Genomic DNA, 230686 nt, shown 5'->3' with positions numbered 1-230686 from the left:
ACGACCTCGAGGTTCCAGGCATCGGCACGCTGAAGGCGACGATGATCAATGCGGGCATCCCGACCATCTTCCTGAATGCCGACGCAATCGGATACACGGGCACGGAACTGCAAGACGCGATCAACAGCGATCCGAAAGCGCTGGCGATGTTCGAGACCATCCGCGCGCATGGCGCGGTTCGCATGGGCCTGATCAAACATATCGACGAGATCGCGAGCCGGCAGCACACGCCCAAGATTGCCTTTGTCGCGAAGCCCGCCGATTACGTCGCATCCAGCGGCAAGCCGGTTGCCACCCATGATGTCGATCTTCTCGTTCGCGCGATGTCGATGGGAAAGCTCCATCACGCGATGATGGGGACGGCGGCCGTGGCGATCGGCACAGCGGCGGCAATTCCGGGAACGCTGGTGAGTCTCGCTGCCGGTGGCCAAGGACGCGATACGGTGCGCTTCGGGCATCCATCGGGCACGTTGCGCGTGGGGGCTCAGGCGAGCCTCGTTGACGGCCAATGGGCGGTCACCAAGGCCATCATGAGCCGCAGCGCCCGTGTACTGATGGAAGGATGGGTGCGTGCGCCCGCCGACACGCTCTGATGGCCGACGACGCATCGTCCTAAACCGCCTCGGACCGAACCTGGATGCAGCATCGTCTATGCATTTTTGAAATCGAAAATTCCCCGTGCCACGGTCGCGCATTAAGAATTGCACTACGAAGGGGCACGTGACCCGCCAGCACCGAGAGTCATCAACCAATTGCCTTGCCAAGCCCCCAAGCCCCCAAGCCCCCAAGCCCCCAAGCCCGGATATTGTCGCGATTTATCGCTTAATTGAGACGCACGGTATAGGAATTTGCCCTGCGTCCATTAGAGTTGGCGGCCTCAAAAGCGAAGTGCAACACCTATCTCGTATAAGGTGTCGCAATGCCCGAAAAAACTTCTTACCAACAACTTCAGCCTGAAGAACGCCTGATCATTGCAAGCTTGCATCTGCAGGGTTCAAGTATGCGAGCCATGGCTCGCATACTTGGGCGCTCGCCGGGAACTATCAGCCGCGAGTTAACGCGAAACAGCTCTCCTGTTGGCTATGCATCAGTGCCTGCTGCAGCGCTTTGCAGCGCGCGCCGCAGTGCGTCACGCCCTCGGGCCAAGCTTTGCCCGCAAAGTGTCTGCTGGCGCATCGTTCTCACCCTGCTTGAGTGGAAATGGTCGCCTCAGCAGATATCGGGCACACTGAAGCGCATGTATCCAACCGACTCGACCCAGCACGTCTCGCACGAAACCATCTACACGGCCATCTACGCTCAGCCGCGCGGTGAACTGCGCCGCCAACTCATTGCCTGCCTGCGCCATGGCCACAGCACGCGCATGCCACGCACGCGGGGCACCGACCGGCGCGGACAGATTCCCGACATGGTCAGTATCCACGTGCGCCCGCCCGAAATTGAAGACCGACTGCTGCCAGGTCACTGGGAAGGCGACTTCATCAAGGGTGCGAACAACCAATCCTCTGTAGGCGTTCTGGTCGAGCGCACCAGCCGCCTGGTGCTGCTTGCCAAGATGGAGGACGCCACCGCCGCTTCAGCGCTAGCGGGCTTCTCCGCCAAACTCAATTCGATTGTGGCGCCCTTACGGCAAAGCTTTACTTACGACCAGGGCAAAGAAATGTCGCGGCATAAGGAGCTGGCCGCCGCCACCGGCGTGAATGTCTACTTCTGTGACCCACATAGCCCCTGGCAACGTGGAACCTGCGAGAACACCAACGGGTTGCTGCGCCAGTATCTGCCTAAAGGCACGGACCTATCGGTCTACAGTCAGGAAGAACTCGACGCGATCGCCGACAGTCTGAACAGCCGCCCGCGCGCCACTCACGCGTTCCATTCGCCATTCGAGGTCTTCGCTGCGACACTTGCCTCAGCAAGCCAACCTCAAGGCTCTAAACAATAGCCCCTCCTGTTGCGCTTCGGTTTGAAACCGCCCTTCGTTGACCGGACTCCTGTTGAGCTACCTCGCCGGCCAACTGGGTACGACTGTTTCTAACTTGCTGGCCAGTCTTCCGACTAATTCGACCTATCAAAGCGCCCTCTCGAATAGTTCAACGATTGCCAACGCGGAAACAGCAGTTGCAACCATTATCAAGAATACCTATGGCATCACCTTATCGTCGTCAGCGTTCCTGACAACGGCGTTCACGGTTGGCCAAGGTCAGGATAAGGATCTTGATCAGTTGATGGCGGCTGGCGCAGTCGACGCTACTGGCAAGCCGGCAGCAACATTGACCGCAGCCGTGACGGCTGCGGATACCGCTGCGGGCAGCGGGTCTTCAGGTGGCACGCCGAGTGGAGGCGCCACGGGCGGTACGGGCGGCACGAGTACCGTCACGCAGTAAACCCATACGGGGCGTGTGAGTCTGCGCTGTGTTGCAGGTGGGCGTCAACCTGGTACTGTGGCGTTGACCCTGCCTGCCAGGGTGCGCGCTACGAAGAGACGACGTATCCGCGATATCGATCGTGGATACGTCGTTAAAAGCAGAGCCCCGTCAACCGCCTTGCTATTCGCTAGTGCAGACGAGATAACACATAGGACATCTAAGAGAGAAACCCCGGGCGCGCCCTTTCCCCATGCCCGCCATTAGAACCGTGCCGCAGCCTGGACAAACAGGAGCGTCGGCGTTGTCGCCGTCACTCTGGATAACCGGGGAGCCATCCACTGGTTCGGGAGTCGTTTTATGCGGATCGATGGTGCCGGCGGACGTGGGTTTGATTCGGTTCATCGGACTCAGCCACATGAGAAGAAGAAGTTGAAAGCTTGGTAGCAGAGGCTAATCCTGACAGATTCAGGAGCCCCTCTAAAAACGAAACCTTGCCGAAATCCGCCTTTTTCATGCTGATAGTGTCTGCGGGCGAAACGGAACACAAATTGATGGCCAAAAACAGGACGAGCGGCGCCCGCCGTGCAAGGTCCTTGCCGACTAGAACCAACCAACGGATCTCGCCCCGCCCGATAACCTGGCTACCATCACGTTGACAGGTAACATCGCGACGCGGGCCGCGGCTAGCATTACCTTCGGCTCGTGATACTTAAGCTAGCCGCCCATGTTTTGTAAAAATTGCTCGGTAGCCAATAGTCGGCAGGACGTTGTTGCCCATGGGCTCCGACCGGTCAGTGGATTGCAAGAGCTGAGTAAAAGTTGGGGAAACTCCCGAACATTGTTGGCAGAAAGTTCCGTGTTTTCGGATATCCTCAGCAGCAATCAGGATAATCCCTTTATCCAGACAAATTGCTGACAAATACCTTTAAGTCTATGTAAGGTCCATTATTTGGGCTCGTCGCGGCCTAAGCGACTGACTCAGTTTCTCATTCCGCACCCATTTCGGCTTTTCCGGTTTGGAAAGCTTCAATAATTATTGGCGCGGCGTACAATTGATTCGCCATAATTCCAAAAGCGCATAGCGCCGCAGCGACTGTTGTTACGGACGCGCTCATTGGACTTAGAGAAGTCTTGTCACAACAATGCAATGCGACGCGGCTCGGCGCTCTGGTTTTATTCTCACTCGTTAGCTCTAAATTTTGGATACGCTCATGGCAACCGGTACGGTCAAATGGTTCAACGATGCAAAAGGCTTCGGCTTCATCACCCCCGATGACGGCGGCGAAGATCTGTTCGCACATTTTTCGGAAATCAAGGCAGAAGGCTTCAAGAGCCTTCAAGAAAATCAGAAGGTAACGTTTGAGGTAAAACAAGGACCCAAGGGCAAGCAGGCATCGAACATCGTGCCGGCCTGAGTTTCATTCCGGCCGTCACGGCGGCTGATTTTCATCCGCCACGCGGATGAAGACGGGGCGCGGCCATTTCTGGCCACGCCCCGTAGTGGGTGTTCGCGTGCCGACTTTTTGCGTGCACTTGTTTGCGTGCAAACAACCGGTAAAGTACCGGTAACGTATCAGGCGCAATCGAAGCCTATAGGCCCCAACCGCCGTTCTCTTTGTTCTATCTGCCAGTCCTGGCAAATGCATTGTCCTGTACCACCGGCTTCCCTACCTGCACCGCGCCTTGTTTGAAGGCGGGCACAGCCGTATCCGCCGCGGCATGTGACAGACTGAATCGCTCCTCGGGCGCCGTCCCGTTCAGATGATAATTTCCGACCGCGGCCTCGCGCTGAATCGCCGGATTGTGCGATGCAATGACGCGAGCATTGCGCCAGTGGCGATCGAGCCGGCGTGCCTCGCTCGTCGCTGACGCACCGCCCACTTCGAATAGCAGCGTGGCTGCCTCAAGCACTTGCTCGAGCACGATCTGCTGCGCCTGGTAGGCCTGGATATCGACGGCAATGTAGTCCGCTGTCGTCGCCACGCCCGCGTTGCGCGCCCGATGCACCCGGTCGAGCGCCGCCGCTACCGACTCAACCAGCGCCTCAGCCGAATACGCGAGACTCGCGAGCCGTCCCACTACGCGATGCACCAGCGGATTGTCACGCGGGCTCGATTGCCCCGCTACGCCAAACGTGCGCGTACGGCCCTGAACAAACGCCACACCATCGCGCAATACCGCGCGTGCAATGCCGGCGAGCGTCGCCAGATGCACGGCCTGGTAGAACGCGGTCAGCAACGAGTTGCGGCGCGGCTCTGATGCCTTGTAGCGCGACAGGATCTGATCGACGGGCACGCGCACGTTATCCAAACGTGTTGTACCGCTAGCGGTCAGACGCTGGCCGAACCCGTCCCAGTCATCGGTGCGCGCCACACCCGGTGAATCGCTTCGAACCAGCAGGTGGAGATCGGTCTGCGCATCGTGCGCGGCGACGTAGATCCATTCCGAATAAAGCGTACCCGTGCTGTAGTATTTCTCGCCGTTCAGAAGAACAAACCCGGGGTCCGCGTCGGGCGTGACGGTCACGCTGTTGTGCGTGGAGCCGGTGCGCTCTGACGTAGCCGCTCCAACCGTCTCGCCTTTCGCAATACGACCCAGCCAGCGCTCGCGGGTTGCGTCGTCGCCGGTTTCCAGTTGCTGTTCGATGAAACCCGAGTGCGCGCGAATGATCTGCGGCAGGTTCGAATCGGCTTCGCCCAGACGCGTCAGGAGGCGGAAATACTGCGGCAGCGAAACGCCGCCGCCGCCATATTCGCGCGGTACCCGCAAGGCGGTAAAGCCACTGTCTTTCAAACTCTGGACGGCATCGCGAGCGAGTTCACGGCCCTGCTCACGTTCTATGGTGCCTTTGCCGATCTGCTCGAATATTTCCGCGAAACGCGCGTAAAGCGCAGCGTCCGCCGGTGCTGACGTCGTCATTCACTTCTCCACAATTTGAACAGGTGCGAACGATGAGGATAAGTGCCACGCCAGAGCGCCGACAACGAACCATAGGTGCTAACCATATGCGCGTACTGGGTTTTGCTGGCGTCACCCGGGCCTGGTTCTCCTTGTTCTCATACTGCGGCGAATGCGGTTTAGTGATTTAGCGTATATCGATCAGCGGATTTATTCGTCGCTTTGCTCGGCTGTCCGATCAAGAATCCAAAATCAGCTAATGTTAGCTAATAAGCGCTTGAGCAAGAATGACCAAATCGACCAACACGCCGCCCCGACAACTTCACCTCAACGTCAATATCCTGCATTCGGGTTTCGTGCCATCTGCATGGCGTCTGGCCGATTCCGATCCTCAAGCGTTCATCGACGTCCGTCATTACGTGCGGGTAGCGCAGATCGCGGAGGCCGCCGCTTTCGACGCCGTGTTCCTCGCCGACAACGCCTCTATCGCCGACCAGATCGACTTTCGCCCGATCACCGCGCTCGAGCCGACCATCCTGCTTGCCTGCATCGCGGCAGCGACCTCGCATATCGGCGTGATCGGCACTGCGTCCACGAGTTACAACGAGCCGTACAACATCGCGCGCCGCTTCGCCACGCTCGACCATGTCAGTGGCGGACGGGCCGGCTGGAACGTCGTGACGACCGCGGACCTGGGCTCAGCGCGCAATTTCGGGCGCGATGCCGTGCCCGATCACGCCGAGCGCTACGCACGCGCTGCGGAATTCACCAGCGTCGTCAAAGCGCTCTGGGACAGTTGGGAGGACGGCGCGGTTATCGGCGATAAAACGAGCGGACTATTCGTCGATACGGCGAAGGTTCATCCCGTCTCGCATCGAGGCGCACATTTCTCGGTGCAGGGTCCATTGAATGTGCCGCGTTCGCCGCAAGGACATCCGGTGCTGGTGCAAGCCGGCGCTTCGGGCGATGGCCGAGAGCTTGCCGCACGGCATGCCGAGGCAGTGTTCTCGGCTTCGCAATCGTTTGAGGAATCAGAAGCCTATGGGCGCGATCTGAAGGCGCGCGCGGCGGCTTTTGGACGCGGCCCGGACGCCGTGAAGGTGCTGGCGGGACTGACCACGATCATCGGCGCAACGGAGGCCGAAGCATTGCGTCGCCGCGATGAACTCGTGGACCTGATTCCGTGGAGCTATAGCCTCGCCCGACTCGCCGGTACCCTCGGCGTAACGCCGGATCGTCTCAAGCTGGACGAACAACTGCCGGACAACCTGTCCTTGCCGGCCCCAGGCAACGGCAACCATACGTTCTTTCACGCCACGCTGGCGCAAGCGCGGACGCATGGCTACACCGTGCGTCAACTCATCCGGGCACTTGCCGGAGGCGGGGGGCATCGTGTGATCGTGGGTACGCCCGAGCAGATCGCCGATGACATCGAACGCTGGTTCAGGGCTGGGGCCGCCGATGGCTTCAACCTCATGCCCGATACATTGCCGGGTGGATTACAGGATTTCGTCGATGGCGTCGTTCCAATCCTTCGCCAGCGCAGTATCTTTCGCACTGCATATGAAGGTACGACGCTGCGCGAGCATCTCGGTCTGCGGCGTCCCGAGAACCAGAGCTTGTGGCGCAAAAGTGCCTAAACTTACGCCCGTATCAAGCGGACTCACGCATGACAGTGTCCCTTTTCACGAAGCATCCCGACCCCACACACCATGGCCAAGCGAACCGGACAACTGCGCCTCGGCGCCTTTCTTTATCCTGCAGGGCATCACATTGCTGCGTGGCGGCATCCAGATGCTCAGGCCGACGCCGGCATCAATTTCGGCCACTACGTGCAGCTTGCCCAAGCGGCGCAAGCCGCGAAATTCGATCTTCTGTTTCTCGCCGATGGCGTGGGCACCCGAGGCGATAACCTCGACTTTCTGAGCCGCACGGCGCACAGCTACATCGCTCAGTTCGAGCCGATCACGCTGCTGTCCGCACTGGCTTCCGTGACAGAAAACATCGGCCTGGTCGGCACGGCGTCCACCAGCTTCAACGAGCCGTATCACATCGCTCGCAAGTTCGCGTCGCTCGACCATATCAGCGGCGGACGTGCAGGATGGAACCTCGTTACTTCGTCGAATGAGCATGAAGCGAAGAACTTTAATCGTGACCGGCATTTCGAGCATGGAGAACGCTATGAACGGGCAACCGAGTTTGCGGAGATCGTCGACCGGCTCTGGGATAGTTGGGAGGACGATGCATTCTTGCGCGACAAAGAGCAAGGCCGCTTCTTCAATCCCGCCAAGCGCCATGTCCTCGATCACAAAGGGCGATTCTTCCAGGTCAAGGGGCCGCTGAACGTAGCTCGCTCGCCGCAAGGTCAGCCAGTGGTCGTGCAAGCGGGTTCATCGGAAGCTGGCCGGGCGCTCGCGGCCCGCACCGCCGAGGTTATCTTCACGGCGCAGCAAACCCTTCAGGACGCGATCGATTTTTATGCCGACGTCAAGGGTCGTCTCGGACAACACGGGCGTCATCCGGACGACCTGAAGATCATGCCCGGCGTGATGCCTATTGTCGGGCGCACCGAAAGCGAGGCGCGCGAGAAGTTCGAGCATTTGCAATCGCTGATCGACCCGGCGGTGGGCCTTGCATTGGTGTCGGGGCTCACCGGCGGTTTGGACTTGTCGGCTTATCCGCTTGATGGCCCCATTCCCGAATTGCCGGAAACGAACGCAAGCAAGAGCCGTCAATTGCTCACGCTCGAATTGGCTCGGCGCGAAAACCTGACGATTCGACAGCTTTATCTGCGCGTGGCGGGCGCACGCGGACATTGGCAAGTGGTCGGCTCACCCGAACAGATCGCGGATCAACTGGAGGAACGCTTCGTGCAATATGGGGCCGACGGCTACAACGTAATGCCAGCGGTTCTGCCGGGCAGCCTGACGGATTTCATCGAACTGGTGCTGCCGGAGTTGCGTCGCCGCGGACTGTTTCGCACGGAATATGAAGGCCGGACGTTGCGCGCCAATCTTGGCCTTGCGCGCCCTGTTAATCGGTACTCTGCAGAGAAGGTAGGTGCGGTGGCGGCTTGAGCGTAAGCGTGCGTGGAACGAGCCAGGCGCGTCGGTTCACGACAAGGCCGATGAACACTTGACGGGCCCCTCGGACGCGGGCCCGTGCGGACGACCGTATCTCATCGGGCCGGACGACTGCGTCAAAAAGGCTGCAAACTGAACAAGGAACGCGTACACCCACTAAAATCCCTGGAAGAGACGAATTTTCCAAGGTGGGTATCTGGCCGAGCATCAACAAGGTTTTATTCTGACGCGTCATTGGCGGGACACTGCCAATGGGACCGAAGTCGAATTCTGGCTTGCGACGGACGAAGGTCCCCGCCACCTGCGCTTGCGCCCGCAGGATTCGGTCGCGTTCATTCCAGCCGAACAACGCGAGCGGGCCGAAACCATCTTGCAACGCGAGAAGCAGGTGGAACTTCGCCCGCTGGATCTCGTTGACTTCAACCATCGGCCGGTATTGGGCCTGTACAGCAAGCAATATCGGCAATTGACGGGGCTGGAGAGACGCTTGAAGCAGGGCGGCGTAGACGTGTACGAAGCCGATGTCTTTCCGCCAGACCGCTACATGATGGAGCGCTTTATTACGGCGCCGGTCGTGTTCACCGGCGAGTCTCGTGGAGGCGGTCCGCTTCTGAACAGCGAGTTGAAACCCGCGTCGGGTTATCGGCCGAAGTTGAAACTGGTGTCGCTCGACATAGAAACCAGCGCCAAAACGGAGCTCTATTCCATCGCGCTCGAAGGCTGCGGTGAGCGTCAGGTTTATATGCTGGGACCGCCCAACGGCGACAGTAGCGGCATCGACTTCAAGCTTGAATACTGCGAAAGCCGCCCTCTCCTGCTGGAGAAACTCAACGCGTGGCTTCAGCGGCACGATCCCGATGCGATCATCGGCTGGAACCTGGTTCAGTTCGATTTGCGCGTATTGCAGGAACACTCGCAGCAATACCAGATTCCGCTGCGGCTGGGTCGCGGCGGGAGCGTGATGGAATGGCGGCAGCATGGTCTCACTCAAAACCATTTCTTCGCGGGCGCGGCAGGACGATTGCTGATCGATGGAATTGAAGCCCTTAGGTCCGCAACATGGAGCTTCCCTTCGTTCAGCCTCGAGTATGTCGCGCAGACGGTGCTGGGCGAAGGCAAGGCCATCGATAACCCGTACCAGCGGATGGACGAAATCCAGCGCCGTTTCGATGAAGACAAACCCGCTCTCGCACGCTACAACCTGAAGGATTGCGAACTGGTTACGCGGGTCTTCGCGAAGACGGAACTGCTGCCCTTCCTGCTCGAACGCGCGACGGTCACGGGTCTGCCCGCTGATCGCAGCGGTGGATCGGTGGCGGCTTTTACGCACTTGTACATGCCGCGGATGCATCGGCAAGGATTCGTCGCGCCCAACCTCGGCGATATCGCCGGCGCGGCAAGCCCCGGCGGATTCGTCATGAATTCGCGCCCGGGGCTTTACGACTCCGTGCTGGTTCTCGACTATAAAAGCCTGTATCCATCGATCATTCGTACCTTCCTTATCGACCCCGTTGGGTTAGTCGACGGTTTGCGCCATCCCGACGATCAGCATTCGGTACCGGGTTTTCTTGGCGCACGTTTTTCACGCACGCGTCATAGTCTGCCGGCCATTGTCGATCAGGTCTGGAAAGGACGCGAAGAAGCGAAACGCGAGCACAACAAGCCGCTTTCGCAAGCGTTGAAGATCATCATGAACGCGTTCTACGGCGTGCTGGGTTCCACGGGATGCCGCTTCTTCGACCCTCGCCTTGCCTCGTCGATCACCATGCGCGGTCACGAAATCATGCGCAAGACGCGTGAGTTGATTGAGGCCGAAGGATATGAAGTGATCTACGGTGATACGGATTCCACTTTCGTCTGGTTAAAGCACGCTCGCAGCGAGGAAGAAGCGGCGCGAATTGGTGGAACGCTCGTCGAGCACGTGAATGCGTGGTGGCAGGATCATGTGCGAGAGCGCTTCGGTCTGGAGAGCGCGCTTGAACTCCAATTCGAACGACACTATCGCCGGTTTTTCATGCCGACCATTCGCGGCGCGGAAGAAGGCAGCAAAAAGCGTTATGCCGGTCTTAGCCTTCTGCCTGACGGTAGCGAAGAAGTGGTCTACAAGGGCCTTGAAACTGTTCGCAGCGACTGGACGCCGCTCGCGCAGCAGTTCCAGCGAGAACTCTATTTGCGAATCTTCAAAGGCGAGCCGTATCAGGACTATGTTCGCGATTACGTGCGGCGCACGCTGAGCGGCGAATTCGACGAGTTGCTCGTGTATAGAAAGCGCCTGCGCCGGCCACTGGATGCGTATGAGCGCAACGTGCCGCCGCATGTCCGCGCGGCTCGCATGGCCGATGAGTTCAACCGCGAGCGCGGCCGGCCGTTGCAGTATCAACGTGGCGGGTGGATCAGTTATGTGATAACTAGCGCAGGACCGGAACCGCTTGAAACCTTGCAGGCTGCCATTGACTACGATCACTACCTGACGCGGCAATTGCAGCCTATTGCCGATGCTATCTTGCCGCTTCTGCAAAGCGACTTCCAGACGCTGGTTTCTGGCCAGCACGAGTTGTTCTAGCCCACGAAGATATCCACAGAAATTGTTGGCAAGGCTGTGGACAAGTCTTGAGGAGGTGCCGCAACGCGTTGATTTGGTTGAGGCTTAGGCCCTTGCTTCGTTATGAACGACACGGACCAGCGGGGCTAAGCGCGAGACGCGCCGCCCCGTCGCGCAATCTCTTAAGCCCCAAGCGCTGTTTCCGCCGCTCCCGCCAGCGCGAGAATCATCTCGTCCTGACCATGGAATCCGCCGACGCTCAGCCCCACAGGCGCATCCCCCTCCCGATGGCAAGGCACCGAAACCGCGCAGCCATCGAGAAAATTCACCACGCTTGGATTACGCAGCACCAGCGCGTTGGCTGCGGCGAAAGCTGCGTCATCGGCTTCGAGCGAGGCAATCGCAGGCGGGGCGATAGGAACGGTCGGCATGATGAACGCATCGAAGCCGGCGAAGAACTGCTGAGCCGCCGCGATGGTCGTGCGCCGCGCTGCGAGCAGATCAAGGTAATCCGCCGCCGATGCCGCCTCGCCGCGCCTGATCCGCGCCAGCACGCGCCGGTCGTATGCATCCGCGTGAGTACCGAGGCGCGAGCGATGAGCAGCAAACGCTTCTATCGGCGAGAAGCCGAACGTGTTGATCGCAGGCAGCGAATCGAGCGGCGCGAAACGGACTTCAGTAAGCAAGGCGCCGGCTTGAGCGAGCTTGTCCAACGCCGCTTCATAAGTTCGTGCAACTTCCGGCTCAATGCCGTCCATCACATAGTTGCGCAGCACCGCGAACCGCGCGCCCGCAAGCGGCCTGCTTGCGTCGAACGAGGCCCCCGAGAGCACGCCATCCATCGTCACGCAGCACGCGACACTCGGCGCAATGGCGCCGACTACATCGAGCGTAGGCGACAGCGGCACAGCACCCTCAGTCGGTACACGTCCCGCGCTCGGTTTAAAACCCGTGAGTCCGCAAAACGCGGCCGGAATGCGCAGCGATCCGCCCGTGTCGCTGCCAAGGCCCGCTGCCGCCATGCCATCGGCCACCGAAGCTGCCGCCCCCGACGACGACCCTCCCGCCACGTGTCGTTCGCTACGGCGCCACGGCGATGCAGGCGTGCCGTAGTGCGGATTGAGACCCAGCCCCGAGAATGCGAACTCGCTCATGTTGGTGCGCCCGATCAGCACCGCGCCGGCACGCCTTAACCGGGCGATCGCGGGCGCGTCGGTGCGGGCAGGCGGAGCATCGGCGAGAACGCGGGAACCGGCGCGGGTCGGCTGGCCTTGTACATCGAAGAGATCCTTTATCGATATTGGCACCCCCGCGAGCGGCGAGAGACGCGTGCCTGCACGGCGGAGTGCATCGAGGGCATCGGCCTGGCGGCGGGCACCGTCAGCGTCCACGAAACAGAATGCGGCGCCGCCATTACCGCCATCGGCAGCAATGCGTTCCAGCGCGGTTTCAGTCAGTTCGCGAGAGGTCGTAGTGCCTGCGTCGAGCATGGCGGCGAGATCGGCGAGCGGGGTCTTGGGAGCGAAGAGCGGCATGGATGATATCCAGTAAAAGTCAGGCAACGACCGGCAGCGAAGCCACCGAATACCGATGTTTCAAAGTGCGTCCGAGCACCGGATCGTGAAGCTCGAGTTCGAAGGCATCGCCCGAGGACATCGCCGCTATCGCGCCGTGCACAGCAAGCGTGCCACCGAACATCGCGCTCTTCGCAGGCAGTGTTGGCGCACCCGCGAACCTTCGCCACAAGTCGGCCGGTTCCAGCAGTCCGTTGACCGCACCCGATTGATAAAGGCGGCGCTCACCGTCAGCGCAGCTCAACCACGAGCGCATTGTCAACTGATCCCAATGCGCGGCGACATCGGCATAAAGCCAGGCATCGTGGCCAAGCGGTTTGGCACAAACCTGCTTCGATACCGCCACGCCATACGCCTCTACTTCGCGATCCGTATGATCTGAGCCGATAGCGACCAGCGTACCAAGCGGGCTGTCGAGCAGCACACATTCGACTTCGCCGCCCGAGTGCTCACCGAGCACGGCGATGCTGTCGTCCTGCGTGAGCAGGCCAGCGGCCAAACGATAGAAACATGGCGTGGTCGAAGGCGGCGCTACACCAAGAGCCGCGAGTTCATCGATATGCGCCTGGATCGCGGCAGGATCGCGCCCTGCCCAGCCGGCAATCACAAGGTCGTCTATGTTGGCCGTGGTCGACGCAGACGCTGCGCCGAGGGGAAATACGTTGAAGGAAAGCGTAGTCATTGAGCGTACGAAAGTTAGATGAGCACGGCGCGGCAACGCGCGCCGGGACGACAGGCCGCGCTTTAGTTTTCCAGCGGCCGGCGCGCGGTCTCACGCGCGACGATCAGCGAAATGCCGGTGACAACCACCGCCAGCGCCACGTACACCGACACCGCCAGCGTGCTGTTGTAGTGCTTGAACAGGCTCACGATGATGAGCGGCGCGAAGCCGCCGCCGAGAATGCCGGCAAGCGTGTAAGCGAGCGACGATCCGGCATAACGCACACGCGTTGGAAACTGCTCAGTCACGAATGCGGCTTGCGGGCCATACATCACTGCATGGATCACGAGCCCCACCACGACGGCGAGCACGATCTGCCACGGTCGCGCGCTATCCACAAGCACGAAGAAAACGAACGCCCACACCAGCGCGGCAAACGCGCCAGCGAGATAGACCGGCCGGCGCCCAAAGCGATCCGACAGCGCGCCGAAGAACGGCACGCTCAACGCATTGCACGCGGTGCCGATCAACACAGCGGTCAACGCAGTCGTGCGTGACAGATGCAGCACGGTCGTGACATACGTCAGCGTGAACACGACCAGCAATGCGTACAGCACGTCTGAGCCGATCCGCGAACCGCCGGCAATCAGCAGACGCCGCCAGTGCTGCGTGAGCACTTCAACAACAGGTACCTTCGCCGTTGCATGGGCATGGCTAAGTTGCTCGAACTGCGGGGTTTCATCGACTCCGCGCCGTATCCACAGGCCAAAAACCACCAGCAGCATGCTGGCGACAAAGGGCAGACGCCAGCCCCAGGCGAGGAAATCGTCGGGGGAAACCACGAGCGTGAGTAGCGCGATGAGACCCGTGCCGAGCAGCGTGCCGAACGACGGCCCGACCTGCGTCCACGACGCGCTCAGGCCGCGCTTGTTCTGATCGCCATGTTCAATCGATAGCAGCACAGCCCCGGCCCATTCGCCGCCGAGCGCGATGCCCTGCACGAAGCGCAGCGCGACGAGCAGGATCGGACTATAGATGCCGATGGCCGCATACGTCGGCAAGAATCCCATCAACGCCGTGGTGATGCCCATCAGCACGAGCGTGAGCATCAGAACAGCACGACGGCCGATCCGATCGCCCAGATTGCCGAAGATCACGCCGCCGAGCGGCCGCGAGATATACCCGACCGCATACGTCGAGAACGCGAGAATGGTGCCCGCGAGCGGATCGACGGAGGGGAAAAACAGGTGATTGAAAACAAGCGCGGCGAGCGTGTTGTAGATCGTGAAGTCGTACCACTCCAGCGACGTGCCGACCATGCTCGCCGTCGCTAGACGGCCACGTCCGACGTGCGGCGAACCGAGCTCGGATTGCTGGGCAAGTGTATTCATCGAGAACCTCGGATGATGAAAGCGGGATAAACATGACGACGACGTGGGTCAGGCCGAAATGCGCCAGAGCATCTGGAACGTGCGAACTTCGGCGCCGTCCGCGAGTGTTTCGGCTAGCGCGCGGGTGGCCTCGGCGTCACTGCCTTCGATCAGCACGAGCGCATCGGCGGCGGCCAATACCGGTTCCTTCGATGCCGTCAATGACACCGACAACGCAGGCGCCGTGCAAAAAAGCCGTGCGGCATGAATGCCGGCCTGACGCAGACCTGCTTCGAAGCGCGGCTTCAACAACGCGGCTTCAACGCGTTCCGGTGGCAGTACGAACAGTGCGAGAAACGCGCCTTCACCATCACCCTGTTCAAGCGTCAATTCGCCTACGCGCCGCTGCGTGTTGGTCATCCGCGCGAAGTTGCCGAGCGACCATGGGGTTTGCTGAGTGAATGCGCGCTGATAAGCGTCGCTGCGAAAGACGTCGAGCGACTCGGTCACATACAGAGCGAGATAGCGGCGCGGGCCGCCGTCGGTGGCCTTGAAGCGGCGTGCGTAGCGAAAGCCGGGAATGGCGACGCGTTCCTGCATGTGCTCGCGGTCGTACCACGCGTTGAAATCGGCTTCCTGCACCGGATTGGGGTCGGTATCCGTCCAGATGCAAAGCTGGCCCTGCGGTTGTGATGCGCTCATCGATTGTTCCCTGGCGAAAGTGGATTCGTAATGGGAACAGTGTCGCGAGCAGCGGGCACTTAGGTCCAACAAGAAAACAAATACGGCGCGAACAAGTTTCCTTATGACTTGCTTGCGGGCGCCTTGCTTGCCGACGACTTGCGCGTGCGCCCCGGCTTGCGAGCGTTGACTTCCGGCGGCGGCGTCGGCATGCCGCTAGTCTTGCGCGCGCCGCGTTTCGGCGATGCCCCTGGCTTGGCATCGGCCTTCGCAGCAGGAACCCGCTCAGCGTGGAGCGCCGCTTCAAACTCGCTTGCGGCTTGCCGTGCCAGATCGGCGATACGCGCGGCGAGCGGGTGACTCTGCGCCCGGCAGGTCGCCACCAGCGGCAGCGACGGAAACTCGGCGCTCACATCGAGGACTTCAAGCGTCCCTTCGCGCAACTCGCGCTGGATGATCGCGGGCGGCAGTGCAGCCACGCCGAAACCGTCGGCAACCAGCCGAATCATGGCCGCCACCGACGTGATGCAGTTGATCCGCGCGGGCCGCTCGACTGCCAGTGCGAAGAGTTGCTCAAGCGTTGCGTGCGGACCGGAGTGACGCGAAAAGCTGACGATGGGAAAGTCCGCGAGATCCACGAGATCGAGGGTCCGGCCCGAGAGTCCGAGCTTGGGGCTAGCCACCCAACGCACAGGGAATTCAGACAGCGGCAGATTGGTGAAGTCGGGGCCAGCGATTGCATCGGTCTGCAGGATCAACTCGATCTCACCGCCGCGCAGCAGGTTCGCGAGGTGAATCGTGGTGTCGCTGGTGACTTCTATTTCGAGCCGCGGATAACGCTCGCGCACGAGCGCCATTAGCGCCGGGAACCAGCTATGCACGATCGATTCAATCACGCCGATGCGGATCAGGCCCGCGTCGGCGTCTGCGTCGTCGACTTCCCGGCGCATTTCCTCGCCAAGGCGCACGATGCGCTCCGCATAGGCCAGCATCTTGCGGCCGGCCGGCGTGAGCGTGGCGGAGCGCGAGTTGCGATCGAACAGCCGGACGTCGAAGCTCTCCTCAAGCGACGCGATCCGGCTTGAGACGGCCGCTTGCGTGGTATGCAGTTTCTCGGCCGTGAGGCGGAAATTCTGGAGCTTGGCTAGCCAGACGAAGGTTTCGAGGAAGCGGATGTTCACGGCAAAGGTCGCAAGTCAGGACGAACGGGCATGGTAACGCGTCGTGGCGGATGGGCAGAGTTGGTTCGCCGCGATCGGCTATGGTTGCTTCGACGCTCGGAACGGATCGGGGCGTTTGTGCAGGTGTTTTCGGTGAATATATTCGCTGTATAAAAAACTGAAATACCGAAACGAATTGCGATATTAATTCTAATATTTATTGAGCCCCTGACGCTTTGCCAAATGACAATGCTTGATATAACCTCCTACCCTATTAAACCCATTCCCTTATACAGAAGTGTCGTCACCATCGTCGTGGCGTAAGAGGCGCAATGTTTTTGCAGCGACATGAACTTCTCTGAGGCCGAGCCAGATGGTCTTTGCTCCGGGTTCGCCGTCGCCCTTGCGGCCAAGGAAACCTCCCAGGCGCGCGATCAGTCGCAATACTTCGTTGAGCTTCGGTTGGGCCGGCGCTCGGGTTTTCGTGAGCAGGTAGGCGGAGCGAATTTCATCGGGATCGAAGAACAGGTGCGCGTCCAGATCCGGGCAGGTTCGTCCGAGCCGCATCAAATAAGCCACACGCCAAGCCACCACCAGAAACAGCGCTAACGCGCGCTCGAGCCGTTCGATCGTGCCCAACTGAAGCGCCTCGACACGGCACGCGTTCTTCAGGATGTTGAACAAGATTTCCACTTCCCAGCGCGCTCGATACCAATCGATCAGTTCGACTGCCTCCTCCACCGTGCTGGCCGTGCGATTGGTCAACAGACGCCATTCGATCGGCTTAACGCCCGCTGGCGCATCGAACTCGCGCGCGACCAGGCACGTCGCAGCGATGCACTTGCCTTTGCCCGCGGGCAACTCCACGTGTTGCACCCACAGGTGCTGGCGCACCGTGCGTGCTTTGACGCCATGGCGCGAAGCCATCGTGAAGGCGATTTGCCCGACAGCTTCCCCACGGCTCGTGCGCTCCCACAGCTTGTCTCCCTCCGGCAGGCAGCGATTATGAGCGGCTCGTACCAGCCAGTCTGCCGGCGTGCCCAGCTCCTGCGCTCGCAACATCAGCGACATCAGATCCGCTTCGCGGTCAGCCACATACACCAAACGCGTGGAGGGCAGGCTCGGCGCCATCTCGGCAATGCGCTCATAGCCCTCGATCCAGCGCACACTCTCCTTGAGTCCGCCACGCTTGCCGGATTCGTCCTTCTTCTCCCGCGCCCACATCCACGCATCCAGAATGCCCAACGGCTCGCGCTGCGGCGTGACCGCGTAGGTCGGATGCAGATACATGCCCCGCTGGGCTTCATAGCTCAGTGGCCCGAGTCCGATCGCGCCTTGTCCGTTGAAATCCAGCTCTGATGTGTCCTGCACGCAGAGCACGACACGATGGGCCTGCATGCGCTCCTGCGTCTGCTGCCAATGCGGCTCCAAAATCGCATGCCATTCGACCTTGTCGTTGTCGAAGAAGCGGTACGCCGCCATCGTCTCGCCCCAGCCCTGGCATGCCTTGGGCACGCTGGCCATCGGGTCCGCCGCCATTCTTTCCATCAAAAGCCTCGCTCGCTTGTTCAGGCGCGCATCGCCGAGCTCGAGCTGTTTGAATTCCGTCTGGGTCCAGGGCGTCGATTCGGTGACCAATGCGTCCACTCAAAAAGCAAGAGTAAACGCGATCCGCTGAAAGTTTACAAGCGCAGCGCTACGTCATTGAAAGTAAACGCGTTCTTCCGCGCACGACGCCTTGGGATACGAGATGTGTATAACCGGATGTATTAAACCCTCGATTTAATCAAAGCGAGGACGGCCAGATCGGTTCGTTGAGTCTTCGCAGATTTGAATTTGTCGATCGGACAGCGCTTGTCATGCCCTGTGCAAGGCGGTTCAGGTAGATCGGGGGTTAAACACGCTTATCGTTATCAAACGTGTCGACAATCGCCTCCATTTGCAATATTTTCTTTAATACTCCGAATGAGGTCATTAAACACTCAATCATTTCTAATAACACCGGTCGGACAAAATTATTTACTCAAGCTTTTCACCCGCGCGCGGGGACACATTCCAAATTAAAAACGCTAACCGTCATTACCATCAATAAAGCGCATCTGCACAGAACATCCAGCGAACCACCCCAGGCCGTATTCAACCGGATACGACCGATTTGCGAGCGGAGTTGACCTCATGGCCAAATGCTTCAGACTGATCCTTCTAAACCTGCTCTTGCTGTTTGCGACCTCCTGCTCGACTTCGCAAATACCCCCGACCAACGGGGTCGACCCCGATCTGGAGGCCAAGGCGCGCGCAGCGCTACAGCAGCTGTACAGCACCACGCCCAATGCGAAGTTACTCCAGTCCCGAGCGAGAGCCGTGCTCGTATTTCCGGAGATACTCAAAGCCGGTTTGATCGTCGGAGCCGAGGAAGGAAATGGCGTGATGTTCGGCCCGGATGGGAAAGTGATGGGCTACTACAATGCGACATCCGTTTCGTATGGTCTGCAAGCCGGCGCGCAATCGTTTCAGGAAGCCATGTTCCTCACGACCGATTCCGCAATCAAGTATCTGCAGACTAGTGGCGGCTGGTCGATTGGCGCGGGGCCGAGCGTTGTTGTCGTGGATTCCGGCACCGCACGGTCGCTGACATCGACCACGCTGCAATCGGACGTCTATGCGTTCATTTACGGCCAGCAAGGACTGATGGCCGGGGTAGGAATCCAGGGCCAGAAAATTACGAAGCTCAGTCCCTGAGAGGTTGGTTGTGCGGATGACTTGAGAGTGAAGAACGCGTGCCGGGCACACGCCGCTAAACGCCCTTATACATCCGCAATTTGTAGGCGCCGAAATTCGGCGCCCACGTGACATGGCCCGCGCTCAGCCGTGAGTGACTCAATCGTTACGTTTGGTTTGGCTTGGCTGACTGCGCCGAGTCATCTTGTGCGAAATAGCGAACCAACCCATTCGTATCACGGCCGATCATCGAGCCAGTGCTCCCTGCTCGCCGATTGCCGAGTTGATGTCCTCAATCGACACTGGTTTCGCAGGTCTGCGGATAATTCCTTTGAGTGCGGTCACTGGGAGATTGGCAGGCACCATTTCGTCGTTGAGGATGAACTCGATGCGCTCCCCTGCACCCAACCCGAGCTGCCTGCGAACGTCCAGAGGAATAGTTGCCTGCCCTTTAGATGTCACAGTTGGGGATGCCATTGTTCCTCATATTCGACATTCCTTAATTTGCTTCCAGTTAGCGCGGCAACTTCTTCGCGCCGCTGCCTGTACGCATCATCAGTTCCAGAGTTGCCTCGAGACGAATCACACGCTCGGTCAGTCCCTCGATCTTTAACTGTTGCTCTTTCACCGTACCGGCCAACGACACCACCTTGTCATTCATTTTGATAACGGTCGTGAGCGCGTCCCACACCTTGTCAGTCACACCCATTACTACCTACCTCCCGTCATTGCAGCGATGCGCTTATTCGATTCCGCAACAAATGACAGCGCGTCATCGAGTGCGTCATTCGCTTCCTTCGTGGACGCATCAACGCGCCAGATCAGCGCGTTGATATCCTCTTCGTCGTCCGACGGCGTGAAGCCCTGCGCCGCTTGGCGCATCAATTCGCTCACGTTGAGCCCGAGGCGCTTCGCGGTGCTCGCAATCGCACGTTTTTGAACCGGCGTCACCTGGACGACAATCCGTTCCGTTGCAGCAGCCATTCCCTCACTCCTATGTACATGAACATGATATGTACATAGTAATTCATTTCATGCGCCGGTCAAGTGCTTTTTGCCGCATCAACCGATTCAACCGATGTCAGCAACGTTCGAAACGAAGTCCCGCACCGCACCCCCCAACGCGAACGGCCCGCTTCCGCGGGCCGTCCTCACACACAACGCATCAACTTAATCAGCCGCGCGCAGCTTCGCCACTTCCGCGTCCGATGGCTGGACGCTCGCGCCATCGATGTATCGGTAGTTCGTCATGATACCCTTGCCGTCCTTCAACGCCGTGGTACCCACATACGCGCCCATCGTTGACTGGTTGTCCTGCGCGCGGTACGTGATCGGACCAAACGGCGTATCGACCTTCAAGCCCTTGAACGCCGCCGCAAGCTTGTCCGGATCGGTCGACTTGGCCTTCTTCAAGCCATCCGCAATCGACATCAACGCCGAATAACCCACCACCGATCCCACCCGCGGATAGTCGTGATACTTGGTCTCGTAGGCCGCGACAAATTTACGGTTAGCAGGCGTATCGATCGAATACCACGGATACCCCGTCACGATCCAGCCGACCGGCGCCTCGGACCCGAGCGGATCGAGGTATTCAGGCTCGCCCGTCAGCAATGACACCACTGAAACATCCTTGAACAGGCCACGCGTATTGCCCTCACGCACGAACTTGCCAAGATCGGCGGCGAACTCGACGTTGAAGATGGCGTCGGGCTTCGCATCCGCCAGCGCTTGCGTGACCGCGCCCGCATCGAGCTTGCCAAGCGGTGCCGCCTGGTCCGCAACGAACTCAACGTCAGGCTGCGCCGCTTTCAGCAAACGCTTGAACGTGGCCACCGCCGACTGGCCGTATTCATAGTTCGGATAGACAACCGCCCAGCGTTTCTTGTGCAGCTTCGCGGCTTCAGGCACAAGCATCGCGACCTGCATATAGGTCGACGGCCGCAGCCGATACGTGTACTTGTTGCCGTCCTGCCAGACGATCTTGTCGGTCAGCGGTTCAGCAGCCAGGAAGAAAACCTTGCGTTGCTTGGCATAGTCGGCGAGCGCCAACCCGGTGTTCGACAGGAACCCGCCGAACAGCAGCGAGACCTGTTCGCCCGTGATCAATTCCTGCGCGACGCGTACCGTATCGCCGGGGTTGCCGTTGTCGTCGCGCGAGATGACCTCAAGCTTCTTGCCATCGATACCACCTGCCGCGTTGACCTCGTCGAGCGCCATGTTCCAGCCGTTCTTATACGGACCGAGGAACGCGGGCTGCGCTTTATAACTGTTGATCTCGCCAATCTTGATGGTCTGAGCGGCAGCGCCGACCGACACTAAAGCGGTGGCCAGGGGCGCAACCATGAAGGCGGTTAAGCGCAGCAACGATCCAACACGCGTGGTCATAGTTTTTCTCTCCGGATAAAGCGGCTAGGTTGAACGCTAAGTGACATGGCTAAGGCTGATTGAAGGATACCTTGGTCGGTCTTTGATCGCTGAACACACTTAAACACTCAGGTAGGCCCGCCGCACCGCTTCGTCGCGGGCGAGCTCGTCTATGGTGCCGCCAAACCGAATCTGTCCTTTTTCGAGCACATACGCACGGTCGCTGACAAGCTCGGCGAAATGCATGTTCTGCTCGGACAGCAAGATAGACAGCCCCTCGCGCTTCAACTCGAGAATCATGTTCGCCATCTGCTCAACGATGATCGGCGCCACGCCCTCAGACGGTTCATCAAGCAACACCAGCGTAGGGTTGCCCATCAGCGTACGCGACACGGTCAGCATTTGCTGCTCGCCGCCGCTCATCTGGCTGCCCGGGCGATTCGGCATCTCACCAAGATTCGGGAACAGGCGGAACAGTTTTTCCGGTGTCCAGCGAGGTGCGTCGTCGCGCGGAGGCTGGCGGCCGGTATCGAGATTCTCCATGACTGTCAGGTCGCCGAACACGCGCCGGTCTTCTGGCACGAAGCCCATGCCGAGTCGCGCAATACGGTACGGCGGCAGCTTCGCGATGTCATGCCCGCAGAAATTGATCGCTCCCTGCCGCGACGGCAGCATGCCCATCAGCGCTTTCATTGTCGTCGACTTGCCCGCGCCGTTGCGGCCCATCAGCGCGACCACTTCACCGCGGCCGACTTCGAGTTCAACGTCGTACAGGATCTGCGCGCGGCCATAGAACGCGTTCAGGCCGGAGACTTTCAGCATGCTCTTGTCTTGAGTGGCCGGGTTCATTACGCGACTCCGTCTGCCGCGAGTGACGCACGCGGCGTGAAAGATTTTCCCGTGCCGAAATACACTTCGCGCACACGTGGATCGTTGCGGACGGTTTCCGCGTCCCCCTCGCCAATCAGCTTGCCGCGAGCGAGCACGATCAGTTTGTCGGCGTAGGCGAACACCACGTCCATGCTGTGCTCGGTGAAGAGCACACCAAGCTTGTGGTCGATCACCAGTTGTTTGGTCAGCGCCATCAGGTCGTTGCGTTCCTTGGGCGCCATGCCCGCCGTCGGTTCGTCCATCAGCAGGAGTTTTGGTTTATTGGCAAGTGCGATGGCCAGTTCGACGCGCTTTACATCGCCGTAAGCCAGCACGCCGCACGCGCGCTTCGCATGCGCCGCCATGCCCACTTGTTCGAGCAGTGCGATCGCTTCATCGGCGTGAATGGACGATGCCGGTTTCCACAGGTTGAATAGCTGCCGGTCCCGCGAAACAAGCGCCATCTGCACGTTTTCAATCACCGTCATGGAATTGAAAGTCGCGGCGATCTGGAAGGTGCGGCCAACGCCAAGACGCCAGATATCGCGCGGGCGTTTGCCGGCGATCTCGTGACCATCGAAGAGGATCGAACCTGCGCTTGGCCTCAACTGCCCGTTGAGCATGTTGAAGCAGGTCGACTTGCCGGCACCGTTCGGACCAATCAGCGCGAGCAACTGTCCTGCGTGCAGGTCGAAGGAAACGTCGTCGACTGCTTTGACGCCGCCGAACGACTTCGCGAGATGAGAGACGCGCAGAAGGGTCACAGCGCCTCCTTGGCGGGTTGCGAGGCAACGCTGCCATCGGAATTTTTACGCGATCCAAGCTTGTCTCGCACGAACCCCACGATCCCCTGCGGGAACGCGATCACCAGCACGAGGATTGCCGCGCCCAGCAGGGCCTCCCAGTAGTCCGTCTGACGCGCGACCGTATCTTGAAGCCAGGTGAACACCGCCGCGCCGACAATCGGGCCGGTGAGCGTCTGCAAGCCACCCAGCAGCACCATGACGAGGCCATCGACCGAGCGCCCAACGCTGATCACCTCCGGCGAGATCGACCCCTTGGAGAACGCATACAGCGATCCCGCGAGGCCGCAGAACAATGACGCGATAATGAAAGCGACCCACTGCACACGCTTCACATCGATACCGATTGCTTCGGCACGCAGGGTTGAATCGCGCGACGCGCGCATGGCATAACCGAGCGGTGAGAACAACATTCGCCGCAGGAGCCAGACACCCAGGACCGCGAATACCAAGGTCACGTAGTAATACGCCACCGTCGAGCTGAGCCAGGTCGACGGCCACAGGTTGAGGATGCCGTTGCTGCCGCCGGTCACCGCGTCCCACTGGAACACGATCGACCAGACGATCTGCGCGAAGGCCAGCGTCAGCATCGCGAGATAAACGCCCGACAAGCGCACGCAGAACCATCCGAACACGATCGCCCCAACGCCGGCAAGCAGCGGGCCGAGCACGAGCGCGGCTTCCATCGGCAGGTTCAGGACCTTCAGGAACAACGCTGCACCATACGCGCCCAAGCCGAAATACGCGGCATGACCGAACGAGTGCATGCCGCCCGGACCCATGATGAAATGCAGGCTCGTTGCAAACAACACCGCGATCAGGATCTCGACCAGCAGCACGGGCATGTACGGAAACACGCCTGAAAGCAGCGGTGCGAGCACAAGCACCGTGAGCACGAGACCAGCGAAAATTTTCAGCCGGGTATCGGCGGGACGCAGTGGAGTTTCGGCGGCGGCCATGGTGCGAACAGCGGCCTGGGCGCGACCGAGCAGACCCCACGGCCGCACGACGAGCACGATAGCCATCACCACGAACTCGGCCACCAGCGTGAACTTGCTCAACGAAAACACCACGCCGCCAATGGTTACGTCGCCTATGCCAATGCATAGCGCCTTGATCTCCGCGATCAGCAAGGCGGCCACGAACGCGCCGGGAATCGAGCCCATTCCGCCGACCACCACCACGACGAACGCATTGCCGATCGTATCGATATCAAGCGACAGATTCGCCGACATGCGCGGCACCTGCAGCGCGCCGCCAAGCCCCGCTAGAAATGCGCCGATAAAAAACACACCCGTAAATAGCCAAGCCTGGTTGATACCAAGCGCACCGAGCATTTCACGGTCACTGGTCGCGGCGCGCACCAGCGTGCCCAAGCGCGTTTTAGTCAGACCGAACCAAAGGATCGCCAGCACCACGGGACCGATCACGATCAATGCAATGTCATAGGTGGGCAGTGCGTGGCCGAGCAGATTGACCGCGCCGCCCAGCAGCGGAGCGCGCGGCCCGAACAGGTCTTCCGGGCCCCAAATATACAGTGCAGCGTCGCGAAAGATCAGCACCAGCGCAAACGTCGCCAGCAGGTGGAATAACTCAGGCGCCTGATAAATGCGCCGGAGCACGATCACTTCGACCAGCGCACCAAGCACGGCAACTACAAGCGCTGCTGCAAGCATCGAAAGCCAGAACCCCGCGACAGTCGAACCAAAGCGGCTGGCGATGCTGTAGGCCACATACACGCCAAGCATGTAGAACGAGCCGTGCGCAAAGTTGACGATTCGCGTCACACCGAAGATCAGAGACAAACCGGACGCGACAAGAAACATGGCGCAGGCGTCCGCTAGTCCGTTGATGAGTTGCACAGCCAGATTCGAAAGCATCGACGCCTCTATAGCTCGGGATTCATCAAGGTGTTCGCGTCGGCAAGGCCGCTTTTTCAAGCGCCATTCCAGCATGCCGATATAAATGTACACGCTCTAATTCTAGTCTTCTATGCAATGACCATGCCCACTTTATAGCTAGAGACTTATACTAGGTTGCATGGTGCTTACCCCTTGTTTTACTGGGTTTTGTAGCTGACGCAAAGCTAACAGTCATGCAAGAACGCTTGTTGTGCTGCACCTTATAAAATCAGCGTACACGCCATAATCGCTTTTCCGGTGCGACGGTCCCGCTATTGGTGCAATGCAAAGGACCGGCGGATGAATTGCACCAGACGAAACGAATTGATAAGCCTGGCCGCAGCCACAAAAAAATCCACTGCCGACACATCGCGCAAATCGCGCCTACTCGACATCAGGTGCGCTTAGCTTGCGCAGCAAATACAGTACGGCCACGCGTTCCGCTTCATTCAACTCACCCATGGTCAGCTCGCTGATGCGCAAGGCGGTTGGCGTGATCTCCTCAACCAGGCTTTCACCCGCCCGCGTCAGTTGCACCGTCACCTTTCTGCGGTCGTCGGGGTTCGTCTGCAACTCGATCAGCTCACGTGCCCTCAGACGTTCAATTATGCCGCGTACCGTGGCTGCATCGATCGCGGTCGCCTTGCCCAGGTCGCTCATTGAAGACGGCCCGAGCCTTCGGCTGGCGCTCAATACCGCAAACTGCACGGCGGTCAGTTGAGGGTCGTCGATGGTCTGGCTGAAGATGGCAAGATGGCGCTGATAAGCCTTGCGAAGTAGATGCCCGATCTGCTCCGACACCTCATAGCGGGACACGGCGTCCTGTGCAGCTTGCGATGAACCGGAAGGAAGCTTTGAAGGCGCCATGATAGTTCGAATGCCGGTAGGGTGGAGGGAACGGTCGCTTGTCCGGGCTAGGCAGCGCCATTCATCAAGGTAGCGGAACAACATTCCGCCTGCCGCTAGTGCACATGTTTCCGGATTCGCGCCGACGCCTGCGCCACATCTTTCCACGGCGCTTCATTCGGTGCGAATGTAGCGCGGATATAAGACACGAGATCAGCGATCTGACGGTCGTCGAATGAATCCTTGAAGCCCGGCATGTAACCAAGTGCATCGGTTGCGGGAGCATCAATGCCATTCTGGATGACGTTCAGCAGGTTGTCCGGCGTGCCTTCGCTCACGCTGGTGTTCAGCGCGAGAAGCGGACGCACCCCGAAGTTGCCAACACCGCCCGTCGCCGCGTGACAGACCGCGCATGCGCCTTCAAAGATCCGCCGACCGCTGTCGAGTCCCTGCAGGGTCACGGCGCTTGTGGCGAGATCGTGTATAGGCTGGGGAACTGGAGCGGGAACGGCAGCCGGCTGCGGCGACAGCGACGCCACGTAATGCGCCATCGCACGCACGTCCTCTTCCGGCAGCGTAGACAAGCTCGCGACAACCGGCGCCATTGGGCCCGCCGCGACGCCATGCTCGTGCGAGAAACCCGTCTTCAGATAGTCATACAACGCCTGCTCGGTCCAGCGCACCGGCGCCTTCGAATTGGCGACGAGCGACGGCGCTACCCAGCCTTCGGCGCTGCCGCCTGTCAGGTACAAGCGACCGCCCTTCTCCGCCCCGAATGCATTGCGCGGCGAATGGCACGCGCTGCAATGTCCCGCGCCATCGACGAGATACGCGCCGCGATTCCACAACGCCGAGCGCGTTGGGTCGGGCTTGAACTCGCCCTGCTTCAGATAGAGCGCGTTCCATCCAGCGACCAGCGCGCGCTGATTCAGCGGAAATGGCAAGCGCGTGACAGGCGGCGAATTTTCGACCGCCGGTTGCGACATCAAATACCCGTACAGCGCGGTCATGTCCGCTTCGCTCATCTTCGTGAACGCGGTGTAGGGAAACGCGGGATATAGATGATGGCCGTCGCGTGAAATGCCCTGGCGCATCGCCCGGTCGAACGCGGCGAACGACCAGTTGCCGATGCCCGTCTTCGCATCGGGCGTCAGGTTGGTCGTGTAGACCATGCCAAAAGGCGTTTCAAGGCCGAGGCCACCGGCATTGACCGCGCCGCCGGGCGCCGTATGGCAGACCGCGCAATCGCCGAACTCGGCAATCTGGCGGCCGCGCGCGATGGTGGCGTCGGACCACGTCGATGCAGCCGGCCGGGCGATCGGTTCAATCGGGGCACGCAAGGGCCACAGCGTGCACGCCAGCCCGATCAGGCTGCCCACCAAGCCACCGGCAGCCAGCGAGGCCCACAGCGAGCGTTTTGCGCGCCATGGTGCGTTGCCGATCGTGCCTTTGGGACGCCCAGAACCCGGGATTCCGCCAAGCGCCGCAAGCACGCGCTCCGGCGTGAACGGCGGCGCTCGAAAACGCACGCCGGTTGCATCGTAAAGCGCATTGGCAATAGCCGCCGCGGCCGGAGAGACATCGATTTCCAGACGATCGCCGGCAGCGCTCTGCGTAGCGACTTCGCCCGATGCCGCCGATGCGGGAGCAAGTTCATGCGATACGGCTTGCGCGCCCGGGGTCTCGTCGTGTGAGGGTCGCGCAATGAGTTGCAGACCCAGGGCGCGCGAAGCCGCAGCAGCGATCTGCCGGGCCGGAACGCCATTCAACCGGCCAATTCTGCGGCGTCCGCTTGCACGCCCCGCGACCACCCGCTTGAGCGCAACATCACCGGTCAGGCGGTTCACATCGAGATCAACGATCCACGCCGAATAGTCGGGTGTCGGGTTATCGGCGGATGCCGCGTCGTGTTCGTCGAACGCGAAACCGCGGCCATGCGCGACTTCGCCGTCCGCGAGGCGCGTCTTGCGATCCGGCTTATCGGTGTTCCACGCTGCGCGCTGCGTCACTGTGTCGATCAGTTCCCTCGCGCCGCCGTACTCCACCGGATCGAGGTGATCGAGACGAAACGAAACCGGATCACGATGATGATCGCGCGCGATTTCATCGACGAAAGACTCGCGTGCGAAGGTATGCGCCGAGCCAGGAATCAGCGCGGCGGGATCGTCGACAAGCGACGAGGCACGCGATGAAGAATAAGGACCCGGATCTTGCGCGATCGCTTCGCCGCCTGTTAAGCCCGGCGTTCGCGCCGTGTAACGCCAATCGAGCAGCGCACCTTCGCCATCCAGCGACGCGGCGACGCAAACTTCCGCCTCCCTGACTTGAGACACCGCCATATAACCGCCAACGCACATCGTCCGGCCGGTCTCCGCCATCAAGACAACCGCAGCAAGCGCGGCATGCGTGGCGATCAGCGGATCGGCACGGCCATCGTGTGCATCGAGCGAATGCAACGCAAAGCGCTCGGGCGCCAGGCCCGTGATAGCGGCAAGTTTCGCGCGTAGATCCGCAGTCTCGGGAACACTGCTCCAGACCGCGATACTACCGGCGTCGTCACACGCAATGGCCTCGCACGGCACCAACCTGTCCGCCGGAATCGGCCATACGTAGAGCGCTTCCTGCTGCAAGCCCGAGTGTTGCACGGGTAAAGAATGGGGATTGCCGGCATGCTGCGCACGGGTCGATAACACCAGCCGGCAAGCAGCGTCGCGTGCCAGTTCGAAACGCTCAGCCACGAACGCGGCCACGTTGCCCGCGACCACCCAGCACACGCCCGCTTCCACGCTCAACTGTTGCGCAGACGCGAGCAGCGCAGCGTCGGCGCCCCCCAGCACGCACGCGTGAAGCGTCGACTCGGGCATCAGCACGGGTCCGCCAGAACTTCCTTCGTGCACGGCGTCCATTACATCGGGTCCATTACAGGGCGTCCATTACATGGGGTCGAATGAATCAGCGTTTTTGTTCGCGTTTCAGATACTCGGCCGCGCGATGCACGGCCTTCATGATTTCAATGTGCGTGCCGCAACGGCACAAGTTGAAGCGCAGCGCGTCACGGATATCGTCGTCATCGGGCGTAGGATTGCGGTCGAGCAACGCCTTCGTGCTCATGATCATGCCGTTAAGACAGTAGCCGCATTGCGCCGCTTGTTCGTCGATAAAAGCCCGCTGGATCGGATGCAGCGCATCCAGCGTTCCAAGCCCTTCGAGCGTGAGCGTCTCGCGTCCAATAGCTGCCGCGACCGGCACGACGCATGACCGCGCGGGACCGCCATCCAGCAGCACCGTGCACGCACCGCACTGGCCAAGACCACAACCGTACTTCGGCCCGTTCAGTTCGAAGTCATTGCGCAGCACATATAGCAAGGGTGTGTCGCGGGTTACGTCGACCGTGCGAGTGCTCCCGTTGACGGTCAGCGTCAACGGTCCGGAAAGCGGTGTGGCGGAAGCAGACACGCTCATTTTCTAGTCATCGAATCAAGACCGCTAACTGCAGCTCATTTAAACCTTGCCGCACGCGGTCGGGCCGAAATATCAGGCGGCAGCCGTTGAAACTTGCTTGGCCGACGGCGACTTCAACGGCTCGTTGAACACGTCATAAGCGAACACCCATGCCGGATCTTCGTTAGTGCGCAGCCACGTGTTGTTGTGCGAGACCAGTTGCACCTTCGACGCACGCTCCGCACGATTCGCTTCATACAACGCGAACGCACCGGCGTAATCGGTCGTCCCAACTTCGTCCAGGCAACGCGTAAGCATGGCTGCATCCTCAATCGCCATGGCCGCCCCCTGCGCCATATGCGGCTTCATTGGATGGCATGCGTCGCCGAGCAGAACCAGGCGGCCGCGGCTCCACAACGGCAGCGGATCGCGTTCCAGCAGCGGCCACTTCGTCACTTCAGGCGTAGCGTCAATCAGCTTCTGCACCGACGGATGATAGCCCGCGAACGCCTCGCGCATTTCGTCGCGGCTGCTTGGCGCAACCGACTGCCCTGCCGGCCACTCAGCCTGCGGAACGCCGGTCACGTAATAGATTTCATCGCGCCTGGAGGTCACGTAATACACCATCATGTGGCGGTCTTCCGACCACCACTTTACACACAGATCGAAAGGATCGGTGCCGAGCAGCGAGGCGGGAAATACCGCGCGATGTGCAACATAACCCGTGTAACGCGGCGGTTCCGCGCCGAGCAGATGGTCGCGGATCTTCGAGTTCACGCCGTCCGCGCCAATCACGATATCCGCGGTCTCGACGCTGCCGTCCGCAAACGTCAGCCGCACCTCATTGTCCAGCTCCTCAATCCCGCTCAGGCACTTGCTGAACTCGATGGTGCCGGGCGCCACCGCCTCGGTCATCAGCGCATGGAAGTCGCCGCGATGCACAGTCAGATACGACGCGCCATATTCCTTCAGCGCGAACTCGCCCAGCGGAATCTGCGCGATGGCTTCGCCCGTTTTCCAGTCGCGGCTATACCAGTAGTCGGGGTGCGAACCCATGACGTTCAACGCGTCTTCGCAATCCATGCGACGCATGATCTTCATCACGTTGGGACCAAGGTGAATCCCCGCGCCAAGACGTGAAAACGCGGGAGCCTGCTCGTACAGACGAACCGAATACCCGGCCCGCTGCATCAGCGCCGCAGCTGCTGTTCCGCCAAGGCCCGCGCCAATGATTGCAATACGGGGTTTGCTCATGATGATCTCTCCATGTCTGGCGCTCGCCGAAAGTCATTCAGTCGAGCCTGTTAAATGAACCTATATCGAGTGTACACATTGAATTTTTTGGAGTAAAGAAAATTTGCATTGAGTCGATGCGGATGCGTTTTATCCCTTTATTTGTGCACTTTATAAGGGTTTTCACCAATCTAAAGCACACTTGCACCATTAAAAAATGTTTTCTGAATCTTGTTAAATTACAATGTGTACACTAGACTTTATCGAATCATTCAGGCGCAGCATTTGCCCACTTATTCCCAAGACATACGGAGTCGACCAGATGACGAAAACCTTGCGCATCGGCCAGATCGTGCCGAGCTCGAACACCACGATGGAAACCGAAATCCCGGCCATGCTGCTCGCCCGCCAAACCATCCGCCCGGAGCGCTTCACGTTCCACTCCAGCCGCATGCGCATGAAGAAGGTGGTCAAGGAGGAGCTTGCGGCCATGGACGCTGAATCGGATCGCTGCGCGCTGGAACTCAGCGACGCGCGCGTGGACGTGCTCGGTTATGCGTGCCTGGTCGCAATCATGGCGATGGGACACGGCTACCACCGCGTGTCGCAAAAGCGGCTGCACGAGCGCACCGTCGAGAACGGCGGCGCCGCGCCGGTCATCACCAGCGCAGGCGCGCTGGTCGAGGCATTGAAGGTCATCGGGGCGAAGCGCATTGTGGTGGTTGCTCCCTACATGAAACCGCTGACAGAACTGGTGGTGGACTACATCCGCAATGAGGGTTTTGAAGTCGTCGCTTACCGGGCGCTCGAAATTCCCGACAATCTGGATGTCGGCCGCCACGACCCGCGCCTGTTGCCGGATATCGTGAAAACCCTGCCCTATCAAGATGTCGATGCAATCGTCTTGTCGGCCTGCGTGCAGATGCCATCGCTTGCCGCAGTGCCGCAAGTCGAGGCCATGACGGGCAAGCCGGTCATTACTGCTGCCATTGCCACAACTTACGCCATGCTGCGCGAGCTCGATCTCGAACGTGTGGTGCCGGGCGCGGGCGCACTGTTGTCCGGCGCTTATTGATTGCTTATTGATTGCTTATTGATTGCTTATTGATTGCTTATTGATTGCTTATTGATTGCTCATTGATTGCTTACTGATCGCTTTCGACGCTTAGCTTTCGATCCATCCACGGACTCCGCGATGACCTCAACTTTTCTCTACGGCGCGAACGTCCACGCCAACGGCATTCGCCAGCATTACCTACGCTACGGCGGCACCGAGGGCGTGCGCGCCGGCCGTCCCGCCGTGATCCTGATTCCGGGCATTACCAGCCCGGCCGTCACGTGGGGGTTTGTCGGCGAAACGCTTGGCCGCCAGTTCGATACCTACGTGCTCGACGTACGCGGCCGCGGTTTGTCCGAAGCATCGTCAACGCTTGACTACAGCCTCGACGCGCAAGCCGCCGATGTCATCGCGCTCGCTGAAGCGCTCGGCCTTGAACACTATGCGCTCGTTGGCCATTCCATGGGCGCACGCATCGCTATCCGTGCTGCCCGCAGCGCGCCGAAGGGCCTGGCGCGCACGGTGCTGGTCGATCCGCCGGTGTCGGGACCGGGCCGCCGCGCCTATCCGGCGAAGCTGCCGTGGTACGTCGATTCGATCCGGCTGGCTTTGAAAGGCATTGACGCCGAAGGCATGCGCGCTTTCTGTCCGACCTGGACGGAAGAGCAGTTGCGCCTGCGTGCGCAGTGGCTGCATACCTGCGATGAACGCGGCATGCTGACGTCGTTCGAAGGCTTCCATACCGACGACATCCACGCCGACCTGCCCCTGCTTCGCGTCCCTTCGCTGCTGATCACGGCCGCGCGCGGCGACGTCGTGCTGGACGAAGACGTGCAGGAAATGCAAGCGCTTAGCCCGGGACTACTGCATACCCGCGTGCCGAACGCCGGCCACATGATTCCGTGGGACAACGAAGCCGGCTTCTATGAAGCCTTCGCCGATTTCCTCGGCGCAAAGCTCGTCTAAAGCTAAGCACGGCCCAGGACGAGCCGACACTGACACTCATTCTTCAGGAGTCAACATGCCAATCAGCGATTACGAAATGATCGCCGCGTGGAAGCAGGTACTGACGTTGTCGAAGCTGCAGGCCGGCCAGACCGTCACTATCCTCACCAGCGCGTCCACGCATCCACAAACGCTTTCAAGCGCACTGATCGCCACGCAGTCCATGGGCGCGATCGTCAACCGGCTCGACCTGTTGCCGGTGAACGGCGAAAAGGCGCTGAGCCGTGACTCGCTCGCGTATCTTGGCACCACGCCTCTCACCGGCAACCTGGCCGCTATTGCTGCGTTGAAGGCAAGCGATCTCGTGCTCGACCTGATGACCTTGTTGTTCTCGCCCGAGCAGCACGAGATCCTCGCGACCGGCACGAAGATCCTGCTCGCAGTCGAGCCGCCCGAAGTGCTCGCGCGGCTAGTGCCCACCGAAGCCGATCGCACCCGCGTGCGCGCAGCGGCCGAGCGGATCAAGGCGTCGCGTGAAATGCGCGTCAAGTCAAAAGCGGGCACGGAACTCGTGTGCCCGCTGGGCGAGTTTCCCGCTATCTCCGAGTATGGTTTTGTTGATGAACCTGGCCGCTGGGATCACTGGCCAAGCGGTTTTGTGCTGACATTCCCGAACGAAGGACAAGCGAGCGGCCAGATCGTGATCGATCGCGGCGACATCTTGCTGCCGCAGAAAAAGTACGTGAACGATCCGATCACGCTCACCGTGGAAAACGGTTACGCCACGCGCATTGATGGCGGTGTGGACGCGGCCTTGCTAAGCGACTACATGGCCTCGTTCAACGACCCTGAAGGCTACGCAATCTCACATATCGGCTGGGGTTTGCAGCCTCGCGCACGCTGGTCGACGCTCGGACTGTATGACCGCGAGGCGACCATCGGTATGGATGCACGCGCGTTTGAAGGCAACTTCCTGTTTTCGCTTGGACCCAACAATGAAGCAGGCGGCAAGCGCACGACCACGTGTCACATCGACATCCCCCTGCGCCATTGCGACGTGATGCTCGACGGCGTTGCCGTGGTCCGCGATGGCGTGGTGATGGACCGATAGATATAGACCCCCCTTGGAGCAATCTGAATGAGCGAGATCCAGAGCCACGCCGAATCGGGCGTGTACAAACAACAGGGATTCGGCACGCCGTTGCCTGTGAAAGGCAATATCGGCTTGCTGATTGTCGATTTCGTGGTCGGCTTTGCGGACCCCAAGACCTTCGGCGGCGGCAACATTGCGGCGGCCATCGAACGCACGGTGCATCTTCTGGCCGCCGCGCGCCGGCATGGCTGGCCAGTTGCGCATAGCCGCATTGTGTACGCGGCAGACGGCAGCGACGACAACGTGTTTTCGTTGAAAGTGCCAGGCATGGCGACGCTCACCGAAGACCATCCGAACAGCGCAATCGTGCCTGAGTTGACGCCTGCAGCGGGCGAGTTGGTCGTGCGCAAGACCGTGCCTTCCGCGTTCTTCGGCACGCAACTCGCGCCGTGGTTATCCCAGCGTGCGGTGCAGACGTTGATCGTGGCCGGTGCGGTGACGAGCGGATGCGTGCGCGCAAGCGTAGTGGATGCGATGTCGCATGGTTTCCGTCCGCTGGTTGTGTCCGATTGCGTCGGCGACCGCGCGATCGGTCCGCACGATGCAAATCTCTTCGACATGCAACAAAAATATGCCGCTGTCATGACGCTCGACGAAGCGCTTGCGACGATAGAACAAAGTCACGCCTAAGCACTCGACCGTCCGCTTTTAATCACCTCCGTTTAGCACTCCAGCGTCCTCCGGGTTCAGCCCGCGGGACGCTTCATCACGTCTATATAAAAAATCATAAGCTATTGATTTATATAGCATTTTTGTAAAATAAACGTTGCATTTCTGATTTTGGTTTCGTAACTTTGCATGTGTCGCGACACATGCTCCGAGCTCTTCCGAACGCGCTCAAGTCATGCCTCGTTCAGCTCACGTCTTCAACGATCGACAACCAAAAATCAATGACTCATTTCTCGCGCCTGCCCTATCAACGTAACCGGTTGTTCAAGCCCGCAGCACTCACAGCAGCTTCGTTGGCAGTCCTCGCGGTATCGGCATTGCCGTGCACGGCGCATGCGCAAGTCACGCTCTATGGCGCGGTTGATTCGGGCGTCACCTATGTCAACAACGTGCGCACCACGGCTAACGCGGCGGGCAACTACGCCGGCTCCTCAGTGACGCGCATGGCAAACGGCGTGGTGTGGGGATCGCGATTCGGCTTGAAGGGAACCGAGGATCTGGGCGGCGGCAATCAAGTCATCTTCACGCTTGAAAACGGCTTCACGCCGTCTAACGGCGCGCTGGGAAACAGCGGCCGCTTGTTCGGACGGCAAGCGTTCGTGGGGCTGGCCAATTCGCAATACGGCACCGTCACGCTGGGACGCCAATACGACTCGGCCAACGAGTATGTCGGCAACCTGATCTACGGCATGGGCAGCAGCTTCGTGCACGTCGGCGACCTTGATCACCTCGATACCATCGCGCGCGTGGACAACGCATTGAAATACACCAGCCCGCTGATAGGCGGCTTTCGCTTCGGTGGCCTGTATTCATTCGGCGGCACGCCCGGCACGATGTCTTCGGGCTCGACATGGAGCGTCGGTGGTTCGTATGCGCAAGGACCGCTTGCACTTGCAGCAAGCTACGTGGACATGCGCCGCTCGACCACCGCCGACCCGACGACCTGGAGCGCAACCGCCGACAGCGTGTTCAACTCATCGGTGAATGAGGGTTACGCGAGCGCGCAAAGCGCAAAGTTTGCCGCCGTCGCCGCGCAATATCAGATCGGCGGATTGAAGGCGGGCCTGACTTATACGAACACACGCTATATCGCGGGGAATACCTCGCTATTCGACGGCTCCGCCGTCTTCGACAACTACTCGACCTACCTCAAGTACCTCGTCACGCCAGCGACCCAACTGTTTGCGACCTATGGCTACACCACGCGCCACGACGTCTCCACCGCGCAGGGCCAAGCCGGCACCGCGCATTACAACCAGTGGGCCAGCGGCGTGAACTACTCGCTCTCGAAGCGAACCGGCGTCTATGCGCAGGCGGTGTATGTGCGCGCCAGTGGCGACGCGGTGAATGCACGCGGCCAGATTGTTGCGGCGACCGGCGTAGCGGGTGACCTGACGCTCGGCGCATCGGCTGCGACCGCCGGCCAGTTCGCGACAACGCTCGGCCTCTACCACCTGTTCTGATCTTTCTTCACGGCACCGATTTTCCAGGAGACTCCCATGTCGACCCCATCGATAGACACTTTGCGCGGCACGCTGCACACCGACGCGCAGGCAGAACGCGAGCTATACAAGAAACTCACCTGGCGGCTGATCCCGTTCTTCTGTCTCTGCTATTTTTCAGCGTACCTGGACCGCGTCAACGTGGGTCTGGCGAAGCTGCAGATGCTCGACGCGCTCCACTTCAGCGACACCGTCTACGGCTTGGGCGCGGGGCTTTTTTTCGTCGGCTATATTCTCTTTGAGGTTCCGAGCAACCTGATCCTGCAGAAGGTGGGGGCGAAGCTCTGGATCGCGCGGATCATGGTCACGTGGGGCATCCTTTCCGGGCTCACGATGTTCGTCAAGACGCCGGGCCAGTTCTATACGCTGCGCTTCATGTTGGGCGTAGCAGAAGCCGGTTTCCTGCCGGGCGTGCTGCTGTATCTGACGAACTGGTTTCCCGACGCGCGCCGCAGCAAGATCATCGCGCTCTTCATGATGGGACTGCCGCTGTCGAGCCTGATCGGCGGCCCGTTGTCGGGCTGGATCCTGACTTTCTTCGACGGCATGCATGGCTGGCAAGGATGGCAGTGGCTGTTCGGGATCGAAGCGTTGCCGTCAATCGTGCTTGGCGTGCTGGTATTTTTCTATCTGCCCAATACCGTGGAGTCAGCGAAGTTCCTCAATAGCGACGAACGTCTGCGCCTGAAGCACGATCTCGCGCAAGAGTCTCACGACGGCAAGGGTCATCGGCTGCGTGATGCGTTCACCGACCCGAAAGTATGGGCGCTGGGTCTCATCGATTTGTGCGTGTTGCTCGGTACCTATGCAATCAGCTTCTGGCTGCCGAGCATCATTCGCGATTCCGGCGTGAAAAGCGCGCTCGAGATCGGCATGCTGACCGCCATACCGAATGCGCTGGCCGTGATTATGATGCTGGTGACGGGCGCGAGTTCGGACAAGCACCGCGAACGCCGCTGGCATATCGTCGTACCTTTCGCCTGCACAGCTTTTGGCCTGATCGCTAGCACGTTCTTCAGCGGCAACACGGCGATCACCGTGATCCTGCTGTCGATCGCAAATGCCGGCGTGGCCGCCGCCATGCCGGTGGTCTGGGCACTGCCCTCCACGTTCCTGCGCGGCACGGCGGCGGCGGCGGGCATCGCGTTCGCTTGCTCGATCGCAAATCTGGGCGGCTTTGCCAGCACCTACGTGCTGGGCTGGATGAAGGACTCGACCCACAGCATGAGCGCCGGCCTGATCACGTTCGGCATCTGCATGCTGGCGGGTTGCCTCTTGGTGTTGGCGATGCCCAAGCGTATTGTTAATCGTTGAAACGCAGCGTTGAGGCTAGTCGTTGAAATTGAAGCGTTCTAGTCGAATCAAGCGGCATTTTCAGGAATCGTCATGCCTACTGCAGCAGCGCTCACCCGAGGTGAACTGCTCGCGCGCAGCGGCTGCCTGACTATCGTCAGGCAGCCGCTCGCGCCGGTCAAACCCGCGCCCGGTCAACCGGGCAGCGGGTCTTCCTACGTTCAGGACTCGCCGGAAATTTTCGTCGCGATACTGGATGATGGCCGCATCCTCGCGTTTAACGGCCACGTCGATCTTGGCACGGGCATCCGCACGTCGCTCGCGCAGATCGTGGCGGAAGAACTCGACGTGCCGGCCCCGCGCGTCAAGATGATCCTCGGCGACTCCGCCCAAGTGCCCAACCAGGGGCCGACCATCGCCAGCGCAACCATCCAGATATCCGCCGTGCCGCTCAGGTTCGCCGCGGCGCAAGCGCGGCTCGTGTTGATCGGGCTGGCAGCGCAGCGCTGGGGTATCGACGCCGCCAAGCTTGCCACCGACGACGGTTGTGTCATCGCCCCGGACAATACCCGTATTGGCTTTGGCGAGCTGCTCCAGGGGCAACGAATCTCACTTCCCGTTGACTCATCCGTCGCTGTAAAAGACCCCTCGACTTACCGGATTGTCGGGCGGGCAACGCCACGGGTCGATCTGCCCGCCAAGGCCACGGGCACCCTGACCTTCGTTCACGACATGCGCGTGCCCGGCATGCTGCACGGGCGCGTCGTGCGGCCGCCGTATGCAGGACACGATTGCGGAGCGTTCGTCGGCAAGACGTTGATCGACGTGGACCGTTCATCGGTAGACACGCTGCCGGGCGTGCGCGGCGTGGTAGTTATCGGCGACTTCGTCGGGGTGGTGGCCGAGCGGGAGGAACAGGCGATCCGCGCAGCGCGTGCGCTACGCGTTCGGTGGCGCCCGCTGCCGCCGCTGCCGTCCCTAGATAACCCCGCGCAGGCCGTATCGCAGGCTCCCGCCCAGCGGCGTCTGCTGCTGGAAGAAGGGGACGTTGAGAGCGTGCAGGGACAGGCCGGAACGACCACGCTGACACGCAGCTATGTTTGGCCGTACCAGATGCATGGCTCGATCGGGCCGTCCTGCGCCCTCGCGGACTATCAGGACGGACGCATCACGGTATGGTCGGGCACGCAGAACCCGCAGACCTTGCGCTACGACTTGTCGCTTCTGGTCGAGCGCGACGAAGCCGATATCGATATCGTCCGCATGGAGGCTTCCGGGTGCTATGGCCGAAATTGCGCCGACGACGTTGCCGGCGACGCGCTCCTGCTCTCGCGTGCCGTGGGCCAGCCGGTGCGGGTCCAGCTATCACGTGCTGACGAACATCAGTGGGAGCCCAAGGGCACGGCGCAAGTCGTCGATGTAACCGGCACCGTGTCCCGCAGCGGCGACACGCTGGGTTATACGTTCGCCTCGCGCTATCCGTCGAACGACGCGCCCCTGCTCGCCCTTCTGCTCACGTGCGCAACGCCGGCCGAGCCGCGCGTCTTTGAAATGGGCGACCGGACCGCGGTTACGCCCTACACCTTCGCGCATCGCCGTTTTGTCTGCCACGACCTGGCGCCGCTGGTCAGGGCGTCGTGGTTCAGGGGCGTGTCGGCACTGCCGAACTCCTTCGCCCATGATGTATTCATCGATGAACTCGCATTCGAGACCGGCGCCGATCCCCTGGCGTTCCGGTTGCGTCATCTCAAGGACGAGCGGGCCGTGGCGTTGCTTGAGGCAGTGGCGGAACGCGCGGGTTGGCAAGCCCGTTCCGGACGCCGTCCAGCTCTCAATACCGGCGAACGCGTGCTTCAAGGGCGCGGCGTAGCGTATGCACGGTATGTGCATAGCCGCTTTCCCGGTTTCGGTGCGGCCTGGTCGGCTTGGATTGTCGATCTGGAAGTCGACACTGTCAGCGGAGAAATCCGCATCAGGCGAGTAACGGTTGGTCAGGACACGGGCACCGTGATCAATCCGGACGGCGTACGCCATCAGATCCACGGCAACGTGATCCAGACCCTGAGCCGCACACTGAAAGAGCGTGTGCGCTTTACTGATGGTCTGGTCGCTAGCAAAGAATGGGGCAGCTATCCAATCCTGACATTCCCCGAGTTGCCGCCGGTGGACGTGGTGCTGGTGGACCGGCAAGGCGAGCCGCCGCTAGGTGCCGGCGAGTCCGCTTCGCTCCCCGGCGCGCCCGCTATCTCCAATGCGTTATTCGATGCAACCGGCGTGCGCTTTCGCGAGCCTCCGTTCACACCAGACGCTGTCAGGGCCGCGCTGCAGGCCGCCGCGACACTGGTGGCCTCCGAGCATCGATGAGCGCCTAATGGCGCCCCCGCACGCGCCTACATGCAGCGATAGGCACGTACCCCGGTCAGTCATCTTCCGCCCGCGTCATGCTGCGCAACAGATACACGATGGCAACGCGCTCCGCCGGGTTCAATCCCCCATAAGTCTGCTCGCTCACCTGCTTCGCGAACGGCACGGTCTGGTCGATCAACGCCAGGCCTTCCGGCGTCGTGCGCACCAGCAGCTTGCGGCCGTCGAGCGGGTCGGGCGAGACCACGATCAGCGAACGCGCTTTCAAGCGCTCGACTACGCCGCGGATGGTGGCCTGGTCGATTGCTGTCGCCTTGACGATGTCGTTCAGCGAGCAGGATTGCCGCTCCTTGACCGCGCACAGCGTGACGAACTGCGCCGCAGTCAGGTCGGAATCCGGTATGGCGGCCTGGAAGATGGCGACATGGCGCTGGTATGCACGCCGCAGCAGGTGGCCGATCTGCTCGGAGAAGTGATACTCCTCGCTGCCTGCAACAACCGGAGAGGGAGATGGCTTTTTGGACATGGGAAGGATTGTAGGGTACACGTTCTATTATGCTTAGATTACGGCGACGCACCGTTATCTTCAGTCCTGCCGTGAATCCCCTTTTTATCATAGTCCGCGGCGGGCCCACGGCGGGGTTATGAAGCCCTACTTGGGTATCCCGACCTGCGTCAGAACACCACGATGACAAACCCTTGAGTTTTGGTGAAAATGGTATAAAATATTATACACAAGGTCGCCATGACACCGGAAAAAGAGATTCGTTGGGTCGGGTCAGCCTACGACGACCTATTGGAGTTTCCAGTTGAGCCACGCCGGGATGCCGGTTTCCAGTTAAGCAAGGTTCAGTCACGGCTGGACCCAGAGGACTGGAAACCGTTCGGGGAGGTGGGTGCTGGTGTTCGGGAAATCCGCATCAGGGACAGCAGCGGCGTTTTCCGGATGATGTATGTAGCCAAGTTCGAGGAAGCGGTATATGTCCTGCACTGCTTTCAGAAGAAGACCCAGGCAACGAGCAAGCGGGATAAGGAAATTGCCGAGGCGCGCTATCGCGCCGTGGCCAACGCAAGGAAGATCAATCAATGACGATCGATACTGAAATCCGCCATGTGACAAAACCGGGCGCAAACTTGTTCCGCGAACTCGGGTTTTCGGCTGAGGAAGCGAAGCGGCTGCAAGCAGCTTCGCGCAAGCAGATCAACGACACACAGCAGCTCAAGGAGCAACTGATGTCGGAGCTTGCTGAATGGATCGAACAGCATCAGCTCAAGCAGGCAGAAGCGGCAAAAATCCTGATGGTGTCGCGGCCACGTGTATCCGACGTGGTGAACAAGAAGACGGCCAAGTTCACTATCGATACGTTAGTCGAGATGCTCAGCAGAGTGGGAAAGTCGGTCACGCTGGCAGTCGGGTTATAGTCGAAAACCCCGGCACGGTCGAGTCAAGAACGTCTCAGTCCTGTCTCACTCCTACCTGCCAGCGCCAAGTCCAGCACCCCTGCCAGCTTCTCAAACGCCGGCTCGATCTCCTCTTCCGCCACGCATCCATACCCGATCAGCAAGCCCGACATGCCTTCACTGGGGCTCAAGAAATACCCCGAGAGCGGCCGCACCACGATATTGACCGCAAGCGCCGCTTTCGCCACTTCGCGGTCATCCACGCCATCGGGCAAACGCAGCACGAGATGCAGCCCGGCATCGCCGCCGACAATCTGCAACGCGTCGCCATAACGCTTCCTGATTGTGTCCAGCAGTATCTGGCGACGCTGCCCATAGATCCCGCGCATCCGGCGGATATGCGACGTGAAATGCCCCTCCGCGATGAACTCGGCCAGCACCGCCTGCTGCAACAACTGTCCCTCGCGATACAACTCGGCGGAAGCCGTCGCGAAGCTCGACGACAACCCCTCGGGCACCACGACGTAGCCAATCCGCAGCCCCGGGAACAACGTCTTGCCGAAGCTGCCCACGTAGATCACCTGCCCCGATGTATCGAGTCCTTGCAGCGACGCGAGCGGCCGGCTGCCGTATCGAAACTCGCTGTCGTAATCATCTTCGATGATCCAGCAGCCGTTTTGCCGCGCGAACTCCAGCAGCATGCGCCGCCGCGCGAGGCTCATCACCATGCCCAGCGGGTATTGATGCGACGGCGTGACCAGCATCAGCTTGGGGCGATCGGCAAGGTCATCCACAGAAGGATTGATGCCCTCTGCATCCACGGGAATAGCCTTGAGCGATAGCCCGGACACCTGCAACACGCTACGCACTCCCCAATAACAAGGATCTTCGGTCCAGATGACATCGCCGGAATCGGACAGCAGGCGCACGGCAAGATCGATGGACTGGTGAATCCCCGTCGTCACAATGATTTGCTCCGGCGTACAACGCACCGAACGCGAGGTCCGCAAATAATCGGCGAGCACCTGACGCAGCTTTGGCAAACCACCGCCGGGCGCATAGGTCAGCAGATCCGGCGGCAAGCGGCGCCAGTATTTGGATTGCAAGCGGCTCCAGACGGCCGCTGGAAACCGCGATACATCGGGCACGCCGGGCATGAACGCGCCGCCTTGCCGCTGCGACACACCCGCCCCTTGCAACAACCGTGCGCCGCGCGCGGACAGTACACGCGGCTCCGCAGGGGCCGCGTCGCGCGCCGCGGATTCCGCGCCCACAATCTCGTCCGGCGCGCTGTCAGAGACAAACGTGCCCTGCCCCGTTGCCGACCACACGTAGCCTTCCAGCGCGAGTTGCTCATAAACCTGCGTGACCGTATTGCGGCCGAGGCCCAACTCGCTCGCGAGCAATCGGGACGACGGCACCTTGGTCCCCGCCGGCAATTCCCGCGACAGAATGGCCTGCTGCAACAAGCCATACAACTGCCGATAAATTGGCTGGCCGCCCGTTCGCTCAATCCGCTGAGCCAGCCAGTCGGACAACATGCTTGCACGCATCGCTGAAATGGCTCCTATAAAAACACGGAAATGGCTCTGATTTAAAGAGCCAAATCTTACTATAGTCGAGGTAGAGCCTAAGAACCGTCAAGTAACGATCAACCCCCAAGGAGCGATGCCGTGAGCCAGACCCTGAAGAACGCCGACCTTAAAACCCGCAAGGACGCAGCGACACCGCGCGGTGTCGGCGTGATGTGTGATTTCTATGCCGAACGTGCTGAAAACGCCGAGCTGTGGGATGTCGAAGGCCGCCGTTTTATCGACTTCGCGGCGGGCATCGCGGTCTGCAACACGGGACATCGGCATCCGAAAATTGTCGCGGCCATGCGCGCGCAACTCGAGCGCTTCACGCATACGGCGTATCAGATCGTCCCTTACGAATCGTATGTTTCGCTCGCCGAGAAGATCGTCGCGCGCGCACCCGGCGACTATGCAAAGAAAGCCGCGTTCTTCACGACCGGTGCGGAAGCCGTCGAAAACGCCATCAAGATCGCGCGCGCTGCGACTGGCCGGCCGGGCGTGATCGCATTCACGGGCGGGTTCCACGGCCGCACGTTCATGGGCATGGCGCTCACGGGCAAGGTTGCGCCCTACAAGATCGGCTTCGGGCCGTTCCCATCCGATGTATTCCACGCCCCGTTCCCGAACCCGCTGCGCGGCATCACGACCGAGGATTCGCTGCGCGCTATCGAGCATCTTTTTGCGGCGGATATTGAGGCCAAGCGCGTTGCCGCGATCATCTTCGAACCGGTTCAGGGCGAAGGCGGTTTCTATCAGGCACCCGTGGAATTCGTGCGCGCGTTGCGCAAGCTCTGCGACACCCACGGCATCCTGCTGATCGCCGATGAAGTTCAAACCGGCTTCGCGCGCACCGGCAAGTTGTTCGCCATGCAGCATTACGACGTCTTGCCGGACCTGATGACCATCGCTAAAAGCCTGGCGGGCGGCATGCCGCTGTCGGGCGTGGTCGGCCGTGCCGATGTCATGGACGCGGTCGCGCCCGGCGGTCTTGGCGGCACGTATGCGGGCAATCCTTTGGCAGTGGCCTCGGCTCATGCGGTGCTTGAGATCATCGATGAAGAGAAGCTCTGTGAGCGTGCCGTTCGACTGGGCGACAAGCTCAAGTCACGGCTGTCATCGCTTAAGGCCGACGTACCCCAGATCGCCGATGTGCGCGGCCCTGGCGGCATGATCGCAGTCGAATTCTGCAAGCCGGGTACCAGCGAAGCCGATGCCGCTTTCGCCAAGCGCGTGCAAACCCTGGCGCTTGAACGCGGCCTGCTTTTGCTGATCTGCGGCGTGCACAGTAACGTGATCCGCTTCCTGTTTCCGCTGACTATTCAAGACGCTGTGTTCGACGAAGCACTCGCTATTCTCGAACGTGTACTGACAGAAGAAGTGGGAGTCGCAGCATGAGTACGCCACGTTCCTCCATGCGATTGAAAGACCCGGCGCTGCTGCGTCACGAAGCGTTTATCGACGGCGAGTGGCAAGGCGCCGACGATGCCTCTACCTTCGAGGTCATCGATCCGGCGAACGGTCAGTCGCTCGGTCATGTGCCCAAGATGGGCGCGGCGGAAACGCGGCGCGCGATTGATGCGGCCAACACCGCGTGGCCGCTCTGGCGCAAGAAGACCGCGAAGGAACGCGCGGCAGTCCTGCGCCGCTGGTACGAACTAATGCTGGAACACGCCGACGATCTCGCCATGATCCTCACCCGCGAGCAAGGCAAGCCGCTCGCTGAAGCACGCGGTGAGATTGTCTATGCTGCATCGTTTATCGAGTGGTTCGCGGAGGAAGGCAAACGCGTCGCAGGGGACACGCTGGCGTCACCCGCCGCCGACAAACGCATTGTGGTGACCAAGGAACCAATCGGCGTCTGCGCGGCTATTACACCGTGGAATTTTCCGAGCGCGATGATCACGCGCAAGGTCGGTCCCGCGCTCGCAGCCGGTTGTTCGATCGTGGTCAAGCCCGCAGAATCAACGCCGTTTTCCGCCTTCGCCATGGCCGTGCTGGCCGAGCGCGCCGGCTTGCCCAAGGGCGTGCTGAACATCGTGACGGGCGACCCGAAGGCGATTGGTGCCGAGCTGACCGGCAACCCCATTGTCAGGAAGCTGTCGTTCACGGGATCGACGCAGGTCGGCCGTTTGCTGATGGCGCAAAGCGCGCCAACGGTCAAGAAGGTGTCGCTGGAACTGGGCGGTAATGCACCGTTCATTGTTTTCGACGACGCCGATATTGATGCCGCAGTCGAAGGCGCTATTGCGTCGAAGTATCGCAACAGCGGACAGACTTGCGTGTGCACGAACCGGTTTTATGTTCATGACCGGGTGTATGACGAATTTGCCGCGAAGCTGGGCACGGCCGTTGCGAAGCTCACGGTGGGCAATGGATTGGAGAATGGCGTTTTGCTCGGGCCTCTGATTAACGATGCTGCCGTGCAGAAGGTCGAATCGCATATTCAAGACGCGCTGGACAAAGGCGCCAAGGTCGTAGTTGGCGGCAAGCGGCACGCGCTTGGATTCGGCTTCTTTGAACCGACTGTGTTGTCAGGCGTGACGTCAGAGATGAAGATCGCCAGGGAAGAAACGTTTGGGCCGCTCGCGCCGTTGTTCCGGTTTTCTTCCGATGAAGAAGTGATTCGGATGGCTAACGATACCGAGTTCGGATTGGCCGCGTATTTTTATAGCCGCGATATCGGGCGGGTTTGGCGCGTTGCCGAGGCACTGGAATATGGCATGGTCGGGATAAATACCGGGCTCATTTCTAACGAGGTTGCGCCGTTTGGCGGCGTCAAGCAGTCTGGGCTCGGGCGGGAAGGTTCGAGGTATGGGATCGATGATTATCTGGTGATCAAGTATTTATGCATGGCAGGGTGAGGCCGTTCACATTTTGAGTGGGGTTCGTGCGCGGGGTTGGTCGGTTCTGGGGTTAGCGGTCGGAGCCTATGCCGAAAGTCGGGCTATGGCCCGACTCCGAGCGCGGCGTATGACGAGTGATCAGATTGCACGGCGGCCCCTCCAAAGGCAATGAACAGGACGGCTATCGCGCGGTCCTGGTCATCTCCGATGCAGTCGTCAATGAGATCACCGGGCGCTTCACGGGTCTGCCCATCACCTCCACCGTGAGAGAGTGGGCGACCGAGATCCCCCTCAAGAGCCTCAAGCGTCCAGGCGTCGCTCTAGTCGATCAGATCAGGAGTTGGAGCTTCACCGCCAGAGAGGTCAATTTCAGGGGTGAAACGGTCACGGCGGAAGAGCTCGACGCGGCCAAATATGCAATAAGATCCTTCCTCCAATTGTGAGCTTAGCGGGCTTGGGCGACCACCCGCGCGTCATGATTAACGGTACTTGCGGCATGCGTACCGCAAGTACCGCTCCGGTTCAAACCTCAACCGCAACCCGTTCCCCGCTTTCCACCGGAAGCGCCGTATCAAGCGCCGCATGCAGCAGCGCTGCATGCGCACCACCCGCATCCAATACGATCAGGTTCTTCGCAAAGGCCTCCTCCAGCGAAAGCCGGCCCTCGATCACCGCCGCCATCGCAGTCTCCGTTGCGATAAAGACCACATCCCGGTCCTCCTGGTTTTCTGCCGTCACATCAGGCGGCTCCGGACTGCAGTCGGGATCGAAGCCGGTCTCGGTCGCGTGAAAAAATCCCCAGGTCCCTATTTCAATCAGCAAAACATAGAAATCCGGCAGCGCCATCAACTCGCTAACCGACATGGACGATTCCAGCCGGTGCTGCAACGCTTTTAGCGTATCAATGGCAGCCACGCGCAATTTCACATTGGCTAGCGGGCCATCGAAAACCTTTTCCGGCAGCACGCCCGCGTCAATCGCTTCCCGCGTCGCGACCGCCACCGTCAGCGATCCCGGATGGTCCACATTAAATTCAATCTTGAGGTCACAGATAGAGCACATCGTCTCAATTCCTTTGCAAGCGCTGCATGAACCTCATGAACCTCAAGGCGTCACGATGTTGAACCAGAAGTCGAAGTTATCAAGCCAGGAAACAAACTCACCCAGCTTCTGCGTGTTGCCAGTAATCTTCGCCCTGCCCGCAATAATCTGCTTCTGCATTGTCGTGTTGCCCATCATCACGTCGTTGAGATCGGTCCGCGACATGGTCACCGTAGCGTCGGCGGTCTGCGAGGTCTTGCCCTTCGAATAGTGCAACGCCGAATTTTCAACGCCGACCAGATAGTTCTCCTTCGTGTCGGTCATGATGAAGTTGAACGAGATGGATTTTCCCGCCGCTCGCTCCGCATTCAAGCGAACACCCTGATAATCAAGGAACATTTCCAGCGGCATCGCCTTGATCGTGTCAGGACTCTGCGAACTGCCGAACGGAACCTTGTGCACGCCATTACGTAGCTCCATGGCCCCCGTCAGATAGAAATTGCGCCAGCTCGACGATTCCGCCTGATAACCGAGCTGTTCATAAGCGTCCGCCAGCATGTGCTTGGCAGGAACGTTTTTCGGGTCGGCAAACACAACGTGGTTCACCACTTCGGCAACCCAGCGGTACTCACCCTTGTCGTAGTATTTCTGCGCCTTCTGCAAGACGGCGTCTGCACCGCCCATGAACTCCACATAGCGCTTGCCGTTTTCGACCGGCGGCAATCTATGGAGATTGGCGGGCACACCATCGAAAAAGCCCAGACGCAGGTTGTATTGCGCGACCACATCGTGGAAAACAGTGCCGTAATAACTGCGGCAGTACCATTGTTTTGCCAGAGTGTCAGGCAAGTGCAGCATCTCCCCTATCTCGAGAGGGGTGTAGCCGGTATTGGCCAGGCGCATGGTCTGGTCATGCAAATACCGGTACATGTCACGCTGCGCCTTCAGGAAGGCAATGATCCGGTCATTACCCCAAGTCGGCCAATAATGCGAAGCAAACAAGACTTGCATATCGCTGCCGAACATATCAATAGCAGCCTGAAGGTACTTCGACCACAACAAGGCATCGCGTACCTTTGCACCGCGCAACGTGTAAAGATTGTGCAGCGTGTGAGTGGCATCTTCAGCGGCGCAGAAGGCCTTGTACTTCGGAATGTAGAACATGAACTCCGACGGCGCTTCGGATTCCGGCGCCATGATGACCGTCATCTCAACGCCGTCCATGGTCAGCTTCTGCCCAGTCTCAGTCGCGAAGTCAGTCGGCACCAGCAGCGTAATTGCGCCAATGGACGTGGTTTTGCCCAGTCCCGCGTCGACAACGCCGTCAACGCCTCGCGGCAGCAAATTACCGTACATGTACGCCGCCCTTCGGCTCATCGCGTTACCCGCGATGACGTTCTCGCCCACCGCGGCCTCCGTGAATCCGGCCGGAGCGTATATCTTTACCTTGCCCGCCTTTAAATCAGCTTCGTCAACAATACCGCGTATGCCGCCATAATGGTCCGCATGGCTGTGCGTATAAATAACATGCGTAATTGGCCGGTCGCCAAGATGCGGTATGACCAATTGCTTCCAAACCACAACTGATACATCCGCCGTCATCAAAGGATCAATGACAATCCAGCCGGTTTCTCCGCGGATAATACTCATCACTGAAAGGTCGTAACCCCGGACTTGCCAGATACCGTCAACCACTTCGAACAAACCGTGATTCATGTTCAGCTTGGCATTTCGCCACAAGCTGGGATTAACAGAATCCGGCGCGTTATTCTCCGGGCCACCGCTGATAAACGAAAACTGCCCCAAATCCCAGGCCGCACCACCCTTCGAACTCGGAATGATTCCCGGGCTCGGCAAGGTGGCTATCAACCCACGGCTCGCATCCTTGAAGTCCTGCGTGTCGTTGAAGGCCAGTTCATTTGCATACACCGCATTTGCTGCCAGAGTCGCCTTGGTCGGCGGTTTGGAACCAATGCCCGTGGGCATGGCGGGCGGCGTGCCTTGCGCCAGCGCATCCCCCGCTACCGCGCCAAGACCCGACGCGACGCCAACGGTGACAGCACCAACACCTCGCAAGAACTCTCTGCGGTTGGTCAGGGAAGCTGGGATTTTTTCATCAGACATAGGTCAATTACCTCTAGGTTTCCAGTTGTTTTAAAAGGCAGATAGCCCGATACAAATGGGAGCGACACGTCCTGCAGCCACTGCTTTCAATTTCATTCAACTACGATGTTCGCAATTAGCTCATCGTCTGAAGTCTTTGGTGTCAGCCGGTTTATCGCCCGTTAAATACTTTCTCAAATGGGAAACAGTAATGTTAATAAATTCACACCAATTATTGACAAAATGCTTTCATACGCCATTAAGCCATCTCAACCAATATCGGTTTTCATGGTATTTGGGTGGCATTGTCGAAAAATTTTTCCGCTTGATATTTATCGCCATTTCGCCTATAGCGCGAAGCAATTATTGATGCACTTGAAATAGTTGATTGGTACGTGGCATATACATTTACTGAGCGACTATTTGATTTCTTGCAACGTTTCACTCGGACATTGCGCCAATCTATTGAGTCCATCGCACGAGCACCCTTCTGCTTCCCAGATCGAGCACTATCTAAAGCATTTTTGATCATTTGCATTTCACATGTTATGCGCGTAAGAATGCGCTTTATGCATTCATCGATCTAACCAGTCGGCCGCCGCGTACCCATGGAAATCCGTCAACTGGAAGCGTTTGCTGCTGTCATGTCCGCCGGAAGCGTCACTGCCGCCGGGCGTTTGCTCGGGCGCTCGCAACCCGCGGTATCGCGTTTGATCCAGGAACTGGAAGCCGAGATCGGCTATCCGCTGTTCCAGCGTTTCGGGCCGCGTGTCGCGCCCACACGCGAAGCATCCGAGCTTTACCAGGACGTCGAGCGTACGCTGGCAAGCCTGCGTCAGGTGAAGTCGCGCGCCGAGCAGATCGCACGGCAAGCGCCGCCTCCGCTGACCATTGCCGCCACATCGGCGCTTGCCGCCGGACTCGTGCCCCGCGCGTTGGCCCTGCTCAACGAGGACCATCCGCTCGAGTCCGTGCATCTGCGAAGCGCTGCCCCCGAACAAGTAGTCGATGCAGTGCTGAACGGCATCGTCGATATGGGTGTCTCAAGCCTGCCGCTCGAACATCGCGGCGTGCTCGTGCACTGGATTGGCGAGGCTGCGTGCGTCGCCGCCGTGCATGCTGACGACCCGCTCGCGCGAGCGCCACGCATCGCAATGACTGACTTTGCGAACCGTCGTCTCGTCACCATGCAGAACCCTTACCGCTTGCGGCCGCGGCTCGATTCGGCATTCGTGCAAGCGGGCGTACGCACGGCTGGGGTGATCGAAACCAACTCGTCGCTGAACGCGCTCGGCGCGGTGCGCGCGGGGCTCGGGCTCGCCGTGCTGGAGCCGGTAACCGCGCTTGGATTGCCCGTCGATGGCGTGGTGATCCGTCCATTGGATATCCGCATCGCGTTCCTGTTCGGCGTCATCACGCCCGAGTTTCGGCCGCCCAGCGCGGCGACTCTTGCCGCAGCGCACGCGCTTGCGAAAGCAGCCGCCGAGATCTTGCCCGACTTCATCCTCCACGACGCAAGCCAGCACGGCGCGATTCTTCAAGCGCTCTACGGCGAGCCCGACGACATCCTCAATCTGACCGAAGAGCCCGCTACGTGAGCCTCGACAAAAACGCATCATTGACACCCCTCACCGGCCTCGCGACGCTCGAAGCGCGTCTCGCCGAAGACCTGTCCCTGCTCGAATTGCCCGCGCGCGAATGGGTGCCCGGCAAAACGCACAATGGCCGCGAAGTGCTGGACGTGGCGGTGATCGGCGGCGGCATGGCGGGGCTGGCTGCGTCTGCCGCGCTCAAGCTGCTGGGTGTGCGGGCGATTATCTTTGATCGCTCGCCGCAGGGGCTGGAAGGCCCATGGGCCACGACCGCCCGCATGGAAACGCTACGCTCACCGAAGCAATTGACCGGTCCCGCTTTAGGATTGCCCGCGCTGACGTTTCGCGCGTGGTTCGAGGCTCAATTCGGCACCGATGCATGGCAAGCGCTCGACAAGATCGATCGCCTGCAGTGGATGCAATATCTGATCTGGTATCGCCGCGTGCTCGCACTCGATGTCCGCAACGGCCACACGATTGAAGCCGTGACACCGCGTGCCGATGGCATCGTCGTATTGAGCGTGCGAACGCACGATCGTCGCTTCGATGTCTATGCGCGACGCGTCGTGCTCGCTACCGGGCGTGACGGATTGGGCGGCCCTGCATTGCCAGGGTTTGTTGAAGGATTGCCGCGTAATCGCTGGGCGCATTCATCGGATACTACTGATTACTCCATGCTCTCGGGTAAGCGCGTGGCCGTGGTCGGCGGCGGTTCGTCGGCCATGGACAGCGCCGCCACGGCGCTCGAAGCGGGCGCGGCCAGCGTTGACTTGTTGATAAGACGAGCCGATCTTCCACGCGTAAACAAAGGTAAGGGAGCGGGCAATCCGGGCCTGACGCACGGTCACCAAACGTTGCCCGATGAATGGAAATGGAAGATCCGCCACTACATCAATACGGTACAAGTCCCCCCACCGCGTGGCAGTACGCTGCGGGTATCTCGTCATCCAAACGCGCGCTTCAACCTTGGATGCCCGGTGCTATCGGTTGAAAGCACGGAGAATGGTCTTTCGATTCTCACCCCCAAAGGCACCTTCGCAGCCGACTTCCTCGTGGTCTCCACGGGCTTCAAGGTCGACTGGTCCGCGCGCCCGGAATTCGCTTCGTTTGCACCGTATATCCGCACGTGGGCCGACCGCTATACGCCGCCTCCCGGCGATGAAGACTCCGAGCTGTCCGACTCGCCCGATGTCGGACCCGCGTTTGAATTCCTCGAGAAGTCCCCCGGCGATTGCCCCGGTTTATCGCGTATCCATTGCTTCTGTTATCCCGCGTCGCTCTCGCAGGGCGCCGTCTCCGGCGACATCCCTGCGATCAGCACCGGCGCTAAACGGCTTGCCCAAGGCTTATCAAGCTTGCTGTATAGCGAAGACGTTGAGCAGCATTACGCGGCGCTGGAAGCGTACGCCGAACCCGAACTCTACGGCGATGAATGGCAACCAGCCGAAGCGCCGCCACAGTATGCGGAGGACCAATGAGCGGCTGGCTCATTCGCCGAATCGCGCAAGCAGCGTTTGTCGTGCTGCTGATGACGCTGATCGTGTTCATCGGCCTGCATGCGATCGGCAATCCGATTGATATCCTCATTGGGCAGGACGTCGATCAGGTCGACCGGGCGCGCATCATCGCTCAACTCGGCCTCGATCAGCCGCTCTGGAAACAGTATCTGGCCTTCCTCGCGGGTGCCATGCATGGTGATCTCGGCAACAGTTTTGTTTATAACGAACCCGCGATCCGCCTGATCCTGCAACGCCTCCCCGCGACCTTGGAACTGGCTGTTTCGGCGCTGCTGCTGGCGCTGGTAATCGGTATTCCGCTTGGGCTTTTCGCTGGGCTGCATCCGCGCAATCCGCTTTCGAAGATGTTGATGACGGGCAGTATTGTCGGCTTCTCCCTGCCTACGTTCTGGGTCGGCCTGATGCTCATCATGTTGTTCAGCGTGAAGCTCGGCTGGCTGCCCGCCAGCGGACGCGGCGCGACTGCGAGCCTGTTCGGTGTCCAGTGGTCGTGGCTCACGCTCGACGGCTTGCGCCACCTGATCCTGCCCGCGCTGAACCTGTCGCTCTTCAAGGTGTCGCTTGTCTTGCGCCTCACGAGCGCGGGCGTGCGTGAAGTCATGCCGATGGAACACGTGCGTTTTGCCCGCGCCAAGGGTCTGTCGCCCACGCGCGTGGTGCTCGTTCATATCCTGCGCAATACGCTGATTCCGCTGGTTACTGTGATCGGCCTTGAGTTCGGTTCGACAATCGCATTCGCGGTTGTGACCGAGACCGTGTTCTCGTGGCCGGGCGCGGGCAAACTGATACTCGACAGCATCAACGCGCTCGATCGCCCAGTGATCCTGTCGTACCTGATCGTGGTCGTCTGCATGTTCGTCTCGCTGAACCTGTTCGTCGATATCCTCTACAAGTTCCTCGATCCGCGCGTGCGGCTGGAGGGTGCGCGATGAGCACGACTCCTCTGGTTCCCGAGACCGAAAAGCCCGCACGCGGCACGCTCAAACGCCGTCAGTCGCCGTGGCGTCAGCTTGTCTCTGACTTTGGGCGTTCTCCTGCGGCGATGGCCGCATTGATCGTCGCGATACTGCTGGTGCTAGCGGCCATTTTTGCGCCACTCATCACGCCGCAAAATCCCTACGACCTGCTGCAGCTCGACGTACTCGATGCCCGCCTTCCCCCCGGTTCAATGAACGGTGCCGGCACGCATGCGTACTGGCTTGGCACCGACGGCCAGGGCCGCGATCTGTATTCAGCGATGCTCTACGGCCTGCGCCTGAGCTTATCCGTGGGTCTCGGCTCGGCGGTGATCGCGGGCGTGGTCGGCACCGTGTTCGGCCTGGTCGCGGCTTATGCCGGCGGCAAGGTCGACAGCCTCATCATGCGGCTCGTAGACTTGCTGCTCGCGTTCCCGTCCATCCTCGTCGCGATGATGCTGCTTGCGTTCCTGGGGAAGAGCGTGACGAACGTCGTGCTCACGCTGGTGCTGATCGAGTGGGCGTATTACGCACGTACCGCGCGAGCGCAAGCGTTGGTCGAAGCCCGGCGCGAATATGTTGAAGCCGCGCGCAGTCTCGCGATCCCCAACTGGCGCATCGTGCTCGTTCACATCCTGCCGAACTGCCTGCCGCCGCTTATCGTTGTCGGCACGCTGCAAGTCGCGCGCGCGATCACGCTGGAAGCAACGCTGTCGTTCCTGGGCCTCGGCGTACCGATCACCGAACCTTCTCTCGGGCTGCTCATTGCCAACGGCTACCAGACCATGCTCTCGGGCGAATACTGGACCAGCGTCTATCCGGGTCTCGCGCTGCTGGCCATGCTGGTATCGATCAACATGGTTGGCGACCGCCTGCGCGAACTGCTCAATCCGAGGTTCGTGAAATGAGCGACGCTGCTTTTCATGATTTTCATACCGCGGACAACACGCTCGAAGTCCGCCACCTGCGAACGCGCTTCTTCACGCGCGAAGGTGAACTGCCCGCTGTCGAGGACGTCTCGCTCACGCTCGCGCGCGGTCGCGTGCTGGGTCTGGTCGGCGAATCGGGATCGGGGAAATCGGTGACAGGCTTCTCGATCATGGGACTCATCGATGCCCCCGGCCGCGTGGTCGGTGGTGAAATATTGTTCAAGGGCAAGAACCTTGTTGGCTTGCCCGAAGCAGAAATGCGGCGCCTGCGCGGCAGCCGTATCGCGATGGTGTTCCAGGACCCCATGTCCACGCTCAATCCGGTGCAACGCGTAGACGCGCAGATGATCGAAGCGGTACGCGCGCATCGCAACGTGAGCCGCAGCGCCGCGCGCGAACAGGCGAGCGAAGCGCTGGCGGCCATGGGTATTGCCAGTCCCGACGAACGGCTGCGCTCGTATCCGCATCAGCTGTCGGGCGGTATGCGCCAGCGTGTGGCGATAGCGATTGCGATGCTGCACAAGCCGGACTTGATCATCGCCGATGAACCCACTACCGCGCTCGATGTCACCATCCAGGCGCAGATTCTGTCCGAGGTGCAGACGCTCGTGCGCACGCAAGGCACGTCGCTGATCTGGATCACGCACGACCTGTCTGTGGTGGCGGGTCTCGCCGATGACATCGCCGTGATGTATGCAGGGCGCATCGTTGAACAGGGCACTGTGGATGCGGTGCTCGACCGTCCGCAGCATCCGTACACGGCGGGTCTGATCGACAGCTTGCCGAGCCTCAACACGCGCGGGAAAAGGCTCAAGCAGATTGCAGGCATCACACCCGACCTGCGCTCATTGCCACCGGGCTGTGCGTTCGCTGCGCGCTGCACGCGGGCCACGGCGGCCTGCTCGACGCCTCCAATGCTTGGACCCTCGCCGGCCGCGCAAGCGTCCGAGCATGGCACGCATCTCGTGCGATGTTTTCATCCCGGCAGGCAAACCGATGTCCGCGCGGAGACAACCGCATGAGCGAGATCCATACACGCGCGCTGATTGAACTACGCGGGGTCAGCCAGCGCTTCGGCGAACGCGACCAGAACGCCGCGACACGCTGGCTGCGCGAGCGCAATGTGCTCGCGGCGCAACCGGTCACGCGGGCAGTCGAACATGTCGATCTCGCGATTGCGCCGGGCGAAGTGGTCGGGCTGGTCGGCGAATCCGGCTGCGGAAAGTCAACGCTCGGCCGCATTGTTTCGGGTCTCATCGCGCCGACTGAAGGCGACGTCCTGGTCGATGGACAAGACCGCGCGACCATGTCCCCAGCTTCGCTGCGTGCCGCTCGCCTGGCGATCCAGATGATCTTCCAGGACCCGTATTCGAGCCTGAATCCGCGACGGCGTATTCGCGATATCGTCGGGGAAGCGCCGCTTATTCACGGCATGGTCGAGCGCAGCGATCTCGACGCCTACGTGGCCGCGCAGTTGAAACGCGCGGGCCTCGATCCGTCGCTTGCCGACCGTTATCCGCACGAGTTCAGCGGCGGTCAGCGGCAGCGAATCGGGATTGCGAGAGCGCTCGCGGTCAACCCGTCCATGCTGGTCTGCGATGAAGCGGTCGCCGCCCTGGATGTATCGATACAAGCGCAGATCCTGAATCTCTTCATGGACCTGCGCGAGCAACTCAATCTTACGTACCTGTTCATCAGTCACGACCTGGGCGTGGTCGAGCAATTGTCGGATCGCGTGGTGATCATGTATCTCGGGCGGGTGGTCGAGAGCGCGCCCGTTGAAGAAATATTCCGGCATCCGAATCATCCTTACACGCAGACCCTCCTAGCCGAGATTCCGCGTATTGATGCACGCAAGAAGCATTTCACCGCCATTCGCGGCGAGATGCCAAGCCCGCTTGCGCCGCCGTCGGGTTGCCATTTTCATCCGCGCTGTCCGCACGCCATGCCGCGCTGCAAGACCGAAGTGCCGCGATTGCGCGGCATCGCTATCGAGCATGTCAGCGCGTGTCATCTGAACGACGCTCACTGAATTTCAATCCAGAACACACACATAAAAAGGAATTGCATCGTGAAACGCCTGGTCCTTTCCACGCTGACCGCCACGCTCGCCACTGCGGCGCTGTTCAGTTCGGGCGCGTCGGCACAGACGCTTAACATTGCGTTCGCCGATCCGCTCTCGTCGCTTGATCCGCAGTTGAACAACTACGCGGGCGACCGTTCCGTCGACTTGCACTTCTGGGACCTGCTGGTCGAGAATCACAACAACGTGCTCGCGCCCGGCCTTGCGACGAGCTGGAAGTCGACCGGTAACGACACGTGGGAATTCAAGCTGCGCCAAGACGTCAAGTGGCAGGACGGCACGCCCTTCACCGCTGACGACGTGATCTATTCGTATCAGCGCGCCCGCAACGTGCCAGGGACCATCGCGACGTTCGCGGGGTATCTGCGCACGATCGCGTCCGTCACTGCGCCTGATCCTTACACACTGATCATCAAGACCAGTTCGCCGACGCCGGACCTGCCGCTGAACCTGACGTCCGTTCATATTGTCAGCAAACATATAGGCGAGAAGTCGACGACGGAAGACTACAACTCCGGACGCGCGATGGTCGGCTCAGGGCCGTACAAGTTTGTGTCATATACGCCGGGCGACCGCGTGGTGATGACGCGCAACGACGCTTACTGGGGCGCCAAGCCGATCTGGGACAAAGTGAACTATCGCTACGTGAGCAACGCGGCGGCACGCACGGCGGCGCTGCTGTCGGGCGACGTGGATATGATCGACAAGGTCTCCGTTTCTGACCTTCCGCGCCTCAAGCAGTCGCCGAAGGTATCCGTCTTCGCGTATCCCGGCCTGCGTGTGCTGATCCTTCAGCCCAGTTTCCGTGAAGGCCCGAGCCCATACATTACCGACAACGCCGGCAAGCCGTTGGCCAAGAACCCGCTGCTCGACGTGCGTGTGCGCCGCGCGTTGTCGCTCGCGATCAATCGACCCGCTATCACTGATCGCATCCTGCAAGGCGCGGCGACGGTCGCGAACCAATGGATGCCGGCCAAGACCTTCGGTTATAACCCGGACGTGAAGGACATTCCGAACGACCCGGTCCAGGCAAAGAAACTGCTGGCCGAAGCGGGCTTTCCGGACGGTTTCCAATTAACGCTCAGCGTGCCTAACGATCGTTATCCGCAAGCGCCTGAAACGGCGCAGGCTGTGGCGCAATTCTGGACGCGCATTGGCGTGAAGACGAAGGTCGAGGTAATGCCGTGGGCCAGTTACGCAAGCCGCGCGAACAAGAACGAGTTTGCGGTGAGCATGATTGCGTGGGGCAACGGTACGGGCGAAGCAAGCTATGCGCTCGTCAACATTCTTGGCACTGTTGATGCGAAGAAGGGAATTGGTGCGTCGAACTGGGGCCGTTATAGCAGCCCGGCCGTCGACCACGCGCTCGACGCAGCCACGGCCGAGTTCGATACCGCTAAACGTGAAGCCATCCTGCGGCAGTCGGTGAAGGTCGTAAGCGACGATGTCGGCATCATTCCGCTCTTTCACTACGAGAACGTCTGGGCCGCGAAGAAAGGCCTGAAGGTCACGCCGGCGGTCAGCGACCGCACGACCGCGATGATGGTTACGCGCAGCGGCAGTTGAGGCCATCATGATCGACATCACGGCTACACCGGGCGATGATCTGATCGACGTGGCGCGGCGCATCACAGTGACCGGTGCGCGCGCTGGCGCATTGCTCACCCTTCGTACGCAGACGGTGCGCGGCGCAGGCACGGTCTGGACCAGTCGCGCGATTTTTCGTGCCAATGACCACGGCGTCATCGACTTGTCCCGCGACGCGCCGGTCGAAGGCGACTACAGCGGTGTATCGGCGATGGGACTTATATGGTCGCAAGTTCCCGTTGAAGTGGGCAAACGCGAAGTGTTTCCCGCCGACGTCTCCAAGGCGTTGTCGACCTGCATCGAAGTCATTGGTGAAGACGGACAGGTGCTGAGCGCCACGCTGCTGAACCAGCGGCTGATGGCACCCGGCGTGCAACGACGCGAGGTGCGCGTTGACGGCTGTGTCGGCACGTTGTTCCTGCCCGCGTCACCCGGACCGCACCCCGTCGTGCTGGTGCTGAACGGATCGGGCGGCGGCATCAATGAACCGCGCGGAGCGCTTTACGCATCGCGTGGATATGCCGCCCTCGCGCTCGGTTACTTCAAGACGCCGGGGCTGTCCGATTACATCTCCAATACGCCGCTCGAATACTTTCGCCGCGCGCTCGACTGGATCGCACGCGAGTTGCAACCAGCGTTCGGCTTCATTGCCGTGAGCGGGCAATCGCGCGGCGGCGAACTCGCGCTGCTGCTCGGCGCCACGAACCCGGATCGCATCAAGGCGGTGATCGGTTATGTGCCCGGCGCGGTCGTTCACAGCGCGCAGAATGCCGCCGATCCGGCGACAGGTCGCGAAGGTCCGACCTGGCTGCTCGACGGCAAGCCGCTTCCGCACTTGTGGGAAAACAACCGCACGGCTAGCTGGAAACCCTTCGACGATGGCCCGCCGCCGCATCGTCACGAACGCGCAATTCGAACCGCGTTGCTCGATAAGGACGCTGTGGAGCGGGCGCGGATTCACGTCGAGAATACGGATGGGCCGGTGCTGCTGCTCTCCGCTACCGACGACGGTTCATGGCCCTCCTCCGACTACTCACGCATGGTCGTGGAGCGGCTTGAACGGGAGAAGCACGCGTATCCGGTGCGCCATCTCGACTTCGATAACGCCGGCCACGCGATCGTTTTCCCGTACGTACCGACCACGCAACTCGTGTATGCGCATCCCGTTTCAGGGCGCATCAGCACGGGCGGCGGCGAACCCTCAGCGAACGCGCGCGCGGATGAATCATCGTGGCGCGAAGTGCTGGATTTTCTCGATGCGGCCGTCCATTACCGTGCATCAAAAACTGCGGGCAACTCTTTCAGGCAGGAGCATTCATGACAGACAGCTACGATCTCAGCACCGATATTGTCGACCGGATTGCGGGCCTTACGTCCGGTTCGCCGGCCTACGCGACCCGGCATAAACGCGATAAGGTCGCCGTCGCGACCCAGCGCAGCTACGAAGCGTTGTTCGATCCGGCGCTGCCGGATTTGTCGTTGACCGACCGTTTGCTAGTGGCCTTGTATGCATGCACGTTATCGAAAGCCCCTGCGTTAGCGACTCATTATGCGGAACGGCTTGCTTCAATCAATGCGGACCGTGCCGTGATCGACCAGATCGCGCAAGGCTCGATCGACGCTCAGGAACCTCGCTTGCGCGCAATGCTTGCCTTCACGCGCACGCTGATCGAGGCGCCCATAGACGGCGATAAAGCTGCGCTCGAACGTCTGCCCGCCGCCGGCATTCCGACGCCGGCTGTGGTCGCGCTCGCACAGTTGATCGCCTTTCTTTCTTATCAGATTCGCCTGACGGCCGGCTTGCGCGCGCTGCAGGTCTTGAATGCAACGGAGGCAGCATGAGCCGGGTAATTGAAGCGCATGGCTTCACGAATCGCGTACTGGGATGGGATGCGTGGCTTGACGTGGTGGAACTCGCGAATGCCTCTCCCGAGCAGATCACCGTGCTCGAAGAGAGCCATCCGAAGGCGAAGGAGTCCGACTACTACCTGTTCCTCGTGCATCAGCCGGAAATCCTGCGGCAGCGTTCGGCGGCCTTCAACGCGATCATGTATGCACCGGGTGGCTTGCCGCGCGCAGAGCGGGAACTGGCATCGACGGTTGTTTCGCGAGTCAACGGCTGCGTGTATTGCGCGTCCGTGCATGCGCAGCGTTTCGAGCAACTGGCGAAACGCGATGACGTGATCGAACAGGTTTTCAACGATCCCGCTACGGCAGGAACGTCGCCACGCGAGAAGGCGATCGTACAGGCGTCTATCGACCTCACGCTGACACCGGGCCAGGTTGAACCGGCACGGTTGCGGGCGCTGCGCGATGTGGGATTGCGTGATGATGAAATCCTCGACCTGATTCACTCCATTGCCATCTTCGCGTGGGCCAACCGCCTGATGCTCAATCTCGGCGAACCGGTTGGGTGATCGGGCAAGCTTGCGGCGAAGAATAATCCTCGTCAGGGCGCCGGCTCTGTCCGGCGTCTCGCCCTTTCGTTTGAACACCTGCCGCCCGGCAGCGCCAGGCATTTCTAGCTCGACTTCCTACTTCCCCTATAAACTCTGTACCAGGTCAGGTTTGCTCCGGCTGAGCCTTGCCTGACCACGGCTTGATGTCATTCCTAAAAGTGTGAGGCTTTTCCCTCGGGGTCTCATGAAACAACATCGCCCGCATCCTCTGCGTTTTCCGCACGACCACTCTCATGTGGCCTGGCGCGATCTTTCGTTGACGTCGGCACCGTTCGCGCTGTTTTTCATCGTCATGATCGGGCTGATCGTGTGGCTGGCGGACCCGGCTCCCCCAAGAACCATCACGATCAGCGCAGGGCCTCAAGACAGTGCGCTTCTGCATACCGCCGACGAGTACAAGAAGATCCTGGCGCGCAATGGCGTCACTCTCAAAGTGCTTGAATCCGATGGTTCGGTGCAGAACCTGCAACGATTGATGGACCCCAAGAGCCATGTCGATCTTGCGCTGGTTCAAGGGGGCGTGTCGGATGCGGCGGCGAGGTCATCGCTCATGTCGCTTGGGAGCGTCTTTTACGTCCCCATCGTGGTGTTTTATCGAGGCAAGGGGCTGATGCAGTTGTCGGACCTGGAGGGCAAGAAGATTGCAATTGGCCGCGAGGGCAGCGGCACCCGCAGGCTGTCACTCAGTCTGCTCGAGGCCAACGGCATCACGCCGGGCGGCGACACCGAACTTGTGCCGCTGGACGGCATGGACGCTGCAAAACAGCTGGTCGCGGGAAATGTTGATGCGGCGCTCCTCAATGGTGACTCGACCACGCGCGAGTTGATGCTGAGGCTGCTGGGTATCCCGGGCATTTCCGTGATGGATTTCGCAGAAGCAAGCGCTTATACGCGGCTCTTTCCGTATCTGGACGAAATCGACCTGCCACCGGGCGTGCTGGATCTCCGGCGAAAAATACCGCCGCAGACCTTGCATATGATCGGCCCGACCGTCGAGATCCTCGCGCGGCAGAACTTGCATCCGGCCATATCGGATCTGGTCATTGAAGCTGCCCAGGAAGTCCACGGCAAGCCAGGGCTGCTGCAAAACGCCGGGCAATTCCCCAGTCCAATCGCCCGCGAATACCCCATCAGCGAAGAGGCTACGCGCTACTACAAGTCGGGGAAGAGTTTCCTCTATCGCGTGCTGCCCTTCTGGCTCGCCAGTATTGCAGACCGGATACTTGTACTGTTGCTGCCCGTCGCCGTGCTGCTGATCCCGGCGTTACGGTTGATTCCAGCGTTGTATGCGTGGCGCGTGAGATCGCGGATATATCGGTATTACGGCGCGCTGATCGCAATAGAACGCAGCGCGCTGAGCAGTTCGACGGAGGAAGAGCGAACGGCGCTCGTAGCGGAGCTCGATCAAATCGAGGAGTCCCTCAATACCCTGCGGATGCCGCTCGCGCATGCCGATGCCTTTTATGTACTTCGCGAACACGTTGGGTTCGTGCGTGCGCACCTGAGCGAAGCGTCGCGGCAGAAGGTGCACGGGTAGGGTTTGGGCTTAGGTCGGAGAACAGGCGTCACACCTGGCCGCACCCTGGCCGCGCTTTCGCCGCGCCCTAATACACAATTTCGGATTTAGAAATAGCGAATCGATATTGGCGCGAGTGACCCACGCCTGCCAATAATCCGATCGTGGAATTCCACGCATTGCGGTATGCGCAATCAATCAGGACTGCTGCTGCAACGCCAGAATCCGGCGAAGTTCCACGGGCCGTACAAACACCTTAAGTCTTCATACCGGTGGACGTAGCGAGTACCGTCCGGACTCGCACGCACCTGCGTCATAACAATTTTGGGGCGACGATGAGCGATACACCCACCACCACTCCTGCTTACAACGCCGAACGCCGGCCCGACCGGTCCAGCAGCGGCCCCTTTAAAACCGAAGACTGGTGGGCCGTCTGGATCGGCCTGGCAATCATCGTGATCGCATACCTGCTGTTCGCGTCGGGTACGAGCATCAAGTGGCTGGCAGTCGCGCCCGCCAAGTGGTCGAGCAGTGCTCAGGCAGCAACGGACCTGGGACGTCACCTCCCGAACTACATCGCACTCTTTATTGTCTTCGCCATTCTGTTCGGCGTCGCGGTTGCGGCGCTCGGGCAACGGGTCGCACAGTTCGTGCCCGGTTTTCTCGTCGTGTTCGTGGTGTCGACGCTGATTTTCATCGCCGGCGCCTGGACCAGTTCGTCGACGTACAACCTCGAACCGCCGCTCATCGCACTCGCGCTCGGCCTCATTGTCTCGAACCTGACACGGCTTCCGGCATGGCTCGTGCCTGCGTTGCGCGTCGAGTTCTATATCAAGGTCGGTATCGTGCTGCTCGGCGCTACGCTGCCCTTCACGCTGCTCGTGTGGGCCGGTCCCGTCGCAGTCGGGCAAGCGACCGTCGTTTCGCTGGTCACCTTCTTCGTCATCTTTCTGGTCAGCCGCGCGCTCGGACTGGACAAGCGTTTTGCGGCCGTGCTCGGCGTCGGCGGCGCGGTGTGCGGCGTATCGGCGGCTATCGCCATAGCCGGGGCAGTGCGGGCGAAGCGCGAACAAGCGTCCGTCGCAATCACGCTGGTCGTGGTCTGGGCAATCGTGATGGTTTTCGCGCTGCCGTTCGTGTCCCGTGCGTTCGGCTTGCCGACCGGCGTGGCTGGTGCGTGGATCGGAACATCGGAATTCGCGGATGCCGCGGGTATTGCCGCCGCGCAAGCATACGGCGATCTGGCGAAGCATGCGGGCAGCGCAATAGCCGGTGCGCCCGAAGCGTCCCTGCAAGCCTTCACGCTTATGAAGGTCGTAGGGCGTGATATCTGGATCGGCATCTGGGCATTCGTGCTCGCGATTGTCGCCACCACGCGCTGGGATCGCGACGAACCCGGCGCCGTCAAAACGCAGACGACCGTGCGCGAAATCTGGACGCGCTTTCCGAAGTTCGTGATCGGCTTCCTGATTGCGTCCGCGCTGGTTACGTGGATCGGCAGCCATTACACGCTGGCTGAATACCGGAGCGTTGTGACGCCCGCTTTCGTCGCGCCGATCACCGCACTGCGCACTTGGGCGTTCACCTTCTGTTTCCTGAGCATCGGCCTGACCACGCGGCTCGGCAGCCTGTCCGCGACGGGTGCGAAGCCTTTCATCGCGTTCACGGCGGGCGTTGCCGTGAATGTGGTGATCGGCTATCTGCTGTCGGTGCATGTGTTCGGGGCATATTGGGCCTCGCTCGGACAATGAAAATGCGCGATGCCGCCAAGCGTGATGACAAGTTGGCATCCAGGGTCGTCCGCGTCTGCGCTGTTTGCCGGCATTGCGAACACGACCGTCATGCGCTGGAAGCGACGATTCCCGGGCTGACTTCGTTCAGCTCGGGATTTGGTGCAAGTGTGGGAGAAACGCGCCTTTGCCTGCTCCACGATCAGTTGATATCGCCAGGCGATTCGTGCAGCGAGTTCGAAGCCTTGCTTGAGATTTATGACACCACGACGACTCGTTAAAATGGGTCTATGCGGTCACGCCAGTGCGCCGCGTGACGATCGACGGATAGCGCAGACACCACCTGCCGCATTCGCCGCACCTCGATAAGCCTGCTCCAAGCCGCTACATCGAAAGGCGGCTGGCGCGTACGGACAGGCAGTTGCACCGCAACCGCTAAGCCGTTGCGAAAGCAATATCCGATGGGCTGCCAACCGCCACATAGGTTCCCGTAAATCGAAGCTTGCCACTGGTCGCATCGACGGCAAAAATCGCGATTTGATCGCTGCGTTGATTCAGTGAATACAGGAACCGGCCCGACGGATCAAACTTGATTACTCGAGGATAGTCGCCACCGGTCGGGGTTTCACCAATGCGCGTCAGACGACCGTCTATGCCCACGCGAAACTGCACGATGGTGTCGTGAAGACGGTTCGCCACATAGATAAAGCGGCCGTCATGCGAGAGCAAGAGTTCCGATGCGAAGCTCGTGCCCTGGTAGGCGGCTGGCAGCGTTGAGACGGATTGCAATTGCGTCAGCACGCCGCGTGCGCTGTCGTATGCGTAGCAGACCAGGGTCGACGCTTCCTCGGTGACTTCGTACATATACCGGCCGCTCGGATGAAACACCACATGCCGCGGCCCCGCGCCTGCCGAAGCTGCGACAAACGGCGGGTCGTTCGGCGACAGCGTGCCAGTGGTCTCATCGAACTTCCAGATATACGTGCGATCGACGCCGAGGTCAGTCGAAATCACAAATCGCCCATCCGGCGAAGACACGATCGTGTGTGCATGCGAACCATCGTGATCGCTAATCGCGAAGCTTCCAGGGACGCCTTCTGCCGCGTGTTGCGCACCTGCCGGCGCCTGTGGCCGTTGCACGGAACAGGCGTCACCCAGCACGCCGTCGCTCGCCACCGGAAAAACCGCGATGCTTCCGCTGTTGTAGTTCGCGACCAGCAGGAAGCGGCCGTTCGGATGCAGACTCAGATAGACCGGTCCAGCACCTTGCGAATCGACCGTGTTGATCAGATGCAACGAACCCGTGCCGTGTTCGATTGCATACGCGCTAATCGATCCGTTTGTGGTGCCGTTGTAGTTCTTTACCTCGCTTACGGCAAACAGGAAACGCTGTTGCCGGTCGACGACGAGGCAGCTCGGATTCTCGATGCCACGCACCGGTTCGAGCGCGTCAAGCTTGCCGGTGTGAGGGTCGACCTGGAAGCGATGAATGCCAAGACCGTTCGGCGTGTAGGTACCGACATAGGCGAATAGCGGCTCGCCCGTTCCCGCTGTAGTTACGTTGCTTGTACGCCCGCTCGCCGCCTGAGCGCTGCGAGTTACTGCGAGCGAACTTATGGCCGACATGGCTGCCAGCGCGCTCACGCTTTTCAGCCAGACACGCCGCGACTGCGATAAACGAACTTCGAGGTTTCGAACTTTGCTCACTGTTTGCCTCCTGGATGATGACTGACAGCCCCCAAGTGAATATGAGCGCCGCGACCGAGATGACCGTCTCGCATACGGTTTAAGTCTTGAAAGTTTGATCCACGGAGTCAGTGCTTTCCGCCAGAGCGCCGTTCCGGATGTGCGCTGCGCGCACCAGTGCTTTTTGACTTGCACGATGCCGGCAGTCAGTCCGCCAAGGAATTTGCAGGCGTCTCCTGTGTTTCATTCCTTAATTGTGGAATATATGTTTTAATTGAGGACGATTCTAGCATGCGATGTCCCGGCGTCAACTGGATAAAACCACTCGACATCAGAGGGGGAGTTATGGCGCGCACGGCCTATTTTAATTAGCATACCGATTCAATTACGTCGCGCACCATCTTTGCGATTTAGACTCACGACTCCAGGATCTATTTCAGCCAGCGCTTTCACGGCGAGCGTTTCCGTTAATGTGGTGTTGGGCTATCTGCTGTCCGTGCATGTGTTCGAGGAAATTTTGCCCCCTTGGTCTATGAAGATGCGCGGTGTCGCCAAGCTTGATGGCGCTGGTGCTTCCCACACCGTCTGCGCCGTTTGCAGGCATCGCGAACACGATCGCCATGCACTGGACGTAGCGATCCCCGGGCTGACTTCATTCAGCCCGGGATTCGAAACGGGTGTGAGAAAGACGCGTCCTTGTCGACGCCACGGTCGTGCAGCGGCTTCGAAGCCGTGGTTGAGGGCCGCGCTTGAGGGCTATAAAGCCGTCACACCCCGCTAAAATACATCTATGCCGTCACGCCTGTGCAAAACGTGACGATCGACGCATTGCACGGCCCCTGCCTCCCGCATTCGACGCGCCCAGATAAGCCTCCGTCAGCACGTCGAGTTGCTCAAGTTCAGCCGATGTTCCCTGCGCCACGACGCGCCCGCCTTCGAGCACATATCCGTACGTTGCGTATCGCAGGGCCGTAGCCGCATTCTGTTCGGCCAGCAGAAAGCTCACCCCGTCCTCACGATTGAGCCTCCCGACGGTCTCGAAGATCTCTTCCACTATCTGCGGCGCAAGTCCCATTGAAGGCTCATCCAGCAGGATCACCGATGGCCGCGCCATCAACGCGCGGCCGATCGCGACCATTTGCTGCTCGCCGCCCGAAGTTAGCCCGGCGAGCGACTTGCGACGCTCCTTCAAACGCGGAAAAATCTCATAGATACGTTCAAGGCCCGCCTCTATTTCACGCGCCGACGCGCGACGGACATACGCACCGATTCGCAAGTTCTCCTCTACCGACAAATGCGCGAAACAACGCCGCCCTTCCAGCACTTGAACAAGGCCGGCCTCCGCGAGCGTCCATGGGTTCGCACGCGTCACGTCCCGGCCTCGATACACAATTCTCCCCGCCGTCAACTCGCCTCGCTCGGCGCCGAGCAGCGCTGAAATAGCCTTGAGCGTAGTGGTCTTGCCCGCGCCGTTGCCGCCAAGCAGCGCGACAACGGCTCCCTCCTGCACGCTCAGCGACACCCCGCGCAACGCCGAAATGAGTCCGCCATAACTGACGGCGATGCCGTCCACATCGAGAACCGCGCCTTCGGCCATTGCTACAGATCCTTGCTGCAGTCGCGCGGCGTGATGCCCTTCTCTTTCGCATACGCGTTCGCGGATTTTTCGATAACAGGACGCAGCAGCGCGCGATCCGCCTGCACCCAGTCGCTGATCACCTTCCATTGCTGGCCGTCCCATTGCTGGAATCGCACGGCGCCGCCGCCTTCGTGATCGGAGCATGACAGCTTGAGCGGTTGTACCAGTCCGAGTGCACCCAACTGCTTCAGGCGGGCGTTGTCGAGATCGAGGTGTTCGAAACCCCAGCGCACCTGTTCGCCGGTCAGCGGCTTATTGCCATATTTCGCCTGAGCAACGCGCAAAGCTTCGACATTAAGAATGCCGTTCACGACACCCAGGTTGTAATACACCGTCCCGAAGCGCGCTGGGTCACTAAGGTTGCCCTTGCCCGGCTTGATCACGTATTGATCGATATCCTGAAGCACCGGATAGTTCGTCCCCGACGGATGCGTGGTGATCGAGATGAAACCCTTCGCGGCGTCGCCCGCAGGACGCACGTCTTCTTCCGAGTTACTCCAGATGTTGCCAATGATGTGATCGGCCGGGAAGCCCACCTTCTGCGCCGACTTGAGTGCTACCGGATTCATTACGCCCCAGCCACGCAGGATGACCCAGTCGGGATTGATCCGGTGAATGTTCAGCCACTGCGAACCCTGTTCGTTACCCGGATGCGGCACCTCGATCTGCGTCAACTCAAAACCATACTTCTTGGCTAGGATGTCGAGTACGGGAATGGTCTCGCGGCCATAGGGCGAACCGTGATAAAGCACCACGATCTTCTTGCCCTTCAAACCCTGCAATCCACCTGACTGCGTCCCGATGTAGTTGATGATCGCGGAGACTTCGCTATACGGGTTCAGTTGCAGCGGAAACACGTAAGGGAATACGGCGCCATCGGTGGAGTCCGTGCGACCGTGATTGATCGTGATGAGCGGGAGCTTGTCCGCCGTCGACCGGTCGATGGTCGCATACGCAATGCCGACCGAAAGCGGATTGGTGGCGGCCGCCGGTGCGCCGTTAAGGCCTGCCTTCAGGCGCTCGTAGCATTCCACGCCCTTCTCCACCACATATTCTGTCTCGCATTCGCTCCACGTCAGCTTGACGCCGTTCACACCGCCGTCACGAGTATTAATGAGCCGCATATAGTCGATAAAACCGCCAAAGAAACCGGTGCCGCCCGCCGCGTACGGTCCCACTCTGTAGCTCTGCAAAGGGAAATACTCTTCGCCCCCTGCGTAGGCAGTTGAAGGGGTCGCAAGAGCGCCGGCCGTGAGCACGAGCGATATGCCGGCAATGCCAGCCACGCGCGACCAGCTCGCGCGGAATAAACGGGATAGGGAAAGATTCATGCTGAATGGGTCCGTGTCTGCCTGGGTTGAGATGAAAGATAAGAGTGTTTTTGCGCAAACATTCAGGCCCGCAGCGGCCAGTTCCTGAGACGCTGCCGCGCGATCTGCGCGAGCCGCGCAAGCCCATCCGGCTCCTTGATAAGGAACACGATGATCAGCGTGCCAAAGAGGATCTTCTGAAGGTTCTGAAGTTGCCCGACATCCACGCCAATGGCGGCGAGCACGCCAGCAGCGTGGGACAGCGCAATGGGCAACAGGACGATGAAAGCGGCGCCGTAGAAGTTGCCTGCAATGCTGCCCATGCCGCCGATGATGATGATGAACAACACCTCGAACGAAAGGTTCAAGTCGAAACCGTGCGGCTCGACCGTGCCGAGGTAAGCGAACGCCCAGAGCGCTCCTGCAATGCCCACGACAAACGAACTGACGGCGAACGCCAGCAGTTTTGTACGGCCAATCGGAATGCCGATGACCGCCGCTGCCGTGTCCATGTCGCGCACCGCCATCCAGCGTCGGCCGAGTTCGCTGCGCACGAGGCTAGCGGCCACCACGAACAACACGACGACTACGCCAAGCACAAACTGGTAACGCGAAACCGGCGTCGCAATGGACCAGCCGAAGATCGACAGCCGGGGGGCGCTGAGAACCCCGGACGTATCGTCGTTGGAGAACCAGCTCACTTTGGTGAGAAGCCATTCGATGAAAAACTGCGCGGCCAGCGTTGAAGCAATCAGGTAGAAGCCCTTGATGCGAAGACTCGGCAGACCGAACAACGTGCCGATCGCAGCGCTCAACAAGCCGCCCGTCAGAAGGTCCACTGGCAGCGGCAAACCCGGCGCGCGGACGGCGAAGTTGTAGGTTGCGTAGGCGCCTACGGCCATGAAGGCCGCGGTGCCCAACGACAGTTGACCCGCATAACCCGTGAGCAGATTCAAGCCGAGCCCGGCCAGCGACAGGATCAAAAATGGCGTGAGCACGGCGCTCAGCCAGTATTCGCTGGCTACGCCCGGAACCGCCGCGAGGATGGCCAGGAAGGCGGCTATAGCGAGCCCCGGAGCGACCGGCGTTGCAACGTTCAGCCTCGCGCGGCGAATGACAATATTCGACATAAGCGGCCTCATACCCGTTCGACGGCGGGTTCGCCGAACAACCCTGCTGGACGCACGAGCAGGAACAGAATGGCGAGCACATACGGAAACCAGTTCTCGATGCCACCACCCACTAGCGAGCCTAGATACACCTCGGCTAGCTTCTCCGAAGCGCCGACCAGCAGACCGCCGGCTATAGCTCCGCCAATCGACGAAAAACCGCCGATGATCAGCACTGGCAGCGCCTTCAACACCACCAGCGACAACGAGAACTGCACCCCGAGCCGTGCGCCCCACAGCAGGCCGGCAACGAGGCTGACAAACCCCGCCAGCGACCAGACAATGGCCCAGATTCGCGGCAAGCGGATACCCACTGCGAGCGCCGCAAGCGGATCGTCGGCTACGGCGCGCAGCGATAAACCGAGCCGCGTACGATTCGTCATCAGCGACAACACGATCACAAGCACACCGGCTGTCGCGGCTGCGAAGAGATCGAACTGGCTGATCATCACGCCGCCCAAATGAAGCGGTTTATCGTCGATACCCAGATCCAGCTCATGCACCTGCGCACCCCAGAACAACTGCGCAGCGCCTTCGAGAATGAAGCTCAAGCCAAGCGTTGCCATGAACAGAACGATAGGCGTACGGTTGACAAGCGGCCGCAGCACCGCTCGTTCTATGGCAATGGCGATCAGTACCAGCAGGGCAAGCGTTGCCACAAATGCAAGCCACGGCGAAACATGGCGTTCGACCAGGCTCACGAATGTCAGCGCACCGAACAGCACCAAAGAACCCTGGGCGAAATTGAACACGCCCGATGCCTTGTAGATCAATACGAAACCTATCGCGACCAACGAATACATCACGCCAGCCAACAGACCGCCGACCAGCACTTCAAGAAAAAAACTCATGGATGCAGCCTTTGAGTGAACCGGTGAGATAAGCGATAGCGCCAAGGTCAGTGACGCGTGCCAAGATAAGCCGCCAGCACGGCCGGATCGACACGCACTTCGGCGGGAATGCCGTCAGCAATCTTCTTGCCGTAGTCGAGCACGACAATGTGATCGGAGAGATCCATCACCACGCCTATGTCATGCTCGATCAGCACGACGGTCACACCGAATTGCTCGTTGGCATCGACAATGAAACTCGCCATCGCGCGTTTCTCGTCGGCGTTCATGCCGGCCATCGGTTCATCGAGTAAGAGCAAACGTGGCTCGGCCGCCAACGCGCGCGCCAGTTCCACGCGCTTCTGAACGCCATACGACAGCGTGCCTACAACGCTATGACGCACGCGTTGCAAGTCCAGCGCTTCGATCACGACCTCGGCGTAGCGACGTTGTCTTGCTTCGTCGCGTTGGGCACGGCCGACTCGAAAGGTTTGCTCGATCCATGTACTGCGGCGATGCAGGTTGCGTCCCGTCAATACGTTGTCGAGCACGCTCATGCGCCGGAACAACGCGATGTTTTGAAACGTGCGTGCAACGCCACGATGCGCCGCGTCATGCGGACTCATGCGGCGGCTCTCCGCGCCATCGAAACGTACGGTGCCCTGTTGCGGCCGGTAGACGCCGTTGATCACGTTGAGCAACGAACTCTTGCCTGCGCCGTTGGGGCCGATCAATGCGCATATCTCGCCCGGGTGGACGTCGAAGCTGATGTCGGTGATAGCCTTGACACCGCCAAACGATAACGAAATCCGGTCGAGTGAAAGCAGCGCTGGTGAGGCGATTGATAAGGGCTGTGTTTGAGACATCACGCAGGTTGTCCATGTACATCGGCGGCTTCGTGAGCGGACGGAACACGCTCGGCCAAACGCTGCCATTGACCATCGTCCGGCCACATCCGGACATCGATTCGCAACGCTTTGAACAGGCGCGCTGCGTCGTCATCCAGACCTGCACCGGCGATTAATGCGGCATGGGTTCGCTTAAAGCCGATCACCTCACGCAACGGCCGCGCGACACCCCACCATGCGACGAGACGCAGCAACCTTGACGAACGCTCGTCGCTCAGGCGATCAAGCAAGCGGCGCCGAATAGAATTCGCGCCTGGCAGTCTTGTATCGACGAGCCGCGCAACGCGGCCATAGGTCTCTCGCGTTCCTGCAACCAAGGTGGGCGAGAGTTCACGCCGGTCGTTATCGCGAGTCTCCAGCGATTCAGGAAAATTCAGGCGAAAGCCGGTCAGAAGCCAAGGCGCAACTAGATAACGAGCCTGCGCCGTTGTCGCGAATGCGCGAGCGGCGAACGCATCGTCGGCCGGCTTCAGATGTTCCTCCCCCGCAACCAGCAGCGCCTCGCGAATCAGCGTTGCATGAGTGATGCGCTGCTCCTCAATGCCGTGCCCGGCGTCATCGCGATAGAAGATAAACGCATCATGGTCTGGCCGTGCCGTGGCTTTGACGCCCTTGTCCGGCGAAGGCGAAGGCGAAGCCAATGCCGCGTACTCGACAACATCAGCATGCGGATGCGGCCGCAGGCCGCGCGGGTTCGCATCTATCACCCACTGCGACAACGCCAGCAAGCGGTCGATCTGCCGGTCGTCGTCGGCGAAGGTAAAAAGCGGCGTCAGATGCCGCACGATCCGGCCAAGCGTTTGATCCGATACGGAAGGCTCGAGCGGCACCGCAACCCCTCCCCGCCATTGCGCGGCGAGCGACAACAACAGCGCCTCTTCGCGCGGCTGGCTGACGAGCAGCAGTGCATCGCCCACACCGAAATCATGTGCCGCCAGCCCGGCAGCAAGCGCCTCCACTTTCGTGGCCAGTGCGTGCCAGCTTAGCTGTTCCCATTGGCCCAGCCGCTTATGCCTCAACGCCGGCGCGTGAGGGCGATGCCGCGCCTGCTCCGCAAGCCATGCGGGCAAAGTGTCAGGGAGCACCGGCTTTGGTGTCACCATCTCATGCAGCCTTTGCTTCAAGTTGCGCGGCCTCTTCGAGTTCGCGCACGAGCGGCAAGACACGCTGGCCGAAATACTCGACCTCTTCAATAAAGTGCAGGAATCCGGCCAGCACCAGATCCACGCCCACCGACTTAAGCTCCACGATCCGCTCGGCAATCTGGCGCGGCGTGCCGATCAGGTTGGTACGGAAGCCGTCGTTGTATTGCACCAGGTCTTCGAACGTCGATTTGGCCCAGTTGCCCTCACCTTCGGGCGATGCACTGCCAGCCTGCTTCGCTGCATCACCGAAAGCATGAACCGCTTCCACATGCGCATGCTTGATGATGTCAGCGAGGACAGCCTGTGCTTCTTCCTCGGTATCGCGCGCGATCACAAACGCATTCACGCCAATGCGCACCTTGTGGTTATTGACGGCAGCCTTGGCCTGGATATCGTCAATCTGCAGCTTGAGGTTCGCGGGCGTATTGCCGTTCGTGAAGTACCAGTCCGAAACGCTCGCGGCATTGTCGCGTGCCGCACGCGAGCTACCGCCCTGGAAGATTTCCGGGTGAGGCTTTTGTATCGGCTTCGGGCTTAGCGTGTAGTTATTGAATCGATAAAAATCGCCACGGAACGTAAAGTTGTCCTGGGTCCAGATGCCCTTGAGCGCTTCAATGAATTCATGGGACCGGCGGTAACGTTCGTCATGTTCGAGCCACGGCTCGCCAATTGCCGTGAACTCGCCTTTGAACCAGCCACTTACTACGTTGATACCAATGCGCCCCTTGGAGATATGATCAATGGTCGCTATCTGCTTGGCGACAACCGCGGGGCTCCACGGTCCCGGCAAGATCGCCGCGAGCACTTTCAGCTTGGTGGTTGCGTGCAGCAACGCCTGGCTGAACGACACCGACTCATGTTGATTGTCCGCGCCGTAACCGGCCGTAAAGCGGATTTGACTGAGCGCGTATTCGAATCCTGCTTTCTCTGCGGTCTGCGCAAGCTTCTGGTTATATTCAACGCTCCAGTCGGTGCGCTGCTCAATCGTGCTTACAACCAAGCCGCCGCTGACGTTCGGGACCCAGTAGGCAAACTTCAGCGCATCCTGCGGTTCGTCGTTCCTGTCGCTCATGACAATCTCCTGATTAATTAGCATTCCGATGCACTGACGTTCTGCATCGTTTTTGCGATTTCGATTCACGGCTCCAGAATCTATTTCAGGTGGCCGCCGCTATCCAAGCAATTTATTCAGCTATTCATATGTGCGGCGACCGGCTTAGATAAGCGCCAGCAACGGAACCCGACGCAGCAACAGCGATATCGGTGCAATGCCGCTCGGTGGTGGCCGCCATGCGCACTGGACCGATAAACATTGCGGAAAACGATCTAACGCAAGTGAAGTTGATCGGCTAGATTGAAAAGCCTTCGCGCTCGCATTAGCCCGCGCTCGACTCACTATTTAAAACACCCAAGGATTTTTCGACATGACACAACAGCCGCCTGTCGCGCTATCGGTTGGAGCGGATTATGAAAGTGTCGCCAGCCGCTTCAGGCCCATCTTCGAACGCATTGCCGCCGGGGCCGTCGAGCGCGACCAGCGAAGGACCTTGCCCTACGATCAGATCACGGAGCTCAAGCAAGCGGGCTTCGGTGCACTGCGCGTTCCGGTATCACATGGCGGTGCAGGCGTTTCCATTAAGCAATCGTTCCGCTTGCTGATCGAACTCGGTGCCGCGGATTCGAATCTCCCGCAGGCATTACGTGGCCACTTCGCTTTTGTAGAGGACGTAGTCAACGCCCCCGCCAGCGCGGAACGGGACGAGTGGTTCGCGCGCTTCGTACGCGGTGACCTGTTCGGCAATGCGTGGACGGAAGTTGGCAACGTCGCGCTGGGCAGCGTTATCACCAAAGTAGCGAAGCAAGGTGACCGCTGGGTCTTGAACGGCGAGAAGTACTACAGCACGGGCAGCATTTTCGCGGACTGGATCGACGTTTATGCTCAGCGCGCTGAAGACGGCAGCGACGTGATTGTCGCGGTAGCCGCGAAGCAGCCCGGCGTGACGTTACGCGACGACTGGGACGGTTTCGGTCAGCGCACTACAGGTAGCGGCACGACAGTGTTCAAGGACGCGGCGGTCGAACCAGGTCATATCGTCGACTTCGCGCGGCGCTTTAAATATCAGACCGCGTTCTATCAACTATTCCATCTGGCGACGCTGGCCGGCATCGCCCGGGCGGCTGAACTCGACGCGGCAGCCGAAGTGCGTGCACGCAAGCGCATCTACAGCCATGGCAATGCGCCGCATGTCAGCCAGGACGTTCAGATTCAGCAAGTGGTTGGAGAGATTGCGGCCTGGGCATATGCCGCGGAAGCGATCGCGTTGCGCGCGACGGAGCCGGCGCAGCGGGCGTATGAAGCGCGTTTCGCTAATGACATCGACGCCGAAAAACGCTTCAATATCGAGGCCGAAATTGAGTCAGCGAAAGGACAGATCGTGGCGACGGAACTTGCGTTACGCGCTTCGACCCATCTTTTCGACGCGCTGGGTGCATCGGCTATTGGCGGCGGCAAGACGCTTGACCGCCATTGGCGCAATGCACGCGCGGTCTCGTCGCATAACCCGATTGTGTACAAGGCCAAACTGGTTGGCGACTGGTCGATCAACCAGAAAGAACCCATCTATGTCTGGCAGATCGGCGCTGGACCAGGAGCGGTGTAATCGAGTGAGCGCAACCGGCACGACACGTGCCGGCTTATGCGCCATTCGCTTCCAGATGAGCCTTCAGCGCATCGATAAACACACGCACCTTCGGCACCGGATAACGCGCCGAAGGGAAAATGGCGTGAATGCCCGCGGGCGGCGATGACCACGCCGGCAGCAAGCGCACTAGCCGTCCCGCTGCAACATCTTCCCCGATCGAGAAATTCGTCAAGTAGGCCACGCCGCCGCCAGCCAATGTTGCTGCGCGACAAGTAGGCGCCGTGTCAGCGAGGAAACCCGAACTAAAGCGCACGGTCCGCTTCCCGCCACGCGTGCTTTCAAGCGGTGCAACCAGTGGTTTCTGTAAAGCGGACATGCCGACGAACGGCAATTTCGCAACCGCCTCAAGCGTAGTCGGCTTGCCCCAGCGCGCGACAAACCTGGGACTCGCGACGATCCATTTGACGAAGCCGCCAATCTTCACCGCGCGATGACTCGAGTCCGCCAGCCGCCCGAGCCGGATTGCGACATCGACCGCTTCCGCGACCAGATCCACCTGACGATCAGCCGACACGAGTTCAATCTTGAGTTCCGGATGACGTTGCTGCAACGTGACGAGCATGGGCGCCACCACACTCGCCCCATAGTCGATGGGCGTAGCAACGCGCAGCGTTCCTCGCAGCATGCCCGACTCCTGCGCCAATGCAAAAATTGCCTCTTCGGTCGCGCTCAGGATCTGCCGGCTCGCTTCGTAGAACGTCCTGCCCGCCTCCGTCACGCTGACCCGGCGCGTGGTGCGTATGAGCAGGGTTGCCCCGACCTCGGCCTCAAGACGCTGCATGTGCGTGCTGACCATGGTCTTCGCGATCCCAAGACGGTCGGCGGCGGCCGTCAGCGAACCCGCCTCGACTACCGCCGCAAAAACCACTAGCCGGTTAAGGTTAACAGCGCTCAGGCTAGTCATGGGATTGTCCACTTTAAGAGGATTGTCTAACCGCCATTATCCGTCTTCTCACGCGCGGTGCGGCGTTCTATGCTTGATATATCCAAACACCGGTTCGAACCTTTCCAGAGTATCCATCATGACCACGTGCGCCAAGCCACTCCAACCCATACGCCTCCATACCACCCTGCTGTCAGGACACGGGCATCGGGCGAAGCTTTTCCTGACCCTGCTCGATTTGCCTTTCACCACGATCGAACTCAACATGAAAGCGGGCGATAACCGCAAGCCCGCGCATCTGGCACTCAATCCGTTCGGCGAAGTACCGGTGATCGAAGACGGCGATATTGTCGTGACCGATTCCAATGCGATCCTTGTCTATCTCGCGCGTAAATACGGCGACCCGTCGTGGCTGCCGGAAGATCCCGTCGGCGCGGCGGCGGTGCAACGCTGGTTGTCGCTGGCAGCGGGAAAGATTGCGTATGGCCCCTGTGCCGCGCGTCTGGTCACAGTGTTTGGCGCGCCGAAGGACTACGCGACAGCCAAGAAGATGGCGGAAGACCTCTTCGCGATTATCGATCCCGAGTTTCGCGACAAGCCTTTCGCGGTTGGGCAAACGCCGACCATAGCGGACATTGCCGCCTATTCGTACATTGCGCATGCGCCCGAAGGCGGCATCTCGCTCGAACCGTATCCGCATTTGCGCGCATGGATCAAGCGCGTCGAGGCGCTCCCGCGTTTCGTGCCAATGCCCGTGACCAAGGCCGGTTTGCTCGCCGAGACCACGTAACACTTCATTCAGCACACACGTCTCTCCAATACCGAGACCATCATGTCCGCTCTTGCACCCGCTCCTGTTGCCGCGCCGCCCTCGGGCTGGCGTGCTGTGGAATCGCCCTTTCATGCTGGTGAACTCGCCGCGCAGGAACGTGCAGGAGTGCGCGAGCGGATGGACGTTGATGCGCGTCGCGGAATTCGCGACTACATGCCTGAGCAACATCGACGGTTCTTTGCGGAACAGCCGTTCATGGTGCTCGGCGGAGTCGATAGAACGGGGCAGCCGTGGGCCACGCTGCGGGTCGGCGCGCCGGGTTTTATCTCGACGCCGGATGAACGCACATTGCGGATAGCCGGGCGCACTCTGGCAGGCGATCCGCTTGCGAGTACGTGGCAGGTCGGATCGGTCATGGGCGGACTCGGCATTCAGCCCGCTACTCGCCGGCGCAATCGTGTGAACGGTGTCATTACCGCCATCGACGATCAAGCCATCACCATTGCGGTAAGCCAGAGCTTCGGCAATTGCGCCAAGTACATCCAGAGCCGTACGCCTGTTGAATTTGATGCGGGAGAAATGTCATCGGAGCCGCCGCTTGTTTCAGATCATCTGAACGAGGCTGACCGAGAGCTGCTTGCTAAGGCGGATACGTTCTTCGTCGCCAGCGCGAACACATCGAGCGAAGCAGGCATGGGACGTGGTGCCGATGTGTCGCATCGCGGCGGCAAGCCGGGCTTTATTCGCATCGACGGCGACCATACGCTGACCACGCCTGATTTCAGCGGTAATCTGTTCTTCAATACCATCGGCAACCTGATGCACGATCCGCGCGCCGGGTTGCTTGTGATCGACTTCGACAGCGGCGATCTGCTGTATCTGGCCGTGGATGCCGAGGTCATTTGGGAAGGCCCAGAACTCGATTCATTCGATGGTGCCGAGCGCTTGATTCGCTGGCATGTCCGTGAGGTGCGTCGTACTCAACGCGCGTTGGCCATGCGCTGGTCGGGTGTGCAATACGCACCGCAACTTGTGAAGACCGGGAGCTGGAAAGAGCCGGAAGTTACGCCCACCGCCGCGAACGCCTGGCGCAAATTAAAGGTCTTCAACGTTCGCGATGAGGCTCCCGGCGTGCGGTCGTTTTATTTTCAAACGGCCGATGGATCAACGCTTGCGCCATACGAACCCGGCCAGTTCCTGCCAATCCGGTTGCACGTTCCTGGGCTCGCAGCACCGTTGATCAGAACCTATACTCTCTCCGATACCCACCGAGGCACGCTTTATCGGATCACGGTGAAGCGTGAGGGCGCGGCGTCGACGTGGCTGCATGAGAACGTGAAGGCAGGAATGGAGATCGAGGCCAAAGTGCCGGGTGGCACTTTCGTACTTGACCGCAAGAGTGACCGCGCGGTGGTCTTGCTGTCTGCCGGCATTGGCATTACGCCGATGATCGCCATGCTGAACAGTTTGCTCGCCGACAAGAGCGGGCGGGCGCAGCCCGAGCAGATTCATTTTATCCACGGTGCTCGCCGGTCTGAAGAACACCCGTTCGCTGACGAACTCAAGGCCGCTGAGCAAGCGTATTCGCATCTCTCTGTGTATCTGCGAGACAGCCAGGCTGATGGCGTTCATGGAACGAAGTCATCCGCCGGACGGGTTGATATTGCGTATCTCAAGAGCGTGTTGCCGTTTGGCGATTACGATTTTTACCTCTGCGGCCCCGGCGCGTTCATGCAGGACATGTACAGCGGCTTGCGTTCGCTCAACATTGCCGACGACCGGATTCGTTTTGAAGCGTTCGGACCAGCAAGTGTCAACCGAACGGGAAGCGCTACGCCGGCACTGACTGTAGCGAAACCGGTTGTGCCTCGTGACCCCGAGCGGTCATCGAAGGTAGTCTTCATGCGTACGCATCGCGACGGGCAGTGGTCACCCGAAGACGGAAGTCTGCTGGATTTTGCAGAGGCGAACGGGGTGTCGGTTGCGTCGAATTGCCGGTCCGGAGTGTGTGGCACGTGCGCCACGCGCGTGGTGTCGGGGGAGGTGACATATCCCGTGCCATGCGAGGGAGAGATCCCGGCGGGACACGCGCTGATATGCAGCGCAATACCCGCAAGGATGGGTTCGGGCGATGACTCGTCCGTCGTACTGGACCTGTGAGGGCGGCGTACTGCCCTCGGATAATCAGAAGAAAATGAAGTCGTCGTTGCTGTCGGGTAGAGCGCTTAATATGCGCTGGAATTGATAACCGCCAACCACCCCGGCGAAACCGATAATGACCGCAAGCCACGCACGCGTCGCCCGGTGGGCATGTATTGCGGATACCGTTGCCGAATCCGGAAGGTCCATCGCCTTCTTCTGTCTTGAGCGGCGCATTTAGTTAGCCGCCGTTACGGTGTCAGGCAGCATCGAAGCCAGGACCTCGGCAAATTCGGTCGTCCCGAAACGGCGCTCGCCTATTCCCTCTTCCACATCGATGCGGCCTGCGTTGTGCGTATCGTAGAGATCGATAATAAGCTGTGCATGATCCGCGCCAAGGCCGGCTCGCTGCAGCATGGCCGGCCATTCGTTGCGTGGCACTTCATACGCGCTGATTTCACGCCTGCTCGCATCGCTCAGTGCGAGGGCGACGTCGAGCGCTGAGATTCGCCGCGGACCTTCAATGCTGACTACACGCGGCACGCTCCCGCGTGACTCGTCCAGCAGCAGTTCTGCCGCTAGAAGACCCACGTCCTGTGCCGCCACCGTTGGAAAGCGCTTGCTTAACGGATGATGCAAGCTCGGCAACTTACCCGTTGCCAGCGCGACAGGTATCACGCGTGCCCAGTTCTGCATGTGTTCCGCCGCGCGTAACAAAGTCACGTTTTGAACCGATACCTGCAACTGTTTTTCAAGGGCATGAAAGAGCAAGGTAATGCCCGTGCCGTGGTCCAGTTCCGCGCCATAGTCAGACAGCGCGAGTACATGACGGGGCGGATTGGCGCGCAATGCATCGGCTGCAACTTCAATCATGCGATGCATCGTGCTGCCGGGATGTGCGTCGCCGATCGGGACGGGGCACAGGATCTGTACTGCGTCCGCATCCTCTATTGCTCTGGCGACCGATGCCGGGTTCGTCAGATCGGCAAGCACGATCTCGCAGCCCATCCGCGCAAGGTGCTCGCCCTGAGCTTCGTTTCGTACCACCGCTCTGACCGCATGGCCCGCATTGCGAAGCGATGCAGCGCTCACGCGCCCTACTTTGCCTGATGCTCCGAATATCACGAACACGTCCGACTCCTTGTTGGCCTGGATGTCGTCATCGTAGGGAGGTTGAACGTTCCAGGCGCGCAGGGAAGGATCGACGTGCGCAGATACGGATGATTGTTTTGTGGCACTGCCGCAAGACAGTCGGGCTCAGTGTGCGGCCTGTCACGACATCGAGCAAATTGGCGCAAAACCCAGCACAATGCTCGCTTAGCGACCTCTGCGAGGACCTGCCATGAATGCCGTGACACCATTGCCCATGCCGCTCTCAGGCTCCCGCGTCAATTTGCGCTCCAGCAGCGGTCGCGGCTGGAACGGCTTCGGTGCGGCGCTGCTCGGTATTTCGGCGGGCACGCACCGCATTCCGGCCATGCCGCATCACCGCGTCGGCGTGCATGTCGGGCCACCGGTGATGGCGCGCTGCATGTGTGAACAACGTCGCTATGCACGCGTTCAGGCGCATGGCGACGCCGACGTGATCCCTGCGGGACTCGATGGCCAATGGACTGACGAATCGGACTGTACGATCCTCAGCATCTGGATCAGCGAGTCCTTCACGCGCAAGACGCTCGAGCAACTCGAACTGAAATCAGGCGTTGCCGAGATCCGTCCGCAACTTCAGATGCGCGATCCGCGTTTTCAGCATCTGGCGTGGGCGCTGCAGGCGGAACTCGAAGCCGGCGATGCGTCCGATCCGCTCTTTGCAGAAAGCCTCTGCACAGCAATGGTGGTCCGGCTGGCCGACAATGGCGGCGGCATCGCCACGCTCGAAGGTCGCCGCCGTACGTTGGCGCCGCGAACGGCCACTAGCGTGATCGACTTCATCGAAAGCAATCTGGATCAGCGCCTCACGCTCGACGAACTCGCCGCACTGGCCCAGCTTAGCGTGCCGCATTTCAAGGTGCTGTTTCGCGAGACGCTCGGCGTGCCGGTGCATCGATACGTCGTGCAGCGACGCGTTGAACGCGCGAAGGCTTTGCTGTTGCAAGGCAAGCTCAGTACCAGCCAGGTAGCGCTGGAAACGGGCTTTTCGCATCAGAGCCACATGGCTCACTGGATGAACCGGCTGCTTGGACTTACGCCGCGCGAGATCGTAAAAGACGGTGAGCAGAGGGTCCCGCTTGCTGGTCCAACTCTCGCGAGTACAGCGACTACAACGCGTAGAAGTTAGCCTCTGCGTTCAGGCAATAAACCTTGGGCGCCGACGAGAATCCCACGCCTCCTGATACAGCCGGTAAAGCGGCGTTGGCGCACTCGACGCGACAAAGCACATCGCCGAAATGAACGCATAAAGCAGCAGCGCGTAAGGCGTTCGGGCAGCCGTAACGCAAGAATTGGTATCGAAGGCCATTGCACGGCCCGGAAAATAAACGCAAAATAATTGCTTTAGCGGATTGTGCGCGTCGCTTTTCGTTAACGCAATTTTTTAGCTTTAACTAATTTCATCGATACGCGCGAAAGGCGGAGCGGAACAGGCAATGGCAGCAAGAGAAGGGTTGCGACCCGGCGGACGGAGCGCGAGAGTGCAGGAGTCCGTGCATCACGCAGTCAGGACCTTGCTGGACGAAATACCGCGCGAGGAGCTCACCGTGCCTCAGGTCGCGGCGCGCGCCGGGGTGACGCCGTCCACCATCTACCGCCGCTGGGGCGACCTGCCCACTCTTCTCGCCGATGTCGCCCTGCAGCGCTTTCATCCGGACAACGGCCCGGCTGACACGGGCTCGCTGCGCAGCGATCTGGAAACGTGGGCGCAAGGGTATCAGGAGGAGATGTCGTCGGAACCCGGCCGCGCCATGACACGCGATGTGCTGGCAAGCAACGACACCCGCAGCCCCGCCTGTCAGTGCGCGGCCATCACGCGCTCGCAGATCCAGATGATTCTGGACCGGGCAGTCGAACGAGACGAAACACCGCCCGATATCAATACGGTGATGGATCACGTCGTTGCACCGCTCATCTATCGCCTGCACTTCGACGATGCCCCGATCGACCCCGCATTCGCCCGCACCCGCATGGCAATGTTGCTGGCCCCAAAACGCAAGGCACCTTGAATTGCGTTATAAACCAAGCCGGCCTATGTATTGTCAGGAGCCCTTTGCGTTTCGATCTTGAGGCGTCGCAACTGTGTTCGAAACTGCCGGCAAGTTCATAATGCCGGCAGCGAATCACGGCACAAGCCCGAAACTTTCGTTACGCAAATTAGCAACACCATCGCCCGTGCGCATCGCACGGTGGCATCATTATTCCCTCGCTTCTTCCACGAGCCTCTTGCGAACATGTCGAATCTGATCGTACACGGCGGCGTCCCCCTGCGCGGGGAGATCACGCCGTCCGCCAATAAAAACGCTGTCCTCCCCATCCTTTGCGCCACGCTGCTGACCGATCAGCCGCTGCGTCTCATCGGCGTACCTGACATCACCGACGTCAAGAAGATCCTCGATATTTTCCGTACGCTCGGCAGCAATGTGTCAATGGACTTTTCCACCGGCATCCTCAATCTGCATCATCACGCAACGACCTTCGACCCTGTCGCGCATCATCTGCCCGAGGAGATGCGCTCTTCCATCATGCTGGTGCCGCCGCTGCTCGCGCGTTTCGGTGTGGCTCGGTTGGAAAACGACGTCAAGGGCTGCACGCTGGGGGTTCGTGAAATCGACCCCCATGTCGAGGTATTCGAACGTTTTGGCGCGCAGGTCGAACGCACGACCGACTCGCTGATCGTGCGGGCCGCTACACAGATGACCGCGAATCATCACTGGCTGGACTATGCCTCGGTCACCACCACCGAGAACTTCGCGCTCTGCGCGGCTGCGGCGAACGGTACGTCGACACTGGTCAACGCGGCCTCGGAACCTCACGTGCAGGAGTTTTGCCGTTTCCTCGCGCTGCTTGGTGTACCAATCGATGGCATTGGCACGTCGCGTTTGAGCGTTACGGGCGGCCGCAAGCTCAGTGGCGGCGAGTTCCGGTTCAGCGAGGACTTCCACGAAATAGCGACCTTCCTCGCGCTCGGTGCGATCACCGGCGGAGACATCGCGGTGAGGAATACCGCGCCCGACCAGTTTCCGCTGATCGACCGGACCTTCGCGAAGTTCGGCGTGAACGTGGAGCATAAGAACGGCTGGTCGCGCGCATTCCAGGACGGTCCATTGCGTGTGCGCCGGCCGTTCACGCAGAATATTCTCACCAAGGTGGAAGCCGCGCCCTGGCCGTATCTGCCGGTCGACCTGCTGCCCATCTTCATCGCGCTCGGCGTGAAAGCAGAAGGCAGCGCCATGTTCTGGAACAAGGTCTATGACGGCGCCATGGGATGGTCGGTCGAGCTATCGAAGTTCGGCGCGCACGTGTTCCTGTCGGACCCGCATCGGCTGATCACGTTCGGCGGCCTGCCCTTGAGTCCCGCGAAAGTGGAGAGCCCGTACATCATTCGCGTGGCGATCGCATTGCTGATGGTCGCCGCGAGCATCAAGGGGCGTTCGGAGATCATGAATGCACTGCCGATCCGCCGTGCACACCCGCGCTTCGTGGAAAACCTGCGCTCGGTCGGGGCCGACGTGGAGTGGACCAGCAGCGAATGACGTAGAGGGGAATACGTGAGGTGAAACGCGTCGCGGCCGGCAGCCGCGATGCCTGAAAATCCAAACCGTGCCGGCGATAATAAAACATCCGCCGGCACGGTTTTGCGTACATCAATAGCCGAGCGCGAGTCCCGAGTTACGACGCGGATCGTTCGCGCCATAGAAACGATTCTTGCCGACGGGCTTGCCACCCAACGACGGCGCGCCCACCAGAATGGCCGCTACATGATTGGCCGGTTGCGGACCCGAGAACTTCTGACCCCATCCTTCGAGGATCTTCTGCGTGTCGGGGCTCAGCGTGAAGCGTTCGAGATTCGTCGTTTCCGGCAGCCATTGCTGATGGAAGCGCGGTGCATCCACAGCTTCCTGAATGTTCATGCCGTAGTCGATCACGTTGAGCATGGTCAAGAGCGTAGCGGTAATAATGCGGCTGCCTCCCGGCGTGCCAACTACCATCACGGTCTTGCCGTCCTTCGTGACAATCGTGGGGCTCATGGACGACAGCGGACGCCGGCCCGGGCCAATAGCGTTAGCCTCGCCCTGCACCAGCCCATACATGTTGGGCACACCGACCTTCGACGTGAAGTCGTCCATTTCGTCGTTGAGCATCACGCCTGTCTTGTTCGCCATCACGCCCGAGCCGAACCAGTCATTCAGCGTGTAGGTCACCGAAACGGCATTGCCCCATTTGTCGACGATCGAATAGTGCGTCGTGTTGGTGCCTTCATGCGGCGCCACGCCCGGCTTGATCTCCTGCGACACCCCCGCCTTATGCGGATCGATTGCAGCCCGGATCTTGGCCGCGTAGTTCTTGTCGAGGAGGCGGTCCAGCGGGTTTTTCACGAAATCGGGGTCACCCAGGTAGCTGTTGCGGTCCACATAAGCGTGGCGCATGGCCTCGATCTGATACTGCATGGCCTGGGCTGAACGGAAGCCGAGGCTTTGCATCGGATAACCCTCAAGGATATTCATGATCTCGCAGATAGCGACCCCGCCCGAGCTCGGCGGCGGCGCCGAGACCACGTGGTAACCGCGATAATCGCACTCGACCGGGGCGAGTTCGCGCGTCTTGTACTGGTCGAGATCGGCCTGCGTGATGATGCCCTTGCCGGCTTGCGTCGATGAGACCAGCGCATTGGCTACCCAGCCTTTATAGAAGCCATTGGGCCCCTTGGCGCTGATCTCGCGAAGGGTCTTCGCCAGGTCTTTTTGCACAAGCCGCTGGCCAACCTGAAACGGTTCGCCGTGGTTCAGGAAGATTGAGCCGGAACCGGCCGGGTCCTTCTTGAAGTCGTCCGTTGCGGTCCCGAGGATATCGACGTCGCCCTGGTCAAGTACGAAGCCTTCTTGCGCGTATTTGATTGCCGGTGCAATGAGATCAGCGCGCTTCATCGTGCCGTATTTCGTCAACGCCATTTCCATGCCGGACACGGTACCCGGCACGCCGACCGCCAGATAACCCTTGGTGCTCAGGCCCGGGATCACGTTGCCGTCCTTGTCCAGATACATGTTCGCGGTGGCGGCCAGCGGCGCCTTCTCGCGAAAATCGAGGAAGGTACGGCGGCCGTCGGCGAGCTGGATCGTCATGAAACCGCCGCCGCCAATGTTACCGGCCGCAGGGTAAACCACTGCGAGCGCATAGCCAACAGCAACCGCTGCATCGACTGCGTTGCCGCCGTCCTTGAGCACGTCAACGCCAATGCGCGTGGCGAGATGCTGGGCTGTTACGACCATGCCGTTCTCGGCGGCAACCGGGGCTTGTGAAGCGGCCTGGGCGCCGGCATAGCAAAGGGCGAGCGCCGCCGCAAGAAGCGACTGGGCAAGACGATCGAATTTCATTGTGTGAATGTCCGTTGCTGAATAAATGAGGAGAGCGAGGGAACGCTGGGCGCAGCGGCGACCTGGCGTCCCGTTTCAACCGGGCCGTCAAATCGCTAACTCGCCGCGCACAATACCAACAAAGATTACAAACGGGAACCCGCAAAAGCCGCAGTAGAAAAACTTGGCCTAGCCTGCCTTGGATAGCTGAGCGCGCAGGTCAGTCAGCGACTTGCGCTGCCCGCCTTCTGCATCGAAGTTCTCCGGCGCGAGCCATTGTTCGAAGGCTGCACGCACAGTGGGCCATTCGCTGTCGATGATCGAAAACCACGCGGTATCCCGTGTCCGTCCCTTGTAGAGCACGGCCTGCCGGAAGACGCCCTCGAACTGGAAACCCAGTCGCGCAGCCGCCTGTCGCGACGGCGCGTTCAACGCGTCGCACTTCCATTCGTAGCGGCGGTAGCCGAGTTCATCGAACGCATGTTTCATCAGCAGGTACTGGGCTTCCGTCGAGATCGGCGTGCGTTTGAGCAGCGGCGAGAACGCCACGTTGCCGACTTCGATCACCCCATTGGCCCGGTCGATCCGCATCAGCGCCAGGGTGCCGATTGCTGTCCCCCTCTTCAGGTCGATGACCGCATAGTGCTGGGGATCGGGACTGACCGCGGCCCGTTCGACGTACTCGCGGTAGCTCGCTGCATCGTCGAACGGGCCTACCGGCATGTAGGTCCAGTCACGGCCATCCGGGGCCTGGCTAAAGGCAGCGAAGAGATCGGCCGCGTGATGCGGTTCGAGCGGCTCCAGCCGGCAATACAGTCCTTCGATGGGAGTGCGCGGCGGGTGTACGCGCGCAGTCCAGTGGGGCACGGACTCGCCAACAGGTTGCTGATACTGATTCAAGGTGCTGGGCATAACGGTTCCTTGCGGCATGGGGCGGTCGTAGAGCAGAGGTTCACGCAGAACGCGGACGAAGCATGTGCTAACGTACGCGCATCATGGAACCTTAAAAAGTGCCACATTCCATGTTTTTCGTGGCTCCACGCTCGTGGCTGCGCTCGGTCGCGTGCATTCCCCCACTCTGCTTATGACAACCGCTGCTTCGTTGCCCGTGCCGCAAACCCTGCTTGAGGCGCCACTCGCCAGAGGGCCCGGCGCGGCGCCCATGCAACGCCAGTTGCATCATCGATTCAAGGAAGCCATTCTTGGCGGCCACCTCGCGCCGGGAAGCCGCCTGCCGGGCTCGCGCGCACTGGCGGAGGCGCTGGCGATCTCCCGCAACACGGTGACCGCCGCGTACGATCTGCTGGCCGCAGAGGGGTACGTGCAACCTGACCGGCAGGGCACGCGGGTAGCGACGTTGTCGCGTCCGGCGCCGCCGCAAGGCAAGCGCCAGGCACCGGTAGCGCCGGCCATTGCGCAGCGGCTGACGCGCATTCAGGCCGCCGCACCGCCGGCCGAGGGGAACGCTGCGTTGCGTCCGGGTGTGCCGGCCTTGTCCCATTTCCCGCTGGCTGCATGGCGCCGTGCGATCGACCGTGCAATTCGAAACGCAGGGCCAGCGGCTCTTGGTTATGGTGATCCTCCGGGTGAGCCAGCGTTGCGTGCGTCAATTGCGCGGCATCTGGGCATAGCCCGGGGAGTGCGATGCGAACCAGCTCAGGTCGTCATTACGGAGGGTGCGCAGGAAGCGCTTTCGCTGTGCGTGCGCTTGCTGACCAATGCCGGCGATACAGCGTGGATCGAAGACCCGGGGTATCGGGGAGCGAAGGCGGCGATGCGCGCGGGCGACCTGCGCATGGTGCCGATGCGCGTTGACGCCGATGGCCTGATCGCCGATGAAAACGCCTGGAGGTTGCAACCGCCACGGCTGATCTACACCACGCCTTCGCATCAATATCCCGCGGGCGCGGTGCTGACTGTCGCGCGCCGTCTTGAGTTGATCGCGAACGCGCAGCGGCATGGCACGTGGATCATCGAGGACGACTACGACAGCGAATTTCGCCATGCGGGCGAGCCTATTGGCGCCATGCAGGGGTTGGTGACGCAGGCGCCTGTGTTGTACGTGGGCACGTTCAGCAAGACGATGTTTCCGTCGTTGCGCCTGGGGTTTCTGGTCCTGCCGGAGACCCTGGTGGCGCAGATGCGCACGCCGCTGGACGACATGCTGCGAGGCGGCCACCGTTATGAACAGCTTGCGCTGGCCGAGTTCATTGAAAGCGGTCAGTTCAGCCGGCATTTGGGCCGCATGCGGCGTTTGTATCGAGACCGGCAGCATGCGTTGAGAGAAGCGCTGACCCGGCACTTGCCTATAACGCATGTCATTGAAGGCGGGTATTGTGGGTTGCACCTGACGGTACGGTTGCCAGCGTGCTACCCGGACCGCGAGATTGCCGATGCCGCCCGGCAGCATGGCTTAGCGCCCACCGCGCTATCCAGTTTTGCGCTGCAGCCCATGCCCGAGGACAACGGGCTCGTGCTCGGGTACGGGAATACATCGGCGGAGTTGTTCGAGCCTTTGGTCCGGCTTCTGGCTAGGCTGGTGCGGGGGGTGAAGGTTTAGAGCGGTGGTTGGAGCGGGCATAGTTCGGCCTGCTCCAACCTGCACATCCGCGAACACCCGGTTAGCGAAGTGATTCGAATCCGTGCTGCCATTCAACACGCCCACGGTCTTCAGATCATCCGCGTACAGCGCAATTTCCTTCTTGAACGCGTCGCCGGTCGGATGATGATAATCCGTGTGACTCTTGAGCGTGAATCATGAAAACAGCTACTTTCCCGTCAGTGCGGGTCGAGCCAGAATTGCGCGAGGCCGCCGAAAGGGTCTTGCAGGAAGGTGAGAGCCTGTCCGGCTTTGTCGAACAGGCGATTCGCGAAAACATCCTGCGTCGCCAGCATCATAGTGAGTTCGTTGCTCGAGGACTTGCCTCTCGAGACGACGCGAAGCGCAGCGGCGACTACATTTCGGCCGAGGAAGTACTTTCTCGCTTGGGCAAGCGGCTAGACGCCGCGAAAGCGCGGAGCAAGACACGACGATGACGCTCGAGATACGCTTTACCGCTGGTGCCGCAGAAGATCTCGAACGACTTTACGACTTCATCCTCACACGCGATACGCAGGACATATCGCTCGGCGAGCGCGCTCTTCACGCAGTCTACGAAGGCATCGCCACGCTTCGCGCCTCACCCTTTACCTGCCGAAAGGCGCAGCCGAATCTTCCCTTTCTGCGGGAACTGATCATTCCTTTTGGGCGATCCGGATCTGTAGCGCTATTCGAAATAGACAATAGCGACACCGTGACGATCTTGGCGGTACGACATCACCTGGAAGACGATTATCACCAGCCGTCCACCACGAAACCGTATGCGTAGCTGAACGTAAGCGCAAGATCCGGGGCGTATCGCGCGCTCTTGCACACCATGATGACTGGGCCACCTCCCAAGGAGTTCCACGTCATGCACCCTCCGCCAAACCAGCCTAACCAGCGCATCACCCTGCCGTCCGCATTCCATCGTTTAGCCTGGTCGAATCTGCTGGCGCAATCCGCCGAGCAAATCAGTCTTGCCGCCGCGCCGCTCGTTGCAGTCTTCCTGCTGGGTGCCAGCGCCGCACAAACCGGCCTGCTGCAAACCGCCCAAACGCTGCCCTTCCTGTTGCTCTCGCTGCCGATGGGCGTCTATGCCGACCGTCACTCCCGACGCGGCCTGATGGCAAGCGCAGAAGCCATTCGAGTACTGGCGATGATCACGATCCTCGTGCTGATCGGGGCCCATCTGCTCACGCTGCCGCTGCTTGCCGTCTGCGGTTTTATCGGTGCCGCGGGTACGGTCGCTTACAGCGTCGCGGCGCCTTCGCTCGTTCCCTCTCTCGTGCCTCGGGCTGCGCTGCCGGCAGCAAACGGACGCATCGAGTTGGCAAGAAGCGTGGCGTACTCGGCAGGTCCGGCGATAGGCGGGGTGATCGTGGGTTCCGTGGGGGCGGGTTGGGCGTACGCGTTAGCGACCATGCTATCGGCCCTCGCCGTCGCGCTGCTGCGCGCGTTGCCAGTCTCGGCGCATCCGCCTAGAACCGGTAGGCATTTCCTCGCCGAGGTCCGCGAGGGCGCCGCTTTCGTATTCCGCGACCCGCTGCTTCGCCCCATTCTTCTTACCGCGGTTTTCTTCAACCTGGGCTATTTCGTGTTGCAGGCGATCTACGTGGCTTACGCCGCGCATCATCTGCATATGTCGTCGTGGGTGATCGGCATAAGCCTGGCGGCTTATGGCGCGGGCATGGTGGCCGGTGCGCTGGCGGGACCCGAAGTGTCCAGGCGAGTTTCCTTCGGCCGGACACTCGTGATCGGCCCTCTGTGCGGCTTCCTGGCATCAGTGCTGATGAGCGCAACATTGTTCTTCCCGCACGTATGGATGGCCTGCGTGAGCTTCTTTTTACTCGGCGCCGGTCCGGTGCTGTGGACGATCGGCTCAACCACATTGCGCCAGGCAATCACACCTCACGCAATGCTTGGCAGAGTGTCGGCCATCATGAGCACCGCAACCTATGGAGCGCGTCCTGTGGGCGCGCTGCTTGGCGCAGCCCTCGCGACGCAGACCGGCGTTGGCGCATGCCTGCTGATGTCGAGCGTGGCTTTCGCGATCCAGTTAGGGGTGATCCTGCTATCTCCGGTCACGCAACTGGCGGCACTTCCCGAAGGTGCTGCGTCTTGATCGCACATCATGCACGGCCGCTCGCTGAATCAAGCCCGAAGCATGAAGCGGCCGTGCAGGTTTCGTTATGTATGGGCTAGCTCTGGATTCCAATGTCGACTTCGTCCCCATCGCTTTCGGGACCGCCCGGCGCACCGCACCTTCGCTGAAGCCTGATGGCGCTCACGCGTCCCTGTACCAGCGCGATATCTTCAAACTCCGCGCACTCGCTTATCCGGAATGATTTTTGCTCATGCTCTGATGGACACGAAGCAAGAATAACCAGGAGAAAGCGATGCGTAAGGAAACTTCGCGCCCATTGCGACCATCGCAATCGTCGACGGACACGCTGGACACAGTCCCTGACACATTGAGTCCTGCTTACGCGACCCATCACCCCGTCACCCGCGCCTTCGATATCTTCGCGAGCGCCGTGACCCGCTGGACCGGCTCACCCGTAGCGTTCGGCCTGGCGGTAATCAGCATTGTGGTCTGGGCCGTGACCGGACCGGTTTTCCACTACTCGGAAGACTGGCAACTGGTGATCAATACCGGGACGACCATTGTCACGTTCATCATGGTGTTCCTGATCCAGCAAAGCCAGAACAAGGACAGCGTGGCGCTTCACCTGAAACTCAACGAGTTGCTTGCCTCTCACCGGTCTGCGGACAATCACCTGATAGGGATTGAGGATGCCTCTGAAGAGGAGCTCCGGAGACTTGCAGCCGCGTTTCTCCGGAAGGCGAACGGAGGAGAGGAGGCGCCCGCTACCAATGCCTCCTCTTAGTCGCTGCGCGATAGTCGGCAAGCCTCATGCCGCCTGTCTCGAACGGCCATGAGCTGGCAGGATTGTCCGTCGTATCCAACTGGCACGGGGGTCGTGTGGACGAGAAAGTGCGGCAACTAATGGCGCAGATAAACGTGCTGGAAGATGAGTTGAGAGCCTCTGTGCATCAGGCGGAAGTCCGCCTGTTCTATCGCGTGGACGGCAAGCGGATCATATTCGACAAGTCAGTCAGGGAGGCACACCAGCAATCGAAGACCGGACTCCTGCACTGGATAGTCAAGAGCCGTCCTGCTACTGTCGTGGTCGCCCCTGTCATCTACGGGCTGATCGTGCCGTTGCTGTTCCTCGACCTCGGCTTGAGCGTGTATCAAGCCATCTGCTTTCCCGTGTACAGGATCAGCAAGGTCCGGCGTTCGGACTATATCGTGATGGACCGGTGGCCCCTGAGCTACCTGAACTTCATGGAGAAGTTCAATTGCGCGTACTGCGCGTATGCGAACGGCTTGCTGGCTTATGGAACCGAGATCGCCGCGCGTACCGAACAGTACTGGTGCCCCATCAAGCACGCTCGAAAAATGCTCGGCGCCCCGTCAAGGACTCGATCGTTCCTTGCTTACGGCGATGGCGAAAATTACCAGCAGCGGCTAAACGAATTTCGTGACGCACTGGCAGTCGACTCCAACAAGCCGGATGTCCCGAGCGAACCTCCTGCAAAGTGAGCCGCGTCAGCCACGCACGGTCCAGCAACATGTTCCGGCAACACGCTCAACGGATTACCGGAACGCGCGATTGCGGTCATTGCACCTGCCGCAAAACCGCAGCCATGCTCACGGTATCGTAGGGTTTTCGCAAGACAAAATATCCCGATACCTTCGAAACATGATGGTCGCCGGTTGCAAATATGACCGCCAGGTCATGGCGCAAAACACGAGCTCGTATGGCAAGTTCTTCGCCCGACATGCCGGGCAAGCCGACGTCCGTGATGAGCAAATCCACCACCTCTTTCTGAATCAGCGCCAACGCCGCTTGTGCGTTGGCAGCCTCGTGGACCACGTGCCCCAGCGCCATGAGCAACTCACCCGTGTTGGAGCGAATCAGGTCATCGTCTTCAACGAACAAGATGTTGAGCGCGCGCCCAGCGGGCGCACTGGGCGTGATTGCGGACAGCACGCTCAAAGGCGCCGGCGCGACTGTGAGCGCCGCATGCTGGCTTTGATTTGCGAGCACGTGCCGGATCTTTCTTGCAAGCGCTTCCCGCGTGTAGGGCTTGCCAAGCAGTTCGACACCAGCATCCAGCCGGCCGCCATGAACAATCGCGTTTTCCGTGTAGCCTGACGTGAACAGCACCGCTATGCCGGGAATCAACTGCCGCGCACGGCGCGCTAATTCGGGACTTCGCAGCGGACCCGGCATGACGACGTCGGTGAACAACAGATCGATAGACACGCCGCTTTCTATGATCGCCAGCGCGCTGCCGGCGTCGTTCGCCCTAAGCACCCGATACCCCAGTTCCGACAACATCTCCACTACCGTCACCCGGACTTGCTCGTCATCTTCAGCGACCAGGATCGTTTCGGCGCCACCGAGTACCGGCGTACTTTCCATCACCGCCCCGAGATCCTCCTTGTCACGGGTCCGCGGCAAATACAACTTCACCGTCGTGCCTTGGCCCGGTTCACTGTAGATCTTGACGTGTCCACCGGACTGCTTAACAAAGCCATAGACCATGGAGAGTCCCAGCCCAGATCCCTTGCCCTCCGGTTTGGTGGAGAAGAACGGCTCATAGGCCTGGGCCAGCACGTCGGGTTCCATCCCGCAGCCGGTATCCGTTACCGCGAGCATCACATATTGCCCAGGGGTCACTTCGGCATGATCGAGCGCATAGCGGTCGTCGAGGAAAGCGTTGCCTACTTCAAGGGTCAGCTTGCCCGTGTTGTCCATGGCATCGCGTGCATTGATGGCGAGATTGAGGACCGCGTTCTCGACCTGAGTGGGATCGACGAATGTATTCCACAGGCCGGCAGAAACAACCGTCTCGATCTCAATGGCTTCGCCCAGGCTGCGCCGCAACATGTCTTCCATACCGGTGACAAGCCGTCCGATCCTGATCGTCTTCGGCTCGAGCGCCTGCCGGCGGCCGAAGGCCAGCAACTGGCTCGCCAGTTTCGCACCGCGGCTCACGCCGGCAAGCGCGTTCGCCAGGCGCCGCTCTGCCCGCTCGCTGCCCGCCACGTCCGACGCGAGCAGTTGCAAGTTGCCCGAAATGACCTGCAGCAGATTATTGAAATCGTGGGCGACGCCGCCTGTAAGCTTGCCGATTGTCTCCATCTTTTGCGCCTGCTGAAGCGCGAGTTCGGTACGCCGCAGCGCGTCCGCCGCTTCGCGATCCGCGGTGATGTCGCGGCCCACGGCATGGATGAAACGGTCGTCGGGCACGGCCGTCCACGACAGCGTGACATACGCGCCATCCTGCCGTTGATACCGGTTGACAAACTTGAACGTGCGGATGCCCTCGCTCAATTCGCCCAACTCGGCGAGCGTCGCGACCCGGTCATCGGGATGCACGAACTCAAGGAATGAATGGCCGATAAGGTTCTTCTCATCCCTTCCAAGGATTTGCTGCCACGCAGGATTCACCGCCACAATATTCGATTGAAAATCGGCGACCAGCATCATGTCGGTAGAAAGCCGCCACATGCGGTCCCGGTCGGCAACACTTTCCGCCACCTGCTGTGCGAGGGTCTTGTTCAGGCGCTCCAGAGCGCGTGCCGCGGACTTCTGGTCTTCAATGTCGGTGTTCGTGCCAATCCAGTGAACAATGCGTCCGGCGTTGTCGCGAATAGGCAGCGCCCGGGCGATATGCCAGCGAAACGCGCCGTCGGCTCGACGAATGCGGAACTCGCATTCGTAGGTCGTGCCCAATGCCACCGCATCCGCCCACTGTCCAACGGCGTCCGGCAGATCGTCGTGGTGAATGATCATGCCCCAGGCCTGACCGTCAAGACTGCCCTGCGCCGCGCCGCTGTACTCATAGACCCGGTCGTTGAACCAGTCGAGCTCCCCGTTGCGTTGCGCCGACCAGACTTGGTTGGGCATGGCTTGGGCGAAGGTGCGGAATTTCTCCTCGCTTTCATGGACCGCGCGCTCCGCCACGAGGCGGTCAGTCACGTCGGTTCCCTGAATGAAGATGCCGATCACGGCGCCGGCTTCGTTGCGTACCGGCTGATACACGAAGTCGACGTAACGCTGCTCTGCAGGCGCCCCAGGGAGCCGATTAAGCACGATGGACTGCGCGCTGCCGGAGATGGGCAGTCCAGAGGCGTAGACCCGGTTCAGTATCTCTACAAACCCTTGCCCGCGCAGTTCGGGCAATCCTTCCTGCACCGGTTTGCCCAGGATCGTGCGGTCGCCAACCAATTGCGTGAAGGAAGCGTTCGTCAATTCGATGACATGTTCGGGGCCGGTCAGCATGGCCATGAAGCCTGGGGCCTGCTCGAACATCCGCCGCAGCCGCTCGCGTTCGCCGCTCAGCCAGCGCTCTGCACGCACCTTTGCGGTGGTCTCCACCACGATCGCGATGACGGCGACCGGCACGCCCCGCTCGTCGCGAACGGGCGAGTAGTCCAGGTTCATCCACACTTGCTCGCCACGGCCGTGGCGGTGCAGCGTCAGTTCCTGATCTTCGTATCGCAGCGTTCGGCCGGCCAGGCCGACCTTCATCACGTTGTCGTTGAAATCCGCGACCTCGGACCACCCCTCCCGCACCTTGGAGCCGAGCAGCTGAGGATGCCGGCCGCCGGCGAAAACGGAATAAGCGTCGTTGTAGAGCATGACGCCATCGACACCCCAGAGCGTCACGATGGGAACAGGCGACTGCAAGATGAGGGCAATAGTGCCGGTCAGCGTTTTCGACCAACCTTCGAGAGGTCCCAGTGGCGAAGTGGACCAGTCTCTGGATGCAATGATCTTGGCGACTTCGCCGCCGCCTTCGAGGAAGGCGTGACTCAGGCCAGCGGTCGGTTGTCTTTCGTTCATGTGCGGGGATAGATAAGCAACGCCCAACCGCACGACGCACGTAAGCGTCGCAGAGTTTGAAACGTCAGTAGATAGGCGGCCATTTTACCTTCCAAAATCCCCCACTCGTAGAGCGCAGCCGAGGCTTCCCGCACACACGCCTGGAGCGCAACTCCCGGGGACGATTCTTGCTCGCTGTACTTCTCTGGCCCCGTCTTTCGCGACCTCTGTTCTGGCGAGCCCGAACCTCGCAAGCTACGCTATAGGGCGTCGTTGTCGCGGATCAGGCTGATCTCTCCATTGCGTTCGAGCGTAGCTGCGCGCACCCCGGACAGGTCGTCGGCGCCTAGTTGCTGCCGCGCCGTTTCGAATAAATCGGTTCGCGTAATAAGCGCGGCGGACATCTGCTTCTCGTTGAAGCAGCCGTCCCGATACAGCTCTCGTTCGGCGCCGCCCACCAGCCGCTCCAGCGTCGGAGAATGCAGACAGCCCCATGCAAGCACACGATGCAGCACGACAATGGCCAGCGAGGCGACCACCGTTGGGACTGCGGGAGACGCACCCACGATCACGCGGCTCAGCGTCGCGCCAAGCAGTATGGCGACAACATAATCGAACGGAGAGCGCTGGCCGAATGAACGCCGGCCGGAGATTCGAATACAGATCAGTGCGCCAATGAAGGTCGCTATCGCGCGAGCTGCCATCTGCAGCGAATCGAGGTCTTGGCCGCTGCCGAACACTGCGATGAAGGCGTCCATGTGCTTTCCTTTCTTGTCTAAGGGCATGGTTTCTCATGAGCCGGGCACACCCGGGTGTCACGGATGCTGGCACGGGTTCGCCGGCTTGGCGTTCACGGATCAGTCGCCTTCATGTCATGCGGCATGCCGCGCTCGTCCAGATAGCGTGGATTCCGAACAAATGAAGAACGCCAGACCCGATGTTGCCCACCGTCATTTCGTCGCCCACCGTCACCCCGCGAGCACCGACTCCCCCGCAAGAAGCGTGCTGCGAGTGCGGACCGGTAATTGCTGAACGTCAGGTGCTGTGCAATTTTAGCGAACGTCGTGATGTCCCCCGAACAGGAAAAATCGACCGCTTCCGCGCTCGGCTGGACATACGCCACGCCTGTTTACAGGTACGATTGAAACACGTAAAGCGCCATGAAAAAGCCGAAAATTGTCTTATCCATGACCCAGCTACAAAGCCGGGGATCAGGTGAACGCATGCGCCCTGAAGACTTCGCGGTATACGCGTCGTATCAGATCAACGCTGGCGGATTGTTTGTAGGAACGCTAAAGGTTATTAGAAAAACAGACGGCCGATTATTGTTCCCGTTCCAGGGAGCGCCGGTGCTTGGACCGTACCCGTCGCGAGAAGAGGCGCGCGAGGCGGCAGTCATGCGCGGCGAACAGATAGTCGCCAGTGATATCGCCAATCCAGAAGATTGAGAGAAATGTGCTAGCCGTGGGACGCGCGGCGTGGTCCTTGAATGCTGCGTTGCAATGGAGCGTGGCTTGATTGCGGCGAATGTAATTGCCTCGGCCGGGTCTGCATTGGCGGGACGAAGCGGGACGAAGCGGGACGAAAAAAACCGCCGGGGTCAGTTCAGATAAAGCCGGCGGCCTGATTCCTTGACGCCCGACGAGAGCGTGATACGACCTTATGCGACCTGATGCAACGTTACGCGATCGTCTGCGTAGCGACTTCATCCACCGCTTCGCGCACGATACCAACGATCTCGTCCACGTCTGCCCGCGTGGTCACGAGCGGCGGCGCGAAGCCGAGAATATCGCCGTGCGGCATGGCACGCGCGATCACCCCGCGCCGCAATGCGGCCGCCGAGACCTTTGGCCCGACCTTCAACGCTGCGTCAAAGGGCTGGCGGCCTGGCTTGTCCGCCATGAATTCAAGCGCGGCCAGCATGCCGGTCTGACGGACTTCACCCACTAGCGGATGCTGGTCAAACGCAGCATGCAATTGCGCGCCTAGATAAGCGCCAACGTCAGCCGCGTTCTGCGTGAGGTTCTCACGCTCGAGAATGTCCAGATTCGCGATGGCCGCTGCCGCGCAAATAGGGTGGCCCGAATAAGTCCAGCCGTGTCCCATTGCGCCATGTTCCTGCGAACCCTTCTCGATCACGTCCCAGACCCGCTCACCCACAATCACGCCCGACAGCGGCGCATAAGCGCTCGTGAGACCCTTCGCGACGGTGATCAGGTCCGGCAGCATGCCGTAGTGCTGCGCGCCCATTTTCGACCCGAGCCGGCCGAAGCCGCACACCACTTCATCGGAGATCAGCAAGATGTCGTGCTTCTTCAGTACCTGCTGGATCGCGGCCCAATAACCTTCCGGCGGCGCGATGATGCCGCCTGTTCCCATGACCGGTTCGCCAATGAAAGCCGCGATGGTCTCGGCGCCCTCGCGCGCGATCAGCTTCTCAAGCTCCTCCACGCAATACGCAACAAACTGCGTTTCGTTCATGCCGGCCGGCGCCTGCCGGTACCAGTGCGGACAGACCGTATGCTTCACGCGATCGATCGGCAAATCGAAATGCTGATGGAAGCTCGGCAGCCCGGTCAGGCTGCCCGTGACAATGCCCGAGCCATGATAACCACGCTGACGTGAAATGATCTTCTTCTTGTTTGGACGGCCCAAGACGTTGTTGTAATACCAGACGATCTTGATCTGTGTTTCGTTAGCGTCCGAACCGGACATGCCGTAATAAACCTTCTTCATTCCCGCCGGCGCCCAGTCGATAATCCGCGACGACAGCTCAATGATGGTGTCGGTGGAATGGCCCACATAGGTGTGGTAATACGCCAGCTTTTTGGCTTGCTCGTAGATTGCATCGGCCACTTCGGTACGGCCATAGCCAATGTTCACGCAGTACAAACCTGCGAAGGCGTCTATATAACTCTTCCCCTCGTGATCCTCTATGCGAATACCTTTCGCTCCCCGAATGATCTTGCCGGGCAGAGCGCCACTGGCGTGATCATGCGCATGGGTCGACGGGTGCATGAAGTGTGCACGGTCTTCGTTGAACAGTTGCTCGAGTTGCTGTGTCATGAGTTGCTCCTTAAATTCCTGTCATTCGTGTCATTCGATCAGGCCGTGACGCTGAGCGGCAAGCCGAGGTTGCCGAGGCAAAAATATTTGGTTTCGACGAACGGCTCGAAACCCTCCGATCCCCCTTCGCGGCCGAGGCCCGACGCCTTCATGCCGCCGAACGGGATCGGCGCGCCGGTGAACTTGACGCCGTTGACCGAGATCATTGCGAAGTCGAGCCGGCGCACCAGTTGAAAGATCGTGTCCATGCGCGTGGCGCAGATGTAAGCAGCCAGCCCGTGCTCGGTGTCGTTGGCTTTGGACACCACCTCATCCAGCGTGTTGAACGACGATATGGCTGATGTTGGCGCGAAGTTCTCTTCATCGTAAATACGCATGCCGGGCGCGGCGTCGGCCACAACGGTCGGCTCGAAGAACCACCCGCCGAGCGCATGCGCCTGGCCGCCCACGGTAATGCGCGCGCCCTTCGCCCGCGCGTCGGCCACACGCTCGGCGGTGGTATCGAACGCGGCCTGATGCATCAGCGGTCCCACTTCCACGCTCGCTTCGAAGGCTGGTCCCACCTTCAATGCGCGCACCGCTTCGCTGTATTGATGAACAAACTGTTCATACAGCGGCGCGGCCACGAAGATGCGGTTCGCCGCGCAACAATCCTGTCCCGACGTCTGGAATTTCGCACCGATGGCCACTTTGACGGCCTGATCGAGATCAGCGTCTTCCGTGACGATGAACGGCGCATTGCCGCCGAGTTCCAGCGCCAGTTTCTTGATGCCGGATTCGGCGGCCGCGCGCGCGACGAGGCCACCTACACGAGTAGATCCTGTGAAGCTGACCGCCCGCACGCGACCATCGCGTACCAGTGTTTCCATCGCCATTTGCGGCTCCCCCAGTACGACGTTGAATACGCCGGCAGGAAAGCCCGCTTCTTCCGCCAGTTGCGCCAGCGCAAGCGCCGAGAACGGGGTTTCGTGCGCGGGCTTGACGATTGCCGTGCAACCCGCCGCAAGCGCGGCAGCCGCCTTGCGGGTGATCATTGCAACCGGGAAATTCCACGGCGTGATAAGCGCGGCGACGCCGACCGGCTCCATGACCGTGCCGAGGTGGGCACCGTTGATATGCGTGGGAATCGTGCGGCCGCAGAGGCGTTTTGCGTCATTGGCGTACCACTCGACGAAGCTCGCCGCGTAGGCAATTTCCCCCCTTGATTCAGCCAAAGGCTTGCCTTGTTCCAGCGACAAAATGCCGGCCAGATCGTGTTGATGGCGCAGGATCAGTTCGTGCCAGCGCAGCAGGATCGCGCTGCGGCGTTCTTGCGGCACCCATCGCCAGGATTCGTATGCGCGGTGTGCGGCGCTGACTGCTGCTTCTATTTGCGAGCGATCCAGCATGGGCACGTGACCAATCACTTCCTGGTCGGCGGGATTCTGCACGGCGATGGTTGCCGCGCTGTCGCTATGAATCCAGCGGCCATCGACATAACAAAGCGACTTGAAAAGAACGGGATGACCCAGCAACATGAGAGGCTCCTGATTGCACTGTATGACGTCCATTTTCTTCCTCGCCGCCGCATGATTTTTTCGATGTGGCCCGCCATGCGTGACGTTTTTTCTGTCCTGCGGGTCCTTCTCGCGAGTTTTCCTTATTCCCAGTCCGGAACGCTGTCCGGCATGTTCTTCACGACCTTCGTGACGATGTACGTGAAGTAGCGCTCGATCCCGATTTCATCCATCAACAGGGAGTCAATGAAGCGCTGGTAATGATCGATATCGCGCGATACCACATGCAGCACATAGTCCACGCCACCGCCGGTCGCATAACACTGCGTTACCTCCGGCGCGGCCAGCACGCGGTCCTCGAAGCGCCGCATGTCGTGCGCGGTGTGTTTTGCCAGCGTCACTTCGACCACAATCCGGCTCGCCTTGACGGCGCCCACCCAATCGAGTTCCGCCCGATACCCATTGATAACACCGCTTTCCTCCAGCTTGCGCACGCGTTCCCACGCAGGAGAAATCGACAGGTTCACCTCCTCGGCGAGCCGCGATTTCGTGATGCGCCCATCACGCGCAAGTATTCGCAGGATGGCGATGTCATAGCGGTCGAGCTTGATCACGATCAGACGACCACCGGAATATGGCCTTCCACCACATCGGCGACCACCGCGACCGTATCGCCGATCTGCACCAGACCCGGAAAGTGCCGCGCGGCCAGCAAGCCACTCCGCCGCGCCACATATTCAACGGCGGCCGCACCGGTACGCGTAGCGTCGTAGATACGGGCCAGCACCTCGCCCTCTTCAACAAAGTTGCCCAGATGACGACACATTTCGAGCAGGCCGCTATGCTCGCTGGTGGTGTAGCAAGTGCCGTCCGGCATGTCCAGCAGCGTCGTCGTGCGGTTGTTGCCCCGCAGGTCGTCGCGTGGGGATATCCCTTCCCGGTCGATAACACCCGCATGCGCGAGAAAGCCGTACACACCCCGCTCGGCAATCGCCACGCTTGCAGCCGTCGCGGTTCCGCCGCCGCCCAGTTCAGTGGAAACGAACACCTTCCCCGCTTCTTCCACGGCGGAATCGAACAATCCAACGCTATCCAGTTCCAGCATGCGCATGGAGTAAGGCGCGCCGAACGCACGCATCGCGGCTTCGCAACGCGCCTGCTGTTGCGCGTCATTCAATACGTGAATGGCAGCAAACGGCAGGAAATCCAGCGTGCGGCCACCTGCGTGAATATCGAGCACGTAGTCAGAGATGGGCAACAAATGGCGCTGGAAATAGTCCGCTATCTTCTCGGTGACGGTGCCGTCCGGCTTCCCAGGAAAACTCCGGTTGAGGTTGCCGGAGTCTACCGACGAGGTGCGCTTACCAGCCTTGAACGCCGGATAGTTCATGAAGGGCACGACAATCACGCGCCCGGTGACATCGCTTGCCTTGAGGGTTGATGCAAGCTTGGACAGAGCGATCGGCCCTTCGTATTCGTCGCCATGATTGCCGCCCGTCAGGAGCACAGTCGGCCCCTCGCCGCGCTGGATCACAGCGATGGGAATCATGATGGCGCCCCACGCCGAATCGTCGCGGGAATACGGCAGCTTGAGGAATCCGTGCTGCTCGCCGACGGCTGCCAGATCCACCGTCGGTGTAATGGGTGACGCACGCATTGCTACTCCTTCACGAACAATTGCCGAGGCGTATTGCAGAACGTCTCCACGCCCGTGCCGGTAATCAGGATGCTTTCCGTGATTTCCAGGCCCCAGTCGTCGAGCCACAGCCCCGGCATGAAGTGAAACGTCATGCCGGGTTCGAGGACCGTCTTGTCCCCCGGGCGCAGGCTCATCGTGCGCTCGCCCCAGTCGGGCGGGTAACTCGCACCGATCGGATAACCGCAGCGGCTGTCCTTCTCAATACCGGATTTGCGCAGCACCGCAAAAAACGCGTTGGCAATGTCTTCGCAAAGATTGCCGGGCTTCGCTGCCGCGAGTCCTGCTTCTATGCCCTCCACTACGGCCTTTTCTGCATCGATGAAATGTTGCGGCGGACGGCCGAGATAAACCGTGCGCGATTGAGGACAGTGATACCGCTTGAAGCAGCCAGCAATCTCGAAGAACGTTCCTGCGTTCGAAGTGAACTCCGAGTCGTCCCAGGTCAGGTGCGGCGCGGCGGCATCCGACCCTGTTGGCAGCAAAGGGACGATCGCGGGATAGTCGCCGCCATAACCCTCCACGCCGGTGATGCCTGCCGAATAGATCTCCGCGACAAGATCACTCTTGCGCATGCCCGGCTCGACCCGATCGAGAATACGTGCGTGCATCTTCTCGACAATCCGCGCGGCCACGCGCATGTACTCGATCTCGCGCGGCGACTTGATTGCCCGCTGCCAGTTAACGAGCGCCGTGGCGTCGACCCATGTTGCTTGCGGCAGATGGTGCGTCAACGATGCGTACGCTGCGGCGCTGAAGTAGTAGTTATCCTTCTCCACGCCTATTCGACATTTATCCCAGCCGCGTGCAGCGATCACTTCACGCGACAGATAATCCATAGGATGCCGAACTTGTGACTGCACGTAGTGGTCCGGGTAGCCCACTATCTGGTCGTGATGCATGAAAACGGTGCGCTTCGCGCCGTTCGCGTCCTGTCCACGACCAAACCATACCGGCTCGCCATCCATTGGCAAGAGTACGCACTGGTGCACATAGAACGACCAGCCATCGTAGCCGGTGAGCCAGCTCATGTTGGTTGGGTCAGAGACGATCAGCAGATCGATCTCCGCTTTTTGCATCGCTCGCCGCGTCTTGGCAATGCGCGCGTCGAATTCGCTTGGTTCGAAATACAGCCGTGCGGCGGGTGCCGTTGCACGTCTCGCTTGCTCTTGTGCTTGTGCTTGTTGCGTCATGAATGACATCGTCCCCTCTCAGAGCGTCACGTCGTTGTTAAAGATGATCCCTGCGTTTTGCGCACGCGCGCGTTGGAGCGCCAACGCGGCGATCGCTGTGTCCTGCGCACCTGTTCCGGTCAAGTCGCAGACGGTGATGTCGTCGTCATGCGTGCGCCCCGGGCGACTGCCCCCAATGACGTGTCCCAACTCGGCAAAGCTGGCGTCCTCTACAACCACACCCGCCTCAATCGCGTGATGAAGCTCGCCGAGAATGCGCGTTTGCTGAAGACGGTCGCAGATATAGCGACCGGCGGCGAGAACCGCCGGCGCCAGCTCATTCTTGTGTTCGGCGTCAGATCCCATTGCGGTGATATGCAAGCCTGGATGAAGGTCCTCAACGTGTAAGAGGGGGCTCCGGCTTGGCGTGGTCGTAATGGCGATATCGGCGTGCGCAAGCGCTTCATGCACACTGGCGGCGACCTCGCAGCGGATGTCTTGCAACCCCTTCGCAAAGCTCCGCGCACGCTCCATGTCACGCGCCCAGACGGTGACATGGTCGATCTCGCGAACCAATCGCACCGCCTCCAACTGAAGATGTGCCTGCTCGCCCGCCCCGATCACGGCCACACGTCTCGCGTCCTTGTGTGCCAGCCAGCGCGCGGCGACCGCGCCCGCCGCCGCGGTGCGAACCGCAGTGAGATAACCGTTGTCGAGCAGCACGGCCTCCGTCAGTCCGGTGCGCGCCGACAGCACCAGCATGAGGCCATTGAGACTCGGCAAACCGAGAGTGGGATTATTGAAGAAACCGGGACTGACCTTGATGGCGAAACTATCGAAACGCGGCAGCCACGCGGTCTTTACATCGACTTCACCAGCATGCTCGGGAAGATCGAGACGAAGGACCGGCGGCATGGCGACGGCTTCGGTCGCGAGGGAAAGAAATGCAGATTCAATCTGATCGATCGCGGCGATATCGAGTGGTACGAGTGCGCGTAGTTGCGCCTCGCCGAGAAGTGTAATGGCGGACATGTCAAGCCTCCAGGATCAGCCGGCGATGAACGCCGATATCAATATTGACGCCGCTTATGACCAGCACGACTGGACCATGCTCACCGTTGTTGCGCTCAACACGCCCATCGAGCAGCGCGGCAATGCCCACCGCCGCCGCCCCTTCGATCACCAACCGTTCTTCGCAATACGCATGCACGATGCCGCGCGCTATGGACGCTTCATCCAGCAGGACGACGCTATCGACGAGTTCTTTTGTCAGTGCGAAGGTATGTTCGTTGTCCAGACCGATTCCACCGCCGAGCGAATCCGCAAGCGTCTCGACTTCGTCTACTAGCACTGGACGCCCCGCCGCGAGACTCGCGTGCATCGCAGCGCCGCGTTCCATGGTCACCCCGATCATCGCGACGTTGGGACGGATGCGCTTGGCGGCAAACGCGACGCCGCTAAACAAGCCACCGCCTGACAAGGGCACGACAATGCACGCCGTATCCGGCAAGGACTCCATGATCTCCAGGCCGATAGTCGCCTGGCCGGCAATCACATTGAGGTTGTCAAAAGGCGGGACGAATGCGAAGCCTTCTTCAGTGGCAAGACGCAACGCCTCCACCTGTGCTTCGTCCTGACTCCTGCCCGCGATCACGACACGCGCGCCGAGTGCCGTGACGGCATCGACCTTGTTCTTTGGCACCAGCGCCGACATGCACACGGCCGCCTCCATGCCGAGCGCACGCGCGGCGTACGCGATTGCACGTCCATGATTTCCCGTCGATGCTGTGACTACTTTTCTGATGCCGCGCTCAGCGAGGTCGCCCAGCGCGTTGGTCGCGCCACGCAGCTTGAAGCTGCCGGTCGGCTGAACGGTTTCGAGCTTCAGATAGACTTCTGTGCCGGCGATCCGCGACAGCGATGCCGACGCGAGCAGCGGCGTGTGTGTCACACGCCCTTCAATGCGGCGACGCGCGCGATAGACATCGGCAAGCGAGAGAACAGGCATGAACGGAATCGCATGAAGGAAGTAGATGCGATCGAGTCTAATGTCCTAAAAAGCGCTTTTTAATGTCCTAGTTCAATCGATGCAGCAGATGCCGGACGTTGATGCCGGGTCAACTGAAGTCGTGCACGTGCGGGTATTGCTCGAACACTTCGCCTATGGTTTCGAGCGCGGTTTTGAAGGTTTGATCGCTCACTTCAGCGCCCACGCACAGGCGCACCGCGTTCGGCCTCTCGGCGCCGCGCACGAGGAACGGATCAGGCGATGTCACCGCAATCTCCCGGTTGCGCAACTCGCGCGTGACGCGGTCCGCTTGCCAGTAATCCGGCACCTTCAACCACGCCGACAAAGCCTGCGGATGACTCCCCAGCACATAGCGCCCAAGCACTTCACGCACCATCGCCTGGCGGGTACCCAGGCGCTCACGCTGCACCTGGACCAGGCGTTGCGCGGTCCCGTCCATGATCCAGCGGGTGGCGACCTCAGCCACGGGCGAAGTCGCCATCCAGCTGCTCACGCGCAGCACGCTTTCGGCTCGCAGCGCGAGGCGTCGCGGCATGGTGAGATACCCGGTCCGCAAGCCGGTCAGTACCGACTTGGTCATGCTCGTGCAGTAAAAGGACAGCTCAGGAATCAGGCTGGCGATAGGCGTTTGCGTCTTTGCCGGCAACGCCCCATATACGTCGTCCTCGATCACGTACACGCCATAGCGTTCGGCAATGCGGGCAATCGCGCGCCGCCGGGAATCCGGCATGAGCGCTACCGTGGGGTTGTTCAGTGTCGGGGTGCAGACCAGCGCGCTGATGCGCTCGCTGTCGCACATCTCTTCGAAATGTTCGGGACGTATGCCATATTCGTCGATCTCAAGGCCCTTCAGCGTGAAGCCCAGCACATTGGCCGAGCCGATCACGCCATGGTCGGTCAGGCTCTCGCACAACACCGTATCGCCGGGGCCGACGAACGACGCCAGCGCCAGGAAGATGCCATGGGCCGCTCCATTGGTGACCAGCAGCGTCTCGGGATTCGCCGGCATGCCAAGCGTGGCGAGCCACGCCGCGCCCGCCTGCCGGTGATGCTCAAAACCCGCAATGGGCCGAAACGCGCGTATCCATGGTTGATCCTCGACAGTGGCAAGCGTCGCGCACACCTTGCGCCACATGGCGTCGTGTTCGGGGGTGTGCACGATCCGCGCAATCGAAAAGTCGATGACCTCGCGCTCAGCCGTGTCGAGCATGTATTTCGACATGGTCTCGGTCACGCGCGCCGCAACGAAGCTGCCTCGCCCCACCTCGCAACGAATCAGCCCCTGCCGCTCCAGTTCCTTGTACGCGTTCGTCACGGTCTGCACACTGATAGCCAGGTCCGACGCGACCTCGCGCTGCGGCGGCAGGCGTGCACCTGACGCAAGCGCCGCGCTTTCGATATCTTCCGCGATCGCTTTCACCAGACGTTTGTATTTCGACTCGACGCCATGCACCGTACGCACCGCGTCACGCCATCGCTCATTCACATTCGCCTCCGTTCAATAGCTCCCATAGTGGCGCAGAAGCGGTTGCGAAAATTATTGTCCTAGAGCAATTAGAACAAAAATATGGCTTTGTATGCTGCGTTCATGGCGATGTAACGCGACCTCGAATCGGGAATTAAACCAAGGGTTTGCGAGCATTTTTGCCTTTAGTGCCGCGAGCGCGCGGCGCAATCAACCACGCTACGGAAACGGAAACGGGATCGACATGAAACTCAAACGAGTGTCTGGAATGCTGGGCGCGCTGTCCATTGCTGCGGCAACGGCGGGGTTGGTAGCCCATGCAGCGGCGGCGAACGCTGAAACAACCTTGCAGCGTATTCAGCGCACGGGAGAAGTGCGCATTGGCTACGCGAACGAAAGCCCCTTTGCGTACACCACGCCGGACGGCACCGTCACCGGCGAGTCACCCGAGATTGCGAAGAAGGTGTTCGCCAAGCTCGGCGTCAAGAAGGTCGATGCCGTCCTGACTGAGTGGGGCTCGCTCATTCCCGGATTGCGCGCGGGCCGCTTCGACGTGATTGCAGCGGGCATGTATGTCACGCCGGAGCGCTGCAAGCAAGTCGCGTTCGCCAACCCTCAATACCAGATCCAGGACACCTTGCTGACGTTGAAGGGTAATCCCAAGAACCTGGGGAGTTACGCGGACGTAGCCAAGAACCCCGACACAAAACTGGCTGTCATGGCGGGCTCGGTTGAGTTGGGCTACGCACGCGACTCCGGTGTGAAGGACGGGCAATTGCTGCAAGTACCCGATACCACCGCGCAGTTGCAGGCCGTGCGTGCAAGCCGCGCGGACGCGGCCGCCGGCACCGAGCTGACCATGAAGGGACTCGCGGCGAAAGCGGGCCCGACAGTTGAAGCCATCCCCAAGTTTACCGACGATCCCAAGCACACCGGATACGGCGCGCTAGCGTTCCGCCCGGAGGACACCGACCTGCGCGACGCCGTCAACCAGCAGCTGAAAGTGTGGCTCGGTACGCCAGATCATCTCAAGACGGTCGCGCCGTTTGGCTTCGATAAAAGCAACCTGCCGGACAAGACCACCGCGCAACTTTGCGGCGGCTGACCGCCTTCCTGACTGCCTTCGTTTGACGAGCCGGCGGGTGCCGGCCCACACCACCTCACCGCATCTACGCCAAGCGAGGAATTCCATGGGCGACTTGCATGAACTCTTGCCCCTGTTGATGAAGGGCACCCTCGTCACCGTCGAGATTGCGGTGTCCGGTATCTTGCTGGCAATCGTGATGGCCGGCATGGCGACCGTCTTGCGCGCATCGGCGTGGCGTGTTGTGCGCTGGACCGCCAACGCGTACGTGGAGGTATTTCGCGGTACGTCGCTACTGGTACAGCTATTCTGGTTTTTCTTCGTGTTGCCGTTGCCGCCATTCAATCTGGAACTGACTCCGTTCACCGTTGCCATTGTTGGGCTGGGGCTGCATTACGGAGCCTATGGCTCCGAGATCCTGCGCGGTGCGTTGCGTTCGGTTCCGGGTGGGCAATATGAAGCGGCGCTTGCGTTGAACATGCCGGCGTCGACCAGGATGCGGCGCATTGTCTTGCCGCAGGCCATGATCAACGCGCTGCCACCCGCGACGAATCTGATGATCGAGTTGTTGAAAGGGACCTCGCTGGTTTCGCTGATCACCCTCTCCGATCTCACCTTCCGCGCGCGCCAGCTCGACGAAGCGACCTTCAAGACCGCTGAAATTTTTGCGCTGACGCTGCTGATCTATTTTGTCATGGCGCAGATTATGGTCACCGTCATGCGACATTTCGAACGCCGCGTCAGTCACGGCATCACCCAAAGGACGGCGAAATGAACTCCTTCTTCGACGTCAAGTACGCGGTGCACATCCTGCCTGAGCTGCTGCGTGCGTCCATGTACACCATTGGCATCACACTGGTGGGTTTTGCCATTGCGCTGGTGCTTGGCCTCGTGCTCGCTATCCTGCGACGCAGCGCCATTGCGCCGGTTGCACGGGTGACGGGCTTTTTTGTCGAGTTCATTCGCAGCACGCCGCTACTGATCCAGGTCTATGTGCTGTTCTATGTGGCCCCGCTCTACGGTCTCACTATGTCGGCACTGACCGCGGGCACCATCGGTATTGCGGTCCATTACGCGTGCTATGTGTCAGAGGTGTATCGAGCAGGATTGAATGGCGTGGCGCGCGGGCAATGGGAAGCGGCCTGTGCATTGTCACTGTCGCCGTGGCGCACGTATAGCGGCGTCATTCTTCCGCAAGCGATCCGCCCGGTCATTCCAGCGCTTGGGAATTATCTGGTCGCCATGTTCAAGGACACGCCTGTGCTCTCTGCCATCACGGTGGTCGAGCTGATGCAGCAGGCGAAAAACATCGGCTCGGAAACGTTCCGTTATCTCGAACCGATCACCATGACCGGCCTGTTCTTTTTATTGATCAGCGTGACGTTCGCCTCGGGCGTGCGTCACCTCGAACGTCGCGTGAGATTGCCATGATGCATGTTCTTTTCGAACGACCGGCAGGGGCATGCTGATGGAACTCCAGGAGAAACAGATGAAACGGGATCTCGACCCCGCGCTCGGCGCAAACGCTGATGCTGATGCTGCGCCCAACGTCCAGCCGATGGTGCGCTTTGCCGGCGTCACTAAACGATACGGCTCACTCACCGTGCTCGATGCGCTCGATCTGGAGGTCGCCCGCAACGAGAAGGTCGCGATCATCGGCCCAAGCGGGTCAGGCAAATCCACTCTGCTGCGCGTGCTGATGACACTCGACCCGCTAAGCGACGGTCTGATCGAAGTGGAAGGCGAGCCGCTCACGCACATGCGTCGCAATGGCGCGCTGGTGCCGGCATCCGAGCGGCATGTGCGCGAAGTGCGCCGCAAGATCGGGATGGTGTTCCAGAGCTTTAACCTGTTCCCACACATGACGGCGCTGCAAAACACGATCGAGGCCCCGCTGCGGGTGCTCGGCATGTCGAAGCGTGATGCGAACGAACGTGGCCGCGAGCTGCTGTCCATGGTCGGGCTCGACGACAAGTGCAATCACTTTCCATCGCAGTTATCGGGCGGGCAACAGCAACGCGTGGCCATTGCGAGGGCGCTGGCGATGCGGCCGAAAGTGATGCTGTTCGACGAAGTGACCTCGGCACTCGATCCCGAGCTATGCGGTGAAGTGCTGAACGTGATTCGGAAGCTGGGCCACGAGCACGATCTCACCATGCTGATGGTGACTCACCAGATGGGTTTCGCGAAAGAATTCGCGGACCGCGTGTGTTTCTTTTCGCAAGGCAAGATCATTGAACAGGCGCCGCCGCAGCAGTTCTTCGGAGCACCTCAACATGAGCGCACGCAGCAGTTCCTGCGTGCTGTCCGGGAAGCGACTTAGCGTGAACTCAGTGAGTCCGGACCGATCCTGATCGACCGGTCCGGGCATCGATTGAGGGTCACGCCGATGCTGCAAAGAAGCCGAGGTAATCGAACGCGGGCGCGTCAGTCTTCACATAATGGACGCTTGTTGCTCCTACGGACGTAAGCGTGTCCACGGTCTCACGACGGTTCGACACGACCTTCCACTGCAGTACGTCCTCACCCGCGTTGCCGTTCTCGCGAGCCCGTCTCAACGCGGATATGGCCAAATCGCGAGGCGGCGAATGGACCACCAATCCCTCGTTGGACAGCGCTGCGGCATCAATGTCCAGATGGGCGCATGCTCGCGCTTTAACCGGGGCGTCGCTGACATCGGCCGCACGCGATTGAGCGATCAACGCGAACGTTTCCGGATCGACTATGCGTTGTGCTCTCATCAGAAGTGGTTTGTCCGAGGCCCACGCTTCTGGCGGACATTCCTTCTGCTCAGGCTTTAATTCGATAAACGGATTGATCTCCGCCGGATAGATCCGGCAGACAGTCGGGCGTTGCTCATACACGCCGCAACTCAGGTTCGCTTGCAAATGCGGACACGCACCCTCGAACGATGCCGCCAGGACCACGACCACCCGCACGGGCAACTCACCGCTGGAAGCGGCGAACGACCGGCGACGCTTATGCTGCGCCTGCAGGTTGCCGGCAGGCGGTTCATCAGGCCAGGGAACGGCTTCGCAGAGAAACTGAACATCGCCGCCGCGCTCAAGCCATACGAGCGCTTCGTCGACGCTCAAAGGCAGCTTGAGGTCATGGCAGCATTTGCCGCACATCGTGCATTCAAAGTTGATATCCATCTGGTGACGCTTCTCCTCGAAAGGCATCTGTAATCGTCGTCTAGCGCTGTCGCGGTGTCGGATGATAAAGGGCGACCTGTAAGCTAGTTCGGCGACTTCAGGCAACGGGTTACATTGCCGCCGGCTTTTGCTGCGCGAACCTTCCGCAACTACCCGACGAATGATCGTTCGTGTGCCTTTATCGATTGATGCGGGCCTCGTGCGTCACGCGAGACTCCGCCCGGGCAGATTCTATTCTCTTTGGCGGCACAAGAAATACTTGACCTCTGCAGACCGGCATCCTCCTGCTCCAACATGCGAGATTATTCGCCTATCAACAAGAAACTGTTCTCTCCAAACGCATTTATCTAACGCCGGTGTTTGAATAACTTAATAAACATTTCCATCCGTGGGGGAAAGTCCTCCCCCGCCTCCACGGCCAGCCCCGGATTTACCCAAGAAATCCGGGGCTTTTTTACCTGTTGTCAGCTCGATAAACTCAAAAAACATGACAGCGGCTGCCTAATATAAAACGTCGATTAAACCAGCTACGCAGTCAAACGCACTATTGGAGGAGACATGAACAAGCTCACAGCCGTTGCGCTGGCATCGGTGCTGGCTACTGGAGCCGGGGCCGCGCGTGCTCAAAGCAGCGTGACCTTGTATGGGCGGATAGACGCCGGGGTGGAGTACATGACCGGCGTACCCACGGGACAAAACCCCGTGACCGGCGCATCGACCGGAAGCAGTAGTCGCTTCAGGGCGGAAAGCGGAGATTGGGGAACGAGCCTTTGGGGCATCAAGGGCACGGAAGATCTTGGCGGAGGCACCAAGGCCGTATTCCACCTGGAAGGCGCATTCAATACCATGAATGGTCAAGGCCCTTCGAACAACGGCTTGTTCGACCGGTATGCCACGGTGGGAATTGCCAACGACCGCTTTGGCACGGTGCTGCTTGGCAAAGAGCTTTTCCTCTCGAACGGGGTCTGGGACTTCGATCCGTTTGGGCAAAGCAACTGGTCATCCGCCTCGCTCGTTCGTGGCCGCAACTGGAATCATACGAGCAACAACATCTCGTACCAGTCGCCGACCATTGCCGGCTTTGACGTCGCCGGTCAATATGCGCTGTCCAACGCGACCAACTGGAATGGCAACGGCACTACAGCCCAAGGCCGCGCGGACGCTATCCAGCTCACCTATACGCAGCCCGTTTTCCAGATCCGCGCAATCTACGACGAATGGCGCGACGCCGCTAACGGAACGTTGGACGATGTTTTCAATTTCTCTCGCGAATACTTCGGCGGCGTCAACGTGTTCTTAGGGAAATTCAAGATCCAGGCGGTCTATCAGCAATCGCATTCAAGTTCCGGCGCATTGTCGGGCGGCATCACGGTCACTAACCAGGAATGGGGCGGCGTGACGTGGCAAGCTACGAAAGCGGCCGCGCTTATTGCTGCGGTGTATCACGTCAATGCAAACAACGGCGGTGGCAATGCGACCATCTACACGGTCGGTGGCACGTACAACCTGACCAAGCGTACCCTGCTCGATTTCCAGATTGCGACCGCCCGCAACAGCACCAACGCGAACTTTGGCTTGAACGCTAATTCCTTCGGCGATACAACCAGCACCGACAATCCGCTCCCCGGTCACAGCCAGTCCGGTGCATACGCCGGGATTCAACATCTTTTCTAGCGGTTCGCCAAGCGATGCGTGCAACCGGTGCCTGGCGGTTGGCTTGATGCTGGCAAGTCTTTATCGTGGCGCCGAGCTTAGCCTTGGCGCTTGAGGGCAGCCATTTGTTAGCGTAGGCAAATGGCCCTTCACTAAACGTCGCGTCCATTCCGGTTAAGCGCATTGCGAATTCGTGTACGATCCGGTTTTAAATCCGCCTGGCTTGCCATGCTTGCGCTAAAGCTGACGCTGGTCCCATTCTTTCTTCTCGTCGTTTCCATGTCGGGTAAATGGTGGGGGCCGACTATCGCAGGATGGCTTGCAGGATTGCCCTTCGTGGCCGGGCCAATCCTGTTCCTGCTGGTCCTGGCTCACGGCCCGGTTTTCGGAGCGCATGCGGCGACCTTGTCGCTGTCCGCCATACTTGCCTCCGAGGCATTCAACTTCGCCTATGCATGGACGTGCCGGTCCCGTTCCTGGCCCGTTGCGCTAACGGCTGGATTGGCAAGCTGGCTTGTAGCAGCGATAGCCCTGGCTTCAATGCCGGCATCGCCAGCGTGGGCTATCGCGGCCGCGCTGATCGCCGTCGCGTTTGGACAAACGTTTCTGCCTCGCAGCAACGCCATCGCCCGGGCTGCACCGCTTAGCCCTAACGATCTCACTGGACGCATGATTGCCGGCGCGGCGCTAACCGTCGCGGTCACCACGCTGTCGTCTGCGCTCGGGCCCAAATGGAGCGGACTTCTTGCGGTGTTCCCGTTATTGGGGATCGTGCTTTCTGTCTCGTCTCATCGGGCGCATGGCCCTGACTTCGTGGTGTCGCTTTTGCGAGGCATGGTACTCGGCCGGTTTTCGTTTGCCGCGTTCTGCCTATGCCTTATTTTCACGCTTCCCAGACAAACGGTTTCGCTGGCATTCATTGAGGCTGCCATCCTCGCAATGGCCGTGCAATGGACCACCAAACGCCTCGCGCATGCACAACATGCACGCACGGGCGAGGCGTTGACGGTACCGGGATCGCGAGAGTGATGCAGTGGTCATGTTCTTGCTCGTAGCAGCAGGTTTAGATCCGCGCCAATCGGCCGTCGACTCCAATCTCGCCACCCGTCAGGTACAACGCATCGCTTGACGCCAGAAAGAGTACGGCCCGCGCGACTTCGTTGCTTCGCCCCAGCGTCCCATTGGCACCTGGGATTGGTACGTACTCGCACACGGAGAGTGCTATCCCGTATACGCAAGCGGCCACGCACTCCCAGGTTCAAATTGCGCTTCGCAAGGAACCGACTCCTGCATCAATTCGTCTATTGTCTTAAACAAGCAGGGAGTCAGCGTCAGTCAGCCACGAATGTCCTAGAACACGCGCCGGGCTTGACGAGCGCTTGGGTGTTATTGCGGACGATTCATGGTGGCAGAATCCGCAAAAACCCCATACCCGCTGGCTTTGCCTTGAATGCGCGTGCATCTGTGACGCCCTCACCCATCTCATGGAAAACCCCGGCACATTCATCGTCCTAGGACATCGGTTTGCGATCACACTGGGCGGTATCTTGAATCAGCAGTGGCGCTCGTGTTGCCGCTGTCTATGATTCCGGAGGAAGACAATGAGCTACGCACACTCAACGGCAAAACATACAGCTCTGCACAACCCGCCCAATCTCCTGCGTCGGGCAATTGCCGCATCGGCGTTGGGCAACGCCACCGAATGGTTCGACTATGGCATCTACGCTTACGGACTAACCTATATCTCGGCCGCCCTGTTTCCAGGCAGCACTGCCGAAGCCACCTTGTTCGCGCTCGCGACCTTCGCCATATCGTTTCTTGTGCGCCCGCTAGGCGGCCTTTTCTGGGGACCGCTGGGCGACCGGCTCGGGCGAAAATACGTGCTTGCCCTGACGATCATCATGATGTCGGTCGCCACGCTTCTCGTCGGGCTACTGCCCACCTACGCCACAATCGGCTGGTGGGCTCCTGCCCTGCTGATCGTGTTGCGCCTCGTCCAGGGTTTCTCGACCGGCGGTGAGTACGGCGGAGCGGCCACCTTCATGGCCGAGTACGCACCCGACAAAAGTCGCGGTTTCTGCGGCAGTTTCCTTGAATTCGCCACGCTGGCCGGCTTCTCGCTTGGCGCACTGCTGATGCTCGGTTGCTCCGTTTTGCTGGGCAACGACGCCATGCATGCCTGGGGATGGCGCCTGCCGTTCCTGATAGCGGCGCCGCTTGGCCTGATCGGGTTCTATCTGCGTACCAGGATGGAGGACACACCCGTATTTCTAGAATTGGAACAATCAGCCGAAAAAATGCAGCACGCGAAGGTATCGCTGAAAGAACTGCTGACCGAGTTCTGGAAGCCACTACTATTGCTGGGCGGACTGGTCGTGGCACTGAACGTAGTCAACTATGTACTGCTTGCCTACATGCCGACCTTCATGCAAAAACAGTTGGGCATGAGCGAGAATATGTCGTTACTCGTCCCGCTGATCGGCATGCTGGCCATGATGGTATTCCTGCCCTTCGCGGGCACGTTCTCTGATCGGGTCGGCCGCAAGAACGTGTGGTGGTTTTCCTTGATCGGGCTCTTTGTCGCCGCGGTGCCTATGTTCCTTCTCATGACGCACGGCACGGCTGGCGCGCTGATCGGTTTTGCAGTATTAGGTCTGCTGTATGTCCCTCAGTTAGCGAGCATCTCGGCCATGTTTCCGGCAATGTTCCCCACTCAGGTCCGCTACGCAGGCATGGCGATCGCCTATAACGTGTCCACCTCCATCTTCGGCGGGACCGCACCCATGATGAACGAATGGCTCATTGGGCGTACAGGCAACAACCTCGTTCCGGCCTACTACATGATGGCTTCATGTGCGATTGGTGCATTGGCGTTAATCTTCGTGACAGAGACCACCGGCTGTTCGCTGCGCGGGCGCGGCATTCCCGGTAAGGCATAAAAGTAATCTTGCACGGGGCACCGTCAATGCGCGGCGGCGACTGCCCTGGCTTGCTGCAATACACCCTTGGCGGCTGCGGATCGCCATGTACCCGCGTACAAGGGATTGCTTGGGCGTCCATGGCCGCGGACGCCGGCACCGGTCTTCTCTGGAGGAGAGTGCATCATGCGTATCGGTCTGCCGAAAGAAATCAAGAACCATGAATATCGGGTGGGGCTGACGCCCGCGGGCGTTCGCGAGCTGGTGTCTCACGGGCACGAAGTTGTCGTCCAGACGGCGGCGGGAGCGGAGATCGGTTTATCGGATGATGCCTACAAGGCTGCGGGCGCCGCCGTGGTCGACACCGCGCAGGAGGTCTTCGAGCGCGCGGAGATGATCATCAAGGTGAAGGAGCCCCAACCCGCCGAATGCGCAATGCTGCGTGCAGGGCAGATTCTCTACACATACCTGCATCTTGCACCTGACCCGGAGCAAACACGTGCCTTGATCGACTCCAAGGCCGTCTGCATTGCTTACGAAACAATCACCGGTCCAGGCGGCGGCTTGCCGTTGCTCGCGCCCATGAGCGAAGTCGCCGGCCGCATGTCGATCCAGGCAGGCGCGGCGCATCTGGAGAAATCGAAGGGAGGGATGGCGTTGCTGCTCGGCGGTGTTCCCGGCGTGGCCCCGGGACATGTGGTGATCATTGGCGCAGGCGTGGTCGGGACCAACGCGTTGCAGATTGCAGTGGGCATGGGCGCCCGCGTGACAATAATCGATAAGAACCTCGAACGTCTGCGCGCACTGGACGTAATCTACGGCAACCGCGTCACCACGTTATGTTCGAACGTGCAGACGATCGAGGATTCAGCGCACGCCGCCGATCTCCTGATTGGCGGTGTGCTTATCCCCGGTGCTGCCGCGCCGAAGCTCGTGACCCGCGACATGATTTCGCGTATGAAGCCGGGCGCCGTTGTTGTCGATGTCGCCATCGATCAGGGCGGTTGCTTCGAGACGTCCCGGCCCACGACGCATACCGACCCGACTTTCATCGTGGACAATGTCGTGCATTACTGCGTCGCCAACATGCCGGGCGCGGTTGCGCGAACCTCGACGTTCGCGCTCACGAACGCGACGATCGGGCACGCACTGGCGATCGCGGACAAGGGCTGGCGGCGCGCGTTATCTAACGATCCGCATCTTCGGGCCGGCTTGAACGTGTGCGAGGGAAACGTCACCTACAAGGCGGTTGCACGCGACCTCGGGTTTGCCTACGTGCCGGCCGAAAGCCTGCTTACCTGAGCCGGAACCGGAACCATAAAAGCCAATGCCTCGCGTGCAACCGCGAGGCATTGGCTTTTTGATGGGCCGCTGAAGTCGCCAGCGGCCCGTCAGGCGTGGTTAATATCACGCCGTGGTTACATCACAACCCTTACTGACCCGTGTACCCGACCGGGACCGTGGAGTTGGCCTTGGCAACCGTTGCATTGCTCGAGACGATGTATTGCGGAACTTCCGTCAGCGTCAGCGTCACTTTGCCGTTGGTATAGGGCACCGTGCTCACATTGCCGTAACCATCGATCTCCGTCACGTTACCCGATGCACCGGCAGCGTCCACCTGAAGCGAGTAGCTGGTCGAGTAGGTCTGGCTATAAAGTCCGCCAGATGCCGGCCACTGCGCATTGCTGTGTGCCCACAGGGCCGTCACGACCTTGCCGTTACCGAGTTGCTGGAACGCATAGGCGTATGTTCCGGCGGGAGTACCCGTTACGCGGCCGAGCGTATTGGTACCGTCAAGCACCCGGGTCATCGCGGCGAATGCAAGTGCTTCGGGCTTGGGTGACAAGTTCGATGCACCATACGCACCCTGAGCGTCGTTCAGGTCGAAGAACGTGCCATAACCCACTTCGCCAGGATAGTCCGCGCCATAGAAGAGCGTGGACATTTGCGCGCCGCCACCGAGCGTAATGATGTGGGAGCGCACGCCGACGGCAGCTTGAGCAAACAACTGATTCTGCGACGGTGACGTAGGTCCGTAGTTGATGCCCGGATCGTAGCTGGTACCCGCTTCGGTGACGAACAGTTTCATGTTCGGCTTGCCAGCCTGCATGACGGCACGCAACTGAGTCATCAGGTTGTCGAGCGCGTTGGCCTGGTTAGCCGGGTTCGGGTCCGAGTCCTGCAATTCAGGCGGATGTGACGGATAAGTACCGGCATTCCAGTAGCCATGCGTCGATACCGCGTCAATGTAGTTCCACAAGCCGAGCGCACCGAAGGTCTGCAGGTAGCCGGTCGTGCAAGTGTCGCAATTGGCCGGGAACGGGTTGGTGGGACCCATCACAATGGCGTTCGGATCAGTCGAGTGCAAGCCCAGATAAGCGGCCTTGTACATGGCGACAAAGTTCGCGTTAGTGTCTGCCCATCCGAGGCTTGGCTCCCAGGTCACCTGGTAGTAATTGTTCTGCTGGTTCGGATAATTGGCGGCGCGGATCAAGCTCGTGTCAGTACCCACGCGGCCCATGAAGTTCTGGAACTCGGTCATGTTCGACGGCGCGTAGTAGCTGTCGTTGAACTGACCCGTCTTCGAATCCCATGCCGGCAGTCCGTCAAGACGCACAATGCGCATCTGGTCGGGGTTGGCCTTGTAGAACGGGTCCAGGTCGCTGACGCTCGGCGTATAGGTGTTGGGGCCATTCGGCTCCATGGCCGACACTTCTCGGTCGTCGATCGTCCAGGAAATTCCCAGATCGTGCAACGCGGCAATGTTGTCGTTGAAGCCCTGCATACCGAACCGATGCTGGTCCTGGTGTGCATACGTCACCGTGCCAAGGACGGACGTGAGATTAGGCAACACGCCAAACGTGGCAATGCCCATCGGGCGCGTGCCCATGTTCGGCAGCGTGCCGCCATTGGATTGCAGCGTGGCCGTGATCGAGCCATAGCCGGACCATGTTGACTTGCACGACATCGTGGCGGTCTGCACGCCGGACTTCACGGCGAAGCTACCCTGCGTCTTGATCGCGCCGTTCGCGTCGGCGACGGACCAGATGACCGTGTCCGCGTTCGGCGAGTTGGTCGTGACCGCTATGTTGAATGCCGTGTTATTCGGAAAAATGCGCATGCCGTCGGTTGTCGGCGTGTCAGCGCTGATCAATCCATTCGCGGTGCCACCTGACGTTTGTGTAGGCGAGCCGCACGAGATGGCCGAAGCACCTGGAGTCGGCGTGGTAGCCGGTGGCGTCGTGGCGGGTGGCGTTGTCACCGGCGGAGTCGTAACCGGCGGTGTGGTAACGGGCGGAGTGGTGACCGGGGGCGTGGTGACGGGCGGAGTCGTGACAGGAGGCGTGGTCACGGGCGGAGTGGTGACCGGCGGAGTCGTGGTGGTGGATGCGAGGCTGACCCAGCACGATTTTCCATATCCGTAAGCGGGATCAGTCTGCGAGACAGCGCCGACATAACAGCCGACCCCGTTCGTGAACGTACGCGGGGCAGTCAGCATGGTGGTCGGCGAGTTCGGCGGAACCGAGCCAAACACCACCGATCCCTTGCCGGAAAACGTACAGTTGTCGTTCTCACTCCCGCAGAACGTGTATTTCACGCCACTGACAGTGATACTGCTGCTTTGCGCCTGGGCGTTACCGACACCAAACATAGCCAGTGTTGTCGCGACAGAAATAGGAAGTAGTCTTAAATATTTCATCATAGTCCCTGTTGTACTGCTACAAGTATTCGCATCCCCCGAGGATCGACAAGATCAACCGACGTCGTCTCGCGTTCGCGTTTTTTGTGGAGCTAAGAGATTTGACCGGGGGATGCTGCTGATCCCTGCCTTACAGCAGGAACGGCGCCCTTCGACATGTCAATGCCGACCGCGCGTTTGACTCAACGGGTCCCGGCCGACCAAGGCTCTCGTGCATGGAAAGCCTGTCAATTACATGAAATAGCGCTTCATATAGTTTGTCATCCTAATAAATGGCGAATTTATCCCGCCTGTCTTGATAAGGTCACAAAAACAGGAAACTGGGCTTCTCTTCGAGGAATCCGGCCAGGCTAGATCATCCTGCTGTCACATGTCCGACGGCGGCTGGGCCGCACGCGCGATCATCCCCCGCCCGGAGGTTTCATCAACCTCTGCGGAACGGACGACAAAACGGACGTCAGTCGCCACACGTTGCGTTGTCAGCAACGCAACGACTATTGATTTCGCTCAAGTCGTTTGCACACCTATTTATACAAATTGTAAAATCACTTCCATATCATCGAAAAACGCACAGCCCCGACAGATAACAGCGTGCCTGATCGCCAATTCGTGCTTCAACTCACCTCTTTCGGCCGCCCTGTCGTCCCGCGCGCATGACTGCTCACAGAACGCTGACCGCGCGCCCTGACCGAAGACGTCATGCCGTTGAAACAACTAGTTATCTGCGGCAAGCTGCGTCAATACTGCACCGCAATATCAATTCACGGCGCGTGCGCGCAGCCTTCGCGCGTTGAAAGCAGCAATCAATTCCATATGGCGTAAATGCTGCTGATATGGAAATCATCTTGCGGTGATCTGGTATTAGTTACAGTCCACTTTGGATGGACGAATTATATTCGCAAAAAAACGTTTCATCTCTGTAACGCTCGCGAAGACTTGGAAATAAGTAATAGTTTCTCACACGCAATGTGAGGAACGGTCGCTATCCTAGAAGAGGCGGAAACACAGAATTTTCTTCTCAATTCATCGTGCATACACGAACGAATGATTATTTAACTAATCGGAATCGTATGACGTTACCTTTTGTTAATATTATGGGTAAATATAACCGAATTGTCTCGCTTGATTAATCTTAAAAAATGAATGCGGCGCGATATATTCATTACATTAATTAAAGCTTACTATCTTCTTTCGAATTTAATGTGATTTTTGGAAGACGAAAAACGCAACAACAACGTATTTTGCTGCACTGCATAAACCACTGTTTTCCGATCCGGTTTTATTTCAAGCGCATCTTCTGCTGGAGCAATGTCTTTACTTCAGGCCACTCGGAATCGATGATGCTGAACCGCACAGAGTTGCGCTTGCGGCCGTCGGGCATGATGCGCTCGTGCCGGACAATGCCTTCCTGCTTCGCGCCAATGCGCAGGATCGCCGCCCGGGATTTTTCGTTTAGTTCGTCTGTTGTGAATTGAACGCGCACAGCGTTCATGGATTCGAACGCGTAGCTCAGAAGAAGGTACTTCGCTTCAGTATTGACACCCGAGCGTTGCACCGAGGCACTCAGCCACGAGTGGCCAATTTCAAGCTTTCTATTAACGCGATCGATCTTCCAGAACCGGGTGCTGCCCACCACCTGCCCAGTCTCTCGCTTGACGATAACAAACGGCATCACCGTCCCGGCCTGCTGACCTGCCAGCGCTGTGGCAATGTATTGCCCGGTGGTCTGGGGACCGGGAACGACCGTCACCTTCATGGTCCACAATTCACCATCTGACGCGGCGGCGACCAGCGCCTCCTGATGCGATGACTGCAGAGGACGAAGTTCGATGGTGGGGCCGGTCAGCGTGGGTTGAATATCATGGGAAGCGTCAAGGATCATGGCCAGTTACTTTGCTTTTGAGGGCCTCAATCATAAGTCAAACCCGGACAACAGATTCCGCGGTTTGGAGCAGTTACGAAACGCCGCTCAAGGTCGGGGATGGCTCCTCGACGCCTGATTGCCCACTCCCTCTTCCTACTACCAAAACCTCTTGGAATCAGGGCCGGTCTTGCGTTTTCCGCATCCAGTCCACAATGTCGTCGACTACCTTTTCTTCTATTCCATAGTAGCCATGCGGGGTCAGGGAGCCGCAATCATCCTGGGTACGTTGCGTGCCACCGCTAACGGTCAGGACTGCTGCTGGGGCGTGGCGAATCGATTGCGCAATTGACTGCGCCATCGACGGCGGTGCGACCTTGCATCTGTCATCCACGTTTGCAACAACAAGCGAAGGCACGCGGACATTGTCAGGATGTGCATCAAAAACTGTTTCATGCGAGCCGCCGAGAATGGACACGGACTCGGTCAGGATCAGGCCAGAAAGCTGCGTTCCTCCGGCGTGCGATGCGGCGTTCATGGCAGCAATGGAACCTTGGCTGGTACCAAGTACCCATACAGGGACATTAGCCTGCCTATGTGCAAACTCAATGATCTTTTTCGTTACTTCCGCGTATGCAGTGGTACTGCGCTGCCCTCGCATGGACTGGTGATCCAGCGCATCGACAAGCACGATGCCATAACCCCGGTCACGCCAGAGATCGTCCGAGCGCACGACGAAATTCTTCGCATTCTTGACCTCTCCGCTCTTCTCGATGTCGATCTCGCCAGTGCCGCCCGGAAACATCACGATGATGCCTTTTGTTTCGCGTCTGGCAGCGGTGTACAAGACACGCTGGAAACCTCCGCCTTGCAAAGGCAAGTCTTCTACAACGCCCTCACCGGCCGACGAACCCTCCACGGACTGGACACTGTCCGGCGATACGTGATGCAGCGCTATTTCACGTCCGAAGGCGTGGGTGCCGGAAACAGAGCAAATGGCTGCAAGCGACATGCGCAATAGAAGGCGATACGGCATAGGTTGAAACATTCAACGCTCCTGTCAGGCTAAGCAGCCCAAGTGAATCTGCCGACTTGATCGACCAGAAAAGCGCACAGAGTACAAAGCGTTGATCGGAATGTAAAATATATTCTAATGGCTACTGCCATACTAATTTCATATGCCTGCGTGAATCAGGATTCGCGCCTGGCCAGCATCGGCTTATCTAGCCGACCTCATGGTCCACCGCAGCGCCTCTTGCTCAAACACTAACTTCCAATGCTTACACCCGACTCCTCGTTCAGCCTCCTCCGTTAGCGATATTTCGTTCATAGTCCGAACGAATTCACCCGCGGCACTCTCCCGAGGTCAAGTGGTCGTTCAATCAGGACAGCATCAAAAGCAATGTCTTGTTACCTCGCAAACGTTTGCATTTCGGCCTTTGATCAATCCGCCGATTCGCAGGCTGGATAAGGCTTTGCAACCTCAGCATCGATACGAAGTTTTTTTAAACCCGATGACTTTTTTACGGATTATTACGATATATTACGACCGCTACAGAATGTTTACGTACTGCCTGGGAGCAGCGAACAGATGAAAGCATTGCGAATACTACATAGCGAGTCGTCCCGGGGTTGGGGCGGCCAGGAACACAGGACGCTCAAGGAAATGATCGTATTGCGCGGCCGGGGCCACGCTGTGGAAGTCGTCTGCCCTGTCGATGCCCGCCTTGGGGTGCGCGCGAGAGAGGAAGGTTTCTCCGTCCACCACGCGAGGATGAAAGGCGGCGCGGACGTCTCGTCCATGCTGACGATCAAGGCGCTGCTGAAACGCGGCAACTTCGACGTTCTCAACACGCATAGCGGCCACGACAGCATTGTCGCAGGCACGGCAGGCCGGCTTGCCGGCACACCGCTCGTGGTTCGCACGCGCCACCTCGCTTTGCCCATCAGTTCGCTTGCCACCTACACGTGGATTCCGCATCGCGTCATTGCAGTGAGCCGCCATGTGCGCGAGTACCTGATTTCAGCGGGTGTATCGAAGAGCCGCGTTGAAACTATCTACGACGGCATCGTCAAGCCCCCGGCCCTTTCGCATTCCACGTTGCGCAGTGAACTTGGGCTCGGAGCAGACGCGATCATCGCTGGCATGGTTGCGATCGTGCGCGATAAGAAGGGCCACGAAGATCTGATCGATGCGGTGCGGCCCATGCTCGCCGAACGTCCGAACCTGCACGTCGTGATGGCTGGTGACGGACCGTGGTTCGACAAGATCAAGAATATCGTCGACGGTCTCGGGCTTAGCGATCGTGTCCATCTACTAGGCTTTCGCACCGACATTCCAAATGTGCTGCGGGGCTGCGATTTGTTCGTACTGCCAACGCATCAGGAAGCATTGGGGCAGTCCTATATAGAAGCTATGGCAGCAGGGTTGCCGGTCATCGGTACGGACGTCGATGGCGTGCCGGAACTGATCACGCACGGCGTGAACGGCCTGCTTGTGCCGCCGCACGACATTGAAGCGCTGCGGGCGGCCATCGCCCGCCTGATCGATAACCCGAGACTGCGCGTGCAACTCGGCGTTGCAGGGCGCCTCCTGACCGATGCCAGCTTTACGGTCGACGGCATGGCTGACGAAACCATCGACTTCTATGAACGCGGCCTCAGCGAACGGCGGCTTAACGCGTGAGAGGGCAAGGGAAAGCGCAAGCACATGCGGTGCCCGTACTGATGTATCACCACATTAGTACGTCGCCGGGAATGATCACAGTCTCGCCCGATCGCTTTGCGGCTCAGATGGCCTATCTCGCGCAGGCGGGTTACCAGACCGTGGGCGCCGCGCAATTAAGTGCGTACCTGGCCGGCGGATCGTTGCCGGCGAAGTCGATCGTGCTGACCTTCGACGACGGTTATCTCGACAACTGGGTGCACGCTCATCCTGTACTACAACGGCATGGTTTTACCGCCCTGTGCTTTCTGGTCACCAGTTGGCCCGGCGACGGCGCGCCACGCGTTCACGCGCACTCGGGCGGCGAACTGCCTGAGTTGCTGGGTCATAGCGAAGGCGACCTGGCCATCCAGAAGGGCGAAACTGATCGCGCCATCCTGCGATGGTCCGAGATCGATGCAATGCGTCGCGCGGGGACGTTCGAATTTCACAGCCACACGCACAGCCATGTGCGCTGGGACAAGGTGGCGCGCAACCGCGAAGAGAAACGTGCTGCGTTGAGACGCGACCTCCTCGCTGCGCGCGCAGCACTCGAGACACGCATGGGCGAAGCCTCTGACCACTTGTGCTGGCCTCAAGGCTTCTACGACGACGACTACCGGCAAGTCGCTCGCGAGACCGGTTTTAGGCACTTCTACACGTGCGAGATGGGCCCCAACATTCGCGGGGCTAAAGAAGCCGGCGAACGATCGATATATAGGCTGGAGGTGCGGGACCGGCCGCCGTCTTGGCTTGCATCAAGATTGTGGGTGCATAGCCGGCCGGCCCTGAGCCGTGCGTATCTTGCGGTGAAGCGGTGATGCGAAGAGTTGGCGTAAAGCGGTGATGGATTGATCCGTCGCTTCGTGCGACAGCTTTGCTTCAAGAGAGTGACCAAGCGATTTCGCGGCGTGCATCGCCATGAGGCATGTCTCCCCATCGCTTGATGGATTCCGTGCCGGGAATTGCTAGAATCGCGGCTCACACGCAACGTGGCCGCCCCCTCATGAAAAATTACAGCCGCCCGCCGTCAGGCGCTCTATCGCTGGTGCTCGCCATCATGGTGCTTGGGTCAACACCGGCTCGCGCCGCTGGCGACCCGGTTGAAACAATCGTCATGGTTCGGCACGGGGAGAAGCCCGCCGCCGGCCTCGGTCAGCTAAGTTGCCAGGGCCTGAATCGTGCGCTCGCGTTGCCGCGGGTCATTGAACGCAAATACGGCAAACCAGATTTCATTTTTGCGCCTGATCCGGCTAAGCAAAAGAACGATAGAGGCACCAAGTACGACTACGTCCGCCCGCTAGCGACAATCGAACCCACTGCCATTTATTTTGGTCTGCCGGTGAACGCATCGATTGGATTTACCAGGACCGACGACCTGCATGCGACCCTGCTGGCACCCCAATACAAAAGCAGCCTGGTGGTGGTCGCTTGGGAACATACGATTATTGAGGCGCTTGCCCGCAAGATAGTCAGCGACGCAGGCGGCGATGCGGCGAGCGTGCCTCAGTGGGCGAGCACAGATTACGACAGCATTTATGTGCTGCGGATTACGCAAGGCGCGGACAAGGTCGAGGCGGCCTTTAGCGTTGAACACGAGGACCTGAACCATCGCGCCGTGACGTGTCCGGGCGCCTAATTAACGTCCAAGCCAAGTAACGAATCAGGCATACCGGCTTAGATGTTCAGGAACCCGAGAATCGACACCCCGATCCCTGCGACACCCGCCAGGCCGGCGACAACAAACAGCTTGCGGCTACCCGTGAGCGATGTAATTGCCGCAAGCGAAATGGCGACGTTGATCAACGCGAGCGCCTGACCGAACATGTGTTGCGGATGTTCCTTGCGCTCGGATTGCAGGTTGGCTTGTTCCACCTGCTTTTCCATGTCGTGCGCCTTGGCCTGGATCTCTGTTTTTCGAAGCTCGTATTTGGCGATCTGGTCGCGGTAGTACGCCTGCTTGTTCGGACCGGACAATTCAGCGGCAAGCTCCATCAGATGCCCCTTGCTGGATTGCGCCTGATACAGATTCCATTCATCGCTGGTTTTGCTTTGCAGCAGCACGGCGTCGTTCTTGAACAGCAGGGACTGCGTTTGCAAGACCCCTTCCTCGTAGTGCAAGAGGCCCGAGAGCGCCGCGAGAATGGCGGTGAATACAGCAACCCAGCGGGATAACGGATCACCCGAATGCGCTGCATGTTCAACTGCATGCTCGTGAGGGGCGTTTTCATTCGACATGGATCAGGTCTCCATCGTTAAGACTGGTTATTCGCGTGGCAAAGGGGATTTAGCGTCCGATCCCACCAGGCAAGGACGATCGTCTTGCCAAGAAATCGGGATTATCGCAGTGCTTGGCTAGTCGACAAAAAATGCTTGGGCGCTGGGAGCCCAAAGACAGGCCAATATGTTCGCACCTGGTGTTATCTACATGCCCTCGCTGGCTCCATGTCTGTTAATGAACGCACTTAGCGGCTAGCGCGGTTGGCGATACTAACCAAAGACATGCCGGGGGCAAAACGCGGGCCGCAATTGGCACCGGCTCCGGCTCCGGCTCAACATGCGCCCTGCGGCGCGCAGCCGGTCGCACTCGCGGAACGAGTAGACCGGCTGCCAAGCCCTCAACGCATCACAAGCTTACTTCGGTTGTTCGTCGTGATGCTCACCACCCTTGGCTGCTGGCGGATGCGCTTCCGGACGCGGATGCTGCGGTTCTTCGCGACGCGCTTCTTGCTGGACCGGCTGATGCTGAGGCTGGGGCCTTTCCACATGCGACACCGGCGGCTCAACCGGACGCGCGTGCTGCACTTCGTGCTCCTCTGGACGAGGCGCGGCTTCCGGCGCGGCGTGCTGTTGCTGAACGTTCGGCGCGTGCATGGCTTGCTCGTGCCGGGGGGCTTGCGGCTCGTTCTGAGCCGGACGTTCGGCATGGACTGCGGGCTCGTGGTTCTCTACCGACGGCCGTGGCGCACCATTTTCAGTGGCTACAGGTGCTCGCTGCTGCATGGGTTCCGCGGGATGCGCCCCCTGCGGCGGTCGCGCTTCTTCGCGCGGCGCATTCGCTTCAAGGTTCCTGGCTGGCGTGCCTTGCGCACTCGGCGTGCCTTGCGCACCAACAGGACGTGCTTGCGCCCGGTTCACCAGCCGATAGCCTTGCGGCGACGGCGCTGCAGACGCACCCCGGTTCAACGGACGCGCGAAGGCCGCGGGTACTGTCGTTCGCACGATCGGCTCACCCGCGCCGGCAACGCGGGCTCCGCTGCTGGCGAAGTGTTGTGCGAGCGTGTCCCGGTATGCCGCAGGAACAACCGGTGCGCGCGTAGCGACCACTTGACGTTGCATGGCCATCGCGGGCGCACCTGCAGAAGCGGGTCGCATCCCGCCCGTGAAGCTGCCTCGTACCGGTGCAATACCGGGCATGCCTGCCCCGATCTGCGCGCCGCTAATTTGTTGCGCCGTCAACCTGCGCGATGCCTGCGCCACCTGCTGGCCCTGCACGAACGTGTTGGCCGGCACAGCCGTGATAGCACCAGGCACACGCTGGTTGATATAGGTGTTGTGCACGTTCGTGATGTTGTTAACGATGGTCGTGTTGTGCACATTCGTGATGTTCACGTTGTTGACCCGGTTGTAATAGCTTGGGCTATAACCCGAGCCCGGGTGCCACGGTTCGTGCGGCCCCAATGCAAACCAGGCTACCCCCACGCCCACGGCGCCGCCAATGGCGAGGTCAACACCCCAATGCGAACCGCCTCCGCCGCCAACGAACGCTACCAGTGCCGGTGCATACACCGGCTGCGCGACAACCACCGGTCCCGGCACCCACGCCCAGGCATTACCCAGATACGCCCAGCGACCATAGTGGAAAGGTGCGAAGCCCCAGGGTGCATCGTCTATCCAGGTCCAGCCCCACGGCGCAATCCACGTCCAATGGCCTTGGTGATAAGGCGCCCATTGCGCGGTGACCGCGACGGTCGGAACCCACACTTCACCGTAGTTCGGGTCACTGCGCCACGTACCGTTCGCATCCAGGTCTTCGTAACCCGGAATCTCTCGCGAGACATATCGTGCGGAGGCCGAAGCATCTTCCGCGCGGTCGCGGCTAATGACCCATTGGTCGAAAGCATCGGGAGCGGGCGCGGGTCCACCTGCCTGCTGCTGGAGATTCACGCCGATAAACTTGATCTGCTGGCCGGCGGTCATTTGAAATACACCGCCGTCGCCATAAAGATTAGCGGTGCCGCTTCGCAGCGTCACGGTGGTCGAGTTACCGTCAGGGGCGACGTCTACACGAAATTCGCCCGGGCTTGACGCCTGCATCGCGACGTTCGGCGTGTCTATTTCAACAGTCTGTCCAGCAGGCAATGCCCTCACACGGGTGGAGAGTACGCCCTGCGTGACCTTCAGCTGGAGGTTTTTGTCGTCTATATCGACAATGCTCAAGGCCGTCTGCTGGCTCAGCCGCAGCGCAGTCGAGCCAACATGCAGTTCGCCTCGGGCACCACTGTCTACCCACAACTGATCGCCGGTGGTGAGCGGCCGATTCAATTCAGCATAAGCCCAGTCGGTTGCACCGGCCGGTTCCATGGTCACGCTGCCGTCGAAGTAGTTAAGACGGGCGACGCGGCCCGGCGGATCGATTGCAGCTGCTGCGGTCGCTGTGGGTGACGGGACGGATTGAGCCCATCCTGGCGGGACCACCGCTAACAACGCAATGGCAGAAAGTACGGCTGCATGGGTGCGGCGCAAGCTTACCTTCATGGGTACGACCTCCGGTAGTTTTCAGTTTGTCAGGTTAGCTTCGACCTAAGACACGCACTGTCTAACGCAGGTTTGCCACCGGTGGATGACATACTTCACATTACATACATTCCGTTGCAAACGATGACTGACACTTACAAAGAATGAATGGCGGACTTAAGACGCAACGGTTATCGACCATAAATAAGCTGGACTGCTAAAGCCCTTATTCATTTTTGTAAGGGCAGGCATACGCAATCGATCGATCACCGGCCTGATGCTTATACAGGGTTATGCCGGTATGTAGAAGGCCGCTGAGTATTTAGCGTGTTGAGGTGTTTGCGAATATCACCGCTAAGGCGAATTGAAAGGTTTGCTGGCACTCTAATCGATTAGCGCGCTTCTTTAACTTCCCAGCTTGTTTGTTTGGCATGGTTAGCTTGGTTAAACACGCGCCTTTGTAATTCGACGAGTCAGCAAAACCACCAACGCAGGCGCTATGGCGAAGCTTGCGAACAACCATGCAGAGGCCGATTGCGCGCCAGTTACACCACCGGGACTTAGCAGTCCCGCCGCATTCGCGATGAGTCCCGCGATGGCAGCGCCTGTCGCCATGCCATAGAGCTGCACCGTCGTGATCGCGGCTGATGCGCTCCCGCCCTCTCCCGGGGGTGCCAATGTCAACACGCGCGTCAGCAAATGTGGCCAGCAGATACCCACCCCTGCCCCGACACCGGCTAGCGCAAGGCCGCATAGCAACGTGCGCAGGCTCACCGGCAACCCGGCGCCAAGCGGCATCAATACAGACAAGACAAGCAGGCTTAGCGTGCACAGTGCTGGACCGGCGTGCAGCAGACGAGCTGCTCCACGGCCCTCATGACTTGAAGACAGCAGTGAACCAAGGCTCCATCCACCCGCCATCGCGGCTGCCAGATAACCCGCTGCAAGCGGCGTATGGCCGTGCAGCGTTTGCAGGAAGTAAGGCACGAAGATTTCGGTGGTCGTACCGACCAGCAACAACGCAACACTCGCATAGACGGCGCCCAGCGCCGTGTCGAGAGCCGTTGCGCCCTTGGGCAATAACCTCACTGTCGTTCGCCGTTCCCACGCAATAGCCGCTGTTCCCAGCATCAATCCAGCCACGACACCCGCTGCTTGCCAGACCAGCGATGTCGATAAGCTGCCTGCCGCGACCGCCATGACCGAGCTAGCCAGCAACGCGATCTGTGGGCCCGGAACGCGAGCCGCCCTGTCTGCTGGCTGTGCTTTCGCGTGAGGTTTCAACCGCGTGGCTACCAGCAGCGCTTGCAGAACGCAGAGCGGCAACAGCGTCCAGAAGGCCCACCGCCAATGTCCCGCTTCGGCGAACAAGCCCCCTAACGCCGGTCCGCAAAGCGTCGCCACGCCCCACATTCCCGATACCAGCGCCACGGCACGCGGCCAGAGCGGGGGCGCGAACACGACCCGGATCAACGCGTAGCTCAAGGCGCCTAACGTACCGCCGCCCAGACCTTGCACGCTGCGCCCGGCCAGCATCCAGGGCATGGCGGGAGCCGCGGCGCAAACCACCGAACCGAGCGCGAATATGGCTAGCGCCGCGAGATACGCGCCGCGCGGCCCCAACGCTGCCAGCACCCGCACAGACAACGCAGCACCGACGATAGAGGCCACCTCGAACAAGGTTGTGTTCCAGGCATAAAAGTCGAGTCCGCCAATGTCCCGCACCACCGACGGCAACACGGTCGAGACAACATGCACATTGACCGCGTAAAGCGCCACGCCACCGGTCAGGGCCAACGCAAGGACGCCGGTCGTGCCTCGCAGCAAGTCGCTCCAGGCGGCGGTGCCCGGCTGGAGCGCGGCCGGTTGGTCGGTGGTGTGAGTGGTGGTGTGAATGGTATCGGCAGCAGGCATGGGCTTTCCTTGACCTCGACAGTAAGGCCGCTTAGGCCTATTATCAAAACATTCGCTTGGATAATAGGTTGGCGCAGTCATTTACACAAGGATTAACTTGGATAACTCAAGCGTACAGTCGACTGCGGATCGCATCCTGTTTTTCATCAAGACGAAGGGTCCGGCATCTACCGCGACCCTTGCGCACGCTTTCGACATGACCCCTGAGGCCGCCCGCCAGCAGGTGCAGAAGCTTGCAGCAGCGGCCTTGATAGAAGGCCAGCAGGAGGTCATAGCGGGCGTGGGTAGGCCGCGCCAGAACTGGGCGCTGACGGAAGCCGGCAACCGCCGGTTCCCGGACACGCATGCGCAACTGACCGTGCAGTTGATCGGGTCGATCCGGCAGATATTTGGTGAGGACGGCATGGACCGCCTGATCGCGCAGCGCGAGGTGGACTCGCGGGCGCTCTATGCTGCTGCACGCGCCGGCAGAACGTTGCCGGAACGGCTGAAACGGCTCGCGGCGCTACGCACCGACGAAGGTTACATGGCGCGGGTCGAACGCGACGGGCACGACTGGTTGCTGATTGAAGACCACTGTCCGATCTGCGCCGCCGCGCGCACTTGCCAGGGCTTTTGCCGCTCTGAATTGAGCTTGTTTCAGGAGGTAGCAGGAGACGATGCCACCGCCACGCGCGAGCAACATCTTCTCGCCGGGGCACATCGATGCGTTTATCGTATCGTTCCGAATCGATATGCTAAGGATCACTGATTGACCCCGTTTCACCTATTTGTAAAGCACCTGTCGCTTCAGGTCTTTGGAAATTGCGCTCGCAATGCCGGCCCATTCCGCTAGCTTGGCGCCGCTGCATATGTTGCTTGTCAGTCTGCGTTCGAGCACCCGATCAATCTCCACCGTGTTGTCGTGCTGCTGGTAGCTCGAGTGGTACGAAATCTCGCCGCTATCCATGGATATACCCGATGGAATCGCCAGTATTTTCGCGTTGCCGGGAATCTCAACGACGTAATGCTCTCTCAGCTCCGTCCCGCTGCAAGCGGCGTCCAGCGGACTATTCATCTGCCGAAGCACAGTCTCGGCAAAGCCCTGGATGGAGTCGAAGCCCGGCATTCTCGGTATCGCGAATGCTGCCGGCCCGGGCATGATCGCAAGCTGGTCAAGCTTGCCGCTCAGGGACCACGTGAATGGCGCCTCAAGCTCGCCCGGATCAGTCGACGTCACATGTAACGCTCCCGTCAATCCACTGCGCCTCAGCATCTCGTATTCGATCCGGGTCCGCGGCAGTTGCGAAATAGTGCGGCGCGGGCCAATGCTCACCTGTCCGCTTAGTTCAGCGTGGGCCGTGACGTAGGCATCGCCATCATGGTCGATATTCAACGCGTAGTCGAGCGACGAACGGCTATTCGCCGCCTTCTGCGGCGGCGTGTGCAAGATGGCGCCTGTAGCGGTATCGAGTGCAGGCTTGTCGCTCGTGTCGAACGTCAGCGTTCCGAACGGCGCGAAGCCTGCGGTCGTATCGGCGAACAGCTTGAACTCGGGGAGCCACGTAATAGTGTGACTGAACAAGTAAAAATCGGGCGCATTCGGCAAGCGATACCCATTGCCAGAATTGACAAGCACGCTGTGGCTTTCAATGTCCTTCGCCTTGAGCAGCGCGGCGAACAACGTGACGTGGTCCTTGCAGTCGCCATAGCGCCCGCTCAGGACGACGTCGGCGCTGCGCGGCACAACCGGGCCGGCGCCAATGTATACGCCGACATAACGAACGTTGCGGCTCACCCAGTCATACAGGCGCGTTGCTTGTTCCCGCCGGTCAGTCACACCTTCGGTGAGGCTGTCGGCAAGTTCCTGAACCGCTGCCGACGGCACGTCTTGCTCGCCTGAACGCGCGTGATACGCCTGCCCTATCTCGGCATAGTCGCGGAAGTTCGTAGCGACGAAATACGGGCCAACGTCGGTCCAGGCCAGCGCGTTGGCTTGCGGCGCGACAGGACCGCTGCTCGCCGTGTGATAGTGGTATACACGCACATGTCGGCCGCCTTGCAACGTGTCTTGCTGCGCCTGCATGCCCGGTGCATCGATATTGACGGTCATGTCGGCGGGCGTGTCGAGCGTGACACTGGCATCGCGAAAATCACTGGTCGGCGGATACGCCTCGAGGTCCGTGAATTTTCCGGGGAACAGCGTGTCGAGGTCAGTTACCGTATAGGACAGCAATACCGTGTCGCCCTTGGTGACCGCGGGAAAAGCGACAATGCGCAGATGCATCGCGCTGAATTGAGGTGCAGTGACGGTGACCGGCGCCGCCCGGTCGAACACCGCGCTTTGCAAGTTCGCGAATACGTGCGCTCCGTCCGCATGGATCGTCTCGGCTGCGTCGACCGACACCGTCTGAAGCTCTGCGTTGTAGTCAATCGGATATTGCGAGAAGCTCTGTAGAGCGGCCTCGGTTGACAGGTTGATCTTCAGTGTCATGTGCGTGGTCGTGCGACCCGATTCGTCGACCGTCACCACCCGTTGCGCCTGAGTGATTTCAACGTCGGCTGCGTGACATGGCATGAACCACGGGGAAAGCAGAGTCAGCACAAACAATGGTGCTATCCATTTCGATTGCAATGCAGCGCTGCGGCAATGTTTTATTGTCATGGGATCGATGTTTTTTAGCGAGTGCTATTCGTCGCCGTGATGGGATGCACTATAAGACCAGGGCAATGCGGGGCCTGCTCGTGAACGTGGACGAAACGTCGCGAGTAATGCCGCCGCCCGGCCCGTGGCCCGGCTGCCACTGCGCAACAAGATGGTCGACCACGGCTTCCACCAGCGTCCAATCCATACAGAAGGCTTCGATCTCTCGTTATTTTCAGGCCATGCTGCTCAAGCGAGGCTCGGCTCTTACGAACATCTGTTACAGCGACGGATTTCCCGATCCTTTGCGTTTAATGCGATGCTCTTGCCAAGACATTCTGAAAAACGGGCAAGCGGATTGAAGCGCGACTCCCTTTCAACGCTTTCGACTGCATGCGTCATTGCTCATTCTAATATCTGCATGCAGCAGATCTAGTATGCATCGGCTCAATGCATGTTGTGCATGCTTTGTTTGACTCTCAGGGAACTGCATGAGACTGATGCTCTTATTTACCTTGCTGTGCGGCGCCGTATTCGGCCTGACGATCCCCCACAACGTCAGTGCTCAAGCCATAAACACGCCCGCGAAAATCTCCACGTTTGTCCCTGACTTGCGAAGCCCAGCCGTACGCCCCGGATCAATAATCCAGGCTGGTTACGATCCAGACCACAAGACTGGTCCGGACAAACCGGTCCGGGCTACGCCGGACCAGCAGTTCGAGGTTGAAACGGCATCCGGCAACGGCACCCTTCCCGTGTATTCAACCATTGCGCTGAATGCCAATGCCGCGGGTATCGAGCGAGTTGTCATCGTCGTGCATGGGGAAAGCCGCAACGCGAAATCAAACTGGTCCTCAACCGTTGAGGCGGCGAGGATGGCGGCGGTGACTGGAACAACCCTGATCGTTGGCCCTCAGTTCCTGGTCCCGCAGGACATCGCCGCCCAAGGGCTGCCTGCCACCGTATTGCGCTGGAAGATGCATGACTGGTCGCGTGGCTGGCCGGCGTTATCGCCGGTCCCTGTCAGCGGATTCGACGTACTTGATCGTCTACTCGACCACTTCGCGGACCGTACGCGATATCCGGACTTACGCACCGTTGTACTCGTTGGCCACTCGGCGGGCGCGCAACTCGTGCAACGATACGCAGCCGTTGGACATGGCGAGCAAGCGTTGACCGCACTCGGAATACACACCCGTTATGTGGTGGTGGAACCCAGTAGTTTTCTCTATTTCGACAACCTCCGGCCATCCGCTGCAGGCGGCTTCAAAGCGGTCGACCAGGCTACTTGCCCTGGCGCCACGCAGTGGCGTTATGGCCTGGAGAACGCTCCGCCCTATGTCAGCGGTCAATCCGCGCAAGCCATTGAGGCAGCGTACGCAGCGCGCGATGTTGTCTACCTTGCGGGGACCGCGGACAACGACCCGGACCACAGCGAACTGGACCGGTCTTGCGGGGGCGAACTGCAAGGGTCCGACCGCCTTAGCCGCAGCGTTTCCTATATGAACTACATGCGCATGCGGCACGCAACGAACCTGCATCAGAGCCTTGTGCTGGTGCCGGGCGCGGATCACGATTCGAAACACGTTCTGGCGAATAGCTGCAGCTTGCCGGTGCTCTTTTCCGACAGCCACGAATTCCCGTGTGCATCCAATCCCTGACCGGAATCGCTAGCTGTATAAAGATTTAGCGTTGACGCGCCCGCGCGCTGCAGGACTCGGCACCGCTCGAACGCGGGTTACGCCGCGTTGACGCGCTGTCAGAAGACCTTATGCTAGCGTCAGCGGCTCGGCCCCAGGGAGACCACCATGAAGAAAGCCCTTGAATCTGCAGGTGTCAGCAATATTCGCCAGCACCAATCGACCCTGATCGCGGAAATCGCAATCGCGTTCCCCGTCACCATTGCTTTGTGGCTTGGCATTTACTACTTCATGCCGCCACCTGACGGCATGGAGGAGCCGCTCGCCCGACTCGTGTTCGCGCTCAAATGCTGCTGCTTCGCGATCCTTTTCTGCTTCCTCACGGGAATTGAAGCGGTTGCGCATGAACGCTTGCGCTCGCCGGCAATCGATCCGTTGTCGGGTTATGAAACGCGCCGCTTGACGATCAACCTGCGCTATCTACAACACACCCTCGAGCAACTGGTCCTGTTTGTCCCCGGACTCTTCGCGCTGGCGTTCTACTGTGACAACGGACACTCAATGCGCGCCGTTCTCGCAACCACCGTGGTCTGGATCGCGACACGTTTCGCCTTCTGGATCGGATACCACTATGGGTCACAACATCGCGCAATAGGCGCTCCCGGCATGATGCAAAGCATGCTGGTCCTCCTTTACGTTTGCGCGAGGATTGGCTATGAGATTGCCGGACCTGCCGGCGCTATCGCTCCATTGATCGCTTTTGGCTGCGTGGAAGCTGTTCTTGTGCGGGCAACAAGACCGGTTAGCGCTTGAACAAGCGCGGCGGCGACCAGGCAATGCCACTTTCGATGAGCTCGTGCTACGGCTTGCCATTGGACAGCGCCAGCGAGATCATGATCGCTCATTCGCTTGTCACCCACCGTTAGAAGGAACGGCCAGATGTTTTCACACGTCCATGTAGGCATCACCGACTTTGCTCGTGCCTTCCGTTTCTACTCGCCGATCATGGAAGCGCTAGAGCTGCCATTAAAATTCCGCGACGATGACAAACCCTGGGCCGGCTGGGTCGCGACCGACGCACCGCGCCCATTGTTCCTGATCGGAACGCCATTCGATGGAAATACTGCCAGCCCCGGCAACGGACAGATGACTGCCTTTCTTGCACACGACCGCGACACCGTCGATCGCTGTCACGCTATCGCACTGGCGAACGGGGGTATGTGCGATGGGCCGCCGGGCTTGCGGCCGCACTATCACCCGCATTACTACGGTGCGTACTTCCGTGACCCGGACGGAAACAAGATCTGCGTGTGCTGCCACAATCCTGCGTGAGCGTCAGATAGACCCAGGCCACCGGTAACCCAGTACCGACGCTAACGGATAATCAAGCTCGCGTACTTCTCCAAGCTGATTACCGCCGAAGAGATAAATGCTTTCGGCGTCGTGGCGAAGGTAAAAGCCGACGTGCCCCTTCCAGCCGGAGGGATCATCACGGGACAAGACAACAACGCAACCATAAGCGGGGCCGTCCAGGACCTGGCCCCACTCAAGCCAGGAACGCGCAAGCGCGGACCCCGTGCCACGCTGGCCGGTATTCGCAAGACACCAGTTCAGGAACGACGAGCACCACGAGATTTTATCGTCGTAGCCCACGAGATTGGTGTGCGCGTTGTATTCCACAATACGCGGATTACTCTCTCCCTGCCCGAAGCGCCGGACCCCACGCTCAGCGAATGCGAGGGACAACCATGCGGGCTCGTCTATTTCATTAGTCATACCTACGATAATTCTCCGCTGTACGCCAACCGCAGGGGGCTACTGCAATGCGTTCTTCCTCAACCGGCCCATTCGCGCTCTAACCACCCCTCTGCGACACATTCTGCCGCATCGATCCACCGCCTACGCTCTGACCGGCGTCGCGAGCGACCTTGAAGTAGCCCCATACGGAGAGCAGCGTCAGCAACCCGGCGAACAGGAACGCCAGCCGGAAATCGTCGAGCGTGAAATGCATGCCGTTCACACTAGCCGTCTCACCGTTGAGCAGCGCGGCGGCCCGTAACGCTACGGCGCCATAGGCAATGCCTAGTCCTATGGTCATCTGTGCAGCCGCACTCCATAGCGTGCTCGCGGCGCTCATTTGTGGAGCGCCCACGTCGGCATAAGCAAGGGTTGCGAGCAACGAAAACTGCATGGACCGCGCCACGCCATAAACAAATACCACGATCAAGACCCACGCCAGCGGCGACAAAGGCGTAAGGAGGCCGCATATGATCGTGAATATGCCCGCTGTCGCCACGGCGACAATCGAGACATACCTGAAGCCGAACCGCCGCAAAATTCGTGTGGTCAGCGCTTTCATTCCGAGGTTGCCAAGCGCACTGGCAAGCAGCAACAGACCCGACTTGAAAGCAGAAAGACCAAAGCCGATCTGAAACAGCAACGGCATTAGATACGGCACCGCGCCAATACCGATACGCGTTAGCGAACCGGTCAGGACGGTTACCGAATAAGTCGGAATCTTCAGCGTCGAAAAATCGATCAGCGGATGCGGATGACCCGCCGCGTAGCGAACCGCGGCAAAGCCAATCACGAGGCCGGCCAGGACTACACCCCCTGCAATCCATGGATTGCTGTCAGGCTGGCTGGCGAGTTCGGCGCCGTAAAGAATGGCGGTCAGGGCTGCGCCGCTAAGCACAAGGCCCACTATGTCCAGAGGCTTGCGCTCGGCGCCCCGCAGGTTCGGGACAAGCATGGCGACGGCCACCAGTGCACAGATTCCAAAAGGCACGTTCAGCAGGAAAATCCAGCGCCATGACGCGTAGGTGGTGATGAAACCGCCAACGGGCGGCCCGACCACCGGCGCGGCAATAGCCGGCCACGTGATGGTGGAGATAGCCTGCATAAGGCGGCTCTTCTCCGTGCTGCGGACCACGATCAGCCGTCCTACGGGCACCATCATCGCGCCGCCTGCGCCCTGCAGCAAACGCGCCGCGGTGAACTCCGTGACCGAGTTCGATAGGCCGCATAACACTGAAGCAATCACGAACACGACGATCGCGCTAAAGAACACCGTACGTGAACCTACTCGGTCAGCTACCCAACCGCTTACCGGAATAAAGATCGCCAGTGCGAGCATGTAGGCAGTCATCCCGACGCTTAGCGCGTTCGGGCCAACACCAAATGAATGGGCCATCTGCGGCAACGCTGTCGCGATGACCGTGGTATCCAGATACTCCATGAAGAACGTTCCCGCAACTATGTACGGCAGCCAGCGAGCGGCGGCGGATGTTGGCAACGAACTGTTGCTCATCGAGAATCCCAGGTTGAGCGGCGACGTCGCTTTGAGCGACTCGCGATAGTTGAGATTGACGCTATGGCAGCGTCGATAGATCCAGCCATTACGTATATGGATGGCCTTGCGCAAGTGCCCGCCGCATTTGCTTCACATCAGGTACGCGGTCGGATGCGTGTTAACCCTCCCGGCATTATCGCGTAACACTTGGCTCCATGCCATCGGTCCATGCACCGTCATCGACTAGCCGGCATAAGGTAGAAGCAATTCTTTCATTTTCGAAAGTTTCGCGAACAAGGGCCTTGGCAGACTCGCCTTGGCAAACTTATTTCCCCCAACGAAACAATGACGCATCCGCGTCGCTTCGCTGGGGTTTGTCACGCAATCACCGAAAGAGTCCGGGTACGCTCAAACTTCGTTTTCTTTTCCGCCTGCCGTGATAGGGGCTTGCTCCCCGCGGGCACGGTATTATCCGGTCGAATCTCTCCCCAAACCGACACGCCATGATTACCTGCTACCTTCGCTATATTATCGACCCTTCGAAACTCAAAGAATTTGAGGCCTACGGAAAGATGTGGATTCCATTGGTCGAGAAATTTGGTGGCCAGCATCATGGTTATTTCATGCCGTCGGAGGGTGCGAACAATGTCGCGCTGGCGCTGTTCTCGTTTCCAAGCCTGTCAGCCTACGAAGGCTACCGTCAACAATCGCACCTTGATGCGCAATGCCAGGCAGCGTTCAAATATGCGGAAGAAACGCGGTGCATTGTCAGTTACGAGCGCAGCTTCTTTCGTCCCGTCTTCAGCTGACCTTCCGTTGGTTGAGCACGGACTGAAAATGGAAATAGCCGGGAGGACTTCCCCGGCTTATCACTGCTACCGTCCAAGCGCGCCGCGCTATGTCGCGGCCTTCCGGCTCAGCATGCCAAAGGCCGAATCCATTCGCTTGGAAGTTCCCTTAGAAGCGGGTACGCAAACCAATGGTGGCAGCAACCTGGCTATTGGTAGATGAAGCGGTCAATCCGTTGATGTCGGCGGTCAGGCCCGAATCACCTGTACCGTTCACATGTTGATACACGCCTTGCAGATAAACGTCGGTACGCTTGGACAGCGCGTACGCCGTCTGGAGGGTCACCTGATTGTATCTCGGGCTTACTCCATCCAGGCTTGCGTCAGTGAACGTGTAGGCACCCGACAGCGTCCATGCAGGCGTGAAGTTGTAGCGGCCGTTCACCTCATAGTTGGTGAAGCGCGCGCCGCCGCCTGCCAAGGCAATGCCATTTGTCGTACCCGAAGCCGACGCGCCAATACCCGTCAAGTTGCTCAACTGTGTCTGCGAGAACACGAAGCCTACGTTTGCTGCGCCGAATGCATAGTTGACGCCCCCGCCATAGGTGCGTTGACGGCCCGCTGCGAACGTAGCGTCGGCGGTTACCGCGCCGGACGAGTTCAAAGTGGAGCCCGCGCTCTTGAGCTGCATGTAGCTGGCCGCGGCGGTCAAAGGACCATAGTTATACGACGCGCCAAGGCTGTATGCACGGTTGTCCGAGAACCCGCCCGCATCGTTCGAGAAGCCATACAGGCCGCCGAACTTGAAACCGCCGTAGTTGACGCTCTGGTACTTGACCGAGTTGTTGACGCGGAACGAGTTGTCGAGGTTGTCATTGTCGAACGGGTGAGCGGCCTGCGTGCCGCCGAACTGCGTGCCGGTCAGCGCGAGCGGGCCGACGTAGTCAACCATTGAGTCGTACTGGCGGCCGAGGGTGATGGCGCCTGCCTGGTCACTCGACAAACCGACGAACGCCTGACGGCCAAACTCCAGGCCGTTCTGGCCTAACTTGCCGCTGTCGATATTAAAACCATTTTCCAACGTGAAGATGGCCTTGAGACCACCGCCCAGGTCTTCGGAGCCACGCAGGCCCCAACGGCTGCCGTTGACCTGGCCGCTGGTTGCCTGGACGTTCTTGCTGCCGTCCTGGTTGTTTGTGTAGGTGATGCCCGCATCGATCAGGCCATAGAGGGTCACGCTGTTCTGAGCGTGTGCCGCTCCGGCGAAGGTGCCGAACACACCGAGAGCAAGAAGGGATTTCTTCATTTCAAATTCTCCGAAAATACGATTGAGCAACGCGGTCCGCTTGGCCCATTGCCAAGGGCTGCAAGCACCGCGATCTCGTCAGATAAACGTGCATCGCTGCGCGTACTGATCGACGTCGCCGTGCGTCGATCAGACGGGCACCATTAAACAGCAGCGTCTTGCGAGGGCTGTTGGAAGCGGACAACAAGCATCGTTACCAAGCGTTGCACCCGGCCGAAACAGTAACGCAATGGTTTGCGTCCAACAGGGCAGCTGAGTGACTGCCGTAGGTCGGCAAAGCGTTCTCTGTAAAGGCGTGCGGGAATGCTCCCGTAGAGCTGCCGACAAGACGCGGGCCGCGATCAATAGCCCGACGCGTACCCTGCCGTCATGAAGGGGAACATTCTGGAACATTTGGGTGATGCATAAAACGCGGCTAAGCAGCGCTCCATGCAAGAAGAGAAACCGTCATCGCTGCGCATACGTGTGTTGATGTGCGCTGACGTTCATAGTGTGCAACAGCATGATCGACCTATAGTTAAACCAAGATGAAACGTAAGCATGGGAGCGCCGAAGACGTTGGCCCCATCGCTTGCGCTAGTTAAGCAGGTTGCGCCAATTCCTCACCAAGCATTTCACCGTGTCTCCAAGCACGAACGCTGTGTGCGTCATGAGTCTCGCCTTGAGCTTCTTTCTCTTGTGAGAAAGAGTGGTTGGAGCATGCGGCAAATCTGATAGAAGGCTTTAGCCACAAGCCTGAACGACCAGCCCACGTATCGCACCCTTCCACGCCGCGCCGCCAACCACTCGATGCTCCCCCTATTTCCAGTGAGAAATGCGGTAATGAAGCCGTAACGCACCGCGTCATATAGCGAGCTACTTTAGTGACTCGTCTAGCGACTTGCACGCGAGGGCAGCAACCATGATGAAACACATTCTTTCCGCACAAGTTCTTGCAGCGGTTCTGCGAGCCAGTTCAACGCCGTTGTTTTCGGAAATGCTCGTAGCCATGTCAGCCGACCGGGAACGCGCTGCTTTCTTCCGTGATAGCACCACCAATGCCGCCTCCTTGCGGCGAAGCAGCGCGCGCTAACGCCGGGGCATCTCCAACGTTCGCTTGAGGATAAGACACAGAGTTCCCCGCTCGTTTTCTAATCCACCAGTAAACGAACCGCAAGGCAGCTAGCCTGTCACAGGGTCGTTGCCTGTTCCTTCAATACCTTACACAATAGATAAGGATTACATAATATGCCATTAGTGAAAGAAAAGATCGATCCCCAGCGCAGCCCGGTCCGGGCAGAAGGGATCGAAAGAAATGACCTGCCCGAGTCCGTGCGGGTTGCTTCCATTGAGCGTATCGAGCTGGAACCCGACGGCCAACATATGGTGGTGCATAGCGACCGCTCGACCCTGACGTTCCATTATTCGGTATTTCGCGAACTACTCGCCGTACTTCCCGCCGCGATCATGCAGTCAGAGCGAATGCTGCAGCGAACGCCGCACATCAACTTTGCGATGGGATGCGAAGGATGGGAACTCGGCGCGATCGATAACGGCAATAGCCTGGTCCTGACGTTCCGGCTGCAAGGCGGCGCCGACATATCCTTTTGTCTTCCCCGGGAGCAGATCCCTCCCATGGTCGACGCGCTGATATCAGCAGCACGACTGGTCCAGATTCCAGCGCACGCGAGCGGCCCCTTGCAATAACCGGCTAGTGCAACGCAATTCCTGAGCGGCCAGACGACGCAAGTCCCGGCCGGGCACGGCACCGATCACGTCCGATACGACGCGCAAAAGCAAAGCAACACATTCGGGCCGATATGCTCGTCAAGTACATCAAATGAAATTCAATTTCCGAACTTTCCGACCTTTCCGAACCTTCCGCACCGCTCACTCAGCCGTTGCCATCGCATTGAACTTGCTCCTCGCACCGAGCGTCTATGCGGCGACCAGCAGTTTTGTCATCAAGGACATACAGATAGAGGGACTGCAACGCATCGAGCCCAGTTCGGTCTTCGCCTACGTCCCGCTCAAACGAGGAGATGTTTTCACGGACGACAAAGCGTCGGAAACCATCCGCGCCCTCTATGCAACCGGCTTCTTCGACAACGTCCAGGTCGAGACGCAAGGGAATGTGGTCATTGTAAAAGTACAGGAGCGTGCCGCGGTGTCGGCAATCGACTTTGCCGGTATCCACGAGTTCGACAAGGACAATCTCACCAAGGCGTTGCATTCAGTCGGCCTTTCGCAGGGCAGCACATACGACAAGGCACTTGTCAGCAAAGCCGAACAGGAACTGAAACGCCAATACCTGACTCGCGGTTATTACGCTGCCGAGGTGACCACCACGGTCACGCCGATCGACCGTAACCGGGTATCCATCCTGTTCTCGGTAGCGGAAGGTCCCAGCGCGAAAATCCGCCAGATCAACTTCCTGGGCAATCACATTGCAAGCTCGTCGACACTACTCGACGAAATGCAGTTATCGACCCCTAACTGGTTCTCCTGGTACACGAAGAACGACCTCTACGCGAAGGACAAGCTCACAGGGGATCTGGAAAAAGTGCGCTCGTATTACTTGAACCGTGGTTATCTTGAGTTCAATATTGACTCCACGCAAGTGTCGATCTCTCCCGACAAGAAGGACATGTACCTGACGATCACCATTCACGAGGGTGAGCCGTACACCATTTCGAGCATACGGCTTGGCGGCAATCTGCTCGATCGCAACGCTGAGTTGCAAAAGCTCGTGTCAATCCAAGCGGGCGAGCGTTTCTCGGCAGAAAAATTGCAAGCCACGACCCAGGGCTTGGTCGACAAACTGGGGGAGTATGGCTACGCGTTCGCGCAGGTCAATGCCCAGCCGGAGATCGACCAAATTCATCATACGGTCGCGTTGACGTTGCAGGTCGAGCCGGGAAAGCGCGTGTATGTGCGCCGCGTGAACATTGAAGGCAACACCCGCACACGCGACGAGGTGATACGCCGTGAAATGCGGCAGATGGAAAGCTCGTGGTTCGACAGCAGCCGCGTGAAGCTCTCGAAGGAGCGGATCGATCGTCTCGGATATTTTACGAACACGGATATAACCACTGTCCCTGTTCCCGGCACCACCGACGAGGTCGACATAAACGTAAAGGTGGAAGAGAAACCAACGGGTGCGATCACGTTGGGCGCCGGCTATGATTCGAGCGACAAGGTCGTGCTGTCAGCCGGGGTATCGCAGGACAACGTGTTCGGCTCTGGAACAACGCTCGCGCTGAACGTGAATACCGCTACGACGTACCGGACTTTGTCGGTGACGCAAACCGATCCCTATTTTACGATCGACGGTATCAAGCGCATCACTGACATGTATTACAGGACCACGTATCCGCTTTACAACTTCAGCGACTCGAGTTTTAGAATTACATCGATAGGCGCGGATATGAAGTTCGGCATACCCTTCTCCGAAACGGACATGGTCTATTTTGGTATTGGTTTCGAACAGGACCGCTTTAACACGGACTCGTCGACGCCACAAAGCTACCTGGATTATGTGGCTGAGTTCGGACGCGTGGTAAATAACGTTCCGCTGACTGTCGGCTGGTCCCACGACGCACGCGACAGCGCTTTGATACCGAGCAAGGGCTATTTTCTCCAGGCCAACGGTGAGCTGGGAACGCCAGCAGGAAATACCCAGTACTACAAATCAGATGTCCAGGCTCAGTACTATTACACACCCGCCAGAGGGTTTATTCTCGGCCTGAATTTCCAGGCGGGCTATGGTCACGGCATACACGGAGACGCCTATCCGATCTTCAAGAACTACTACGGAGGCGGTATTGGCTCTGTGCTGGGCTACGAGTCCGGTTCGCTCGGACCGCGCGACGTCACCACCAACGACCCGATCGGCGGGTCAAAGATGATCGTCGGGAACATAGAAATGACCGTCCCCCTGCCGGGTACGGGATACGACCGGACCCTGCGCGTGTTTACCTTTGTGGACGGCGGCAACGTCTGGGGCGACGAGGGCAGCAGCGTGGGCGCCAACGGCCTGCGCTACAGCTATGGTGCGGGACTTGAGTGGATATCCCCGATCGGGCCACTCAAGCTGGACCTCGGTTTCCCGATCGTGAGGCACGCAGGAGACCAATACCAAAAGTTCCAGTTCCAGATCGGCACGTCGTTCTAACCCGTGCCGTCCGCAGATACGCCCATTGGATTCACGCCGTGCATGCGTCAGATCGCCGTCGCAGCGGCGATCGTCATGTTCCTCACACCTTCGCCCGCACGCGCGCAATTGAGCGGCGCGGCGGCTCAGGCGGAATCGATCGATCCGCCCTGGGGTCTTCGACTCGCACCTGAAATGACCGAGCATCCGTTGCCGGCAAATACATCTCCGGCCGTATTCGGCATTGGCGATGCGGCAGACGGCGACGAAGACCGCGACATGTCGCTCAAGGGCCATGGAGAGCTTCGGCGCGACACTACGATTGTCAAAGGCGACGCCGTTCACTACGACATGGACCGTAATGTGGTCGATGCTTACGGCCATGTGCACGTGGTCGACAAATACGACGTCTTTGTCGGCCCCGAGGCGCATATGCATGTCGAGGCCAACGAGGGCACCATGACCACGCCGACCTATCACTTCAATCTGACGGGTGGCTCGGGTAGCGCAGACAGCATCGACCTGATCGACAACGAACGTTCAGTCATACATCACGGCACGTACACCGCGTGCCAGTGCGAAACCGATCCGGCCTGGTACCTCAAGGCGGCAAGTTTTGACATGGACCAAGGGTCGAACGAAGGCGTTGCTCACAATGGCGTGCTGTTCTTCCAGGGCGTGCCCATCTTCGCGAGTCCGTGGTTGTCGTTTCCGTTGTCCAACGCTCGCCAGAGCGGCTTTCTACCGCCAACTTTCTCGCTGAGTTCGACGAATGGATTCGACCTCACCGTCCCGTATTATTTCAATATTGCGCCGAACTACGACCTGACGGTGACACCGCGCTACATGTCCAAACGCGGCGCCATGCTGACAACGAATTACCGCTATTTGTCGCCTACCTATTCGGGTTCGGTGACCATTGCCTATCTGCCCGACGACGCCCTGACCAAGACCAACCGTTATTCGATCAACATCGTGCACAACCAGAACTTCGGCGGCGGGTTGGCTGCCTATGTTAACTATTCACAGGTGTCGGACGTCAACGTCACAACGGACCTGGCTTCGAATACCGCGTCGCTGGTCAATGGGCAGGACATCTTCCAGCAGGAGGCCGGGGTAACGTACAACAACGGTCCATGGTCGGTGGTGGCGCGGGTGCAGCGCTGGCAATCGTTCAGTACGGCGCCGCCCTACAATCGTGCGCCCGAAGTGGACGTTAAATACAATCAGTACAACGCAGGGGGATTTGATTTCGGCGCCGAGGCTGACGCCACGCGCTTCACCATTTCCACGGCGGACTCCACGGAAGGCAGCCGTTTCACGTTCAATCCCTACGTCAGCTATCCGTTGTCCGGACCCGGATGGTTCATCACGCCAAAGGTTCAGTGGCATTACGTGGCCTATGACCTGTCCTCGATCGGAAGCACGGCGCCAACGGGACAGCCGAAGAGCTTTTCGTTCAATGTGCCCACACTCAGCGTGGACTCGGGGCTCATATTCGAACGCAGCATTCGCCTGTTCGGAACCGACTATATCCAGACGCTGGAACCGCGGCTGTACTACGTCTATACACCCTACCGGAACCAGACGTTCGCACCAGTCTTCGACACAGGCGAGGAGGACTTTGGACTGGCCCAGATTTTCACCGACAACACCTTCGTTGGCGGCGACCGTGTTGCGGACCTGAACCGTGTCACGGCTGCCATTACGACCCGCTTCATCAACCAGGCGACCGGTGATGAACGAGCCCGCTTCGTTGTGGCGCAACAATACTATTTCACCAATCCGCAAGTGACGCTGGATCCGGGTGCGGCCGTGACCGACATTCGCGGCAGCGACGTCATTGTCGGGGCATCGCTCAAGATAGGCCCGGGCTTTACGACCGAGCAAGCGGTCCAGTATGACGAGCAACGCAACCAGCTTGACCAGGGTACCTCCGGCTTCACCTGGAAACCAGGAGATAGGGAAGTAGTCAGTCTTGCTTACCGATATACCCGTGCCGATGAGGACCTGGACAACGAGGCAGAAAACCAGATCGTGGCCTCCGGTCAATGGCCGCTCAGCCGCAAGCTTTACGCGGTCGGCCAGGCCAACTACGACATGGTCGCTCATCGTCTGGTGGCGGGATTGCTCGGCATTCAGTACGACGCTGATTGCTGGGCGCTCAGCTTTGCAGTGCAAAAATATACGAATATTTCCACGTCGACGACTGCCTCCAGCAGCGCTACTCGCGTCCTGTTGCAGCTTCAGCTAAAGGGACTGACGAAGATCGACAACGGATTGGCCGAGCAATTCCGGGCAAGCATTCCAGGCTATACGCCATTGCCTGCGCCGCCTGAGCCCGAGTCGCGGTTCTCGAACTACGAATAACAATGGACCATGGCCATGCTGAAATGATGTTGGCACGCATGGCAATTCACGCCGCGATTGCTTATCCTGTCTCCAGTTTCCGGACGGCGCTGCACGGGGATCGATCAGACGTGACGTCGTACGGGGTTATCGAACGAGATAAATCCAGCAAGCAGGAGTGCATGATGAACAAGGCAATACAGGGCGTGCATCACGCCGCGGCAGACGGATACGCGACAACAGAAACGGCGGACACTTATGTGCGCGGCCGGCCGGACTATCCGCCGGAGATCGCGGACTGGTTACGTGATCAGCTCGGGCTTCGCGCCGGAACGACCGTTGTGGATCTCGGCGCGGGCACGGGAAAATTTACGCCGCGTTTGATCGGCACGGGCGCCAAGGTGATCGCGGTCGAGCCCGTGGCCGCGATGCTCGGCAAGTTGTCCGCAGCGCTCCCGCAAGTGGAGACATACGCCGGCACGGCCGATTCGATCCCGCTTCCTGATGCATCGGTTGATGCAGTGGTCTGCGCGCAATCATTCCATTGGTTCTCGACCCACGCCGCGCTTACGGAAATTCTTCGGGTCTTGAAACCGGGTGGCAAGCTCGGCCTGATCTGGAATTTGCGCGATGCCAATGTTCCGTGGGTCGCCCGGCTCGACGCGATCGTGAATCGGGTCGAAGGCGATACGCCGCGTTATTACACGGGTGCGTGGCGAGCCGCGTTTCCCTTCGACGGTTTTGGCCCGCTCAATGAACACCATTTCAGCGTCGGTCATACCGGCTCACCCGATGACGTGATCCTGAACAGAGTGCGCTCCACAAGCTTTGTTGCCGCGCTGGGCGCCGACGAGCGCGAGAAGATCGATAACGAGGTCAAGGCGTTGATCGCGGGTGAACCGCTGCTCGCGGGTAAGGACGTGGTCACGGTTCCTTACGAGACGGCGGCGTTTCATGTCGAGAAGCTCGCACGCTAAAGGGAGGTCAGGGTTGGCGGAATTGAACGCTTGAGGAGTGGTCTGCCTTGGGCGTACCTTGCACGCGTGCAGCACTTCTCTGTCACAGTGGAGGACCTCAAGCCAGTTCAACTCACTGACAACCCGATCCTCATGACTTTTAGCAATAACGGTGTTCCCCCCGCGCTTGAATGTCGCGGCTTGAGTAAGGCATACGGCGCTGGCCGCGTGCTGCTGGCAAGCCTCGACTTCACGCTCGATCCCGGGGAATTCGTCGCGATCATGGGTGATTCGGGCGTCGGCAAGTCGACGCTTTTGAACCTGATCGCGGGCCTCGATCAAGCCGACAGCGGCGAAGTGCTGATCGACGGCACGGCAATTTCCAGTCTCGACGATAACGCAGCCACTCGCCTTCGGCGCCAAAAGCTCGGCTTTGTCTTCCAGGCATTTCACGTCCTGCCCCATCTCACGCTGGTTCAAAATGTCGCGCTGCCGCTATTGCTCAACGACACGCCACCGGCCCGCGCGCTCGACTTGCTGGAAGCCGTTGGCTTGGGTGGCCGTGGTGACGACTTCCCACGGCAGCTATCGGGTGGGGAGCTGCAGCGTGTAGCAATCGCTCGCGCGCTTGTGCATCGGCCCACGCTGATCCTGGCTGACGAACCAACCGGCAACCTGGACCCTGAGACCGCGCACGAAGTGCTCTTGTTATTCCGCGCGGAGATCAAGGCGAACGGCGCTGCTGCCATCATGGTCACGCACTCCATGGCGGCAGCAGCAAGCGCGGACCGGATACTCGTTCTGAGCGAGCACGGCCTGCATGCGACGCAACCCGCGCAGTCCGCTGGTGAACGTCAGTGAGCGGACCCGCGACAGAACCCTCGCAGCGCATTGCAGGCGGCCGGCTACTCGCACGCTGGCTGCTCGGCGCGGAGTGGCGAAGTCATCCGGCCAGAGCGATTGTGGCTATAGCAACTATCGCGCTGGGCGTGGCGCTCGGATACGCCGTGCAACTCATCAACAGTGCTGCATTCAACGAGTTTTCCGCAGCAGCCAAGAGTCTTTCCGGCGAGGCCGACTTGCAGGTCCGCGGCGCACAGCCTACCTTCGATGAAAACTGGTACCCGCGGCTCGCAACAACGCGAGGCGTAGCTATGGCCAGCCCCGTTCTGGATCTGGACGTGACCGTGCCGGGCCAGACGGCTGCGTTGAAAGTGCTTGGCATCGACGTTTTCAGGGCGAGCCGCATCACACCGGAACTGGTCGGCGTGCCGTCCGCACAGCGTCCGCTCGATACCCTTTCCGACGACGCCATCTTCCTCTCACCCGCTGCGCAACAGTGGCTTCACGCGGCGCCCGGTGACCACGTCGCGCTGCTTAGCGGTACATCGATTATTCGTTTTCGGGTGGCCGGTGGTTTGGTCAGGACGCGGCCGGGACAACGCATTGCGGTAATGGATATCGCCGCCGCCCAGTGGCGTTTCAGACTTGAAGGAAAACTCTCGCGCATCGACTTGCAACTGCAACGCGGCGTCGATCGGGAACGCTTCAAACGCGAGTTGCAAGAGCGGCTTGGTAATCAACTGGTTGTAGCCGAAACACGCGACGATGAAAACCGCACCGACCGCCTCTCGCGCGCTTATCGCATCAACATGAACGTGCTCGCGCTGGTGGCGCTTTTCACCGGCGCGTTCCTGGTGTTTTCAACGCAAGCGCTGGCGGTTGTGCGACGCCGCGCGCAGTTCGCGATGCTTCGCGTATTGGGCTATACGCGTGGCCAGCTTCTACGCCAGATCCTGAGGGAAGGCGCGTTGCTTGGCGTGCTCGGCTCCATGCTCGGCCTCGCACTGGGCTATGCGCTGTCAAGCATGGCACTGCGTTTCTTCGGCAGCGATCTGGGCGGCGGCTACTTTCCGGGCGTGCAGCCTCACGTCAGTTTCGAGCCCATTGCGAGCGCCATATTTCTTGCGTTGGGTATCGGCGTGTCCGTGCTCGGCAGTCTCGCCCCGGCGCTGGAGGCGGCCCGCGCACGGCCGGCGGCTGCGCTCAAAGCCGGCAGCGAAGAAGGCTCGCTGGCGCGGCTGGCGACGCCCTGGCCCGCTGTGCTTTGCCTCGCGGTCGCGGGAATACTGGCGCTCCTGCCGCCGTTATTCGATATCCCCGTTCTCGGTTATCTCGCCGTCGCGTTGCTGCTGGTGGGTGGTATCGCGTTGATGCCGCGTTGCACGGCGATTGTGTTCACCGGGCTGAGCCGATGGCGCGCGCAACGCCGTACGCGCGCCGTCACGACGCTGGCGCTTGCCCGGCTTGCCAATGCACCCGGCCAGGCATCGATCGCCATGGGCGGGGTTCTGTCCAGCTTTGCGCTGATTGTCGCAATGGCGATCATGGTCGCGAGTTTCCGTGTATCGGTCGATGAATGGCTGACCCATCTCCTTTCGGCGGATCTGTATGTTCGAGTCGCGGCCAATGGCGACACCGCGAGCCTGAGCCCCGGTGAACAAACGGCAATCGCCGCGACGCCCGGCATCAGGCATGCCGCGTTCACCCGCACGTCGCATCTCACGCTCGACCCTGCACGTCCCGCCGTGGCGCTGCTCGCGCGTGACATCGATGCAGCCGACCCGGGCGGCGTCATGCAGATGACTGGCCCGGTGCTTCCACCATCCACCCTGCAGAATGGCGAGACGCCCATATGGGTCTCGGAAGCGATGGTCGACTTGTATCGATACAGACTGGGGCAACGGCTCAAGTTGTCTATCGGTACACAAGGCGGGACGTTCGTCGTAGCCGGCGTGTGGCGCGATTACGCGCGGCAAACGGGCGCGATCCAGTTGCGGCTGGCAGACTATCGGCGCCTCACGGGAGACACGGGCGCCACCGACGCCGCCATCACCGTAGACCGTGGCGCAAGTGTGGAAGGTGTCATCGCGAACCTGCGCAAACTGCCCTTCGGCGCCGCGATGGAGTTCGCCGAACCGGGCGATATCCGCGCGCGGACCCTGACCATTTTCGACCGGAGCTTCGCGGTGACCTACCTGCTGGAAGCGGTGGCCATTGTGATCGGGCTGTTCGGCGTGGCGGCCACGTTCTCCGCGCAAACACTCGCTCGTGCGCGCGAGTTCGGCATGTTGCGGCACGTCGGCGTGACGCGTCGTCAAGTGCTCGCAATCCTCGCGGCGGAAGCCGGCATGCTGACCGCGCTCGGCATTGCGGTCGGCTTCATACTTGGCTGGGCGATCAGCCTCATCCTGGTGTTTGTCGTTAATCCGCAGTCGTTCCACTGGAGCATGTCGATGCATATCCCATGGCATGTGGTGAGCACGGTGGCCTTTGTCATGCTGATCTCGTCGTGTGCAACAGCGGTGATTGCGGGACGCAAGGCGGTGTCGCTCGATGCCGTGCGCGCGGTCAAGGAGGACTGGTGATGCGTGGTCTTCCAGGCTCCCTGAATCAAGCTTGGCGATGGGCCATGATGGCGTGTGCTTGCTGTCTGATCAGCCTGACTTCCGTGGCCGCCGAGTTCGCCCCTGTCACGCCGGATCATCCGCTTGTTTTCCCGCAAGACACAGGTGCGCATCCGGCCTTTCGCACGGAGTGGTGGTATGCCACGGGTTGGCTCAATCAACCGGATGGCAAGCCGCTCGGTTTCCAGATCACGTTCTTTCGCTCGGCGACCGGACACGATCCCGCGGACCCGGGCGCGTTCGCGCCGTCGCAATTGATCATCGCTCATGCGGCACTTAGCGATCCTTCACTGGGACGACTCGCGCACGATCAGAAGATTGCGCGTCAGGGTTTTGGTCTTGCTTATGCGAAGACCGATAACACCGACGTCAAGCTCGACGCCTGGCACCTCGCGCGTGCCGCCGATGGTCACTACACCGTCACAGTGAATGCCGCCGATTTCACGCTGAACCTGTCGCTCACACCGACTCAGGAACCACTGCTTCAGGGCGACAACGGTTACTCGCGCAAAGGTCCGCTAGCCGCACAAGCGAGCTACTACTACAGCGAACCGCAACTGCGCGTGAGCGGCAAGGTTACGCGCGTTGCCAACGTGAACGGCAAGGCCGGCCTGAGCGCGGCTGTTACCGGTTCGGCGTGGCTGGATCACGAATGGTCGAGCACCGTGCTTAGCAGCGATGCCACGGGATGGGACTGGCTAGGCGCCAATTTATCGGACGGATCGGCGCTGATGGCATTCAAGGTGCGCGGCCAAAATGGCGGGAGCGTGTGGTCACACGCAGCGCTTCGCGATGCAAGCGGACATACGACTGCCTTCGATGGAAATCAAGTCGACTTCGCGCCGCGCAGGACATGGCGTTCACCGCGCACCGGCACGTCTTATCCGGTATCGGAGACGGTCAGGACCGGCGCGCTTACGTGGCAGCTCGATCCATTGATGGACGATCAGGAACTCGACTCCAGCCAGTCGACTGGCGCGGTGTATTGGGAGGGAGCAGTATGGGTGAGTCGTGACGGTAAAACGCTAGGTCACGGTTATCTGGAACTGACGGGATATGGGAAGGCGCTGAAGCTGGAGAGGTAATCAAACCATGGCAAACCACGTGACAGCAGCATGACGCCGGATCATGCTGGCACACCTAACCGCCTTGCGATACAACCACTAACTGCGTAGGCGTGCCAGCCGTCGCCGCACGGGCGACGCGAAGCTTAGCCCTTCAAGCTGTCCGGCACTTTCCCGCCATTGGCCGCAAGCTGCTCCATCACGGCTTTATGCAACCAGATGTTCATCGATGCGGAATCGTTCGTGTCGCCCGTATAGTGCAGCTCGCCGGCCAGTTCCTTGCGAGCGGCGAAGCTGCTGTCGAGGCCGAGCAATTTCATCAGATCGACAATCGATGTCCTCCAGTTCAATTGCTCCGACGTATTCGCCTGCATGTCGGTCAGGACTGCTTCGACATCCACCGGTTCTGCTGGTGCCGCAGCCGGTGCTGCAGCGGCGTCGGGCGCCGCGGTTGGGTCTGCCGCAGGAGGCGCGGCCGGATCGGCGGGCGCTGTATTCGCGGGGTGGCTTGAAGGGAAGATCTTGCTTAGGATCGTGCCGAAAATGCTCATGGTGTTTATCCCTTGGTCGACGTAGTCAATGATGTGGTCAATGACGTTGTGAAGCAGCGCGTTCGCCGCTTCATGAAGCCGCCGTGCAAGTCACATTCCCGAAACAATCAATGTCATGTCGCGAGTCTGGCGCACGGCTGCAAGAACATTGTAGGCGATCGATCATCTTGAAAATGCCTTGACATGGAGAAGCCGCAACGCGCTCAAGATACTGTTCCCACAACATGCGTATAACACCACGTTCGTTTCTCCTGATTGAGCGACATTGGACGATCATCCTTGCGCCCGGGGAAACAAAGATCATTCATGCGATGATTCGCCAACCACCACCCCATGCTCCGCCATGACATCAAAACGCCACGTTGACTCCGCTCGCTTCGTACACGGCTCGACCTTGCGGCATGTCGTGGTCATGGCGGGAACCGGGGCGATTGGATTGATGGCTGTGTTCGCAGTCGATCTGGCCAATCTCTTCTACGTATCGCTGCTCGGCGACACATCGGTTGCCGCGGCAGTCGGATTCGCCGGGACCATCAACTTCTTCCACACCGCTATTTCCATCGGCATGACCATTGGCGTCAGCGCAACCGTTGCGCGGCTTCTTGGTGCGGGCCAGCGGACCAAAGCGCGGCAAGTTGCGTCGGCGAGTCTCGTGCTGATGATCCTCATCACGCTCATCTTGAGCGCCGCCACGCTGCTCTTCCTCGACCCGATCCTCAACGCACTCGGCGCAGCCGGCGAAACGCGCGCGCTGACCCGCAGCTTCCTGCTGATCACCGCGCCCACGTATGTGTTCCTCGCTGTCGGCATGTGTACGGCTGCGCTGATGCGTTCTGTCGGCGATGCCCGACGCGCGATGACCGTCACGCTGACCGCAGCAGTGGTGACCGCGATCCTCGATCCGATCCTGATCTTCGGCTTTCATCTCGGGCTGACGGGTGCGGCCATATCGAACGATATTGCGCGCATCGCGCTCGCGCTTGTCGGCCTCTATGGTGCAACCCGGGTCAACGATCTCATTGCCCGTGTGCGCTTTGCACGCCTGTGGTCCAACAGCCAGCCGGTCATGAAGGTCGCGCTGCCCGCTGTGCTGACCAACCTCGCCACGCCCGTTGCCAGTGCATACGTCACCCATGCAATGGCGCATTTCGGCGCTGCCGCCGTGGCGGGGCAAGCCACCATCGACCGCATCACGCCCGTGGCCTTCGCGGTGATCTATGCGCTGACCGGCGCCGTCGGTCCGATCATCGCCCAGAATCTCGGCGCGGGCCGCGCGGACCGGATTCGTGAAACTGTCCGCAACAGCCTGGTGTTCGTGCTGCTGACGGTCGCGGTTGCGTGGGTCGTGCTGGCGCTGGCTCAGGGTGGCCTGATCCGCGCGTTCTCGGCCCGCGGCGACACAGCCGTCATCATCACAGCGTTCTGTTCGTGGCTAGTGGCAAGCTATGCGTTCGTTGGCTGCCAGTTCGTGGCGAACGCGACCTTCAACAATCTCGATCGGCCATTGTTGTCGACTCTGTTCAACTGGGGGCGCGCGACTATTGGCACCGTGCCGTTCGTCGCAGCCGGGATGCAGCATGGACCGGTGGGCGTGATGATCGGACAGGCCGCCGGCAACGCGATCTTCGGCACGATGGCCATGCTGGTGGCTTACGTAGTGGTCAAGCGCTTGCCAATGGGCGATTGCGCCGCGCTGGCGAGCAAGGGCAGCAACCTGCTTGAGCAGTCATCCGTCAATGTCCCTGCCGCTGCCGCAGGAAATACCATGGCGCCGGACGTGGAGTTAAAGGAACTGCCTGTCCAAGGTGGCTAGGCGCTTGCGAGCTACTTTTAAGGCGTCTAAGTCACCTAAGCCGCTTAGCGTTTTCTCTTAGCGTTCTGGCCCGATCCAGCTTCACTCATTGGCGTTATCACGCCCTATTTCCTTAGCAAATTCTGCTAAGCCGGCTGCATCCGATTGTTCGTCTAGCGCGGAATCACTATTCCCCTCTATCGGTACAATATTTCGATAGTGCGCGCATATACTCCATTCCATCGACGCAGCGCACCAACCGGCCGGACCGCTGCGTAGCCCATGAAATGAAGTCACTGAGCCACTAATACGCATCGGAGCGCATCATGAACAAGACCCTTATTGCATCATTGTTAGTCGCCGTTTCCGTCGCCTTTGCAGCACCTGCATTCGCCAGCAGCGGTTATGGTCCGGCACCGTCGTATAACCCGCAGGTTGGGGCGCCCTCTTCGCAACGCGGCCAAAGCGCGCAAACCATTGCAGCGGAAAGTGCCGATACAAGCGCTTACGGTGGAGTGCAAAGTACTGCCGCGCAATCCGGCAAGCGCGTTCAAGCGAACGACACCGGTTCGCTCAACTCGCGCAACTGATCAAAGCCGAAGTTTGGCGCTTAGCGGGAAGCCGATGTCCGGCGAACTCAGGTTCGCCGGGCATCGGTGTTTGTGGATCTCCTACCTTTCTGACATGCTTGACCTTCAAGCTTTGAACGCAAGCTGAGCACTTTGATGCATAGTTAAGAGCCGTTGAACTAGCCAACGCCGCCGCTACCGTCCTGTATCGTTCACCAAGAAGGAAGATCGTCATGTCACAGCAAGCGCAATTCGAACTCTTCGCGTTCTGGCGCTCGTCCGCCGCGTTTCGCGTTCGTGTCGCCCTTAATTTGAAGGGCCTGAGCGCGCACGAACAAAACATCGATCTCGACGCAGGCGAGCAACGCAGCCCCGAATTCCTGAAAATCAGCCCGCTAGGGTCCATTCCCGCATTGGTTGAAGAAGGGCATGAACCGCTGACACAATCTCTGGCCATCCTCGAATTCCTCGACGAGCTGAAGCCCTCGCCGCCCTTGTTGCCAAGCGATTTATACGGTCGCGCACGAGTACGCTCCATTGCATCCATGTGTACCGCCGATACCCATCCGCTGGTCGTGCCGCGCGTGAAAAAGTATCTTCAGACAAAGGGCGGATTCGACGACGCCGCATGGCGCGCATGGCAAATCCAGTGGCTCGGTGCGGGGCTTTCTGCGGTCGAAGAACGTCTGGCTGGCGCGCCGGATACGCGCCAGTTCTGTCATGGCGATGAACCCACCATGGCGGATATTTGCCTCGCCAGCATTGTCGCGGTGACGCGCGTGTTCAAGATCTCGATCCCTGATGTACCGACTATCGACCGGATCATGACCGCGTGTGACCAGCATCCGGCATTTATGAAAGCCGATCCCAAGCGGCAAGCAGGGGCACCGGGGTAAGGCGTTCGTCATGGAAATGAAGTGGCTTGCGGCGGCTTACGGATCTTGGCCGCCGCACGTTGCTTCTTGTATTCGGTGACGGCTCGTCCTACTTGTCTGGCCGTCGTGCGGTCCTTGGTCAGAGTCCCTTCGGATACAAAATATCAAGCGTCGAGGCGAATCGCGGAAACACCCAATTGGAATAGGTCAGACAGTTGCGGCGAAACTTTGTAAACGGGCCGCTTCAATGGCCATCGTTTCGTAGGTGAGATCAAGGAACGCCTTCACTAGCGGATTCGGATGCTGTAGTTGAGGACAGACCGTGAAACCGCGAAACATGACGTCCGGCGAGAACGGCCGGAACACAATGCGCGCCGGATTGGTATCGGAAGTAGCCAACGGATTCACCACGCCCACTCCCAGGCCACGCGCGACCATGGCGCAAATAGTCGCGCCGTAAGGCGTCTCGATCACCGGTACCTGGTTCACCCCAGCCTGCCGCAACGCGCGGTCGAGCGACGAGCGGGTGTCGTCGGCGTAGGACGGCAGGATGAGGCTCTGATCCCTCAAGTCACGCGCATGAATGCGCTTGCGCGCGGTGAGCGGATGTTTGGCGGGCAGCGCGCAGACCCCGGCCAGCCGATACAACTCCGCGCTGGTCACACCGAATGCATCGGGTGTAGTGGTGGCAAAACCAACATCGCAATAGGCCGACGATGCCCAGCGCTGGATCGTGCCTTCACTGCGCATTTCCAGCGACACAGCAATGCGCGGATACGCCGCAAGAAAGCGCTCGATCACAAGGGGTACGAACGATAACGCCAGCACTGGAGCCGCTACCAGACGCAGCCGGCCACTGCCGAACTGGCGGATCTCCCGCGCGGAATGCCCGAGCTTTTCGAGTCCCACGAAGCTACGGTCGACCTCTCGATAGAACGCGGTGCCCGCATCGGTGGCCTGGATCCGGCCTCCGTTGCGTGTGAAAAGCGCCAGTCCCGTCGACGCCTCCAGCTCCGCAATCAAGCGGCTGATGCTGGGCTGCGACGTGCCGAGTTCTTCAGCCGCTGCAGTCATCGATCCGCGCAGCATCACCAGCCTGAACGCTTCGATTTGCTTCTGGTTCATGTCTTTCCCTCCTCTGCATTTTCCCGGTCCACATGAAGCTTGTCATATCAAAAATGAATAGAAGACGTTTTTGGCCGTATTTGACCGGATGAAAGAACCGCTCCTAGACTGATTGCAACTAGTCACTGCCAGCCAACCATGCGAGCCGACGCACTGCTTTTCCACGATGACTTCCGCATCGCACCGTATTGGTGGGACGCAGCGCCGCCCGAAACGTCGCGCGTCGCCCTGCCGTCAAGCGTGGATCTGGTGATCGTGGGGAGCGGCTATTGCGGGTTATCGGCGGCGGTTGAAGCGGCGCGGCAAGGTACGTCGGTGGCTGTGCTGGATGCCGCCGAGATCGGCGCAGGCGGCAGCACGCGCAGCGGCGGCATGGTGTCGAGTGGGCAGAAACTTGCGCTGACCGACGCTATTCGCGGAGTATCGGCGGAACGGCTGGTCCGCCTGATGGCGGAATCCGCGGCGAGTTTCGATTATCTCAAGCGCCTTATAGCAGACGAATCGCTCGACGCCGATCTGCAGATAACAGGCCGCTTTTTCGGCGCGTTCACCCCCGGTCATTTCGAGCGCCTGCGCAAGCAAGGTGAGTTGCTCAGAGAGAAAACCGGCGTGACCGTGCACGTGGTGACACGTGCAAAGCAACGCGCGGTAGTCGGGTCGGACTACTACTACGGCGGCATTCTTGTGGATGAATACGGCGGCCTGCATACGGCGAAATATCACCGCGCGCTACGCGAGCTTGCGCGGCGGTGCGGCGCAAGCCTGCATTCGCACGCGGCAGTGGAACGAATTGAACGGACGGGCGCGCGCTTCGCTGTCCACACAGCGCGTGGCAAGGTCGATGCTAAGCGGGTGCTGGTCGCGACCAACGGTTATACGGGAAACCTGTCGCCCTTTTTATCGCGTCGCGTGCTGCCGGTGGCGAGTTATCAGATAGCCACGGAACCGCTGCCGCCGGGACTCATGGATGTATTGAATCCGGGCCGCCGCATGATCAGCGACTCCAAGCGCAATCTGTTTTACACGCGGCCTTCTCCCGACGGCACGCGCATGCTGTTCGGCTCGCGACCGTCGTTTCGCGAAGTCGGCGAACGCGAGGCCGCCCGCATCCTGCACGCGAAGATGGTGCAGCTCTGGCCCGCACTGCGCGACGTGCGCATCACGCATGCATGGAAGGGATACGTTGCCATGACCGGTGACAAGCTCGCGCATATCGGCGAGCACGACGGCGTGTTTTACGCACTCGGCTGCAACGGCAATGGCGTCGCCTTGATGACTTACCTCGGGCAGCGCATTGCGAGAACACTATCAGGCCCCGACACCGCACCCGGTGCGTTCGGCGAAGGCCCGTTTCCGCTGAGTCCGGGCGGCATCGCGCGCAGCCTGAGCGTGCCGGTGGGCGCCGTGCTCTATCAGCTCGACGACTGCTGGAACGGACGCGTGCGCGGCGCGTTGTCCTGACCCCTGGTAGTCGCTGCATCGACCCGTTGTATTTTCAATTCATCGCTGGTTTCCCTGGAGCAACATCATGCGGTTTCGACACTTTCTCAGCCTCGTTTCCATCGTCGCCTCCTTCTCGCTGATGGCCGCCACAAGCGCCCATGCCGACGACCTCGGCACGCTTGCACCGGGCAAGCTGATGGCAGGCGTCGACGCCAACAACAAGCCCTATTCCTACATCGATAACGGCAAGATGACCGGCTTTGACGTGGAGTTGCTGCGCGCGGTTGGCGCGAAGCTGGGATTGAGCGTCGACTTCCGTGCGCAGGACTTCAGCGGTTTGCTGCCGAGCGTGTCGAACCAGCAGATCGATCTCGCCGCCGGATCAATATCGATCACGACAGACCGGCTGAAGATGGTCGATTTCTCCGAGGGTTATCTTACCGGGCTGCTTAGCGTAACGACCTTGCCCGACAGCGCGATCACAAGTGACAAGGCGTCGGTCAAGGGCAAGCGTATTGGAGTGGTGCAAGGTACGATTGAAGATACGTATTCGGACAGCTACTTGCCCGGCGCGCAGATTGTGCGTTTCCCTAACGTGAACGCAGGCTTTCTCTCCCTGCGCTCGAAATACATTGATGGTTTCTTCATCGATAAATCGCTCGTCGACGGCCTGCAAAGCAAGTACCCGCAGTTGAACCTTGCCGACCGGCTGGATATTTCCGCGATCAACCTGCCAGCCGGTTTTCCGATACGCAAAGGCAACGCCAAGCTCGAGGCGGCGGTCAACAAGACGCTTAACGAGCTTGTAGCCGACGGCACCTGGATGAAGCTCTATACGCAGTTCCATCCGGGTTATCCGAAGCCTGCCAGCCTGCCGCCGTACGAGATGAAAACCGGTAGCTGAACTTTCGCCGACATGATCCGGAGAGCGCCATGAACGCATTCCTGCAGAACTTCCTCGACTGGCAGTTACTCACGGGATCGCTGCCTGCGCTGCTCGAAACCGGGCTCGTCAACACGCTCGTGCTGTCGCTGTTTTCGACCCTGCTGGGGATCATCGCAGGCATGATGCTGGCGTTGATGGCCGTGTCGCATATGCGCTGGCTCGAGGTGCCGGCGCGTGTGTTCGTCGAGGTCTTTCGCGGTCTGCCAGCGGCGCTCGTGATCTTGCTCGTAGGGCAAGGACTGGCGCCTGTCGGGCTCGCGGTATTCGGCCCGAATCCGTATCCGCTTGCGATCGTGGCGCTCGGGTTGATTTCATCGGCGTATATAGCGGAGATTTTTCGCTCGGGTATTCAGAGCGTAGGCAAGGGGCAGCTCTCCGCGTGTCAGGCGCTAGGCATGACGTACTGGACCGCCATGCGCCATGTGATCGTGCCGCAAGGCATCCGGCGCATTCTGCCCGCCCTTGCGAACCAGTTCATTTCGATCGTGAAGGATTCAAGCCTCGTTTATTTTCTCGGCTTGCTAACCTCGCAACGCGACCTGTTCACCATTGGACAGAACACGTCGGTGAACGTAGCAAACCTTTCGCCGCTGGTTGCTGCCGGACTCGTCTACTTGCTGATTACCGTGCCGCTCACGCATGCGATCAATCACATTGACCGCTGGACCAACCGGCATTCGAATCCGCGTTACGGCGGAGCCAGCACGGCCACTACGCGCAAACAGCTTAAGCGCCAGGCTGCGGCGGCGCGCGCGGGCATGGCCGAACAACACAACTAAAAGCGGGGAATAACAACCTTATGGGACCACCAGTCGAGACCGTCACCAGCGACACCACCCTGCCGGACGAAGTGGATGTCGTGGTGGTCGGCGGCGGGATTATTGGCGTGAGTACGGCGCTGTATCTAAGTGACAAAGGCCTGCGGGTCGCAGTGTGCGAGAAGGGTTATATAGCGGGCGAACAATCCAGCCGCAACTGGGGCTGGGTACGTGTCACGCATCGCGACATGCGCGAGTTCGAACTGAGTATTGAAAGCCTGAAGCTGTGGCGCACGCTCGACCGTACGCTTGGCATCGACACCGGTTTCAGGCAATGCGGCATCCTGTACATGGCCAACGACGACGCGAAGATGGAGGGGCATCGCGTATGGCTTGAAAAAGCACACGCGTTAGCCGGGAACGATGCATTCGATACCCGTGAGGTCGATCCCAAGGCCGTCGCCGGTTTGCTACCCGGTGCAACGAGGGCGTTCAAGGGCGGCCTGTACACAGCCGGCGACGGTCGCGCCGAACCGCAGAAAGCCGCGCCGGCTATCGCAAATGCGCTGCGCAAACGCGGCGTGAAAATACTCACGCCCTGCGCGGTGCGCGGTTTGGAAACAAGTGCGGGACGCGTCAGCGCAGTGGTGACCGAGCTCGGAACAATCCGCTGCAAGAGTGTGGTGGTTGCGGGTGGCGCGTGGTCGAGGCTCTTCTGCGGGAATCTGGATATCAACGTGCCGCAGTTGATGGTGAAGGCTTCCGTGTTGCGGACATCGCCTATAGAAGGCGGTCCCGCGGTGAGCGCCAGCAATAAGGAATTCGCGTTCCGCAAGCGCGTGGACGGGGGTTATACGATTGCATTCGGCTTTCGTACCTACTCGGATATCACGCCTGACAGCTTCCGCCTGTTTCCCCAGTATATCCCCGCGCTCAAGAGTCAGATGGGCGCGTTGCGGATTGGATTGGGCGCACGTTTCTTCGATGAACTGCGTCGTCCGCGTCATTGGGCGCTTGATCAGCGGACTGCATTCGAAGACGTTCGCACGCTCGACCCGGAGCCTATTTCCGCTTACACCGATGCCGGCCTGCGTGAGTTCATAAAGGTCTTTCCGCATATGAACGGTGCGCGCATCGCGCAGCGCTGGGCCGGCCTCATGGACATCACACCGGATGCCATTCCCGTGATATCGGGCGTTGAAAGCGTGCCGGGACTGTTCATCGGCACCGGATTTTCAGGGCATGGATTTGGCATCGGTCCGGCCGCGGGAAAACTGATGGCGGATCTGGTCACCAACGACACACCGCTCGTCGATCCGCACATGTTCCGGCTAAGCCGTTTCAGTGACGGCACGAAGATCGTTATCGATGCGGGCTTTTAAGCAAGGATCTGGATCATGGACAAGGTAGCGATGATTTCCGGCGCGAATCGCGGTATTGGCCTGGCGGTGGCCACCGAATTGCACCGGCGAGGTTATCGGTTGTCACTCGGCATGCGTGACCCTTCAGCGTCGCGCATCCCTTTCGACGCATTCACGTTTGCCTATGAAGCACGCGATCCGCTCAGCGGACAACGCTGGGTCGACGCGACCGTCGAGCGTTTTGGCCGTATCGATGTCCTGATCAACAACGCGGGAATCTGCACGCACATCACGCTCGAGGACGGCACCGACGAGCTCCTCGAGGAAACGCTCGATATCAACGTGAAGGCGCCCTTCCGCCTGATCCAGGCCGCGTTGCCGCATCTGCGCAAACCCGGCGATGCCCGGGTCGTGCAGATTGCGTCGCTATCGGGCAAGCGCGTAAAAAACCTGAATGCGGGTTACCAGATGTCGAAGCATGCGGTGATTGCGTTGAATCACGCGGTGCGGCGAGCCGGCTGGGACGACGGCATTCGAGCGACCGCGATCTGCCCCGGCTTTGTGAATACCGACATGGCGGCGGGCGTAGCCGACGTCGATCCTCAGGAATTGACCCAGCCTGAGGATCTGGCCTTGCTGATCGCGAACACCATAGCGATGCCGAATACAGCGAGTGTCGCGGAGATCCTCGTGAATTTCCGGCACGAGGATCTGTTCTAGGCTCGAGGCGCTGCCCTACGACAGCGGATAACGCACGTTCCAATGCTTCAGCGCCCTTGTTTCGCGATCGAAACCAAGCACGCTGACCGACGCGGTATCGAGTAGTAAATGTGCCCCGAGCGCCGCTGAATCGGCCATCCAGCAGGCGCCGAGAACCCGCAGGAAATGCGCGTGCGAAAACAGCGCGATGCGCCCCTTCGTGGCAAGCAGCCGCTGGATCAGAGACTCCGCCCGCGCCTGGATGTCTTCTACACGTTCCCCCTCCGGCATTGGTGAAGTCCACACGGCCCAGTCAGGATCTTCAGCGCGGATATCGTGCGTCGTACGGCCTTCATAAATACCGTAGTTCCATTCGCTCAGGCGCTGCTCTTCTTCTGCCTGAGCACCCAGCCCCGCCTCAGCGCAGGTGTCGCGAGCGCGGGACATCGGGCTGCACAGCACCAAGTCGAAGGGCTGCGCCGCGAGCACCGGCCGCAGCGACCGCGCCTGTTCGCGCCCGTGGTCCGTCAACGGGATATCGGTGCGGCCCGTGTGCTGACCGGACAGGCTCCATTCGGTTTCACCATGACGGATCAGCCAGATCTCGGGTTGGTTCACGTGGTTTTCGGCAGTGGTAGCGGTAGCGTTCATTGGCGTAGGCACGATTAGGGTCGGGGGTCGGGATTCAACGTTCGGCTCAGGGCCGAAACGAGCGGGACATGCTTGCGCGTCAGCCCCGATTCTACGGGGCTATCAACAAATTTTCAGAGCAGAGTCTCGATTGCAAGGTGAGCAAGCTGGGCGATTGCAAGCGGCTTCAAACCGATTCGAAGCGGTCAGCCCTGAACGGCGTGACATCGATGAACGGTTCCTCTCCCGTCATCATGGACGCGATCAGCCGGCCGGTCACCGCGCCGAGTGTCAACCCATGATGCGCGTGCCCGAACGCGAACCACATGGTCTTGTGACGCGGTGCAGGGCCAATGATCGGCATCATGTCGGGCGTGCACGGGCGCCGGCCCATCCACGGCTCGTCATCTACCCGCTCCCCGAGCGGGAACAGCGTACGCGCCACGGGCTCGGCACGCGTCAGTTGCACGGGTGTCTTCGGCGCATCACGATCCGCCAGTTCAACCCCCGTTGTCAGCCGAATGCCGCGTGCCATTGGCGCGAGCAGGAAACCGTTATCCACGTCCAGCACGGGATGATTCAGCACCGTCCCGGGTTGCGGCGCGTAATGCATGTGGTAACCACGCTTAACCGCAAGCGGCAGCCGGTAGCCCAATGCCGACGTTACGTCTTTAGCCCACGGACCCAGCGCAATCACCGCCGACGACGCACTGACCGGACCGTCTTGCGTCATCACGCGCCAACCGTCGCCCTCAGCTTCCAGTGAGGTTGCGTCGCCAGTCAGGAAGCGGCCACCCAGACGCTCAAAGTACGCCGCATACCCTGCGACCAGCGCGCCCGGATCTGTGACCGACACTGCATCCGTGTAATGCAAGCCGCCCACCAACGAGCGGTCGAGATGCGGCTCCGCTAGTTGCAACTTCGCCGGATCGAGAAGCTTGTATTGCACACCAAACTCGCGATGCCACCTCTCCGCGTCGCGCAACTCATCATCCTGAGCGGCTGCACTGTGGAATACCTTGATCCACCCCGTTGGCCGCAACAACGACTCCACGCCGGCTGCCTGCGCGATGATCTCGTGCTCGGTCACGCAATGTTCAATCAGCGTGGCGTACTGACGTGCTATGGCGGCATGGCGCGCGGGTTCGGAATTGCGCCAGTACGCCCAGAGGAATGGCGCGAGCGCGGGCAATGCTTCCCGGTGGTAATGGACATCGATAGACGCATTGCGCGCGTAGTGCATCAGCGTGCCGATGTCGCGGGGAAGCGCGTAGGGATAGACACCCTCGCGCTGCAGGAGTCCCGCGTTGCCGAACGAGGTTTCGAGGCCAGGACTCTTGCGGTCCACCAGCGCGACCGAGCGGCCACGCTTTTGCAAATGAATGGCGACCGATACACCCACGATGCCCGCGCCCAGCACGACTGTGTCGAACTTCATGCGTTGAATCTCTCCTCTACGTCCAGTTTGTTCGCGGCAGTGAGGGGTGAACGGGCATCTGCCATTCCCCTTTCAGCGCCCAGAAACTTCCAGACGTAGATCATACGCGCGCGCTCCCCGAAGCTTTCAGAATAAGCGCCAGTTTCAGCTTGGCCACCTCCCCCGCTCAAGAAGAGCTTCTATTACAGCAAGGTGTTAAGCGGCGTATCCGGGTCGGCAAGACAGGCGTGGTCCAATACTTTTCCCGCGGCAATCAAACGGCGGGAAGCGCAGACGAAACGCTGGGACTGGAGGGAGTCACTATCGTGCGAGCGGTCACGCTGGCGCGTGCGGTGGACGATCACGAACTGGCGCTATCGATTCTCACCGCCGCGCATGCACTTGTCATGACGCAGGACGGTACCGACCAGAATTGAAACGGGTGTTCACTTCGGCGGGCGTTAGTGCGGGTTCAGTGGTTCTCAGCAAACTCACGGGTGCAGAATCGATGCAACTGCTGCAGTAACTCGGAGCCTTGCGAAGTCAGTCGCGGCATAGCCCGACCGTTAGTGCTCGCGTCAATGCTGACGAGGTGCTCGTGCTCGAGACTTGCCACGTCGGAACATTGAGGTTCCACCTGCGACGGCGAGTGTTGGATCAGGAGCAGTGTCGACAACTCGTGAGGGCTGAGCATGGGAAATCTCCTTGCATGAATGAATCACAACGATTTGCGTTCATGCATCCTAGAGAGCCAAATCGACATTCTCGCTACAGCGATTTTTCACAGCGTTACACGGTTACATTCTCGCAATGAGCAAGCGCCCGGGCAGGGCGTAGTCGTTGCTGGCAGAAACTTCCCGTTGCAATTGCCCGGTCAACCAAACCGGGCTCAATTCTTTCAGCGGGTAAGGCAGCGCATGCTGGCCGTAACATGGCTTGGCATAGGCCGCGTCAACGTCGCTTCACGCCTTGCCGCTTTTGAAGCCGACCGCATGACCAGGGGCGACAGTGGCTTCTTATGAAGCGCAAGGCACCCATGCCGCCGGCGCAAGCAATCGGATCGATGCACCGGAACGCAATAACGCCAAACGCCTGCTGGCTCGCTACGAGGCTTTTCCGGGCCATGGGTCGGCGGTGAGCGCCCTAGTAAAGTCCCGGAATCAGCCGCGACGTACGGGCGCGGTAAGCATCGTATTCAGCCCCAAACTGCGTGTGCAGCAGCGCTTCTTCCGAGCGAATGCGCGCGATGAGCGGCGGGATTGTGAGCACCGTGAGCAATACACCGATCCCAGACCGAAAGGCGAAGGCCCACCCGAGCGAATTGACGAGCAGGCCCAGATAGCTGGGATGCCGGATGACGCCATATGTGCCGCTCGTGACCAGCGTATGACCGGGCTGAATAGCAACCAGCCCGCTGAACCGGTGGCCGAGTACAAAAACTGGCCATATCCGCAGCACGCCGCCGACGATGAACAAGGCCACGCCGAGCCAGCGGAGGTTGTCGCCGTCGAGTGTCCAGAATCCCTTGCGGTCCGTGTAGGCCGGCAGATACGCTTCCAGCAATCCAATTATCGCGAAGGCCGCGATAACCCAGCGGTTACCGCGATCCTCCCGCTCACCCGCGCTCAGGTTGCCGCTACTGAAGACCGCCACGACCGACAACACCAGCGTGACGATAGCCACGACGCTCAGCGCAGAGTGCGAGAAAAAAACAGCGAAGCCGCCCCAGCCGAGGACCGCGAGTCCGAGATACACAATGGTCCCCGTCACGGTGAAAAAGGCGAGCTTGGGTGCAGGCGTCATGGCTTTCTCGCTTGGATGAACGCTCTTTCTAGTTTAGGACGTTAATCAGGAACCCGACTGAACTGAATTTTTCCAGGCAGATACTGGTCTGCCTGAGATGACTGTGTCGCGCGAGGCCTGGAACACGCTCATCTGCCGGTTGCAACGCGGCCGCCCACCCGTATCTTGCCAGCGGTGCGCGATGCACGGATAACGCAAGGGTTATCCAGATTCCGCCCCTGATAGAGCGTTATATCTGCATCCAGGCGAACACTCAGCGCACCGGCCGCGACGCCGGTAGCGGCGTCTTCCATTGCCGGGTCGACATGATTGAAGTTGCGGCCGGCGTACTCGTTCGAGCTTGCGCCGGTCCGCGCGTAGACGAAGCAACCATTGACGCCATTCGCCCGCCCCCATTCTGCGATTGCGTCCAGATTCGGCTGCAGGGAATACAGCACCGCTTCGCTAGCCACTTCCACGAGGAGCTTAGGGCTACCTACGGAGGCCACCTCGGGCGGCAACATGAGCACGCCTGCATCGCAGCGCAATAACTTCGCTACGTCCGACGCTGGAACGCTGGGGAAATCTGCCTGCTGTATATCAACTGACACGAAGATATTGTCGCCCGCTCTGTCGAATGCTAGCGGTTGTTTTCTCATGCTTGACGTCAGCAACAAAACTCTGCCGTGCTGCCCCGTATTCCAAAGATGGTCAGCGGCCGCAAGCGACGCATGCAGACACAAAGGGCTGCGTGCATGCGGGTAATAGAAGTCCAGCGTTAGCTGGTCGCTTGCTGGCCCTTCCGTGTCGACAAAGACACACGCGTGAGCATTCTGGTCGATCGTGAATTGTTGGCGGTCCTGGAGCGACCAGCCCGAGAGTTCGGGACCAGAGACAACCACAGCATCGTTTCCGTTCAGCGCGGTTGCTCCGAAGCATTTATACCCTTCAATATTCATTGAATCACCTGAGTTGCGGATTGTCGTCATGGTACGGCCATGCTCTGGTCAAAGCCAGGCACGAACCTGCTGAAGGCGCGATACCGCGAATGGCGGAGCCCAAAGAAACAAATTTTTGCTCACGAAGCAATTGCCCCTATTATGTTTACAAGACGCCGACGCATCCTTAGCCGTGTCGCACGACACAAGGGATATCACATTCTCTAAAGGCACACTCAATATGCTATTTTCGCTTCGTCCCTTGCGGGACAACTATCGAGACTCTCCGAAAGCGAAGCTCTCCGAAAACAATACCCGAGCGCTCACAAATGAAACGACTCTTCGTTTGCTGCGATGGCACCTGGAATTCAGATAGCGATGAATTCCAGGGCGTACCGGTTCCGACCAACGTCGTCCGATTCTTCAACGCGCTGAGCGACAACAATACCGATGGCGGGGAACAGCTCAAGTACTACCACGCAGGGGTTGGTGCAAACGAAAGCCGGCTCCGGCGACTCGTTGACGGTGCGATTGGCGCTGGGCTATCGCGCGACATTCGAATTGCCTATAAATGGCTCTCCGACCATTATGAAGACGACGCGGAAATTTATATTGTCGGATTCTCCAGGGGCGCTTTCACCGCGCGTAGCCTTGTGGGCATGTTGCATCACTGCGGCCTTCCGCGCGGCGCCGACTGGCCGTTGGTCAAGCAAGCCTGGAAGCTATATCGGCTCGACCCACTGGTAGATAAAAACGCGCGGCAACAAGCAAAGTTTCGCGCGCTGCATGGTGCGCCACCCCAGATCCGCTTTCTCGGCGTATGGGAGACAGTCGGCGCACTAGGCATTCCCGAAATCCTGGATCCGTTTGGCATCCTCAAGAATCGATATCAGTTTCATGACACGACCCTGTCACCAGAAGTCGCACGTGCAGTTCAGGCACTGGCGATCGACGAACAAAGAGACAATTTTTTTCCGACGCTCTGGACGCCCGAGGAGGGCACTGACGAAGCGCGGGTTTCGCAGGTCTGGTTCCCTGGCGTTCATGCCGACGTAGGCGGTGGCTACAAAGAAACGGGACTCTCCAATGCGACGCTCCGGTGGATGATATCGGAAGCGCAAACGTGCGGAGCCACGTTCCGCCCCCAGATGCTCGATCAGTTGCCGCAAGCCGAGCCGGTTTCATCTTCCGCCGTCCATGGGGTCTTGCACAATTCCCTCACCAGTTTCTATTTGAGGATTGGTTTTCGGCCGCGGTCCTTTCCATTATTGAAGCAGGATTCCCGTCGTGGTTCGGAATCTATATCGGCCCTGGCGTTAGCAAGGCAAGCTAATCCTCCCATCTCTCAGGCGCCCTACCGGCCTAATGTAGACCCGGTGAACGACCTGGAAGTGCGCATATTCGCCAACCCTTTATGGAACTGGACCGGCGTCTTCATGCAAGAGGGTGTCAGCTATTCGTTTCAGGTAGTGCCGGGCCAGTCGTGGCTTGACGGGCATCATGCTTGCAGCGCCGACGGGACAAGGGGCAACCTTATTCAACGGCTCCTCACTGGTTTCAAGCGCGTTCCCGATGCCAACTGGTTCGAGCTGTGCGGCGCCATCACCTATCCGGCGCAACCAAGTATCGGGGGTGTCCCTCCGAAGCCCAGCTTCTTTCGAATCGGGATGGGTACAACCATCAACGCACCGACGTCAGGATATTTGTATTGTTTCGCCAACGATTCACAATGGGCATACTCAAAAAACCAGGGAAGCGTTCGGGTGAAGATTGCCGCACTCGACGAAGGTCGCGGTAAGGGTACGGTGGTTGGAACCGGCTCAGGGATCGAGGTGACTGCGCCCCCTGCTTCGCCGAGTGGAAGCGGGTCCAGCAAACCGTAAAGCACCGCACAACGCGCGCCATGTCCTCCGTATCCGCATTCAAGCTTGTCCTGCTTTCGCTCATCGTCATGATCGGCTTGCAACTGCTAACCAAGCGTCTCAGGTTGCCACCCGATGCCGTCGCGGCCAAGGCCGTGCTCGAACGCCTCGCGTTGCCGCGCAAGCTGATGGCTACCCTCGAGGGAGAAAGCCTGCTTAACGACGCGGCCGGCCTCGTCCTGGTTCGCTTCCGCCTTGGCGGCGGCGCTAGTTTGGGTTGGTACAATTGCGCCAAGCTCCTTGTCCCTTCTCACCACATGTCCGAAACAAACTGGTTGTCCGAACCCAGCACCGCGTCCAAACGCATCATCTTCGCGCGCCACGGCGAATATCCGTGCAACGTCCGCGGCGTTTGCAACAGTAATCCCCGCACCGGTTTTTATCTGACCGAGAAGGGAGAAGCGCAGGCCAGGGCCTTAGGTGAGCGCCTGAAAGACGAGAAAATCGAGCTGATCGTGACCTCGGAATTTCTGCGCGCGCGGCAAACAGCATGGTTAGCCAACAAGGTATTGAACGTTCCGCAAGTCGTTAATCGGCTAGCTAACGAAAACCGGGTTGGTGCCGAATTTGAAGGAAGGCCAGGCGACGATTTTCAGCGATTCATCGCCCACGCGCCGGCGACCACCGCCACGGCGGACGGCGAACCCTTCACGGGAATGCTCGCGCGCGTTCAATCTCTGATCGCTGACCTGAAGCTCAGTAGCCCACAGACCGTGCTGGTCGTCACGCACGGCTGGACGCTCCAGGCTGTGCGCGTCATCCTGAACGAAATCAGTCCAGATGACGCTGCCCGATGTGTGGACATGCCGTCCAATTGCGAAATTATTGAAGGAAGGTTTTAAGCTGCGGCGTGGCATTCCTGGCATGAATGTATCCTGGAAAGTCACTTGAACGCGTAGGCCACCCCAACGCCATACGTGATTTGATTCCGGTTTCCGCGCTGCGTAACAATCGGACTGTCAGCCGCTGAGCCTGATAGCCGCTGGTAGTAAATCATTGCGCCAGCGAACCAGTGTTTGTCGATCTGGTAGATGGCGGCAAGCCACCCGGTCATCTGTTCAAGTCCTCCTGAAGGACTGAAAGCAGGCAGGCCGCTGCGCGTGGAGTCCTCCTCCGTGACGCCGTAGTACACCTGGTTAAATCCCTGGCTAACCCAGCTCGCGCCCACCCCGGCACCTACGAAAATGCGCCGCTGCACGGGCACCCAGAGGCTGCCGTTTACCGACACCCGTGCTCCCGTATAAACAATGCCCGCGTTGGTGACCACCGTCACGGAGCCCCGCAGGCGATACGGAAAAGCGCCCTGGTTATCGTACTCGTAGCCCACGAAGCCGCCTGCTTCCACCGTCGTGTGCACGTCGTGGATCTGGGAAACGACCGGATCGTCAACATGACTTCGCCCCAGGCGAAGCTCCACGGCCGGACCGTATTGCAGCCCTGTCAGGCCGCCAAGATCGAACTGGGCATAAGGCCCGTATAGCTCGAACAGCCGCCCGCCATCAGTCACATAACGTATTCCCGGCACAGCACCGACAAAGCGGTCCTTAGCCCCCGCATAATCCGTCGTAGACCCAATGCCACCGCCGGCCATGCTGGGAAGCGTGCCGGGAAGGTCGAAGGACGCTGCCCGGCTTTCCTGAGCGATCAGACAGCACGTTGCCAGCAAAACGACGTGCAGGCATGTTTGGATCGAGTGATTTTTCATTGGCCGGCCATTGGAACGGGGGTGCATTGAATCCAGGCGTATTGGATTTATCGACGCCATGGCTTCAGAGCTTCGTTGCACATTCAAGTCTTGAGAGGCTGCATCGACACTCACTAATAATTTAGCAATTCGAACCGTACGGGTCCCACGGTTCGAATACGGATTCTGCAAAAATGGGAATACGGCCGACCGATATCAGAAACTCGAACGCAACGCAATCATGGTTCGAGGCCGCCTAAGACCTCAAGCAAACACATTGATTGATCGTGAGTGAGGAAGGTCACCGTGCACCGCGGGCGTAGTCCTTCGAGCGCCGCGTGAGTGGCAGCGCCGCTCCCACGTGAACGGGGCAGGCGACGCTGGGTTTGCGTTTGCGATGTCGACCATGATGGTCATGGTGGTGGTCAATATCGACTGCAGAATTGCATTGCGAGGGTAAAACGCATTTTCGTTTCAAGAACCGGCGCGCACACGTCAGCGCACTCGAGGTCTGCGCGATTCTACAACCTCAAGCCGCCCGCTCCACTACTCAGGCGACCCGAAGACGCATCTCCCCGTTGTCATCCGAAACGTGCAGGCCTCGAAGATCGTGAAGATAGCCTCGTGGACCCAAGGCGTCGATCTGCGCCACGGGTAACGTTGAAGTGATGGCGATGACCAGGGATCGGGCAGCCAGTCCCGCTGCAATCCCGGCAGCCGAATCCTCGAACACGACAGCGCGCTCGGGAGCAGCGCCTAATGCTCTCGCAGCCACAACGAATCCATCCGGCGCAGGTTTTCCGCGGGTGATCTCATCAGAGCTGAACAAGACCTTGGGGATCGGTAGTCCGGCTGCCTTAAGCCGCCTTAGCGCAAGAGGCCGTTCCGCCGACGTGACTACAGCCCAACGATCGTCGGGGATGGACATCAGTAAATCCCGAGCGCCCGGGATTTCCACAATCCCCTCCACGTCGTCAAGCTCGACCTGCTTTAATGCCGCGGTATCCGCTTCAATATCCGTTCCGGGCGGCGCCAGCGCGCGAACCGTGTCGATCACACGTCGGCCCTGACATTCGCGCAGAACCATATCGGGGTCAAGCCCCCGTCGAAGCGCCCAGTCCGTATACGCCCGGATCACGGGTGCATGTGAGTTGAGCAAGGTTCCGTCCATATCGAACAGAAAACACGATACGTGAAATTCGACTTGAGTAAGCAGCATGAGCAGCAGCGGACCGTGTGGGTAATCTGGCAATCATTCAAGGAAGTCGAGCAGCGTCGTTGGCCAAGGCCTCTTCCACACTGAGCGTTATCGATCCGCGAGCCTGAAAAACGACCAGCGGCCTGCGCGACTCGATCACAAAGTATGGCAGTTTAAGCGTGTTAAACACTTCAAGCGGCATGCCATGAGCATACCTCGCGTCCGAGGTAACCGGGAAGCGCCTGCCCGAAGTGCGATATATGACACAGCATCGATCAACTCTTGGCCACCGGTTTGCTGCGCATCAGGCCAACCGTTTCCGGTTGCGCGATCTTGCACATCACTGGCGGTAAACCACGCGCGATCAATTCGATATCAGCCAACGCACGGCGGCCGATGTCCCTCAATACCGTGCCAAGCGCGCCGGCCTGGTGCGGCGAGAGCAGCATGTTGTCGACCGAGCGCGCCCTATGCTCAGGCGCGAGTGGCTCTTCAGGGAAGACGTCAGTTGCAACGCGGATGTGACCTGCCGCTGCCGCGTCGAGCATTGCATCGAAATCCACAACGCCGGCGCGGCTCACCAGGATGAAAGCGGCGCCCTTGCGCATCAATGCAAAGCGCTCGCGCGTGAGAAAACCTTGATTTTCCGACGTGGCACCTGCCACCACGAATACGATCCGCGACTCGCGCAGTACCGTATCGAGCGACGCAGGCTCACATCCGAGCGATTCAATATAGGTCGGAGGCAGCCAGGGATCGAACGCCCTCACTACGCCGCGAAACGGCGCCAAGAGCGGCAAGATCGCGCGCCCGAGGTCACCCATCCCGATGAACCCCACGGGCGCGTCATAGAGCGAGAACGCATCCTTGTTCGCATCGAGCCCATATTGCTCCGTGCCGTTGCGAAAACGCCTGTCCGCATGGCTGATCCCGCGAGCAAGATTGATCGCCATGCCGAGCGCCGCCTCGGCCACGGGTTCAGCAAATACCGGACTCACGTTCAGAACGCGAACACCCTGTCTGAAGCACTGGGCGTAATCCACGTTCGGAAGAAAATTCCCTTCCACATTGACGACCGCTCGCAGGTTGACTGCACGCGTCAACCGCTCGGCCGGCATGTCGAACTGACCAACCATGATGTGGGCATCGACAGCGTGTTGCTCGAATATCTCATCGGTCACGGGACCATCTTCGTGGATGAACACCTCGCCAAGCGCGCGGAGCCGCTCGAGATCGGCGGGACTGAAAATGTCCGCAACCGTACGTGGGGCAGGTGCAATGAACAGGCGGATTTTGTCTACGGCTTGAGTCATGGGTACTCCATATCGGAAGCGGCGCCCCAGTCAGGGTTTTTAGTAGATTTCCAAGGTGGACCGCGACTAGATTTGCTCCCATGCACGCGCTTTCGATGATCGAAGCACCGCGTCGATGATCTGAGCCGAGCGATACCCATCTTCGAACGTCGGCAAGCCTTCGCGCGCTGCACCGCGAATCACCGCGTAGGTGTCGGCGACAAATGCTTCGAAGCACTGCGCGTAGCCTTGTGCGTGGCCCGCCGGCAGCGTCGCGAGACGCCGTTGCTCGGCACTGCCGCGTGACGGGTCACGCACCAGCAGCCGGGTGGAATCCCGTTCTCCCAACCACAGTCGTTCCGGCTCCTCTTGATCGAATACAAGGCTGGCTCGGGCACCATCGAGTTCGAACCACAAGCGGTTCTTGCGGCCTGCCGATACCTGGCTTACGGTAAGGGTTGTCAGTACACCATTCGTGGTCCGAAGCAATGCGCCAGCTACGTCCTCGGTGGTCACCACCTGCCTTTCTAAAGACGCGCCTGGAGCAGGAGCCGAAAACGTCCCGACCGTGCCGGTTGGACGGTCGGGCATGGTTGTCTGCAGTGTCGCGACTACGGACTCGAATCGTTCACCGGTGATCCACTCGATCAGATCGCACCAGTGCGACCCGATGTCCGCGAACGCCCGCGACGGGCCGCCCAGTGCGGCGTCCACGCGCCAGTTCGTGTCGTCGCGCCCGAGCAGCCAGTCCTGTAAATAACTTCCGTGGATGAGTTGAAGCGCCCCTACGGTGCCGTCCTGCACAAGCGAGCGCGCCTCCCTCACCATTGGGTGATAGCGGTAAACAAACGGAACCGCCGCGATTCGTCCCGCTGATTGAGCTGCAGCCGCGAGCGCTTTCGCATCGGCGAGACGGGTTGCAAGGGGCTTTTCGCACACCACATGCTTGCCTGCGGCCAGCGCCGACATGGCAATCGGGTAATGCGTGGAATTCGGCGTGCAGATATGAATGACGTCGACGGCGGGGTCAGCGACCGCCTCCTCGGCGTTCGAGTAAGCACGTTCGATACCCAGATGAGCAGCCGCCTCTTTAGCGCTCTGCGGACTCGATGCCGCTATGCCTCTCAACGTTGCGCCGGCAAGCCGGCTTGCCCTGGAATGAACCGCGCCCATCATGCCCGCGCCGACGATTGCCACACCAAGTGTCTGAGCCATTTTTTTAACTCCATTCGGTTGACTGGATAATACCGAAACGCGACTTGTCTTGCCGCTTGCGACTGGAAGCTTGCTTATCGAAAACACCGCGCTCAATCAATATGCCGGTGCGATTGGAGGGGCGGTGCTCGGAACCGAGCGCGCACTGTCATTGAAGGGAATTGCTTCAATCCTGCCTTCAGTCCCTGGCTCAAATTAGATCGCGGCCGCGTCGGGTTTACTCGCTTGACGGTGATCTTCTTTTGGCGATGGTGGGTGACCGGCCAGCCGATCTGAACGTTTGATGACGCTTTGACGAGATGCCGGTCGCCCGTCATTGCTGTGCGAAAAAAAATTTGTCGCTACCGGCGAGCCATGTCGCCCGTAAGTACTTATTGATATGGAAATCTCCCCGGATCAAAAAGAATAGGACCTCCTTGGCATACTGCCTGCCGCCGTTGTAGGATTCACCGCGGGTCAGTAACGCCGTCCAGCCAGACGTGCGCTATTGGAAGGTTGTTGAAAACCAGCTTCGTTCTGGGTGCTTCTTTTACACCTTGCATTTTCCAAGTGCGTCCCCGATGAGTTCCCCCATGCTCGCCTTGATACCGGATGAGTTGAACCCCTGGAAGGACAACACGCTTCCGAAGTCAATAAGTACCGACACATCCACGGCCGCTGCGTTTGTGCTTCTCGCCACCCAGACGTCTACCGAGGCCATACGCCGCGCCCACGCGCTGCATGACAGATCGGAGCCCGAAGCTCTGCATAAACTTCGGGTCGCTCTGCGTCGGTTACGTTCACTTTGGTGGGCTTATGAACCACTACTCGATAAGAAAGATGCCAAACGCAAGCGGAGCGAGTTCAAATACCTTGCTGATGCTGCGGGTAGAACCCGTGACTGGGACGTGCTCCGCGACATTCTCATCGTAAACCAACCGAAGCAGCTATCGCAGCGGCGGCTACTCGTTGCGGTTGAAGAGCATCGGACCAACGCCCTTTCATTTAGCCTCAGAACAATTCGTAGTGCGGGCGTTGAGGAAATACTTCAAGGCGCGCTGACAAGCGCCGCGCACCAGTTAGATTCACGATCCGTGGTCCCAGCTCTCTCCGAGTTTGCTGAAGAGCGGGTTGTGGTGGCTGAGAAGGCCCTGAAGAGGCGAGTCAGTCAAGCAACAGAACCGGAACACCTCGGGTATGCCGCGCTGCACGAAGTGCGAATCGCGGGAAAAAAACTTCGGTATTTGCTGGAGTTCTTTTCGCCGGTCCTCGCCCGCAGCCACCAGTCCACAATAGAGCGCTTGACCTCCGTGCAGAACGAACTCGGCAAGCTTAACGACCTCGTCACGAGCGAGACGTTACTTCGGGAGTATTCGTTCCAGCTAGGTGAGCGTGACGAGGTGAAAGAAGCTGTCAGATACCTCGAAGACCAGAAAAGACTTCACATGTGCGCCGCGCATGAGATATTGCGGGCTTCGTCGTAGAGCTGCCAAGAAGCGGGTGCTCACACGCCCGAGCCTTGGGTTATGCCGCGGAGTCAGCTCCGCCGCGACCCGCTTCCAGATGGCCGTTCACTGCGAGCGCTTGTTCATCCGCGTTCATCGATTGCAGGGGAAGCGCAATGAACACACTGATGCGCCTTAGGATTTGACGGAAAACCCGTTCGAACGCCTGCATTTGCAGGTCCTCGCTCGCAAACTCAGCGAGCGGGTCTTCAAATGTCCATCGGCAAAATACAGGCGAGCCTGGGAAGTTCGGCGCGCGTGCCTCATCGGCCTCGTCGCACAGGGCGACAATTACATCCATAGGTGGGGCGTCGCCACCGGCGAATCTCTGCCAACTTTTCGGTTGCAGAATATCGATGTCAGCGATTGACGAGCTAAGTTGCGCGATAGTCAGCGGATGGACTTGATCCGCGGGCTCGACCCCGGCGCTGAATGCCTCGAACCTGTCAGGTGCAAGCTGCCTAAGCAGGGATTCCGCCATGATGCTGCGCGCTGAATTTGCACGACAAAGGAACAGGACCTTGCATTTGGCATTCATAGCACTACCCCGGTTCGATGGCGGTGGTTTCTCGCGCGAATCCTACCGACGCAGTTTTTCAATCCAGTGACACTGCCGTGACACGAGGTCCGGGGGTGCATCGTCCCACTGGGTTGACGGTCATTCCCCCAGCCCACGACAGATGGCCTGTATGACTTTGATAAGTTGCGAACTCTCACAGTGATGACCAAGCACCATTGGCTGATTTCACCGGTTGAGTGACGTCTCCTTTCGCAATCGTCCGTCCATAGTCACGTTTCATTGGATTTGCCTTATTGGCAAGCATCTACTCTGTGCTGTTCCATCGTTCGAGGAGGCGAGAGCGCTATGACACCGACTGATGCCAGCGAGGTTGTACAGACAATCGCGACCGAGACGAATACTTCTTCTGAAGCGGTTTCCAAGCTCTACGCTGACACGTGGGCCGAGTTCGCGGAGGACGCGAGAATTCATGACTTTGTGCCCCTGTTCGTCGCCAAGCGTGTTCGCGCGACAATCAAGGCTAGTCAGAAACAGCCTCATTAGACCGAGACGGGGTGGCGGACCGGGATACTAATGCAGGCGTACTGCCGCTGAGAAATAAAACATCCAGGATCGCGCCTAGGCTTGGTTTGCAGGAGAAAACGCTCGCGGATCCAGCAGGTTTGCATTGAAGTCGCAGCACTTCTGCGCCAGTTGTGCAACCTGATTACTGAGCGAATAGGCGTGCTCTGTTCTGTGGAGCGCCACATAGTGGACCGGCGGAAGAGCGGGTTTCGTTTTGATAATCTTCAGGATACCTGCCGTGACCATGTAGTTAAGACATGTCTTCGGCAGATAGCTCACGCCCATTCCTGAGACCGTCAGCCCTATTTGAGCGACCAGGTTGTTGGCGACCAGGATTTTCGCCGTGCTCACTCCGTTCTCGGACAAAAACTGGGAGTAAGTCAAGCCGGTCCCTGAGAGATTACCCTGAAGAAGCAAGGGAAGCTGGGCAATGTCCGCAATGGGTATTGTCGCTTTGCCGGAATGAAGCGAGGGGGAACACATCCATGCATTTTCAACGGTACCCACCGGAATGCTGGTAAAGCGCTCGCTTGCTGCAGCCTGCGGGACAACGATCAGGTCTACGGTATCGGTAGCGAGCCGGTCCCTCAGCGTGGCACTCAACTCAACCTCGGCCTCAACAATTACCTTTGGATAGGTTTCCTTAATAACGGATATAAGGCGCGGCAACCACGTAAGCGCCGTCAACTCGGTGACGCCGATTCGCACGCGCCGGACGAGCACTTCCTTCGCGCTTACCCGCTCAACAATTTCGTCCCGCCGCTCCAGCAGCTCCTTCGCATACTCGAACAGCTCACTTCCCTTTTCAGTAAGCCGGGCAGCACGCGACGTCCGGTCAAATACAAGAAAGTCGAATGTGGATTCAAGTTCATGTATCCGTTTCGATATCGCCGACTGGCTCGTGTTCAATTTCCCGGCAGCGGCCTCGAAGGACCCCAACTGGACAATCCAGTACAACGCTTCCATCTGTTTGAAAGTGAGCATGTCGGTCCGAGTGAAGATGCAGAAGAGATGTTATCAGCGACAATAACATCTCTTTTCGGACTCGCTCCATCCTTCAAAATTTGTCGGCTGGAACGAATCTGCAAACGGACCGGGAAGTTACACGCTGACGCGATTGACAGCCGCTTTTTCAGCAATATCAGCGGTCACCTGAAGAAATTCATCAATGTCTTCGGGCGAATTGCAGTGCAAGGGCGAAATGCGGACCGCCCCGGTCAATCCAAACGATTCGAGCATTCGCTTCGAATAAAGGCTTGTTGAAACCCGCTCGTAGACAATGACGCCCCGGCGCTCGTATTCCCTGACGGCCTCGATCTCGGAAAGATCTTCGAATGCAATAGCGAGAATCAGGTCCCGGCGAGTCAGGTCACTGTGGTCCAGCAATACCTGGACGCCCGGCAGGCCGCGAAGCCCTCGCACTTCTCCGGCTCCATTGAGCATTCTTGAAAGCAGGGCCCGCTCGTGTAAGCCGATAGCCTTCATGCCCGCCGCATAGTGGGTCCTGCGATCAGTCGAATCCACGCACTGACCGCCGAGCCAACACACGTAGTCAACAATCTCGGTTACGACAGCGAACTGCGCCGGCGCCGAACTGCCCAGGTCCCAGTAATCTTCTGGTTTTGCGGCAAGCTTCTGATGGGGCAACCTCGCCGCGCGCGCAGAGAGCCAAGAAATGCCGGACCCTCTGCATCCAAAAAATTTATAGGGGGCGAAATTGATACCGTCAACGGGCGTTTTTTCCAAATCGATCAAGCCGTGCGGAGCGTGCTGCACGGCATCAACAACAATGTACAAATCCGGTTTGATCGCTCTTGCTTCCCGCACAACCCGCTCAAGGTCGATCTTTGCGCCCGTGATGTTCGAGGCATAAATCAGGCTAAGCAGGCAAGTCTCGGCATCAATCAGACTAAGCACCTCCTCAACGTCAATGCCCCCTGTGACCCGATTGCTCTTCGCGACACGAAGCTCCTTTCCCAGTCCTCGCGCGTATAAAGCCATGGCGTCGTACGAGGATGGATGCTCCAACACGGTAGTCACCATGTTGGTCCCGGGCACGGCTCCCGCAATGGCCTGGACCATCTGGAACATGGCTCCCGAAGCGGTCAAGGATGCATAGATAGTTCCATCCGTCGCGTTCAGGATCAGGCGGGCATCTTCCGCCCCCTTCCTTTGTATGGCCTGCAACGCGCGGGCAACTTCATGTATGCGCTCCGGGTTATCTGGAATCAAGTCGACTTCAGAGTATCGTTCGACTGCCCTCTTCAGTCGGTAGGAGCCCCCCGCGTTGTCAAAGTAGAGTCGTTTGCGTCCCGTGAAATCCGAATCAACATAGTGAAACCTCTCCCTGACAGCGCGCATCAGCGCGTCGCTGAAAAGTTGCCCGTCGGCGCTTTCCATCATGTATCCCTTTCTCGTCGTCATTCGCAAGACACTCTCGCGACATTTCGGGTCCACGATAAGTCTCGCAAAACTAGACGAAAAGCGATTTTTTTTGATGTTTTTTCATCGCTTTATTTCCGATCGCTCGATGAATAAAAGCGATACAACACTATCGAAAAATATCACTTTTTAACAGATTTTCTGCGTGAAAGAATGGTTTCCAACAACGTCGCACGGCACTAGGCAATAACCCTGGAAGCTATGCGCTGACTTAAATCTCGTCCTTTTGGAGAACTCTAGTGAACCAATACAAAACCTGCATCGCGGTAGCCGCGGTCGTCGCCCTGGTGACCGGTGCGAGTGTTGCGAACGCCGACCAGCTTGCCGACATCAAGGCACATGGCACGCTTGTATGCGGGGTTCTCAGCAACGGCGCACCCTTTGGCTTCCAAGACCCTGATACCCGCGAAATAGTCGGCTATGACGTCGACTTCTGCAAGGGAGTGGCGAAGGAGTTAGGCGTTAAACCCGAACTGAAAGTACTGTCACTGGACGCACGCATTCCCGAGCTGACGCAAGGACGCGTCGATATTCTTGCTGCGGTTCTGGGATACAACGCGCAGCGGGCGCAACAAATTACCTTCTCTGACACGTACTTCGTCAGCAACCAGGTGATCGCTGCGTCCACAGGAAGCGCGAACAAAACGCTCAACGACCTGGCAGGCAAACGCATCAGCACGATCAAGGGCTCGAGCAACATACCGATGGTGCAACACGCATTGCCTACCGCACAAATTGTCAGCTATGACGACGCGCCATCCGCATTCATGGCCCTGGCCCAAAAGAAGGTCGATGGATACGTGTTGTCAGAGAGCCTCATGCACCGGTTCATCGACAAGCTTGGCGCCAACGCCAACACGATCACTATCTTGAACCCGCCGGTTGGTCGCGAATACTGGGGGCTCGGAATGCGGAAGGACGAACCCAAGTTAGCCGAGGCAGTCAACAGCGCATTGGTAAAGATGCAGGCGTCTGGCGAGTCGCAGCAAATTTTCGATAAATGGCTCGGCACTGGTTCGCCTTTCAAGATGAAGCGCGATTTCACCACTGCACCCATTCCCGGCTAATTGAATATGGATAGTCGGCGCGATCTGACAGAAGGAGTGAAGCATGTTTGGACGCCTTGATTTCAGCGCGATCTTTGCCGGCCCCTTTGCGCATCTGCTTGTGTCCGGCGCGATCAAGACCTTTGAGCTGACGGCAACGAGCTGGACTCTGGCGGTAGGACTGGGCGTGGTGCTCGCAGTTCTGCGAGCATCGGGCATTCCCTTGGCGACGAAAGCTGTTGCTGCATTCGTTGCCTACCACCAAAACGTTCCCATGCTCGTGCAGATTCTGCTTTGGTATTTTGGAGTCCCAACACTTCTTCCGGACGCCGCGCAGTCCTGGGTCAATGCACACGACGGCGAGTTGATATTTGCGTCGATTGCAGTTGGCCTGTGCATGTCGGCGTACTTCTCGGAAGATCTCCGCAGCGGTCTGAGGTCGGTGCACCACGGCCAACAGGAAGCGGCGCGGTCCCTGGGCCTTAGCTTTTTCGGCACCATGCGTTATGTGACGCTTCCACAAGCCATTAGAAATGCGCTGCCGACATTTATCAACCACACGGTCCTGCTGTTCAAGAACACGAGCCTTGCGATGACCATTGGTGCCGCGGAAATGACGTACGTCGTTCGGGAGATAGAGAACGAAACGTTCAGGACGTTCGAAGCCTACGCTGTTGCGACATTCTTCTATCTCGCCGTGTCCCTGGGGTTGATGGGACTGGGCGCCCTGGTTGAAAAGCGTATTCAGAACCAGGCGAGGTAACCCATGCTCGATATCATTCAAGACAACTGGTTGCTTTTGCTGGTCGGACAATATCCCAGGGGGCCGCTTGGGGGCCTTGCGCTGACACTTATCCTTTCCGTGATGGGTCTGGTTCTATCGTTCCCCATCAGCATTGGAATCGCGCTATGCAGGACCTCGCCCATCAGATTCCTCTACGTAGGTTCGACCGTACTGGTCTACATCGTGCGCGGCGTGCCCCTGGTGATGTTCGTTTTCTGGGGATACTTCCTTGTACCCATCCTGGTGGGTCATAGCGTGACCGCATTCACAACGCTGATCTGTACTCTCATTGTCTATGAGTCGGCTTATCTCTCGGAAGTGGTGCGCGCAGGAATCCAGGCCCTCCCGAAGGGACAGGTCGAGGCCTCGCGCGCGTTGGGGCTGGGATATTGGAAGACAATGCTGTGGGTGATCATGCCGCAAGCGCTCTACAACATGGTGCCCAGCATCATCAGCCAGTTTGTCTCAATCATCAAAGAGACATCTATTGGGTATGTTATCAGCGTGCAGGAACTGACGTTTTCGGCAAACCAGATCAACAACAATTTGCTGACGCGCCCCTTCCCCGTTTTTCTCATTTTGGCAATCACTTACTTTGTCGTGTGCTTCGTGCTCACACAATGCGCTCAACATCTGGAGCGCACCGTCACGCGTAAGCGAACCCCCAGGATCACGCAGCTAAGGAGCATTGCAAATGATTCAGTTCTCGATGGTCAATAAGTGGTACGGGGAGTATCAGGCGCTCACGGACGTAACGGCGGAGGTAAAGAAAGGCGAGGTCGTTGTCATTTGCGGCCCATCTGGCTCGGGGAAATCCACGCTGATCCGGACCGTGAATCGCCTCGAGGAGATCAAGTCCGGTGTTATCCATGTGAATGGTCAGGATATCCACGCACCCGGTCTGCGTATCAATGACTTTCGCAGCGGGATCGGTTTCGTCTTTCAGTCGTTCAATCTCTTTCCTCACCTGTCAGTGACCGAGAACGTCTGCCTGGCGCCAGTCCGCGTATCAGGGCGAAGCAAACGTGAAGCTCGGGAGCGCGCCGTGGCTTTGCTCGACCGCGTTGGACTTGCTCACAAGGCTGACGCATATCCGCAGCAGTTGTCGGGCGGACAGCAGCAACGGGTCGCCATTGCACGAGCGCTCGCCATGAACCCGCCAGTCATGCTATTTGACGAGCCGACGAGCGCGTTGGACCCTGAGATGGTGGGCGAAGTCTTAAGCGTCATGAAGTCGCTTGCCCGTGATGGCATGACCATGGTCTGCGTGACGCATGAAATGGGATTCGCACGCGAAGTAAGCGACCGGGTCTGGTTCATGGACAGGGGCGTTATTCTCGAAGAAAACTCTCCGGAAGAATTCTTTACAGCGCCGCAGCACGCGCGGTCCAAGGCGTTCTTATCCGATTTGAGAGCGCATTAGCGCGGCCTAGCCGAGCGGTGTTGTTAAGACCAGGGGCCATTCAAGGTATGGCACGTTTTTTTCACCAGGCTGCGGGTATCGGCCGGGTAGATAGCGGGCGTTCAAATGACCCGCTTTTCACGATGCGGCGCTGCTTCCCATTGCTGCGTCGCCGATCCGATCGATGTGGCCGCATGCGCCGCGCCTCAGTCAAACCGGGATGACTTGCTGTCCGCCCACTACGCACTAGACTATATTCAGATGCATGTTGCGATGCTCTGGGAAACATTGTCATGAACCGCCCCGCGATGCGATCTTTGCGATGCGGAGTGGCATTTTCCCTCGGCCACGGGGCGAGCAGTGGCCAGCCACAACCGTTCTCGTGGCGTTCGCAACCACTGTCCAATATGCTCGCATTAAGAACTTGCGTGGATCCTGCCGCCCGTAAAATACCGCCATGAATCGGCCGCCGGTTCGTTTTCCGTTTCGCGCAACAGCCACCGTATCGCTCATACGATGGCTCAAGTGGGGGTTACTTGCCGCTTTTCTAGTAACGGTCGTGATTGCTGCGCGACTCGTCCAGACCGAAATCGAAACATCCCGGCTTCAGGCGCGCTATCTGTCTGACTTGGGCCGCGACATTGGCTTTCACGTTGGTGCAGGTGCCAGCGACACTATCCGGTTTCCCGCGAGTGGACCGTACGACGTGCGTCTAGGTTATGAAGCGCTGAATGACTTCGAAAAACGTCTGCTCGCGCGCGGCTTTAGCATCACCTCGCAGGCGCGCGACTCTGCAATGATGGCGTCCATAGCAGATGACGGCCTGTATTTACCCTATGTCGAAAAAGACCAGGCGGGTCTTCAGCTATTCGATGCCACCGGTTCGACGCTCTACGACGCGCGCTATCCGGCGCGTATCTACGGCAACTTCGACGCGGTTCCTCCGTTGCTCGTGAATGCGCTGCTGTTCATAGAAGACCGCAACCTGCTCGACGTGGATCAGCCGAACCGCAATCCGGCGATCGATTGGGGCCGCTTCGGCCGCGCAGTACTCGACCAAGGCTTGCGGATTGTCGATCGGCATCAATTGACACCGGGCGGCAGCACGCTCGCCACGCAGCTCGAAAAATTCCGCCATTCGCCCGGTGGCCGCACGGCGACACCGCCCGAGAAATTGCGCCAGATCGCGTCCGCGTCCGTACGCGCGTATCTCGGCGGGCCGCAAACGCTGCTGGCGCGCCAGCAGATCGTTGTGAGCTACCTGAACACAGTGCCGCTTGCCGCGCAGCCCGGTGTGGGCGAAATCGCAGGTATAGGGGATGGCCTGGCCGACTGGTACGGGCGCGACTTCGACGAGGTCAACCGTCTGCTGACGGCCCCCCTTGCTCCCGAGACGCTCGAGGTGCAGGCGCTCGCATTCAAGCAAGCGCTGTCGCTGGTCATTGCGCAGCGCGCGCCCTCCTACTTTCTGCGTCGCAACAACGCCGCGCTCGCGCAACTGACGGACAGCTATGTGCGGCTTCTGGCGACTCGCGGAATTATCCCGTCGATGCTTCGCGACGCTGCGCTGACGGCCCGCCTCCAACTCCAGTACGCGAAACCGATACGTCCCGACACATCGTTTGTTAGCCGCAAGGCGCTCACGGCACTGCGCACGCATCTGATCAACGCGCTTGGCGTGCCGAGCTTCTACGACCTCGACCGGCTCGACCTCTCCGTACACGCGACGCTCGATAACCCGGAGCAACAGGCTGTGAGCAAACAGCTTGCACTTGCCGCCACGCCCGAGGGCGCGAAAGCGGCCGGTCTATACGGCTTCGAGATGCTGCGTCCAAAGGACGATCCGTCGAAAATCGCTTTCAGCTTCACGCTCATCGAGCGGAGCGATGGCGCAAATCTGGTGCGGGTGCAGACTGACAGCGTCGACCAGCCATTTGACATCAATCAGGGCGCGCGTTTGAACCTCGGCTCCACCGCCAAGCTGCGCACGATCATCACGTATTTGCAGATCGTCTCTGAGTTGCATGCGCGTTACGCATCGATGAGTGCGGCCCAACTCAGGGAGATCAAGCCCGATCGGCAAGATCTGCTGAGCCGCTGGGCAATAGACTATCTTGGGCACACGTCCGACCGTTCGCTAGGCGCAATGCTCAATGCCGCCGTCGAGCGAAAGTATTCCGCGAGTGCCGGTGAGACGTTCTACACCGGCGGCGGCGCGCAGACGTTCAACAATTTCGAATCAAGCGATAACGCCCGCATCCTCACCGTGCATCGTGCGTTCCAGCATTCGGTGAATCTCGTATTCGTGCGGCTTATGCGAGATATCGTGCACTACGAAATGATCCGGGTAGCGGGACCGTCGTCGAACTGGCTGGACGATCCCGTATCGCGCCATGCCTATCTCACGCGTTTCGTCGATCAGGAGAGCCGCGTGTATATGCATCGCTTCTATACGAAATATCACGACAAGGCACCCGATGCGGCACTCGTAACGCTGCTGCACGACGTGCGCAAGTCACCGCCCAAGATAGCTACGGTACTGCGCAGCGTGGCGCCTGATGGCTCCGAGGCATGGTTCGATACACAGACGCGCATCGCGCTCAAGGGCACGCCGGCGGCAGCGCTGGCGCCCGAGGATATCGCGAAGCTCTATACGAAGTACGGTATCGACAAATTCAGCTTGAACGATCGAGGTTATATCGCGAGCGTGCATCCGCTCGAACTGTGGACGCTCAACTACCTGCGGGATCATCCGGACGCGACGGAAAGCGACCTGCAGGCCGCAAGCCGCGACGCACGTTTCGCTTCATATTCATGGCTCTTCAAAACGCGCTACCACGCCACGCAAGATCGACGCATCAAGCGCATGGTCGAGTTGCAGGCGTATGCGGAAATCGGCAAATCGTGGCGCAGGCTCGGCTATCCATTCGCGACGATCACGCCTTCGTATGCGGCAGCAATTGGAGCTTCGGGTGACAGGCCCGCCGCGCTTGCACAACTGATCGGCATTGTCGCCAGCGGCGGCACGATGCTGCCGGCGCAGGACTTTGCGTCAATCGACTTCGCGCAAGACACGCCCTATGAGACGCATTTCGCCCGCGTGTCTACGTCCCCGCCTCCGGTGCTCTCGCCCGAGATTGTTGACGTGGTTCACGGCTTGTTGCGCGACGTCGTGCAAGGCGGCACCGCGAAGCGGCTTGAGGATGGCATGCCGCTCGCGAATGGCCGCTCGCTGGACGTCTATGGCAAGACGGGTACGGGCGATCAGCGCTTTGACGTATTCGCACGCGGGCGGCGGCTGATCGAGTCGCGCAAGGTCAACCGGAGCGCGACGTTCGTCTTCGCGATCGGGGATCGGTTCTTCGGCGCACTCACCGCGTACGTGCATGAACCGTATGCGGCACGCTACGACTTTACGAGCGCGCTGTCGGTGCAGTTGTTGAAATCGCTGGCGCCGGCGCTTGAACCGCTGATTGGCCGGGATTCTCATGCCGCGTCCGACCCATCCGACTCATCCGTGCAACCGGTCGCCGCTCAGTGATGTGGCAACGCGCGCGGACCGCGATTCTTTCACGCGTAATGATCCCGAGTGGGCGAACGCCCGCTTTCAAAACGCTTGGGCTGGAGAATAAACCGGGCAACCGAAGGAGCCTTGCTAAAAGGCACCGTTGTGCTATAAAAAATTAACTAGTATGTCTATTGGTCGCCCGGCCGAAGCAATGGGTGGCTCCACTGGAGCGAGCGCGACAGTCCATGAGTCTTTTAGAGCTCAGAGGCATTTCCAAGCATTTCGGCGCCATTCATGCCCTGACCGACGTGACGTTCAGTCTTGAGCCCGGCCAGGTGGTCGGACTCATGGGAGACAACGGGGCCGGGAAGTCGACGCTGGCGAAGGTCATCGCCGGTAACTTCCCCCCGTCGCACGGCGAAATCTTCATCTCCGGTAAGCCGGTGCATTTCGGCAAGCCGGTCGACGCCCGCGCTCAGGGAATCGAAGTCGTGTATCAGGATCTTGCGCTCTGCAACAACCTCACGGCGGCCGCCAACGTTTTCCTTGGCCGTGAGCCACGGCTCGGATTCTGGCCCATCCGCGTTCTCGATCACGCGACCATGTATCGGCGCGCCGGCGAGCTCTTCAAAGAATTGAAATCCGAAACGCGTCCGCGGGACCTCGTTCGGCAGATGTCGGGAGGTCAACGACAGGCTGTGGCGATCGCTCGCACACGTCTCTCCGAGGCCCGGCTCGTCATCATGGACGAGCCGACGGCATCGATCAGCGTCCGGCAAGTGGCGGAGGTGCTCGACCTCATCAAACGCCTGTCCGAACATGGAATTGCCGTCATTCTCATCAGCCACCGCATGCCTGACGTTTTCGACGTCGCCCACCGCGTGGTCGTCATGCGGCGTGGGCGCAAGGTCGCGGACAAGAAGATCGAAGCATCCTCCGCGGAAGAAGTAACCGGACTAATCACCGGAGCCATCACCGCTGCCTGAACCTGCTTCGCACAGCTATGCATTGGGTCGCACTAGACGCTGAAGCGTCAAGTGCGACCGACACAGAAAGCGTGGGGTCGCACTAGACGCTGAAGCGTCAAGTGCGACCGACACAGGAGACCCGAAATTGAACGATGCGCCGGAAAGGCCCACCTCAATGCCGACCTTGCTTGACGACTCGCAAGCCGCGAAGACCCATACTCGCTGGACGGGACTTCTCGCGAGCCAAGTGTTCTGGGTGGTGCTCGCTACTATTGTGGCCTGCATCCTGCTCTCGTTCGTGACCTCGACCTTTGCGACGCAGCAGAACCTTTTCAACGTCACGCGCAACTTCGCTTTCGTCGCAATCGTCGCGCTCGGCATGATGGCCGTGATCGTCACGGGCGGTATCGATATTTCGGTGGGCTCGACTATCGGCATCAGCGGTATCGTCCTCTCGGTGGTCATGAATGCCGGGTATCCGATCTGGGCCGGCATCGGCATGGGGCTCTTGACCGCAGGGCTCGTGGGCCTCGTGAACGGCCTGCTGATCGCCTATCTCGACATGCAGCCTTTCGTCGTTACGCTCGGCATGCTGAGCGTCGGCCGTAGCCTCGCGCTGGTGTTCTCCGGCAGCCGGACAATTTTTGATTTCGGTCCCGACGGAGCCAAGCTCCTTGCGCTCGGCGGCGGCAAGACCTTCGGCGTCGCCAATCCGGTGTGGTTCCTGATTGTCCTCGCCGTGCTTTTCTGGTTCGCCTTTACCTGGACGCGCTGGGGCCGCTACGTCTTCGCGGTCGGCGGCAATCGCCACGCGGCGAATCTGGCCGGCGTTCCGGTGCGTCGCATCATCTGCTCCGTCTATGTGCTCGCCGGCCTCATGGCGGGCGTCGCGGCGATCCTCGAAGTCGGCTGGCTCGGCGCGGTGACAACGGGCCTTGGCACGGGCGACGAATTGCGCGTGATCGCCGCGACCGTGATCGGCGGCACCAATCTCATTGGCGGCATTGGTAGCGCCTTCGGGACCGTCGTCGGCGCCGCACTTATCGAGGTCATCCGCAACAGCCTGATCCTGCTCGGCGTCGACTCTTTCTGGCAGGGTACGGTCGTGGGTACGTTCATCATCATCGCCGTGCTCTTCAACCGGCTCGGCGGCGAGCGGCAAGGAGATTGAAATGTCTTCGGGCGCACCGGCCGCAATACACGATACGGCCGGTGTCTGGGGTGCGGCCGGACGAGATGCGGAACTGCCGGACGCAAGTGTTCAAAAGAAACGCAAGGTTCGGCGGGAGGTTAAATCTCGAACAGCGGCTTTCCTTGCGATTATTACGGCCATTGTGCGAGCAGACATAGGCACCGTAGAGCCGGCGCCGATAACTTTGTATGGGACCGGAGTAGGCGCTAAACCGGTCGACACGGAGGCAACAATGAAGAAAATGTGGATGTGTCTTGCTGCGATTGGTGGGCTTGCCATGCTGGCCTCTCCCACCTTCGCAGCCGATAAGACCCTGGCGCTGGTGGTGAAGGGACTCGACAACCCCTACTTCGACCTCATGCATCAGGGATGCGAGCGGGCGAACAAGGAGCTCAATAAACAAGGCTATACCTGCTACTACACCGGCCCCGCGACGGCTGCGGACGAAAGCGCTGAAGTGCAGATCATCGACGACCTGCTGACCAAGGGCGTAGCGGCAATGGCGATCTCGCCCGCCAACGCCCCGGCCGTGGCCGAAGAGTTGCGCCGCCGCAATGTGAAAATTCCGGTGATCACCGCGGATGCCGATTTGTTGCCTAAAGATGCTTCGCTGCGCAAGAGCTACGTCGGCACCGACAATTACGAACTGGGCGTCAAGCTCGGCGAGCAGTTGAAGTTGCTGATGCCGAAGGGCGGCAATATCTGCCTCGTCATGGGGAACCCCGCAGCCGAGAACATCAACCAGCGCGCCCAGGGTACGCGCGACGTACTCTCTGGCAAGAAGGGAATCGCGAAGCTCGCCGGTGAAAACGGTTGGCAGGAGATCAGCGCCTGCCCGCTCTACGTGAACGACGACGCCGCCAAGGCGAACCAGATGATGCAGGACACGCTGACCGCCAACGCCACCGGTCTCGATGCCTTCGTGCTCGAAGGCGGCTGGCCGCTCTTTGCTCCGCAGGCCTATTCTCAGGTCGTCGCGCCGATCATGGATAAGATCCAGAGCGGAAAGTTCGTCATCGTCTCGGCCGATACGCTCGGACCTGAGCTGCAAGCCCTCAAGGACCACAAGGTCAATGTCCTCGTCGGCCAGAGGCCGGAGGAAATGGGCTATCGGGCAGCGATGGTCATGCGTGACCTCGCAGAAGGAAAGACGGTGAATCCGGTCATCCACACCGGCCTCGACACCTGCACCTGGAAGAACGCCGACACCTGCCTCAAGCATTAAAGGCGAGCGGGATCCGTTGCAAAGACGGATGCGGGCCGATGCACGAGCCGAGGCAGCCCTAGTCTATGCGATTTTCAGGGTGTTGTTGACTTGTTCACCGGCCTGCAGCCGAACACGCAGTACATCAGGATCACTAACTTAATCTGTCAGATGCGCCAGTATCAGGATGTACGTCACACTTTCCAAGTCTTAAAAGGGGGAGTTGCCACCCGGCGACATGACCGATAGTTATGCACGCTGCATGCATGGCGGAAGCCCATTGCGGTGGCTCGTTGAGTTTGGAGAACGAACTCGCCGCTCGCGGGTTGCCGCGAGAGCGAGTTCATTTTGAATGTCAAAGCACGCCAAAACACCGCGCGCTCCGAGCGCGATGCTCAGTGACTGAAGCGATCACAGGCCCGATCACTTACTGGCCGAAGAAGATCGGCAGTATGTCATCACTGACCGGGCGGCTGACCAGACTGCGACGACCCGCCCACCGCCGGACCATAGCTGTTGGTTTGGGCTTGAGCTGCGGCCACCCGTGCCTGTGCAGCCTGAATGTCGTCTGGGTAATTGGGGTCACGGCGGCCCGGATTGTAGCCGGCCTGCTCAACCTGAATGAGCTCAGTTCGCACCTGCGCCCGCGTGACAGGCGCATTCGATTGCTGGGCGAACGACACGACCGGAATGGTCAGTGTTGAAGCGGCAATTGCCGCGTAGAAGAATGATTTCATGATGAATACCTCCAAGGACTGCTTCTGTCCTCGTTTCAAACACTCCATGCTGCGACCACACGTACATTTTAGTTGTTCCGGGAGCGATGGTGCATCGATGAACCCGTAAACGTTGAACTCTTCGCCCACTATTGCGCGGTAAGCACTGGCATGACAAAACTGCCAGCGCCCCGCCTCTGGCTAGGTATTCGGGCTTCCGCCTCCCGATGACACGCAGTCCACCCCGCGGTCAGGAATATGGGGCATGGCGTGCTCGCCGCCCCCTGCTCCGAAGTGCGCGCTCGAGATTGCCACGCAACATAGCGCGACGGCTCGTGCTCACGGATGGCCCCTGGAACTCACCCTATTCGCCAATCAGATCGCGGACGAGGGGATAGACGTCGGCTTGCCAGCGCGGCCCGGAAAAGAGATCGTAATGATCGCACTGGCGCATTGTGAAGCTGTGCTTGTCGCGCACCGCAATACCTGCGCACAGGTCCTGCGCGGCGTGGGTTTGGCCGCGGCCGGAAACGTCGTCCAACTCGCCTTCGATTGTAAGCAATGCGGTAGTGCGGATGTCCTGCGGACGTACTGGCAGGCCGCGCACGCACCAGTTGCCACGGGCCAGACGGAATTCCTGAAACACGGTCTGGACGGTTTCCAGGTAGTACTCGGCCGCCATATCGAGCACTGCACCATATTCCTCGCAAGACCGCTGATGCGCCTCGGCGCGCTTGAAATCGCCCTGGACCATATCAAGGCAGTAGTCCCAGTGCGAACTCGCGAGCCGCCCCGGATGCATCGCGACCAGACCAGCCCGCTGCAGAAAGCCTGGATACACCTCGCGACCCGCGCCGGGGTAATGATCCGGCACCGAGTGGATCAGGGTCTCCCGAAACCATTGAAGAGGCTGGCTTGCGGCAAACCGGTTGACGGCATTCGCACCGCTACGCGCATCAAGCGGGCCCCCGATCAGAACCAGGCTTCTGGGCGTCGGCTCCCGCTCGCTGGCCAATAGTGAAATGGCGGCAAGCGTCGGCACGGTAGCTTGGCAAACCGCAAGCACATGCAGGTTCTCCGCGCCAATATGGCGGATAAACGTCTGAATATAGGACACGTAGTCGTCCAGGTGAAACGGCCCGTCAGCCACCGGTACGTTGCGCGCGTCACGCCAGTCCGTGATGTACACCTCATGGTTCAGCAGCAGGGTCTCTACCATCTCTCGGAGCAGCACTGCATGGTGACCGGCCAGCGGGGCGCAGACCAGCACCACGGGGGGTGTCGTCGTGCGCCGAGAGGAAATGGCAACAGGCTCCGGTTGCGGCGAAAATCGCAGCAGGTCGCAGAATGATTTTGCAAGGACGAGCTGTTCGGCCACTGGAATTTTTCGGCCTTCCGCTTCGATCTCCCTGATGCCGAACCCGGGCTTCTCGTACGTCTTGCTGAGCCTATAGAGCAGTTCGTAGCCTGCCGCAAAGCAGCGGGCACCCGAAACGTAGGCCAGCGGTCCCCAAGGGTTGACGAATGAGTTCGCAGCGCCGGCGGCCCACATGGAAAACGGTGCGAGCAGCGAGCGCTGGTATTCGATCATCGGGTACAACCATGTCCTCGCTGCTGTTTGTGACATTCGTGCCATTCGTGCCATTCGCCACCTCCGATGAGAAGGGCGAAAAATTCAGGCGAACCTGAAAGACGGTCCAAATGAGTAACCGACTGAATCCGACTGAATAACTGTCTGCTTGATGGACACAATGCGGGGTCGCAACGCATTGGCCCGCTAGCTCACCTGCAACGCGCGGATAGGAGTCGTGCGGGTGTTTGAAGTTTATGGCGTTGCCGTAGGCGTGCCGTGCACGGGCAGGATGGGCATGGGTGCTTCCGCTGCGAACGAACCGCCTGACGCGGCGGTGAGCGCGCCAAGTGAAGAGTCCCGAGGCCCTGGTTTGCCAGAGGCCCGGCGCTCGTTTACCGCGGAATATTGTGTTCCCGCGCGTCCTGATATTCTGCGAATCGTAATGTGGCATCTTCGGGCGATAGTCCTTGCGCCTTCATCATCTCGAGATGAGGGCGCAGCCACAGATCGAGTTGATCAGCACTCATGGCACCACTGTGACGATCTGCTTCCTGGCCATTGCCAAAGAGGATGATGGCCGGGACGCTGCGAATTTGGAAGCGCTCCGCGAGATGTGGTTCCTCGTCCGCTTCCACCTTTGCGAACAACGCCTGCCCAGCGAACCTGCGCGCGCCAGCGTTAAAGTGCGACGTCATTGCCTTGGACAGGCTGCACCATCGCGCCCAGAAAATGACGACGACCGGCAGCCCGTTGCCGGCGACAAATTGGTCGAAGTCAACTTGCCGAAGTGTCACCGGTGCTCGGCTGATCAACAGCTCCGCACCTGTCCCGCACACCAGGGCGCTGCTGACCGCCCGTTCGGACGCCGTTCGACTTGCCGTGAAGCTTTGGCTGGTCATAGCCGCTCCTGAGTCAACTGCCTTGGCTTACGCCCGGGCTTACCCTTGCGGTCGCACCCGAATCGAAATTTTCCCATTTCGATTGCCACTATAAAAATATAGTGCGCCTATATCTTTTGCGCCACATCGATCTGCGCTGTAGTTGACTCATGCTAAGCGGCTTCGGAATTCGGGCTTGACCGTGCCACCCTATTCGCAATTCCTCTGACTGGACGCAGTGTCGCGTTCGTTTTTATTCTGCCGCGCGCCCATTACCGGTTACCGCGGCCTCCATGTCCACCTCGAGTTCAACGAGTTGTCGCGCTTGTCTCCAGTATTCATCAGCGCAGCCCTCAAGACAGCCATCTTGCTTCCAAAGTTCAGCGGCGCGCGTCCTAATGCGCTGCGCCAGGGTAAGCGCTTCCAAGTGAAATTTCGTTGTTTGATGAATGGATCTGCTCATATCTCTTGACCAGGATCAGTCTGCTTGCAAAGCAAGTCGAGACGTAAGTGTGCTCTGATAACGACAGCCCTTTCTGGACCGATCCTACTTGCCTTGATCGGGTCCATCGCGTTGCGCCAATTTCTCGGACAAGCGCGTCAGCCTTTCCAATAAAACAGCCGCGTGCTTGATCGTTGAAGCCGTTGTATCCGACGAGGTCACCAAGCCGCGGATACGATCCTGCCAGTATTCAGGTCGAGTGACGGGGCTTCGTTCCGTGACTCCTCCCTCGCACGGTGTTTGGCGTTCAAGTTCGCCAATCATTCTCTCAATGTGAGAAAGATCTTGTTGCCGACGATCGCCGACGCTCATGAATTTCTCCTCGCCAGGTTCTTGTTCTTCCCCCGCCACGCTATGCGACTACGGCGCAATTCACGATCGGCCTGGCTCCAGGGAGGAAGCGCCCGCCGCGACACGGAGCGACGCAGCACTAACCCATGGCAGAGCGTTCAGACGATCAATGATCTCCGTCAGTTCAGCAAGCGAGATGGAAGCAAATGTGACCGTCATTTCTTCCAGGTCCTTATTCTTTTTGCAGTGCACTATTGTCCCTTGCGCCTGCGCCGCGCTCTGCCCGAACGCCTGCCAGACGGAAACGACCCTCAGTTGGCCCGTTGCAGCCCGCACGGTTATGCTCGGCGGTGCGTCGTAATCCGGGCTCTCATATCGACTTGTCATTACGTTAATACCGACTCAACGGTTGGTGGTTGGGACAGCGCCCGCGCGCGAAGCAAACCCGTGAAGAACAACACCTGTCCCGCTCAGTGCCTGCGGCGCATGACCTCCCAACATTGACGATGATCCATTCGACGAAGCAGCCGCTCACGCAGACGCTCCCGGCGATAGTGGGCAATGACCAACATCGCCGCGCTCGCGAGCACGAACAGACCGATGACCATACCCATCCACGCTTCACTCATAGCGAACTCCTTCTGGCGCTTCGACTGCCATTAAAGCTTACTGTCGATTCTGCCCATCGCTTATCTATTTCTGTGCCACCCGCGACGTTTGCTCGATACCGCGCTGGGCCGCTTTCGACGCAGTGCCCGTTACTGCATGAAAATTGCTTTCAGCAACGTCAACCGCCTGCTGGGTGGTACGTTGAAGTGTTTCGTACAACGTATTGGCGGCAGTCGTGATCGACCTCAACGCGACGACCGCAGCTTCGGATCCAACCGGCGCGCTCCGCCCGAGGCTCTCGACCAGCGTTTGCACCTCGCGGTTATGTGTTTCATATTGCATCTCGGCGACCTTTGCGACTTCGGTCTGGGTCGCGGCCACAATGGCGAACACCTGACGGTTGTATGACTGGATCTTGTCTGTGGCCGGCTGCAATAGCCGGACATGCAACGCAGCCAATTCTTGCGGGTCTTTAAATGACAGCGCCTCGCGAACGGCGTCCTGGCTTTCGACAAGCGTTGATTTGAACGCTTGCAGGTTCAACTCGACGAGCTTTCGAAATCCTTCGAACGCCGTGTTGAGCAGTCCCAGCGAAATATCAAGATTGTTTTTTTGTGTGGCTGCGATTTGCTCGGGTGAAAACAAACTCATTACATTCTCCAGGATTTGACACATTGAGTGTCCGGGGATCGGACGCAAGCGTCGGTGTGACGGACCAACGTGTCCAAGACGACTGACTGGGATTGAAAACGGCGCCCATGAAACTGATGATTTGGTCCGTCAATATGTAATACTAATAATATTAATTACCTCTACTGTCGGCTCATACACGTCTATAAACGCCTAACTAAAATGACACCGCGTCGTAAAAGTCAGCCGCTGCTGAACATGAAACTACGACAAATAGATGACACCCTCAGTTATCGGGCGACCGGACAATGCCATTTGATTGGTGGGAGTTTTTGCGAACGGGCGTCTGCGATCAGACGCAACTGTCCGATGGCTCCCTCAGCTTCGCCTACACCGCATTTCCTTACGTCATATGAGGCGGTTTGAGTGCTCTATTTCCAGTACACCTGAGCCCTCCGGGTCGGAAATTGTCTGTTTTCTCAACTATGAGCATCAGAAAAACGCGCACGATCCCGTTCGGTGTTTATCTATTGTAAATAAACAGATTCGTGGATGATTGGGAAATCGTGATGACGAGGTGTTCGAAACGACGGGGTTACGGACGACCCTAGGGACGAACTTCCGCGCCGATTCAGAAGGATCGACAAGCGATAAATTGCAGCAGAGATGAAAGCCAAGTGTCGCGATACAGGCGCTGCGGTTATGGAACATGGCATTGTGTCAACCGCAACCGCCCGCTCAAAGTACGGCAATGCTCATAACATTTAAGAACGCGCGGGTAGACCGATTTGTGCGCTCCAGCAATTTGGAACGAAGATAAACGCCACTGTGGTTATGCGAACTCAGGGCATGGGAGATTGAAGAAGGCGGGCTTTAGCTCCATGCGCCTTGATCCGCGCCAACGCGGCTTCGACGGAGGTTGCAAACAATCGGCTCGGCAAACGGCGCGGCGCCCTGTGCCGGTCATTTCCGCTTACGCGGAAGTCCCGCAAGGCTTCGCTCTACGGGTATCGACACCCCGGCAAAAAACTTCCGGGTCAGCGTAAGCGAGACTAATTCATGTTAGCAACGATTCATGTGAAGTCGTTGCCCCCTCACTCCACCGTCACCGACTTAGCCGGATTCCGCGTCTTATCAATATCCGTCCCCCGCGCGAGCGCCGCGTGAAACGCAAGCAGTTGCATGGGGATGGTATGCAGGATAGGCGATAAAATACCGTAGTACTCCGTAAGACATATCACCTCAATCCCCGGGCTTGGCGAAATGCCGCAGTCGGCATCGGCGAATACAAATAGCTTGCCGCTGCGCGCACTCACCTCATGCATATTCGACTTGAGCTTTTCCAGCAACCGGTCATTAGGCGCGACCGCAACAACCGGCATCTCGTCGCTGACCAGCGCAAGGGGACCATGTTTCAATTCACCGGCGGGGTACGCTTCGGCATGGATATACGAGATCTCCTTCATCTTGAGAGCACCTTCCAGCGCGACCGGATAATGCATACCGCGCCCAAGAAACAAAATATTCTGCCTGCGCGTAAGCTGCTCCGCCCAATCAATAATCTGCGGCTCCAGCGCAAGCACTTTGGTCATCGCGTCCGGAAGATGGCGAAGCGCGCGAAGATGGGTTTGCTCATCGTGTTCGGATAACCGCTGGCGGGCTTGAGCCAGCGTCAACGCAAGCAAGAACAACGCGACAAGTTGCGTAGTAAAGGCCTTTGTCGATGCCACGCCAATCTCTATCCCCGCCCGCGTAAAGAAGGTCAGCGCACATTCACGAGCTATTGCGCTCGTCGGCACGTGCTCATTGCCATCACGGTAGCGGCGGCGTTGGCCATCTTTGGCTTTCTCGGCCGCATGCCGTCCAGCACCGTGAAGCCGGAGGAGACGAGCGACACGTCACTCGCCGTCGAGCAGGCGAACGTCTGACAATCGATGCCTGCGTCAAAGAGATCCGCTTGCAAAGCGTGCGCAGGCTTTCACACGCTCGCCAACCGGAACACGTTGACGGTGTCGCGAAGCATCTGGGCCTGCTCTTGCATCGACTGAGCGGCAGCCGTCGCTTGTTCGACCATCGCTGCATTTTGCTGAGTCGTTTCGTCCATTTGAGCAATGGCAATATTCACTTGCTCAATGCCGCGGCTCTGCTCTTCAGACGCCACTGAAATCTCGCCGATGATATCCGTGACACGCTGCACAGCCTGAACCAGCGAGTGCATGGTCGTACCGGCACGTTCCACCAGCGCCTTGCCGTCATCGACCTTGCCGGTGGACTCTTCGATCAGGCTCTTGATCTCCTTGGCCGCGTCCGCGCTGCGGCGTGCCAGATTACGCACTTCGCCCGCCACTACAGCAAAACCACGCCCTTCCTCGCCTGCACGCGCTGCCTCAACCGCCGCGTTGAGCGCGAGAATATTCGTCTGGAAAGCGATACCTTCGATCACGGAGATGATGTCGACCACGCGCGTGGAGCTGGCTGCAATGCTTTGCATCGTCACGACAACCTGCTGCACCGCCGTCCCGCCTTCGCTTGCGATCAGCGATGCGTTCGCCGCCATCTTGTTCGCCTGATGCGCGTTCTCAGCGTTCTGTTTCACGGTCGCGGTGAGCTGTTCCATGCTCGCCGCGGTTTCGCTGATCGACGACGCCTGCTGCTCGGTACGTGCAGAGAGATCGTGATTGCCCGCCGCGATCTGCTGGGCGGCGACGGTAATGGTTTCAGTACCGCCGCGAATGCTCCTGACGGTATCGGCGAGGCGTTGCTGCATGCGTTGCATCGCGGACAACATGCTGCCCGTATCCGCTGCGCTCAGCACGACTTCATGCGACAGGTCACCGTTCGCGATGCCCTCGGCGACAGTGGCGGCATACTCAGGTTCGCCGCCCAGACTGTGCTTCACATTACGGATGATCAACACCAGCGCCGCGGAACTCATGCCGCCAATCAACAGGATCACGATCAGGTATTGCAACAGGCTGACCTTGAACGCGTCGTTGATATCGTTCACGTACACGCCCGAGATCAGGTACCAGTCCCACGGCGCAAACCGCTTGACGAAGCTGATCTTGGGGACGTGTTCTGATTTGCCCGGCATGCGTGCCATGTACGGCACGAAACCCTGTCCATTGGCCTGGGCTACCTTGACCATCTCGACAAACAAAAGCTTGCCGTCCGTATCCTTGTAGTCGCTCACGTCCTTCATGCGTAGATCGGCAAGCACCGGATGCATGATGACCACCGGGTGCGCGGTCGTAATGATCATGTAACCGTTGCCCGGATAGCGCATGGCGGCAAGCTTCGCCTTGGCCTGCTGCTGGGCCTGCTCCAGCGTCAGTTGATGGCTGTCCACCTGAGCGGCGTAATCTGCAACAACGCCGTAAGCCGACTCGACCACGTTTTCAACGCCGATCTTGCGATCCGCGGTCATGGTTTCGCGCGACTGCCACGCAGCCCATCCGCCGAGGAACAGGAGGCCAAGCCAGGTAATGAGCAGCGCCAGCCATAATTTGGTGTTCAAACTGAGACGGTCCAATCTACTCTCCGATGCAAGGCATAGTTCATAACCCGGCGCATAGCGTTCGCTCGCCGTTGTGTGCATATCGGCCGTCTGAGGGAATTCTGAAGTAAGGAAAACACCGAAGGGTGTCAACGCGAGGGGGGAATATCGCAGAGCGCCGCGGCAAGCAACTCACATTGCGTTAGCGGTCTACCACATAACATTCATCAAACTTTCACGGAAAATACCAGCGTGTCGCGCCACTCTCCCCTGATCAGCACGTTCTTGCGATAAAGATCCACCTGCCGCATCCCGAGTTTCTCCAGGACATGAATGGACGCGAGATTCTCCGGGCGGCTAGTCGCGAAGATTTCCCGCACTTGCAGCTCGCTCACCAGGTAGTCGACCAACCGCTTCGCCGCTTCGGTCGCGTAGCCCTTGTTCCAATAGCGAGGATTGAGTGAATAGCCGATCTCTGCCTCCGTACCATCTTCCGACAGACTTGCCCGGTAGCTGCCTATCAGACTGCCATCGTTAAGTACTGCTGCCAGTTCCAGAGTTGTTCTGTCGGGCAACGAATTCCCCCGCACACAGCCTGCTACATATTCCCTCGTCTGCTCGATCGTGTTGGGGCCCCACTCCTGATGCAACACGACCTCAATAGAGCTTGCATACTCGTGCACTGCGTCAATATCTGACGGCTCCAGATCCCTGAGATAAAGACGCTCGGCGATCAGTTTCATATTGATGCAACTCCATCGCGCGCAACAATCCTGCCGCGTGCAACCACGAGCTTGCGGACCGGTCGCGAAACAACTGCTTGAGCCACTGTCTCAGCGTCTACGAGAACAAGATCAGCCTGGGCGCCTTCGTGCAGCCCATAGTCCTTGAACCCACATGCCCACGCGCCCAATGTACTGACGCAGTCAAACGCAAGCGCGAGGTCTTCATCTCGCCGGAGGCCGTAGCGCATACCGACGAACATCGCCCGCTCGAGCATGTCAGGCTTGCCGAAAGGCGTCCATGTATCGCGTATTCCGTCGTTACCCGCAAACAGCGTCACGCCCGCCTCGATACAAGCGCGCATTGAAGGCACGGCCACGGATGGCGGCGCCGTAGTCAACAGCGCAACGTCGAGATCCGCGATCCTCGCTAACAACGCATCGCGCTCGCGATCCGGCAACTGCCCCAAACAAAACGCGTGACTGACGACAACACGCCCCTGCATGCCCAACGCCTTGACGCGGTCAAGCAGCAGGTTAAACGTGAACGCGCCTACTTCGCCGGGTTCGTGAAGATGGATATCAATAGGCTGCTGATGGCGGTTTGCGATCTCGAACGTGGTGTCCAGCGAGGCGACCGGGTCCTGGTCGATGAGCGCAGGGTCCAGCGCGCCGAGCACGTCGGCGCCGGCCTTCAGCGCGTCGCTTAGCAGCGCGTCGGTCCCTGGACGGCGCAGCATGCCGGACTGCGGAAACGCCACGACCTGTATCTCCATGACATCGGCCAGCGTTTCGCGCGTCGCCAGCACGCCATGCAAATGCCTGAGCCCGGCGTCCGTGTCTATATCCACATGCGTTCTAAGCCGCGTCGTTCCCGCTGCGAGAAAAGCGCGCGCAAGTGCAAGCGATTGCGCACCCGCGTCGTGTCCCGTGCTCGCGCGCCACGATCGTTCGTTCTCGATCCTGTCGATAAGCCTCGGACCCACTTCGTTGCGATACCACGGCAGGCCCCAGTTCGTCTTGTCGAGATGCGTATGGCCTTCAACGAACCCGGGCAGGACCAGCGCACCCTCGCCGTTTTCGCGCACGACGTCAGCACCGCGCTGCAGGTTCGGACCGATTTCTTCTATCCGTCCGTCGCTGACAGCAATATCCACAGGGGTACCGTCCGGCAAACGGACATTCGTGATCAACAAGCTACTGTGCACTGGAACTCCTTACATCGAGATGCGAATATGGGTTGCATGATAAGAAACAGATGACGCAATCAACGGACTTCAAAGATCGCATCCACCTCCACCGACGCCCCCGCTGGAAGCGTAGCCACGCCAACCGCGGTCCGAGCGTGCCGCCCCCGTTCGCCGAACACCGCGAACATGAGATCGGAGGCTCCGTTGATCACTTTCGGCACGTCAGGATAACCCGGCGTGCAATACACAAACCCGCCCATCCGATGACAACTGACCACGCGGTCGAGGTCGCCATCGAGTGCGAGATGAAGTGCTGCAAGCAGGTTGAGTCCGCAAATTTGCGCGGCCCGTTGCCCCGCTTCAAGATCCTGCTCGGTGCCAACGGGACCGGCGTATCGAACCCCGCCTTCCCATTCGCAAATCTGTCCCGCCAGGAAAATCAGCGCGCCCGATCGTGAGAAAGGCTTGAACGCGCCGCGAGGCACAGGCACTTTCGGCAAGACGAGTCCGAGCGCCTCGAGGCGCATGGCGGGCGAATCCGGGTTGGCTGGAACGGGCGCGGAGGTCATGGGCGGTCCTCGATTAAGAAAGATAATGCCTTACGCGAATGAACGGATGAAATGAAAGCGTTCGCGTCGGGTGTTCAAGTGTGTCACAACATGCCGAAGGAACAAAAGTGCATGGCTGACGAGGCTTTATATAGTGATTTGACAATTTCGCCTCGCTAACGGAGACGCATCAGCCGCCGCCAATGCAGCCAATCTAAGCCGTTAAAGCAGGTTCAAGCCTGACTTGGCTTCAGCGAACATTTCCATCAAGGTGCATACTCTTTAACGGTCGCGCCGCTGCGGCCGTATCACGCGTCGCAGCGCCCAAGCTCCTGCGACTTTGTCCGCGCCCCTCATTACTCCAATCTCCATGTCCCGCAGCCCGCAATCGTCGCGTCCTCTTGTCATTGCAGCGGTCATGGCTTCAATGGCAATGGTCGCCATCGAAGCCACCATCGTTTCTACCGCCATGCCGCAGATCGTCTCGCAGCTTGGCGACTTGCATCTCTATAGCTGGGTCTTCTCGTCCTTCCTGCTGACGCAGACCGCCATGACGGTCATCTTCGGCAAGCTCGCGGACCTGTATGGCCGCAAGCCCGTCGTTCTGGCGGGTATCGCGATCTTTCTGATTGGTTCGATACTCGCCGGCTTTGCCTGGTCCATGCCGGCCATGATCGTGTTCCGGCTGATCCAGGGAGTCGGCGCGGGTGCGATCCAGCCGGTCACGCTGACGATTGTCGCCGACCTCTACCCCGCGCGCGAACGCGGCAAGGTGCAGGGTTATCTGGCGAGTGTCTGGGCCATCTCGGCAGTGGTCGGGCCAATGGTCGGCGGGTTCATCATCCACGACTTTTCGTGGGCCTGGATCTTCTGGATGAACGTGCCGATCGGCCTCGCGTCGGCGGCCGGTTTCATCGCGTTCTTGAAGGAATCCGAGCGGCATGCGCGTCCGTCCATCGACTTTGCGGGAGCGGCGCTTTTCATGGTGTCGATTGCCGCCCTGATGATGTCGCTGACGTATGCAGGCAATGACGACATCACGAAGGCATTGATCGCGGGCGGCTTCTTTATCGTGTGCCTGCTGTTCTTCCTGATGCAGGAGAAACGGGCAGCTGAACCCATGATCTCGTTTGCGCTATGGAGCCGCCGGCCGATCGCCGCGTGTAATGGATCGACCGTCTTGTCCGGCATGATCTTGATGGGCGCAACCACCTTCCTGCCAATGTACGTGCAGGGCGTGCTGCATCGTTCGCCAGTGATCGCTGGCCTTGCATTGACCATGATGATGGTCGGGTGGCCCGTCGGCGCGACGCTGGCGGCGAAGTCGTTTCATCGCATCGGGCTGCGGCGCATCCTGATTGGCGGCAGCGCGTTTATCCCGGTGGGCGCGGTGTTTCTGATCGTGTTGTCACCGGAAAGCTCACCGCTGATCGCGGCGTTCGGTTCGCTCATCATGGGCTTCGGCATGGGAACATCGAGCGTCAGTTCGCTCGTGCTAATCCAGGAGATAGTCGATATTGCACAGCGCGGCAGTGCGACTGCATCGAATCTGTTCTCGCGTAATCTGGGCAGCACGATTGGCGCGACCTTGTTCGGCGCCGTGCTCAACTTCGGTCTTAGTCATTCGAATGGCGCGGCAGCGGTTACATCGGATCAACTGAGGGCCTTGCTTCAGAATCAGGTGACCAATCTCGGCAGCAGTGACGCAATCCGTCAGGTACTGCATCAGTCACTTCACTTGACGTTCCTGTCGATTTTTGTAATCGCCATTTTCGTCGTCGGGTTTCTCCTCTTCGTCCCCACGATCACGTTGGGGCACGAGAAGAAGATGCCGCTTGAGGCGTTATCGCCAATCGAAGACTAAGCACGCAATGCCAGGCTGATTCACGGGTCAGCCTGATTCCGGCCAACGCCTGCGTCCTGCTCATGCGGCTCGCAGGCTTTACCACCGATCCGAGCGCGTTTTCCAAACGGCCCCTTCGCGGCCGCGATCCCCATGCGTCATTCTTTCGGATTGGTTTAAATGACTCCGCCCTGCCCGCTGCGGCACGAGCGAAAATCTAAACAATCATTTGCCAGACAAAGAACACCGCAAGCGAGACCGCAATGGTCAGCAGGGGCTTGCGCGTAACCGCGCACACAACAACGGCCACCGCCGCCGCGATCAATTGCGAATTACGCCAGGTAAGCTCGGCGGCACCACCGTGCGGTGCAAACGTCATCGGCACAATGATGGCCGTCAACACCGTCACCGGCACGAAATTAAGCGCCATGCGCACAATGGGCGGAAAGCTCAGGCGCTCACCGAACACGAAAACCGCAGAGCGGATGCCATAGGTAATCACCGCCATGCCAAGGATCAGGACAGCGTATTTCATTTGGCGCGCTCCATTTCGGCAGGACGTTGCGTGGGACGTCGTGCCGGGCGTTGGGTGGAGTCTGTCGAGCCTTTTGCACGCATCGACAACAGCATGCCCACCGCCACCCCCACCACGACCGCCGCTAGCAGGCCAAGCTTGTAAGGCCAGTCATTCCACGCAAACGACAACACGCCAGCGGCCAGCGCCGCCGCCACAAAACGCAACGCAACAAGCTGCGGCACGATAATCGCAATGAACGTGGCGACCATCGCGAAGTCGAGTCCCTTCGACTGGAGACCTGGAAATGCCGAACCGAACAGCAGTCCGGCGACGGTCCATATCTGCCAGTTCACATACATGGAAACGCCCGAGCCAAGGAAGTAATACGGCCCGGTTTCGCCCGGTGCCCGACGCTGATAATGCGCGTACGAGACGGCAAAGACTTCGTCCGTCATGAACGCGCCGAGCGTCCAGCGCCAGCGTGCGGGCAAGTGCGCAACGTAGGGCGCAAGCGTTGCGGAGTACAGGACGTGGCGCAGGTTGACGATAAACGTGGTTGCCCAGATCACCGCAAAACTCGCGTGACCGGCAATCAACCCGAGTGCGATGAACTGCGCGGAGCCGGCAAACACGGCAAGCGACATGAGTTGCACCGACCACGCATGCAGCGGACCGGTGGCGGCGAGCGTGCCGAAGATCACGCCAAATGGCGCGGCGCCGATCATCATGGGGATGGTGTCGCGTGCGCCTGCGCCGAATTCGGCGAGGTTACCCGGCTGATGGGTCTGATGGCCTTGATGCGTTGAGTTCAATGTCTCCTCCGTTGATAGCGAGGATAAAACGCGCCGCGTTCATGCGCTTGTACGTTCTTGCGGTCCGGTTATATCGACGAGGTGTGTTGCGCGGTGTGACGCGCTAACGCCAGCGTCCGGGCGACACGCCGAAAGTCTTTTTGAAGTGCCGCGTGAAATGGCTTTGGTCGGTAAACCCGCTCGCCGCCGCCACGTCCGTCACCGGGACACCTGCACGCAAGGCATCGAGCGCGCGACTGACACGCATCTGATTACGCCACGCGTGAGGGGCGAGCCCGGTCTCGCGCGTGAACAGGCGCGCGGCGTGGAAGGTCGAGAGTCCCACCGTCTGCGCCAGTTCGGCGAGCGATAACGGCTCAGTCAGGTCATCGGTCAGGCGGGCTTTCATCGTGTTCACGCGTACCGTGTCCTGACGCATGCGCTGTACTGGCGGCCGCTGTCCGGCATGACGTGCAAGCAGCGTGGATACCGCGTCGAGCAACGCATGCTCCGCCCCGAGCGGGTCCAGGTTGGCTTCCATGGCTTGGTGCGCAATCTGCACGCGTTGTGCGAGATCGGCGTCGCGGATGACATCGGCGGAGAACCATGGCATTGGCTGGGCGCAGCCGGCCACTTCGTTAGCGACGGACTGCACGAAATCGACCGGCAGATAAAACACGCGATACCGCCAGCCCAGATCCACCGCCCGCGCGCCGGTATGCAGTTCGCCCGGATTGATGACCGGCACCGAGCCCGCCTCAGCCACGAAGTTCGATCCGCGGTAGTCATACTGTTCCGCACCCGCTTCAATGACGGGAACGGTGTAGGCGTCGTGCCAGTGGGGTGTAAAGGAATGATCGTAATACTCAGCCGTGAGCATCTCCGCGCCGGGCACGAGCGGCGAGCGCCAATAGCGCGCGGAATTGCTGAAACGGGAGGCGGTCATGGCTTTACGATGCCGTGTGCGGAAACCGCAAGTTTAGCTCGGGCCACGTTTTCAGCGGATTCTGAATAACCCTCCCGCTTTGCTCCCGCTTCCCGTGTTTTAAAGAGCCTCGATCAGACCGCGGCGGGCGAGGTCTTGGTCTTGATGAAACTCGTCAGCTTTCTCCTGAGCTCCTGGTCCGCTCGCGCAAGCAGCAAGGCCAGCACGATCGAGACGCCAGCCACCACCAGCGTCTGGACCACTGGGTTGAGCGTCCGGATCTCGAACGACTCGAACACCAGTCGATAGATCGGAAAATGGATCACGTAGAGCGGATAAGAGAGCTCTCCCAGCACCTTGCAGATCCCCTTGCCGACGCCTTCTATGGACACGGAACACAGCAACGCCACCGACAAAGGCACGAGCGTGAGCGAATTGACGAATGCCACCTTGGGATTGCCAACCGCGAAGCACGCCAGCGCCGCTATCGTGATCGTCGCGGTGAATAAGAGGTGCGGCTTTTTAAACTGGAGCCCCGCGGAAAAGATGAAAACCCCGGCGAAGAATTCAGCAATAACGCGCGGGAATCCGAGCAAAAAACTCTCTGCTCGCCAGCCTGGATTAATTTGCCGAAAGATTATTGTGCAGGCAATAAACGCGATGAACGCGAGTATCGAATACTTGGCGCTCGGCAGTTTGCGAAACTTGTACAGGTAAGCGGCAAATACAACGTTGACGAATAACTCGAAGAATAACGACCACGATGGATCGTTCAACGGAAAGGTCGCGCCTACAATTGCGTCCGTGCCAAAGGGCCAGCCGATATTATTGAAGTACGGCAGCCACGCCGCGCCCAGCACGGTCGCTGTCGCTAGCTGCGTGCCCGATATTTGCGGTGTGCCCGTTTTTGCCATCGACAGCAACACGGCGCACACGCCCAGCGCCAGCCCCAGAAGGTAGAGCGGCGCGAGCCGGACGAGCCGAACGAAGGCGAACTCGCGAAACGACATTCCGTTCAGGATCTTCTTGCTGTAACTGTGCGCGATCACGAAGCCGGACAGCACGAAGAACAAGTCGACCGCGACCCACGCCCCGCCGAACCAGTCCCACCCCGTGTGCTGTGTGTAGTGGTGAAGCATGACGGCGATTGCGGCGACACCTCTCAAGCCGTCAAGTAAATCGAACCTGGTGGACTTTATGGCGTTCATAGTGGCGGACCGTCATTATCGAGCGCCCAGTGTAGGGTGGAAAAAATGCAATCCCGACGCGGAAAAATATCCGTTTGATTAGCCAGGTCGAGAAAATATTAAAAAATAATTCGATACGGGCTTTCGTTGGCGGCAGTGGCGTGTTTCAGGTTGCAGTGGCGCGGTTGATCGAAACGCCTCCGTGCGAATTGATCGTTTTATGCTTTCATTTTAATTTCACTGCCGACGACGCAATTCGTTTGGAGAATTACCTAGCCCCCCAACACCGCCCACGCCAGCAAACACTCCCGTCCACCGGCGCGAGCACCCTTGCCCTCAAATAGACTTCTGAAACGGCGCTCCGGAATGCTCGCGCAGCTCATTAAAAACGATCTTCGGCCAGGCCTTCTTTGCGACATCGATTTCGGAAACATGCGAAGCGAGATACGTCGGCGCATTTGACGCATCGAGTGCAATGCGAGCTGCATACGCATCGGTAAAGCGGCGCAATTCAGCGGCATCGTCACACGTAACCCACCGCGACATGCGATACCGCGCCGGCATGATCCGCACATCGACTTTATATTCCGCCGATAACCGGTGCGACACCACTTCAAACTGAAGCTGCCCGACAGCGCCCAGAATAGTCGACCCGCCAAGCACAGGACGGAAGACCTGGATCGCGCCTTCATCGCCGAGTTGCCGCAGCGCTTCACCAAGCTGCTTCGCCCGGATCGGATCGACCACTTCCACCGTCTGGAAAATTTCCGGCGCAAAGAACGGCAAACCAACGAACTGCAACAATTCGCCTTCGGTCAATGTATCGCCGAGGCTCAGCGTGCCATGATTCGGAATGCCGATGATATCGCCCGGGAACGCTTCACTCACCGTCTCCCGGCGTTGCGACAGGAACGTCACCACGTTATTCGCGCGGAAGGTCTTGTTGGTGCGACTCACCTTCAGCGCCATGCCGCGCTCGAAATGCCCCGAGCACACGCGAATAAACGCCACGCGGTCGCGGTGCGCCAGATCCATGTTCGCCTGCACCTTGAACACCACGCCGGTAAAGCGCGGCTCTTCCGGCAGCACCGGACGTTGCACGGACATGCGCATGGACGGCGGCGGCGCGAGCTCGACGAGCGCATCGAGAATTTCCTTCACGCCGAAGTTGTTGATCGCCGATCCAAACAACACCGGCGACTGTTCGCCTGCGAGAAACGCATCGCGATCGAACGCGGGCGTAGCGCCCGTGATCAAGTCGATTTCCTCTTTCGCCCGTGCCCAGCTCGGGCCGAAACGACGCTCGCCGTCAGCATCGTCAAGCGCACGCACGGTTTCGACCGCGCCGCCGGCGGTATCCTGCCCAGCGCGGAATACCCGCACCTGATCGTGCGCGATGTCGTAGACACCCTGGAATTCCTTGCCCATGCCAATAGGCCAGGTGAACGGCACAGCCGCCACACCCAGGTGCTGCTCAATTTCATCAAGCAGGTCGAGCGGTTGGCGCACTTCACGGTCGAGCTTGTTGATGAACGTGAGGATTGGCGTGCGGCGGCTGCGGCAGACTTCAAGCAACTTGAGCGTCTGCGCTTCAACGCCGTTGGCGCCGTCGATCACCATCACGGCGGCATCCACCGCCGTCAGCACGCGGTATGTATCTTCGGAGAAGTCTTCGTGGCCCGGCGTATCGAGCAGGTTGATGACGCAATCGCCGTATTCGAACTGCATGACCGAGCTCGCGACCGAAATGCCGCGCTGCTTTTCGATTTCCATCCAGTCCGACGTCGCATAGCGACTGCTCTTGCGCCCCTTCACGGTGCCTGCAATCTGGATCGCGCCCGAAAACAGCAGCAGCTTTTCGGTCAGCGTGGTCTTGCCCGCGTCAGGGTGGGAAATGACCGCGAAGGTGCGGCGCCGTTTGAGTTCGGAGAGTGACATCGGTACTGGAAAGAGCTGTGGGGTTGAGCATTCGGGCGGGGAAAGGCCCCAAAAGGCCCGAAAAATGGCCCGAAAAAGCCGCGTGGTGTGGATGATACACGAGGGGGGGTCTGCTCGTACCGGGGCCGGCCCGCCAGCACAAACGAGAAGGGCCCCGATTTGGATCGGGGCCCTTCTCAAACCGCTAAAACCTGAAGCTTGATAAAACTCAACAAGCTTAGGGATTAGTTAGGGCTTGACTACCGAAGACGTAGCCGATGCTGCGTGCTTGTGATGCTTCTTGTGATGATGCTTCTTCGCCTTGTGCGTGGTGCTAGCCGGTGCTGCATCGGCAGACATTGCACCCGGAGCAGCGGCCGGAGCCTGAGCTGCATCTTGTGCGAATGCGCCTGCGGAGAACAAAGCGACGAGCGTTGCAGCAACGAGTTGTTTTTTCATGGCAGTGAGACCCTTGAGGTTATTTAACGACTACGCGGCGACGACGTCGCGTGTACCCGTTTAACGTCTCATCGCGAAGTGTGTTGACACGAACTCAAAGAAAAATTGCCGGCAGCCACACAATTTTTCTGTGTGCAGGATTCCTTCGGTTAACGCACAAAGAACGCACAAAGCCCTACCCTGTACCCCGTTTATGCCGCTGCATGAAATTGAGAAACAGTACATAACGTTATTTAACAATTGACGGACTACTGACTCGATCCGCGTCTCACGGAGTTCAGACAGGCGACGTCGAGTTTGCATCGGCGATGGCTGAGGGTGTCTCGATTCCACCTCGTTGCCCGAGCCAGATCCAGACCATTCCTGCGAGCAACGCGCAGGCAGCCATCACGCCGCTCATCGCAAAAATGCCGAATACAGGAAACAGCAGCGCAACGAATGAACTCGACGCCGCCCCGCACAACATTTGTATAGATGTCAGCAAGCCGCCCGTCATGCCCGCCAACTCCGGAATGGGATCGAGCGCGCCGCGTGCGGCACTGGGAGCCGCGAGCCCGAAGCAGAAAGTGCTCGCCACGAGCAAGGGCATGATGGTGAGCAACGAGGCGTGATGCACCACGCTCAGCGCAATCAACCCGAGGGTCGCGGCGAGCGTCGTGCAAATAGCGGTGACGAGAATGCGCCGCGACGCAAATCCGCGCGCCGCTATGAAACCGTTCACTGTTGCGCCCGCGACAATGCCCGCGCCGGTCATCGCGAACATGGCGGCATAGATGATCGGCCTGACGTGCAGGATATGCAGCATCACGAGCGGCGAACCCGCGACGTACGCGAACATCCAGCCGAACCCGAAACCATTGATCAGGATATGTCCGATCACCGCGCGATGCGTCAACGCGCGCCGATATCCATCGCGAAGCCCGGACAGGGCGAAACCGCCGCAACGCTCCGGCGCGGATTCCGTCAGGCCGGCCCACGTCACGAGCGCAGCCACCAGTCCGCAGACTGCCATGACGCCGTATATCCCTCGCCATTCGATCGCCGCCAGCAATCCAACGCCAATAGAGGGCGCAACAATCGGCGCAACGTTCGCGACCACGGTGATGGCCGCGAGCCGGTGCTGCATCGCGTCGCCTTCGAACAGGTCGCGGACGATCGCAAGCGCAACCGTCATCCCCGCGCCCGCCCCAACGCCCTGCACGAGCCGCGCGCCGAGCAATACGGCAATGTCCGGCGCCAGCGCTGAAACAATCCCGCCTACCGTGAACAATGCAAGGCCGAGGAGCAACGTGGGCTTGCGGCCACGTGCATCCGAAAGAGGGCCGTACACGATCGGGCCCACCGCAAAACCCGCCATGAAGAGACTCAGCGTGAGCCCGGCCTGACTCGCGCTCGCGTGCAACGTGCTTTCAATATTGACAAGCGCGGGCAATGCCATATCGATGGAAATCGGGGGCAATGCAGCGAGCGCGCCTAAAAAAATAGCGAACAGGATGGATTGCGGTGCGAGTCGCCAGCGTTGCATCACGTCATCTCCGGTTCGTGTGCGGTGTCAGCACCACGCGGCCTTTTGTCCCTTCCGCCACCGCGCGGTAGGCGGCTTGCGCATCTTCCAGGGAATAGGTTTGCGCGATGGCCGGCGCTTTGTAGCTGCCGTCTTCGAAGCCGGGACGCAGCGCTTCCAGCATCTGCGCGGACGCAACCAGATCGCGTTTCAACGTATCGACGCCAATCAGCCGGCTCTCGTTGTGATAGAAATCCGCGAGGTTGAACGTGACTTCGCGACGATCCGACGCCGATATCTCCACCAGTCGTCCGCCCACCTTCAGCATGTGCAAGGCTGTTTCGAACATCGATCCGCCGACGGTATCGAATACCACCGCGGCTCCGCCGTTCGTCGCTTCACGAATGCGCGCGATGGCATCGGGGGCTTGCGAGTCCACCATTGCATCGACGTAGGGGCTCGTCGCGGCCGCTCCGCGCGCCACGCCCACCACCTTCGCGCCAATCCGCTTCGCGATCTGCGATGCCGCCCCGCCCACGCCGCCCAGCCCAATGATTACGATGCTCTCGCCGGCCTGCAACTGCGCCGCCTCCACCACGGCACACCACGCCGTAATGAAATTCACGCCAATCGCCGATGCCTCCTCGAACGTCAGATTGACCGGCTTGCGACGCAAGCTCGCAACGGGCACGACGACCTGCTCGGCATGCGTGCCGTCGCGCGTGAAACCTACGTCGCCGCCCGAGCCCCACACTTGAGCGCCCAGCCACTCGGCAGGACCGGCGATTACCACGCCCGCATAGTCGCGGCCGGGCGTACGCGGCAGCGTTGTCTGGCTCATGCGCCCTTCCACGTTCTTTACGTCGCTCGGATTGATCGATGCCGCGAAGACCTGTACGACGGCATCATCCCCGGACGGCGCTGGCGTGGACAAATCGCCCGTGAAGAGGACCGATGGGTCGCCGTGTTGGTTGAAGCGCAGTGCTTTCATGATGATTCCTCCGTTGTCATGTGCGCATTATTGCCGCGTCCGGGCGTGGCGAAAAGGCGTCCGCCCGCATAGAATCGTTGCGTCAAGTGGAAAGATGGACCTGGTCAATGCCCGATGAAATCAACGACCTGCGCCTTTTCGCGCAGATGGTGGACGCCGGCAGCCTCTCGGCGGCCGCGCGCCGGACCGACGGTTCGACCGCCGCCATGAGCCGGCGGCTGGCCGCGCTGGAAAAGCGCTTGGGCGTGCGCCTCGTCACGCGGACGTCGCGGCGCTTCGACCTGACGGTGGAAGGCGCGCTGTTTCATGAGCGCGCGCTCGCGATCCTGCTCGCGGTCGACGACGCCGAGGCCGAGATCAGCGCACAGGCGCGCGTGCCGCAGGGTTTGTTGTGCATCGGCGCACCGTCGGAAATTGGGCGCAAGCGGATCGCGCCGCTGATCGAAGCGTTCTCGGATCGATATCCGGAGGTCGAGGTGCGGCTGGTGCTGTCCGATATCGGACTGGATGTGATCGACGATAATCTCGACGTGGCACTGCGCATCGGCTTGCCTGCGGATACCGGTGTGATTGCGAAGAAACTGCTGTCGAGCCGGCGCATTGTGTGCGCGGCGCCAGAGTATCTGATGCGGCACGGGACGCCGCAAACGCTGACCGATCTCAGCACACACGATTGTCTGCGGCTCGTGCGCGGACAGCGTGTTTTCGACCGATGGTTATTCGTGGAAGATGGCCGGCACCGTGAGATTCAGGTCCGCGGCACGCTTTCGACCGCAAGCGGCGAAGTGCTCCACGACTGGGCGCTCAAAGGCCGCGGCCTTGCACTGAAGGCGTTGTGGGATATAGAAGACGATTTGCGCGCGGGCCGGCTGGTTGAATGTCTTGCGCCCTATCACTGCGATGAAATCGAGTTATATGCGGTGTTTGCGAACCGGCGGCATTTGTCGCCGCGAGTGCGGGTCTTTCTTGATTTCGTACAAGAAGCGCTCGGCGAGACAGGGCTCGGGCAGACAAGCCCGTCGGCAAGATAAGCGCGCTTCAGACTTCAGCTTGAGCGCTTTGCGAAGACGTTAGCTGGAGTTAGCTGGAAGCCAGCGGCATCCACGGGTCGTTGCCGGTCGCCGGATACATGAGTGAAACTTCTTTGCTCACGCGCACGATTTCATGGATGTTATCCCTGAAGTTCGGGCTCTTTTCGTAGCTGATAAAGCCGGCGTCCGCAACGGCGGACAAGGTCAGCAACGCAAAAGCGATGCGCTCGACGATCATAAAACGGCGGGACATTTTCAAAGTTCCTCGAATCTTTCACTTTGGGAATTATAAGGGTTTTCACCTATCTTTTGCCAGTCCAAATTCGGGCGCTGGTGACGGAAAACGACACCGTCCGACACATTGCTCAGGGAAATACTGCCTCTTTTCATCACACGAAAAGCCGGCTTTAATTCGTCGCTGTATGTTGTTGCATCGGCCGTTGCATTTCCGTTGCATTGCCGTTGAACACAGTCAGGAAGGGAGTGTTACCGCATATGGCAATCGAAGCCGAGCGCAGCGCCATTGCGCAATTCCCGCCGGAGGGCTTGAAAACCAAGCGCGTTGTGCTACGTCCGGCCAGTAGTCAATACACCGGCGCGTTGCTGATCTATCGGCTCGCCAATCGCGCGCACCTCGACCACTGGGAACCGTTGCGTGAAGACCCCTACTTCACGATGCAAGCCGCGAACGAACGCATGGCGTTAATGGAAAACGCAATGGACGCTGGCACCGCACTGCATCTGCTGATTTTCTCGAATGAACGCCGCAACGTGCTGATCGGCGACTGCCACTTTACGAACATCGTAAGGGGACCGTTTCAGGCATGTCATCTCGGCTATTCGATCGACCAGCATTATGAGGGACGCGGGCTGATGCGCGAGGCGCTCGCCGCGGCGCTGGGTTTTATCTTCGATGCCTACGGGCTGCATCGCGTCATGGCGAGTTATCGGCCGGAGAATGATCGCAGTGGGCGTTTGCTCGCCAGCCTTGGATTCGAGCATGAAGGGCTGGCTAAGGCGTATCTCAAGATCGACGGGCAATGGGCCGATCACGTGCTGACCTCGCTGGTGAACCCGAAAGATTGAGCGGGTGTGTGGTGGGGCGGCAGCTTCGTTGCATCTGCCCAGCCCGATGCCCGTATCAAGTCCTACGCGCTTCGCGATCAGCCTGCTCGTGCTCATTGCGAGCATCAACTGTGAAATCCGGCGCGAACCTGGCGAACGTTTTTAGCACACCGCCCAACGATCGTCGCACCGGGCGAATTCGCAGTTCATCACCCTCGCGCTCAATCTCGACATCCAATCTGGCGCGATCGTAAGCGAGTTCATCGGCGATACGGATAGCCTGTGAGTTGCCAATCCGAACGGTTATTAACCATTATTTCTTCGCGTCGTGTGATTTACGCTGCTTCCTCGGATACCCGCACCAGCACCTTGCCGAAGTTACGGCCATCGATCATATCGAGGAACGCTTGCGGCGCGTTCTCCAACCCCACGGTGACATCCTCCAGATGCTTCACGTGACCCGCACGCAAAAAGCCGCCGACATCACGGAGGAAAGCGTCCCGATACTCGGGCAGGAACTCGTAGTTGATATAACCGCGCACCGTCAGGCTGCGCGTCAGAATCGCGCGCATGGTCGCGGCGAGGCCATCGTCGGTGTCAGAATTATTGCCCGACGTCTGCGCCATCAATCCGCAGACGGGCACGCGGCCATATTGATTCAGCAAAGGCAGCACAGCCTTCCACACCGCGCCGCCAATGTTCTCGAAATATACGTCGATACCCTTGGGACATGCATTCGCCAACTGATCAGCGAAGTCGGGCGCGCGGTGGTCAATGGCGGCATCGAAGCCGAGCTCGTCCATCACATAGCCGCACTTCCTCGCACCGCCGGCGATACCCACCACGCGGGCGCCGGCAATCTTGCCGAGCTGACCCACAAGCGAACCCACCGGACCGCTCGCCGCACCGACCACGACCGTCTCGCCGCTCTTCGGCTTGCCGATTGCAGCCATGCCGGCATATGCGGTGAAGCCCGGCATGCCGAGCACGCCCAGATACGCGCGGGTTGCAATACCGTCTGCGGATAGTGGACTCAGGTCGCGGGCATCGGCCACCGCGTGGCTGACCCACCCCGCGTTCACGAGTACCTGAGCACCGGCCGGGAGTTTGTTGTCTTTCGATTCGATCACTGTCGCCACGCTCTCGCCCGGCATCGCCTCGCCAATCTGCGCGGGTTTCGCGTATGAACGCGCGTCATTCATGCGGCCGCGCATGTAAGGATCGAGCGATAGATAGTCAACGCGCAGCAGCACTTGCCCTTCACCCGGCACGGGCATGGGGACGTCTTCAAGACGGAAATCAGAGAGCGCGGCTCGGCCGCCGGTGGGACGCGAGGCCAACACGATTTGTCGAGCGGTAGCTGATGTCATGCAGTTTCTCCAAGATGCATCGTGGGGAAACTCAGCATATACGGGCGCGCACAATCGCGCTTTTCCGCGGGGTCAGGCGCGGGTGATTCGCTTAGTTCGCTTGCCTCGCTTCAGCAATCGACGACGCGATGAACGCATCGATTTCCGCCGCATCCGGCGACGTCGCAGGTCCGTAGCGCGTCACGGCAATCGCCGCCGCAGCGTTCGCACGACGAGCCGCCGTTCGGGCATCGGCACCGGCCGCAAGCGCGGCCAAAAACACGCCGGCGTGAGCGTCGCCGGCACCATTGCTGTCGACTGCTTTAACCGCGAAGCCCGGCACATGGTCGCGTGCTTCACCCACGCGCAGATGACAGCCGGAGGCGCTATCGCGCACGATGGCGAGCGCGCCGGTTCGTAACCGCGCGATGATCGAGTCGAACGCTGCATCGAAATTATCAGTCTTGGCGAAACGCAATGCTTCCACCCGGTTACTCGTCCAGATCGATACAACAGCCAGCATGCGCGCAAGCAACGTTGCATCGATAGCATCCACAAGCGGTCCCGGATCAAAAGCCACGCGCGTTTCAGAAGGCAGTTGCTCAAGCCAGTCGACAAGCATGGCGCCTTTGTCCGCAAGCATCAGGCTATAGCCGCTGACATAGACTATGTCGCGGGCATTCACCGAGAGCGCGTCAAGCACCTGCCGCTCGAGCACGCTTTCCGCGCCCATGTACGAAACGAATGTGCGCTCGGCAGATGCATCGACAATGGCAACGCACAAGCCGGTGTCCTTGTCCGCAACCTCCGGCCCTGCGATCTCCACGCCTTCCTGCGTCAACGCCTGACGCGCCATGTCGCCGAAACGCCCGTGCCCATGACCGCCCGGATACACCACGCGCATGCCGCTGCGCCGCGCTGCGGCCATCACGTTGAAACCGCCGCCTACTTCGAAGCTTGCGCTGTGTGCGAGCACGTCGCCGCCGTGCGAGGGCAGCGTGTCGATCTGCATAACCAGATCGACAATGACCTGCCCCGTATGAATCAATCTCGCTGTCTGCTGTGAGTCTGCTTGCGTCATGCTGTCTTCCAACGTTTGACCGTACCGCGCGCACCGCCTAACAGGGCGTACACGCCTGCTGCCACTACAAACGTCACGATCCATCCGAGACCGTTACGTCCACACCAGGAGTCCGCGAATATGCCGTGAATCGGCCCCGTGGAGAGGAAACAAAAACCAAGCACGATCGCCACCGCCCATGCACCGAACGCACGCCATTCAATGCCGCCTTTGTACCAGTACGCGCTGCGCGGGGAGACATCGAGCAAGTCGGTCGGGGAATATTCCTGACGATGAATCAGGTCCACCACGAAGATACCGACCCACGCCGTGATAGGCACAGCCAGCAGTGAAATGAAGCCAATGAACGGGCCATAGAAGCTCCCCGCGATCAGCATGAAGTAGATCGAACCCGTGAAGATCACCACGACGTCGACCACCACCGCCTGCACGCGTTTCACCTTCAAGCCAAGCGTGAGTGTCGTCAACCCGGCCGAATACACGGACAAATAATTGGACAGCAGCAAACCGCCGAACGCTGTGATCAGATACGGAATAGCCATCCATGGTGGCAACATTTCGCGAATCGCGGCGATTGGGTCAGTCGCCGACGCGAGATGATCGTTGCCCACCGACAGCAGCGCGCCAAGCGTGACGAGAAGGATCAGCGGAATACCCGCGCCGAACGCAGCGGATGCCACCAGCGCCGGACCCTTCACCTTAGGCGCCTGATAGCGCGACATATCGGCGCCTGCGTTAGCCCAGCCAATCCCCGTACCCGCTGCAATCGTTCCAATACCAATGATGACCGCGCTCAACGGCGCAGGCGCTGCGTTGAAAACCGCGTGCCAGTCGATGGCCGTCACGAGGAAGCCGGCCACCAGCAAGTTGAGCACGCCGAAGACATAGGTGGACCATTTCTGGATCACGAGAAGCGTAGCGTGACCAAGCCCCGACACAATCAACGTCAGCACCACGAACACGGCGATGAACACGAGCGTCAGCACCGGTGCGTTCTTGGCTTCCGCGGGCGTGCCGAACACAATGGTTGCGAGCGATAGCAGCACGTATGCCGCGGTGGTCGTGTTGACGGTCTCCCAGCCGAGCCGCGACAACAGCGAGACGATGGTCGGCCCAATGTTGCCGCGCACGCCGAAGATCGCACGCGACAGCGTGAGACTTGGTGCATGGCCGCGTCGCCCCGCGATCGAGATCACGCCAACGATCGCGAACGATCCCGCCGCGCCGATCACCGCGACAAGGGCTGCCTGCCAGATCGCGAGATGCTGGAAAGCAACCAGCGTCGCACCGAGCGGCAGTGCGAGGATGCTGATGTTGGCGGCAAACCAGACCCAGAAAAGCTCCAGCGGATGCCCATGACATTCGCCTTCCGGTACAGGTTCAATACCACGCGTCTCGACTCGGCGAGCGCTGTTTGACGTGCGTGACGAAGCCATCTGAGTCCGATCTCCAGATTAAAGGGTACAGCGGGGTACTACGAAAAGTGCGTTAAAGCGCGTCAGGAAGCTGCGGCGCGCAGTCCAAGCAAACGGTCGACCAGCGGCTCGAGATCGAGCGAATTCACACGACGAATAGTTTCAATGGGACCGACCGGCAGGGCGTCGTAACCCGCGCACGCGCCGAGGATCGCGCCGAGCATGGCGGCGATCGTGTCGGTGTCACCCCCCAGGCTCGCTGCAGCCCCCAGGGCGGCTTCAATCGTGCTGCCTCGAGCATTCAGATCAAAGGCCAGCGCGAACGTCGCCACAACCGATTCCTGCGATGCCACCGACGTCCCGATCACGTTGTAGATCGTGTCCGCCACGTCGTGCCCGGCACAGTCCCGCATCAGCTCACGTGCATGGCGAATGCGCGGCGCAATGCGGCCGCCCGCAACCCAGAAGCCCCGGCTCTCGGCGGCCTCGGCCATCGAAATGCCCGCTTCCAGCGCTTCAACCAGGCTCGCGCCGTTCAGTCCGGCCGATACCGCCGCCGCCACCGCCGCCGCGCTCGAAATGCCAAGCGTGGTGTTATGTGTCACGACACAAGACTGCACAACAGCATCAATAAACACGTCATGGTTGCGCACGTCGAACGCAATCCCGACCGGCGTCACGCGCATGGCCGCACCGTTGGTCGTGCCAAAACGGCCAGTGCGCAGCGGATCTTCACCGGCGGCAATACGCTCGATGGCCTGTTTCGTCGATGGCCCGAGCAGATCGAGCGAACCGCGCGCCTTCATGGACGCTTCCCATTCGATCAACGCATGCGCAAACGCCATCGGATCGATCTTGCCGTGGCCGTCGGCCAGTAAACGCGCAACGAGAACCGCTTGTTCCGTGTCGTCGGTGATGGAACCAGCCCGCAGACCCGGCGCGATGGGCTGATCCGGAAACGCGTTTTCCAGCTTGTCGATACGTCCGAACTGCTCGGCGATGCGCTCGCGGCTAAGTGACTGGGTCGGCATGCCGAACGCGTCGCCGAGTGCAAGACCGTAGAAGGCGCCGCGTGCGCGATCCGCCAACGTGGTGTGATTCAAAAGCAAAGACGAAGACATCAGAATTCCAGGTGTAGTGCAAAAAAAGCCGGGTCCAGCAAGCTCACGACATACTCGATAATCCGTTCGTCCCGGTCTCGCGTGAGCCGTCGCGAACGCAGGAACGAGGTGCCGGCGCGACGCTTGAGCAGGCGTGCATCGGCCGCTTCAAGGCCGACCACTTCGGCCCATTGCTCACCGTGATGCGGCACCATGCCGTGCTCGATCAGCGTCCGGTTCAGCGAGCCGCCTACCAGCCCTTCCAGCGGCAACGCAGCGAGGTCGTCGTTGAACGGCAAACGGCTGCGCTCCAGCGAAATGCACTGCGCCTCTGCGTCAACGCCAATCACGCGCATCCGGTCGATCGCCACGAAGGTCGTGCGTTCAAGCTTCAACTCCCGCGCAAGCGTCTCGTCTTCGACCAGCGCAATCTGCAGCAAACGGGTCTGCGCGCCGCCGCCTACTTTTTCTATCGCCGTGGTCCAGCCGAGCGCCCCGTCAATCGCCTGACCGTTGAACGTCACAAAGGAGCCGATACCACCCTTGCGCGTAATCAAACCGCCGCTGGTCAGCAGGTCGAGTCCCTTTCGAACGGTGTTGCGACTGACCGCAAAACGCTCGACCAGCTCGTTCTCGCTTTCGAGTTGCTGCCCGAATGGCAGACGCCCGGTGAGGATGTCCTGCTCGATCGTGGCGGCAACCATATGTGCCTTCGAGCGCCCGACCTCTGCGGTTTTTACTGCTCGTTTAACCATGGTGTGACTCCTGTGCCGATGAGAATTGGAAGGTCCAGTCTCTGCAAAAGCACAAGTATGCACATGTTTTGCTAAAAAGCGGGACATGAAACCTGACTGAAAGTTTCAGACGGCCGCGTTGCCTCAAGCACAGTTGCTTGTTCCTTTTATGAACCTATAAAAAGTACATGTAGGAACATGTACAGAATTTAAGGCGTCATATTGCGACGGTCAAGCGGGAATTCATAAGGGGAAACCCTTGAGGTCGGCGCAAGGCGACGCACGGGGCGAGCGTGTCAGTGAGGAAAGAGCCGATCGCGGCCCTTTCCTTTTCCTTAAGATCTGGCTTTCGCGGGTGTCTGCCCCATCTCACGCAAACGTTCGATGCCCTCGTGTATCGGGAAAGTGTTCTGCGTTCCGTCCCGAAGCCGTAACGACACCGTCTCGTCACGCTGGTCGCGTGCGCCCACCGTGATAAACACGGGGATCCGCTGCTCGCGTGCATCGACGATCTTTCGTTCAAGCCGCTCAGGCCTGTCGTCGAACACTGACCTTAAGTTCGCTTCTTCAAGCAAGTCCATCACGCGCTGTCCATAGCCCATGCTCGCATCAGACACCGTTGCGACCGTCACCTGATCGGGTGCAAGCCACAGGGGCAGCCAACCTTCATGATGTTCAAGAAGCATCGCGATAAACCGCTCCATGCTGCCCAGGACCGCGTGATGAATCATCACCGGGCGAAGGTGTTCGTTCTCGAACGAGACGAAGCTTGCATCAAGACGATCCGGCAAGACGAAATCAAGCTGGATCGTGCCGCACTGCCAGCTTCGATCACGGCTATCCGTAAGATGGAACTCAAGCTTCGGGCCATAGAAAGCCCCTTCTCCCGGACGCACATCGAACGTCAGGCCGGCGCAGGCCGCGGCCTTCGCAAGCGCCTCTTCCGCGCGATCCCAGACCGCATCATCGCCTGCCCGCTGATCTGGACGCGTAGCAAGTTGAACGCGGAACGTCGAGAAGCCAAGGTCGGCATAGACCACGCGAAGCAAATCGCAAAACCGCCCTACTTCGGCTTCCACCTGATCTTCCATGCAGAAGACATGGGCGTCGTCTTGCGTGAAAGCGCGCGTGCGTTTCAATCCCTCGAGCGAGCCTGAAGGCTCGTCGCGATGGCACGCGCCAAACTCGCTGTACCGGATCGGCAGGTCACGATAAGAACGAATGCGCTGATTGAAAATCTGCACATGACACGGACAGCTCATGGGTTTCAGGCAATAGGGCTGGCTTTCATGAGCTCCATCATGGGCCTCATCCTGACTGCCGTTCACGGAATACATGCCGGCCTGAAATTTATCCCAATGCCCGCTGCGCTCCCAAAGCGAACGCGCCAGCAGTTGCGGCGTACGCACTTCGCGAAAGCCGGCGCCTCGCATTCGACGCCGGATGTAATCCTCCACCACGCGATAAAGCTCCCACCCACGCGGATGCCAGAACACCATTCCAGGTCCTTCGTCCTGCTGATGGAACAGGTCCAGCTTGTTGCCTAATTGCCGATGATCGATATTGTCCACAATGCTCTCCGTTAAATTCAAGGACCGTCACGGACAGGAAGGCATGTAAACGCAGAAGGCCCCGTCCGTTTCCGGCGGGGCCTTCTGAAAAACGCACCTCGATACTTTATCGCGCACGGCCTCCAGACGACCCGCCTGAGAAGGTGGTCGTGGTAGTCGCGGTCGTGAGGGTGAAGAAGTGTGAGTTCATGTGGCAAACAATAAAGGGCTTTAGGGCTTGCCGTCAACTTGGTTATTGAAGAACAGCGAATCGCCAAGCGATGCGAACCCGGACGTTTGAGAAGCATATACCGGGTTCGCGCTGGCATATCTGCCGGGTCAGGCAAGCACGGTCACCGGAGCAACAGCGGCCGGATCGCTGATACTCGGCCGCCCATTTTCCACATGACCGGCAAGACGGCGCAGGAACGTGGGGTCGTCGTTGCTGGTGATGCTCAGGTCGTACCAGTGATGGCTCGCCCCCAGAATCCAGGACTCTTGTACGGACCCCAGCGATGGCACCAACACCGGACGCGGCTGTGCACCGTAGGCGTTATCGGCCACTGATAAGTGTGCAATGCCGCGGCCCCTGTTCGTGAACTTCAGGAACACATTGCCGTTCGCGACATCGTATTGCGCCGCCACTTCGGGGTCAGCCGGCGGATTGGAGACACTGCCACTACCCGGCGGCGTCAACGTACCGGCAAACTCGCGCACGAATCCGTTCGGACCATAGACCGTGAACGCATAGATGCCCGCCGTTACGTTGATGTCGAAGCTGTCGCGCAAGGTCTTGCCCGCTTCAACCGTATAGCCCCACGGGCCGTCGGTACGGTTCAAAGAATAGACATAGAAATGCGCGCCCTGCGAACCAGTATTGGCAAAATGAAGCGTCAGTGTCTTGTTGCCCCCATCGAGACTGCTTTGTACATACAACTCGTACGGCAGCGCGCGGGCGAAGCGCGTACCGGGTTCCTGCGGATCGATCACGCCAGGTACCGCCGGCACCGTCGGCGCCGGTTGCGTGGCGCATTGATTGTCCGCGATCGTCTTGTAGTTGCTGGTGTCCGGCAGCGCCGGCATCTGCGCGTCGGGCGTACGGAAATCGAAGGCTGTGGTCAGGTCGCCGCACACCGCGCGACGCCACGGCGTAATGTTCGGCTCCATCACGCCAAATCGCGTTTCGATAAAACGAATCACCGACGTGTGATCGAACACTTGCGAGCAAACGAAACCGCCCTTGGTCCAGGGCGAAACAACCGTCATGGGCACGCGCGGTCCAAGGCCGTAAGGCAGGCCGTCAGCGGTGTAGCTGCCGCCGCGTCCCGGATTGACGACCGTGTGGAGTTCGCCGTCGGTTGTGACCGTCGACAAACCTTGCGCCCGCGACATGGGCGGCTGCGGCGGCACGAGATGATCGAAGAAACCATCGTTCTCGTCGTACATGATGAACAGGACCGTCTTGCTCCAGACTTCAGGGTTGGATGTCAGCGCATCCAGGATCTGCGACGTGTATTCCGCCCCGTAAGCCGGCGTGTATTTCGGATGCTCCGAGTACGCCGCGGGCGGACACAACCATGATACTTGCGGCAAATTGTTCGCCAGCACGTCGGCTTTCAGTTGGTCGATCGTGCGCACGGCGTTCGCGCGCAACTGCAGCGAAGAGCCTTGCGGCGCATTGATGATGTTCGCGAAATTCTGCAGCACGTTGGTGCCGTAGTTGCCGTTCAGCGGGTCGGCGCCGGTCAGGCCCTGCTGGTAGATCTGCCACGAGATACCGGCCGCTTCCAGACGTTCCGGATAGGTCGTCCACGAGAGCAACTGATATTGCGGCGGGCCGTCGCCATCCACATAGTCGTTGTTGTCGAGCAGCGGACCGCCTTGCGTGCCGGTCGGATCGATCATGCCCGTCATGAGATACGCGCGGTTCGGATGCGTCGGGCCGGGCAGCGAACAGAAGTAGGCGTCGCACACGGTGAAGGCGTCGGCGAGCGCGTAGTGAAACGGAATGTCGCGGCGCAGGTAATAGCCCATCGTCATGTCCGTCTTGTACGCGGGCCACTGGTCGTAACGGCCATTATTGATCGCATAATGCGTCGGGTACCACGAGTGATCCAGATCGCCTACGCACTGCGCGCTGGTGGTCTGCGTATTCAGATGGAACGGCAGCACCGGTTTCGTCGGATCTTCCTTCGACGGCTGGAACCACACCGGCTGGCTGCTGGGCAGCGGGATCGGGAAGCGGTCGTTGTACCCGCGCACGCCGCGCATGTGGCCGAAGTAGTGATCGAAGGAACGGTTCTCCTGCATGAACACAACAATGTGTTCGACATCGTTAATCGATCCGGTGCGCCGTGACGCCGGAATGGCGAGCGCTTTGCGAATCGATTCGGGGAACACCGTCAGCGCGGCGACGGCGCCGGCTGAAGTAGCAACGGTCTGCATGAAACGGCGGCGACTATTCAATGTCATTTTGATTCACCTCGTAGCGTCATGATAGATGCGGCAATGCCGTCCCGGTCGAAGGACTCGATCAGGATGGGGATTTTTATTCACTGGAGAGCGGCGCTTGCAGGGTCACTCGGCAGGCTCACTCAGACGCGTCAGGCGCGGAGTGAAGGACGGGGGTGACCTGCTGCGCATCCGCCGCGAGGCTTGCCTGCGCGGCCGCAATGGGACTGCTCGCGGCCAGGCCATCAGAAGGTGTGGGCAGCACAAGTGGCTCGACTGCGCTGGCTGGCAATGAGCCGTTAGCAGAAGCTTGTGTCGCGCTGACGCTTGCCTGATCGTCTGGTCCGCAGGCGGTAAGCGCCAGCGTTGCTATTGCCAATATCGCGGTTCGTCTCATGATGTCTCCGCTTGTCCGGGGATGTGCGCAAACGTTTTCGTTGCATCGCGGACGCCAGTCTGAAGACACTTCAAGAAAGTTTCGTGAAATATTTGGTAAGGGCTGATGAGACGCGAAGAGGCACCAAATCCTGTCGATTAGCTTACGTATTGCATATTGGGAAATCAAAAACTAGTTGCATAGCGAATTACTTTATCCTACAGTGACTTCATGTTCGATCACTGCATCTACTTCAACACAACGGCACTTGCGCGAAGCCTCGAGCGCGAGTGGGCGAACGCATACAAGGCGTTTGGCCTGACCCCGCCGCAGGGATTCATGCTGCGTGCGGTGTTGGCGAAGCCAGGCATCGTGCAAAGCGAGTTGGCCTCTGAACTCGCCATTTCGCGATCCACGGCAACGCGAACGCTGGACGGTTTGCAGAAGTTGCTGTTTATCGAACGCCGGCTTACCGCATCCGACGGACGTGAGACCGCAATTCATCCCACTAGCGAGGGGTTGCGAATCAAGGACTCTTTGAACGCAGCTAGCGCCGCGGTCACCAAACGTTTGAAAGCTGAGCTGGGTGAGGAACGCTTTGCGACCACGGTCGCAAGCGTGAAAGATGCACGGTCGACTCTCGACTGATTTTTTTCCTAAATAGTTGTATAGCGAACTAATTGGAGATGAAAAATGCCGATTTTGAACGTGAAGGTAAGTATTGAAAAATCGTCCGAGGCTGTTGCAGCCATATCGGACATGTTGCTTGAACTGACCTCCAGCATCCTGGGCAAGAAGCGAGAGGTGACGGCTATCACCATTCAGTTCATCGACCCGGATAGCTGGGTGATCGGTGGCCGGTTGCTAAGCGAGCAGCACAAATCAAGCTTCTATTTCGATATCAAGATCACCGACGAAACGAACACAAAGGACGAGAAGGCGCGGTATATCTCGGCCGTTTTTGAAGGGTTCGGCAGGATATTGGGCGATCTGCATGAAGAGAGCTACATCCATGTTGAAGATGTGAGGGCGGCTTCGTATGGGTACGGCGGGCGCACGCAGGAGTACCGGTACCATCACTGAATTTTTCGCTCGCGCCGGCAGAAACTGCTTTCCACGCAGCGCGACCCAACTGTCGAAGCTGATATGCCGTCGTTCGAGCACTCGCGTGAGGCGGGCCCAGAAATGTTGCCCATCGAGTGCGTCGATGGCCTTGGCGGCGGGTTGGTGGTCAGCGTCCGGCTTTCCCGCCCTGCCCCGCGCCCGGAACTAACCTCGCCGTAAAGATCAGGAGGCCGTTACAATGTTCGACAGGCTCATAGAATCGCACTGCAGCAACATTCAGGAGGCTGCGTAGCCAGATCGGGGAATGATCGGTACCACGCGGGCCCGGATCACCTTCAGGAAAGCAGGCTGGTCGGCACTGAGAGGATCTATGTTCAATGACATGTTCCGCGTAGTGAATGGACCGAATGGACATCAACTGTATGTCCACACCGACAGCATGCCCGTGGCGATCCTTCTCGTCATGGCGTTGTTCTTGACGATCGCGTTGTCCAGCGCGATCTGCTACTACGTCACGCGCTTTATCTTGCTGAGGATCGTTGGCCATCTCGCGCGTGGCGAGCGCCGCAAGTGGTTACGTGCCGCCGAACGCCGCAAGGTGTTTCATCGGCTGGCGCCACTCGTGCCTGCGGCCATCATCTATATTTCAGCCCCGCTGCTAATCGGCGTTTCGTTTCCAGTCATTTCCATGCTGGGCCGTCCGGTGGAGATGCTATCGGCATGCTTCATGGTCTTGACCATCCTGCGCGCCGCCTTCGCGTTCCTGGGCAGCATTGAAGATCGCTACAGTCATTTTCCCTTTGCAAGCCAGAGACCGATCAAAAGCTTTCTGCAGATAGCCGCCATTGTCCTGTACGTGCTTGCACTGATTGCCGTGGTCTCCGTGCTGCTGCATCGATCACCGGCCAATTTCCTCACTGGCGTGAGCGCGATGACTGCGCTGCTGATCATTATCTTTCGCGATTCGCTGCTGGGTTTTGTCGCCAGCATTCAACTGGCCGCATACGACATGTTGCGCGTCGGCGACTGGATCGAGGTTCCCGGATTCGTGGCTGACGGGACAGTCATCGACATCTCGCTGAACACGATCAAGGTTCAGAATTTCGATAATTCCATTGTCATGCTGCCGAGCTATGTGTTGTTGACGAACAGCGTCAAGAACTGGCGCGGCATGGTGGAATCCGGCGGACGGCGGGTCAAGCACGCGATTCATCTGGACATTGAGAGCATCAGGTTTTGCGACGATGAACTGCTCGTCAACCTGAAGGCGAGCACAGCCTTTCGAGTGCCGTTCACCGTGCCGGACGATGGGCATCGCCTGACTAACCTTGGGATGTTTCGCGTGTATCTGATGGAATACTTTCGCCAATACCCGGCGATCCGACAAGATATGTCGCTGGTGGTTCGCCAGTTGCAATCCACCAATCAGGGTCTGCCGCTGGAAGTGTTCCTGTTCGTGAACGAGACGGACTGGGAATCGTACGAACAAATCCAGTCCGATATGTTCGACCACGTCTACGGCATCTTGCCGCTGTTCAACTTACGCGTCTGGCAAATGCGCTAGCGGCGCCGGCTTAGCGTTCGGCGAACGCGGTCGCGCGCCCGCTATCCGGCCAACCCCTCGACAATACACACGACGACGGTGAAAGCGCCTATGCAGGCGGCCAGAGTGGCTGCTGCCTTCGAAAAAGGGGTCATGCCGGCCTCCAAAAATCTGTTAAAGGAAGCGCATTTTATATTGAATTGAAAGCGAAAAGAAATAATTGTATTAAATGAAAGATTAAGAAGATCATGGGTCGTCTGCGGCGACTATACGGATGCTGATCCTCGCATAATCATTAAGTATCCTTATTATTTCTTAACTAAAAAAGGCCGAACTGGTCTGCATCGAGACCTGCGTCCAGCGTTTCCCATTGACGCCGGCGATTAGCCGCCAATAGCTCCGCCCCAATCGATCCAAGTCGACACAAGTCGACAGCCCCCTTGCCTATCTTATTTTTAGACGGTATCTTGGCGGGGTTCCAATCGCTAGCGCGGGAGAGACTGTCACGGCAACACGGTGACGGCGCCGACGGAGCAACCGCCCCGGAAACTCTCAGGCCCAAGGACCGCGCAGCAGGAACATCTGGAGAGCGGCGCTTTAATGCGCCCACCGACGGGGATGTCGTGCGTGCAACGCCACGACTGAAACTCTCAGGTACACGGACAGATGGGGCATTAGACGCCGGAAATCCCGGCGATGCCCAACTTTCATCTGGACCTTGTCATGTCACAAATCGCCATCATTGGCGCCGGTATTACCGGCGTCACGACCGCTTACGCCCTCGCCGAACGCGGCCACGACGTCACCGTTTTCGAGCGTCACCGATACGCGGCGATGGAAACATCGTTCGCCAACGGCGGCCAGCTTTCCGCCAGCAACGCCGAGGTCTGGAACAGCATGGCCACCGTACTCAAGGGCCTGCGCTGGATGTTCACGCGCGACGCACCGCTGCTGATGAACCCCGCGCCGAGTTGGCACAAGTATTCGTGGATGGGCGAGTTCCTGCGCCAGATCCCTAACTACCGCGCCAACACCGTCGAGACAGTGCGCCTTGCCATTGCCGCGCGCGAGCATCTGTTCGGGATTGCCGAGCGCGAAGGGATCGACTTCGATCTCGAGCAGCGCGGCATCCTGCATATGTACCAGCAGAAGAAGGACTTCAATACCGCCGCGAAAGTGAACCAGCTTTTGCAGGCAGGCGGTCTTGACCGGCGCGCGGTGACAAGCGACGAAATGCGCGCGATCGAACCCACGTTGCAAGGAGATTTCCACGGTGGATTTTTCACACCGTCCGACTCGACCGGCGACATCCACAAGTTCACGCGCGGTCTGGCCGAAGCTTCCGAGCGGCGCGGCGTGCGCTTTCACTACGACACGCAGATCGCGGATATCCAGCAGCGCGGCGACGGCCCATTCGCCATGCGTGTGCTGCACGGCGGCAGCGCGGGTAACGAGCAGCAACATGGCTTCGAGCGCATCGTGGTGTGCGCCGGCGTGGCAAGCCGCCAGATAGCGTCGATGCTCGGCGACCACGTGAATATCTATCCCGTGAAGGGGTATTCGATCACCGTGTGCCTGGATGACGCCGCGAGTCGCGAGGGTGCGCCGTGGGTCAGCCTGCTCGACGACAGTGCGAAGATTGTCACGAGCCGCCTTGGCGCCGACCGTTTCCGCGTAGCGGGTACGGCTGAAATCAACGGCTTTAATCGCGACATTCGCTCGGACCGGATCGCACCGCTTGTCGACTGGACGCGGCGCTATTTTCCGGGTGTCGCGACATCGCGCGTGATTCCCTGGGCGGGCTTGCGGCCGATGCTGCCAAGCATGTTGCCGAAGGTCGGAAGCGGCAAGCGGCGCGGCGTGTTCTACAACACGGGACACGGGCATCTGGGATGGACGCTGTCAGCCGCGACGGCGCACAGCATTGCCGAGCGCATGTAAATTCGCGGGACTGGCTCTGTAAGCCGGTTTACGCGAACTTGGCCGCGCTCGCCCGTAGCGGCCGCTCAACCGGAGCATCAAGCACAAGCCGACCGAACTCCTGCGCAGCCAACGTAGGTTCACCCTTGCCCCATAGCAACCTGAATTCCGCTTCCGGCAAGGGTGGCAAACCGTACTGCCCATCGACAACCACAATGCCCGGCTCGAGGTCATCGCGTGTCAGCGGCGTGATCCCGAGCCCGGCCATCACGGCGGCGCGAATACCCGACTGACTCGACGATGTAAACGCGACATGCCAGTCCACCGGCTGGCCATCGAGCGCTTCGAGCGCCACTCGCCGATTCACACACGGCGCCGGAAAAAATGCGAGCGGCAGCGACGCCCCCGTGCGCGCTTCGAAGGATTCGGCCGCCGCCCAGACAAACCGCGTACGCCGCAACACAATACCGTCAGCGTCCCGATCCGTTTCTCCGTGCACGCACAGCACCACGGCCAGATCCAGTTCGTGCGCGGCGACCATTGCCTGCGAGTCGAGGCTCATGCCCACGCTCACGTCCAGCCGCACGTTCGGAAATGCCCGGGAAAATTGCGTCAGCAAAACGGGGAGCCGTTCTCCCATGAAAATATCCGGCGCTCCAAAACGGACGACACCGGAAGCCGGAGAGGATCGAAAGCGCTCGGTGACCGCGTCCATTGCGTTGAGGATTTGCATGGCGTAACGCAAGAAATCCTCGCCATCTTCGGTCAGGGTCAGACTGCGCGTGGTGCGATATAAAAGCGGCCGGCCCACTTCTTCTTCAAGCCGCCGTATCTGGTGACTGATCGCGGATTGGGTCAGGTTCAGCCGTCGCGCCGCCCGGGTAAAACCACCGGCTTCCGTGACAGCAACAAACGCGCGCAGCAGAGCGAGATCGAGGTTCATGGTCGGATTCAATGATGATGGAGCTTAATCAATGATAGTAAATTAAATCATTTCCGTCATAACGCAAGGACGCCGAGAATAAATCCAACGACTTCTTCCGGTAGCCCGTCATGGATGTTTCGCCTCGCGTTCTTAACCAACTGGCTGTCACGCTGCTGCTGACCGCCGTGATCGCTGCGACCTACGGGTTCGGCGTTTATCTCTTTCCTGTCGTCCTGCCGCAGATGAAACACGACATCGGCTTCAACTATGCGCAGGCCGGGTACATCACGGCTGCGCGGCAACTGGCCAATATCGCAATGGCGCTGTTATCAGGACTCGCCGCCGCGCGTTTCGGGGCAGCAAGGATCGTGCTTGTGGCGACTGCGCTGTCGGCCATCGACCTCGCGAGCCTCGCATTCGCCAATAACACATGGATGATGGGCGCCGCTCTCGTCACGCTCAATGCCTGCGCCGCCGCGACCTGGGTCCCGATGATGGCGCTGATCGCACCCTTGATCGACGAGCGCCATCGGGCGAAAGCAATCGGGGTCATTGGCAGCGGGACGAACTACGGCGTCTTGCTGAACGGGTTGATGGTGCCGGCGTTGTTGGCCTCATGGGGCTGGCGCTCTGTCTGGCTCGTGACCGCAGTGCTGACTGCCGTGTTGAGCGCCGTGATCGTCCTCATGTTTGCACAGCTTGGCTCTGCGTCGGCCGCTCAGTCACGCGTCACGCCACCGCGCCAAGCCAGGCGACCGAGCGAGCACCTGGGGCTGCGGCGCATGCTCACCAGACAATTCCTGCTGGTGTACACCATTGCAGTGTTATGCGGTTTTGCCGGTGTGCCATTCATCACCTACTTCTCAGCTTATGCGCATGACGACCTGCATCTGGGTCTCGATGTAACAGCGCACGCCTGGGCACTTGTGGGGCTGGTGGGCGTCGTGAGCGGACTGGTGCTCGGTATGATCGGCGATATGCACGGTAGTCCTGATCAAAATGGCGGCACACAACGCGACGGTATGCGCACCGCGCTCGTCAGTGCGGGGGTGCTGCTTTTGTGCGCTTCTCTGATCGCCGCGTCGCGTCCAGGCGGTTACGCGCTAATGGTCGCGGCGGTTGCGTTAGGCTTTTCGTTCTTCCCGATCTTCGGTCTGTTGCACGCGTACGTTGGCAAGACGACCGCGCCCGCCTTGGCGGCAATCGTGTGCGGAATCTGCGAAGCGGCGTTTGGCGTTGGCGGGGCGTTGGGGAACGTGCTGGGTGGACTATGCAAGACGATATTCGGTTCGTTTCAGCCGGTGTACGGGTTGGCATCGGCGGCATCCGTCCTGCTCGTCGGACTGGCGTTCCTGATACCGAACACGCCGCGCGCCCAACCCGTTTGTAGAAGCGGTCTCGCCAATTTGCGCTAACAGTGTATTGAGCGAGGGCCCCAACCACCCGCAGAAATTCAAACAATCACCCCTGCTCTTCGAACGCGCGACGCAAGGACAATGCAATCCCTTGCGCGGCCCGCTTCACTTCATCGAGTGCGGGAAAGGTCGGCGCAACGCGCAGATGCCGATCCCGCGGATCGAGACCATGAGGGAACGCAGCGCCTGCTGGCGTCATTGCAATGCCCGCTTCAGCGGCCAGCGCGACCGTGCGTTTCGCGAGACCATCGGGACTATAGAGGCTGATGAAATAACCCCCTTGCGGCACGGTCCAGGACACGCCCGGCAGATCGGCAAGGATCTCGCCGAAGGTCGTTATCATGGCGTCGAACTTGGGTTGCAACAGCGCCCGGTGCCGCTCCATCAAGCGCTCCAATGTCTGCCGGTCGCGCAGAAACCGTACGTGCCGGAGTTGATTGAGCTTGTCCGGTCCAATGGTCCTGATAAACGAGCAACGCTGCCACCAGTCAATGTTGCGCCGCGACGATGCAACGAACGCCAACGCAGCCCCGGCAACAGTGATCTTGGACAGCGACGCGAACACCAGCGCCCGGTCCGGATGCCCCGCCGCCGCGCAAGCGTCGATCATGTTCAGCGTGGTGTGCTTCTGCTCCGTCAGGTGATGGAACCGGTACGCGTCGTCCCAGAACAGGCGAAAGTCCGGGGCGGCGGTTGGCATCGAGGCGAGACGACGAATCGTATCGGCTGAGTAGATTTCGCCGGTCGGATTGCTGTACAGCGGCACGCACCACATGCCCTTGATGGCCGGATCGGCCGCGACCTGCGCTTCGACAAAATCCATATCGGGGCCATTGCCGGTCAGCGGCACCGGGATCATGCGCACGCCAAGCGCCGCACAGATCGCGAAATGGCGGTCGTATCCCGGCACGGGGCAAAGGAACGCGATGTCACCCGCGTTGCGCCACGGCTTGCCGTCAGCCATGCCATGCAGGATGGCGAATGCCATGGCGTCATGCATCAACTCGAGGCTGGAGTTACCCGCAGCCACCACCTGCTCCGCAGCGACCCCAAGCAGATCGGCGCCAAATTCACGTGCTTCGGGAAGACCCAGCGCATGACCATAATTGCGGCAATCGATGCCATCGCGCGACATGAATTCGCCCGCTTTCAGCGCGTTGGCCAGTGCGTCCGAGGACAGGTCGAGTTGTTCCGGAGACGGCTTTCCACGGGTCATATCGATTGTGAGTCCAAGCTTTCTGAAGTCATCGTAGGTCATCGACATCGTTTCGTTTCCGGCGTTTTCGCGTTGAGGGACGCCCAGTATGCAAGGCCCGTCAGATTCAGGAAAGCGAGTTATATTGAAGACTTCGTTCAGATTTCCTGATACTTCAAATACTGATGAAAACCTTCGATCTTGATGCGCTCTCCATGTTTGTAGCCGTTGCTGACACAGGCAGTTTCCTGCGCGGCGCCGCGCTCGTGCATCGTTCGCAATCCGCCGTGAGCATGCAGATCAAGTCGCTGGAGACATCCTTGGGCAAGCCCTTATTTTCACGCAAGCCGCGCAACATCACGCTGACACAGGACGGCCACGTGCTGCTCGCCTATGCGAGGCGGTTGCTTGCCCTGCGCGACGAAGCCTGGGCGTCGATTGTTCGCCCGGACGTCAGGGGGCGGGTGGCAATCGGGGTTCCGGACGACTACGCGTCGTCGCTCCTGCCCGCCGTGCTGAGGAAATTTTCCGCCACCTACCCCAAGGTCGAGATTCAGGTCATCGGCATGCCGAGCAACGCACTGGCGCCGCTCATCAAGGAAGGCAAGATCGATCTCGCCTGCATGACGCGAATGAAGGGGCTAAGCGGTGACTTTATCCGGCTTGAGCCGATGGTCTGGGCCGGTTACGCCGTCGGCAACGAAGTCTGGAAGGAGCGTCCGCTGCCCATTGCCGTCTTCGCACCGGGTAGCGTCGCGCGGTCCAAGGCTATCCACGCGCTCGAGCGGGCTAAGATCAGCTATCGCACGTCGTATGAAAGCCCTAGCCTGTTGGGCCTTTTCAGCATGGTCGAAGCAGGACTCGCGATTGCCCCGCTGTCCCGATGCAGCATTCCGGAACGGTTCGTACAGCTTGGCATTGCGGACGGCCTGCCGGCGCTGCCGGACCTGGAAATCGTGCTCGCGCGCAGCGCGGGATCGAACCGGCCGCCCTGTGATTTTTTGGCGGAACAGATCCTGACCGACCTGCGAATCTAACGCCCACGCGAAGTAATGCAGGCAACCGCTCGAACTATTATGCGCGGGCCGCTTGCGGCTTCATTCGCCCTCTGGCTGCAAACTCTTCAAACCCGTCAATGGGCAGCGGCCTGCAAAAATAGAAACCTTGGTAGGCATGACAGCCGGCACCGGCCAGGAAATCGCGCTGTTCTTCGGTCTCCACGCCTTCGGCAATCACCCCTAAGCCCAAGCTTTGCGCCAGCGCCACGATAGTCCTCGCAATCGCCGCATCGTTTGGATCGACGAGCACGTCGCGCACGAATGACTGGTCGATTTTCAACTGATCCAGAGGCAAGCGCTTCAAGTACGAAAGCGACGAATAGCCGATGCCGAAATCGTCCAGCGAAAAGACCACGCCACGGGCCTTGAGCGCATGCATCTTGTCAATGATGTCCTGCACGTTGTCCACCAATACGCTCTCAGTCAGTTCCAGCTTGAGCCGGTTCGGGTTGGCGCCCGTCCGACGGATCACGTTCAACACCTTGGCCACGAAATCGGGCTCGCGGAATTGCTGCGCGCTGACATTGACTGCGATCGTCAGGTGCGACA

202 protein-coding genes, 4 pseudogenes and 1 riboswitch (2 of these 207 cut by a window edge) are annotated in these 230686 nt (G+C 59.7%); of the genes and pseudogenes, 100 read left to right on the top strand and 106 right to left on the bottom strand.

Going from position 1 to position 230686, the window contains the following annotated elements; all coding sequences use genetic code 11:
• From prpF to SBC1_RS24915, 4 genes are all read left to right on the top strand, one after another.
• Positions 1-593, top strand: the end of a protein-coding gene (gene prpF / locus SBC1_RS24930; protein ID WP_165094078.1) for a 2-methylaconitate cis-trans isomerase PrpF. The gene continues 598 nt to the left of window position 1, outside the view; 593 of the gene's 1191 nt are visible here — the last part of the coding sequence; its start codon lies off the left edge, out of view; its stop codon occupies positions 591-593.
• A 326-nt stretch (positions 594-919) separates the two neighbouring features.
• The gene (locus SBC1_RS24925) at positions 920-1942 is read left to right on the top strand and encodes an IS30 family transposase (RefSeq protein WP_165094081.1); all 1023 of its coding nucleotides are present in this window, start codon (positions 920-922) and stop codon (positions 1940-1942) included.
• Positions 1943-1994: 52 nt separating this feature from the next.
• Positions 1995-2384 carry a hypothetical protein gene (locus SBC1_RS24920; RefSeq protein ID WP_165094084.1) on the top strand — a complete coding sequence of 130 codons (390 nt, stop codon included), beginning with the start codon at positions 1995-1997 and terminating at the stop codon, positions 2382-2384.
• A gap of 1193 nt (positions 2385-3577) precedes the next feature.
• On the top strand, positions 3578-3781 hold the full coding sequence (locus tag SBC1_RS24915; protein WP_031356584.1) for a cold-shock protein: 204 nt from the start codon (positions 3578-3580) through the stop codon (positions 3779-3781).
• 205 nt (positions 3782-3986) lie between these two features.
• Here the strand turns inward: SBC1_RS24915 and SBC1_RS24910 are convergent, their stop codons facing one another.
• Positions 3987-5285 carry an acyl-CoA dehydrogenase family protein gene (locus SBC1_RS24910; protein WP_165094087.1) on the bottom strand — a complete coding sequence of 433 codons (1299 nt, stop codon included), beginning with the start codon at positions 5283-5285 and terminating at the stop codon, positions 3987-3989.
• 266 nt (positions 5286-5551) lie between these two features.
• Between SBC1_RS24910 and SBC1_RS24905 the strand changes: the two genes are divergently transcribed.
• From SBC1_RS24905 to SBC1_RS24895, 3 genes are all read left to right on the top strand, one after another.
• Complete coding sequence (locus SBC1_RS24905) at positions 5552-6904, top strand: LLM class flavin-dependent oxidoreductase (protein ID WP_165094091.1); 1353 nt, start codon at positions 5552-5554, stop codon at positions 6902-6904.
• Positions 6905-6976: 72 nt separating this feature from the next.
• Entirely contained in the window at positions 6977-8341 is a 1365-nt protein-coding gene (locus SBC1_RS24900) for an LLM class flavin-dependent oxidoreductase (protein WP_165094095.1), read from the top strand.
• Positions 8342-8543: 202 nt separating this feature from the next.
• Positions 8544-10910: a DNA polymerase II gene (locus SBC1_RS24895; RefSeq protein ID WP_165101195.1), complete on the top strand. Its 2367-nt coding sequence runs from the start codon at positions 8544-8546 to the stop codon at positions 10908-10910.
• A gap of 161 nt (positions 10911-11071) precedes the next feature.
• Here SBC1_RS24895 and SBC1_RS24890 read toward each other — a convergent pair whose 3' ends face one another.
• The 6 genes from SBC1_RS24890 to SBC1_RS24865 all read right to left on the bottom strand — a co-directional run bounded on the left by SBC1_RS24890 (position 11072) and on the right by SBC1_RS24865 (position 17973).
• Positions 11072-12424 (bottom strand): amidase, encoded by a 1353-nt coding sequence (locus SBC1_RS24890; RefSeq protein ID WP_165094098.1) that lies wholly within the window; start codon positions 12422-12424, stop codon positions 11072-11074.
• Between the two features lie 19 nt (positions 12425-12443).
• Complete coding sequence (locus SBC1_RS24885) at positions 12444-13145, bottom strand: DUF2848 domain-containing protein (protein WP_165094101.1); 702 nt, start codon at positions 13143-13145, stop codon at positions 12444-12446.
• Positions 13146-13207: 62 nt separating this feature from the next.
• The gene (locus tag SBC1_RS24880) at positions 13208-14515 is read right to left on the bottom strand and encodes an MFS transporter (RefSeq protein WP_165094106.1); all 1308 of its coding nucleotides are present in this window, start codon (positions 14513-14515) and stop codon (positions 13208-13210) included.
• 48 nt (positions 14516-14563) lie between these two features.
• Positions 14564-15196: a DUF4286 family protein gene (locus SBC1_RS24875; protein ID WP_165094110.1), complete on the bottom strand. Its 633-nt coding sequence runs from the start codon at positions 15194-15196 to the stop codon at positions 14564-14566.
• A gap of 101 nt (positions 15197-15297) precedes the next feature.
• A complete protein-coding gene (locus SBC1_RS24870) occupies positions 15298-16356 on the bottom strand; it encodes a LysR family transcriptional regulator (protein ID WP_165094113.1) in 1059 nt (352 codons plus the stop codon).
• Positions 16357-16623: 267 nt separating this feature from the next.
• Positions 16624-17973, bottom strand: coding sequence for an IS4 family transposase (locus SBC1_RS24865; protein WP_165089544.1), 1350 nt, complete (start codon positions 17971-17973; stop codon positions 16624-16626).
• A 537-nt stretch (positions 17974-18510) separates the two neighbouring features.
• Here SBC1_RS24865 and SBC1_RS24860 point away from each other — a divergent pair.
• A complete protein-coding gene (locus SBC1_RS24860) occupies positions 18511-19074 on the top strand; it encodes a YSC84-related protein (RefSeq protein WP_165094118.1) in 564 nt (187 codons plus the stop codon).
• A gap of 225 nt (positions 19075-19299) precedes the next feature.
• On the opposite strand, the gene SBC1_RS24855 is transcribed toward SBC1_RS24860, so the two are convergent.
• The 11 genes from SBC1_RS24855 to SBC1_RS24805 form a co-directional block, all read right to left on the bottom strand.
• Entirely contained in the window at positions 19300-19530 is a 231-nt protein-coding gene (locus SBC1_RS24855) for an AbrB/MazE/SpoVT family DNA-binding domain-containing protein (protein ID WP_165094121.1), read from the bottom strand.
• A gap of 37 nt (positions 19531-19567) precedes the next feature.
• A complete protein-coding gene (locus SBC1_RS24850; protein ID WP_165094124.1) occupies positions 19568-19762 on the bottom strand; it encodes a hypothetical protein in 195 nt (64 codons plus the stop codon).
• 2 nt (positions 19763-19764) lie between these two features.
• Positions 19765-20037 (bottom strand): hypothetical protein, encoded by a 273-nt coding sequence (locus SBC1_RS24845; RefSeq protein ID WP_165094127.1) that lies wholly within the window; start codon positions 20035-20037, stop codon positions 19765-19767.
• Positions 20038-20223: 186 nt separating this feature from the next.
• Positions 20224-21441 (bottom strand): ABC transporter substrate-binding protein, encoded by a 1218-nt coding sequence (locus SBC1_RS24840; protein WP_165094131.1) that lies wholly within the window; start codon positions 21439-21441, stop codon positions 20224-20226.
• Positions 21442-21540: 99 nt separating this feature from the next.
• A complete protein-coding gene (locus tag SBC1_RS24835) occupies positions 21541-22269 on the bottom strand; it encodes an ABC transporter ATP-binding protein (RefSeq protein ID WP_206366093.1) in 729 nt (242 codons plus the stop codon).
• Complete coding sequence (locus tag SBC1_RS24830) at positions 22269-23054, bottom strand: ABC transporter ATP-binding protein (RefSeq protein WP_165094134.1); 786 nt, start codon at positions 23052-23054, stop codon at positions 22269-22271. Before SBC1_RS24830 ends, SBC1_RS24835 begins: the two co-directional genes overlap by 1 nt.
• Complete coding sequence (locus SBC1_RS24825) at positions 23051-24973, bottom strand: ABC transporter permease (protein ID WP_165094139.1); 1923 nt, start codon at positions 24971-24973, stop codon at positions 23051-23053. The genes SBC1_RS24830 and SBC1_RS24825 overlap by 4 nt, the downstream gene beginning before the upstream one ends.
• A gap of 405 nt (positions 24974-25378) precedes the next feature.
• A complete protein-coding gene (locus SBC1_RS24820; protein WP_165094144.1) occupies positions 25379-25861 on the bottom strand; it encodes a MarR family winged helix-turn-helix transcriptional regulator in 483 nt (160 codons plus the stop codon).
• Between the two features lie 95 nt (positions 25862-25956).
• Entirely contained in the window at positions 25957-28746 is a 2790-nt protein-coding gene (locus SBC1_RS24815; RefSeq protein WP_241202199.1) for a cytochrome c, read from the bottom strand.
• Between the two features lie 46 nt (positions 28747-28792).
• Complete coding sequence (locus SBC1_RS24810) at positions 28793-29302, bottom strand: (2Fe-2S)-binding protein (RefSeq protein WP_165094148.1); 510 nt, start codon at positions 29300-29302, stop codon at positions 28793-28795.
• Positions 29303-29374: 72 nt separating this feature from the next.
• On the bottom strand, positions 29375-30535 hold the full coding sequence (locus tag SBC1_RS24805; protein WP_165094153.1) for an FAD-dependent monooxygenase: 1161 nt from the start codon (positions 30533-30535) through the stop codon (positions 29375-29377).
• A 301-nt stretch (positions 30536-30836) separates the two neighbouring features.
• On the opposite strand from SBC1_RS24805, the gene SBC1_RS24800 reads away from it, so the two are divergent.
• From SBC1_RS24800 to SBC1_RS24770, 7 genes are all read left to right on the top strand, one after another.
• Complete coding sequence (locus SBC1_RS24800; protein WP_165094158.1) at positions 30837-31589, top strand: Asp/Glu racemase; 753 nt, start codon at positions 30837-30839, stop codon at positions 31587-31589.
• A gap of 120 nt (positions 31590-31709) precedes the next feature.
• The gene (locus tag SBC1_RS24795) at positions 31710-32537 is read left to right on the top strand and encodes an alpha/beta fold hydrolase (RefSeq protein WP_165094163.1); all 828 of its coding nucleotides are present in this window, start codon (positions 31710-31712) and stop codon (positions 32535-32537) included.
• Positions 32538-32592: 55 nt separating this feature from the next.
• Complete coding sequence (locus SBC1_RS24790) at positions 32593-33627, top strand: 2,5-dihydroxypyridine 5,6-dioxygenase (RefSeq protein ID WP_097271277.1); 1035 nt, start codon at positions 32593-32595, stop codon at positions 33625-33627.
• A 27-nt stretch (positions 33628-33654) separates the two neighbouring features.
• A complete protein-coding gene (locus SBC1_RS24785) occupies positions 33655-34299 on the top strand; it encodes an N-carbamoylsarcosine amidohydrolase (RefSeq protein WP_165094167.1) in 645 nt (214 codons plus the stop codon).
• A gap of 260 nt (positions 34300-34559) precedes the next feature.
• Positions 34560-35801, top strand: a complete 1242-nt coding sequence (locus SBC1_RS24780) for a porin (protein ID WP_165094172.1) — start codon at positions 34560-34562, stop codon at positions 35799-35801.
• Positions 35802-35837: 36 nt separating this feature from the next.
• Positions 35838-37154, top strand: coding sequence for an MFS transporter (locus SBC1_RS24775; RefSeq protein ID WP_165094176.1), 1317 nt, complete (start codon positions 35838-35840; stop codon positions 37152-37154).
• Between the two features lie 72 nt (positions 37155-37226).
• A complete protein-coding gene (locus tag SBC1_RS24770) occupies positions 37227-39497 on the top strand; it encodes a xanthine dehydrogenase family protein molybdopterin-binding subunit (protein ID WP_165094181.1) in 2271 nt (756 codons plus the stop codon).
• 55 nt (positions 39498-39552) lie between these two features.
• On the opposite strand, the gene SBC1_RS24765 is transcribed toward SBC1_RS24770, so the two are convergent.
• Complete coding sequence (locus SBC1_RS24765) at positions 39553-40023, bottom strand: MarR family winged helix-turn-helix transcriptional regulator (protein WP_165094185.1); 471 nt, start codon at positions 40021-40023, stop codon at positions 39553-39555.
• 219 nt (positions 40024-40242) lie between these two features.
• Here SBC1_RS24765 and SBC1_RS24760 point away from each other — a divergent pair, with 219 nt between their 5' ends.
• Entirely contained in the window at positions 40243-40587 is a 345-nt protein-coding gene (locus tag SBC1_RS24760; RefSeq protein ID WP_165094190.1) for a type II toxin-antitoxin system RelE/ParE family toxin, read from the top strand.
• Positions 40584-40919, top strand: a complete 336-nt coding sequence (locus SBC1_RS24755; RefSeq protein WP_165094193.1) for a helix-turn-helix domain-containing protein — start codon at positions 40584-40586, stop codon at positions 40917-40919. The genes SBC1_RS24760 and SBC1_RS24755 overlap by 4 nt, the downstream gene beginning before the upstream one ends.
• A gap of 23 nt (positions 40920-40942) precedes the next feature.
• On the opposite strand, the gene SBC1_RS24750 is transcribed toward SBC1_RS24755, so the two are convergent.
• On the bottom strand, positions 40943-42451 hold the full coding sequence (locus SBC1_RS24750; protein WP_165094197.1) for a PLP-dependent aminotransferase family protein: 1509 nt from the start codon (positions 42449-42451) through the stop codon (positions 40943-40945).
• A gap of 132 nt (positions 42452-42583) precedes the next feature.
• On the opposite strand from SBC1_RS24750, the gene gabT reads away from it, so the two are divergent.
• From gabT to SBC1_RS24735, 3 genes are all read left to right on the top strand, one after another.
• On the top strand, positions 42584-43867 hold the full coding sequence (gene gabT / locus SBC1_RS24745; protein ID WP_165101204.1) for a 4-aminobutyrate--2-oxoglutarate transaminase: 1284 nt from the start codon (positions 42584-42586) through the stop codon (positions 43865-43867).
• On the top strand, positions 43864-45333 hold the full coding sequence (gene gabD / locus SBC1_RS24740) for an NADP-dependent succinate-semialdehyde dehydrogenase (protein ID WP_165094200.1): 1470 nt from the start codon (positions 43864-43866) through the stop codon (positions 45331-45333). The genes gabT and gabD overlap by 4 nt, the downstream gene beginning before the upstream one ends.
• A 116-nt stretch (positions 45334-45449) precedes the next feature.
• Positions 45450-45758 (top strand): type II toxin-antitoxin system PemK/MazF family toxin, encoded by a 309-nt coding sequence (locus tag SBC1_RS24735; protein WP_165094203.1) that lies wholly within the window; start codon positions 45450-45452, stop codon positions 45756-45758.
• 79 nt (positions 45759-45837) lie between these two features.
• On the opposite strand, the gene SBC1_RS24730 is transcribed toward SBC1_RS24735, so the two are convergent.
• Complete coding sequence (locus SBC1_RS24730; protein ID WP_165094206.1) at positions 45838-46377, bottom strand: hypothetical protein; 540 nt, start codon at positions 46375-46377, stop codon at positions 45838-45840.
• Positions 46378-46419: 42 nt separating this feature from the next.
• Positions 46420-48480: an alkyl/aryl-sulfatase gene (locus tag SBC1_RS24725; protein WP_165094211.1), complete on the bottom strand. Its 2061-nt coding sequence runs from the start codon at positions 48478-48480 to the stop codon at positions 46420-46422.
• Positions 48481-49067: 587 nt separating this feature from the next.
• Here SBC1_RS24725 and SBC1_RS24720 point away from each other — a divergent pair.
• The 13 genes from SBC1_RS24720 to SBC1_RS24665 all read left to right on the top strand — a co-directional run bounded on the left by SBC1_RS24720 (position 49068) and on the right by SBC1_RS24665 (position 63109).
• On the top strand, positions 49068-50057 hold the full coding sequence (locus SBC1_RS24720) for a LysR family transcriptional regulator (protein WP_165094214.1): 990 nt from the start codon (positions 49068-49070) through the stop codon (positions 50055-50057).
• A complete protein-coding gene (locus SBC1_RS24715) occupies positions 50054-51529 on the top strand; it encodes an NAD(P)/FAD-dependent oxidoreductase (RefSeq protein WP_165094218.1) in 1476 nt (491 codons plus the stop codon). Before SBC1_RS24720 ends, SBC1_RS24715 begins: the two co-directional genes overlap by 4 nt.
• Positions 51526-52500 (top strand): ABC transporter permease, encoded by a 975-nt coding sequence (locus SBC1_RS24710; RefSeq protein ID WP_158939918.1) that lies wholly within the window; start codon positions 51526-51528, stop codon positions 52498-52500. The genes SBC1_RS24715 and SBC1_RS24710 overlap by 4 nt, the downstream gene beginning before the upstream one ends.
• Complete coding sequence (locus SBC1_RS24705) at positions 52497-53432, top strand: ABC transporter permease (RefSeq protein WP_165094221.1); 936 nt, start codon at positions 52497-52499, stop codon at positions 53430-53432. The genes SBC1_RS24710 and SBC1_RS24705 overlap by 4 nt, the downstream gene beginning before the upstream one ends.
• Positions 53429-54475 carry an ABC transporter ATP-binding protein gene (locus tag SBC1_RS24700; protein WP_165094224.1) on the top strand — a complete coding sequence of 349 codons (1047 nt, stop codon included), beginning with the start codon at positions 53429-53431 and terminating at the stop codon, positions 54473-54475. The genes SBC1_RS24705 and SBC1_RS24700 overlap by 4 nt, the downstream gene beginning before the upstream one ends.
• Complete coding sequence (locus SBC1_RS24695; RefSeq protein ID WP_165094229.1) at positions 54472-55485, top strand: ABC transporter ATP-binding protein; 1014 nt, start codon at positions 54472-54474, stop codon at positions 55483-55485. Before SBC1_RS24700 ends, SBC1_RS24695 begins: the two co-directional genes overlap by 4 nt.
• A 39-nt stretch (positions 55486-55524) precedes the next feature.
• On the top strand, positions 55525-57102 hold the full coding sequence (locus tag SBC1_RS24690; protein WP_165094234.1) for an ABC transporter substrate-binding protein: 1578 nt from the start codon (positions 55525-55527) through the stop codon (positions 57100-57102).
• A 7-nt stretch (positions 57103-57109) separates the two neighbouring features.
• Positions 57110-58444: an acyl-CoA thioester hydrolase/BAAT C-terminal domain-containing protein gene (locus SBC1_RS24685; protein WP_206366094.1), complete on the top strand. Its 1335-nt coding sequence runs from the start codon at positions 57110-57112 to the stop codon at positions 58442-58444.
• A complete protein-coding gene (locus SBC1_RS39660) occupies positions 58441-58965 on the top strand; it encodes a CMD domain-containing protein (RefSeq protein WP_206366095.1) in 525 nt (174 codons plus the stop codon). The genes SBC1_RS24685 and SBC1_RS39660 overlap by 4 nt, the downstream gene beginning before the upstream one ends.
• Complete coding sequence (locus SBC1_RS24680) at positions 58962-59540, top strand: peroxidase-related enzyme (protein WP_165094237.1); 579 nt, start codon at positions 58962-58964, stop codon at positions 59538-59540. Before SBC1_RS39660 ends, SBC1_RS24680 begins: the two co-directional genes overlap by 4 nt.
• A gap of 226 nt (positions 59541-59766) precedes the next feature.
• On the top strand, positions 59767-61119 hold the full coding sequence (locus tag SBC1_RS24675) for a TAXI family TRAP transporter solute-binding subunit (RefSeq protein WP_165094241.1): 1353 nt from the start codon (positions 59767-59769) through the stop codon (positions 61117-61119).
• A 314-nt stretch (positions 61120-61433) separates the two neighbouring features.
• The gene (locus tag SBC1_RS24670) at positions 61434-62849 is read left to right on the top strand and encodes a YeiH family protein (protein ID WP_165094245.1); all 1416 of its coding nucleotides are present in this window, start codon (positions 61434-61436) and stop codon (positions 62847-62849) included.
• Positions 62850-62851: 2 nt separating this feature from the next.
• Positions 62852-63109, top strand: a complete 258-nt coding sequence (locus SBC1_RS24665) for a hypothetical protein (protein WP_165094248.1) — start codon at positions 62852-62854, stop codon at positions 63107-63109.
• A gap of 154 nt (positions 63110-63263) precedes the next feature.
• On the opposite strand, the gene SBC1_RS24660 is transcribed toward SBC1_RS24665, so the two are convergent.
• The 8 genes from SBC1_RS24660 to sfnG form a co-directional block, all read right to left on the bottom strand.
• Positions 63264-64454, bottom strand: a complete 1191-nt coding sequence (locus SBC1_RS24660) for a lactonase family protein (protein ID WP_165101207.1) — start codon at positions 64452-64454, stop codon at positions 63264-63266.
• Between the two features lie 856 nt (positions 64455-65310).
• Positions 65311-66111 (bottom strand): ABC transporter ATP-binding protein, encoded by an 801-nt coding sequence (locus SBC1_RS24655; protein ID WP_165094252.1) that lies wholly within the window; start codon positions 66109-66111, stop codon positions 65311-65313.
• A gap of 2 nt (positions 66112-66113) precedes the next feature.
• Positions 66114-67484 (bottom strand): ABC transporter substrate-binding protein, encoded by a 1371-nt coding sequence (locus tag SBC1_RS24650; RefSeq protein WP_165094255.1) that lies wholly within the window; start codon positions 67482-67484, stop codon positions 66114-66116.
• A 62-nt stretch (positions 67485-67546) separates the two neighbouring features.
• Positions 67547-68593, bottom strand: a complete 1047-nt coding sequence (locus tag SBC1_RS24645; protein ID WP_165094260.1) for a branched-chain amino acid ABC transporter permease — start codon at positions 68591-68593, stop codon at positions 67547-67549.
• Positions 68594-68601: 8 nt separating this feature from the next.
• Positions 68602-69483, bottom strand: coding sequence for a branched-chain amino acid ABC transporter permease (locus SBC1_RS24640; protein ID WP_165094264.1), 882 nt, complete (start codon positions 69481-69483; stop codon positions 68602-68604).
• 47 nt (positions 69484-69530) lie between these two features.
• The gene (locus tag SBC1_RS24635; protein WP_165094268.1) at positions 69531-70328 is read right to left on the bottom strand and encodes an ABC transporter ATP-binding protein; all 798 of its coding nucleotides are present in this window, start codon (positions 70326-70328) and stop codon (positions 69531-69533) included.
• Positions 70328-71473 (bottom strand): AMP-binding protein, encoded by a 1146-nt coding sequence (locus tag SBC1_RS24630; protein WP_165094273.1) that lies wholly within the window; start codon positions 71471-71473, stop codon positions 70328-70330. The genes SBC1_RS24635 and SBC1_RS24630 overlap by 1 nt, the downstream gene beginning before the upstream one ends.
• A gap of 1 nt (position 71474) precedes the next feature.
• The gene (sfnG, locus tag SBC1_RS24625; protein WP_165094277.1) at positions 71475-72587 is read right to left on the bottom strand and encodes a dimethylsulfone monooxygenase SfnG; all 1113 of its coding nucleotides are present in this window, start codon (positions 72585-72587) and stop codon (positions 71475-71477) included.
• Positions 72588-72939: 352 nt separating this feature from the next.
• Between sfnG and SBC1_RS24620 the strand changes: the two genes are divergently transcribed.
• Positions 72940-74175, top strand: coding sequence for an acyl-CoA dehydrogenase family protein (locus SBC1_RS24620; protein ID WP_165094280.1), 1236 nt, complete (start codon positions 72940-72942; stop codon positions 74173-74175).
• A 34-nt stretch (positions 74176-74209) separates the two neighbouring features.
• Here SBC1_RS24620 and SBC1_RS24615 read toward each other — a convergent pair whose 3' ends face one another.
• Positions 74210-75121, bottom strand: a complete 912-nt coding sequence (locus SBC1_RS24615; RefSeq protein WP_165094285.1) for a LysR family transcriptional regulator — start codon at positions 75119-75121, stop codon at positions 74210-74212.
• Positions 75122-75239: 118 nt separating this feature from the next.
• Here SBC1_RS24615 and SBC1_RS24610 point away from each other — a divergent pair, with 118 nt between their 5' ends.
• Together SBC1_RS24610 and SBC1_RS24605 are read left to right on the top strand one after the other, a co-directional pair.
• Positions 75240-75890: a glutathione S-transferase family protein gene (locus SBC1_RS24610; RefSeq protein ID WP_165094288.1), complete on the top strand. Its 651-nt coding sequence runs from the start codon at positions 75240-75242 to the stop codon at positions 75888-75890.
• 42 nt (positions 75891-75932) lie between these two features.
• Positions 75933-78032: a pyridoxamine 5'-phosphate oxidase family protein gene (locus SBC1_RS24605; protein WP_165094291.1), complete on the top strand. Its 2100-nt coding sequence runs from the start codon at positions 75933-75935 to the stop codon at positions 78030-78032.
• Positions 78033-78056: 24 nt separating this feature from the next.
• On the opposite strand, the gene SBC1_RS24600 is transcribed toward SBC1_RS24605, so the two are convergent.
• Together SBC1_RS24600 and SBC1_RS24595 are read right to left on the bottom strand one after the other, a co-directional pair.
• Positions 78057-78221 carry a hypothetical protein gene (locus SBC1_RS24600; RefSeq protein ID WP_165094296.1) on the bottom strand — a complete coding sequence of 55 codons (165 nt, stop codon included), beginning with the start codon at positions 78219-78221 and terminating at the stop codon, positions 78057-78059.
• Positions 78222-78248: 27 nt separating this feature from the next.
• Positions 78249-79142 carry an NAD(P)H-binding protein gene (locus SBC1_RS24595; RefSeq protein WP_165094300.1) on the bottom strand — a complete coding sequence of 298 codons (894 nt, stop codon included), beginning with the start codon at positions 79140-79142 and terminating at the stop codon, positions 78249-78251.
• Between the two features lie 211 nt (positions 79143-79353).
• Between SBC1_RS24595 and SBC1_RS24590 the strand changes: the two genes are divergently transcribed.
• From SBC1_RS24590 to SBC1_RS24580, 3 genes are all read left to right on the top strand, one after another.
• Complete coding sequence (locus tag SBC1_RS24590; RefSeq protein ID WP_165094304.1) at positions 79354-80289, top strand: AraC family transcriptional regulator; 936 nt, start codon at positions 79354-79356, stop codon at positions 80287-80289.
• A 307-nt stretch (positions 80290-80596) separates the two neighbouring features.
• Complete coding sequence (locus SBC1_RS24585) at positions 80597-81169, top strand: TetR/AcrR family transcriptional regulator (RefSeq protein ID WP_165094307.1); 573 nt, start codon at positions 80597-80599, stop codon at positions 81167-81169.
• Between the two features lie 225 nt (positions 81170-81394).
• Positions 81395-82696, top strand: coding sequence for a UDP-N-acetylglucosamine 1-carboxyvinyltransferase (locus SBC1_RS24580; protein WP_165094312.1), 1302 nt, complete (start codon positions 81395-81397; stop codon positions 82694-82696).
• 111 nt (positions 82697-82807) lie between these two features.
• On the opposite strand, the gene ggt is transcribed toward SBC1_RS24580, so the two are convergent.
• Positions 82808-84535: a gamma-glutamyltransferase gene (gene ggt, locus SBC1_RS24575; protein ID WP_165094316.1), complete on the bottom strand. Its 1728-nt coding sequence runs from the start codon at positions 84533-84535 to the stop codon at positions 82808-82810.
• A 192-nt stretch (positions 84536-84727) separates the two neighbouring features.
• Positions 84728-85426 (bottom strand): annotated as a pseudogene (locus SBC1_RS24570) (GNAT family N-acetyltransferase); the annotation flags it as partial.
• A gap of 172 nt (positions 85427-85598) precedes the next feature.
• On the opposite strand from SBC1_RS24570, the gene SBC1_RS24565 reads away from it, so the two are divergent.
• Positions 85599-87074, top strand: a complete 1476-nt coding sequence (locus SBC1_RS24565) for a PLP-dependent aminotransferase family protein (RefSeq protein ID WP_165094322.1) — start codon at positions 85599-85601, stop codon at positions 87072-87074.
• Between the two features lie 42 nt (positions 87075-87116).
• Here SBC1_RS24565 and SBC1_RS40655 read toward each other — a convergent pair.
• A pseudogene (locus tag SBC1_RS40655) lies at positions 87117-87263 on the bottom strand (ABC transporter substrate-binding protein); the annotation flags it as partial.
• 8 nt (positions 87264-87271) lie between these two features.
• On the opposite strand from SBC1_RS40655, the gene SBC1_RS24555 reads away from it, so the two are divergent.
• The 5 genes from SBC1_RS24555 (at position 87272) to SBC1_RS24535 (ending at position 90702) form a co-directional block, all read left to right on the top strand.
• Positions 87272-87550 (top strand): YlcI/YnfO family protein, encoded by a 279-nt coding sequence (locus SBC1_RS24555; protein WP_165094326.1) that lies wholly within the window; start codon positions 87272-87274, stop codon positions 87548-87550.
• Positions 87547-87882, top strand: a complete 336-nt coding sequence (locus SBC1_RS24550) for a type II toxin-antitoxin system RelE/ParE family toxin (RefSeq protein ID WP_165094330.1) — start codon at positions 87547-87549, stop codon at positions 87880-87882. The genes SBC1_RS24555 and SBC1_RS24550 overlap by 4 nt, the downstream gene beginning before the upstream one ends.
• 84 nt (positions 87883-87966) lie before the next feature.
• Positions 87967-89217, top strand: coding sequence for an MFS transporter (locus SBC1_RS24545; RefSeq protein WP_165094333.1), 1251 nt, complete (start codon positions 87967-87969; stop codon positions 89215-89217).
• 274 nt (positions 89218-89491) lie between these two features.
• The gene (locus SBC1_RS24540; protein WP_165094337.1) at positions 89492-89983 is read left to right on the top strand and encodes a low affinity iron permease family protein; all 492 of its coding nucleotides are present in this window, start codon (positions 89492-89494) and stop codon (positions 89981-89983) included.
• A gap of 26 nt (positions 89984-90009) precedes the next feature.
• Entirely contained in the window at positions 90010-90702 is a 693-nt protein-coding gene (locus SBC1_RS24535) for a hypothetical protein (RefSeq protein ID WP_370469649.1), read from the top strand.
• 76 nt (positions 90703-90778) lie between these two features.
• On the opposite strand, the gene SBC1_RS24530 is transcribed toward SBC1_RS24535, so the two are convergent.
• Positions 90779-94018 (bottom strand): PAS domain S-box protein, encoded by a 3240-nt coding sequence (locus SBC1_RS24530; protein WP_165094340.1) that lies wholly within the window; start codon positions 94016-94018, stop codon positions 90779-90781.
• A gap of 239 nt (positions 94019-94257) precedes the next feature.
• Complete coding sequence (locus tag SBC1_RS24525; protein WP_165094345.1) at positions 94258-94755, bottom strand: DUF421 domain-containing protein; 498 nt, start codon at positions 94753-94755, stop codon at positions 94258-94260.
• Positions 94756-95157: 402 nt separating this feature from the next.
• Between SBC1_RS24525 and SBC1_RS24520 the strand changes: the two genes are divergently transcribed.
• The gene (locus tag SBC1_RS24520; RefSeq protein ID WP_241202201.1) at positions 95158-95445 is read left to right on the top strand and encodes a DUF6723 family protein; all 288 of its coding nucleotides are present in this window, start codon (positions 95158-95160) and stop codon (positions 95443-95445) included.
• 232 nt (positions 95446-95677) lie between these two features.
• On the opposite strand, the gene SBC1_RS24515 is transcribed toward SBC1_RS24520, so the two are convergent.
• The 8 genes from SBC1_RS24515 to SBC1_RS24480 form a co-directional block, all read right to left on the bottom strand.
• A complete protein-coding gene (locus SBC1_RS24515; protein ID WP_165094348.1) occupies positions 95678-97063 on the bottom strand; it encodes an aspartate aminotransferase family protein in 1386 nt (461 codons plus the stop codon).
• Between the two features lie 38 nt (positions 97064-97101).
• Positions 97102-98580 (bottom strand): NAD-dependent succinate-semialdehyde dehydrogenase, encoded by a 1479-nt coding sequence (locus SBC1_RS24510; protein WP_165094351.1) that lies wholly within the window; start codon positions 98578-98580, stop codon positions 97102-97104.
• A 122-nt stretch (positions 98581-98702) separates the two neighbouring features.
• Positions 98703-99173, bottom strand: coding sequence for an Lrp/AsnC family transcriptional regulator (locus SBC1_RS24505; RefSeq protein WP_165094354.1), 471 nt, complete (start codon positions 99171-99173; stop codon positions 98703-98705).
• 2 nt (positions 99174-99175) lie between these two features.
• Positions 99176-100216 carry a N(2)-acetyl-L-2,4-diaminobutanoate deacetylase DoeB gene (gene doeB / locus SBC1_RS24500; RefSeq protein WP_165094358.1) on the bottom strand — a complete coding sequence of 347 codons (1041 nt, stop codon included), beginning with the start codon at positions 100214-100216 and terminating at the stop codon, positions 99176-99178.
• 2 nt (positions 100217-100218) lie between these two features.
• On the bottom strand, positions 100219-101448 hold the full coding sequence (doeA, locus tag SBC1_RS24495; RefSeq protein ID WP_241202202.1) for an ectoine hydrolase DoeA: 1230 nt from the start codon (positions 101446-101448) through the stop codon (positions 100219-100221).
• Positions 101449-101466: 18 nt separating this feature from the next.
• Complete coding sequence (locus tag SBC1_RS24490; protein ID WP_165094383.1) at positions 101467-102459, bottom strand: cyclodeaminase; 993 nt, start codon at positions 102457-102459, stop codon at positions 101467-101469.
• A 1-nt stretch (position 102460) separates the two neighbouring features.
• Positions 102461-103435 (bottom strand): hydroxyectoine utilization dehydratase EutB, encoded by a 975-nt coding sequence (gene eutB, locus SBC1_RS24485; RefSeq protein WP_165094411.1) that lies wholly within the window; start codon positions 103433-103435, stop codon positions 102461-102463.
• Positions 103436-103544: 109 nt separating this feature from the next.
• Complete coding sequence (locus SBC1_RS24480) at positions 103545-104942, bottom strand: PLP-dependent aminotransferase family protein (protein WP_165094415.1); 1398 nt, start codon at positions 104940-104942, stop codon at positions 103545-103547.
• A 223-nt stretch (positions 104943-105165) separates the two neighbouring features.
• On the opposite strand from SBC1_RS24480, the gene ehuB reads away from it, so the two are divergent.
• From ehuB to ehuA, 4 genes are all read left to right on the top strand, one after another.
• Entirely contained in the window at positions 105166-106026 is an 861-nt protein-coding gene (gene ehuB / locus SBC1_RS24475) for an ectoine/hydroxyectoine ABC transporter substrate-binding protein EhuB (RefSeq protein WP_165094436.1), read from the top strand.
• 94 nt (positions 106027-106120) lie between these two features.
• Positions 106121-106780 (top strand): ectoine/hydroxyectoine ABC transporter permease subunit EhuC, encoded by a 660-nt coding sequence (gene ehuC / locus SBC1_RS24470; protein ID WP_206366109.1) that lies wholly within the window; start codon positions 106121-106123, stop codon positions 106778-106780.
• On the top strand, positions 106777-107436 hold the full coding sequence (gene ehuD, locus SBC1_RS24465) for an ectoine/hydroxyectoine ABC transporter permease subunit EhuD (RefSeq protein WP_165094488.1): 660 nt from the start codon (positions 106777-106779) through the stop codon (positions 107434-107436). The genes ehuC and ehuD overlap by 4 nt, the downstream gene beginning before the upstream one ends.
• Positions 107437-107494: 58 nt before the next feature.
• Complete coding sequence (gene ehuA / locus SBC1_RS24460) at positions 107495-108328, top strand: ectoine/hydroxyectoine ABC transporter ATP-binding protein EhuA (protein WP_241202203.1); 834 nt, start codon at positions 107495-107497, stop codon at positions 108326-108328.
• A 58-nt stretch (positions 108329-108386) separates the two neighbouring features.
• Here ehuA and SBC1_RS24455 read toward each other — a convergent pair whose 3' ends face one another.
• Positions 108387-109160 carry a YkgJ family cysteine cluster protein gene (locus SBC1_RS24455; protein WP_165094491.1) on the bottom strand — a complete coding sequence of 258 codons (774 nt, stop codon included), beginning with the start codon at positions 109158-109160 and terminating at the stop codon, positions 108387-108389.
• A 558-nt stretch (positions 109161-109718) separates the two neighbouring features.
• On the opposite strand from SBC1_RS24455, the gene SBC1_RS24450 reads away from it, so the two are divergent.
• The 4 genes from SBC1_RS24450 to ald all read left to right on the top strand — a co-directional run bounded on the left by SBC1_RS24450 (position 109719) and on the right by ald (position 115033).
• Positions 109719-110834 carry a porin gene (locus SBC1_RS24450; RefSeq protein WP_165094499.1) on the top strand — a complete coding sequence of 372 codons (1116 nt, stop codon included), beginning with the start codon at positions 109719-109721 and terminating at the stop codon, positions 110832-110834.
• 207 nt (positions 110835-111041) lie between these two features.
• Entirely contained in the window at positions 111042-111842 is an 801-nt protein-coding gene (locus SBC1_RS24445; RefSeq protein ID WP_165094502.1) for a hypothetical protein, read from the top strand.
• Positions 111843-112414: 572 nt separating this feature from the next.
• Positions 112415-113752, top strand: coding sequence for an MFS transporter (locus SBC1_RS24440; RefSeq protein ID WP_165094505.1), 1338 nt, complete (start codon positions 112415-112417; stop codon positions 113750-113752).
• Positions 113753-113917: 165 nt separating this feature from the next.
• The gene (gene ald / locus SBC1_RS24435) at positions 113918-115033 is read left to right on the top strand and encodes an alanine dehydrogenase (protein WP_165094512.1); all 1116 of its coding nucleotides are present in this window, start codon (positions 113918-113920) and stop codon (positions 115031-115033) included.
• 130 nt (positions 115034-115163) lie between these two features.
• Here ald and SBC1_RS24430 read toward each other — a convergent pair whose 3' ends face one another.
• The 3 genes from SBC1_RS24430 to SBC1_RS24420 form a co-directional block, all read right to left on the bottom strand.
• Positions 115164-117434: a hypothetical protein gene (locus SBC1_RS24430; RefSeq protein WP_165094515.1), complete on the bottom strand. Its 2271-nt coding sequence runs from the start codon at positions 117432-117434 to the stop codon at positions 115164-115166.
• Positions 117435-118710: 1276 nt separating this feature from the next.
• Positions 118711-119313, bottom strand: a complete 603-nt coding sequence (locus SBC1_RS24425) for a GNAT family N-acetyltransferase (protein WP_165094518.1) — start codon at positions 119311-119313, stop codon at positions 118711-118713.
• 157 nt (positions 119314-119470) lie between these two features.
• Positions 119471-120340, bottom strand: coding sequence for an alpha/beta hydrolase (locus tag SBC1_RS24420; protein ID WP_241202206.1), 870 nt, complete (start codon positions 120338-120340; stop codon positions 119471-119473).
• A gap of 543 nt (positions 120341-120883) precedes the next feature.
• Between SBC1_RS24420 and SBC1_RS24415 the strand changes: the two genes are divergently transcribed.
• The 3 genes from SBC1_RS24415 (at position 120884) to SBC1_RS24405 (ending at position 123635) form a co-directional block, all read left to right on the top strand.
• The gene (locus SBC1_RS24415; RefSeq protein ID WP_165094522.1) at positions 120884-121978 is read left to right on the top strand and encodes a glycosyltransferase family 4 protein; all 1095 of its coding nucleotides are present in this window, start codon (positions 120884-120886) and stop codon (positions 121976-121978) included.
• 41 nt (positions 121979-122019) lie between these two features.
• The gene (locus SBC1_RS24410) at positions 122020-122817 is read left to right on the top strand and encodes a polysaccharide deacetylase family protein (RefSeq protein ID WP_165094528.1); all 798 of its coding nucleotides are present in this window, start codon (positions 122020-122022) and stop codon (positions 122815-122817) included.
• A 185-nt stretch (positions 122818-123002) separates the two neighbouring features.
• Positions 123003-123635 carry a hypothetical protein gene (locus SBC1_RS24405; protein ID WP_165094531.1) on the top strand — a complete coding sequence of 211 codons (633 nt, stop codon included), beginning with the start codon at positions 123003-123005 and terminating at the stop codon, positions 123633-123635.
• A 38-nt stretch (positions 123636-123673) separates the two neighbouring features.
• Here SBC1_RS24405 and SBC1_RS24400 read toward each other — a convergent pair whose 3' ends face one another.
• From SBC1_RS24400 to SBC1_RS24390, 3 genes are all read right to left on the bottom strand, one after another.
• Positions 123674-124234 (bottom strand): DUF4337 domain-containing protein, encoded by a 561-nt coding sequence (locus SBC1_RS24400; RefSeq protein WP_165094536.1) that lies wholly within the window; start codon positions 124232-124234, stop codon positions 123674-123676.
• A gap of 396 nt (positions 124235-124630) precedes the next feature.
• Positions 124631-126754 (bottom strand): DUF6600 domain-containing protein, encoded by a 2124-nt coding sequence (locus tag SBC1_RS24395; protein WP_165094540.1) that lies wholly within the window; start codon positions 126752-126754, stop codon positions 124631-124633.
• 423 nt (positions 126755-127177) lie between these two features.
• The gene (locus SBC1_RS24390) at positions 127178-128647 is read right to left on the bottom strand and encodes an MFS transporter (RefSeq protein WP_165094545.1); all 1470 of its coding nucleotides are present in this window, start codon (positions 128645-128647) and stop codon (positions 127178-127180) included.
• A 97-nt stretch (positions 128648-128744) separates the two neighbouring features.
• On the opposite strand from SBC1_RS24390, the gene SBC1_RS24385 reads away from it, so the two are divergent.
• Complete coding sequence (locus SBC1_RS24385; protein WP_206366096.1) at positions 128745-129398, top strand: metalloregulator ArsR/SmtB family transcription factor; 654 nt, start codon at positions 128745-128747, stop codon at positions 129396-129398.
• 15 nt (positions 129399-129413) lie between these two features.
• On the opposite strand, the gene SBC1_RS24380 is transcribed toward SBC1_RS24385, so the two are convergent.
• On the bottom strand, positions 129414-131231 hold the full coding sequence (locus SBC1_RS24380) for a DUF3857 domain-containing transglutaminase family protein (RefSeq protein ID WP_241202289.1): 1818 nt from the start codon (positions 131229-131231) through the stop codon (positions 129414-129416).
• 109 nt (positions 131232-131340) lie between these two features.
• Positions 131341-131478: a hypothetical protein gene (locus SBC1_RS24375; protein WP_165094555.1), complete on the bottom strand. Its 138-nt coding sequence runs from the start codon at positions 131476-131478 to the stop codon at positions 131341-131343.
• A gap of 283 nt (positions 131479-131761) precedes the next feature.
• Here SBC1_RS24375 and SBC1_RS24370 point away from each other — a divergent pair, with 283 nt between their 5' ends.
• The 3 genes from SBC1_RS24370 (at position 131762) to SBC1_RS24360 (ending at position 134242) form a co-directional block, all read left to right on the top strand.
• Entirely contained in the window at positions 131762-132931 is a 1170-nt protein-coding gene (locus SBC1_RS24370; RefSeq protein ID WP_165989035.1) for an alpha/beta fold hydrolase, read from the top strand.
• 147 nt (positions 132932-133078) lie between these two features.
• On the top strand, positions 133079-133723 hold the full coding sequence (locus SBC1_RS24365; protein ID WP_165094565.1) for an MAPEG family protein: 645 nt from the start codon (positions 133079-133081) through the stop codon (positions 133721-133723).
• 126 nt (positions 133724-133849) lie between these two features.
• The gene (locus SBC1_RS24360; protein ID WP_165094568.1) at positions 133850-134242 is read left to right on the top strand and encodes a VOC family protein; all 393 of its coding nucleotides are present in this window, start codon (positions 133850-133852) and stop codon (positions 134240-134242) included.
• Positions 134243-134245: 3 nt separating this feature from the next.
• Here the strand turns inward: SBC1_RS24360 and SBC1_RS24355 are convergent, their stop codons facing one another.
• Both SBC1_RS24355 and SBC1_RS24350 read right to left on the bottom strand, forming a co-directional pair.
• Positions 134246-134686, bottom strand: a complete 441-nt coding sequence (locus SBC1_RS24355) for a TIGR02594 family protein (protein ID WP_165094571.1) — start codon at positions 134684-134686, stop codon at positions 134246-134248.
• A gap of 79 nt (positions 134687-134765) precedes the next feature.
• The gene (locus SBC1_RS24350; protein WP_165101229.1) at positions 134766-136220 is read right to left on the bottom strand and encodes an MFS transporter; all 1455 of its coding nucleotides are present in this window, start codon (positions 136218-136220) and stop codon (positions 134766-134768) included.
• Positions 136221-136705: 485 nt separating this feature from the next.
• Here SBC1_RS24350 and SBC1_RS24345 point away from each other — a divergent pair, with 485 nt between their 5' ends.
• Entirely contained in the window at positions 136706-137011 is a 306-nt protein-coding gene (locus tag SBC1_RS24345) for an NIPSNAP family protein (protein WP_165094574.1), read from the top strand.
• A gap of 148 nt (positions 137012-137159) precedes the next feature.
• Here SBC1_RS24345 and SBC1_RS24340 read toward each other — a convergent pair whose 3' ends face one another.
• Positions 137160-138296 (bottom strand): porin, encoded by a 1137-nt coding sequence (locus tag SBC1_RS24340; protein ID WP_165094579.1) that lies wholly within the window; start codon positions 138294-138296, stop codon positions 137160-137162.
• Between the two features lie 901 nt (positions 138297-139197).
• Between SBC1_RS24340 and SBC1_RS24335 the strand changes: the two genes are divergently transcribed.
• The 8 genes from SBC1_RS24335 (at position 139198) to SBC1_RS24300 (ending at position 150285) form a co-directional block, all read left to right on the top strand.
• Positions 139198-139368 carry a hypothetical protein gene (locus SBC1_RS24335; protein ID WP_165094594.1) on the top strand — a complete coding sequence of 57 codons (171 nt, stop codon included), beginning with the start codon at positions 139198-139200 and terminating at the stop codon, positions 139366-139368.
• A gap of 155 nt (positions 139369-139523) precedes the next feature.
• Positions 139524-139982, top strand: coding sequence for a hypothetical protein (locus tag SBC1_RS24330; RefSeq protein WP_165094600.1), 459 nt, complete (start codon positions 139524-139526; stop codon positions 139980-139982).
• 133 nt (positions 139983-140115) lie between these two features.
• Positions 140116-142449, top strand: coding sequence for an outer membrane protein assembly factor BamA (gene bamA / locus SBC1_RS24325; protein ID WP_165094615.1), 2334 nt, complete (start codon positions 140116-140118; stop codon positions 142447-142449).
• Positions 142450-142491: 42 nt separating this feature from the next.
• Entirely contained in the window at positions 142492-144798 is a 2307-nt protein-coding gene (locus tag SBC1_RS24320) for an LPS-assembly protein LptD (RefSeq protein WP_165094618.1), read from the top strand.
• A 164-nt stretch (positions 144799-144962) separates the two neighbouring features.
• Positions 144963-145754, top strand: a complete 792-nt coding sequence (locus tag SBC1_RS24315; protein ID WP_165101232.1) for a class I SAM-dependent methyltransferase — start codon at positions 144963-144965, stop codon at positions 145752-145754.
• A 132-nt stretch (positions 145755-145886) separates the two neighbouring features.
• Complete coding sequence (locus SBC1_RS24310) at positions 145887-146594, top strand: ABC transporter ATP-binding protein (RefSeq protein WP_165094622.1); 708 nt, start codon at positions 145887-145889, stop codon at positions 146592-146594.
• Positions 146591-149161 (top strand): FtsX-like permease family protein, encoded by a 2571-nt coding sequence (locus SBC1_RS24305; protein WP_241202207.1) that lies wholly within the window; start codon positions 146591-146593, stop codon positions 149159-149161. Before SBC1_RS24310 ends, SBC1_RS24305 begins: the two co-directional genes overlap by 4 nt.
• Positions 149162-149205: 44 nt before the next feature.
• Positions 149206-150285: a carotenoid 1,2-hydratase gene (locus tag SBC1_RS24300; RefSeq protein WP_241202290.1), complete on the top strand. Its 1080-nt coding sequence runs from the start codon at positions 149206-149208 to the stop codon at positions 150283-150285.
• Positions 150286-150410: 125 nt separating this feature from the next.
• On the opposite strand, the gene SBC1_RS24295 is transcribed toward SBC1_RS24300, so the two are convergent.
• Positions 150411-150815: a DUF3597 domain-containing protein gene (locus tag SBC1_RS24295; protein WP_165094633.1), complete on the bottom strand. Its 405-nt coding sequence runs from the start codon at positions 150813-150815 to the stop codon at positions 150411-150413.
• Between the two features lie 343 nt (positions 150816-151158).
• On the opposite strand from SBC1_RS24295, the gene SBC1_RS24290 reads away from it, so the two are divergent.
• From SBC1_RS24290 to maiA, 3 genes are all read left to right on the top strand, one after another.
• A complete protein-coding gene (locus tag SBC1_RS24290; protein WP_165094636.1) occupies positions 151159-152628 on the top strand; it encodes an MATE family efflux transporter in 1470 nt (489 codons plus the stop codon).
• A 305-nt stretch (positions 152629-152933) separates the two neighbouring features.
• Positions 152934-153197, top strand: coding sequence for a hypothetical protein (locus SBC1_RS24285; RefSeq protein WP_165094639.1), 264 nt, complete (start codon positions 152934-152936; stop codon positions 153195-153197).
• A gap of 212 nt (positions 153198-153409) precedes the next feature.
• Positions 153410-154072 carry a maleylacetoacetate isomerase gene (maiA, locus tag SBC1_RS24280; protein ID WP_165094644.1) on the top strand — a complete coding sequence of 221 codons (663 nt, stop codon included), beginning with the start codon at positions 153410-153412 and terminating at the stop codon, positions 154070-154072.
• A 186-nt stretch (positions 154073-154258) separates the two neighbouring features.
• Here maiA and SBC1_RS24275 read toward each other — a convergent pair whose 3' ends face one another.
• Complete coding sequence (locus SBC1_RS24275) at positions 154259-155176, bottom strand: LysR substrate-binding domain-containing protein (RefSeq protein WP_165094649.1); 918 nt, start codon at positions 155174-155176, stop codon at positions 154259-154261.
• Positions 155177-155314: 138 nt separating this feature from the next.
• On the opposite strand from SBC1_RS24275, the gene SBC1_RS24270 reads away from it, so the two are divergent.
• The 5 genes from SBC1_RS24270 to SBC1_RS24250 all read left to right on the top strand — a co-directional run bounded on the left by SBC1_RS24270 (position 155315) and on the right by SBC1_RS24250 (position 160404).
• Positions 155315-156637: an FAD-binding oxidoreductase gene (locus SBC1_RS24270; RefSeq protein WP_165094654.1), complete on the top strand. Its 1323-nt coding sequence runs from the start codon at positions 155315-155317 to the stop codon at positions 156635-156637.
• 67 nt (positions 156638-156704) lie between these two features.
• Positions 156705-157523 (top strand): ABC transporter substrate-binding protein, encoded by an 819-nt coding sequence (locus SBC1_RS24265; RefSeq protein WP_165094657.1) that lies wholly within the window; start codon positions 156705-156707, stop codon positions 157521-157523.
• Between the two features lie 29 nt (positions 157524-157552).
• Positions 157553-158344, top strand: a complete 792-nt coding sequence (locus SBC1_RS24260; protein ID WP_165094660.1) for an amino acid ABC transporter permease — start codon at positions 157553-157555, stop codon at positions 158342-158344.
• A gap of 20 nt (positions 158345-158364) precedes the next feature.
• Complete coding sequence (locus SBC1_RS24255) at positions 158365-159705, top strand: FAD-binding oxidoreductase (RefSeq protein WP_165094663.1); 1341 nt, start codon at positions 158365-158367, stop codon at positions 159703-159705.
• A gap of 15 nt (positions 159706-159720) precedes the next feature.
• Positions 159721-160404 (top strand): SDR family NAD(P)-dependent oxidoreductase, encoded by a 684-nt coding sequence (locus tag SBC1_RS24250; RefSeq protein WP_165094670.1) that lies wholly within the window; start codon positions 159721-159723, stop codon positions 160402-160404.
• A gap of 15 nt (positions 160405-160419) precedes the next feature.
• Here SBC1_RS24250 and SBC1_RS24245 read toward each other — a convergent pair whose 3' ends face one another.
• The 6 genes from SBC1_RS24245 to SBC1_RS24220 all read right to left on the bottom strand — a co-directional run bounded on the left by SBC1_RS24245 (position 160420) and on the right by SBC1_RS24220 (position 165171).
• Entirely contained in the window at positions 160420-161001 is a 582-nt protein-coding gene (locus tag SBC1_RS24245) for a histidine phosphatase family protein (protein WP_165094713.1), read from the bottom strand.
• Positions 161002-161200: 199 nt separating this feature from the next.
• Positions 161201-162451 (bottom strand): FAD-binding oxidoreductase, encoded by a 1251-nt coding sequence (locus SBC1_RS24240; protein WP_165094716.1) that lies wholly within the window; start codon positions 162449-162451, stop codon positions 161201-161203.
• 182 nt (positions 162452-162633) lie between these two features.
• On the bottom strand, positions 162634-162795 hold the full coding sequence (locus SBC1_RS40650) for a hypothetical protein (RefSeq protein ID WP_370469650.1): 162 nt from the start codon (positions 162793-162795) through the stop codon (positions 162634-162636).
• Between the two features lie 107 nt (positions 162796-162902).
• Positions 162903-163124 carry a hypothetical protein gene (locus SBC1_RS24230; RefSeq protein ID WP_165094724.1) on the bottom strand — a complete coding sequence of 74 codons (222 nt, stop codon included), beginning with the start codon at positions 163122-163124 and terminating at the stop codon, positions 162903-162905.
• Positions 163125-163573: 449 nt separating this feature from the next.
• Positions 163574-164233, bottom strand: coding sequence for an isoprenylcysteine carboxylmethyltransferase family protein (locus SBC1_RS24225; RefSeq protein WP_165094727.1), 660 nt, complete (start codon positions 164231-164233; stop codon positions 163574-163576).
• Positions 164234-164361: 128 nt separating this feature from the next.
• Positions 164362-165171: a PhzF family phenazine biosynthesis protein gene (locus SBC1_RS24220; RefSeq protein WP_165094730.1), complete on the bottom strand. Its 810-nt coding sequence runs from the start codon at positions 165169-165171 to the stop codon at positions 164362-164364.
• Between the two features lie 308 nt (positions 165172-165479).
• Between SBC1_RS24220 and SBC1_RS24215 the strand changes: the two genes are divergently transcribed.
• Together SBC1_RS24215 and SBC1_RS24210 are read left to right on the top strand one after the other, a co-directional pair.
• Complete coding sequence (locus SBC1_RS24215; RefSeq protein WP_165094734.1) at positions 165480-167033, top strand: DUF2235 domain-containing protein; 1554 nt, start codon at positions 165480-165482, stop codon at positions 167031-167033.
• 296 nt (positions 167034-167329) lie between these two features.
• Complete coding sequence (locus tag SBC1_RS24210) at positions 167330-167914, top strand: histidine phosphatase family protein (RefSeq protein ID WP_241202291.1); 585 nt, start codon at positions 167330-167332, stop codon at positions 167912-167914.
• Positions 167915-167955: 41 nt separating this feature from the next.
• Here SBC1_RS24210 and SBC1_RS24205 read toward each other — a convergent pair whose 3' ends face one another.
• The 4 genes from SBC1_RS24205 to SBC1_RS24190 form a co-directional block, all read right to left on the bottom strand.
• Positions 167956-168777 carry a MipA/OmpV family protein gene (locus SBC1_RS24205; protein ID WP_241202208.1) on the bottom strand — a complete coding sequence of 274 codons (822 nt, stop codon included), beginning with the start codon at positions 168775-168777 and terminating at the stop codon, positions 167956-167958.
• A 529-nt stretch (positions 168778-169306) separates the two neighbouring features.
• On the bottom strand, positions 169307-169975 hold the full coding sequence (locus SBC1_RS24200; RefSeq protein ID WP_165094741.1) for an HAD-IA family hydrolase: 669 nt from the start codon (positions 169973-169975) through the stop codon (positions 169307-169309).
• Positions 169976-170229: 254 nt separating this feature from the next.
• The gene (locus SBC1_RS24195) at positions 170230-171267 is read right to left on the bottom strand and encodes a hydroxyacid dehydrogenase (protein WP_165094746.1); all 1038 of its coding nucleotides are present in this window, start codon (positions 171265-171267) and stop codon (positions 170230-170232) included.
• Positions 171268-171333: 66 nt separating this feature from the next.
• On the bottom strand, positions 171334-172461 hold the full coding sequence (locus SBC1_RS24190; RefSeq protein WP_165094750.1) for a Gfo/Idh/MocA family protein: 1128 nt from the start codon (positions 172459-172461) through the stop codon (positions 171334-171336).
• 572 nt (positions 172462-173033) lie between these two features.
• Here SBC1_RS24190 and SBC1_RS24185 point away from each other — a divergent pair.
• Positions 173034-173924, top strand: a complete 891-nt coding sequence (locus tag SBC1_RS24185) for a CHAD domain-containing protein (RefSeq protein WP_165094754.1) — start codon at positions 173034-173036, stop codon at positions 173922-173924.
• A 40-nt stretch (positions 173925-173964) separates the two neighbouring features.
• On the opposite strand, the gene SBC1_RS24180 is transcribed toward SBC1_RS24185, so the two are convergent.
• A complete protein-coding gene (locus tag SBC1_RS24180; RefSeq protein ID WP_165094757.1) occupies positions 173965-174426 on the bottom strand; it encodes a low molecular weight phosphatase family protein in 462 nt (153 codons plus the stop codon).
• Between the two features lie 384 nt (positions 174427-174810).
• Between SBC1_RS24180 and SBC1_RS24175 the strand changes: the two genes are divergently transcribed.
• Positions 174811-175008 (top strand): DUF3562 domain-containing protein, encoded by a 198-nt coding sequence (locus SBC1_RS24175; protein ID WP_165094760.1) that lies wholly within the window; start codon positions 174811-174813, stop codon positions 175006-175008.
• Between the two features lie 75 nt (positions 175009-175083).
• Here the strand turns inward: SBC1_RS24175 and SBC1_RS24170 are convergent, their stop codons facing one another.
• Complete coding sequence (locus SBC1_RS24170) at positions 175084-176013, bottom strand: LysR family transcriptional regulator (protein ID WP_165989033.1); 930 nt, start codon at positions 176011-176013, stop codon at positions 175084-175086.
• 117 nt (positions 176014-176130) lie between these two features.
• The gene (locus SBC1_RS24165) at positions 176131-177429 is read right to left on the bottom strand and encodes an aminotransferase class V-fold PLP-dependent enzyme (protein WP_165101242.1); all 1299 of its coding nucleotides are present in this window, start codon (positions 177427-177429) and stop codon (positions 176131-176133) included.
• A gap of 281 nt (positions 177430-177710) precedes the next feature.
• Between SBC1_RS24165 and SBC1_RS24160 the strand changes: the two genes are divergently transcribed.
• The 8 genes from SBC1_RS24160 to SBC1_RS24125 all read left to right on the top strand — a co-directional run bounded on the left by SBC1_RS24160 (position 177711) and on the right by SBC1_RS24125 (position 187596).
• Positions 177711-178538 (top strand): ABC transporter substrate-binding protein, encoded by an 828-nt coding sequence (locus SBC1_RS24160; protein ID WP_165094768.1) that lies wholly within the window; start codon positions 177711-177713, stop codon positions 178536-178538.
• A 43-nt stretch (positions 178539-178581) separates the two neighbouring features.
• The gene (locus SBC1_RS24155; protein WP_165094771.1) at positions 178582-179280 is read left to right on the top strand and encodes an amino acid ABC transporter permease; all 699 of its coding nucleotides are present in this window, start codon (positions 178582-178584) and stop codon (positions 179278-179280) included.
• A 3-nt stretch (positions 179281-179283) separates the two neighbouring features.
• Positions 179284-180021, top strand: coding sequence for an amino acid ABC transporter permease (locus SBC1_RS24150; RefSeq protein WP_165094776.1), 738 nt, complete (start codon positions 179284-179286; stop codon positions 180019-180021).
• Entirely contained in the window at positions 179996-180724 is a 729-nt protein-coding gene (locus SBC1_RS24145) for an amino acid ABC transporter ATP-binding protein (RefSeq protein ID WP_165094781.1), read from the top strand. Before SBC1_RS24150 ends, SBC1_RS24145 begins: the two co-directional genes overlap by 26 nt.
• A gap of 436 nt (positions 180725-181160) precedes the next feature.
• Positions 181161-184244: a transglycosylase domain-containing protein gene (locus tag SBC1_RS24140; RefSeq protein ID WP_165094784.1), complete on the top strand. Its 3084-nt coding sequence runs from the start codon at positions 181161-181163 to the stop codon at positions 184242-184244.
• A 212-nt stretch (positions 184245-184456) separates the two neighbouring features.
• A complete protein-coding gene (locus SBC1_RS24135; protein WP_165101245.1) occupies positions 184457-185197 on the top strand; it encodes an ATP-binding cassette domain-containing protein in 741 nt (246 codons plus the stop codon).
• Positions 185198-185354: 157 nt separating this feature from the next.
• Positions 185355-186350 (top strand): ABC transporter permease, encoded by a 996-nt coding sequence (locus SBC1_RS24130; protein WP_165101249.1) that lies wholly within the window; start codon positions 185355-185357, stop codon positions 186348-186350.
• A gap of 253 nt (positions 186351-186603) precedes the next feature.
• Entirely contained in the window at positions 186604-187596 is a 993-nt protein-coding gene (locus SBC1_RS24125; protein WP_165094789.1) for a sugar-binding protein, read from the top strand.
• Between the two features lie 437 nt (positions 187597-188033).
• On the opposite strand, the gene SBC1_RS24120 is transcribed toward SBC1_RS24125, so the two are convergent.
• The 8 genes and pseudogenes from SBC1_RS24120 to SBC1_RS24085 form a co-directional block, all read right to left on the bottom strand.
• Positions 188034-188312, bottom strand: a complete 279-nt coding sequence (locus tag SBC1_RS24120) for a DUF4148 domain-containing protein (protein WP_165094792.1) — start codon at positions 188310-188312, stop codon at positions 188034-188036.
• A gap of 343 nt (positions 188313-188655) precedes the next feature.
• Positions 188656-189882, bottom strand: coding sequence for a polyhydroxyalkanoate depolymerase (gene phaZ, locus SBC1_RS24115; protein ID WP_241202209.1), 1227 nt, complete (start codon positions 189880-189882; stop codon positions 188656-188658).
• Positions 189883-190256: 374 nt separating this feature from the next.
• Complete coding sequence (locus SBC1_RS24110) at positions 190257-190763, bottom strand: co-chaperone YbbN (RefSeq protein WP_165094800.1); 507 nt, start codon at positions 190761-190763, stop codon at positions 190257-190259.
• Between the two features lie 232 nt (positions 190764-190995).
• Positions 190996-191205, bottom strand: a complete 210-nt coding sequence (locus SBC1_RS24105; RefSeq protein ID WP_165094803.1) for a DUF2934 domain-containing protein — start codon at positions 191203-191205, stop codon at positions 190996-190998.
• An 84-nt stretch (positions 191206-191289) separates the two neighbouring features.
• On the bottom strand, positions 191290-191556 hold the full coding sequence (locus tag SBC1_RS24100; RefSeq protein ID WP_165094809.1) for a hypothetical protein: 267 nt from the start codon (positions 191554-191556) through the stop codon (positions 191290-191292).
• 449 nt (positions 191557-192005) lie between these two features.
• Positions 192006-192164 carry a hypothetical protein gene (locus SBC1_RS24095; RefSeq protein ID WP_165094812.1) on the bottom strand — a complete coding sequence of 53 codons (159 nt, stop codon included), beginning with the start codon at positions 192162-192164 and terminating at the stop codon, positions 192006-192008.
• 64 nt (positions 192165-192228) lie between these two features.
• The gene (gene phaP / locus SBC1_RS24090) at positions 192229-192795 is read right to left on the bottom strand and encodes a TIGR01841 family phasin (protein WP_165094832.1); all 567 of its coding nucleotides are present in this window, start codon (positions 192793-192795) and stop codon (positions 192229-192231) included.
• Between the two features lie 1073 nt (positions 192796-193868).
• A pseudogene (locus SBC1_RS24085) lies at positions 193869-194576 on the bottom strand (SIS domain-containing protein); the annotation flags it as partial.
• On the opposite strand from SBC1_RS24085, the gene SBC1_RS40420 reads away from it, so the two are divergent.
• Positions 194574-194702: a hypothetical protein gene (locus SBC1_RS40420; RefSeq protein ID WP_255541625.1), complete on the top strand. Its 129-nt coding sequence runs from the start codon at positions 194574-194576 to the stop codon at positions 194700-194702. The pseudogene SBC1_RS24085 and the gene SBC1_RS40420 sit on opposite strands and share 3 nt — an antisense overlap.
• A 50-nt stretch (positions 194703-194752) precedes the next feature.
• On the opposite strand, the gene SBC1_RS24080 is transcribed toward SBC1_RS40420, so the two are convergent.
• The 4 genes from SBC1_RS24080 to SBC1_RS24065 all read right to left on the bottom strand — a co-directional run bounded on the left by SBC1_RS24080 (position 194753) and on the right by SBC1_RS24065 (position 198751).
• Entirely contained in the window at positions 194753-196306 is a 1554-nt protein-coding gene (locus SBC1_RS24080; protein ID WP_165094836.1) for a methyl-accepting chemotaxis protein, read from the bottom strand.
• Between the two features lie 191 nt (positions 196307-196497).
• Positions 196498-197013 carry a GNAT family N-acetyltransferase gene (locus SBC1_RS24075; RefSeq protein WP_165094839.1) on the bottom strand — a complete coding sequence of 172 codons (516 nt, stop codon included), beginning with the start codon at positions 197011-197013 and terminating at the stop codon, positions 196498-196500.
• Complete coding sequence (locus SBC1_RS24070; RefSeq protein WP_165094841.1) at positions 197010-198200, bottom strand: amidohydrolase family protein; 1191 nt, start codon at positions 198198-198200, stop codon at positions 197010-197012. Before SBC1_RS24070 ends, SBC1_RS24075 begins: the two co-directional genes overlap by 4 nt.
• A 59-nt stretch (positions 198201-198259) precedes the next feature.
• Positions 198260-198751 (bottom strand): RidA family protein, encoded by a 492-nt coding sequence (locus SBC1_RS24065; protein WP_165989031.1) that lies wholly within the window; start codon positions 198749-198751, stop codon positions 198260-198262.
• A 349-nt stretch (positions 198752-199100) separates the two neighbouring features.
• Between SBC1_RS24065 and SBC1_RS24060 the strand changes: the two genes are divergently transcribed.
• Positions 199101-200594 (top strand): MDR family MFS transporter, encoded by a 1494-nt coding sequence (locus tag SBC1_RS24060; protein WP_165094847.1) that lies wholly within the window; start codon positions 199101-199103, stop codon positions 200592-200594.
• A gap of 196 nt (positions 200595-200790) precedes the next feature.
• Here the strand turns inward: SBC1_RS24060 and SBC1_RS24055 are convergent, their stop codons facing one another.
• The 8 genes from SBC1_RS24055 to SBC1_RS24020 form a co-directional block, all read right to left on the bottom strand.
• On the bottom strand, positions 200791-201108 hold the full coding sequence (locus tag SBC1_RS24055) for an AzlD domain-containing protein (RefSeq protein ID WP_165094850.1): 318 nt from the start codon (positions 201106-201108) through the stop codon (positions 200791-200793).
• Entirely contained in the window at positions 201105-201818 is a 714-nt protein-coding gene (locus SBC1_RS24050; RefSeq protein ID WP_370469667.1) for an AzlC family ABC transporter permease, read from the bottom strand. The genes SBC1_RS24055 and SBC1_RS24050 overlap by 4 nt, the downstream gene beginning before the upstream one ends.
• Before the next feature lie 187 nt (positions 201819-202005).
• The gene (locus tag SBC1_RS24045; protein WP_165094856.1) at positions 202006-202827 is read right to left on the bottom strand and encodes an AraC family transcriptional regulator; all 822 of its coding nucleotides are present in this window, start codon (positions 202825-202827) and stop codon (positions 202006-202008) included.
• 113 nt (positions 202828-202940) lie between these two features.
• Positions 202941-203945, bottom strand: coding sequence for an acyltransferase (locus SBC1_RS24040; protein ID WP_165989029.1), 1005 nt, complete (start codon positions 203943-203945; stop codon positions 202941-202943).
• A gap of 384 nt (positions 203946-204329) precedes the next feature.
• Entirely contained in the window at positions 204330-205931 is a 1602-nt protein-coding gene (locus SBC1_RS24035) for a peptide chain release factor 3 (protein ID WP_165094862.1), read from the bottom strand.
• A gap of 228 nt (positions 205932-206159) precedes the next feature.
• On the bottom strand, positions 206160-206369 hold the full coding sequence (locus SBC1_RS24030) for a hypothetical protein (RefSeq protein WP_165094866.1): 210 nt from the start codon (positions 206367-206369) through the stop codon (positions 206160-206162).
• 277 nt (positions 206370-206646) lie between these two features.
• Positions 206647-207894 (bottom strand): multidrug effflux MFS transporter, encoded by a 1248-nt coding sequence (locus SBC1_RS24025; RefSeq protein WP_165094870.1) that lies wholly within the window; start codon positions 207892-207894, stop codon positions 206647-206649.
• Positions 207895-207898: 4 nt separating this feature from the next.
• A complete protein-coding gene (locus tag SBC1_RS24020; protein WP_165094874.1) occupies positions 207899-208864 on the bottom strand; it encodes a zinc-binding alcohol dehydrogenase family protein in 966 nt (321 codons plus the stop codon).
• A 107-nt stretch (positions 208865-208971) separates the two neighbouring features.
• Between SBC1_RS24020 and SBC1_RS24015 the strand changes: the two genes are divergently transcribed.
• A complete protein-coding gene (locus SBC1_RS24015) occupies positions 208972-209895 on the top strand; it encodes a LysR family transcriptional regulator (RefSeq protein WP_165094878.1) in 924 nt (307 codons plus the stop codon).
• A gap of 49 nt (positions 209896-209944) precedes the next feature.
• Here SBC1_RS24015 and SBC1_RS24010 read toward each other — a convergent pair whose 3' ends face one another.
• On the bottom strand, positions 209945-210148 hold the full coding sequence (locus SBC1_RS24010) for a hypothetical protein (protein WP_165101252.1): 204 nt from the start codon (positions 210146-210148) through the stop codon (positions 209945-209947).
• A gap of 242 nt (positions 210149-210390) precedes the next feature.
• Here SBC1_RS24010 and SBC1_RS24005 point away from each other — a divergent pair, with 242 nt between their 5' ends.
• The gene (locus tag SBC1_RS24005) at positions 210391-210981 is read left to right on the top strand and encodes a GNAT family N-acetyltransferase (protein ID WP_165094882.1); all 591 of its coding nucleotides are present in this window, start codon (positions 210391-210393) and stop codon (positions 210979-210981) included.
• 314 nt (positions 210982-211295) lie between these two features.
• On the opposite strand, the gene SBC1_RS23995 is transcribed toward SBC1_RS24005, so the two are convergent.
• The 8 genes from SBC1_RS23995 to SBC1_RS23960 form a co-directional block, all read right to left on the bottom strand.
• Entirely contained in the window at positions 211296-212330 is a 1035-nt protein-coding gene (locus SBC1_RS23995; RefSeq protein WP_165094885.1) for an NADP-dependent oxidoreductase, read from the bottom strand.
• Positions 212331-212421: 91 nt separating this feature from the next.
• The gene (locus SBC1_RS23990; RefSeq protein WP_165094889.1) at positions 212422-213390 is read right to left on the bottom strand and encodes a PfkB family carbohydrate kinase; all 969 of its coding nucleotides are present in this window, start codon (positions 213388-213390) and stop codon (positions 212422-212424) included.
• Positions 213387-214826, bottom strand: a complete 1440-nt coding sequence (locus SBC1_RS23985) for a cytosine permease (protein ID WP_165094892.1) — start codon at positions 214824-214826, stop codon at positions 213387-213389. The genes SBC1_RS23990 and SBC1_RS23985 overlap by 4 nt, the downstream gene beginning before the upstream one ends.
• 62 nt (positions 214827-214888) lie before the next feature.
• Positions 214889-215926 (bottom strand): ADP-ribosylglycohydrolase family protein, encoded by a 1038-nt coding sequence (locus tag SBC1_RS23980; protein ID WP_165094895.1) that lies wholly within the window; start codon positions 215924-215926, stop codon positions 214889-214891.
• Positions 215926-216660, bottom strand: a complete 735-nt coding sequence (locus SBC1_RS23975; protein ID WP_165094899.1) for a GntR family transcriptional regulator — start codon at positions 216658-216660, stop codon at positions 215926-215928. Before SBC1_RS23975 ends, SBC1_RS23980 begins: the two co-directional genes overlap by 1 nt.
• Positions 216661-216974: 314 nt before the next feature.
• Complete coding sequence (gene thrS, locus SBC1_RS23970) at positions 216975-218210, bottom strand: threonine--tRNA ligase (protein WP_165094903.1); 1236 nt, start codon at positions 218208-218210, stop codon at positions 216975-216977.
• 318 nt (positions 218211-218528) lie between these two features.
• Entirely contained in the window at positions 218529-220661 is a 2133-nt protein-coding gene (locus SBC1_RS23965) for a phosphocholine-specific phospholipase C (RefSeq protein ID WP_165094906.1), read from the bottom strand.
• Positions 220662-220779: 118 nt separating this feature from the next.
• Positions 220780-221037: a hypothetical protein gene (locus tag SBC1_RS23960; protein WP_165094910.1), complete on the bottom strand. Its 258-nt coding sequence runs from the start codon at positions 221035-221037 to the stop codon at positions 220780-220782.
• 210 nt (positions 221038-221247) lie between these two features.
• On the opposite strand from SBC1_RS23960, the gene SBC1_RS23955 reads away from it, so the two are divergent.
• A complete protein-coding gene (locus SBC1_RS23955; RefSeq protein WP_165094913.1) occupies positions 221248-221664 on the top strand; it encodes a MarR family winged helix-turn-helix transcriptional regulator in 417 nt (138 codons plus the stop codon).
• A 45-nt stretch (positions 221665-221709) separates the two neighbouring features.
• The gene (locus SBC1_RS23950; protein ID WP_165094917.1) at positions 221710-222099 is read left to right on the top strand and encodes a 4-oxalocrotonate tautomerase family protein; all 390 of its coding nucleotides are present in this window, start codon (positions 221710-221712) and stop codon (positions 222097-222099) included.
• Positions 222100-222135: 36 nt separating this feature from the next.
• Here the strand turns inward: SBC1_RS23950 and SBC1_RS40050 are convergent.
• Positions 222136-222225 (bottom strand): annotated as a pseudogene (locus SBC1_RS40050) (helix-turn-helix transcriptional regulator); the annotation flags it as partial.
• A gap of 226 nt (positions 222226-222451) precedes the next feature.
• Here SBC1_RS40050 and SBC1_RS23940 point away from each other — a divergent pair.
• Both SBC1_RS23940 and SBC1_RS23935 read left to right on the top strand, forming a co-directional pair.
• Positions 222452-223645: a mechanosensitive ion channel family protein gene (locus SBC1_RS23940; protein WP_165094922.1), complete on the top strand. Its 1194-nt coding sequence runs from the start codon at positions 222452-222454 to the stop codon at positions 223643-223645.
• A 460-nt stretch (positions 223646-224105) separates the two neighbouring features.
• Positions 224106-224202: riboswitch (glycine riboswitch) on the top strand.
• 145 nt (positions 224203-224347) lie between these two features.
• Positions 224348-225565 (top strand): D-amino acid dehydrogenase, encoded by a 1218-nt coding sequence (locus SBC1_RS23935; protein ID WP_165094926.1) that lies wholly within the window; start codon positions 224348-224350, stop codon positions 225563-225565.
• A 28-nt stretch (positions 225566-225593) separates the two neighbouring features.
• Here SBC1_RS23935 and SBC1_RS23930 read toward each other — a convergent pair whose 3' ends face one another.
• Positions 225594-226487, bottom strand: a complete 894-nt coding sequence (locus SBC1_RS23930; protein WP_165094931.1) for a LysR substrate-binding domain-containing protein — start codon at positions 226485-226487, stop codon at positions 225594-225596.
• 110 nt (positions 226488-226597) lie between these two features.
• Here SBC1_RS23930 and SBC1_RS23925 point away from each other — a divergent pair, with 110 nt between their 5' ends.
• The gene (locus tag SBC1_RS23925) at positions 226598-227884 is read left to right on the top strand and encodes a nitrate/nitrite transporter (protein WP_165094934.1); all 1287 of its coding nucleotides are present in this window, start codon (positions 226598-226600) and stop codon (positions 227882-227884) included.
• A gap of 46 nt (positions 227885-227930) precedes the next feature.
• On the opposite strand, the gene SBC1_RS23920 is transcribed toward SBC1_RS23925, so the two are convergent.
• Positions 227931-229148, bottom strand: coding sequence for an aminotransferase class I/II-fold pyridoxal phosphate-dependent enzyme (locus SBC1_RS23920; RefSeq protein ID WP_165094937.1), 1218 nt, complete (start codon positions 229146-229148; stop codon positions 227931-227933).
• Between the two features lie 116 nt (positions 229149-229264).
• Here SBC1_RS23920 and SBC1_RS23915 point away from each other — a divergent pair, with 116 nt between their 5' ends.
• A complete protein-coding gene (locus SBC1_RS23915) occupies positions 229265-230116 on the top strand; it encodes a LysR substrate-binding domain-containing protein (RefSeq protein ID WP_165094940.1) in 852 nt (283 codons plus the stop codon).
• A 37-nt stretch (positions 230117-230153) separates the two neighbouring features.
• Here SBC1_RS23915 and SBC1_RS23910 read toward each other — a convergent pair whose 3' ends face one another.
• Positions 230154-230686: the end of an EAL domain-containing protein gene (locus tag SBC1_RS23910; RefSeq protein ID WP_165094943.1), read on the bottom strand. Its footprint extends 2584 nt past the window's final position; only the last 533 of its 3117 coding nucleotides appear in the window; its start codon lies beyond the right edge, outside the window — the gene reads right to left on this strand; its stop codon occupies positions 230154-230156.

Origin of the sequence: Caballeronia sp. SBC1 (assembly GCF_011493005.1) — a bacterium.
Taxonomy (GTDB): Bacteria; Pseudomonadota; Gammaproteobacteria; order Burkholderiales; family Burkholderiaceae; genus Caballeronia.
Note: the sequence above shows the minus strand (reverse complement) of the source record. Positions and strands in the feature narration are given on the sequence as shown.

Bases quoted from the DNA above. Each gene is read 5' to 3' on its own strand.
- SBC1_RS24130 (WP_165101249.1), top strand. From the start codon at position 185,355: ATGCCGACCTTGCTTGACGACTCGCAAGCCGCGAAGACCCATACTCGC.
- SBC1_RS24645 (WP_165094260.1), bottom strand. From the start codon at position 68,593: ATGTCGAATATTGTCATTCGCCGCGCGAGGCTGAACGTTGCAACGCCG.
- SBC1_RS24780 (WP_165094172.1), top strand. From the start codon at position 34,560: ATGACTCATTTCTCGCGCCTGCCCTATCAACGTAACCGGTTGTTCAAG.
- SBC1_RS24805 (WP_165094153.1), bottom strand. From the start codon at position 30,535: ATGAGCAAACCCCGTATTGCAATCATTGGCGCGGGCCTTGGCGGAACA.
- SBC1_RS24055 (WP_165094850.1), bottom strand. From the start codon at position 201,108: ATGAAATACGCTGTCCTGATCCTTGGCATGGCGGTGATTACCTATGGC.
- SBC1_RS24600 (WP_165094296.1), bottom strand. From the start codon at position 78,221: ATGGACCTTCCGGATTCGGCAACGGTATCCGCAATACATGCCCACCGG.
- SBC1_RS24925 (WP_165094081.1), top strand. From the start codon at position 920: ATGCCCGAAAAAACTTCTTACCAACAACTTCAGCCTGAAGAACGCCTG.
- doeB (WP_165094358.1), bottom strand. From the start codon at position 100,216: ATGCGTGCGTCACCCATTACACCGACGGTGGATCTGGCAGCCGTCGGC.
- SBC1_RS24205 (WP_241202208.1), bottom strand. From the start codon at position 168,777: ATGAAAAATCACTCGATCCAAACATGCCTGCACGTCGTTTTGCTGGCA.
- SBC1_RS23920 (WP_165094937.1), bottom strand. From the start codon at position 229,148: ATGTCGATGACCTACGATGACTTCAGAAAGCTTGGACTCACAATCGAT.
- SBC1_RS24035 (WP_165094862.1), bottom strand. From the start codon at position 205,931: ATGTCACTCTCCGAACTCAAACGGCGCCGCACCTTCGCGGTCATTTCC.
- SBC1_RS24240 (WP_165094716.1), bottom strand. From the start codon at position 162,451: ATGAAGTTCGACACAGTCGTGCTGGGCGCGGGCATCGTGGGTGTATCG.
- SBC1_RS24150 (WP_165094776.1), top strand. From the start codon at position 179,284: ATGCTCGATATCATTCAAGACAACTGGTTGCTTTTGCTGGTCGGACAA.
- SBC1_RS24550 (WP_165094330.1), top strand. From the start codon at position 87,547: ATGACGCTCGAGATACGCTTTACCGCTGGTGCCGCAGAAGATCTCGAA.
- SBC1_RS24535 (WP_370469649.1), top strand. From the start codon at position 90,010: ATGCCGCCTGTCTCGAACGGCCATGAGCTGGCAGGATTGTCCGTCGTA.
- SBC1_RS24140 (WP_165094784.1), top strand. From the start codon at position 181,161: ATGAATCGGCCGCCGGTTCGTTTTCCGTTTCGCGCAACAGCCACCGTA.
- SBC1_RS24700 (WP_165094224.1), top strand. From the start codon at position 53,429: ATGAGCGACGCTGCTTTTCATGATTTTCATACCGCGGACAACACGCTC.
- SBC1_RS24110 (WP_165094800.1), bottom strand. From the start codon at position 190,763: ATGACCAGCCAAAGCTTCACGGCAAGTCGAACGGCGTCCGAACGGGCG.
- SBC1_RS24880 (WP_165094106.1), bottom strand. From the start codon at position 14,515: ATGAATACACTTGCCCAGCAATCCGAGCTCGGTTCGCCGCACGTCGGA.
- SBC1_RS23995 (WP_165094885.1), bottom strand. From the start codon at position 212,330: ATGACATCAGCTACCGCTCGACAAATCGTGTTGGCCTCGCGTCCCACC.
- SBC1_RS24445 (WP_165094502.1), top strand. From the start codon at position 111,042: ATGCTTGCGCTAAAGCTGACGCTGGTCCCATTCTTTCTTCTCGTCGTT.
- SBC1_RS24885 (WP_165094101.1), bottom strand. From the start codon at position 13,145: ATGACTACGCTTTCCTTCAACGTATTTCCCCTCGGCGCAGCGTCTGCG.
- SBC1_RS39660 (WP_206366095.1), top strand. From the start codon at position 58,441: ATGACAGACAGCTACGATCTCAGCACCGATATTGTCGACCGGATTGCG.
- SBC1_RS24455 (WP_165094491.1), bottom strand. From the start codon at position 109,160: ATGGATATCAACTTTGAATGCACGATGTGCGGCAAATGCTGCCATGAC.
- SBC1_RS24285 (WP_165094639.1), top strand. From the start codon at position 152,934: ATGAACAAGACCCTTATTGCATCATTGTTAGTCGCCGTTTCCGTCGCC.
- SBC1_RS24045 (WP_165094856.1), bottom strand. From the start codon at position 202,827: ATGACCGCCTCCCGTTTCAGCAATTCCGCGCGCTATTGGCGCTCGCCG.
- ggt (WP_165094316.1), bottom strand. From the start codon at position 84,535: ATGAAATTCGATCGTCTTGCCCAGTCGCTTCTTGCGGCGGCGCTCGCC.
- SBC1_RS24040 (WP_165989029.1), bottom strand. From the start codon at position 203,945: ATGCTTCACCACTACACACAGCACACGGGGTGGGACTGGTTCGGCGGG.
- SBC1_RS24060 (WP_165094847.1), top strand. From the start codon at position 199,101: ATGTCCCGCAGCCCGCAATCGTCGCGTCCTCTTGTCATTGCAGCGGTC.
- SBC1_RS23990 (WP_165094889.1), bottom strand. From the start codon at position 213,390: ATGACGCAAGCAGACTCACAGCAGACAGCGAGATTGATTCATACGGGG.
- SBC1_RS24905 (WP_165094091.1), top strand. From the start codon at position 5,552: ATGACCAAATCGACCAACACGCCGCCCCGACAACTTCACCTCAACGTC.
- SBC1_RS24520 (WP_241202201.1), top strand. From the start codon at position 95,158: ATGAAAAAGCCGAAAATTGTCTTATCCATGACCCAGCTACAAAGCCGG.
- SBC1_RS24525 (WP_165094345.1), bottom strand. From the start codon at position 94,755: ATGGACGCCTTCATCGCAGTGTTCGGCAGCGGCCAAGACCTCGATTCG.
- SBC1_RS24825 (WP_165094139.1), bottom strand. From the start codon at position 24,973: ATGCTTTCGAATCTGGCTGTGCAACTCATCAACGGACTAGCGGACGCC.
- sfnG (WP_165094277.1), bottom strand. From the start codon at position 72,587: ATGAGCGACAGGAACGACGAACCGCAGGATGCGCTGAAGTTTGCCTAC.
- SBC1_RS24650 (WP_165094255.1), bottom strand. From the start codon at position 67,484: ATGAATCTTTCCCTATCCCGTTTATTCCGCGCGAGCTGGTCGCGCGTG.
- SBC1_RS24105 (WP_165094803.1), bottom strand. From the start codon at position 191,205: ATGAGCAGATCCATTCATCAAACAACGAAATTTCACTTGGAAGCGCTT.
- SBC1_RS24800 (WP_165094158.1), top strand. From the start codon at position 30,837: ATGACGAAAACCTTGCGCATCGGCCAGATCGTGCCGAGCTCGAACACC.
- SBC1_RS24330 (WP_165094600.1), top strand. From the start codon at position 139,524: ATGCCATTAGTGAAAGAAAAGATCGATCCCCAGCGCAGCCCGGTCCGG.
- SBC1_RS24020 (WP_165094874.1), bottom strand. From the start codon at position 208,864: ATGAAAGCACTGCGCTTCAACCAACACGGCGACCCATCGGTCCTCTTC.
- SBC1_RS24135 (WP_165101245.1), top strand. From the start codon at position 184,457: ATGAGTCTTTTAGAGCTCAGAGGCATTTCCAAGCATTTCGGCGCCATT.
- SBC1_RS24320 (WP_165094618.1), top strand. From the start codon at position 142,492: ATGCGTCAGATCGCCGTCGCAGCGGCGATCGTCATGTTCCTCACACCT.
- SBC1_RS24230 (WP_165094724.1), bottom strand. From the start codon at position 163,124: ATGCTCAGCCCTCACGAGTTGTCGACACTGCTCCTGATCCAACACTCG.
- SBC1_RS24165 (WP_165101242.1), bottom strand. From the start codon at position 177,429: ATGGAAAGCGCCGACGGGCAACTTTTCAGCGACGCGCTGATGCGCGCT.
- SBC1_RS24010 (WP_165101252.1), bottom strand. From the start codon at position 210,148: ATGTCCCGCCGTTTTATGATCGTCGAGCGCATCGCTTTTGCGTTGCTG.
- SBC1_RS24260 (WP_165094660.1), top strand. From the start codon at position 157,553: ATGAACGCATTCCTGCAGAACTTCCTCGACTGGCAGTTACTCACGGGA.
- SBC1_RS24335 (WP_165094594.1), top strand. From the start codon at position 139,198: ATGATGAAACACATTCTTTCCGCACAAGTTCTTGCAGCGGTTCTGCGA.
- SBC1_RS24310 (WP_165094622.1), top strand. From the start codon at position 145,887: ATGACTTTTAGCAATAACGGTGTTCCCCCCGCGCTTGAATGTCGCGGC.
- SBC1_RS24345 (WP_165094574.1), top strand. From the start codon at position 136,706: ATGATTACCTGCTACCTTCGCTATATTATCGACCCTTCGAAACTCAAA.
- SBC1_RS24300 (WP_241202290.1), top strand. From the start codon at position 149,206: ATGATGGCGTGTGCTTGCTGTCTGATCAGCCTGACTTCCGTGGCCGCC.
- SBC1_RS24765 (WP_165094185.1), bottom strand. From the start codon at position 40,023: ATGTCCAAAAAGCCATCTCCCTCTCCGGTTGTTGCAGGCAGCGAGGAG.
- eutB (WP_165094411.1), bottom strand. From the start codon at position 103,435: ATGCCTGTTCTCTCGCTTGCCGATGTCTATCGCGCGCGTCGCCGCATT.
- SBC1_RS24265 (WP_165094657.1), top strand. From the start codon at position 156,705: ATGCGGTTTCGACACTTTCTCAGCCTCGTTTCCATCGTCGCCTCCTTC.
- SBC1_RS24050 (WP_370469667.1), bottom strand. From the start codon at position 201,818: ATGATGATCGGCGCCGCGCCATTTGGCGTGATCTTCGGCACGCTCGCC.
- SBC1_RS24095 (WP_165094812.1), bottom strand. From the start codon at position 192,164: ATGAGTGAAGCGTGGATGGGTATGGTCATCGGTCTGTTCGTGCTCGCG.
- SBC1_RS24510 (WP_165094351.1), bottom strand. From the start codon at position 98,580: ATGTTGCTGGGTCATCCCGTTCTTTTCAAGTCGCTTTGTTATGTCGAT.
- SBC1_RS24730 (WP_165094206.1), bottom strand. From the start codon at position 46,377: ATGTGCTCTATCTGTGACCTCAAGATTGAATTTAATGTGGACCATCCG.
- SBC1_RS23960 (WP_165094910.1), bottom strand. From the start codon at position 221,037: ATGAGACGAACCGCGATATTGGCAATAGCAACGCTGGCGCTTACCGCC.
- SBC1_RS24915 (WP_031356584.1), top strand. From the start codon at position 3,578: ATGGCAACCGGTACGGTCAAATGGTTCAACGATGCAAAAGGCTTCGGC.
- SBC1_RS24655 (WP_165094252.1), bottom strand. From the start codon at position 66,111: ATGGCCGAAGGCGCGGTTCTCGATGTGGACGGCATCGCCGTCAGTTAT.
- SBC1_RS24450 (WP_165094499.1), top strand. From the start codon at position 109,719: ATGAACAAGCTCACAGCCGTTGCGCTGGCATCGGTGCTGGCTACTGGA.
- SBC1_RS24755 (WP_165094193.1), top strand. From the start codon at position 40,584: ATGACGATCGATACTGAAATCCGCCATGTGACAAAACCGGGCGCAAAC.
- SBC1_RS24425 (WP_165094518.1), bottom strand. From the start codon at position 119,313: ATGATCCTTGACGCTTCCCATGATATTCAACCCACGCTGACCGGCCCC.
- SBC1_RS24395 (WP_165094540.1), bottom strand. From the start codon at position 126,754: ATGAAGGTAAGCTTGCGCCGCACCCATGCAGCCGTACTTTCTGCCATT.
- SBC1_RS24315 (WP_165101232.1), top strand. From the start codon at position 144,963: ATGAACAAGGCAATACAGGGCGTGCATCACGCCGCGGCAGACGGATAC.
- SBC1_RS24340 (WP_165094579.1), bottom strand. From the start codon at position 138,296: ATGAAGAAATCCCTTCTTGCTCTCGGTGTGTTCGGCACCTTCGCCGGA.
- SBC1_RS24155 (WP_165094771.1), top strand. From the start codon at position 178,582: ATGTTTGGACGCCTTGATTTCAGCGCGATCTTTGCCGGCCCCTTTGCG.
- SBC1_RS24490 (WP_165094383.1), bottom strand. From the start codon at position 102,459: ATGTCCGCCATTACACTTCTCGGCGAGGCGCAACTACGCGCACTCGTA.
- SBC1_RS24795 (WP_165094163.1), top strand. From the start codon at position 31,710: ATGACCTCAACTTTTCTCTACGGCGCGAACGTCCACGCCAACGGCATT.
- SBC1_RS24430 (WP_165094515.1), bottom strand. From the start codon at position 117,434: ATGATGAAATATTTAAGACTACTTCCTATTTCTGTCGCGACAACACTG.
- SBC1_RS24840 (WP_165094131.1), bottom strand. From the start codon at position 21,441: ATGACCACGCGTGTTGGATCGTTGCTGCGCTTAACCGCCTTCATGGTT.
- SBC1_RS24540 (WP_165094337.1), top strand. From the start codon at position 89,492: ATGCGTAAGGAAACTTCGCGCCCATTGCGACCATCGCAATCGTCGACG.
- SBC1_RS24175 (WP_165094760.1), top strand. From the start codon at position 174,811: ATGACACCGACTGATGCCAGCGAGGTTGTACAGACAATCGCGACCGAG.
- SBC1_RS24185 (WP_165094754.1), top strand. From the start codon at position 173,034: ATGCTCGCCTTGATACCGGATGAGTTGAACCCCTGGAAGGACAACACG.
- SBC1_RS24390 (WP_165094545.1), bottom strand. From the start codon at position 128,647: ATGCCTGCTGCCGATACCATTCACACCACCACTCACACCACCGACCAA.
- ehuA (WP_241202203.1), top strand. From the start codon at position 107,495: ATGAAACGGGATCTCGACCCCGCGCTCGGCGCAAACGCTGATGCTGAT.
- SBC1_RS24835 (WP_206366093.1), bottom strand. From the start codon at position 22,269: ATGAACCCGGCCACTCAAGACAAGAGCATGCTGAAAGTCTCCGGCCTG.
- SBC1_RS24710 (WP_158939918.1), top strand. From the start codon at position 51,526: ATGAGCGGCTGGCTCATTCGCCGAATCGCGCAAGCAGCGTTTGTCGTG.
- SBC1_RS24350 (WP_165101229.1), bottom strand. From the start codon at position 136,220: ATGAGCAACAGTTCGTTGCCAACATCCGCCGCCGCTCGCTGGCTGCCG.
- SBC1_RS24440 (WP_165094505.1), top strand. From the start codon at position 112,415: ATGAGCTACGCACACTCAACGGCAAAACATACAGCTCTGCACAACCCG.
- SBC1_RS24005 (WP_165094882.1), top strand. From the start codon at position 210,391: ATGGCAATCGAAGCCGAGCGCAGCGCCATTGCGCAATTCCCGCCGGAG.
- SBC1_RS24660 (WP_165101207.1), bottom strand. From the start codon at position 64,454: ATGTCGGCCATAAGTTCGCTCGCAGTAACTCGCAGCGCTCAGGCGGCG.
- SBC1_RS23985 (WP_165094892.1), bottom strand. From the start codon at position 214,826: ATGGCTTCGTCACGCACGTCAAACAGCGCTCGCCGAGTCGAGACGCGT.
- SBC1_RS24360 (WP_165094568.1), top strand. From the start codon at position 133,850: ATGTTTTCACACGTCCATGTAGGCATCACCGACTTTGCTCGTGCCTTC.
- SBC1_RS24820 (WP_165094144.1), bottom strand. From the start codon at position 25,861: ATGGCGCCTTCAAAGCTTCCTTCCGGTTCATCGCAAGCTGCACAGGAC.
- SBC1_RS23915 (WP_165094940.1), top strand. From the start codon at position 229,265: ATGAAAACCTTCGATCTTGATGCGCTCTCCATGTTTGTAGCCGTTGCT.
- SBC1_RS24615 (WP_165094285.1), bottom strand. From the start codon at position 75,121: ATGACTAGCCTGAGCGCTGTTAACCTTAACCGGCTAGTGGTTTTTGCG.
- SBC1_RS24075 (WP_165094839.1), bottom strand. From the start codon at position 197,013: ATGAAACTGATCGCCGAGCGTCTTTATCTCAGGGATCTGGAGCCGTCA.
- SBC1_RS24120 (WP_165094792.1), bottom strand. From the start codon at position 188,312: ATGAAATCATTCTTCTACGCGGCAATTGCCGCTTCAACACTGACCATT.
- SBC1_RS24015 (WP_165094878.1), top strand. From the start codon at position 208,972: ATGCCCGATGAAATCAACGACCTGCGCCTTTTCGCGCAGATGGTGGAC.
- SBC1_RS24210 (WP_241202291.1), top strand. From the start codon at position 167,330: ATGTCCGAAACAAACTGGTTGTCCGAACCCAGCACCGCGTCCAAACGC.
- SBC1_RS24605 (WP_165094291.1), top strand. From the start codon at position 75,933: ATGTCCGCTCTTGCACCCGCTCCTGTTGCCGCGCCGCCCTCGGGCTGG.
- SBC1_RS24695 (WP_165094229.1), top strand. From the start codon at position 54,472: ATGAGCGAGATCCATACACGCGCGCTGATTGAACTACGCGGGGTCAGC.
- SBC1_RS24665 (WP_165094248.1), top strand. From the start codon at position 62,852: ATGCGCGATGCCGCCAAGCGTGATGACAAGTTGGCATCCAGGGTCGTC.
- SBC1_RS24270 (WP_165094654.1), top strand. From the start codon at position 155,315: ATGCGAGCCGACGCACTGCTTTTCCACGATGACTTCCGCATCGCACCG.
- SBC1_RS24410 (WP_165094528.1), top strand. From the start codon at position 122,020: ATGTATCACCACATTAGTACGTCGCCGGGAATGATCACAGTCTCGCCC.
- SBC1_RS24635 (WP_165094268.1), bottom strand. From the start codon at position 70,328: ATGTCTCAAACACAGCCCTTATCAATCGCCTCACCAGCGCTGCTTTCA.
- SBC1_RS24725 (WP_165094211.1), bottom strand. From the start codon at position 48,480: ATGTCTGATGAAAAAATCCCAGCTTCCCTGACCAACCGCAGAGAGTTC.
- SBC1_RS24810 (WP_165094148.1), bottom strand. From the start codon at position 29,302: ATGAGCGTGTCTGCTTCCGCCACACCGCTTTCCGGACCGTTGACGCTG.
- doeA (WP_241202202.1), bottom strand. From the start codon at position 101,448: ATGACGCAACAAGCACAAGCACAAGAGCAAGCGAGACGTGCAACGGCA.
- SBC1_RS24530 (WP_165094340.1), bottom strand. From the start codon at position 94,018: ATGAACGAAAGACAACCGACCGCTGGCCTGAGTCACGCCTTCCTCGAA.
- SBC1_RS24720 (WP_165094214.1), top strand. From the start codon at position 49,068: ATGGAAATCCGTCAACTGGAAGCGTTTGCTGCTGTCATGTCCGCCGGA.
- SBC1_RS24850 (WP_165094124.1), bottom strand. From the start codon at position 19,762: ATGGGTGTGACTGACAAGGTGTGGGACGCGCTCACGACCGTTATCAAA.
- SBC1_RS23955 (WP_165094913.1), top strand. From the start codon at position 221,248: ATGTTCGATCACTGCATCTACTTCAACACAACGGCACTTGCGCGAAGC.
- SBC1_RS24200 (WP_165094741.1), bottom strand. From the start codon at position 169,975: ATGCTGCTTACTCAAGTCGAATTTCACGTATCGTGTTTTCTGTTCGAT.
- SBC1_RS23930 (WP_165094931.1), bottom strand. From the start codon at position 226,487: ATGAACCTCGATCTCGCTCTGCTGCGCGCGTTTGTTGCTGTCACGGAA.
- SBC1_RS24770 (WP_165094181.1), top strand. From the start codon at position 37,227: ATGCCTACTGCAGCAGCGCTCACCCGAGGTGAACTGCTCGCGCGCAGC.
- SBC1_RS24355 (WP_165094571.1), bottom strand. From the start codon at position 134,686: ATGACTAATGAAATAGACGAGCCCGCATGGTTGTCCCTCGCATTCGCT.
- SBC1_RS23935 (WP_165094926.1), top strand. From the start codon at position 224,348: ATGTCACAAATCGCCATCATTGGCGCCGGTATTACCGGCGTCACGACC.
- SBC1_RS24025 (WP_165094870.1), bottom strand. From the start codon at position 207,894: ATGCAACGCTGGCGACTCGCACCGCAATCCATCCTGTTCGCTATTTTT.
- SBC1_RS24750 (WP_165094197.1), bottom strand. From the start codon at position 42,451: ATGCGTGCAAGCATGTTGTCCGACTGGCTGGCTCAGCGGATTGAGCGA.
- SBC1_RS24890 (WP_165094098.1), bottom strand. From the start codon at position 12,424: ATGCCGCTCTTCGCTCCCAAGACCCCGCTCGCCGATCTCGCCGCCATG.
- SBC1_RS24290 (WP_165094636.1), top strand. From the start codon at position 151,159: ATGACATCAAAACGCCACGTTGACTCCGCTCGCTTCGTACACGGCTCG.
- SBC1_RS24405 (WP_165094531.1), top strand. From the start codon at position 123,003: ATGAAAAATTACAGCCGCCCGCCGTCAGGCGCTCTATCGCTGGTGCTC.
- SBC1_RS24220 (WP_165094730.1), bottom strand. From the start codon at position 165,171: ATGAATATTGAAGGGTATAAATGCTTCGGAGCAACCGCGCTGAACGGA.
- maiA (WP_165094644.1), top strand. From the start codon at position 153,410: ATGTCACAGCAAGCGCAATTCGAACTCTTCGCGTTCTGGCGCTCGTCC.
- SBC1_RS24680 (WP_165094237.1), top strand. From the start codon at position 58,962: ATGAGCCGGGTAATTGAAGCGCATGGCTTCACGAATCGCGTACTGGGA.
- SBC1_RS24420 (WP_241202206.1), bottom strand. From the start codon at position 120,340: ATGTTTCAACCTATGCCGTATCGCCTTCTATTGCGCATGTCGCTTGCA.
- gabD (WP_165094200.1), top strand. From the start codon at position 43,864: ATGAGTACGCCACGTTCCTCCATGCGATTGAAAGACCCGGCGCTGCTG.
- SBC1_RS23940 (WP_165094922.1), top strand. From the start codon at position 222,452: ATGTTCAATGACATGTTCCGCGTAGTGAATGGACCGAATGGACATCAA.
- SBC1_RS24670 (WP_165094245.1), top strand. From the start codon at position 61,434: ATGAGCGATACACCCACCACCACTCCTGCTTACAACGCCGAACGCCGG.
- SBC1_RS24875 (WP_165094110.1), bottom strand. From the start codon at position 15,196: ATGAGCGCATCACAACCGCAGGGCCAGCTTTGCATCTGGACGGATACC.
- SBC1_RS24180 (WP_165094757.1), bottom strand. From the start codon at position 174,426: ATGGCGGAATCCCTGCTTAGGCAGCTTGCACCTGACAGGTTCGAGGCA.
- SBC1_RS24610 (WP_165094288.1), top strand. From the start codon at position 75,240: ATGACCACGTGCGCCAAGCCACTCCAACCCATACGCCTCCATACCACC.
- SBC1_RS24555 (WP_165094326.1), top strand. From the start codon at position 87,272: ATGAAAACAGCTACTTTCCCGTCAGTGCGGGTCGAGCCAGAATTGCGC.
- SBC1_RS24775 (WP_165094176.1), top strand. From the start codon at position 35,838: ATGTCGACCCCATCGATAGACACTTTGCGCGGCACGCTGCACACCGAC.
- ehuD (WP_165094488.1), top strand. From the start codon at position 106,777: ATGAACTCCTTCTTCGACGTCAAGTACGCGGTGCACATCCTGCCTGAG.
- SBC1_RS24590 (WP_165094304.1), top strand. From the start codon at position 79,354: ATGAATGCCGTGACACCATTGCCCATGCCGCTCTCAGGCTCCCGCGTC.
- bamA (WP_165094615.1), top strand. From the start codon at position 140,116: ATGAAATTCAATTTCCGAACTTTCCGACCTTTCCGAACCTTCCGCACC.
- SBC1_RS24705 (WP_165094221.1), top strand. From the start codon at position 52,497: ATGAGCACGACTCCTCTGGTTCCCGAGACCGAAAAGCCCGCACGCGGC.
- SBC1_RS23980 (WP_165094895.1), bottom strand. From the start codon at position 215,926: ATGTCTTCGTCTTTGCTTTTGAATCACACCACGTTGGCGGATCGCGCA.
- SBC1_RS24365 (WP_165094565.1), top strand. From the start codon at position 133,079: ATGAAGAAAGCCCTTGAATCTGCAGGTGTCAGCAATATTCGCCAGCAC.
- SBC1_RS24910 (WP_165094087.1), bottom strand. From the start codon at position 5,285: ATGACGACGTCAGCACCGGCGGACGCTGCGCTTTACGCGCGTTTCGCG.
- SBC1_RS24790 (WP_097271277.1), top strand. From the start codon at position 32,593: ATGCCAATCAGCGATTACGAAATGATCGCCGCGTGGAAGCAGGTACTG.
- SBC1_RS24785 (WP_165094167.1), top strand. From the start codon at position 33,655: ATGAGCGAGATCCAGAGCCACGCCGAATCGGGCGTGTACAAACAACAG.
- SBC1_RS24275 (WP_165094649.1), bottom strand. From the start codon at position 155,176: ATGAACCAGAAGCAAATCGAAGCGTTCAGGCTGGTGATGCTGCGCGGA.
- SBC1_RS23925 (WP_165094934.1), top strand. From the start codon at position 226,598: ATGGATGTTTCGCCTCGCGTTCTTAACCAACTGGCTGTCACGCTGCTG.
- SBC1_RS24640 (WP_165094264.1), bottom strand. From the start codon at position 69,483: ATGAGTTTTTTTCTTGAAGTGCTGGTCGGCGGTCTGTTGGCTGGCGTG.
- ald (WP_165094512.1), top strand. From the start codon at position 113,918: ATGCGTATCGGTCTGCCGAAAGAAATCAAGAACCATGAATATCGGGTG.
- SBC1_RS24215 (WP_165094734.1), top strand. From the start codon at position 165,480: ATGAAACGACTCTTCGTTTGCTGCGATGGCACCTGGAATTCAGATAGC.
- SBC1_RS24515 (WP_165094348.1), bottom strand. From the start codon at position 97,063: ATGACACAGCAACTCGAGCAACTGTTCAACGAAGACCGTGCACACTTC.
- SBC1_RS24855 (WP_165094121.1), bottom strand. From the start codon at position 19,530: ATGGCATCCCCAACTGTGACATCTAAAGGGCAGGCAACTATTCCTCTG.
- SBC1_RS24255 (WP_165094663.1), top strand. From the start codon at position 158,365: ATGGGACCACCAGTCGAGACCGTCACCAGCGACACCACCCTGCCGGAC.
- SBC1_RS24675 (WP_165094241.1), top strand. From the start codon at position 59,767: ATGAAACAACATCGCCCGCATCCTCTGCGTTTTCCGCACGACCACTCT.
- SBC1_RS24565 (WP_165094322.1), top strand. From the start codon at position 85,599: ATGACAACCGCTGCTTCGTTGCCCGTGCCGCAAACCCTGCTTGAGGCG.
- SBC1_RS24250 (WP_165094670.1), top strand. From the start codon at position 159,721: ATGGACAAGGTAGCGATGATTTCCGGCGCGAATCGCGGTATTGGCCTG.
- phaP (WP_165094832.1), bottom strand. From the start codon at position 192,795: ATGAGTTTGTTTTCACCCGAGCAAATCGCAGCCACACAAAAAAACAAT.
- SBC1_RS24030 (WP_165094866.1), bottom strand. From the start codon at position 206,369: ATGAAAAAACAACTCGTTGCTGCAACGCTCGTCGCTTTGTTCTCCGCA.
- SBC1_RS24375 (WP_165094555.1), bottom strand. From the start codon at position 131,478: ATGGATTGGACGCTGGTGGAAGCCGTGGTCGACCATCTTGTTGCGCAG.
- SBC1_RS24145 (WP_165094781.1), top strand. From the start codon at position 179,996: ATGATTCAGTTCTCGATGGTCAATAAGTGGTACGGGGAGTATCAGGCG.
- phaZ (WP_241202209.1), bottom strand. From the start codon at position 189,882: ATGATCGAATACCAGCGCTCGCTGCTCGCACCGTTTTCCATGTGGGCC.
- SBC1_RS24900 (WP_165094095.1), top strand. From the start codon at position 6,977: ATGGCCAAGCGAACCGGACAACTGCGCCTCGGCGCCTTTCTTTATCCT.
- SBC1_RS24125 (WP_165094789.1), top strand. From the start codon at position 186,604: ATGAAGAAAATGTGGATGTGTCTTGCTGCGATTGGTGGGCTTGCCATG.
- SBC1_RS24760 (WP_165094190.1), top strand. From the start codon at position 40,243: ATGACACCGGAAAAAGAGATTCGTTGGGTCGGGTCAGCCTACGACGAC.
- SBC1_RS24370 (WP_165989035.1), top strand. From the start codon at position 131,762: ATGAGACTGATGCTCTTATTTACCTTGCTGTGCGGCGCCGTATTCGGC.
- SBC1_RS23965 (WP_165094906.1), bottom strand. From the start codon at position 220,661: ATGACATTGAATAGTCGCCGCCGTTTCATGCAGACCGTTGCTACTTCA.
- SBC1_RS24580 (WP_165094312.1), top strand. From the start codon at position 81,395: ATGTCGAATCTGATCGTACACGGCGGCGTCCCCCTGCGCGGGGAGATC.
- SBC1_RS24225 (WP_165094727.1), bottom strand. From the start codon at position 164,233: ATGACGCCTGCACCCAAGCTCGCCTTTTTCACCGTGACGGGGACCATT.
- SBC1_RS24860 (WP_165094118.1), top strand. From the start codon at position 18,511: ATGGCCAAATGCTTCAGACTGATCCTTCTAAACCTGCTCTTGCTGTTT.
- SBC1_RS24195 (WP_165094746.1), bottom strand. From the start codon at position 171,267: ATGACTCAAGCCGTAGACAAAATCCGCCTGTTCATTGCACCTGCCCCA.
- SBC1_RS24620 (WP_165094280.1), top strand. From the start codon at position 72,940: ATGACACAACAGCCGCCTGTCGCGCTATCGGTTGGAGCGGATTATGAA.
- SBC1_RS24400 (WP_165094536.1), bottom strand. From the start codon at position 124,234: ATGTCGAATGAAAACGCCCCTCACGAGCATGCAGTTGAACATGCAGCG.
- SBC1_RS24630 (WP_165094273.1), bottom strand. From the start codon at position 71,473: ATGGTGACACCAAAGCCGGTGCTCCCTGACACTTTGCCCGCATGGCTT.
- SBC1_RS24190 (WP_165094750.1), bottom strand. From the start codon at position 172,461: ATGGCTCAGACACTTGGTGTGGCAATCGTCGGCGCGGGCATGATGGGC.
- SBC1_RS24845 (WP_165094127.1), bottom strand. From the start codon at position 20,037: ATGGCTGCTGCAACGGAACGGATTGTCGTCCAGGTGACGCCGGTTCAA.
- ehuB (WP_165094436.1), top strand. From the start codon at position 105,166: ATGAAACTCAAACGAGTGTCTGGAATGCTGGGCGCGCTGTCCATTGCT.
- SBC1_RS24065 (WP_165989031.1), bottom strand. From the start codon at position 198,751: ATGACCTCCGCGCCCGTTCCAGCCAACCCGGATTCGCCCGCCATGCGC.
- SBC1_RS24295 (WP_165094633.1), bottom strand. From the start codon at position 150,815: ATGAGCATTTTCGGCACGATCCTAAGCAAGATCTTCCCTTCAAGCCAC.
- SBC1_RS24100 (WP_165094809.1), bottom strand. From the start codon at position 191,556: ATGAGCGTCGGCGATCGTCGGCAACAAGATCTTTCTCACATTGAGAGA.
- SBC1_RS24415 (WP_165094522.1), top strand. From the start codon at position 120,884: ATGAAAGCATTGCGAATACTACATAGCGAGTCGTCCCGGGGTTGGGGC.
- SBC1_RS24585 (WP_165094307.1), top strand. From the start codon at position 80,597: ATGGCAGCAAGAGAAGGGTTGCGACCCGGCGGACGGAGCGCGAGAGTG.
- SBC1_RS24170 (WP_165989033.1), bottom strand. From the start codon at position 176,013: ATGCTCACTTTCAAACAGATGGAAGCGTTGTACTGGATTGTCCAGTTG.
- SBC1_RS24545 (WP_165094333.1), top strand. From the start codon at position 87,967: ATGCACCCTCCGCCAAACCAGCCTAACCAGCGCATCACCCTGCCGTCC.
- SBC1_RS24815 (WP_241202199.1), bottom strand. From the start codon at position 28,746: ATGGACGCCGTGCACGAAGGAAGTTCTGGCGGACCCGTGCTGATGCCC.
- SBC1_RS23950 (WP_165094917.1), top strand. From the start codon at position 221,710: ATGCCGATTTTGAACGTGAAGGTAAGTATTGAAAAATCGTCCGAGGCT.
- SBC1_RS23975 (WP_165094899.1), bottom strand. From the start codon at position 216,660: ATGGTTAAACGAGCAGTAAAAACCGCAGAGGTCGGGCGCTCGAAGGCA.
- SBC1_RS24685 (WP_206366094.1), top strand. From the start codon at position 57,110: ATGATCGACATCACGGCTACACCGGGCGATGATCTGATCGACGTGGCG.